The organism is Streptomyces aurantiogriseus (assembly GCF_014649375.1).
GTDB classification, from domain to species: domain Bacteria; phylum Actinomycetota; class Actinomycetes; order Streptomycetales; family Streptomycetaceae; genus Streptomyces; species Streptomyces aurantiogriseus.
In genome coordinates this window covers 170,604-396,466 of sequence record NZ_BMSX01000007.1, presented here as the reverse complement: position 1 = coordinate 396,466, position 225,863 = coordinate 170,604, and the positions used below count along the sequence as shown (strand labels likewise).

The 225,863-nt window shown below is 71.0% G+C and carries 199 protein-coding genes, 5 tRNA genes, 7 pseudogenes and 2 riboswitches (1 of these 213 only partly in view); of the genes and pseudogenes, 133 read left to right on the top strand and 78 right to left on the bottom strand.

The window, feature by feature from the left end; translation table 11 throughout:
* Together IE263_RS18210 and IE263_RS18205 are read right to left on the bottom strand one after the other, a co-directional pair.
* Positions 1–1,269: maltotransferase domain-containing protein (locus tag IE263_RS18210; protein ID WP_189937639.1), on the bottom strand; the 1,269-nt coding region annotated here is incomplete at its 3' end.
* Between the two features lie 414 nt (positions 1,270–1,683).
* Entirely contained in the window at positions 1,684–2,904 is a 1,221-nt protein-coding gene (locus IE263_RS18205) for a S8 family peptidase (RefSeq protein ID WP_189937637.1), read from the bottom strand.
* A gap of 354 nt (positions 2,905–3,258) precedes the next feature.
* Between IE263_RS18205 and IE263_RS18200 the strand changes: the two genes are divergently transcribed.
* From IE263_RS18200 to IE263_RS18190, 3 genes are all read left to right on the top strand, one after another.
* Positions 3,259–5,889: a glycosyltransferase family 1 protein gene (locus tag IE263_RS18200; protein WP_189937635.1), complete on the top strand. Its 2,631-nt coding sequence runs from the start codon at positions 3,259–3,261 to the stop codon at positions 5,887–5,889.
* Positions 5,890–6,027: 138 nt separating this feature from the next.
* Positions 6,028–6,642, top strand: a complete 615-nt coding sequence (locus IE263_RS48600; protein WP_229911032.1) for a DUF7660 family protein — start codon at positions 6,028–6,030, stop codon at positions 6,640–6,642.
* A gap of 52 nt (positions 6,643–6,694) precedes the next feature.
* Entirely contained in the window at positions 6,695–7,048 is a 354-nt protein-coding gene (locus tag IE263_RS18190) for a hypothetical protein (protein ID WP_189937632.1), read from the top strand.
* A gap of 29 nt (positions 7,049–7,077) precedes the next feature.
* Here the strand turns inward: IE263_RS18190 and IE263_RS18185 are convergent, their stop codons facing one another.
* Positions 7,078–7,578 carry a hypothetical protein gene (locus IE263_RS18185; protein ID WP_189937631.1) on the bottom strand — a complete coding sequence of 167 codons (501 nt, stop codon included), beginning with the start codon at positions 7,576–7,578 and terminating at the stop codon, positions 7,078–7,080.
* 104 nt (positions 7,579–7,682) lie between these two features.
* On the opposite strand from IE263_RS18185, the gene IE263_RS18180 reads away from it, so the two are divergent.
* Both IE263_RS18180 and IE263_RS18175 read left to right on the top strand, forming a co-directional pair.
* A complete protein-coding gene (locus IE263_RS18180) occupies positions 7,683–8,189 on the top strand; it encodes a hypothetical protein (RefSeq protein ID WP_189937629.1) in 507 nt (168 codons plus the stop codon).
* Positions 8,190–8,242: 53 nt separating this feature from the next.
* The gene (locus IE263_RS18175) at positions 8,243–8,545 is read left to right on the top strand and encodes a hypothetical protein (RefSeq protein ID WP_229911031.1); all 303 of its coding nucleotides are present in this window, start codon (positions 8,243–8,245) and stop codon (positions 8,543–8,545) included.
* Positions 8,546–8,562: 17 nt separating this feature from the next.
* Here the strand turns inward: IE263_RS18175 and IE263_RS18170 are convergent, their stop codons facing one another.
* The gene (locus tag IE263_RS18170) at positions 8,563–9,015 is read right to left on the bottom strand and encodes a DUF5959 family protein (RefSeq protein ID WP_189937627.1); all 453 of its coding nucleotides are present in this window, start codon (positions 9,013–9,015) and stop codon (positions 8,563–8,565) included.
* Between the two features lie 213 nt (positions 9,016–9,228).
* Between IE263_RS18170 and IE263_RS18165 the strand changes: the two genes are divergently transcribed.
* Positions 9,229–9,636: a PPOX class F420-dependent oxidoreductase gene (locus IE263_RS18165; protein WP_189937625.1), complete on the top strand. Its 408-nt coding sequence runs from the start codon at positions 9,229–9,231 to the stop codon at positions 9,634–9,636.
* Positions 9,637–9,673: 37 nt separating this feature from the next.
* Here the strand turns inward: IE263_RS18165 and IE263_RS18160 are convergent, their stop codons facing one another.
* Positions 9,674–9,871 carry a DUF397 domain-containing protein gene (locus tag IE263_RS18160; protein ID WP_189937623.1) on the bottom strand — a complete coding sequence of 66 codons (198 nt, stop codon included), beginning with the start codon at positions 9,869–9,871 and terminating at the stop codon, positions 9,674–9,676.
* A gap of 2 nt (positions 9,872–9,873) precedes the next feature.
* Positions 9,874–10,737 (bottom strand): helix-turn-helix domain-containing protein, encoded by an 864-nt coding sequence (locus tag IE263_RS18155; protein WP_189937621.1) that lies wholly within the window; start codon positions 10,735–10,737, stop codon positions 9,874–9,876.
* 224 nt (positions 10,738–10,961) lie between these two features.
* On the opposite strand from IE263_RS18155, the gene IE263_RS18150 reads away from it, so the two are divergent.
* Positions 10,962–11,417 carry an ATP-binding protein gene (locus IE263_RS18150; RefSeq protein ID WP_189937619.1) on the top strand — a complete coding sequence of 152 codons (456 nt, stop codon included), beginning with the start codon at positions 10,962–10,964 and terminating at the stop codon, positions 11,415–11,417.
* Between the two features lie 266 nt (positions 11,418–11,683).
* Positions 11,684–12,415, top strand: coding sequence for a class I SAM-dependent methyltransferase (locus IE263_RS18145; protein WP_189937617.1), 732 nt, complete (start codon positions 11,684–11,686; stop codon positions 12,413–12,415).
* Positions 12,416–12,442: 27 nt separating this feature from the next.
* On the opposite strand, the gene IE263_RS18140 is transcribed toward IE263_RS18145, so the two are convergent.
* A complete protein-coding gene (locus tag IE263_RS18140) occupies positions 12,443–13,234 on the bottom strand; it encodes an endonuclease/exonuclease/phosphatase family protein (protein ID WP_189937684.1) in 792 nt (263 codons plus the stop codon).
* 255 nt (positions 13,235–13,489) lie between these two features.
* Here IE263_RS18140 and IE263_RS18135 point away from each other — a divergent pair, with 255 nt between their 5' ends.
* Positions 13,490–13,960 carry a MarR family winged helix-turn-helix transcriptional regulator gene (locus tag IE263_RS18135; protein WP_189937616.1) on the top strand — a complete coding sequence of 157 codons (471 nt, stop codon included), beginning with the start codon at positions 13,490–13,492 and terminating at the stop codon, positions 13,958–13,960.
* A gap of 44 nt (positions 13,961–14,004) precedes the next feature.
* On the opposite strand, the gene IE263_RS18130 is transcribed toward IE263_RS18135, so the two are convergent.
* The 14 genes from IE263_RS18130 to IE263_RS18065 form a co-directional block, all read right to left on the bottom strand.
* Complete coding sequence (locus IE263_RS18130; protein ID WP_189937614.1) at positions 14,005–14,493, bottom strand: carboxymuconolactone decarboxylase family protein; 489 nt, start codon at positions 14,491–14,493, stop codon at positions 14,005–14,007.
* A gap of 204 nt (positions 14,494–14,697) precedes the next feature.
* Complete coding sequence (locus IE263_RS18125; protein ID WP_189937612.1) at positions 14,698–15,216, bottom strand: DUF1990 domain-containing protein; 519 nt, start codon at positions 15,214–15,216, stop codon at positions 14,698–14,700.
* A 73-nt stretch (positions 15,217–15,289) separates the two neighbouring features.
* Positions 15,290–16,948 (bottom strand): M4 family metallopeptidase, encoded by a 1,659-nt coding sequence (locus IE263_RS18120; protein ID WP_189937610.1) that lies wholly within the window; start codon positions 16,946–16,948, stop codon positions 15,290–15,292.
* A gap of 213 nt (positions 16,949–17,161) precedes the next feature.
* The gene (locus tag IE263_RS18115) at positions 17,162–19,213 is read right to left on the bottom strand and encodes a M4 family metallopeptidase (protein WP_189937608.1); all 2,052 of its coding nucleotides are present in this window, start codon (positions 19,211–19,213) and stop codon (positions 17,162–17,164) included.
* Positions 19,214–19,464: 251 nt separating this feature from the next.
* Entirely contained in the window at positions 19,465–21,228 is a 1,764-nt protein-coding gene (locus tag IE263_RS18110) for an ABC transporter ATP-binding protein (RefSeq protein WP_189937606.1), read from the bottom strand.
* Positions 21,229–21,257: 29 nt separating this feature from the next.
* The gene (locus tag IE263_RS18105; protein ID WP_229911030.1) at positions 21,258–23,177 is read right to left on the bottom strand and encodes an ABC transporter ATP-binding protein; all 1,920 of its coding nucleotides are present in this window, start codon (positions 23,175–23,177) and stop codon (positions 21,258–21,260) included.
* A 28-nt stretch (positions 23,178–23,205) separates the two neighbouring features.
* Positions 23,206–27,789 (bottom strand): nSTAND1 domain-containing NTPase, encoded by a 4,584-nt coding sequence (locus IE263_RS18100; protein ID WP_189937604.1) that lies wholly within the window; start codon positions 27,787–27,789, stop codon positions 23,206–23,208.
* A 2-nt stretch (positions 27,790–27,791) separates the two neighbouring features.
* Positions 27,792–28,118: a CU044_2847 family protein gene (locus tag IE263_RS18095; protein WP_189937602.1), complete on the bottom strand. Its 327-nt coding sequence runs from the start codon at positions 28,116–28,118 to the stop codon at positions 27,792–27,794.
* Between the two features lie 100 nt (positions 28,119–28,218).
* Positions 28,219–30,075 carry an ABC transporter ATP-binding protein gene (locus tag IE263_RS18090; RefSeq protein WP_189937600.1) on the bottom strand — a complete coding sequence of 619 codons (1,857 nt, stop codon included), beginning with the start codon at positions 30,073–30,075 and terminating at the stop codon, positions 28,219–28,221.
* Positions 30,072–31,934, bottom strand: coding sequence for an ABC transporter ATP-binding protein (locus tag IE263_RS18085; RefSeq protein ID WP_189937598.1), 1,863 nt, complete (start codon positions 31,932–31,934; stop codon positions 30,072–30,074). The genes IE263_RS18090 and IE263_RS18085 overlap by 4 nt, the downstream gene beginning before the upstream one ends.
* Before the next feature lie 213 nt (positions 31,935–32,147).
* Positions 32,148–32,651, bottom strand: a complete 504-nt coding sequence (locus IE263_RS18080) for an ATP-binding protein (RefSeq protein ID WP_189937596.1) — start codon at positions 32,649–32,651, stop codon at positions 32,148–32,150.
* Positions 32,652–32,939: 288 nt separating this feature from the next.
* Positions 32,940–33,707 carry an enoyl-CoA hydratase/isomerase family protein gene (locus IE263_RS18075; protein WP_189937594.1) on the bottom strand — a complete coding sequence of 256 codons (768 nt, stop codon included), beginning with the start codon at positions 33,705–33,707 and terminating at the stop codon, positions 32,940–32,942.
* 400 nt (positions 33,708–34,107) lie between these two features.
* Positions 34,108–35,358 carry a L,D-transpeptidase gene (locus IE263_RS18070; protein WP_229911029.1) on the bottom strand — a complete coding sequence of 417 codons (1,251 nt, stop codon included), beginning with the start codon at positions 35,356–35,358 and terminating at the stop codon, positions 34,108–34,110.
* A gap of 144 nt (positions 35,359–35,502) precedes the next feature.
* Positions 35,503–36,747, bottom strand: coding sequence for a L,D-transpeptidase (locus IE263_RS18065; RefSeq protein ID WP_189937590.1), 1,245 nt, complete (start codon positions 36,745–36,747; stop codon positions 35,503–35,505).
* Positions 36,748–36,900: 153 nt separating this feature from the next.
* On the opposite strand from IE263_RS18065, the gene glgX reads away from it, so the two are divergent.
* From glgX to IE263_RS18050, 3 genes and pseudogenes are all read left to right on the top strand, one after another.
* The gene (gene glgX / locus IE263_RS18060; RefSeq protein ID WP_189937588.1) at positions 36,901–39,135 is read left to right on the top strand and encodes a glycogen debranching protein GlgX; all 2,235 of its coding nucleotides are present in this window, start codon (positions 36,901–36,903) and stop codon (positions 39,133–39,135) included.
* A gap of 716 nt (positions 39,136–39,851) precedes the next feature.
* Positions 39,852–39,971, top strand: a pseudogene (locus IE263_RS18055) (polysaccharide deacetylase family protein); the annotation flags it as partial.
* Positions 39,971–41,173, top strand: coding sequence for a YncE family protein (locus tag IE263_RS18050; protein ID WP_189937586.1), 1,203 nt, complete (start codon positions 39,971–39,973; stop codon positions 41,171–41,173). The pseudogene IE263_RS18055 and the gene IE263_RS18050, both read left to right, overlap by 1 nt.
* A 36-nt stretch (positions 41,174–41,209) precedes the next feature.
* Here IE263_RS18050 and IE263_RS18045 read toward each other — a convergent pair whose 3' ends face one another.
* Complete coding sequence (locus tag IE263_RS18045; protein WP_189937584.1) at positions 41,210–41,863, bottom strand: GNAT family N-acetyltransferase; 654 nt, start codon at positions 41,861–41,863, stop codon at positions 41,210–41,212.
* A gap of 57 nt (positions 41,864–41,920) precedes the next feature.
* On the opposite strand from IE263_RS18045, the gene IE263_RS18040 reads away from it, so the two are divergent.
* Complete coding sequence (locus IE263_RS18040; RefSeq protein ID WP_189937582.1) at positions 41,921–42,835, top strand: MerR family transcriptional regulator; 915 nt, start codon at positions 41,921–41,923, stop codon at positions 42,833–42,835.
* A 48-nt stretch (positions 42,836–42,883) separates the two neighbouring features.
* A complete protein-coding gene (locus IE263_RS18035) occupies positions 42,884–43,096 on the top strand; it encodes an EF-hand domain-containing protein (RefSeq protein ID WP_189937581.1) in 213 nt (70 codons plus the stop codon).
* Between the two features lie 48 nt (positions 43,097–43,144).
* Here the strand turns inward: IE263_RS18035 and IE263_RS18030 are convergent, their stop codons facing one another.
* On the bottom strand, positions 43,145–44,065 hold the full coding sequence (locus tag IE263_RS18030) for an AraC family transcriptional regulator (protein ID WP_189937579.1): 921 nt from the start codon (positions 44,063–44,065) through the stop codon (positions 43,145–43,147).
* A gap of 102 nt (positions 44,066–44,167) precedes the next feature.
* Between IE263_RS18030 and IE263_RS18025 the strand changes: the two genes are divergently transcribed.
* Positions 44,168–45,160 carry a zinc-dependent alcohol dehydrogenase family protein gene (locus IE263_RS18025; RefSeq protein ID WP_189937577.1) on the top strand — a complete coding sequence of 331 codons (993 nt, stop codon included), beginning with the start codon at positions 44,168–44,170 and terminating at the stop codon, positions 45,158–45,160.
* Positions 45,161–45,270: 110 nt separating this feature from the next.
* Complete coding sequence (locus IE263_RS18020) at positions 45,271–45,933, top strand: NADPH-dependent F420 reductase (RefSeq protein ID WP_189937575.1); 663 nt, start codon at positions 45,271–45,273, stop codon at positions 45,931–45,933.
* Positions 45,934–45,939: 6 nt separating this feature from the next.
* Here IE263_RS18020 and IE263_RS18015 read toward each other — a convergent pair whose 3' ends face one another.
* Complete coding sequence (locus tag IE263_RS18015) at positions 45,940–46,482, bottom strand: MOSC domain-containing protein (RefSeq protein ID WP_189937573.1); 543 nt, start codon at positions 46,480–46,482, stop codon at positions 45,940–45,942.
* 108 nt (positions 46,483–46,590) lie between these two features.
* On the bottom strand, positions 46,591–47,001 hold the full coding sequence (locus IE263_RS18010; RefSeq protein ID WP_189937571.1) for a tetratricopeptide repeat protein: 411 nt from the start codon (positions 46,999–47,001) through the stop codon (positions 46,591–46,593).
* Positions 47,002–47,051: 50 nt separating this feature from the next.
* On the opposite strand from IE263_RS18010, the gene IE263_RS18005 reads away from it, so the two are divergent.
* Positions 47,052–47,495, top strand: a complete 444-nt coding sequence (locus tag IE263_RS18005; RefSeq protein WP_189937570.1) for a hypothetical protein — start codon at positions 47,052–47,054, stop codon at positions 47,493–47,495.
* A 139-nt stretch (positions 47,496–47,634) separates the two neighbouring features.
* Here IE263_RS18005 and IE263_RS18000 read toward each other — a convergent pair whose 3' ends face one another.
* From IE263_RS18000 to gcvT, 4 genes are all read right to left on the bottom strand, one after another.
* Entirely contained in the window at positions 47,635–49,002 is a 1,368-nt protein-coding gene (locus IE263_RS18000) for an L-serine ammonia-lyase (RefSeq protein ID WP_189937567.1), read from the bottom strand.
* Positions 49,003–49,099: 97 nt separating this feature from the next.
* A complete protein-coding gene (glyA, locus tag IE263_RS17995; protein ID WP_189937565.1) occupies positions 49,100–50,377 on the bottom strand; it encodes a serine hydroxymethyltransferase in 1,278 nt (425 codons plus the stop codon).
* A 15-nt stretch (positions 50,378–50,392) separates the two neighbouring features.
* Positions 50,393–50,770, bottom strand: a complete 378-nt coding sequence (gene gcvH / locus IE263_RS17990; protein ID WP_189937562.1) for a glycine cleavage system protein GcvH — start codon at positions 50,768–50,770, stop codon at positions 50,393–50,395.
* 200 nt (positions 50,771–50,970) lie between these two features.
* Entirely contained in the window at positions 50,971–52,098 is a 1,128-nt protein-coding gene (gene gcvT, locus IE263_RS17985; protein ID WP_189937560.1) for a glycine cleavage system aminomethyltransferase GcvT, read from the bottom strand.
* A 75-nt stretch (positions 52,099–52,173) separates the two neighbouring features.
* Positions 52,174–52,314, bottom strand: a riboswitch (glycine riboswitch).
* A riboswitch (glycine riboswitch) is annotated at positions 52,315–52,428 on the bottom strand.
* A gap of 176 nt (positions 52,429–52,604) precedes the next feature.
* Here gcvT and IE263_RS17980 point away from each other — a divergent pair.
* The 9 genes from IE263_RS17980 (at position 52,605) to IE263_RS17940 (ending at position 63,226) form a co-directional block, all read left to right on the top strand.
* Entirely contained in the window at positions 52,605–53,273 is a 669-nt protein-coding gene (locus IE263_RS17980; RefSeq protein WP_189937558.1) for an AAA family ATPase, read from the top strand.
* Between the two features lie 668 nt (positions 53,274–53,941).
* Positions 53,942–54,748: an enhanced serine sensitivity protein SseB gene (locus IE263_RS17975; RefSeq protein WP_189937556.1), complete on the top strand. Its 807-nt coding sequence runs from the start codon at positions 53,942–53,944 to the stop codon at positions 54,746–54,748.
* A gap of 216 nt (positions 54,749–54,964) precedes the next feature.
* The gene (locus IE263_RS17970; RefSeq protein ID WP_189937554.1) at positions 54,965–55,765 is read left to right on the top strand and encodes an enhanced serine sensitivity protein SseB C-terminal domain-containing protein; all 801 of its coding nucleotides are present in this window, start codon (positions 54,965–54,967) and stop codon (positions 55,763–55,765) included.
* A gap of 396 nt (positions 55,766–56,161) precedes the next feature.
* Positions 56,162–57,169 carry an ABC transporter permease gene (locus tag IE263_RS17965; protein WP_189937552.1) on the top strand — a complete coding sequence of 336 codons (1,008 nt, stop codon included), beginning with the start codon at positions 56,162–56,164 and terminating at the stop codon, positions 57,167–57,169.
* A 68-nt stretch (positions 57,170–57,237) separates the two neighbouring features.
* Complete coding sequence (locus tag IE263_RS17960; RefSeq protein ID WP_189937550.1) at positions 57,238–59,037, top strand: ABC transporter substrate-binding protein; 1,800 nt, start codon at positions 57,238–57,240, stop codon at positions 59,035–59,037.
* 108 nt (positions 59,038–59,145) lie between these two features.
* Positions 59,146–60,144 (top strand): ABC transporter permease, encoded by a 999-nt coding sequence (locus tag IE263_RS17955; protein WP_189937548.1) that lies wholly within the window; start codon positions 59,146–59,148, stop codon positions 60,142–60,144.
* A complete protein-coding gene (locus IE263_RS17950) occupies positions 60,141–61,238 on the top strand; it encodes an ABC transporter ATP-binding protein (RefSeq protein WP_189937546.1) in 1,098 nt (365 codons plus the stop codon). The genes IE263_RS17955 and IE263_RS17950 overlap by 4 nt, the downstream gene beginning before the upstream one ends.
* Positions 61,235–62,506, top strand: coding sequence for an ABC transporter ATP-binding protein (locus IE263_RS17945; protein ID WP_189937544.1), 1,272 nt, complete (start codon positions 61,235–61,237; stop codon positions 62,504–62,506). Before IE263_RS17950 ends, IE263_RS17945 begins: the two co-directional genes overlap by 4 nt.
* Positions 62,507–62,569: 63 nt before the next feature.
* Positions 62,570–63,226 carry a trimeric intracellular cation channel family protein gene (locus IE263_RS17940; RefSeq protein ID WP_189937542.1) on the top strand — a complete coding sequence of 219 codons (657 nt, stop codon included), beginning with the start codon at positions 62,570–62,572 and terminating at the stop codon, positions 63,224–63,226.
* Here IE263_RS17940 and IE263_RS17935 read toward each other — a convergent pair.
* Entirely contained in the window at positions 63,135–64,364 is a 1,230-nt protein-coding gene (locus IE263_RS17935) for an alpha/beta hydrolase (RefSeq protein ID WP_189937540.1), read from the bottom strand. The two genes, IE263_RS17940 and IE263_RS17935, sit on opposite strands and share 92 nt — an antisense overlap.
* A gap of 155 nt (positions 64,365–64,519) precedes the next feature.
* Between IE263_RS17935 and IE263_RS17930 the strand changes: the two genes are divergently transcribed.
* The 3 genes and pseudogenes from IE263_RS17930 to IE263_RS17920 all read left to right on the top strand — a co-directional run bounded on the left by IE263_RS17930 (position 64,520) and on the right by IE263_RS17920 (position 66,180).
* Complete coding sequence (locus IE263_RS17930) at positions 64,520–65,371, top strand: thioesterase family protein (protein WP_189937538.1); 852 nt, start codon at positions 64,520–64,522, stop codon at positions 65,369–65,371.
* A 43-nt stretch (positions 65,372–65,414) separates the two neighbouring features.
* Positions 65,415–65,657, top strand: a pseudogene (locus IE263_RS17925) (DNA-binding transcriptional regulator); the annotation flags it as partial.
* Positions 65,658–65,799: 142 nt separating this feature from the next.
* Positions 65,800–66,180, top strand: coding sequence for a hypothetical protein (locus tag IE263_RS17920; RefSeq protein ID WP_189937536.1), 381 nt, complete (start codon positions 65,800–65,802; stop codon positions 66,178–66,180).
* Positions 66,181–66,324: 144 nt separating this feature from the next.
* Here the strand turns inward: IE263_RS17920 and IE263_RS17915 are convergent, their stop codons facing one another.
* Entirely contained in the window at positions 66,325–66,972 is a 648-nt protein-coding gene (locus tag IE263_RS17915; RefSeq protein ID WP_189937534.1) for a TetR family transcriptional regulator, read from the bottom strand.
* Between the two features lie 119 nt (positions 66,973–67,091).
* On the opposite strand from IE263_RS17915, the gene IE263_RS17910 reads away from it, so the two are divergent.
* From IE263_RS17910 to IE263_RS17900, 3 genes are all read left to right on the top strand, one after another.
* Positions 67,092–67,259 carry a hypothetical protein gene (locus IE263_RS17910; protein ID WP_189937532.1) on the top strand — a complete coding sequence of 56 codons (168 nt, stop codon included), beginning with the start codon at positions 67,092–67,094 and terminating at the stop codon, positions 67,257–67,259.
* Between the two features lie 20 nt (positions 67,260–67,279).
* Positions 67,280–67,546, top strand: a complete 267-nt coding sequence (locus IE263_RS17905) for a DUF4190 domain-containing protein (protein WP_189937530.1) — start codon at positions 67,280–67,282, stop codon at positions 67,544–67,546.
* 499 nt (positions 67,547–68,045) lie between these two features.
* Positions 68,046–69,215: a cysteine desulfurase family protein gene (locus IE263_RS17900; RefSeq protein ID WP_189937528.1), complete on the top strand. Its 1,170-nt coding sequence runs from the start codon at positions 68,046–68,048 to the stop codon at positions 69,213–69,215.
* Positions 69,216–69,295: 80 nt separating this feature from the next.
* On the opposite strand, the gene IE263_RS17895 is transcribed toward IE263_RS17900, so the two are convergent.
* Positions 69,296–69,955, bottom strand: coding sequence for an N-acetylmuramoyl-L-alanine amidase (locus IE263_RS17895; RefSeq protein ID WP_189937682.1), 660 nt, complete (start codon positions 69,953–69,955; stop codon positions 69,296–69,298).
* A gap of 124 nt (positions 69,956–70,079) precedes the next feature.
* On the opposite strand from IE263_RS17895, the gene mnmA reads away from it, so the two are divergent.
* Positions 70,080–71,210, top strand: coding sequence for a tRNA 2-thiouridine(34) synthase MnmA (gene mnmA, locus IE263_RS17890; protein ID WP_189937526.1), 1,131 nt, complete (start codon positions 70,080–70,082; stop codon positions 71,208–71,210).
* Between the two features lie 18 nt (positions 71,211–71,228).
* Here mnmA and IE263_RS17885 read toward each other — a convergent pair whose 3' ends face one another.
* The 3 genes from IE263_RS17885 to IE263_RS17875 all read right to left on the bottom strand — a co-directional run bounded on the left by IE263_RS17885 (position 71,229) and on the right by IE263_RS17875 (position 73,853).
* Positions 71,229–72,011 carry an alpha/beta fold hydrolase gene (locus tag IE263_RS17885; RefSeq protein ID WP_189937523.1) on the bottom strand — a complete coding sequence of 261 codons (783 nt, stop codon included), beginning with the start codon at positions 72,009–72,011 and terminating at the stop codon, positions 71,229–71,231.
* Positions 72,012–72,093: 82 nt separating this feature from the next.
* Complete coding sequence (locus tag IE263_RS17880; RefSeq protein ID WP_229911028.1) at positions 72,094–73,086, bottom strand: helix-turn-helix domain-containing protein; 993 nt, start codon at positions 73,084–73,086, stop codon at positions 72,094–72,096.
* A 437-nt stretch (positions 73,087–73,523) separates the two neighbouring features.
* Positions 73,524–73,853, bottom strand: a complete 330-nt coding sequence (locus IE263_RS17875) for a DUF427 domain-containing protein (protein ID WP_189937522.1) — start codon at positions 73,851–73,853, stop codon at positions 73,524–73,526.
* 51 nt (positions 73,854–73,904) lie between these two features.
* On the opposite strand from IE263_RS17875, the gene IE263_RS17870 reads away from it, so the two are divergent.
* The 5 genes from IE263_RS17870 (at position 73,905) to IE263_RS17850 (ending at position 81,348) form a co-directional block, all read left to right on the top strand.
* Positions 73,905–74,444, top strand: coding sequence for an LOG family protein (locus IE263_RS17870; protein WP_189937520.1), 540 nt, complete (start codon positions 73,905–73,907; stop codon positions 74,442–74,444).
* A gap of 18 nt (positions 74,445–74,462) precedes the next feature.
* Entirely contained in the window at positions 74,463–75,161 is a 699-nt protein-coding gene (locus IE263_RS17865; protein ID WP_189937518.1) for an SDR family oxidoreductase, read from the top strand.
* Between the two features lie 455 nt (positions 75,162–75,616).
* On the top strand, positions 75,617–76,618 hold the full coding sequence (locus tag IE263_RS17860) for a methionine synthase (RefSeq protein ID WP_189937516.1): 1,002 nt from the start codon (positions 75,617–75,619) through the stop codon (positions 76,616–76,618).
* A 15-nt stretch (positions 76,619–76,633) separates the two neighbouring features.
* On the top strand, positions 76,634–78,826 hold the full coding sequence (ligA, locus tag IE263_RS17855) for an NAD-dependent DNA ligase LigA (RefSeq protein ID WP_189937514.1): 2,193 nt from the start codon (positions 76,634–76,636) through the stop codon (positions 78,824–78,826).
* A 269-nt stretch (positions 78,827–79,095) separates the two neighbouring features.
* On the top strand, positions 79,096–81,348 hold the full coding sequence (locus IE263_RS17850) for a putative bifunctional diguanylate cyclase/phosphodiesterase (RefSeq protein ID WP_189937512.1): 2,253 nt from the start codon (positions 79,096–79,098) through the stop codon (positions 81,346–81,348).
* 50 nt (positions 81,349–81,398) lie between these two features.
* Here the strand turns inward: IE263_RS17850 and IE263_RS17845 are convergent, their stop codons facing one another.
* The gene (locus IE263_RS17845; protein ID WP_189937510.1) at positions 81,399–81,806 is read right to left on the bottom strand and encodes a TetR-like C-terminal domain-containing protein; all 408 of its coding nucleotides are present in this window, start codon (positions 81,804–81,806) and stop codon (positions 81,399–81,401) included.
* Between IE263_RS17845 and IE263_RS17840 the strand changes: the two are divergent.
* The 13 genes and pseudogenes from IE263_RS17840 to IE263_RS17780 all read left to right on the top strand — a co-directional run bounded on the left by IE263_RS17840 (position 81,799) and on the right by IE263_RS17780 (position 94,481).
* Positions 81,799–82,135 (top strand): annotated as a pseudogene (locus IE263_RS17840) (DUF4267 domain-containing protein). The gene IE263_RS17845 and the pseudogene IE263_RS17840 sit on opposite strands and share 8 nt — an antisense overlap.
* Before the next feature lie 40 nt (positions 82,136–82,175).
* Positions 82,176–82,670: a cupin domain-containing protein gene (locus IE263_RS17835; protein WP_189937508.1), complete on the top strand. Its 495-nt coding sequence runs from the start codon at positions 82,176–82,178 to the stop codon at positions 82,668–82,670.
* 270 nt (positions 82,671–82,940) lie between these two features.
* Complete coding sequence (gatC, locus tag IE263_RS17830; protein WP_018531282.1) at positions 82,941–83,237, top strand: Asp-tRNA(Asn)/Glu-tRNA(Gln) amidotransferase subunit GatC; 297 nt, start codon at positions 82,941–82,943, stop codon at positions 83,235–83,237.
* Positions 83,238–83,245: 8 nt separating this feature from the next.
* On the top strand, positions 83,246–84,745 hold the full coding sequence (gatA, locus tag IE263_RS17825; protein WP_373312001.1) for an Asp-tRNA(Asn)/Glu-tRNA(Gln) amidotransferase subunit GatA: 1,500 nt from the start codon (positions 83,246–83,248) through the stop codon (positions 84,743–84,745).
* Positions 84,742–84,981: a hypothetical protein gene (locus IE263_RS17820; protein WP_189937504.1), complete on the top strand. Its 240-nt coding sequence runs from the start codon at positions 84,742–84,744 to the stop codon at positions 84,979–84,981. Before gatA ends, IE263_RS17820 begins: the two co-directional genes overlap by 4 nt.
* 15 nt (positions 84,982–84,996) lie before the next feature.
* On the top strand, positions 84,997–86,505 hold the full coding sequence (gene gatB, locus IE263_RS17815; protein ID WP_189937502.1) for an Asp-tRNA(Asn)/Glu-tRNA(Gln) amidotransferase subunit GatB: 1,509 nt from the start codon (positions 84,997–84,999) through the stop codon (positions 86,503–86,505).
* A 104-nt stretch (positions 86,506–86,609) separates the two neighbouring features.
* On the top strand, positions 86,610–87,032 hold the full coding sequence (locus tag IE263_RS17810; protein WP_229911027.1) for a hypothetical protein: 423 nt from the start codon (positions 86,610–86,612) through the stop codon (positions 87,030–87,032).
* Between the two features lie 202 nt (positions 87,033–87,234).
* On the top strand, positions 87,235–89,463 hold the full coding sequence (locus tag IE263_RS17805; protein WP_189937500.1) for an MMPL family transporter: 2,229 nt from the start codon (positions 87,235–87,237) through the stop codon (positions 89,461–89,463).
* Entirely contained in the window at positions 89,441–90,016 is a 576-nt protein-coding gene (locus IE263_RS17800) for a GNAT family N-acetyltransferase (RefSeq protein ID WP_189937498.1), read from the top strand. Before IE263_RS17805 ends, IE263_RS17800 begins: the two co-directional genes overlap by 23 nt.
* Positions 90,017–90,051: 35 nt before the next feature.
* Complete coding sequence (locus IE263_RS17795) at positions 90,052–90,651, top strand: hypothetical protein (protein WP_189937496.1); 600 nt, start codon at positions 90,052–90,054, stop codon at positions 90,649–90,651.
* Between the two features lie 114 nt (positions 90,652–90,765).
* Positions 90,766–91,044 carry a hypothetical protein gene (locus IE263_RS17790; protein WP_373311999.1) on the top strand — a complete coding sequence of 93 codons (279 nt, stop codon included), beginning with the start codon at positions 90,766–90,768 and terminating at the stop codon, positions 91,042–91,044.
* 164 nt (positions 91,045–91,208) lie between these two features.
* Entirely contained in the window at positions 91,209–94,253 is a 3,045-nt protein-coding gene (locus IE263_RS17785; RefSeq protein ID WP_189937495.1) for a helix-turn-helix transcriptional regulator, read from the top strand.
* Positions 94,254–94,289: 36 nt separating this feature from the next.
* Positions 94,290–94,481 carry a DUF6191 domain-containing protein gene (locus IE263_RS17780; protein WP_189937493.1) on the top strand — a complete coding sequence of 64 codons (192 nt, stop codon included), beginning with the start codon at positions 94,290–94,292 and terminating at the stop codon, positions 94,479–94,481.
* 9 nt (positions 94,482–94,490) lie between these two features.
* Here the strand turns inward: IE263_RS17780 and IE263_RS17775 are convergent, their stop codons facing one another.
* Together IE263_RS17775 and IE263_RS17770 are read right to left on the bottom strand one after the other, a co-directional pair.
* Complete coding sequence (locus IE263_RS17775) at positions 94,491–95,693, bottom strand: PQQ-dependent sugar dehydrogenase (protein ID WP_189937491.1); 1,203 nt, start codon at positions 95,691–95,693, stop codon at positions 94,491–94,493.
* Positions 95,694–95,870: 177 nt separating this feature from the next.
* Positions 95,871–96,869, bottom strand: a complete 999-nt coding sequence (locus IE263_RS17770) for an aldo/keto reductase (RefSeq protein ID WP_189937489.1) — start codon at positions 96,867–96,869, stop codon at positions 95,871–95,873.
* A 76-nt stretch (positions 96,870–96,945) separates the two neighbouring features.
* Between IE263_RS17770 and IE263_RS17765 the strand changes: the two genes are divergently transcribed.
* From IE263_RS17765 to serA, 6 genes are all read left to right on the top strand, one after another.
* Positions 96,946–97,899, top strand: coding sequence for a 2-hydroxyacid dehydrogenase (locus tag IE263_RS17765; protein WP_189937488.1), 954 nt, complete (start codon positions 96,946–96,948; stop codon positions 97,897–97,899).
* Positions 97,900–98,309: 410 nt separating this feature from the next.
* Entirely contained in the window at positions 98,310–101,327 is a 3,018-nt protein-coding gene (locus IE263_RS17760) for a putative bifunctional diguanylate cyclase/phosphodiesterase (RefSeq protein ID WP_189937486.1), read from the top strand.
* 267 nt (positions 101,328–101,594) lie between these two features.
* Positions 101,595–103,445 (top strand): acetolactate synthase large subunit, encoded by a 1,851-nt coding sequence (locus IE263_RS17755; RefSeq protein WP_189937484.1) that lies wholly within the window; start codon positions 101,595–101,597, stop codon positions 103,443–103,445.
* 20 nt (positions 103,446–103,465) lie between these two features.
* Positions 103,466–103,990 (top strand): acetolactate synthase small subunit, encoded by a 525-nt coding sequence (ilvN, locus tag IE263_RS17750; protein ID WP_166002432.1) that lies wholly within the window; start codon positions 103,466–103,468, stop codon positions 103,988–103,990.
* A gap of 130 nt (positions 103,991–104,120) precedes the next feature.
* Positions 104,121–105,122 carry a ketol-acid reductoisomerase gene (ilvC, locus tag IE263_RS17745; RefSeq protein ID WP_189937482.1) on the top strand — a complete coding sequence of 334 codons (1,002 nt, stop codon included), beginning with the start codon at positions 104,121–104,123 and terminating at the stop codon, positions 105,120–105,122.
* A gap of 291 nt (positions 105,123–105,413) precedes the next feature.
* Positions 105,414–107,003, top strand: coding sequence for a phosphoglycerate dehydrogenase (serA, locus tag IE263_RS17740; protein ID WP_189937480.1), 1,590 nt, complete (start codon positions 105,414–105,416; stop codon positions 107,001–107,003).
* A 195-nt stretch (positions 107,004–107,198) separates the two neighbouring features.
* Here serA and IE263_RS17735 read toward each other — a convergent pair whose 3' ends face one another.
* Positions 107,199–108,737 carry an MFS transporter gene (locus IE263_RS17735; RefSeq protein ID WP_189937478.1) on the bottom strand — a complete coding sequence of 513 codons (1,539 nt, stop codon included), beginning with the start codon at positions 108,735–108,737 and terminating at the stop codon, positions 107,199–107,201.
* 98 nt (positions 108,738–108,835) lie between these two features.
* On the opposite strand from IE263_RS17735, the gene IE263_RS17730 reads away from it, so the two are divergent.
* Positions 108,836–109,414 carry a TetR/AcrR family transcriptional regulator gene (locus IE263_RS17730; RefSeq protein ID WP_189937476.1) on the top strand — a complete coding sequence of 193 codons (579 nt, stop codon included), beginning with the start codon at positions 108,836–108,838 and terminating at the stop codon, positions 109,412–109,414.
* 101 nt (positions 109,415–109,515) lie between these two features.
* Here the strand turns inward: IE263_RS17730 and IE263_RS17725 are convergent, their stop codons facing one another.
* The 5 genes from IE263_RS17725 to IE263_RS17705 all read right to left on the bottom strand — a co-directional run bounded on the left by IE263_RS17725 (position 109,516) and on the right by IE263_RS17705 (position 115,683).
* Positions 109,516–110,190 (bottom strand): ATP-binding cassette domain-containing protein, encoded by a 675-nt coding sequence (locus IE263_RS17725; RefSeq protein WP_189937474.1) that lies wholly within the window; start codon positions 110,188–110,190, stop codon positions 109,516–109,518.
* Complete coding sequence (locus IE263_RS17720) at positions 110,187–111,167, bottom strand: ABC transporter ATP-binding protein (protein WP_189937472.1); 981 nt, start codon at positions 111,165–111,167, stop codon at positions 110,187–110,189. Before IE263_RS17720 ends, IE263_RS17725 begins: the two co-directional genes overlap by 4 nt.
* Positions 111,154–112,896 carry an ABC transporter permease subunit gene (locus tag IE263_RS17715; protein WP_189937470.1) on the bottom strand — a complete coding sequence of 581 codons (1,743 nt, stop codon included), beginning with the start codon at positions 112,894–112,896 and terminating at the stop codon, positions 111,154–111,156. The genes IE263_RS17720 and IE263_RS17715 overlap by 14 nt, the downstream gene beginning before the upstream one ends.
* A complete protein-coding gene (locus tag IE263_RS17710) occupies positions 112,893–114,386 on the bottom strand; it encodes an ABC transporter substrate-binding protein (RefSeq protein WP_189937468.1) in 1,494 nt (497 codons plus the stop codon). Before IE263_RS17710 ends, IE263_RS17715 begins: the two co-directional genes overlap by 4 nt.
* A 97-nt stretch (positions 114,387–114,483) precedes the next feature.
* Complete coding sequence (locus IE263_RS17705; protein ID WP_189937466.1) at positions 114,484–115,683, bottom strand: PucR family transcriptional regulator; 1,200 nt, start codon at positions 115,681–115,683, stop codon at positions 114,484–114,486.
* A 164-nt stretch (positions 115,684–115,847) separates the two neighbouring features.
* Between IE263_RS17705 and IE263_RS17700 the strand changes: the two genes are divergently transcribed.
* The 3 genes from IE263_RS17700 to IE263_RS17690 all read left to right on the top strand — a co-directional run bounded on the left by IE263_RS17700 (position 115,848) and on the right by IE263_RS17690 (position 119,449).
* Complete coding sequence (locus IE263_RS17700) at positions 115,848–116,828, top strand: proline dehydrogenase family protein (RefSeq protein WP_189937464.1); 981 nt, start codon at positions 115,848–115,850, stop codon at positions 116,826–116,828.
* A 47-nt stretch (positions 116,829–116,875) separates the two neighbouring features.
* Positions 116,876–118,507 (top strand): L-glutamate gamma-semialdehyde dehydrogenase, encoded by a 1,632-nt coding sequence (gene pruA, locus IE263_RS17695; RefSeq protein ID WP_189937463.1) that lies wholly within the window; start codon positions 116,876–116,878, stop codon positions 118,505–118,507.
* An 81-nt stretch (positions 118,508–118,588) separates the two neighbouring features.
* Entirely contained in the window at positions 118,589–119,449 is an 861-nt protein-coding gene (locus IE263_RS17690) for an alpha/beta fold hydrolase (RefSeq protein WP_189937462.1), read from the top strand.
* A gap of 3 nt (positions 119,450–119,452) precedes the next feature.
* Here the strand turns inward: IE263_RS17690 and IE263_RS17685 are convergent, their stop codons facing one another.
* Together IE263_RS17685 and IE263_RS17680 are read right to left on the bottom strand one after the other, a co-directional pair.
* On the bottom strand, positions 119,453–119,659 hold the full coding sequence (locus IE263_RS17685) for a DUF5988 family protein (RefSeq protein WP_189937461.1): 207 nt from the start codon (positions 119,657–119,659) through the stop codon (positions 119,453–119,455).
* A 51-nt stretch (positions 119,660–119,710) separates the two neighbouring features.
* Positions 119,711–120,721 carry an NADP-dependent oxidoreductase gene (locus IE263_RS17680; protein ID WP_189937460.1) on the bottom strand — a complete coding sequence of 337 codons (1,011 nt, stop codon included), beginning with the start codon at positions 120,719–120,721 and terminating at the stop codon, positions 119,711–119,713.
* A gap of 104 nt (positions 120,722–120,825) precedes the next feature.
* Between IE263_RS17680 and IE263_RS17675 the strand changes: the two genes are divergently transcribed.
* Both IE263_RS17675 and IE263_RS49515 read left to right on the top strand, forming a co-directional pair.
* Positions 120,826–121,728 (top strand): LysR family transcriptional regulator, encoded by a 903-nt coding sequence (locus tag IE263_RS17675; protein ID WP_229911026.1) that lies wholly within the window; start codon positions 120,826–120,828, stop codon positions 121,726–121,728.
* 219 nt (positions 121,729–121,947) lie between these two features.
* The gene (locus tag IE263_RS49515) at positions 121,948–122,079 is read left to right on the top strand and encodes a hypothetical protein (RefSeq protein ID WP_267971215.1); all 132 of its coding nucleotides are present in this window, start codon (positions 121,948–121,950) and stop codon (positions 122,077–122,079) included.
* Positions 122,080–122,159: 80 nt separating this feature from the next.
* Here the strand turns inward: IE263_RS49515 and IE263_RS17670 are convergent, their stop codons facing one another.
* The gene (locus IE263_RS17670) at positions 122,160–123,740 is read right to left on the bottom strand and encodes a purple acid phosphatase family protein (protein ID WP_189937458.1); all 1,581 of its coding nucleotides are present in this window, start codon (positions 123,738–123,740) and stop codon (positions 122,160–122,162) included.
* Between the two features lie 131 nt (positions 123,741–123,871).
* On the opposite strand from IE263_RS17670, the gene IE263_RS17665 reads away from it, so the two are divergent.
* From IE263_RS17665 to IE263_RS17640, 6 genes are all read left to right on the top strand, one after another.
* Positions 123,872–124,924 (top strand): 3-isopropylmalate dehydrogenase, encoded by a 1,053-nt coding sequence (locus IE263_RS17665; RefSeq protein ID WP_189937457.1) that lies wholly within the window; start codon positions 123,872–123,874, stop codon positions 124,922–124,924.
* A gap of 301 nt (positions 124,925–125,225) precedes the next feature.
* Positions 125,226–126,314, top strand: coding sequence for a branched-chain amino acid aminotransferase (locus IE263_RS17660; protein ID WP_189937456.1), 1,089 nt, complete (start codon positions 125,226–125,228; stop codon positions 126,312–126,314).
* Positions 126,315–126,595: 281 nt separating this feature from the next.
* The gene (locus IE263_RS17655; protein WP_229911025.1) at positions 126,596–127,792 is read left to right on the top strand and encodes a TolB family protein; all 1,197 of its coding nucleotides are present in this window, start codon (positions 126,596–126,598) and stop codon (positions 127,790–127,792) included.
* Between the two features lie 362 nt (positions 127,793–128,154).
* Positions 128,155–129,792, top strand: a complete 1,638-nt coding sequence (cimA, locus tag IE263_RS17650) for a citramalate synthase (RefSeq protein ID WP_189937455.1) — start codon at positions 128,155–128,157, stop codon at positions 129,790–129,792.
* Between the two features lie 281 nt (positions 129,793–130,073).
* Positions 130,074–133,109, top strand: a complete 3,036-nt coding sequence (locus tag IE263_RS17645) for a glycoside hydrolase family 3 protein (RefSeq protein WP_189937454.1) — start codon at positions 130,074–130,076, stop codon at positions 133,107–133,109.
* A 90-nt stretch (positions 133,110–133,199) separates the two neighbouring features.
* The gene (locus tag IE263_RS17640) at positions 133,200–134,549 is read left to right on the top strand and encodes a hypothetical protein (RefSeq protein WP_189937453.1); all 1,350 of its coding nucleotides are present in this window, start codon (positions 133,200–133,202) and stop codon (positions 134,547–134,549) included.
* A gap of 97 nt (positions 134,550–134,646) precedes the next feature.
* On the opposite strand, the gene IE263_RS17635 is transcribed toward IE263_RS17640, so the two are convergent.
* The 4 genes from IE263_RS17635 to IE263_RS17620 form a co-directional block, all read right to left on the bottom strand.
* Positions 134,647–135,429, bottom strand: a complete 783-nt coding sequence (locus IE263_RS17635) for a serine protease (protein ID WP_189937452.1) — start codon at positions 135,427–135,429, stop codon at positions 134,647–134,649.
* A gap of 141 nt (positions 135,430–135,570) precedes the next feature.
* Positions 135,571–136,071 carry a GNAT family N-acetyltransferase gene (locus IE263_RS17630; RefSeq protein WP_189937451.1) on the bottom strand — a complete coding sequence of 167 codons (501 nt, stop codon included), beginning with the start codon at positions 136,069–136,071 and terminating at the stop codon, positions 135,571–135,573.
* Positions 136,072–136,843: 772 nt separating this feature from the next.
* Positions 136,844–137,482: a hypothetical protein gene (locus tag IE263_RS17625; protein WP_189937450.1), complete on the bottom strand. Its 639-nt coding sequence runs from the start codon at positions 137,480–137,482 to the stop codon at positions 136,844–136,846.
* A 91-nt stretch (positions 137,483–137,573) separates the two neighbouring features.
* Positions 137,574–138,185, bottom strand: coding sequence for a YceI family protein (locus tag IE263_RS17620; RefSeq protein ID WP_189937449.1), 612 nt, complete (start codon positions 138,183–138,185; stop codon positions 137,574–137,576).
* A gap of 386 nt (positions 138,186–138,571) precedes the next feature.
* Here IE263_RS17620 and IE263_RS17615 point away from each other — a divergent pair, with 386 nt between their 5' ends.
* Entirely contained in the window at positions 138,572–140,167 is a 1,596-nt protein-coding gene (locus IE263_RS17615) for an acyl-CoA carboxylase subunit beta (RefSeq protein ID WP_189937447.1), read from the top strand.
* 57 nt (positions 140,168–140,224) lie between these two features.
* A complete protein-coding gene (locus IE263_RS17610; protein ID WP_189937445.1) occupies positions 140,225–140,419 on the top strand; it encodes an acyl-CoA carboxylase subunit epsilon in 195 nt (64 codons plus the stop codon).
* Between the two features lie 547 nt (positions 140,420–140,966).
* On the opposite strand, the gene IE263_RS17605 is transcribed toward IE263_RS17610, so the two are convergent.
* The 8 genes from IE263_RS17605 to IE263_RS17570 form a co-directional block, all read right to left on the bottom strand.
* Positions 140,967–141,548, bottom strand: coding sequence for a GTP-binding protein (locus IE263_RS17605; protein ID WP_026248371.1), 582 nt, complete (start codon positions 141,546–141,548; stop codon positions 140,967–140,969).
* Positions 141,529–142,116, bottom strand: a complete 588-nt coding sequence (locus tag IE263_RS17600; RefSeq protein ID WP_189937443.1) for a DUF742 domain-containing protein — start codon at positions 142,114–142,116, stop codon at positions 141,529–141,531. The genes IE263_RS17605 and IE263_RS17600 overlap by 20 nt, the downstream gene beginning before the upstream one ends.
* 96 nt (positions 142,117–142,212) lie before the next feature.
* Positions 142,213–142,626: a roadblock/LC7 domain-containing protein gene (locus IE263_RS17595; RefSeq protein WP_004983065.1), complete on the bottom strand. Its 414-nt coding sequence runs from the start codon at positions 142,624–142,626 to the stop codon at positions 142,213–142,215.
* Positions 142,627–142,636: 10 nt separating this feature from the next.
* Positions 142,637–145,933, bottom strand: a complete 3,297-nt coding sequence (locus tag IE263_RS17590) for a nitrate- and nitrite sensing domain-containing protein (protein ID WP_189937441.1) — start codon at positions 145,931–145,933, stop codon at positions 142,637–142,639.
* A 376-nt stretch (positions 145,934–146,309) separates the two neighbouring features.
* The gene (locus tag IE263_RS17585; protein WP_132855910.1) at positions 146,310–146,885 is read right to left on the bottom strand and encodes a GTP-binding protein; all 576 of its coding nucleotides are present in this window, start codon (positions 146,883–146,885) and stop codon (positions 146,310–146,312) included.
* Positions 146,866–147,264, bottom strand: coding sequence for a DUF742 domain-containing protein (locus IE263_RS17580; protein ID WP_019058642.1), 399 nt, complete (start codon positions 147,262–147,264; stop codon positions 146,866–146,868). The genes IE263_RS17585 and IE263_RS17580 overlap by 20 nt, the downstream gene beginning before the upstream one ends.
* A 112-nt stretch (positions 147,265–147,376) precedes the next feature.
* Entirely contained in the window at positions 147,377–147,790 is a 414-nt protein-coding gene (locus IE263_RS17575) for a roadblock/LC7 domain-containing protein (protein WP_189937672.1), read from the bottom strand.
* A gap of 9 nt (positions 147,791–147,799) precedes the next feature.
* Complete coding sequence (locus tag IE263_RS17570) at positions 147,800–151,540, bottom strand: sensor histidine kinase (RefSeq protein WP_189937439.1); 3,741 nt, start codon at positions 151,538–151,540, stop codon at positions 147,800–147,802.
* A 599-nt stretch (positions 151,541–152,139) separates the two neighbouring features.
* On the opposite strand from IE263_RS17570, the gene IE263_RS17565 reads away from it, so the two are divergent.
* The 3 genes from IE263_RS17565 to gltX all read left to right on the top strand — a co-directional run bounded on the left by IE263_RS17565 (position 152,140) and on the right by gltX (position 154,722).
* Positions 152,140–152,337 (top strand): hypothetical protein, encoded by a 198-nt coding sequence (locus IE263_RS17565; RefSeq protein ID WP_189937437.1) that lies wholly within the window; start codon positions 152,140–152,142, stop codon positions 152,335–152,337.
* Between the two features lie 131 nt (positions 152,338–152,468).
* Complete coding sequence (locus tag IE263_RS17560) at positions 152,469–153,245, top strand: fumarylacetoacetate hydrolase family protein (protein ID WP_189937435.1); 777 nt, start codon at positions 152,469–152,471, stop codon at positions 153,243–153,245.
* Positions 153,238–154,722 carry a glutamate--tRNA ligase gene (gene gltX / locus IE263_RS17555; protein WP_189937433.1) on the top strand — a complete coding sequence of 495 codons (1,485 nt, stop codon included), beginning with the start codon at positions 153,238–153,240 and terminating at the stop codon, positions 154,720–154,722. Before IE263_RS17560 ends, gltX begins: the two co-directional genes overlap by 8 nt.
* 58 nt (positions 154,723–154,780) lie before the next feature.
* Here the strand turns inward: gltX and IE263_RS17550 are convergent, their stop codons facing one another.
* Positions 154,781–155,065 carry a type II toxin-antitoxin system RelE family toxin gene (locus IE263_RS17550; RefSeq protein WP_189937431.1) on the bottom strand — a complete coding sequence of 95 codons (285 nt, stop codon included), beginning with the start codon at positions 155,063–155,065 and terminating at the stop codon, positions 154,781–154,783.
* Positions 155,066–155,153: 88 nt separating this feature from the next.
* On the opposite strand from IE263_RS17550, the gene IE263_RS17545 reads away from it, so the two are divergent.
* From IE263_RS17545 to IE263_RS17520, 6 genes are all read left to right on the top strand, one after another.
* Positions 155,154–155,885 (top strand): HAD family hydrolase, encoded by a 732-nt coding sequence (locus IE263_RS17545; protein ID WP_189937429.1) that lies wholly within the window; start codon positions 155,154–155,156, stop codon positions 155,883–155,885.
* A 91-nt stretch (positions 155,886–155,976) separates the two neighbouring features.
* Positions 155,977–156,048 (top strand) — tRNA-Gln (locus tag IE263_RS17540).
* A 21-nt stretch (positions 156,049–156,069) separates the two neighbouring features.
* A tRNA-Glu gene (locus IE263_RS17535) sits at positions 156,070–156,142 on the top strand.
* A gap of 29 nt (positions 156,143–156,171) precedes the next feature.
* Positions 156,172–156,244, top strand: a tRNA-Glu gene (locus IE263_RS17530).
* Between the two features lie 20 nt (positions 156,245–156,264).
* Positions 156,265–156,336: transfer RNA gene (locus IE263_RS17525), tRNA-Gln, on the top strand.
* Between the two features lie 28 nt (positions 156,337–156,364).
* Positions 156,365–156,437, top strand: a tRNA-Glu gene (locus IE263_RS17520).
* Positions 156,438–156,491: 54 nt separating this feature from the next.
* On the opposite strand, the gene IE263_RS17515 is transcribed toward IE263_RS17520, so the two are convergent.
* Positions 156,492–157,136 carry a MerR family transcriptional regulator gene (locus IE263_RS17515; RefSeq protein WP_189937427.1) on the bottom strand — a complete coding sequence of 215 codons (645 nt, stop codon included), beginning with the start codon at positions 157,134–157,136 and terminating at the stop codon, positions 156,492–156,494.
* An 81-nt stretch (positions 157,137–157,217) separates the two neighbouring features.
* Here IE263_RS17515 and IE263_RS17510 point away from each other — a divergent pair, with 81 nt between their 5' ends.
* The gene (locus tag IE263_RS17510; RefSeq protein WP_189937424.1) at positions 157,218–157,721 is read left to right on the top strand and encodes a DUF4188 domain-containing protein; all 504 of its coding nucleotides are present in this window, start codon (positions 157,218–157,220) and stop codon (positions 157,719–157,721) included.
* Positions 157,722–157,878: 157 nt separating this feature from the next.
* Here the strand turns inward: IE263_RS17510 and ndgR are convergent, their stop codons facing one another.
* Positions 157,879–158,595, bottom strand: coding sequence for an IclR family transcriptional regulator NdgR (gene ndgR / locus IE263_RS17505; RefSeq protein WP_015036427.1), 717 nt, complete (start codon positions 158,593–158,595; stop codon positions 157,879–157,881).
* 201 nt (positions 158,596–158,796) lie between these two features.
* Between ndgR and leuC the strand changes: the two genes are divergently transcribed.
* The 4 genes from leuC (at position 158,797) to IE263_RS17485 (ending at position 162,185) form a co-directional block, all read left to right on the top strand.
* Positions 158,797–160,227, top strand: a complete 1,431-nt coding sequence (leuC, locus tag IE263_RS17500) for a 3-isopropylmalate dehydratase large subunit (protein WP_189937422.1) — start codon at positions 158,797–158,799, stop codon at positions 160,225–160,227.
* Between the two features lie 6 nt (positions 160,228–160,233).
* Positions 160,234–160,827 (top strand): 3-isopropylmalate dehydratase small subunit, encoded by a 594-nt coding sequence (leuD, locus tag IE263_RS17495; RefSeq protein WP_189937420.1) that lies wholly within the window; start codon positions 160,234–160,236, stop codon positions 160,825–160,827.
* A 327-nt stretch (positions 160,828–161,154) separates the two neighbouring features.
* Positions 161,155–161,385 carry an SCO5555 family protein gene (locus IE263_RS17490; protein WP_189937418.1) on the top strand — a complete coding sequence of 77 codons (231 nt, stop codon included), beginning with the start codon at positions 161,155–161,157 and terminating at the stop codon, positions 161,383–161,385.
* 137 nt (positions 161,386–161,522) lie between these two features.
* The gene (locus IE263_RS17485; protein ID WP_189937416.1) at positions 161,523–162,185 is read left to right on the top strand and encodes an HU family DNA-binding protein; all 663 of its coding nucleotides are present in this window, start codon (positions 161,523–161,525) and stop codon (positions 162,183–162,185) included.
* Positions 162,186–162,376: 191 nt separating this feature from the next.
* On the opposite strand, the gene IE263_RS17480 is transcribed toward IE263_RS17485, so the two are convergent.
* A complete protein-coding gene (locus IE263_RS17480; RefSeq protein ID WP_189937414.1) occupies positions 162,377–162,580 on the bottom strand; it encodes a hypothetical protein in 204 nt (67 codons plus the stop codon).
* A 10-nt stretch (positions 162,581–162,590) separates the two neighbouring features.
* Positions 162,591–163,229, bottom strand: a complete 639-nt coding sequence (gene cofC / locus IE263_RS17475) for a 2-phospho-L-lactate guanylyltransferase (RefSeq protein WP_189937413.1) — start codon at positions 163,227–163,229, stop codon at positions 162,591–162,593.
* Between the two features lie 165 nt (positions 163,230–163,394).
* On the opposite strand from cofC, the gene IE263_RS17470 reads away from it, so the two are divergent.
* Genes IE263_RS17470 through IE263_RS17460 form a run of 3 tightly spaced genes read left to right on the top strand, consistent with a single transcriptional unit; the run spans position 163,395 to position 166,400 of the window.
* Entirely contained in the window at positions 163,395–164,177 is a 783-nt protein-coding gene (locus tag IE263_RS17470; RefSeq protein WP_189937411.1) for a lysophospholipid acyltransferase family protein, read from the top strand.
* Positions 164,174–165,184, top strand: coding sequence for an NAD(P)H-dependent glycerol-3-phosphate dehydrogenase (locus tag IE263_RS17465; RefSeq protein ID WP_189937409.1), 1,011 nt, complete (start codon positions 164,174–164,176; stop codon positions 165,182–165,184). The genes IE263_RS17470 and IE263_RS17465 overlap by 4 nt, the downstream gene beginning before the upstream one ends.
* A 58-nt stretch (positions 165,185–165,242) precedes the next feature.
* Complete coding sequence (locus IE263_RS17460) at positions 165,243–166,400, top strand: D-alanine--D-alanine ligase family protein (RefSeq protein ID WP_189937406.1); 1,158 nt, start codon at positions 165,243–165,245, stop codon at positions 166,398–166,400.
* Between the two features lie 110 nt (positions 166,401–166,510).
* Here the strand turns inward: IE263_RS17460 and IE263_RS17455 are convergent, their stop codons facing one another.
* Entirely contained in the window at positions 166,511–166,993 is a 483-nt protein-coding gene (locus IE263_RS17455) for a DUF3515 domain-containing protein (RefSeq protein WP_189937404.1), read from the bottom strand.
* A gap of 20 nt (positions 166,994–167,013) precedes the next feature.
* On the bottom strand, positions 167,014–167,247 hold the full coding sequence (locus tag IE263_RS17450) for an Lrp/AsnC family transcriptional regulator (RefSeq protein WP_037677600.1): 234 nt from the start codon (positions 167,245–167,247) through the stop codon (positions 167,014–167,016).
* Between the two features lie 206 nt (positions 167,248–167,453).
* Here IE263_RS17450 and IE263_RS17445 point away from each other — a divergent pair, with 206 nt between their 5' ends.
* Positions 167,454–168,419: a thiamine-phosphate kinase gene (locus IE263_RS17445; protein WP_189937402.1), complete on the top strand. Its 966-nt coding sequence runs from the start codon at positions 167,454–167,456 to the stop codon at positions 168,417–168,419.
* On the top strand, positions 168,416–169,237 hold the full coding sequence (gene thiD, locus IE263_RS17440) for a bifunctional hydroxymethylpyrimidine kinase/phosphomethylpyrimidine kinase (RefSeq protein ID WP_189937399.1): 822 nt from the start codon (positions 168,416–168,418) through the stop codon (positions 169,235–169,237). The genes IE263_RS17445 and thiD overlap by 4 nt, the downstream gene beginning before the upstream one ends.
* 129 nt (positions 169,238–169,366) lie before the next feature.
* Here the strand turns inward: thiD and IE263_RS17435 are convergent.
* The 3 genes and pseudogenes from IE263_RS17435 to rpmB all read right to left on the bottom strand — a co-directional run.
* Positions 169,367–169,565 (bottom strand): annotated as a pseudogene (locus IE263_RS17435) (FAD-dependent oxidoreductase); the annotation flags it as partial.
* A gap of 25 nt (positions 169,566–169,590) precedes the next feature.
* Complete coding sequence (locus IE263_RS17430; protein ID WP_229911037.1) at positions 169,591–169,728, bottom strand: hypothetical protein; 138 nt, start codon at positions 169,726–169,728, stop codon at positions 169,591–169,593.
* 139 nt (positions 169,729–169,867) lie between these two features.
* Positions 169,868–170,053, bottom strand: a complete 186-nt coding sequence (gene rpmB, locus IE263_RS17425; protein WP_003993230.1) for a 50S ribosomal protein L28 — start codon at positions 170,051–170,053, stop codon at positions 169,868–169,870.
* 254 nt (positions 170,054–170,307) lie between these two features.
* Between rpmB and fakA the strand changes: the two genes are divergently transcribed.
* Positions 170,308–172,005 carry a DAK2 domain-containing protein gene (fakA, locus tag IE263_RS17420; RefSeq protein ID WP_189937397.1) on the top strand — a complete coding sequence of 566 codons (1,698 nt, stop codon included), beginning with the start codon at positions 170,308–170,310 and terminating at the stop codon, positions 172,003–172,005.
* A 149-nt stretch (positions 172,006–172,154) separates the two neighbouring features.
* Here the strand turns inward: fakA and IE263_RS17415 are convergent, their stop codons facing one another.
* Entirely contained in the window at positions 172,155–175,100 is a 2,946-nt protein-coding gene (locus IE263_RS17415) for a tetratricopeptide repeat protein (protein ID WP_189937396.1), read from the bottom strand.
* Positions 175,100–176,956 (bottom strand): HSP90 family protein, encoded by a 1,857-nt coding sequence (locus tag IE263_RS17410; protein WP_189937394.1) that lies wholly within the window; start codon positions 176,954–176,956, stop codon positions 175,100–175,102. The genes IE263_RS17415 and IE263_RS17410 overlap by 1 nt, the downstream gene beginning before the upstream one ends.
* Positions 176,957–177,124: 168 nt before the next feature.
* On the opposite strand from IE263_RS17410, the gene recG reads away from it, so the two are divergent.
* From recG to mutM, 8 genes are all read left to right on the top strand, one after another.
* Entirely contained in the window at positions 177,125–179,341 is a 2,217-nt protein-coding gene (gene recG / locus IE263_RS17405; RefSeq protein WP_189937391.1) for an ATP-dependent DNA helicase RecG, read from the top strand.
* An 82-nt stretch (positions 179,342–179,423) separates the two neighbouring features.
* Positions 179,424–180,011: a 16S rRNA (guanine(966)-N(2))-methyltransferase RsmD gene (rsmD, locus tag IE263_RS17400; RefSeq protein ID WP_189937389.1), complete on the top strand. Its 588-nt coding sequence runs from the start codon at positions 179,424–179,426 to the stop codon at positions 180,009–180,011.
* A 26-nt stretch (positions 180,012–180,037) separates the two neighbouring features.
* The gene (gene coaD / locus IE263_RS17395; protein ID WP_189937670.1) at positions 180,038–180,517 is read left to right on the top strand and encodes a pantetheine-phosphate adenylyltransferase; all 480 of its coding nucleotides are present in this window, start codon (positions 180,038–180,040) and stop codon (positions 180,515–180,517) included.
* Positions 180,518–180,616: 99 nt separating this feature from the next.
* On the top strand, positions 180,617–181,702 hold the full coding sequence (locus IE263_RS17390; RefSeq protein WP_189937381.1) for a F0F1 ATP synthase subunit B: 1,086 nt from the start codon (positions 180,617–180,619) through the stop codon (positions 181,700–181,702).
* Between the two features lie 163 nt (positions 181,703–181,865).
* Positions 181,866–182,510 (top strand): YceD family protein, encoded by a 645-nt coding sequence (locus IE263_RS17385; RefSeq protein WP_189937379.1) that lies wholly within the window; start codon positions 181,866–181,868, stop codon positions 182,508–182,510.
* Positions 182,511–182,512: 2 nt separating this feature from the next.
* Positions 182,513–182,686: a 50S ribosomal protein L32 gene (gene rpmF, locus IE263_RS17380; RefSeq protein ID WP_003951102.1), complete on the top strand. Its 174-nt coding sequence runs from the start codon at positions 182,513–182,515 to the stop codon at positions 182,684–182,686.
* Positions 182,687–182,693: 7 nt separating this feature from the next.
* Complete coding sequence (gene rnc, locus IE263_RS17375; protein ID WP_373311998.1) at positions 182,694–183,521, top strand: ribonuclease III; 828 nt, start codon at positions 182,694–182,696, stop codon at positions 183,519–183,521.
* A gap of 78 nt (positions 183,522–183,599) precedes the next feature.
* Positions 183,600–184,460, top strand: coding sequence for a bifunctional DNA-formamidopyrimidine glycosylase/DNA-(apurinic or apyrimidinic site) lyase (gene mutM / locus IE263_RS17370; protein WP_189937374.1), 861 nt, complete (start codon positions 183,600–183,602; stop codon positions 184,458–184,460).
* Here the strand turns inward: mutM and IE263_RS17365 are convergent.
* Complete coding sequence (locus IE263_RS17365; protein ID WP_189937372.1) at positions 184,433–184,834, bottom strand: winged helix-turn-helix transcriptional regulator; 402 nt, start codon at positions 184,832–184,834, stop codon at positions 184,433–184,435. The genes mutM and IE263_RS17365 overlap by 28 nt on opposite strands.
* Positions 184,835–184,970: 136 nt before the next feature.
* Here IE263_RS17365 and IE263_RS17360 point away from each other — a divergent pair, with 136 nt between their 5' ends.
* From IE263_RS17360 to IE263_RS17345, 4 genes and pseudogenes are all read left to right on the top strand, one after another.
* Complete coding sequence (locus IE263_RS17360) at positions 184,971–185,561, top strand: flavodoxin family protein (RefSeq protein ID WP_189937370.1); 591 nt, start codon at positions 184,971–184,973, stop codon at positions 185,559–185,561.
* A 363-nt stretch (positions 185,562–185,924) separates the two neighbouring features.
* Positions 185,925–186,098, top strand: coding sequence for a hypothetical protein (locus IE263_RS17355; protein ID WP_167532579.1), 174 nt, complete (start codon positions 185,925–185,927; stop codon positions 186,096–186,098).
* A gap of 665 nt (positions 186,099–186,763) precedes the next feature.
* A pseudogene (locus IE263_RS50020) lies at positions 186,764–187,000 on the top strand (transposase); the annotation flags it as partial.
* A gap of 244 nt (positions 187,001–187,244) precedes the next feature.
* A complete protein-coding gene (locus tag IE263_RS17345) occupies positions 187,245–187,700 on the top strand; it encodes a hypothetical protein (protein WP_229911023.1) in 456 nt (151 codons plus the stop codon).
* Positions 187,701–187,763: 63 nt separating this feature from the next.
* Here the strand turns inward: IE263_RS17345 and IE263_RS17340 are convergent, their stop codons facing one another.
* Entirely contained in the window at positions 187,764–187,904 is a 141-nt protein-coding gene (locus tag IE263_RS17340; RefSeq protein WP_189937690.1) for a hypothetical protein, read from the bottom strand.
* A gap of 294 nt (positions 187,905–188,198) precedes the next feature.
* Between IE263_RS17340 and IE263_RS17335 the strand changes: the two are divergent.
* Positions 188,199–188,702 (top strand): annotated as a pseudogene (locus IE263_RS17335) (hypothetical protein).
* On the opposite strand, the gene IE263_RS17330 reads toward IE263_RS17335, so the two are convergent.
* Entirely contained in the window at positions 188,644–189,450 is an 807-nt protein-coding gene (locus IE263_RS17330; RefSeq protein WP_189937363.1) for an IS5 family transposase, read from the bottom strand. The pseudogene IE263_RS17335 and the gene IE263_RS17330 overlap by 59 nt on opposite strands.
* An 886-nt stretch (positions 189,451–190,336) precedes the next feature.
* Here IE263_RS17330 and IE263_RS17325 point away from each other — a divergent pair.
* From IE263_RS17325 to IE263_RS17315, 3 genes and pseudogenes are all read left to right on the top strand, one after another.
* Positions 190,337–191,266: pseudogene (locus tag IE263_RS17325) on the top strand (replication initiator); the annotation flags it as partial.
* Complete coding sequence (locus IE263_RS17320) at positions 191,263–191,460, top strand: helix-turn-helix transcriptional regulator (protein ID WP_189937361.1); 198 nt, start codon at positions 191,263–191,265, stop codon at positions 191,458–191,460. The pseudogene IE263_RS17325 and the gene IE263_RS17320, both read left to right, overlap by 4 nt.
* Positions 191,460–192,701, top strand: a complete 1,242-nt coding sequence (locus IE263_RS17315) for a tyrosine-type recombinase/integrase (RefSeq protein WP_189937359.1) — start codon at positions 191,460–191,462, stop codon at positions 192,699–192,701. Before IE263_RS17320 ends, IE263_RS17315 begins: the two co-directional genes overlap by 1 nt.
* Positions 192,702–192,721: 20 nt before the next feature.
* Here the strand turns inward: IE263_RS17315 and IE263_RS17310 are convergent, their stop codons facing one another.
* A complete protein-coding gene (locus tag IE263_RS17310) occupies positions 192,722–193,822 on the bottom strand; it encodes a CAP domain-containing protein (protein ID WP_189937357.1) in 1,101 nt (366 codons plus the stop codon).
* Positions 193,823–194,012: 190 nt separating this feature from the next.
* Here IE263_RS17310 and IE263_RS17305 point away from each other — a divergent pair, with 190 nt between their 5' ends.
* The 4 genes from IE263_RS17305 to IE263_RS17290 all read left to right on the top strand — a co-directional run bounded on the left by IE263_RS17305 (position 194,013) and on the right by IE263_RS17290 (position 200,461).
* Positions 194,013–194,294 carry an acylphosphatase gene (locus tag IE263_RS17305; protein ID WP_189937355.1) on the top strand — a complete coding sequence of 94 codons (282 nt, stop codon included), beginning with the start codon at positions 194,013–194,015 and terminating at the stop codon, positions 194,292–194,294.
* A gap of 380 nt (positions 194,295–194,674) precedes the next feature.
* The gene (locus IE263_RS17300) at positions 194,675–194,878 is read left to right on the top strand and encodes a hypothetical protein (protein WP_073491170.1); all 204 of its coding nucleotides are present in this window, start codon (positions 194,675–194,677) and stop codon (positions 194,876–194,878) included.
* 222 nt (positions 194,879–195,100) lie between these two features.
* Positions 195,101–198,823: an SMC hinge domain-related protein gene (locus tag IE263_RS17295; RefSeq protein WP_189937353.1), complete on the top strand. Its 3,723-nt coding sequence runs from the start codon at positions 195,101–195,103 to the stop codon at positions 198,821–198,823.
* Positions 198,824–199,042: 219 nt separating this feature from the next.
* Positions 199,043–200,461, top strand: a complete 1,419-nt coding sequence (locus IE263_RS17290) for a sugar porter family MFS transporter (protein ID WP_189937352.1) — start codon at positions 199,043–199,045, stop codon at positions 200,459–200,461.
* 101 nt (positions 200,462–200,562) lie between these two features.
* Here the strand turns inward: IE263_RS17290 and IE263_RS17285 are convergent, their stop codons facing one another.
* A complete protein-coding gene (locus IE263_RS17285) occupies positions 200,563–201,531 on the bottom strand; it encodes an LLM class flavin-dependent oxidoreductase (RefSeq protein ID WP_189937350.1) in 969 nt (322 codons plus the stop codon).
* A 133-nt stretch (positions 201,532–201,664) separates the two neighbouring features.
* Here IE263_RS17285 and ftsY point away from each other — a divergent pair, with 133 nt between their 5' ends.
* The gene (ftsY, locus tag IE263_RS17280; RefSeq protein WP_189937348.1) at positions 201,665–202,867 is read left to right on the top strand and encodes a signal recognition particle-docking protein FtsY; all 1,203 of its coding nucleotides are present in this window, start codon (positions 201,665–201,667) and stop codon (positions 202,865–202,867) included.
* Positions 202,868–202,989: 122 nt separating this feature from the next.
* Here ftsY and IE263_RS17275 read toward each other — a convergent pair whose 3' ends face one another.
* A complete protein-coding gene (locus IE263_RS17275) occupies positions 202,990–203,652 on the bottom strand; it encodes a bifunctional DNA primase/polymerase (protein WP_189937346.1) in 663 nt (220 codons plus the stop codon).
* 448 nt (positions 203,653–204,100) lie between these two features.
* On the opposite strand from IE263_RS17275, the gene nsdA reads away from it, so the two are divergent.
* The 6 genes from nsdA (at position 204,101) to ftsH (ending at position 214,048) form a co-directional block, all read left to right on the top strand.
* Positions 204,101–205,594, top strand: coding sequence for a transcriptional repressor NsdA (gene nsdA / locus IE263_RS17270; RefSeq protein ID WP_189937344.1), 1,494 nt, complete (start codon positions 204,101–204,103; stop codon positions 205,592–205,594).
* Between the two features lie 403 nt (positions 205,595–205,997).
* Positions 205,998–207,347, top strand: coding sequence for an ammonium transporter (locus IE263_RS17265; protein ID WP_189937342.1), 1,350 nt, complete (start codon positions 205,998–206,000; stop codon positions 207,345–207,347).
* Positions 207,344–207,682 (top strand): P-II family nitrogen regulator, encoded by a 339-nt coding sequence (locus IE263_RS17260; RefSeq protein ID WP_003997576.1) that lies wholly within the window; start codon positions 207,344–207,346, stop codon positions 207,680–207,682. The genes IE263_RS17265 and IE263_RS17260 overlap by 4 nt, the downstream gene beginning before the upstream one ends.
* Positions 207,683–207,708: 26 nt before the next feature.
* Positions 207,709–210,165, top strand: a complete 2,457-nt coding sequence (locus IE263_RS17255; protein WP_189937340.1) for a [protein-PII] uridylyltransferase — start codon at positions 207,709–207,711, stop codon at positions 210,163–210,165.
* A gap of 292 nt (positions 210,166–210,457) precedes the next feature.
* Positions 210,458–212,020: a signal recognition particle protein gene (gene ffh / locus IE263_RS17250; RefSeq protein ID WP_189937337.1), complete on the top strand. Its 1,563-nt coding sequence runs from the start codon at positions 210,458–210,460 to the stop codon at positions 212,018–212,020.
* A gap of 93 nt (positions 212,021–212,113) precedes the next feature.
* Positions 212,114–214,048: an ATP-dependent zinc metalloprotease FtsH gene (ftsH, locus tag IE263_RS17245; protein WP_189937335.1), complete on the top strand. Its 1,935-nt coding sequence runs from the start codon at positions 212,114–212,116 to the stop codon at positions 214,046–214,048.
* Positions 214,049–214,074: 26 nt separating this feature from the next.
* Here ftsH and IE263_RS17240 read toward each other — a convergent pair whose 3' ends face one another.
* Complete coding sequence (locus IE263_RS17240) at positions 214,075–214,932, bottom strand: SAM-dependent methyltransferase (protein WP_189937327.1); 858 nt, start codon at positions 214,930–214,932, stop codon at positions 214,075–214,077.
* Positions 214,933–215,127: 195 nt separating this feature from the next.
* On the opposite strand from IE263_RS17240, the gene proS reads away from it, so the two are divergent.
* From proS to IE263_RS17165, 15 genes are all read left to right on the top strand, one after another.
* Entirely contained in the window at positions 215,128–216,543 is a 1,416-nt protein-coding gene (proS, locus tag IE263_RS17235) for a proline--tRNA ligase (protein ID WP_189937325.1), read from the top strand.
* Between the two features lie 261 nt (positions 216,544–216,804).
* A complete protein-coding gene (locus IE263_RS17230) occupies positions 216,805–217,401 on the top strand; it encodes a hypothetical protein (protein ID WP_189937323.1) in 597 nt (198 codons plus the stop codon).
* A gap of 342 nt (positions 217,402–217,743) precedes the next feature.
* The gene (gene rpsP, locus IE263_RS17225) at positions 217,744–218,163 is read left to right on the top strand and encodes a 30S ribosomal protein S16 (RefSeq protein WP_189937321.1); all 420 of its coding nucleotides are present in this window, start codon (positions 217,744–217,746) and stop codon (positions 218,161–218,163) included.
* 5 nt (positions 218,164–218,168) lie between these two features.
* On the top strand, positions 218,169–218,408 hold the full coding sequence (locus IE263_RS17220) for an RNA-binding protein (RefSeq protein ID WP_003973401.1): 240 nt from the start codon (positions 218,169–218,171) through the stop codon (positions 218,406–218,408).
* Between the two features lie 106 nt (positions 218,409–218,514).
* Positions 218,515–219,072, top strand: a complete 558-nt coding sequence (gene rimM, locus IE263_RS17215; RefSeq protein ID WP_189937319.1) for a ribosome maturation factor RimM — start codon at positions 218,515–218,517, stop codon at positions 219,070–219,072.
* The gene (gene trmD / locus IE263_RS17210; protein WP_189937316.1) at positions 219,072–219,905 is read left to right on the top strand and encodes a tRNA (guanosine(37)-N1)-methyltransferase TrmD; all 834 of its coding nucleotides are present in this window, start codon (positions 219,072–219,074) and stop codon (positions 219,903–219,905) included. The genes rimM and trmD overlap by 1 nt, the downstream gene beginning before the upstream one ends.
* A gap of 135 nt (positions 219,906–220,040) precedes the next feature.
* A complete protein-coding gene (gene rplS / locus IE263_RS17205; protein ID WP_020128707.1) occupies positions 220,041–220,391 on the top strand; it encodes a 50S ribosomal protein L19 in 351 nt (116 codons plus the stop codon).
* Positions 220,392–220,436: 45 nt separating this feature from the next.
* On the top strand, positions 220,437–221,171 hold the full coding sequence (gene lepB / locus IE263_RS17200) for a signal peptidase I (protein WP_189937314.1): 735 nt from the start codon (positions 220,437–220,439) through the stop codon (positions 221,169–221,171).
* Positions 221,164–222,255 carry a signal peptidase I gene (gene lepB, locus IE263_RS17195; protein ID WP_189937312.1) on the top strand — a complete coding sequence of 364 codons (1,092 nt, stop codon included), beginning with the start codon at positions 221,164–221,166 and terminating at the stop codon, positions 222,253–222,255. The genes lepB (IE263_RS17200) and lepB (IE263_RS17195) overlap by 8 nt, the downstream gene beginning before the upstream one ends.
* Positions 222,143–223,123: a signal peptidase I gene (gene lepB, locus IE263_RS17190; RefSeq protein ID WP_189937310.1), complete on the top strand. Its 981-nt coding sequence runs from the start codon at positions 222,143–222,145 to the stop codon at positions 223,121–223,123. The genes lepB (IE263_RS17195) and lepB (IE263_RS17190) overlap by 113 nt, the downstream gene beginning before the upstream one ends.
* 91 nt (positions 223,124–223,214) lie before the next feature.
* A complete protein-coding gene (gene lepB, locus IE263_RS17185) occupies positions 223,215–223,988 on the top strand; it encodes a signal peptidase I (protein ID WP_189937308.1) in 774 nt (257 codons plus the stop codon).
* Entirely contained in the window at positions 223,978–224,502 is a 525-nt protein-coding gene (locus IE263_RS17180; protein WP_189937306.1) for an NUDIX hydrolase, read from the top strand. Before lepB (IE263_RS17185) ends, IE263_RS17180 begins: the two co-directional genes overlap by 11 nt.
* 56 nt (positions 224,503–224,558) lie before the next feature.
* On the top strand, positions 224,559–224,867 hold the full coding sequence (locus tag IE263_RS17175) for a DUF2469 domain-containing protein (RefSeq protein WP_003993268.1): 309 nt from the start codon (positions 224,559–224,561) through the stop codon (positions 224,865–224,867).
* 58 nt (positions 224,868–224,925) lie between these two features.
* Complete coding sequence (locus IE263_RS17170) at positions 224,926–225,327, top strand: YraN family protein (protein ID WP_189937304.1); 402 nt, start codon at positions 224,926–224,928, stop codon at positions 225,325–225,327.
* 1 nt (position 225,328) lies between these two features.
* Positions 225,329–225,863, top strand: the 5' portion of a protein-coding gene (locus IE263_RS17165; RefSeq protein WP_189937302.1) for a YifB family Mg chelatase-like AAA ATPase. Its footprint extends 1,091 nt past the window's final position; 535 of the gene's 1,626 nt are visible here — the first part of the coding sequence; its start codon is at positions 225,329–225,331; its stop codon lies off the right edge, out of view.

Here is a 225,863-nt window from a genome sequence, read left to right as displayed (position 1 = left end):
GGTGTGCGGGTTGTCCACACGGAAGATCCGCACCCCGTACGACATCCAGTGCCGCAGGACGCGCAGGGTCTCGGCGACCAGGCCGTCCATGTCGGCGTCGAAGGCGATGGGGTAGATGTCCTGGTACTTCTTCGGCGGATTCTCGGCGTAGGCGATGGTCCCGTCCGGCCGGTGATGGAACCACTCGGGGTGCTTCTGCACCCAGGGGTGGTCCGGGGAGCACTGCAGGGCGAAGTCCAGCGCGATCTCCAGCCCCTGCTCCCTCGCCTGCTCCACGAACCAGGCGAAGTCGTCGATCGTCCCGAGGTCCGGGTGCACGGCGTCGTGGCCGCCCTCCGGGGACCCGATCGCCCACGGCACGCCCACGTCCTGCGGGCCGGGGGTGAGCGTGTTGTTGCGCCCCTTCCGGAAGGTCGTCCCGATCGGATGGATCGGCGGCAGATAGACGACGTCGAAGCCCATCGCGGCGATGGCGGGCAGCCGCCGGGCGGCCGTCCGGAAGGTGCCGTGCGGATGCTCGGCCGTGCCCTCGGAGCGGGGGAAGAACTCGTACCAGGAGCCGTACAGGGCCCGTTCCCGCTCGACCAGCAGGGGCAGGGTGTCGGACGCGGTGACCAGTTCCCGCAGGGGATGGCGGGCGAGGACCTCGTCCACCTCCGGGGTCAGCGCCGCCGCGAGTCGGGAGGCGGCCGGGCGGGACTCGTCACGCAGGGCGTCGACCGCGGCGAGCAGGACGTCGCTCGCGTCCTCGGGCGCTCCGGCGGCCGCGCGCTCGTAGAGGCGGGCGCCCTCCTCCAGGACCAACTCGGTGTCGATCCCCGCCGGGATCTTGATGTGGGCGTGATGCCGCCAGGTGGAGACCGGATCGCCCCAGGCCTCCACGGCGTACGTCCAGCGGCCCGGCGCGTCCGGGGTGACCTCGGCGCCCCAGCGGTCGGTGCCGGGCGCCAGTTCGCGCATCGGCGTCCAGGGGCCGGGGCGGCCGTCGGGGCCGCGCAGGACGACGTTGGCGGCGACGGCGTCATGGCCCTCGCGGAACACGGTGGCCGAGATCTGGAACGTCTCCCCGGTGACCGCCTTGGCGGGCCGGCGCCCGTGCTGGACGACCGGGCGGACGTCGAGGACGGGTATGCGCCCCACGGCGGGCACATCACCCGCGGAGGATCGCTCCGGGGCCGGCGGTCCGGCGTCGGCGGGGCGCGCGGACGGTGCTTTGGTGCGGGATGTACGGGGTGTCGGGGGTGATGACGAGTGGTGCGTGGCGGGCATGACCGCTCCTGTCCGCATCAACTTGGGTGGGCGGATGGATCCTGGGGAGGTGGGTCCTGCGGTGGGGGTGCCGGATGTGCTGGTGTGTACGGGGGCGTACTCGGGCCCGGACGGGCCGGTGTTGTTGCTCGGGCCGGGCGAACCGGGATTCCACTCGGATTCCCGGACGCGCCGGGTTTCCACTCGGATTCCTGAACGCGCCGGGTTTCCACTCGGGTTCCCGAACGCGCCGGGGTCGTACGTGTGTCCGGACGTGCGGGGGTGGTGCTCGGGTCGTACGGGGTCTTGTACCGGAGGAGCCTTCCCACCCTATTCGGGTGAGCAATCCGGCACTTTGTTAACTACTCACGCGTATGTCTACGGACAAGACCGGCCCCGTTCGCGGGGAACGGGGCCGGTGCCGGCATCCCGCCGCTAGGAGCGCGGGACGCGCAGCAGTTTGTCCGGCGAACCGAGCCCCCGGCCGGACACCTTGCCGCTCGACGCGCCCGCGACCAGCGCCCGTTCGACCTGGGCGGGCGTGGCCTTCGGACGATCGGCCAGATACAGCGCGGCCGCGCCCGCCACGTGCGGCGCCGCCATCGACGTACCGGAGTAGGTCGCGCGCCCCGTGTCGCTCGTGTGCGCCCCTGACGTGATCGACACACCGGGGGCGAACAGATCGAGGGCGGAACCGTAGTTGGAGAAGCCGGCCCGGGCGTCCTTGCCGTCGGTCGCGCCGACGGTCACGGCCTGGCGTACGCCGGCGGGGGAGGAGAGCGAGGCCGACCGGCCCCCGTTGCCCGCGGCGACGGTGTACGTGACGCCGGAGCGGACCGAGGCGCGGACGGCGGCGTCCAACTGCGCGTTGTACGGGCCGCTCAGGCTGAGGTTGGCGACCGCCGGCTTGTGCGCGTTCCGGGTCACCCAGTCGATGCCCGCGATGACCCGCGCGGTGGTGCTCGCACCGGCGTTGTCCAGGACCCGTACGGCGACGACCTTGGCCTTCTTCGCCACACCCAGGCTCGCGCCCGCGACCGTGCCGGCGACATGGGTGCCGTGGCCGTTGCCGTCCGAGGCGATGCGGTCGCCGCCGACGAAGTCCCAGCCGTAGGACGCCCGGCCGCCGAAGTCCTTGTGCGTGACGCGGATCCCGGTGTCGATGACATACACCGTGACCCCGGCCCCCGCGGACTTCGGCGCGCCGTAACTCCCGTCCAGGGGCAGGGACGGCTGGTCGATGCGGTCGAGACCCCAGGATGGCGGGCTCGTCCGGGCCGTCCGCGCCTGTCGCGCGGCGTCCAGCGTCACCCGGGTGTCCTGGACGACCGACGCGACCTGCGGGTCGGCCGCGAGACGCCGGGCCTGTCTCTCGGTCGCCTCGACGGCGAAGCCGTTGAGCACCGTGTCGTAGGTGTGGCTGATTCTGGCCCCGTACCGCGCGGCGACACCGCGTCCGGCCGCCGACGGGGCCCGCACCCCCTCCTTGAGTGTCACGACGTAACTGCCACCGACGGCGCCGGGTTCTCCGGCGCCGCGTATCGTCCCCTCCGGTGCGGCGTGCGCGGGCAGGGTGATGGCCGAAAGCACCATGGTCGTGGCGACCGCGGTCAGACCCCCCGCCCGGCGCAGACGCCGTGTTCGCGTCCGTGCCATGGCTTCGAGTTCCCCTCCTCCACTCGGCGTACGGCGGCTGTGCCGGGTACGCACTGGGCAGCCTCTCGTGTGGGGCGAAGTGCCACAAGGTGGCCTGCGGGGGTGGAATCGGCCATAAGGGTGCGGAGGCTTGGGCGCTGTGTCGGCGTGGGCCGGTGAAAACAGCCCGTCGTGGGGGGCCCGTCCGCTCGAGCGAAGCCGAGAGTGGGGGAGGGTGAGGACGAGACCCGTTCAGGGCCGAAGCGGGCGTCTGCGGCGCCACCCCCAGCGAGGCGGACACGAAGGCCGGTACCGTCTTCAGAGACGTTGACGCACACTGCCGTGCGCCACTCCTCACGCACGCCGAGGTGGAATGTGAAGGCGATTCGTCGATTCACCGTCCGACCCCTTCTGCCCGAACCCCTCCGGCCACTCAGCGACCTGGCCCGCAACCTTCGCTGGTCCTGGCACGCGGAAACACGTGACCTCTTCCAGTCCGTCGACCCCGAACGCTGGGCCAAGTCGGCCGGTGACCCGATAAGGCTCCTCGGCAGTGTGCGTCCGGCACGCCTCGCCGAGCTGGCCGAGGACCGCCGCTTCCTGCGCCGGCTGTCCGCCGCCACCGACGACCTGCACGACTACGTGACCGGCGACCGCTGGTACCAGACCCAGGCGCAGGCCCAGTCCGCGGAACTCCCCTCCGCCATCGCCTACTTCTCCCCCGAGTTCGGCATCACGGCCGCCCTGCCCCAGTACTCCGGCGGCCTCGGCATCCTGGCCGGCGACCACCTGAAGGCGGCCAGCGACCTGGGCGTCCCGCTGATCGGCGTCGGGCTGCTCTACCGGCACGGCTACTTCCGCCAGACCCTCTCCCGGGACGGCTGGCAGCAGGAGCACTACCCCGTTCTCGACCCCAACGAGCTGCCCCTGACCCTGCTGAAGGAGGACGACGGCACCCTCGCCCAGGTCTCCCTCGCCCTCCCCGGCGGCCGCCGACTGCGCGCCCGTGTCTGGCTGGCCCAGGTGGGCCGTGTGCCGTTGCTGATGCTCGACTCGGACGTCGAGGAGAACGACCTCGGCGAACGCGGGGTGACCGACCGGCTCTACGGCGGCGGCAGCGAACACCGCCTGCTCCAGGAGATGCTGCTCGGCATAGGAGGTGTCCGGGCGGTACGGACGTACTGCCGCCTCACCGGCCACGCCCCGCCCGAGGTCTTCCACACCAACGAGGGGCACGCCGGCTTCCTCGGCCTGGAGCGGATCGCCGAACTCTGTGACGACGGCCTCGACTTCGACTCGGGCCTGGAGGCGGTCCGCGCCGGCACGGTCTTCACCACGCACACCCCCGTGCCGGCCGGCATCGACCGCTTCGACCGTGAGCTGGTCGCCCGGCACTTCGGCCCCGACGCCGAACTCCCGCGCATGGACGTGGGCCGCATCCTGAACCTGGGCATGGAGACCTACCCGGGCGGCGAACCGAACCTCTTCAACATGGCGGTGATGGGCCTGCGCCTGGCGCAACGCGCCAACGGCGTCTCGCTGCTCCACGGCCAGGTCAGCCGCGAGATGTTCTCCGGCCTGTGGCCCGGCTTCGACGCCGAGGAGGTGCCGATCACCTCCGTCACCAACGGCGTCCACGCCCCGACCTGGGTCGCCCCCGAGGTCCTGCGGCTCGGCGCCCGCCAGATCGGCGCCCAGCGCACCGAGGACGCGCTCAGCGTCGGCGGCTCCGACCGCTGGGACTCCGTCGCCGACATCCCCGACCAGGACATCTGGGACCTCCGCCGGGACCTGCGCGAACAGCTGGTCCTGGAGGTACGGGACCGCCTGCGCGCCTCCTGGCGGCAACGCGGTGCGGGCACGGCCGAGCTGGGCTGGATCGACGGCGTCCTCGACCCCGACGTCCTCACGATCGGCTTCGCGCGCCGCGTCCCGTCGTACAAGCGCCTGACGCTGATGCTGCGGGACCGCGACCGCCTGATGGACCTGCTCCTGCACCCGGAGCGCCCCCTCCAGATCGTCGTGGCCGGCAAGGCGCACCCGGCGGACGACGGCGGAAAGAGGCTCGTCCAGGAGCTGGTCCGCTTCGCGGACGACCCGAGGGTCCGCCACCGCATCGTGTTCCTCCCCGACTACGGCATGGCGATGGCCCAGAAGCTCTACCCGGGCTGCGACATCTGGCTGAACAATCCGTTGAGGCCGTTGGAGGCCTGCGGCACGAGCGGCATGAAGGCGGCGCTGAACGGCTGCCTCAACCTCTCCGTCCTGGACGGCTGGTGGGACGAGTGGTTCCAGCCGGACTTCGGCTGGGCGATCCCGACGGCGGACGGCGCCGGCACGGACCCGGACCGCCGGGACGACATCGAGGCGGCGGCGCTCTACGACCTGCTGGAACAACGGGTGACCCCCCGCTTCTACGAGCGGGGCCAGCACGGCCTCCCGGACCGCTGGATCGAGATGGTCCGCCAGACGCTGACCCTCCTCGGCCCGAAGGTCCTGGCCGGCCGCATGGTCCGCGAGTACGTCGAACGCCTCTACACCCCCGCCGCCCAGGCCCACCGCACCCTGGACCCGGACGCGGCGCGCGACCTCGCGACGTGGAAGGCGAAGGTGCGTGCGGCCTGGCACACGGTCACGGTCGACCACGTGGAAACCTCGGCGGCCACCCCGACCGCGGAACTCGGCACGACGCTCGCCCTGCGGGTCCGGCTGAGCCTGGGCGACCTGTCCCCCGACGACGTCGAGGTCCAGGCCGTCTCCGGCCGCGTCGACACGGAGGACCGCATCACGGACGCGACGACGGTCCCCCTGAAACCGGTGGGCGGCCCCGACCTGGAGGGCCGCTGGGTGTACGAAGGCCCGCTGTCCCTGGACCGCACGGGCCCGTACGGCTACACGGTCCGCATCCTCCCGAGCCACCGACTGCTGGCGTCGGGGGCGGAGTTGGGGCTGGTGGCGGGGCCGTCGGAGGAGCTGGTGGAGGGGGCGGGGGTGTTGATGCGGTGACGCGCTGAGGGAGGTTCTGGTCGCCGGGGCCTGGAGCGCGCCCCGGCGACGGCCTCCCCGGAGGGTCCTTAATCGGGTGCCCTTGCGCCTCACCGAACGGCAGGATTGCCCCCTCAAGTTTTAGTGAAACGGGGGCACATGGATTCCGAACTTCCCGGAGATTTCGGACCGCACAACGCGATCTCCGAGCTGATCCGCTGGAACGCGCCGCTGTCCAAGCTCATCGGCGCCGCCACCCGGAACGACGGGAGCGAGGGACCTTCTGTTCGTCTCGAACGCTCCGCGGTGGTGGATGTCCTGCAGCGCTGCGTGTCGGGCGATCTGAGGCTGGAGGACTTGCCCGAGTGGGCGCGGGTGGCCCTCCAACTGGATCACGTGGAGATCGCCGAAGCGGACGTCGATCTCCTGACGGAGTTCCTTCACCGGGTGTCAAGTCCGGAACTCTTCGGAGCCGTCACGACGGACGTCTGCACGGCATGGATCCGTCGCTTGGAGCCCCCCGTGTCTCTCCCTGACGAGACGCGTGTGGAGACCCGCGAGGATTTCGTCCGTTTCCTGGAGGAGATGCTGATCGACCTCCAGCACAACCCCGAGGAATGGGAGAACCCCACGCTCAAGAGCTTCCTCGACGCCTGGGCGGCATGGGTGGGGGCCCTTCCCAGGTGGTATGCGAAACGGGGTGAGGAGATGCCCGACCAGCCGGACTGGAAGCTGCTGGCAGCCATGGTGAGTGCGGCACGCATCTACGAATGAGGTGTTGCGGCCGCCCTGGACGCCACCCGAGCGGTCGGCTACACCCTCCAGCGTGCTGGTGAAGTGGTGGAAAGCGCAGAGTGCGTGGCGGCAGGCGGTTCTGCTGGCGTTGCTCTTCATGCTCGTGTGCGGGCTGATGGCCGGGGCCGCGGTGGCGGTCGTGGCCGTGCGGTACGTTCCCCTGCCCGACTGGCTCGCCGCCTCCGCCGGGCTGCTCCTCGGCATGGCCGCGGTGTACGTCGTCATGGCCTGGGGCCCGGACGTCACGGACTGGGCGAACCGACGCAGACACGCGGGCCGCTGGGCGCCGCGTCTCGCCACGTGGGATCTGATCCAGCTTCCGTTCGCCACCGGCGTGGTGTGGCTGGTGGTGGCGTTGGCGGCCGTGTGGGCGGAGCGCGCGTAGCCCGGGGCTCGGCTGTGCGCGCGGCGCGCTCACACCTCTGGGAACGGCGGCACCTCGTCCATCGCCCGCAGCAGTTTCCGTGCCGCCTCGGCTTCCTCCGGCCGCACGGACGAGGCAATGCCCTCGACGACAGGACGGCCTGCGTGCACTGCCGCCCGGGCGGCCACCTCCCAGGTGGGCTGCTCCTGGAAGCCCGTGCGCTTCGGCCCGCCCGCCGCAGCGGCCGAGGAGTGCCAGTTGTCGGCCCGGCAGATGCTTTCCAGCAACTCCAACAATTCGGCCTTGCAGGGCACTTGCGGCGCCCCGGCCAGTTCGAAAAGGAACGGGACTGCCGGGGCCGTCGCCTCGCCGAGGACGAACCCCAGCGCGCAGACCAGGTCGCCGAGCTCGTCGATCGCGAGGCGGGCGGTGTCCTCGCCTCCGTACGCGATCCGGGACAGCAGCGGCGGGATGCCGCCGGCCGGGGTCCCCTGAGCATCACGCAGTTCGCTCCAGCGGACCCTGGCGACGCCCTTCAGCAGACTGCCCATGCGCTGTCACCTTTCATCGGTCGACCGGTCCCATCAGAACATCGGAGTCTGGCGGTGGCGATGAGCGCTGTACGGTCTCGGGAGACGATCGCTGGGAGGGCGGGATGGCGCATCATCTCCAGTTCGGTTGGGAACTGAGCGGCAGCGGTTGGGCGAGGTGCCGCATCGCGGACGGTTCTTCGGAGTGGAAGGACTCCGTCAGCTACTGCACGGACGCCCTCGCCGACATGCTGCACGGGGTCGCGGGACTCTACGGCCCGCACTCCGTCCAACGCTTCTCCTTCGACCTCGAACCGGCCGAAGTCAGGTGGGTCCTCCGCGGCAGAGGCTCGGACGTCGACGTGGCGATCCACGCATTCCCCGACATGGACACGAGCTTCAGTGCGCCCGACCATGAAGGCACCCTCGCCTGGAGCTCCACCCCACCGCGAAGCCTTCTCGGCCACGTCGTCATGGAGGCCGCTCAGTCAGTACTGCGGCAGCATGGCGAGGACGGCTATCTGGCGAAGTGGGGTCGGTACCCGTTTCCCGTCGCCGCGCTGCAGGACCTCCGTCGGCTGCACCTCCGACATGACGGGTGTGAGCGCCCGCATGACGTGGCGTTTCCGTAGACGCGTGGATGCGCTCCTGTGCCGCCGGCACCCCCGCCAGTCGGGAGAAGGACATGACCACAAGTGACATGACAGGACTCGTCCGTTCCGCATCCCTGGTCGTCGCCTTCGCGGTGCTCGACGACGGCAGCGGAGACTGCGACCCGAACGACGAGGTCCTCGTCGCCGCCCCGAACTGGGCGAGCGCGGCACGGCTGATGCGTGAGCACGGCTACCGGCATGTGCCCAGGCAGCCGGGACGGATGAAGCCGAGTCCGGACGCCGTCGCTCTGGCGCTGCGGACACCGGGGGTGGTGTACCGGCGGAAGTGGGCGAACGGCGACGAGTGGCAGCCGACGGCGAACGATGTCGGCTGAACGAGGCAACGGGAAGGTCAGGCCTGGCGGTCGGGGCTCCACGCGTAGGTCAGGGGAGCCGTCTCCACGACCTCGCTGGGCCAGGTCTGCCGGACCTGCTCAAGGCGCTGGTGATGCTCCTCGACCCAGTTCTCCTCCGGTCGGATCCCCAGCAACGTGGTGAGGCGGTCGGGATCGTGGACCGTCACGGCCAAGGAGCGGTCCTCGAGCATGTGGAGAATGAGTTTCAGCCCGCGGTCCCCGCCGATCCTCGTGTCCTTCCCAGGCACGAGACCGGTCAGGCCGCGCTGCCAGGCATCGAGGTGCCTCTGGGGGACATAGGTCTCCAGGCGGGCGTCGACGAAGCTCGCCGATACGAGCACGTCGGCCCGGAGGGTGTCGTGACCCGGCAGCACACCGGGCTTGTAACGACCGGTGACGCGCACGATGCAGCGGTTGCCGTCCGCATCCTCCAGGTGGACCAGATCCACCGTGCCTGGTTCCGTCACTGCCGGCCTCGCTCTCTCGTGATGGGCTGGCGTGCATCCTGCCGTATCACCGTTCGCGCGACTCCGGCAGCCCCGGTCAGGTGGTCTGCACCCCGTCCTGCGGGAATTTCCGTGGCTGCGCCGGCGTTACAAGCACGCGCTCCTCGGAAGCACCGCACCTCCTCGACCATTGACGTCACACAAAGGACTTCGACCGTGGCAGCCGAGCTCTCCGACGAACTGAAGAAGTACCTCGACGAGTCCCGGGTCTTCGCGACCGTGGCGACGATATCCCCCGACGGGCGGCCGCACCTGACCGTCGTCTGGATCAAGCGCGACGGCGACGACCTGCTGTTCTCCACCACCGTGGACAGGCTGCAGGGGAAGAACCTCGCCCGCGACCCGCGCGTCACCGTGATGATCAACCCGCCCGAAAACCCCTACACCTACGCCGAGATCCGCGGCACCGCGACGGTCACCCCGGACCCCGCCCGGGAACTGCCGGACGAGTTGTCCCTCAAGTACACAGGCCAGGACTACGCCACGTTCAACCCGGCCTCGAAGAACGACGGGGAACGCATCGTCGTCCGCGTCACTCCGATCAAGATCACTGGCCGACTCTGAGCTGCGCCCCCGCTCCGTATCCCAGGCTCACTTGTCTTCACCGGCGTGGGAACAGGTCCGAGTGGTCCTTGAGGCCGCGTATCAGGGCCCGCAGACCGGGCGTCGTCGTGGTGAGGATGACGTCCGGCTCGTCGCTTTCGCGGAGGTGGATGGTGTCGGTGGGGGTGGCGGCGACGTAGAGGCAGTTCGAGCTGTCGCCGCTGTACGAGGACTTCTGCCAGTGGAGGGTTTGCACGATCACTGCCTCTCAGATGTCCGGATGAGGTCGTGGATGAAGTCACGTGACTGGGCGGTGTCCAGCGCGATGGACTCCATGTGGTCCAGCACGGCACGGTACTTGGTCAACTGTGCCTCCGCGTCGAGGAATCCGCAGCCGCCGTGGTGCGTGTCCAACTGGACTGTGTCGAGTTGCGGGACGGGACCCTCGATGTAGTCGAAGGACTGACCCGTGCTTGGGAAGTGCTCCGTCCCGAACGGGACCACCCTGAGCGTGACGTGAGGTAGTTCGCTCATGTCGACCAGGTGCTTGAGCTGCCCGAGGGCGACGGTTGTGCCTCCGTAGCCCATGCGCAGGGCCGCCTCGTGGATGAACGCCGAGTATGGGGGAGGGGTCTCCCGGTGGAGGATCCCCTGCCGCTTGATGCGGTGTGTCAGGCGGTGCTCGATCTCGTACTGCCGCATGGGTGGCACCACGCCACGAAAGAGGGCGCGGGCGTGATCGGTGGTCTGCAGGAGTGCGGGGATGTGGATGACAAGGGCTACGCGCAGCCCTGCTGCGTGATGTTCCAGTTCGGCGAGGTCGACGAGCGCGGCGGGCAGGAGCTCTCGGTACGGCTCCCACCAGCCGGGAGGCCGTCGTCCTGTGAAGTCGGCCAGGGCGTCGACGAGGGCTTCGTCGGAGCAGGCGTAAGCGGACGCCATCGCGCGGACCCGATCGGCGCTGACAGGGCTGCGCCCGGTCTCGATCATGCTGACGCGTCCCTGGTTGACGCCGAGCAACGCTGCGGCGCCGGTGACGCTGAAGCCGGCTTGCTCGCGCAGTCTGCGCAGTTCAGCGCCCAGCCGCCGCTGGCGCAGGGTGGGGTTGTTGGTGGGCGGCAAAACGCCTCCTTTCAGACTGCGGTGCGGTGTTCAGATCCCCCACACGAGGTAATCGCGGGTGCATCTCCCAGGATTGGAAGATGCACCTCCCGGCAGCTCGCTAGCGTAGTGACGTACCGCCAACAGCCCCGCCCCTAAGCCGGAAGTGCACCACCCCAGGCAATGCCACCGCCCGGCGCGGCCGTGAGCGAGTAGTCCAAGTCCCCTTCCTCCGGAGGTGTTCCATGGTCACCGTAGCCCCGCCCGACACCTGGGTGTACGCCCTCCGCCTGCCACATGACCCCCGCGCCGCACGTGTCGCACGTATGACCGTGCGGGCGGCGCTCGACGGACATGGCATGCGTGAAGTGCTGGACGTCGTCGAGTTGTTGACGTCCGAGCTCGTCACCAACGCCTACCTGCACACCAGAGGGCCCGCCTCCCTGCGGCTGACGGCCCTCGGTGGCGGGCGGCTCAGGGTAGGCGTCTGGGACAGTCACCCGCACATCCCCGCTCCCTTCGCCAAGCCTCCCGGAGACCGCCTGACCGTCGCCCCGCTCCACAGCGAGAGCGGGCGTGGGCTGTATCTCGTGCAGGAGTACGCCGATTCGTGGGGCGGCTGGCCCATCGGAGACGACAACGACCGGCTCGGGCGCGGTGCGGGCAAGCTGTTGTGGTTCGAGGTCGGCGGGCGGCCGTAGTCGCGTGAAGGTCGAAGTCTCAGGGGGCTGCCGCCTGACCTCAACACAACTGATTCTCTGGAAAAGTCGCCTCAGGGTCGCCGAGACTGCCTCCCTGACGGCTTTCGACAGGGGGTCAGGGGCTGAACACCCGCTGCCCGCACAGGCGAGTTCATTCCTCACCCTCGAGCTCTTCAGGCGCACACTGACGCCTTCCCCTCCTCCCGCCTGAGCTGGTCTTTCGAGCCACCGGTTCGTATGTTTCGGGCATGGTGAAGGGAGATCGGATGGACCGGAACATCCGCACGGTGGACGACGTACTGAACCTCCTCGACGGTCTGTTCGCGCCGGAAGCCGACCGGTGGACGGCGGATGCGGGCTCGTGGTGGGACGACTTCTACGCGGACCGCTCCAAGCCGGTGCCGTTCTTCGTGGCGAAGCCGGACGAGAACCTGGTCTCGTACCTCGACCGTGGTCTGATCGCTCCTGGACGAGCCCTCGATCTGGGCTGTGGCCCTGGTCGCAACGCCGTCCATCTCGCCTCCCGTGGCTTCGAGGTGGACGCCGTCGATCTGTCTCCGGCGGCCATCGCCTGGGCCGAGGACCGTGCCCGCGAGACCGGGGCCGAGGTCCGATTTCACTGCGGCGACGCCTTCGCCCTCACCACGGACGAGCTCGGCGGCCCGTATGACCTGGTCTACGACTCCGGCTGCTTCCACCATCTGCCACCGCACCGCCGCATCAGTTACCTCGCCCTCCTCGACCGGGTGCTGGTCCCCGGCGGTCATCTCGCCCTCACCTGCTTCGCGTCCGGCGAGATGGGGTCCGAACTTCCCGACGCGGACTTCTACCGCCACTCCCGCCTCCACGGTGGCCTCGCCTACACGCCGGAGTCCCTGCGCTGGATCTTCTCCGACCTGACGGAGATCGAGCTGCGCCGCATGCACGACGAACCAGCCGACTCCCCTCTTTTCGGCGAACCCTTCCTCTGGACGGCTCTGTTCCGCCGCGGCACCTGACCAGTGACCCGTTCCGCCCAGTGCGGTCTAAGTGGGGTCCAGGTCGGTGTGGAGCAGGTGGTGGTCCGAGGCCGCGGTCGGATGCACATGGTGCTCGAGTGGGACGATGCCTCGGAGGAAGATGTAGTCGAACTTGCTCTGCCAGTCGGTGGTCGGCCGGCAGGTGCCGGTGGTCGGGGGATGGCACCGGGGGTCTGTGTCCGTGGCCAGTGCCCACATTTCGGTGAGTTCGGAGGCGTCCGGCACGGCGTTGAAGTCGCCGAGAACGATCGCGCGGTCGTGCCGGGCGACGGCTGCGGCGAGTACGCCGGTCTGGTCTGCCCGGACTGCCTCTTGACGTCGTTCGGCGAGGTGCGTGTTGAAGACCCGGACGGGCCGGTCGCCCACCGTGGTGGTGACGGCCATGTACCCACGGTCTTCGGATCCTCCGTCGGGATACTCCACGTTGACGACGTCTGTCATCGGTGCCGCTGAGAGGACCGCCTGGCCGTAGGCCCCCGGACTCCACGGCGCACCCCCGCAGCGGCCCCAGTTCCGCAGAACCGTCCCGTACTCGACGTGGTAAACCAGCCCGTAAAGGTACTCCAGATGGTCCCGGATCCTCTCGACATCGCCCACGCATGCTTCTTGCAGGCCGATGACCTGGGGCGCATACGTGGCGATCTCCGCTGCCCGGTCGGCGTTGCTCTGCTCGCAGGGGTTGCAGATGTTCCACGTCATGACCCGGTTCGGTACGACATCCCTGAAGGCTTCGACGGGCAGCGACCCGGCGCCGCTCGGTGCACTGGGGCCGACGAGCACCACGCAGGCCACGGTCATGGCACCCGCGAGCAACCGAATGCCCCTTCCCAGCACCGTCGCCTCCTCAAGGTGGACACACAGGGCATCTGACGCCTGACGTCTGACGTCTCCCTGCACGAGGTTATGGGACGAAGCTGTCAGCAACACATGTGGTGTGCCGTCTCGTTGTGCTCGGAAGAGGCCGCCGCCTCGACCGATCCCGCCGCGTTGACCTCAAGATAACTTCAGGTTCTACGGTGCTCGTACCGATCATTACTGACGGGGAGTACCGACATGACCACCCAGCACCTCTCCGACGTCGACCTCGCCGCACAGCCGGCCGCGTACTGGACCGGCGTGGCCAATGAGGCCCTCGTCTCCTTCACCCGAGCCCGGCTGGCTGAACTCGGTTTCACCCAGCCCCAGTACTGGCTGCTGCGCAACCTGTCGAAGAACGACCTCTCACCCGACGGCCACGGCATGACCGTCTCCGAACTCGAGCAGGCCATGAGCACCTACCTCAGGCGCGAGGACGACCTGAGTGCCGCGGCAGAGGTCCTGCTGGAGCGCGGCTGGCTCGTTCGCGACAGTGAGGGACGGCTGTGGATCACCGAGTCGGGGGACGAGGCTCGCGCCGGCCTCAAGCAGCACGCCCCGGCGATCCGTGACCGCGTTCACCAGGGCATCGACGACGCCGACTACGTCACCACGCTGAAGGTGCTCCAGCAGATGATCCGGAACACCGGCAGTGCCCTGGTCCAGTGACCCGATGTCGCCGGCGCGGGCCCCCTGATGGACAGCCGGACAGGTCAGTCCCACTGCTGGTCCGCGAGGGAGCTGACCGGCTGCGGCTTGCCGATGACGGCCAGGGCGATGAAGAAGTTGATCTGGCCGATCGCGATGGTCAGGGTGGCCAGCGCCTTCTCGTCGTAGTGGTTCGCCACCTCGGCGTACAGCTCGTCGGAGACGCGCTCCTTGCCGTGCGGGGCGGGCTGGAGGGTGGCCTCCACCAGGGCGAGGGCGGCCCGCTCGGCGTCGGTGAAGTACGGGGCGTCCTGCCAGGAGGAGACGGCGGTGATGCGCTCCTCGGACTCTCCGGCCTTGCGCAGGAAGCCGGTGTTCAGGATCGTCAGGTAGGTGTTGCCGACGATCTGACCGGCGCGCAGGTGGACGAGGTTCATCGTGGTGCGCGGCACCGAGTGGTTGCCCGTGGCCCGGAAGAGGGCGGCGCTGATGTCCTTCAGCTCGGGCACGAACTCGCCCGGGTTGGGCATCCGGGAGATGGAGGTGTTCGTCATGGCTGCTCTCCTTCGCTTCGGCCTGGTCGGCGTCTTCACAGCACTGACGGATCGGCGCACGCAGATGTGACAGGAATCCGGAAAAGTTCTCCGGCGTGCTCCGGACCTGGTGACGACCCCGTCCTTCCCTGGCCGCGCCTGGATGGGTGAGCCCGATGTCTCGGTGGTCGTAGGCGGCCAGGGATCGTCCTGAGCCTCGTCCGGCTACGTCCCCTCCCCGCCCGCCAACGCCCGCAACACCACCCCACACCTGCGCGCGTACGCCTGCTGCAGCCCTCGCGTCGCCGGACCGCCCGCCCGGGCGTACCACTTCGCGCCCCGGCTGAACGCCGACACCGTCAGCCACACCGTGCCGTCCCCCGTGCGGTCCACGACGAAGGCCTCCTCGCCGCACTCGGGGTGGCCGGGGAGGGTGCCGTACGCCCAGCCGGCGCGGCGGCGTTCCTCGACCGTCCAGACGATGCGGCAGGGGGCCTTGATCACACCGGCCAGGGTGACCGTGACCCCGACGCCGGGGGCGGCGCGGTCGGCCGTCGCGTCGATGCCCACGCCCAGCGCGCGGTGCATCTCCCAGGTGAGGACGGCCTCGGCCGCGCGGCGGAAGACCTCCTCGCCCTCGCCCAGGCGCGTGCGCACATGCAGGGGGTGGAAGCCGGGCGGGCAGAAGCCGGGCTTGTCGCGGGTCGCGCCGACGTCGTCGTACGTGAAGTCCTCCGAAGACATGGGGCCCAAGCGTAGGACGGCACCCGGGGATGCCTTCGTCCCGGGTGCCGTCACTCACTCAATCAGCGCTGACTCAGCTGACGTTGACCGCCGTCCAGGCCGCCGCCACCGCCTTGTACTCGGTGCTGGTGGAGCCGTACAGGGCCGACGCCGCGCTCAGGGTCGCCGTGCGGGCGCCCTTGTAGTTCGTCGTCGACGTCATGTACTCGCTCAGGGCCTTGTACCAGATCTTGACGGCCTTGTCGCGGCCGATGCCGGTGACCGTCGAGCCGTCGTAGGTGGCGGAGTTGTAGGTCACTCCGTTGATCGTCTTCGAGCCGCTGCCCTCGCTCAGCAGGTAGAAGAAGTGGTTCGCCGGGCCCGACGAGTAGTGGACGTCCATGCCGGCCAGGCTCGACGACCAGTAGTCGGCCGAGGAGCCGTCCTTGCTGGGCTTGTCCATGTAGCGGAGCGGGGTGCCGTTGCCCCGGATGTCGACCTTCTCGCCGATGAGGTAGTCGCCCGGGTCCTTGGAGTTCGCCGCGTAGAACTCCACCGCCGTGCCGAGGATGTCCGACGTGGCCTCGTTGAGGCCGCCCGACTCGCCGGAGTAGTTGAGCCCGGCCGTGTTCGAGGTGAGGCCGTGGGTCATCTCGTGGCCCGCCACGTCCAGGGACGTCAGTGGCTTGACGTTGCCCGCGCCGTCGCCGTACGTCATGCAGAAGCAGCTGTCGGACCAGAAGGCGTTGACGTACGCGTTGCCGTAGTGGACGCGGGAGTAGGCGGCGACGCCGTTGTTCCTGATGCCGTTGCGGCCGAGGACGTTCTTGTAGAAGTCCCAGGTGACCTGGGCGCCGTAGTGGGCGTCCACCGCCGCGTTCTGGTCGGTCGAGGAGCTGGTCGCGGTGCCGGTGCCCCAGACGTCGTCCGCGTCCGTGAAGAGGGTGCCCGCCGAGGAGGACGTTGCGCGGGCCTTGTTGTACGTCTTGTGGGCGCCCCGCGAGGCGTCGTTGAGCTGGTACGTCGAGCCCGACAGGCCGGTGCCGATCGTCACGGTGCCGTTGTACTGGCTGTGGCCCGTGCCGGTCTGGATGGCCTCCCACTCGTACAGCTTCTCGCCGGTCTGCGCGTCGGTGACGACGTGCAGTTCCTGCGGGGTGCCGTCGTGCTGGAAGCCGCCGACGACGGTCTCGTACGCGAGGGTCGGCTTGCCGCTCGCCGCCCAGACGACCTTGCGCGGGGCCTTGTCCGCCGCGGACTTGGTGGAGCCCTCGGCCTGGGCGGCCTTCAGGGCCTGCTTCTCGGCCGCGGCCTGGGTGACGTCCGCGGTGAGGTCGGCGACCGCGATGGTGGCCTTCGTGGCTCTGGTGACGCCCTCCGTCGTGCCGGACTCCGACTCGTGGACCACCAGATCGCCGCCGAGGACCGGGAGTCCGGCGTACGTGCGCTCGTAGCGCGTGTGGGTCGTGCCGTCGGCGTTCTTGACGACGTCGCGGACGACGAGCTTCTCCTGGGCGCCCAGGCCTATCTCGTCCGCCGTCTCGGCCGCGGTGGCGTCCGCCTGCTTGATCAGGGCGGTGCGGGCGGCCGGGGTCAGGGCGACCGGGACGGCGCTGACCTCGGCCTTGCCGGCGGCCGGGTCGCTCTGTGCGGAGGCGCCGGTGGTCATGCCGGCCGTGATGAGGGCTCCGGCCGCGACGGCGGTCGCGATGGCCAGAGTGGTGCGCTTGTGACGCGCGTAGAAGGGGGTCACACAAGCTCCTTGGTGTGGGGGAAGCGCTGTGGTGCTGGTGCGGCGGGTGGAGGAAGAGTGACACCTGGGGCGCGTACATGTCAGGAGTGGATGGTGATGTTGGCCGAAAGTCGACTGTCCGGTCAACGTTTCGGAAATGTGAACGGGCGCCGCTCCGGCGGGAGTTGACCCGCCGGGGCGACGCCCGTGCGCAAGGTTCTGCCGAGCTGTGGCCTACGGGAAGGTCAGCTTCCAGCTGTTGATGTAACCGGTGTCCCGGGCCGCGTTGTCCTGGACCCTCAACTGCCAGATTCCGTTGGCGACTTCGGAGGAGGCGTTCACCGTGTACGTGGTGTTGATGTTGTCCGTGCTCCCACCGGTGCTGTACGCCTTCAGCGTGTACGCCGTGCCGTCGGGGGCGACCAGCTGCACCTGGAGGTCACCGATGTAGGTGTGGACGATGTCGACCGCCACCGCGAGGTTCGACGGCGCGTTGCCCGTCCGCCCGGAGACGGTGATCGACGAGGTGACCGCCGCGCCGTTGTCCGGAATCGACACGTCGGTGGCGTTCTCGAAGGAGGTACCGCCACCGCCGCCACCGCCGCCGGGACGCGTACCGACCGCGACGCCCGCCCAGGCGTTCGCCACCGCCGTGTACTCGGGCGAGGTGGTGCCGTACAGCTCACCGGCCGCCGCGAGGGTGCCGGTGCGGGCGCCCGCGTAGTTGGTGGTCGAGGTGAACTTCGTGGTCAGCGCGCGGAACCAGATCTTCTCCGCCTTGTCCCGGCCGATGCCGGTGACCGGGAGGTTGTCCGCGGTGGGCGAGTTGTAGGTGACACCGTTGATGGTCTTGGTGCCGCTGCCCTCGCTCAGCAGGTAGAAGAAGTGGTTCGCCGGGCCCGAGGAGTAGTGCACGTCGATCGAGCCGATGCCGGAGTACCAGCTGTCCTTGGACGAGCCGTCCTTGCTCGGCCGGTCCATGTAGCGCAGCGGGGTGCCGTCGCCGTTGATGTTGATCTCCTCGCCGATGAGGTAGTCACCGACGTCGGAGGAGTTGTTGGCGTAGAACTCGACGGTCGAGCCGAAGATGTCGGAGGTGGCCTCGTTGAGGCCGCCCGACTCGCCGGAGTAGTTCAGCCCGGCAGTGTTCGACGTCAGGCCGTGCGTCATCTCGTGGGCGGCCACGTCGATGGACGTCAGCGGGTTGGCGTTGCCGGAGCCGTCGCCGTACGTCATGCAGAAGCAGCTGTCCGACCAGAACGCGTTGACGTAGTTGTTGCCGTAGTGGACACGGGAGTACGCGCCCACGCCGTCGCCGCGGATGCCGGAGCGTCCGTGCACGTTCTTGTAGTAGTCCCAGGTCAGCGCGGCGCCGTAGTGGGCGTCGGCGGCGGCCGACTCCAGGTTGGACGGGCTGCCGTTGCCCCAGATGTCGTCGGCGCCGGAGAAGAGCGTGCCGGTGCCGGAGGTGCCGCGGTTGAGGTTGTACGTCCTGTGGTTGCCGCGTGCGCCGTCGGTGAGGTTGTACGTCGACCCGGACTGGGTCGTGGTGAGCGGGACCTGACCGCTGTACACGGTGTTGCCGGTGCCGGTCTCGATCGCCTCCCACTCGTACAGCTTCGCGCCCGTGGTGGCGTCGGTGATGACGTGCAGTTCCTGCGGGGTGCCGTCGTGCTGGAACCCGCCGACGACCGTCTCGTACGCCACCGTCGGCGTGCCGTTCGCCGCCCAGATCACCTTGCGGGGCTCGCGGTTGACGTCGGGGCTCTTGGCCTCCTCCGCCTTCGCGGCGGCCAGCGCCTGCGCCTCGGCCTTGGCGGCGGGCAGCTTGGCGGTGGTGGTGGCCGGCGCGATGGCGGCCCGGGTGGCCTTGACGACGGACTCGGTCACGCCGGCCGGGGTGCTCTCGACGACCAGGTCGCCGCCGAGGACGGGCAGGCCGGCGTAGGTGCGCTCGAAGCGGGTGTGGACCGTGCCGTCCGCGTCCTTGACGACGTCCCGGACGACGAGCGCCTCCTTGGCGCCCAGGCCCAGCTCCTTGGCGGTCTGCGCCTTGTCGGCGTCCGCCTCGCGTATCAGCGCGGCGCGCTGGGCGGGGGTGAGCCGGATCGACTCCGAGCCCGGAATCGCCTGGCCGGCCGCCTGCGGTGCCTTCTCCGGGGCGGCCGTCGCGGCGCCGGACTGCACGGCGGCGGCGATGAGCGCGGAGACGCCGACGAGGGCGGCGGCCGCGGCTCTGCGGTACGGGGTGTGGGAGGTGCGTCTGCGAGAACTGCTGTTCAACACTGACTCCTTCTGCGCGGCCGCGGGTCGCGCGGCCAGGGGAGACCGGACGACGGGTCGGCCGTCCGGGCACAACAAAGGCGGTACGCAGAACGGGGTGGAGCTGTGGGGTTGCTGTGAACCAGCAGGGGGAAGAGTGGCAGGGGATTGCGCTCTCTGTCAGGAGCGCGTCAGAAAGTTGGCCGGAAACGGTCCGTTGTCCGGGAGTTCATGTTCGATATACGGACCATTGGCAGGGGTGCGCCGAGGGCGGCCTATGTGCCGCGCGGCTCCCCGTGCCACGTCGACCACAGCGCCGCGTACGCGCCGCCCGCCCGCACCAGCTCCTCGTGCGTGCCGAGTTCGGTGAGGCGGCCGTCCTCCATCACGGCCACCCGGTCCGCGTCGTGCGCGGTGTGCAGGCGGTGGGCGATGGCGATGACCGTGCGGCCTTCGAGTACGGCGGCCAGGGCGCGCTCGGTGTGACGGGCGGTCGTCGGGTCCAGCAGGGCCGTCGCCTCGTCCAGGATCAGCGTGTGCGGGTCGGCCAGCACGACCCGGGCCAGGGCGAGTTGCTGGGCCTGTGAGCCGTCCGTACGGCGCCGGTCCGCGCCGAGCCGCGCGTCGAGGCCGCCGGGCAGCTCCCGCACCCAGTCCGCGGCGCCCACCGCGGCCAGCGCCGCCCACAACTCCTCGTCGGAGGCGGCGGGTTCGGCGATCAGCAGATTGTCGCGGACTGTGCCGAGGAAGACGTGGTGCTCCTGGGTGACCAGGACGACCTGCCGGCGCAGCGCCTCCGGCTCCAGGTCGGCCACCGGCACGCCGCCCACCGTCACCGCGCCCGCGGTCGGCGCGTCCACGCCCGCGAGCAGTCTGCTCAGCGTGGTCTTGCCCGCGCCGGACGGACCGACGACCGCGAGCCGCTCCCCGGGCCGTACGGTCAGGTCCACCCCGCGCAGCACCTCGCCGCCGCGCTCGTACGCGTACCGCACACCCGTCACGTCGATCCGGTCGTCCGCCGGGGCCGGCGCACCGCCCTCCGGCACGGACCGCGGCGCCCGGGCCAGCCCCTCCACCCGGGCGAACGAGGCGCCGCTGCTCTGCAGTTGCTCCACCCGCACCAGGATCTGGTCCAGCGGCCCGACGAACTGCCGCAGATACAGCGCGGCCGCCACCACCGCACCCAGGCTCATCGCACCCCGCGCGTGCAGCGCCCCGCCGAGCAGCAGGACGCCCGCCACCGGAATCGAGTACGACACCTCGACCACCGGGAAGAACACGCTCCGCAGGTGGAGCGTGTGGAAGCGGGTACGGCGGGAGACCTCCAGGGCGTCCCGGCTCGCCTCGGTCCGCCGCTCCTGGAGGCGGAACGCCTCGACCGTCCGCGCGCCCGTCGCCGTCGCCGCGAGGATCTCCGCGACCTCGGAGGTGGCCGCGCCCTCCGCGAGGTACCCGGCGCGCGCCCGCCGCAGGTACCAGCGCAGCGCGAACCAGATCGGCGTCAGCCCGAGCACCCCGACCGCGCCCAGCAGCGGGTCGATCACGAACACCGCGCCCATCACGAACAGCGCCTCCACCGCGCAGACCAGCAGCTCCGGCCCGGCGTCCCGCAGGGTCGTGCCCACGGCCGCCACGTCGGCGGTGCCGCGCGTGGTCAGGTCACCGGTGCCGGCCCGCTCCACGACCGACGCGGGCAGCGCCAGCGCCCGCCCGACGAACTGCTCCCGCACCCGCGCCAGCGTCCGCTCCCCGAAGCGGTGCCCCGCGTACCGGGCCCAGCGCGCCAGCAGCAACTGCGTCAGCGCGCACACCAGGATGCCCAGCGCCAGCCGGTCCACGGCCCCGACCCCGCCGCCCGCCCGCACCTCGTCGATGATCCGGCCCAGCAGCCAGGGCCCGGCCAGCCCGGCCGCGGCGGCCAGCATGTTCAGCAGGAGGACGGCGGCGAAGGCCCGCCCGTCGGCCCGCACCAGCCGGCCTGCGGCCCGCCGCACGTCGGCGGGGCCGGCGACGGGCAGCCGGCCCCTGGATTCCGTCATCTCCGTCCCCGTCCCTCCCGTTGCCGACGTCACCGGACGGCCTCCTCGGCGTCCGTGGGGCCGGCCCCTGCGGCACCGGTGCCGAGGGCCTCGGCGGGGCCGGCCTTCCCGGCCGCTCCGGCGTCGGCGATATCGGCGCTCGGGGATCCGGCGGCGGCCTCCCCGCCGGCGGTGTCCTCGGCGACCCTGTCCCGGGCTGCCGCGTCGCCGCCCACCCCGTCGTCCGTGTCCTCGGCGTCCCCGGCGTCCTCCGTGTCCTCGGCGTCCCGCGCCACCAGCGCCCGGTACCCCGCCTCCGTCTCCAGCAGCACCCGGTGCCGACCGCTCGCCGCGACCTTGCCGTCCACCAGGTAGTGCACGGAGTCGGCGTGGTCGAGGAGCAGGGGTGAGGTGCTGGTGACGACGGTCGTGCGGTCGGCCCGTGCCGCGCGCAGCCGTTCGGCGATCGCCGCCTCCGTGTGTGCGTCGAGCGCCGACGTCGGCTCGACGGCGAGCAGCACCTCGGGATCGGCGAGCAGCGCCCGTACGAGCCGTACCCGCTGCCGCTGCCCCCCGGAGAGGCTGCGGCCCTGCGCGGCCACCGGCGAGTCGAGGCCCTCCGGCAGGCCCTGGACGATGTCCTCGGCGGCAGCCGCCCGCATCGCCCGGCCGACGGCCTCCTCGATGTGTTCCCGACGGCCGCTCACCACCTCACGCAGGGAGCCCGCGAACAGGTCCGCCTCGTTGTCGGCGACCAGGATCCTCGCTCTGACCTGCGCCAGGGGAATCTCGCCGAGCCGTACGGCACCCCAGGTGACGTCGGACGGCGCATAGCGGCCCAGTCGGTCGACGACCGCGGCCGTGTCGGCGGGGCGGGCGCCGACCAGCGCGGTCAGCCGGCCCGGCACCACCCGCACGCCCGACGCGGGGTCGTACAGCATCGACGGCCCGGCGGGCGCCTCGGCGGTGCCGGTGTCCGGCTCGGGCTCCAGCCGCAGCAGCCGTACGACCCGGCGGGCGGCCACCACGCCCCGGCTGAGCTGGTAGCCCATGTCGACGAGGAACGCCACCGGGCCGACCAGGACAGCGACATAGCCGTACACCGACACCAACTCGCCCACCGTCAGCTCGCCCTGGGCGGCCAGCCGGGCCGCCAGCCAGGTGACCACGGCGAGGAACACCGTCGGCAGGCCCACCCCGAGCGCCTGCATCCAGCTGGTGACCGAGCCGACCCGGTAGCCCTGGGCGCGCACCCGCCCCGAGTCGCGCTCGAAGGCGTCCGCGAACAGCCCCTTGCCGCCGAGGCCGTTGAGCACCCGCAGCCCGCCCGCGAGGTCGCCGATCCGCGCCGTGAGCACGCCCGACCGCTCCCGGTACTCGCCCTCCGCGCCCTGCAACCGCGCCATCAACGGGCCCACGAGGACGGCCACCACCGGCATCCCGAGCAGGACGACCGCCGCGAGCAGCGGCGAGGTCGACAGCAGCAACCCGGCGACGACGACGTACACGGTGACCGAGCCGACGCCCGGCCCGATCACCGTCAGCGACTGACTGATGGTGTGCACGTCGCCCACCCCGATCGTGACGACCTCCCCGGCCCCCACCCGGCGCGGCAGCGCGGCCCCCAGCCGCACCGCGTGCCCGACGACGACCTTCACCGTGCGGAACAGGGCGTCCATGCGCAGCCGCGTCATCGTGCGGTGCCGCATGATGCTCACCCAGGCGTTCACCGCGCCGACCGTGAACAGGGCGGTCGTCCAGCCGGCCAGCGCGGCCGTGTCCCCGGGCTCCAGCCCCTCGTCGACCGCCTTCGACAGCAGATACGGCGCCACCGCCATCAGCACCATCCAGATGCTGGCCAGCACGGCCCCGGCCAGGGCCCGCCCGGGCTGGCAGCGCACCAGCCACCACAGGTACGACCAGCCGCCACGACAGTCGGGCGTGCCCGGATCCTCGTATGCGTCGACCACCGGCCCCCCTCAGAGCAGACAGGGAAGGTTACCCAGGGTGAGGGACGCTGCCCATCGAATAATGGCCGGTCTGCAGGTGCCGTCGCCGTTCGGAATCGGTGAGTTCGCGGGTCAGACGGGCCCTCGCCTCCGTCAGGAGCGCCGCGGTGTCGGTGGCCGAGACGCGGATGCTGCGCGCGTCCTGGGTGATCAGGCGGCTGCCCGAGGGGCCGGCGAAGCCGACACCGGTGACGAAGGCGCGTTCGTGCTCCACGACGCAGACGGAGCGCAGGTCGTCGAGGTCGACGACGTGGACACCGTCGTCGAGGCACAGGGCGAGGCGTCGGCCGTCGGCGGAGAACGCGGAGGCGGTGCTGCTCGCCTCGTAGCGGGCGAGGATCCGGCCGTCGCCGGCGTCGAGCAGGAGGAACGGGTACGGGGGCACGTACGAGTCGCCGATGACGGCGAGATGCCTGCCGACGGGGCTGACGATCAGCCCGCCGCACTCGGTGCCGGTGTCGGTGGTCCACCGGACGGTGCCGTCGGCGGCGGCGCGCAGTGTCACGGTGGTCTCGCAGAGCGCCGCGATCCAGTCACCGTCGGGACCGAAGCCGACGGCGGGCGTGTACGGAGCGCCCGGGCTGCGGCGGGCACGGAACTCGGTCTGCGGGGTGCCGTCGGCGGTGCGCACCACGGCGAGCCGGCCGTGGCCCGTGAGTTCGGGGTCGTTGAACGCCCGGTGTGCGTCCTCGTCGTGGACCAGGACCGCCGCCAGCCGTCCGTCGCCATCGACGGCCTCGACGGAACCGGCCACCTCGACCGAAGCGACAGTGGTGTTCCGGCGCAGATCGGTGATGCGGAGCAGGCCGGCGGCGCCGGGACTGATGGCGTGGCGGGCGGCGGTGACGAGCCGCTGCCCGTCGGAGGTGATCCGGGCCAGATCGACGCCGGTACACCCCTCGTGACGGACCGTCAGCGGCCGGGTGCCGCCGCGCAGGTCGTGCACCTCCACCACGGCGTCGGCCGAGAACAGCAGCCGGTCGCCGTTCGGGCTGATCCCCCGCGGCTGGAGGTGTCCGAGGTGGCGGCCGGTGTGGATCTCGTCGTGCGTCAGAAGGTCGAAGACCTGGTCGAGGTACTGCCGCTCATCGCGGTGGACCGACCAAGGCCCGTGTTCCAGGGAGATGTACGCGGTACTCCCGTCCTCACTGACCAGGGCCGCCTCGTAAAGGCGCGGGTGGTCGATACGGTTCAGCTCGGCGCCACGGGACTCGAAGAGCCACGCCGGACCGGGCCTGAGACGGTCCCCGGCCAGCGTGAGTACACGCCGGCCGTCCCGGTGGAAGACGACATCCAGCAGCTCCTGCTCATGGTCGACGGCGTACAGCTCGTCACCCTGGGTCACCCCGAAGACCCGAACGGTGTGGGTGCCGGCGAAGGCGACCCGGCTGCCGTCGCCGTTGAAGGTGACGGACGTGACCGCGAAGTCGTGGTGCAGCCGGTGCCGCTCCCTGCCGGAGCGGGCCTCGAGCAGCTGCCCCGCCCCCGGGGTCTGAGGACGCCGGGAGTCGCCGACGGCGACGGCCAGTTGCTCGCCGTCCGGGGAGAACACCAGGTTCTGGACGGGGAGGTAGTGGTAATGGCGGTGCAGCAGCTCGCCGCCCCGGTCGAGGTCGAACACCTCGATGTTGCCGGTGCGTGAGTCGCCGCAGCTGTCGACGTAGTTGGCGCCGGCGACCAGCAGGGTGCGGTCGGGGCTGAACACGATCCGTTGGGTGGCGGAGCCGTCGTGCGTGAGGGTGACGGGAGGGCGGCGGCCGCTCAGTCGCCCTCGCAGGTCGTGGACGGTCGTCCGGGACAGCCACTTGTACCGGTCGTCGTCGTACCACTGTTCGGTGGCGGCCAGCAGCGTGCAGTCGGCGCTGAACGTGACCGAGCCGGGAAGGGTGGCGATCCGCCGTTCGAACCGTACCGAGCCGGTCGCCAGGTCGGTGACGCGGACGACGGCGTCGTGGACGGTGACGTCCGAGTGCGTGCCCTGCTCGCTGTGCCCGCGGATGACGGCGAGGCGGGAGCCGTCGCCGCTGAGGAGCGCGGTGAGCAGGGGCGGGCCGGCCGTGTCCGCCGCGAGGACGGCACCGGTCGCCAGGTCGGTGACGGTGGCCTGGTGGGCGTCGGCGCGCAGGAAGGCACGTCCGTCAGGGGTGTAGGGGAGGGGACGGTGCAGCACCAGGCCCAGGACCGGGTTGGGCGGCCCTTCGACGGCGTGGATCCCGGCACCCCGCGCGCTCTCCGGATCCAGGCGCAACAGCTGGTAGGTGACGCTACGGGTTTCGGTCGCCGCGTCGTAGGCGGGCAGCGCCCACATCACCAGGCCGGGGTCCGTGGCGGACAGACGGCGTGTGGGCGTACCCGACCGGTCCGATCGGCCCGACCAGTCGTCGCAGTCGAGCCGGGCCAGCGGCAGGGGCGCGGTGCGCAGGGCGTGCCGCAGGGCGGTGTCGCCGGCCAGGGTCCAGCAGGCGCGGACGGACTCGACGGCCAGGGTCAGGGCGAGGGTGCCGCCACGGGAGCCGGTGGCGGTGGCCAGCTCGGAGGCGGCGGCCAGCTGGCGGGCCCGGGCCTCGGCGGCGGCCGCGCGGGCACGGTCGGCGGCGGTCTCGGCGGCGGCACGGGCGCTCTCCAGCTCCGCGACGCGCTGCTGCCAGGCGGACCGGCTGCGCTCGACCAGGCGGACGACGTCGTCGGGGACCTCACCGCCGCGCTCGGCGAGCCAGTGTTCGGCGATGCCCAGACGGGTGTCGGCGAGCAGGTCGTCGGTGCCCGCGCGTTCCTCCATGGCGGCCAGCCAGCGCTGGAAGTCGGCGTCCTCGTCGACCCAGCGGGCGAAGCGCGGCCAGGAACGGATCAGGGATTCATGGGCGAGACGCACCAGCGGCTCGTCGCCGTCGCTCTCCGACACCAGGAGCCGGTGCCGGATCAGCCCGTCGACGGTCGGCCCGCTGTCGGTGAAGCGGGACCGCGGCACGGCCTTCGCCACGGCCTCGGCGGCGCCGCCGCGGCTGCGGACCAACGCCAGCAGCACCGCCTTGACGTGCCCCTCGTGGCCTTCGACGCACAGCTGGTCGTGCACCGTTTCGGCGTACCGGTTGATGGCGCCGACCACGCCGCCGGAGGCGCGGTAGTCGGCGAAGGTGAGGCGGCGTTCACGCTGGGCGGTCCACAGCCGGTCGAGGGTGAACGCCATCAGCGGCAGGCTGCCGGGACCGCCGCCGGCGTCGGCCGCGATCTGCGCGGCCAGGCCCGGCTCGTACGTCACCCCACGGGTGCGGGCCGGTTCGGTGATGGCGCGTTCCAGCGCCGCGGCGCTCATCGGCGACAGGGCGAGGACACGGTCGCGCAGCCGGCGCCCCACGCCGGGGAGTTCCAGCAGCAGCGGCAGGAAGTCGGCGCGCAGGGTGGCCACCAGGCACAGCGGCGCGGACGGGGCGCGGACCGCCGGGAACAGGCCGTCCACCAGCGTGGCGCGGTCCCCGGCGGGGGTGCCGGTGAGCAGCTCCTCGAACTGGTCGAGATGGAGCAGGACCCGCTGCCCGAGCCGCTCGGCCCAGCGGGACACCACGGCGGCCGTCCCGTCGGCCGCCACCTCGGACCGCAGTGTGTCCGCGTCGGGTCCCGCGGCCGGTCCGAAGGCGACGCGGAGGTCGGTGAGGAGCCGCTCCAGCGGCGCGCCGCCGCCGGGCCGGACGGTGACACCGAGGCCGCCCACCGCTTTCCAGCGGGGCATCAGACCGGCCTCGACCAGTGACGACTTCCCGATCCCGGACGGGCCGACGACCAGCACCGCGGTCTCGTCCGCCACCATCCGCTCCAGCTGGTCGGTGTCCTCCTCCCGACCGACGAACACCGTCTCGTCGTCCGCGGTGAAGGGCCGCAGTCCGCGGTACGGCGACGGCGGGATGGTGGCCAGCACCTGCGGCCAGGCACGGACGAGACGGTCCAGCGGCACCGCGTAGGCGTCGCGGCGGTCCTCCCGGGTGCTGGCCACGGACAGCATGCCGACCACCGTGTCCCCACCGGGACCGGAGGCCACCAGCGGCGAACCGCTGTAGCCCGGCTGCAGCCGCACCGCCGAGTCCGGCGCCGCGTCCACCTGCAGCATCCCGCCGCCGACCCTGCCCCGGACCCGCGCCGCCGCCCAGGAGCCGTCCCGCCGGGTGGACGTCGAGGGATGGCCGAAGACGTGGACCTCGCAGCCGTTCTCCGCCTCGTGCTTCTCCGGTAACCGGGCCGGCCCGGCGGCCGTGGGCGCGGGCTCGCCGACGATCCGCAGCCCGGCGATGTCGTCCCCGGTCGTCCCGGAACGCGGGGGCGGCAGCCACCGCTCCACCCGGCAGAAGCGCACCGGCGCCCCGTCGGCGTCGCCGAGGATCGGGAAGTCGACCGGCAGGCGCAGCGCCCCGTCCGGCGCCTCCTGCTCGCGCGCGTCCCGGCCCAGCGCCATGTTGATCACATGGGCGCACGTCACCAGCCGACTGTCGTCGATCAGGAACCCGGTTCCCACCGGCCGGTGCGTCGCCGCGGTGAGGATCCGTACGACGAACCCGGAACGGTCCGCGTACCGCCGCGGCATGGTCAGTTCGTCTTCCAGGTCAGCGCCAGCCGGAAGTTCGCCTCGGCGGTTCCCTTCGCCACGATGACGCCGGTCTCGCCGCCCATCTTCAGCCCGAACTCCAGCGTCGCCTCGTCCGGGGCCAGCGTCCGCACCAGCTCGGCGACCCGCTGCAGCGAGGGACGCAGCTGCCCGAGTGCCTGCTCCAGCGTGTCCCGGGCGCGTCCTACGACGGGCGAGCCGTCGCCGCTCGCCAGCACCAGGTCATCGGGCAGTTCCGCCGGATCCACCTCGAAGGTGACCACGTCGTCCCCGTCGCCGACCGTGAACTCCAGCAACTGCGCGCGCATTCACCTCGTCCTCTCGGGGCGTTACGTCCGTCAGGACGAAGATACGCGAGAAGTCCCCTGGGACAGGGGGACGAATCGTGGAGTTCGTGCCTCCCGGCGTTCACGCCAGACTGTCCCGCCATGCCCGGTGCAGATCCGCGAACCGGCCCGTGCCCGCGATGAGTCGGTCCGGGCTGCCGTCCTCGACGATCCGTCCGTGCTCCATGACGAGCACGCGGTCGGCGATCTCCACGGTCGACAGCCGGTGTGCGATCACCACCGCCGTACGGCCCTTCAGGACCGTCGCCATCGCCGCCTGCACGGCCCGTTCGCCCGGGATGTCGAGCGAGCTGGTCGCCTCGTCGAGGATCAGCACCGCCGGGTCGGCGAGCAACGCCCTCGCGAACGCGACCAGTTGGCGTTGCCCGGCGGAGATCCGGCCACCCCGTTTCCGGACGTCCGTGTCGTAGCCGTCGGGCAGGGCGCTGATGAACTCGTGGGCGCCGATCGCCTTCGCCGCCCGCTCGATCTCCTCCCGGCTCGCGTCGGGACGCCCGATGGCGATGTTCTCGGCGACCGTGCCGGAGAACAGGAACGCCTCCTGCGTCACCATGACCACCCCGCGCCGCAGTTCGGCCATGGCGAGGTCGCGCAGGTCGACGCCGTCGAGGAGGACCCGGCCGGCGGTGGGGTCGTAGAAGCGGGCGAGGAGCTTGGCCAGCGTGGACTTGCCCGCGCCGGTGGAGCCGACGACCGCGACCGTCTGCCCGGCCGGCAGGGTGAGGTCGAAGGGGGGCAGCACCTCGCCGCCGGTGCGGTAGCCGAAGCCGACCCCGTCGAACACGACCTCGCGGCCCGGGAGTTCGCTCCGGCGGGCCGGAAGCTCCCGGGGCACCGACGGCTCGGGCACGGACGGCGTCTGCGCGAGCAGGCCCGCGATCTTCTCCAGCGAGGCCGCCGCCGACTGGTAGGAGTTGAGGAACATGCCGAGCCGGTCGATCGGGTCGTACAGCCGCCGCAGGTACAGCACCGCCGCCGCCAGCACCCCCAGCTCCAGCGAGCCGCCCGCGACCCGGTACGCGCCCCACAGCACGATCCCCGCGACGGCCGTGTTGGCGACCAGCCGGGAACCGACGACGTATCGCGCCATCTCCAGCAGCGCGTCACCGTTGGTCCGCTCGTGCCGCCGGTTCAGCACCCGGAACTCGGCCTCGTTGACGGCCTCGCGGCGGAACGCGCGCACCGGACGGATGCCGTTCATCGTCTCCACGAACTTCACGATCACGGCCGCGATCGCGGTGGACCGCACCCGGTACACCCGCCCGGCGCGCTGCCGGTAGACCCGGACGAGGAGATACAGCGGCACGAACGACGCCACCGCGACGGCCCCCAGCCCCAGGTCCAGCCAGAGCAGCATCGCCGAGATGTAGAGGAAGGACAGGATGACGGTGACCAGCTCCTGCAGACCCTCGCTGAGGAGCTCGCGCAGGGACTCCACGTCCGTCGTGGAGCGGGAGATGAGCCGGCCCGAGGTGTAGCGCTCGTGGAAGTCGATGCTCAGCGCCTGCGCGTGCCGGAAGATCCGGCCCCGCAGGTCCAGCAGCACGTCCTGGTTGACCCGGGCGGAGGCGATCAGGAAGGCGTACTGCAGCCCGCCGGAGGCCAGCGCGCACACCAGGTATCCGACGGCCACCGCGACCAGCGGCCCGTGGTCGTCGGCCCGGAACGCCGGTACGGCGCGGTCGATGGCGTACGCCACGAGCAGCGGTCCCGCCTGCACGGCCGCCTGCTGGAGCAGCAGCAGGAGCGTGGTGAGGGCGACGCGCGCCTTCATCGGGGCGAGCAGGGAGCGCAGCAGCGCGGCGGTGGCGCCCGGCGGGGTGGGCAGGACGTCCCGGTCGAAGGGGTCGCCGGTGTCCTTCGTGTGGGGGAGGTCCTCCTCGTCGGTGGTGGGGGAGGAGGTGGTGGGGGTGGTCATCGGCGGTCGGCCTCCTGTTCCCCGAAGCGCTCTCTGGACTGGTCTCCCGACTGTTCTCCGGAGTGTTCTCCGGACATGAGGTGGGCGTACTCGGCGTTGCTCCGCAGGAGTTCGTGATGAGTGCCGACGGCGGTGATCCGGCCGCCCGACAGCAGGGCGACGCGGTCGGCGAGCAGCACCGTGGAGGGGCGGTGGGCCACGATCAGCGCGGTGGTGTCGGCGAGGACCTGCCGCAGCGCGGCCTCCACGGCGGCCTCCGTGTGGACGTCCAGCGCGGACAGCGGATCGTCGAGCACGAGGAACCGGGGCTGCCCCACGACGGCCCGCGCGAGCGCGATCCGCTGCCGCTGGCCCCCGGACAGACTGAGCCCCTGCTCACCGACCTGCGTCCGAGCACCCTGCGGCAACGCATGCACGAACTCGGCCTGCGCCACGCCCAACGCCCGCTCCAACGCGGCGTCCCCGGCACCGTCACCGGCGCCCATGAGCACGTTCTCCCCGACACTCGCGGAGAACAGCGTCGGTTCCTCGAAGGCGACGGCCACCCTCGCGCGCAGCTCCTCGCGCGGCATCCCGGCGATGTCCTCCCCGTCGAGCGTGATCCGCCCCGAGGTCACCTCGTACAACCGGGGAACAAGCGCGGTCAGGGTCGTCTTCCCACTCCCGGTGGCCCCGACGAGGGCCATGGACTCACCGGGCCGGATATGAAGATCGACCCGGTCGAGGACGGGCGGGGACCCGGGATCGGCGTCGGGATACCGGAAGACGACGTCGTCGAACCGCAGCCCGGCCCGCGTGGCCGCCGGTACCGGGCCGCGCTCCCCCTCCCCCGACACCGGCGCCGGTCCACCGGAACCCTCCGGCTCCTCCGGCTTCGCGTCCATCACCTCGAAGTACCGCTCCGTCGCCGTCGCCGCCTCCTGGCTCATGGCCAGCAGAAAGCCGATCGAGTCCACCGGCCACCGCAACGCGAGCGCCGTGGACAGAAAGGCGACCAACGTCCCCGCGGACAACTCCCCGTCCGCCACCTGCACCGCCCCCAGCACCAACGCCGCCCCGATCGCGACCTCGGGCAGGGTCACGATGACCGCCCAGATCGTCGCCAGCAGCCGAGCCTTGCGCAGCTCCGTCCCCCGCAGCGTCCCCGACAGCTCCCGGAACGCCCGCGCCTGACTGCGATGCCGCCCGAACCCCTTGATGATCCGGATCCCGAGCACACTCTCCTCGACGACCGTCGTCAGATCCCCCACCTGGTCCTGCGCACGCCGCGCCACGACCGCGTACCGGTGCTCGAAGACCACGCACATGACGACGACGGGCACGGCCGGCCCGAGGATCACCAGCCCCAGCGTCCAGTCCTGCAGCAGCATGATGACCACGCCGACAAGGATCGTCACCCCGTTGACCAGCAGGAACGTCAGCGGAAAGGCGAGGAACATACGCAGCAGCATCAGATCGGTGGTGCCCCGGGACAGCAACTGCCCCGAGGCCCACCGGTCGTGGAAGGCGACCGGCAGCCGCTGCAGATGCCGGTACAGATCCGCCCGCATCTCCGCCTCGACATGCGACAGCGGCCGCGCCACCAGCCACCGCCGCGCCCCGAACAACAGCGCCTCCGCGAAGCCCAGCAACAGCAGGTACAGCGCGCCCAGCCAGACACCCGCCGGGTCCCGGTCGGCGACCGGCCCGTCCACCATCCACTTCAGGACGAGCGGGATCACCAGCCCCGTACAGGAGGCCACGATCGCGACGAGAGCGGCGGTGAACAGCCGTACCCGCACCGGCCGCACATACGGCCACAGGCGCAGCAACGTCCGCACCGCGGAGCGGTCCTTGGTGGTTGCACGTGTCGTCGACATCACGGGCGAGCCTACGGACCGCCACTGACATCGCCCACCGAGTTTTGGCCCGACCGGACTCGGGCGTTGGACCTACGACCTGCGTGTTCGACATCCCGAAATCCAGCGGCGGGAGTCAACGTCGCACCCCGGGATCACTCGATCGGATGGCCATGCTGGAACCGGCCGCCGCCCTGGCCCTGATCACCCGGCTGGAGTTCCCGAGGCGTGCCCTCAGCGGTCCGCGACCCGCATCTCGAACCACGTCGTCTTCCCCCGGGGCAGCAGATCGACCCCCCACCGGTCGGCGAGCTTGTCCACGAGGAACAGGCCCCGGCCGCTGATGTCCATCTCCTGGACCGGCATCAGACAGGGCAGTCCCCGTGAGGGATCGCGGACCTCGACACGGATCCAGCCGCGACGACGGCGCAACCGCAGGCCGAAGACACGGGCTCCGGTGTGGCGGACGGCGTTGCCGACGAGCTCGGACACGAGCAGGACGGCTTCCTCGGTCATCTTGGGGGTGAGCTGCCACTGGCGGAGGACGACGACCTGGGTGAGCCGGCGGGCGGTGGCGGCGGACTCGGGGCGGGACGGCAGTGGAACCTCCGCCTCCGTCGGGTTGCCGAACAACTCCAGCGCCTTGAGCGCTCGTTCGTCCTCGACCGCAGGCGACCAGCGTGCCGCGGCCACACGCCCGTGCCCTCGCGGCTGTTCGAAACCCTCCAGCCCCGCCATGCCCCCATCATGGCCGTCCGGGGACTCCTCCGTGGCGGTTCCAGGGGAATAGACCCCCCGGAATGCATCATTCCGCACGATTCGGTTGGCATGTGCCAGAGGCAGTACGGGGCCCGGTAAACCGTCGCCGACCTGCGGGGACGGCTCGTCCGAAGGCACTCGGCAGGCTCCCTCGACAAGGCGGGCTTAAGGGCGCCTTAAGGTTCCCATAAACCGCCCCATCGAGGGACCCGAATCAGACACCCCGTCAATTGCAAGCGGTTCCACGGAGATTGAAGGAGAGGAGTCTCACAGGAACTTCGCCTTCCCCGGCCCCTCCTCCACGAAGCTCCGCATGCCGATCTCGCGGTCGGCGGTCGCGAACAGACCCGCGAACCAGTTCCGTTCGACGGCGAGCCCCGTCTCGATGTCCGTCTCCAGACCCGTGTCGATCGACTCCTTCGCCGCCCGCAGCGCGATCGCCGGACCCTGCGCCAGCTTCGCCGCCCACGCGTGCGCCTGCGCGTACACCTCCTCCGCCGGGACCACCCGGTCCACCAGGCCCAGCGTCAGCGCCTCGTCCGCTTTCACCATCCGGCCCGTGAAGATGAGGTCCTTCGCCTTGGACGGGCCGATCAGGCGCGAGAGGCGCTGGGTGCCGCCGGCGCCCGGGATCAGGCCGAGCAGGATCTCCGGCTGGCCCAGCTTCGCGTTCTCCGCGGCGATCCGGAAGTCCGCGCACAGCGCCAGCTCGCAGCCGCCGCCCAGCGCGTAACCGGTCACGGCCGCGACCACCGGCTTGGGGATGCGGGCCACCGCCGTGAAGGACTCCTGCAGGGCACGGGCGCGCAGGACCATCGCCGTGTGGTCCATGTCCTGCATCTCCTTGATGTCCGCGCCCGCGGCGAACACCTTCTCCCCGCCGTACACCACCACGGCGCGGACGTCGTCACGCCGCCCCGCCTCCTCGGCGAGCTCCTTCAGCCGGTCCTGGGTGGCCACGTCCAGCGCGTTCATGGGCGGGCGGTCGAGGCGCAGCGTGCCGACGCCCTCGGCGACTTCGAGATTCACGGTCATGGCAGCAGGTTAACGGGCACTAACGGTTACCGGGTCGGTGCGGTCGATCACACTCGGCCGGGGGTCTGGGGGTTGCCCCCAGGCGGACGCAGCACGGGCGCTGACGGTTACCGGGTCGGTGCGGTCGATCACACTCGGCCGGGGGTCTGGGGGTTGCCCCCAGGCGGACACAGCACGGGCGCTGACGGTTACCGGGTCGGTGCGGTCGATCACACTCGGCCGGGGGTCTGGGGGTTGCCCCCAGGCGGACGCAGCACGGGCGCTGACGGTTACCGGGTCGGTGCGGTCGATCACACTCGGCCGGGGGTCTGGGGGTTGCCCCCAGGCGGACACAGCACGGGCACTGACGACAAGGGCCCGGTGCCGTCTGTCACAGCACCGGGCCCTTGTCGGGCGGGACCTACTTCGTCCACTCCGCCCACGAGAGGTTCCAGCCGTTGTAGCCGTTGGCCGGGTCGACCGTCGGGTCGGTGGAGTTCTTCACGACCACCACGTCGCCGATCATCGAGTGGTTGAAGAACCACGCGGCCGGGACGGAGCTGTCGTAGCCGCCGCGCACGTCCCGCAGGCCGATGCAGCCGTGGCTGGCGTTGTAGTTGCCGAAGGCGTCGCCGCCCCAGTAGTTGCCGTGCACGAACGTGCCGGAGTTGGTGAGGCGCATGGCGTGCGGGACGTCCTTGATGTCGTACTCGCCGTCGTAGCCGACCGTGTCGCCGTTCATGCGGGTCACCGTGAACTTCTCACTGATGACCATCTGGCCGTTCCAGGTGGCGTAGCCGGGCTTGCCGGTGGTGACCGGGATGGTCTTGACGACCTTGCCCTCCTGCATGACCTTCATCGTGTGCTTCTTGGCGTCCACGACGGTCACCTGGTTGCGGCCGATGGTGAAGGAGACGGTCTTGGACTGCTTGCCGTAGACGCCCTTGCGGCCCTCGACGCCGTCGAGGTTCAGCTTCACCGTGACCTTGGTGCCGGCCTTCCAGTACTTCTCGGGACGGAAGTCGAGGCGGTCGTTGCCGAACCAGTGGCCCTGGACGTCGACGGCCGGCTCGGTCTTGATGCTGATGGCCTTCTCCACGTCCTCCGGCTTGGTGATGCCCCGGGTGAAGCGGACCGAGAACGGCATGCCCACACCGACCGTGGAGCCGTCCTCCGGCGTGAAGTTGCCGATGAAGGTGTTCTCCGGGGTCAGCGTGGTGAAGCTCGCGTCCTCGGCGGCCGTACGGCCCTCGGCGTCCTTCGCCACCGCGTGCACCTGGTACTTCGTGGCGGCGGCCAGATGCGTGCTCGGGGTCCAGCCGGCGCCGTCCGCGGAGATGGTGCCGGGGACCGCCGTGCCCTTGGCGTCCTTGACGACGACCTCGGTCAACTTGCCCTTGGCGGCGGTGACCTTGAGGACGCCGCTGGTGTCGACGTCGGTGGCGCCGGTCTTCGGCGCGATGCTGACGACGGCCTCCGACTGCTTGCTCTCCGCGGCACCGGCGCCGGAGCCGCCGTTGCCCTTGCCCTTCGCCGAACCGGAGTCCGGGTCCCCACCCCCACCGCAGGCCGTGACGGCCAGCAGCAGCCCTCCGACGATCAGCGCCAACCGCTTGTTGCGGCCGCGCGAGCGCCCGCCAACCGACGCCCCCGATATCGGTCGCACGTTCAAATTCGTTCTCCCCTCCCCCAGGCCGGTCAGGCCCGCGCGCAGGCACGTCCCCTGCGCTGCGCGCATATTAACCTCAAGGTCATCGGCCCTGGCGACCCCCAATTGTCACCGTTCAGTCCCAACTTCGACCTTGGGAGGAAAGGGTCACTTAACGGCACTGCCCGCCTTCCATTCCTCCCAGTCCATGTTCCAGCCTCCGAGCCCGTTGTCGGGAGCCACTTCCTTGTCCTTGCTGCGGACGACCTCGACCACGTCCCCGATGAGACTGCGGTCGAAGAACCAGCCGGCGGGCGTGTCCGAACTGCCGCCCCGCACATCCCTGAGGCCCACGCATCCGTGGCTGAGATTGCGCCGCCCGAAGGCGTCCGGCGACGCCCAGTAGTTGCCGTGCAGGAAGGTGCCGGATTCGGTCAGCCGCATGGCGTGCGGCACGTCCGGGACGTCGTACTCGGCCTTGCCGTTCTTCTTCGTGAAGCCGACCGTGGCGCCGTTCATCCGGGTCAGCTCGTGCATCTCGGTCACCACCATCTTGCCGTTGTACGTCGTCGTCTTGGGCGCCCCGGCGGTGATGGGCACGGTGGCGAGCAGGTCGCCGTCGCGCCACACCTTCATCGTGTGCCGGGCGGCGTCGACGACGGAGACCTGGTGGCGGCCGACGGTGAAGGAGAACGTCTTGTCCTGCAGCCCGTACACACCGGGCGCGCCCTCGACGTCCCGGAACCGCAGGGCGACGGTGACCACGGTGCCGGGCCGCCAGTAGTCCGCGGGGCGGAAGTCGAGGCGGCCGTTGCCGAACCAGTGCGGCCGGATCTCGACGGCCGGCCGGGACGTCACCTGGACCGCCCGTTCCACGGCCGCGCGGTTCTCGATCTCCCGGTTGAACTCCAGGGAGACGATCATCCCGGTGCCGACGGTGGCCCGGTTCTCGGGTGAGACGTACCCGATGAAGCGCTCCTCGGGGACGTCCGTGGTGAAGGTGGCGTGGCGGGCCGAGCGGCGGCCGTCGCCGTCGAGGGCCACCACGTCGATCGTGTAGCGGGCGGCGAGCGCGAGCCGCTTCTCGTCCGGACGCCAGTTCCGCCCGTCCGCGGAGATCCTGCCCGGCACCACGCTCTCCTGTGCGTCCTGCGACTTGACGACCTTCACCGACTCCAGCCGCCCGTCGGGCACCCGCACCCTGAGCCCGTTCTCGGGCCGCGCCTCCTTCGTACCGTCCTCCGGCGTGATGCGGATGACGTCCTCGGGCGCCGGCGGTTTCCCGAGCATCCGGTCCAGCCCACTGCTCCGGTCCCCGGTGCAGCCGGCGGCTCCTGCCAGCAGTCCTGCCCATGTCAGTACGGCGGCCAACACGGCCCCCGCGCGCCGTGCGCGCCGTTGTACGTGCCTCACACGGTGCCCAACGACGGGCCCCGCTCCGGGGAAACGTGAGTGCGAGGCACGCTCTGGGCAGAACAGGGGGGAGGACGACGCTACGGGGAGCCGCGGCCGGGACGCCGTTTGCCCTCGGCCCGCGTCGTGCCATGAGCCGCAGGAGGCGGAACGGTGTCCAGCGCAGCCGAGCAGGAGACGGTGGCGGAGCAGCGCACGGCTGCCTCCACCGTCGTGAACGGGGCACAGCGCAGGACGCCGGGCGTGCCCGTGTGGCCGGGCGCGCCCATGCCGCTCGGCGCCCGCTTCCGGGTCGGCCCGGACGGCGTCGCGGGCACCAACTTCGCACTGTGGGCGGGCGGCGCGGAGGCGGTCGAGCTGTGCCTCTTCGACGAGCACGGCCGGGAGACCCGCGCCCGGCTCACCGAACTCACCCACGAGATCTGGCACGGCTTCGTCCCCGGCGTGATGCCCGGCCAGCGCTACGGCTACCGGGTGCACGGCCGCTGGGACCCCTGGACCGGCAGCCGCTGGAACCCGGCGAAGCTGCTCCTCGACCCGTACGCCCGGGCCGTCGACGGCGAGTTCGGTCTGCCGCCCGAGGTGTACGGGCACGTCCGTGACTGGCCCCAGCAGCAGGTCGCGGACACCGTGCGCGACGAACGGGACTCGGCGCCGTACGTCCCGAAGGGCGTCGTCGTCCACGATGACGACGACTGGGCCGACGACCGCCGCCCCAAGACACCGTGGGCGGACTCGGTCCTCTACGAGGTGCACGTGCGCGGCTTCACGATGCGGCACCCCGGGATCCCGGAGGAGCTGCGGGGCACGTACGCCGGGCTGGCGCACCCGGCGGCCGTCGACCACCTGGTGAAGCTGGGCGTCACGGCGGTCGAACTGCTGCCGGTGCACCAGTTCGCCCACGAGGACCACCTGTTGCGCAAGGGGCTGCGCAACTACTGGGGCTACAACTCCATCGGCTACTTCGCCCCGCACGCCGCCTACGCCTCCTCCGGGACGACCGGCCAGCAGGTCGGCGAGTTCAAACGGATGGTGCGCGCGCTGCACGCCGCCGGGATCGAGGTCATCCTGGACGTGGTCTACAACCACACGGCGGAGGCGGGCGAGCTGGGCCCCATGCTGTCGCTGAAGGGCATCGACAACCGTGGCTACTACCGCCTCCAGCCGGACGCCCGTCGGTACGCCGACTACACGGGCTGCGGCAACACCCTGCACGTGGTCCAGCCGCACGTCCTGCGCCTGATCACCGACTCGTTGCGCTACTGGGTGACGGAGATGGGGGTGGACGGCTTCCGCTTCGACCTGGCGGCGGCGCTGGCGCGCTCGATGCACGACGTGGACATGCTGTCCCCGTTTCTCGCGGTCATCGCGCAGGACCCGGTCCTGCGACGGGTGAAGCTGATCGCCGAGCCGTGGGACGTGGGCTCGGGCGGCTACCAGGTGGGCGCCTTCCCACCCCTGTGGACGGAGTGGAACGACCGCTACCGCAACGCCGTACGGGACTTCTGGCGGCACGCGCTGCCGGACGTACGGGAGATGGGATACCGGCTGTCGGGTTCGAGCGACCTGTACGCGTGGGGTGGGAGGCGGCCGTACGCGTCGGTCAACTTCGTCACGGCGCACGACGGTTTCACCCTGCGCGACCTGGTGTCCTACGAGCGCAAGCACAACGAGGCCAACGGCGAGGGCAACCGGGACGGCACGGACGACAACCGGTCCTGGAACTGCGGGGCGGAGGGGGAGACGGACGACGAGCGGGTGAGGGCGCTGCGCCGACGTCAGCTGCGCAACCTGATGACGACGTTGTTGCTGTCCACGGGCGTGCCGATGCTGGTCGCGGGGGACGAGATGGGGCGGACGCAGCGGGGGAACAACAACGCGTACTGCCAGGACAACGAGATCGGTTGGGTGGACTGGGGGCTGCTGGAGGAGCCCGGCTGGACGGCGCTGTTCGATCTGACCTCCCGTCTGATCGCCCTGCGGCACCGCCATCCCGTGCTCCGTCGCCGGGCGTTCTTCTCCGGGCGGGCGCACTCGGTGGACGGACTGCGGGATCTGGCCTGGTTCACGGCGCGGGGGACCGAGATGACGGAAGGGGACTGGTACGCGCCCGCGGCGACGCTGGGGATGTACCTGTCCGGGCGGGACATTCCGGGGCGGGACGAGCGGGGGGCGCCGATCACGGACGACAGCTTCCTGGCCGTCCTGCACGCGGGGGACCACCCGGTGAACTTCGTGCTGCCGGGGCCGCCGTGGGCGGAGCGGTACGAGGTGGTCGTCGACACGTCGAGGGAGGAGCAGGGGGAGGTGCCCGGGGTGACGCACCGGGCGGGGACGGAGGTGACGGTGCCGGCTCGGGCGGTGGTGTTGCTGCGGGTGGCGGACTAGAAACGCCGACAAGTTCCCGCCCCCGCCGCCCCTACCCTTCCCATCCCCCAGGGGCTCCGCCCCTTCGACCCCGTCAGGGGCTCCGCCCCTTCGACCCCGTCAGGGGCTCCGCCCCTTCGACCCGTCAGGGGCTCCGCCCCCTGAACCCCCGGGGCTTCGCCCCTTCAACCCCGTCAGGGGCTCCGCCCCCTGAACCCCCGGGGCTTCGCCCCCTGAGCCCCAGGCAGGGCTCCGCCTCTTCGACCTCGGCGGGGCTGCGCCCCTGCACCCCTCGCGGGGCTGCCGCCCCGCACCCCGCTTCGGCCCTGAACGGGCCTCGCCCTCAAACGCCGGACGGGCTGAAATGCCCTGACCGGGCGCTCGGCAGGCGCCCCCGGACGGGCTGAGTTGCCCTGACGGGCGTTCGGTGGCTGATGCCGGACGGGCTGAGTTGCCCCGTCCGGCGTTCGGTGGCTGACGCCGGGCGGGTTGGGCTGGCTCGGCTCTCGACCGGTCGAGTCGGGGTGGGGGTCCCCTGCGCGAGGGCAGCCGAGCGTGAGGGGAGGGTGAGCCAAGGTCGGGGGGCTGGGGGCGGAGCCCCCAGGGATGGGACGGGTAGGGGCGGCGGGGGCGAAAACATCGCTCTGTCCTCGACGCCCCTCCCGACGTCAACCGGGTGAATGACCAGTTTTGTCACATGTTGCCCCTTAAATGGTGCGGTGACTTCCACCGACAACGGGTCCGTCGTGAGCCTGCACTCCGGGTACGCGGACACGGTCGCCGCGCTCCCCTCCGTCCTGGCCGAACTCCACCGCCGCGGACTGCGCGCGGTCACCACCACGGAGTTGCTCAGCTGATGCACCGCTACCTGCACCGCAACCTTGTGACAAGCACCCTCCTCGCCGGCGCCGTCCTCGCCGTCCTCGCCGCCTGCGGCACCGATCCCAGGGGCGGCGTGGCCAAGGACACCGAGGCCACGAAGGCCACCAAGGCCGCGGTCCCGGCCCCGGCGAAGAAGCAGACCGTTCCCGGTCTGCCCGGCATGCCCCCCGTCCTCGACCCCAAGGACGTCTACGCCGCCGACCGCCCGGGCCGGCTCTCCCCGGTGGTCAAGGACTTCCCGTCCCGGGTCTACGTCCCCAACACCGAGTCCGACACGGTCTCCGTCATCGACCCGAAGACGTACAAGGTGATCGAGACCATCCCGGTCGGCCACCAGCCCCAGCACGTCGTCCCGTCCTGGGACCTGAAGACCCTCTGGGTCAACAACAACCGCGGCCACACCCTCACCCCGATCGACCCGAGGACCGGCAAGGCGGGCGAGCACGTGGAGGTGCACGACCCGTACAACCTCTACTTCACGCCCAACGGCAGGTACGCCGTCGTCATGGCCTCCCTCGACCGCGAACTCGTCTTCCGCGACCCGCACACCATGAAGCGGCTCAAAACCGAACCGGTCACCTGCTACGGCGTCAACCACGCCGACTTCTCCCTGGACGGCCGGTACTTCATCGTCTCCTGCGAGTTCAGCGGCGAACTGCTCAAGGTCGATACCGAGAAGATGCAGGTCGTCGGCCAGCAGAAGCTCCCCTTCGAGGGCGCCATGCCACAGGACGTGAAGATCTCACCGGACGGGAAGCGGTTCTACATCGCGGACATGATGGCCGACGGCATGTGGGTCCTGGACGGCGACAAGTTCACCGAGCCCACCCTCCTGCCCACCGGCAAGGGCTGCCACGGCCTGTACGTGAGCCGCGACTCCCGCGAGATGTACGTCTCCAACCGCGGCGAGGGCTCCGTCTCCGTCTTCGACTTCACGCAGAACAAGCTCACCAAGAAGTGGCGCCTTCCCGGCGGCGGAAGCCCCGACATGGGCGGCGTCTCGGCGGACGGCAAGGTCCTGTGGCTGTCCGGGCGGTACGACGCCGAGGTGTACGCCATCGACACCCGCACCGGCGAGCAGCTCGCCCGCATCCCGGTCGGCAGCGGCCCGCACGGCCTCGCCGTCTACCCGCAGCCGGGCCGCTACTCGCTCGGCCACACGGGCATCTTCCGCTGAGCCGCCCCGCGCCACGGGGCCCGGCACCGAGCCGGCTCACGGGCAGGCGGTGAGCAACGCCTCCGCCCCCACCGGGACGTACCCCGCCGCCTGGAACGCCCGCATGCTGCGGGCGTTCCCCGGCGCCACCTGCGCCCACAGCGGCTCGGTGACGAGATGCCGGGCCGCGGTCACCAGCGACCGCCCCAGCCCCCGGTGCCGTACGACAGCCCCCCGCGCGCAGCGCTCGTCCACCTCGACCGACACCTCCAGCCGGCCGGCGATGCCGCGCCCCAACACCAGCACCCCGCCCTCCGCCGTCCAGACACGCACGTCGTCACGGCGTCGGCGGGCGTACACCGCGCGCGGGTGCCCCGCGTCCTCGACCTCCGTCAGCGCGAGTGGCGGCGCGCCCGACAGGGGCGAGCCGACCAGCATCGCGTCGACGGTCTCGGTCGTCCGCCCCGTCCGCTCCATGAAGGCCGCCAGGAACCGCGGGTTCATGGTCGCGGCCAGCGCGTCGCACTCCATCGCCGCCAGCGTCTCGTACACCCACCGGGGGTCCTCGTCGGTGAAGACGACGGAGTGCGCGGTGAAGGAGAGCACGCCCGCGTCACGGAAGGAGGCCTGGGGCACCACCGTCGTACCGCCGTCCGTCGGCGGGAAGACGCCCCGCGCCGCCGCGTCGAGAATGTCCCGCAACGTCTCCACAGCGCCCCCGAGATGCTCCTTGAGTCTCCACCCACTGGAAGGCCCAGACTCACAGACATGATCGACGACGGCACCGGACTCTTCACCATCGGCGAGCTGGCGCGGGCCACCGGACTGACCGTGCGCACCATCCGCTACTGGTCCGACGAGGGCGTCCTGCACCCGGTCACCCGCTCCGCCGGCGGCTACCGGCTCTACGACGCCGAGTCCGTCGCCCGCCTGGAGCTGATCCGCACCCTGCGCGAGCTGGGCCTCGGCCTGGCCCACGTCCGTGAGGTGCTGGCCGGGGAGACCACGGTCGCGCAGGTCGCGGCCGCGCACGTGGCCGCGCTGGACGCGCAGATCCGCTCGCTGAAGGTGACCCGTGCGGTGCTGTCGACCGTGGCGCGGCGCGGTTCGACCGCAGAGGAGATGACCCTGATGAACAAACTGGCCCGGCTGTCGGCGAGCGAGCGCAGGCGGATCGTCGAGGAGTTCCTGGAGGAGATCTTCGACGGCCTCGACACGGCCGACCCCGACATCCGCACCCGGCTGCGGTTCCACGCCGCCGAACTGCCGGACGACCCCACCCCCGAGCAGGTCGACGCCTGGGTGGAGCTGGCCGAGCTGATCCAGGACCCGGAGTTCCGGGCGCTGATGCGCAGGATGGTCGAGTTCAACGCGGCCGACCCCGGGCCGGAGGTCCCGGCGGGCACCTCCCTGTGGTTCATGAGCCGTCTGGTGCAGCTCGCGGGCGAGGCGCTGCGAGGCGGCGTGGCCCCCGACGCCCCGGAGGCCGACGAGGTCCTGCGCGACCTCCTCGGCGACGGCGACCGGGCCGCCGTACTGGAACGGCTGACCGCCGCCTCGAACGAACGGGTCGCCCGGTACCGCCAGTTGTCGGCCGTCGTGAACGGACTGGGGGCCCAGCCCTCCTACGAGGAGGAGTTCGCATGGGTGGTCGCCGCACTGCGCGCTCACCCGGACCGTTAATCTGACCTGCGTCAGTACGACGGCAAGCGAGAAAAAAGGGGCGGATCGGTGGCGGACATCGAAGAGGCGCGCAAGCAGTTCCAGCGGATCGACACGGACGGTGACGGCTTCATCACCGCGGCCGAGTTCAAGACGGCCCTCGCTCAGGCGGGCGACTGGAACGTCACCGAGTCGGTCGCCGAGGCCGTCATCAAGTCCCGCGACCTGAACGGGGACAAGGTCCTGTCGTTCGACGAGTTCTGGTCGTACCTGAGCAAGTGACGCACGCGGGAGGGGCGGCCGGCAGGTGCCGCCGGGCGTCCCTCCCGGTCAGGCGGTCCGCCTGCGGTACTGCCCCGGCGCCACCCCGTACTCCCGCTTGAACGCCTTGGCGAAGGCGAACTCCGAGGTGTAGCCGGCGCGTTCGGCGACCTGACGCAGCGGCAGGTCGTCGGCGCGCAGCAGCCGGCCCGCCGTCGTCATGCGCCACCAGGTCAGGTACGTCAGCGGCGGCTCGCCGACCAGCGCGGTGAACCGGCGTGCGAAGGCCGCCCGCGACAGCCCGCCCTCGGCGCCGAGTTCCGCCACGGTCCACGAGCGCGCCGGGTCCGCGTGGAGGGCGCGCAGGGCCGCGGAGACCGCCGGGTCGGTGAGGGCGGCGGCCCAGCCCGCGGCGCGTCCGGCGCCGCGCTCCTGCTCCCACCAGGCGCGCAGGATGTACAGCAGCAGGGTGTCCAGCAGCGCGGTGACGATGGCGTCCGAGCCCGGCCGGCCCTCCTCCAGCTCCATGCCCAGCAGCTCCACCGCCGCGCGCAGCGAGCGGTGCGTGCCGACGCGGGCGGGCAGGTGCACCACCTCCGGGAGCTCCGCGAGGAGACGGTGGGCGCGGGAGCGGTCCAGCTGATGGACACCGCACAGCAGCACGGTGTCCGCGCATCCCGGCCCGCTGCCCGTCGACGGCTGTCCGGGCCACCGGCCGTCCGGCCCGGGCCGTACCTCCTCCAGCGGTACGTCGAGCCCGCTGGCCAGCGCGTGCCCGTGCCCGTGGGCCAGGAACACCACGTCCCCGGCCGCGAGCGCGACCGGCTCACCCCGGGCCGGCAGCAGCCAGGCCGACCCCCGCAGCACCACATGGAACCCGGCGCCGTCCGAGGGCGCGAACCGGACCCCCCAGGGCCCGACCCTGTCCTGGCGGGAGGAGTGCGGGCGTCCGGTGCGCATCGCGGCGACGGCGTCGCTCAGTACGTCCATGTCCGTACCGTAGACCGCACGTCGGCCTGGTGAGACGTACGGACAGAAAACCGATACCGGCGAACATGGAGCGTCTCGTGTTCCCGGCCTAGCGTCGACGACATGTCAACTTCCGCACGCACCGTGCTCTTTCACGAAATCGGCGGCCCCGAGGTCCTCACCGTCGAGGAGGTCGGCCTGCCCGACCCCGCCCCGGGGGAGGTCCTCGTCCGCGTCGAGGCTCTGGCCCTCAATCGTGCCGAAGTCCTCTTCCGCGCCGGGCAGTACTACTACCAGCCCACCCTGCCCGGCTCCCGCAACGGCTACGAGGCGGCCGGCGAGGTCGAGGCGGTCGGCGAGGGCGTGACGTCCTTCGCCCCCGGCGACCTCGTGATGTCCGCGGGCAACTTCGAACTCAGCGCCCACGGCGTCCACGCCGACCGCGTCCTGCTCCCGGACACCGCCCTCGTCCCACGCCCGTCCGGGACGGACGCGATCACCGCGGCCGCCGTCTGGCTCACCTACACGACCGCCTACGGCGCCCTGGTCGAGCGGGCGGGCATGACCCCCGGCGACCGCATCCTGATCACCGGCGCGTCCAGCGGCGTGGGCACCGCCGCGATCCAGGTCGCCCGCCGGGCCGGCGCCGTCCCGATCGTCACCACCCGCACCGAGGCCAAGCGGCAGCGGCTGTACGAGCTGGGCGCGGAACATGTGATCGTCAGCGAGGACGAGGACGTGGTCAAGGAGACGAAACGGCTGACCGGCGGCCGCGGTGCCGACATCGTCCTCGACGCGATCGGCGGCGCCGGCTTCGCCGCCCTGGGCGAGGCGGTCGTCGAGGACGGCACGCTGGTCAGCTACGGCTGGCTGGACGAGCAGCCCATCCTCCTGCCCCGCCAGTGGCCCCTGACCGTGCACGGCTACGCCAACTTCGCGGTCACCGACACCGAGGCCGGCCGCCACCGCGCCTCCCACTACGTCAACTCCGGCCTCACCGACGGCACGCTCCGCCCGGTCGTCGCCGAGGTCTTCGAGGGCCTGGACCACATCCGGGACGCCCATCGCCTGATGGAGTCGAACGCGCAGGTGGGCAAGATCGTCGTACGGGTCTGAACGACGCCCGTGAGGGGGGACGGGGCAGGAATACCCCAGGAGGGCGCGGGGTTGATGACGCGCAGAAGCATGCACGTGCATGAACGCGATCCGGAAGGGCAAGGCCTGTCATGAAGATCGGCATCATCGGCGCGGGCAACATCGGCGGAAACCTCACCCGGCGGCTCACCGCCCTCGGCCACGAGGTCTCCGTCGCCAACTCCCGTGGCCCGCACACCCTCAAGGCCCTGGCCGAGGAGACGGGCGCGACCCCGGTCAGGGCGGAGGAGGCGGCAGCCGGGGCGGAGATCGTCGTCGTCACGGTCCCCCTGAAGGCGGTCCCGGACCTCCCTTCGGGTCTCCTGGACGGCGCGGCCGAGGGCGTGGCCGTCATCGACACGAACAACTACTACCCCCGCCAGCGCGACGGCAGGATCGCCGCGATCGAGGACGAGGGCCTCACCGAGAGCCGCTGGACGGAACGCCACATCGGCCACCCGGTGATCAAGGCCTTCAACGGCACCTACGCCCAGGACATCCTGGACCGCCCCCGCCCGGCCGGCGCCCCCGACCGCATCGCCCTGCCCGTGGCCGGCGACGACGAGGCCGCGAAGGCGAAGGTCCGAGCCCTCATCGACGAGCTCGGCTTCGACACCGTCGACGCGGGCGGCCTCGACGACTCCTGGCGCCAGCAGCCCGACACCCCCGTCTACGGCCTGCGCGCCGGCGTCGCCGAGGTCACCAAGGCCCTGGCGGAGGCGAGCCCGGAGCGCACGCCGGACTTCCGTGGGTAGGGCCTGCTAGACGATCCGCAGCGGCTGGTGCGGCCCGTCCGGCAACTCGACGGTGATCGGGTCCCCGGGCCGCACCAGGCCCCCGCTCAGTACGACGCTCATGATCCCGGACTTGAACGCCGGGCGGCCGTCCCTGTCACGGCCGACGACCTGCTTCATCAGCCCCTTCTGGAAGGCGTCGATCTGCGCGCAGGGATTCCGCAGCCCGGTCACCTCGACCACCGCCTGCGCCCCCAGCCTCAACCGAGCGCCCACCGGCAGCCCCAGCAGATCGACGCCCCGGGTCGTCACGTTCTCCCCGAGCTCACCGGGCCCCACCTCGAACCCGGCCTCCCGCACCTCCTCGAACAGCTCCGCGTGGATGAGGTGCACCTGCCGAAGATTCGGCTGCGAGGGATCCTTCTCCATCCGGAACCGATGCTTCACGGTCGCCCCGGCGTGCACGTCCCCCTCCACACCGAGCCCGGCGATCAGGGTGATGCTGTCGCGGTTGGGCTTGGTGAAGCTGTAGGTGCCGTTACTGCTTACAGCAGTGACCGACCCGCTCATTCCAAGAAGCTCCCCTCTTCCGACGGCTCCTGGTGAACCGCAGGTCAGAGCCTACGGCCGATCTGCTCGACGAGTCGGAACGGGGTCTTGGCCGGCGGGCACTGCGGACTAACTGCCACCCACACCGAGCAGCCGGGTCTGGCCGTCGAGTGCTGCCCGGTACTCGGCTTCCGCTGCTGCCAGGTCGCCCCGCTGGCCGAGCACCCACGCCAGTGCGTGCCGGGTGTACAGGGTGTGCGGATGGTCGCTCCCCAGCATCCGTGAACGGTCCTCCAGCACGGCCCGGTACTCCGCCTCAGCCGCCGCCAGGTCGCCCCGCTGGCCGGCGATCCAGGCCAGGTTGTGCCGGGTCCACAGGGTGTCGATGTGATCGGTACCGAGGATCCGTGAGCGGCCTTCGAGGACCGCCCGGTATTCCGACTCGGCCGCTGCGATGTCACCGGCCAGGCCGGTGAGCCGCGCACGTTCGAAACGCAGCCTCAGGGCAGCTCGACCGTCGGAGGGCAGCGAGGCGCACACCGCCGTGGCGCGATCGACCGTGGAACAGTGTGGGGGGTTTCGCAGCGCTGATGACCGCCGCCGCGGATGCGCAGGTATGTGCCGTGGCCTCTGTCGCGGGGTTCGACCTCGGTGCGGTCGGGGCCAGATGCCGGGTGGACCCCGTAACCCGGGCCGCGTTCGTGACTGCGTTCGAAGGGGAGTTGCTTCCGCTGCGGGGCACGAGCGGGGAGGCGCTGGTGTCGGAGAGGGAAAGCACCGGGATCGACTGGAGCCTCGCCGGGCTGGACCCGCGACTCGCTGACCGGCCCGTACTCCTGGTCGGCGCGGGTCGGGACGAGGCGGCCCCGGTCCAGATCCACCATGAACCCCTGGTCGCCGCGTACCGTACGCACACGGTTCCCCGTCTCGATCATCAGGTCTTCATGACGGATCACTCTCTGTCCGACCACCGCGTGGCGCTGGCCAGGGTTGTGATCGACTTTCTCGACCGGAGCATGGGTGCAGCGAGGTAGCCGCGGCGAGGAGTTTGCCGGCGTGTGGTCGACTTCGGCGTCCTCGACGAGGTCGCGCGGTCGGTCGCGTTCGAGGTGGCGCTGGATGAGGCTCCGACGTAGGAGGACAGGCCTCCGCTGGTCAGAGCCTGTTTTCGGGCTAGCACTCGATGATGTTCACGGCCAGTCCGCCCCGGGCCGTCTCCTTGTACTTCACGCTCATGTCGGCGCCCGTGTCCTTCATCGTCTTGATGACCTTGTCCAGGGACACCTTGTGGGAACCGTCGCCGCGCATAGCCATGCGGGCCGCCGTGACCGCCTTCACCGCGGCCATGCCGTTGCGTTCGATGCACGGGATCTGGACGAGGCCGCCGACCGGGTCGCAGGTCAGGCCGAGGTTGTGTTCCATGCCGATCTCGGCCGCGTTCTCGACCTGCTCGGGGGAGCCGCCCAGGACCTCGGCGAGGGCGCCCGCCGCCATCGAGCAGGCCGAGCCGACCTCGCCCTGGCAGCCGACCTCGGCGCCGGAGATGGAGGCGTTCTCCTTGAAGAGCATGCCGATCGCGCCGGCGGCGAGGAGGAAGCGGACGACGCCGTCCTCGTCGGCGCCGGGGACGAAATTGACGTAGTAGTGGAGGACCGCCGGGATGATGCCGGCCGCGCCGTTCGTCGGGGCGGTGACCACCCTTCCACCGGCCGCGTTCTCCTCGTTCACCGCCATCGCGTACAGCGTGATCCACTCCATGGAGTGGGCCAACGCGTCGCCCTCCGCGCGGAGTTGACGTGCCGTCATGGCGGCGCGGCGGCGTACGCGCAGGCCGCCGGGCAGGATGCCCTCGCGGGACATGCCGCGCGCGACGCACGCCCGCATCACCCGCCAGATCTCCAGCAGACCCTCGCGGATCTCCTCCTCCGTGCGCCAGGCCCGCTCGTTCTCCAGCATCAGCGAGGAGATGGACAGGCCGGTCTCCTTCGTCAGGCGCAGCAGCTCGTCGCCCGTGCGGAAGGGGTGCTTCAGGACCGTGTCGTCCAGCTTGATCCGGTCCGCGCCGACCGCGTCCTCGTCGACGACGAACCCGCCGCCCACCGAGTAGTACGTCTTGGTCAAGAGCTCCGTGCCCTGCTCGTCATGGGCCCACAGCGTCATGCCGTTCGCGTGGTACGGGAGGGCCTTACGGCGGTGCAGGATCATGTCCGCGTCGAAGTCGAACGGGATCTCGTGCTCGCCGAGCAGCCGGATGCGGCCGGCCGACCTGATCGCCTCCACCCGCTCGTCCGCCGTCTCCACGTCCACCGTGCGCGGCGAGTCGCCCTCCAGACCGAGGAGGACGGCCTTCGGGGTGCCGTGGCCGTGGCCGGTCGCGCCCAGGGAGCCGTACAGCTCCGTGCGGACGGAGGCGACGGAGCCCAGCAGGCCTTCGTTGCCCAGGCGCCGCGCGAACATGCGCGCCGCGCGCATCGGGCCGACCGTGTGGGAGCTGGACGGGCCGATGCCGATCGAGAACAGGTCGAAGACCGAGATGGCCACGGGGACTCCTCAATACGGGGTGGTGCAGAAGATTTCCGGCGGGGTGCCCCGTTCGCTCACTGTTCCAGTGTGCGGGGCACCCCACGGGAAACGGGAACTACTTGTTCAGACCGGGGTACAGCGGGTGCTTGTCGGCAAGGGCGACCACCCGGGCCCTCAGCGCCTCGACCTCGGCCTCCCCGAAGGGAGAAGGCGCCTTCAGCGCCTCGGCGATCACGTCCGCGACCTCGACGAAGTCCTCGGCCGTGAAGCCGCGGGTCGCCAGGGCGGGCGTGCCGATGCGCAGGCCCGAGGTGACCATCGGCGGGCGCGGGTCGTTCGGGACGGCGTTGCGGTTGACCGTGATACCGACCTCGTGGAGGCGGTCCTCGGCCTGCTGACCGTCCAGCTCGGACTCGCGCAGGTCGACCAGGATCAGGTGGACGTCGGTGCCACCGGACAGGACGTTCACGCCGGCCTCGCGGGCGTCGGCGGCCGTCAGCCGCTCGGCGAGGATCTTCGCGCCCTCGACCGTACGGCGCTGGCGCTCCTTGAACTCCTCGCTCGCCGCGACCTTGAAGGAGACCGCCTTCGCCGCGATCACATGCTCCAGGGGACCGCCCTGGAAGCCGGGGAAGACGGACGAGTTCAGCTTCTTCGCGAAGTCCTTCTTCGCGAGGATGATGCCGCCGCGCGGGCCGCCCAGCGTCTTGTGGGTGGTGGAGGTGACGACGTCCGCGTACTCCACCGGGTTCGGGTGGAGACCGGCCGCGACCAGGCCCGCGAAGTGCGCCATGTCGACCCACAGGTACGCCTCGACCTCGTCGGCGATCCGCCGGAACTCCGCGAAGTCCAGCTGCCGCGGGTACGCCGACCAGCCCGCGATGATCACCTTCGGGCGGTGCTCCTTGGCGAGCCGCTCGACCTCGGCCATGTCGACCAGCCCGGCGTCGTCCACGTGGTACGCGACCACGTCGAACTGCTTGCCGGAGAAGTTCAGCCGCATCCCGTGGGTCAGATGACCGCCGTGCGCCAGGTCCAGGCCCAGGATCGTGTCGCCGGGCTGGGCCAGCGCGAACAGGGCGGCCTGGTTGGCGGAGGCGCCCGAGTGCGGCTGGACGTTGGCGTACTCGGCGCCGAACAGCTCCTTGATCCGGTCGATCGCGATCTGCTCGGCGACGTCGACGTGCTCACAGCCGCCGTAGTAGCGGCGGCCCGGGTAGCCCTCGGCGTACTTGTTGGTCAGGACCGAGCCCTGCGCCTCCATGACCGCGAGCGGAGCGAAGTTCTCCGAGGCGATCATCTCGAGCGTGGACTGCTGGCGGCGCAGCTCGGCGTCGACCGCCGCGGCGACCTCCGGGTCGAGCTCGTGCAGGGGCGTGTTCAGGACAGACATGCGTCGTACGACTCCTCAGCCGGCGGTGTAGGCGGTGTACTCGTCGGCGGACAGCAGCTCCTCCTGCTCGCCCGTGACGCGTACCTTGAACAGCCACCCGCCCTCGAAGGGGGCGGAGTTCACCAGCGACGGGTCGTCGGCGACGTCCTGGTTGACCTCGACGACCTCACCGTCGACCGGCGAGTACAGCTCGCTGACCGACTTGGTCGACTCCAGCTCGCCGCAGGACTCGCCCGCGGTCACCGAGTCACCGACCTCGGGGAGCTGGACGAAGACCACGTCGCCGAGCGCGTTGGCCGCGTGCTCCGTGATGCCGACCGTCGACACGCCGTCCTCGGCGGCCGACAGCCACTCGTGCTCCTTGCTGTAGCGCAGCTGCTGGGGGTTGCTCATGGCCTGAATTCTCCTGTACGCGGGGGAGTGCTGATGAATGGGTGACTGCTGAAAACGTGCGTGAGCAGCGGACATGTGCGCAGGGTCACGCGCCCGGACCGCTCTCGGTCGCCGGCCGGTCTCGCCGGCCTCTCGCTGGTCTCTCGTCGGCCTCTCGCTGGTCTCCGGCCGAGTCCTTACGGCCGAGTCCCTACGAGTCTCTACTTCTGACGCTTGTAGAACGGCAGCGCCACGACCTCGTACGGCTCGTGGCTGCCCCGGATGTCCACGCCGACACCCGGCGTGCCCGGCGCGGCGTGCGCGGCGTCGACGTACGCCATGGCGATCGGCTTGCCCAGCGTGGGGGAGGGGGCGCCGGAGGTGACCTCGCCGATCACCTCGCCGCCGGCGACGACCGCGTACCCGGCGCGCGGGACACGGCGGCCCTCGGCGACCAGGCCGACGAGGACGCGCGGCGGGTTGCTCTCGGCCCGCTCGGCGGCCTCGGCGAGGGCCGCGCGCCCCACGAAGTCGCCCTCCTTCTCGAACTTCACCACCCGGCCGAGCCCGGCGTCGAAGGGGGTCAGCCCGGTCGACAGCTCGTGCCCGTACAGCGGCATGCCCGCCTCCAGGCGCAGCGTGTCCCGGCAGGACAGGCCGCAGGGGACCAGGCCGACGCCCTCGCCGGCCTTGGTCAGGGCCTGCCACAGCTCCACCGCGTGCTCCGGCTTCACGAACAGCTCGAAGCCGTCCTCACCGGTGTAGCCGGTGCGCGCGATCAGCGCCGGGACCCCGGCGACGGTGCCGGGCAGCCCGGCGTAGTACTTCAGACCGTCGAGGTCGGCGTCGGTGAGGGACGCGAGGATGCCCGGGGACTCGGGACCCTGGACGGCGATCAGCGCGTAGTGGTCCCGGTCGTCACGCACCTCGGCGTCGAAGCCGGCCGCACGCTCGGTCAGCGCGTCCAGCACGACCTGCGCGTTGGAGGCGTTGGCGACGACCAGGTACTCGGGGGCCTCGGTCTCGGCGAGCCGGTAGACGATCAGGTCGTCCAGGATGCCGCCGTCGGCGCGGCAGATCATGGTGTAGCGGGCGCGGCCGACGCCGACGGAGGCGATGTTGCCGACGAGCGCGAAGTTCAGGAAGGACGCCGCCTCCGGCCCGGTCACGGTGATCTCGCCCATGTGGGAGAGGTCGAACAGCCCGGCCTTCGTCCGCACGGCGTTGTGCTCGTCGCGCTCGGAGCCGTAGCGCAGGGGCATGTCCCAGCCGGCGAAGTCGGTCATCGTCGCGCCGAGCGAACGATGCAGGGCGTCGAGGGCGGTATGACGGAGTGGGGTACTGCTCATCGGGCGTTCGTCTCCCAGGGCGATGGGGATCCCTCCCGCGCGGGCGAAGCCGAGCGTGGGGGAAGGCGAGGTCGTTCCTCCCCATCTGTCATCGGAACCTGAGAGGTTCGCCATGATCGTGACGGAGCGCGAATGATCGCGCCGGATCACCTGATCGTGGCTTGCACCTTGGGTGGAGCCGTCCCGGACGGGGAGCGGCCCGCTTTTCAGATGTGCCTCGCCCGCGCGGTAACGGGGCCTGAGAGATTCAAGGGAGGGACTTGCTCCTTCGGCGCCCCGGCGAAGCTGCGGCTGTCACAGCTGTGCCGGGAACTCTCCCGCGCGGATTCAAACGGCCGGTATGCAGTTGGCGCGCACATCATCGCACGACACGCTCGATCATGGCAGGCCGCATCTGTAACCGGCTTGTGGCGGTACGCGCACGAAAACGGAAGACACCGCGCATTACCTTCTCTTTACGCTCGATGGGGAGAAGACTTGTCTGACCCCAGGGGAGGACGATCACGGTGAACAGGACCACGGCATACGCGACGACCTCGGCTCTCGCGCTGCCAGCGCAGCCGACGGTTCCCACCCGGGAGGCGTGCGGCGCACGGCCCGCCCCTGTCGTCCGCGACCTGCGCGAGCGCGGCGGCCACAGCCCACACGGCCTGCTGTTCGGCCCTCGCGACCTGGTGGTGATCACGGGCCTGCCCGGCAGCGGCAAGTCCACGCTGATGAAGCGCACGGTCAAGGGCGTCCGCATCGACTCCCAGGACACGCGTGACCGCTGGGACGCCCGTATGCCCGGCTTCCTGCCGTACGCGCTCTACCGCCCCGTCGTCCGCCTCGCCCACTACGCCGGCCTGCGCCGCGCCCTGCGCGCCGGCGAGGGCGTCGTGGTGCACGACTGCGGCACACAGGCCTGGGTCCGCGGCTGGCTGACCCGCGCGGCCCGCCGCCGCGGCGGCACCCTGCACCTGCTCCTGCTGGACGTCACCCCGGACACGGCCCTGGAGGGCCAACGCGAACGCGGGCGAGGCGTCTCCCGCTACGCCTTCCTCCGCCACCGCCGCGCCGCCTCCCGCCTGCTCCGGGCAGTCGAAAAGGGCCGCCTCCCCGCGGGCTGCGACTCCGCGATCCTCCTCGACCGCCCCGCAGCGAACGCCCTGCGCCGCATCGCCTTCACCGGCTGAGCCCCCACAACCGACCCGCCCACCCGCGCCACCCGCACCCAGGCCGCACCGATCCGCCCACCCGATCCGCCCACCCGATCGCCCATCCGATCGCCCATCCGATCCGAGGCCGGCCGCCCCGCACCTGCGAGCGCGACTGGGCGGCCCCCTGTGTCGGTGCGGCTTGGACGGGTGCGGAAAGGCTGCGGCGGTCTGCCCTTCCCAACCGAGGGCCCGTCGCACACGCCAGTGAACGCGGCCGGCCACAGCACCCGGCGCCGCCGCGGTCCGGCGGGTTGAGGGCCCTTCGCGCATCGGCCGGTCGGGTGCAGTGCCACCGCCCCGGATCGGTTTCGCGGTGTCTCGCGGAGTGAAGGCCGCCCCCAGGCACCCCCGAGTCGGCCGGGCGCAGCCCACCGCGCGGTGTGGATCCGCCGGCCAGGGCCCGCCTCGGCCCCCGCACCCGGCGCAGCCCACCGCGCGGTGTGGATCCGCGGCCGGGGCCCGCCTCAGCCCCGCACCCTGCACGTCATGGCTCGTCGCGGACCGCGTCGGCCGGGTGCAGGCGGCGCAACCCGAGTCGGCCGGCACAGCCCCCCGCGGCGGCGGAGTCTCACGAGCTGAAGGTCCGGCCCCGGCACCCGCTAGCCTTTCAGCCACAGCAGTGGTTCCCAGCAGGCGGTAGACAGATGGATTTCCCCCCGGCGGACTTCCCGGCGAACTTCTCCGCGGACTTTCCGGCACAGGCGCACCCCCATTCGCACGGCGGATGGCCCGGCAACGAGCTGGAGGAGGTGCTCTCGGCCTCCCTCGGTGTGCCGGGGGCCGCCGGGCGGATCGTGGAGGTGCTCGGCCGCAGCTTCCTGTGGGTCCCGCTGCCCAGCGGCGGCGGCCCGCACAGCGGCCCCCTCGACCTGCCCACGCTGGAGCTCGACGGTCAGGCGTACGTGCCCGTCTTCAGCTCCGAGGAGCAGTTCCGCCAGGTCGTCGGCTCGCACATGTCGTACACGATCGCCCCGGCCGTGGAGTTCGCCCGCGGGCTGCCGCCGCAGGTGGGCATCGCGGTGAACCCGGACGGCATGGTCGGCATCCCGCTGCCCCCGCCGGCCGTGGCCGAGCTGTGCCGCGTGGGCCGCACCCCGCTGGACGGCCCCGCGAGCGGCGGCCGCGTCCGCCTCTTCGAGCCCGACTGGCAGGACGACCCTGTCGACTTCCTCTCCGCCGCCTCCACCGAGTTCGAGGCCACCGGCGTCGTCCTCACCGCCCGCCGCTGCCTCGCCGCCATCGAGACCGCCGACCCGGTCATGTTCGTGGGCGTCGAACTCTCCCAGTGGGAGGGAGACGTGAGGGCTCTTCCCCTGGAAGCCCTGGGCAAGGCTCTCGGCAGGGTCGCGGTCCCGTGGCCGGTGAACCTCGTCCTCCTCGACGTGACGGAGGACCCGGTGGCCAGGTGGCTGAAGGAACGGGTGCGGCCCTTCTACACGCGGGCTCAGTGAACCCGCCTGAAGGGGCGCGGGGAACGGCGCGACCAGCCCAAGACCACCCGCACCCGCCAACGGCGAACAACGGACCCCTCAGTGGGCGCCTGCTGCCGGCGGAGCCCCCCGCACCCGCCCACGGCGAAACCCACCCCTCGGTGGGCGCCCGTTGTCGGCGGAGCCACCTAAGCTGTTCTCCATAAAGCGGGGCAACTAATCGAAGGGGCGGTACAGGTGAGCGCCAGCGGCATCGCGGCCGGGACGGTCGAGCACATGCTGCGCCAGGTCACGCCCGGGCGGTACGACGCCTACGAGGCGCTCCTGCGCGCGCTCGCGACCCCGACCACCGGCCAGGTCTGGATGCTGCTGTGGCAGGGCCAGGCCGGCTCCCCGGACGCCCAGTACGGCACGATGGAGGTCGAGGGCCACGGCTACGCCCCCTGTGTCACCTCCGCCCAGGAGCTCTCGGCCAGCGGCTGGAACAGGTCGTACGAGGTGGTCGACGGCCTGGACGTGGCGCGCACGTTGTACCCGGACCACTACGGCCTCTGGCTGAACCCGCACGCCCCGGGCGGCGGCGTCGGCATCCCCTGGCTCGACCTGCGCCGGATCGCGACCGGCCTGGACCGGCAGCCGGCCGGACCGCTGCGCCTGTCCGAACCCGCCATCGAGATCCCGCAGTTCTACGCCCTGCTCGCGCAGAACGCCCATCGCACCCCGGCCCTGCGCTCGCTGCGCCGCGCCTGGGTGCAGCCGGCCCTGGGCGCGCCCTACCTCGCTCTCGGGCTCGACGTGTACGACACCTCCCCGTCGGCCGTGGACGCGGTGCGGGCGATGATGCAGCAGTCGATCGGCGCGGTCCCGGAGGGGCTGCCGGTGTCGACGGTCGCCATGAGTGACGACTACGACCCGGTCGTGATGTGGATGCGGGCGCACGCCCGCCCGTTCTACGACCGTGAGGCCCACGCCCCCGCCGCACCGGCCCAGCAGGCCCCCGCCGCGGGCTACGGCTACCCTCCCGCCGGACGCTACTGACGCTCCGCCAAGCCCCCGCCAAGCCTTCGGCAACCCTCGCTCAACGCTTCCCCAACGCTCTCCCAACCTTCAGCCGGTCCGCCGTCCGTCGCCCCCTCCCGCGGGGCGGCCACGGCTCGTCTTCGCGCGTAGATAGGGGCGGTTGGTCCGCTTCTAGACCGTTCTGCCCCAACAGGTCACCGTCCGAGGGTCGTTACCCACCGTCCGGATAACGGAACCCTGCAGCCCGTATCACGTTTACGCATCCTTTCACTGCCAAGTCTGGCAACAGATCGCCAAAGCGTTGAAGACTCCCGCTCCAGGGGTGGTTCACCCCTGCGTACGACGGACTGATGACGCCGCTACCGCGGCAAGTGCGGGCCGGCTACCGCCGGTTGTGAGAGGGGTCCCTGCCAGATGACGGCACCATTGCACGAGCCGACCGCGGAAGCGGCCCCGAGCGCGGCCGAGGAAGCGGCGGTCGCCACCGCGGGCGCTAAGGCCGTACAGGGCCGTTCCCTGGGCCGGATCGCCTGGGAGCGCCTGAAGCGGGACAAGCTCGCCCTGACGGGCGGCGTCGTCGTGCTCGTGCTCATCGTGATCGCCCTGCTCGCCCCGGTCATCACCAACCTGGTCGGCCAGGACCCGAACGAGTACCACGAGGACCTGATCGACCCGCTGTTCGGCACGCCCACGGGCTCGCTGGGCGGCGTGAGCGGCGACCACCTGCTGGGCGTCGAGCCGGTCAACGGCCGCGACATCTTCGCCCGCATCCTCTACGGCGCCCGGATCTCCCTGCTGGTCGGCTTCATGTCGGCCGTGGTGGCCGTCATCCTCGGCACCGTCCTGGGTATCCTCGCCGGCTTCTTCGGCGGCTGGGTGGACTCCCTCATCAGCCGCGTCATGGACGGCCTGCTGGCCTTCCCGCAGCTGCTGTTCATCATCGCGCTGGTCTCCGTCATGCCGAACGAGATGCTGGGGCTGACCGGCACGGGCGTGCGCGTCTTCGTGATGATCCTGGTCATCGGCTTCTTCGGCTGGCCCTACATCGGACGCGTGGTGCGCGGCCAGACGCTCTCGCTGCGTGAGCGCGAGTACGTCGAGGCGGCCCGATCGCTGGGCGCGGGACGGCTGTACATCCTGTTCAAGGAACTGCTGCCGAACCTCGTCGCCCCGATCGTCGTGTACACGACGATGATGATCCCCACCAACATCCTCACCGAGGCGGCGCTCAGCTTCCTGGGCGTGGGCGTCAAGCCGCCCACGGCCTCCTGGGGGCAGATGCTCTCGAGCGCGATCGACTACTTCGAGTCGGACCCCATGTACATGGTGGTCCCGGGCGTGGCGATCTTCATCACCGTTCTTGCCTTCAACCTCTTCGGCGACGGCGTGCGTGACGCGCTGGACCCGAAGGGCTCCCGCTGAACTGCCGTACCCAAGCGTCCCGTGGCACCAGCACGGGGTCTCTCATCTAATCCGGAGGATCCGAGATCGTGACTACCCAACGCACCTCAGGGCGGCGCAAGCAGGCGTTGGCCGCTGCTGCCGCGGTCGCCGCGCTGCTGACCACGGCGGCGTGCGGCGGCGGTTCGGACGACGGCGACGGCGGCTCGAAGAACGGCGCCGCCGGCTTCGACGCCGCGAACAACAAGGTCGCCCAGGCTTCCCTGGCCAAGAAGGGCGGCACGCTGAAGTTCGGTGCCGCCCAGGACGCCGACTCCTGGGACACCACGCGCGGTTACTACGGCATGATGTGGAACTTCGCGCGCTACTACAGCCGTCAGCTCGTCACGAACAAGGCGGAGCCCGGCAAGGCCGGCGCCGAGCTCACCCCGGACCTCGCCACGGGGCTCGCCAAGGTCACCGACGACGGCAAGACCTACACGTACACCCTGCGTGACGGCGTCACCTGGGAGGACGGCAAGCCGATCACGTCCAAGGACGTGAAGTACGGCATCGAGCGTGTGTGGGCGCAGGACGTGCTGTCCGGCGGTCCGACGTACCTGAAGGACGTGCTCGACCCCAACGGCACGTACAAGGGCCCGTACAAGGACACCTCCGCGGACAAGCTCGGCCTGAAGGCCATCGAGACGCCGGACGACAAGACCATCGTCTTCAAGCTCCCGAAGGCCAACTCGGACTTCGAGGAGATGCTGGGCCTGATCTCGGCCTCGCCGGTCCGCCAGGACAAGGACACGAAGGCCAAGTACCAGCTGCACCCGTTCTCCTCGGGGCCGTACAAGTTCGAGTCCTACAACCCGGGCAAGGACCTCACCCTGGTCCGCAACACCTCCTGGAAGCAGGAGTCCGACCCGGTCCGCAAGGCGTACCCGGACAAGATCACCATCCAGTTCTTCTCGGACGCCAACCAGCTGGACCAGCGTCTGATCAGCGGTGACCTGGACCTCGACCTCAACCAGACCGGCATGTCGCCGCAGGGCCGCACCACCGCCCTGAAGCAGCACAAGGCCAACCTGGACAACCCGGTCTCCGGCTACATCCGTTACGCGGTCTTCCCGCAGAGCGTGAAGCCGTTCGACAACATCGAGTGCCGCAAGGCCGTCATCTACGGCGCCGACCACGTGTCGCTGCAGACCGCGCGCGGCGGCCCCGTCGCCGGTGGTGACATCGGCACCAACATGCTGCCGCCGTCCGTCCCCGGCTCCGAGGGCCAGAAGTACGACCCGTACGAGCTCAACGGTGCCAACAAGAACGGCAACGTCGCCAAGGCCAAGGAAGCGCTGAAGGCCTGCGGTCAGCCGAACGGCTTCAAGACCACCATCGCGGTCCGCAACAACAAGCCGGTCGAGGTGGCCACCGCCCAGTCCCTGCAGGCGTCGCTGAAGAAGATCGGCATCACCGCCGAGATCGACCAGTACGACGGCTCGCAGACCTCCGGCATCATCGGTAGCCCCGAGAACGTGAAGAAGAAGGGCTACGGCATCATCATCATGGGCTGGGGCCCCGACTTCCCGTCCGTCCAGGGCTACGGTCTGCCGCTGTGGAGCAGCAAGTACATCCAGCAGAGCGGTAACAACAACTACGCGCTGATCAACGACAAGACGATCGACGGTCTGTTCGACTCGTACGTCAACACGCTGGACGACGCCGGCAAGGCCAAGATCGCCACGGAGATCAACCACAAGGTCATGGAGGGCGCGTACTACCTGCCCTTCGTGTTCGAGAAGTTCATCAACTGGCGCTCGGACAACCTGGCGAACGTCTACACGACCGACGGCTACAGCGGTCAGTACGACTTCGTCAACCTCGGTCTGAAGAACCCGCAGAAGTAAACCGGCACACCCGCCGTACGGCACGAAAGGCAGGTGAAGGCCGGCGCGGCGTGAGTGCGGGCCACCGGAAGACCTCCGGTGGCCCGCCTCCGCGGCGGGCCGAGAGCTGTGCTCGCTTACCTCATCAGGCGGTTGTTCGCCGCCGCAGTGATGCTCGTGGTCATCATCATGGTGGTCTTCGGCATCTTCTTCCTCGTCCCGAAGTGGGCGGGCGTCGACATCGCCTTGAGCTTCGTGGGCAAGCAGGCCGACCCTGCCGCCATCGAGGGCGTGCGGCAGAAGCTGGGGCTGGGCGACCCGATCTACGCCCAGGTCTGGGAGTTCTTCAAGGGCATCTTCGCCGGCCGCACCTACACGGGCGGCGGGGACACCATCCACTGCTCCGCACCGTGCTTCGGCTACTCCTTCCGCAGCGAGCAGGCCGTCTGGCCGGTGCTGACCGACCGCTTCCCGGTGACCCTGGGTCTCGCGCTCGGTGCCGCCGTGCTGTGGCTGGTCCTCGGTGTCGCCGCGGGTGTGCTCTCCGCGCTCAAGCGGGGCAGCCTGTGGGACCGCGGTGCGATGGTGGTCGCCCTGGCGGGTGTCTCCCTGCCCATCTACTTCACCGGCATGCTGAGCCTCGCGATCTTCGCCTACGGGCTGAACTGGATCGACGCCCAGTACGTGCCGCTGGAGGACAGCTTCGGCGGCTGGTTCGGCGGCATGATCCTGCCGTGGATCACGCTCGCGTTCCTCTACGCGGCGATGTACGCCCGGATCACCCGCGCCACCATGATGGAGATCCTCGGCGAGGACTACATCCGCACCGCCCGCGCCAAGGGACTCAAGGAACAGACCGTCATCGGCAAGCACGCCATGCGCTCCACGATGACGCCGATCCTGACCATGCTCGGCATGGACCTCGGCGCCCTCATCGGCGGCGCGATCCTCACCGAGTCCACGTTCAACCTGCCCGGCCTGGGCCGGGCCGTGCTCGATGCCATCCGCAACCAGGACCTGCCCATCATCGTGGGCGTCACCCTGATCACCTCCCTCGCGGTCCTCTTCGCCAACCTCGTGGTGGACATCCTGTACGCCGTGATCGACCCCCGAGTGAGGCTCTCATGACGGAACTCAGCAAGACGGGAGCCGCCGTGGGCGAGCCCACGGGCGCCTCGCCCGCGCCGACCTCCTTCCTCGAAGTGCGCGACCTGAAGGTGCACTTCCCGACCGACGACGGCCTGGTCAAGTCCGTCGACGGGCTCAGCTTCCAGCTGGAGAAGGGCAAGACCCTCGGCATCGTGGGCGAGTCCGGCTCCGGCAAGTCGGTGACCTCGCTGGGGATCATGGGTCTGCACACCGCGGGCCAGTACGGCAAGCGCAAGGCGCAGATCTCCGGCGAGATCTGGCTGGACGGCACCGAGCTGCTGTCCGCCGACCCCGACCACGTGCGTAAGCTGCGCGGCCGCGAGATGGCGATGATCTTCCAGGATCCGCTGTCGGCGCTGCACCCGTACTACACGATCGGCCAGCAGATCGTGGAGGCGTACCGCATCCACCACGACGTCGACAAGAAGACCGCCCGGCGGCGCGCGGTCGAGATGCTCGACCGGGTGGGCATCCCGCAGCCGGACAAGCGGGTGGACAACTACCCGCACGAGTTCTCCGGCGGTATGCGCCAGCGCGCGATGATCGCGATGTCGCTGGTGAACAACCCCGAGCTGCTCATCGCGGACGAGCCGACGACCGCCCTCGACGTGACCGTCCAGGCGCAGATCCTCGACCTCATCCGCGATCTGCAGAAGGAGTTCGGCTCCGCGGTCATCGTCATCACCCACGACCTGGGCGTCGTCGCCGAGCTGGCCGACGACATCCTGGTGATGTACGGCGGCCGCTGCGTCGAGCGCGGACCCGCCGAGAAGGTGTTCTACGAGCCCCGTCACCCCTACACCTGGGGCCTGCTCGGCTCTATGCCGCGTCTGGACCGCGAGCAGCAGGAGCGCCTGATCCCGGTCAAGGGCTCCCCGCCCTCCCTGATCAACGTCCCGTCCGGCTGCGCCTTCAACCCGCGCTGCCCGTACGCGGACCTCCCGAAGGACGACGTCACCCGCACGGTCCGCCCCGAGCTGGCCGAGGTCGGCAGCCGGCACTGGGCCGCCTGCCACCTGAGCAAGGAGCAGCGGGAGCGTATCTGGACCGAAGAGATTGCGCCGAAGCTGTGAGTGACGAGAAAGCGGTGACGATTCCCGCGCAGAGCGAGGGCGAAGACCGTACCGGTGGCGAGGTGCTGCTCAAGGTCACCGGCCTGCAGAAGCACTTCCCGATCAAGAAGGGCCTGCTCCAGCGGCAGGTCGGCGCGGTGCACGCGGTCGACGGCCTCGACTTCGAGGTCCGCTCCGGCGAGACGCTCGGCGTCGTGGGCGAGTCCGGTTGCGGCAAGTCCACGATGGGCCGGCTGATCACCCGCCTGCTCGAACCGACCGGTGGCAAGGTCGAGTTCCAGGGCAAGGACATCACGCACCTCGGCGTCGCGGGCATGCGTCCGCTCCGCCGCGATGTGCAGATGATCTTCCAGGACCCGTACTCGTCGCTGAACCCGCGCCACACCATCGGCACGATCATCGGCGCTCCCTTCAAGCTGCAGGGCGTCGAGCCCGAGGGCGGCATCAAGAAGGAAGTGCAGCGGCTGCTGTCGGTCGTGGGTCTCAACCCCGAGCACTACAACCGCTACCCGCACGAGTTCTCCGGCGGTCAGCGTCAGCGCATCGGCATCGCCCGCGCGCTCGCGCTCAACCCGAAGCTGGTCGTCGCGGACGAGCCGGTGTCCGCGCTGGACGTGTCGATCCAGGCGCAGGTGGTGAACCTCCTCGACGACCTCCAGGAGGAGCTCGGCCTGACGTACGTGATCATCGCGCACGACCTCTCGGTCGTCCGGCACGTCTCGGACCGGATCGCGGTGATGTACCTCGGCAAGATCGTGGAGCTCGCCGACCGCGACCTGCTGTACAAGTCGCCGATGCACCCGTACACCAAGGCGCTGATGTCGGCGGTGCCGATCCCGGATCCCCGGCGCAAGAACGCCAAGAGCGAGCGGATCCTGCTCAAGGGTGACGTGCCCTCGCCGATCTCCCCGCCGAGCGGCTGCCGCTTCCACACCCGGTGCTGGAAGGCGACGGAGATCTGCAAGACCACCGAGCCCAAGCTGATCGAGCTGCGGCCCGGCCAGCAGGTCGCCTGCCACCACCCGGAGAACTTCGCGGACCAGGCCCCGCAGGACACCGTCCTGCTGACCGCCGCGAAGGAGGCGGCGGAGCTGGTGGCCGACGAGGTGCTCGCGGAGTCGGCGGAGACGTCGGCGGCGGTGGCGGCGGAGGTCGAGGCCGCCGCGGAGGCCGCTGAGGAGGTCGAGGCCGCCGCGGAGACCGAGGCCGCCAAGGGCACGAAGGCCCCCAAGGAGACCCAGGTCACCAAGGAAGCCGACGAGAAGTAAGCCAGACCGAGCCCCCGCCTTGCAATGTAAGGCGGGGGCTCTGTGTTGAGTAAGAATGGAAGGGTGCTCCAGCAACTCTTCAGCCCTTCCGTTCAGCACACCCTCGACCTGATCGGCATCTTCGTCTTCGCCATCTCCGGTGCGCTGCTGGCCGTCCGCAAGAACTTCGACGTCTTCGGCATCGCCGTGCTCGCCGAGGTCACCGCGCTGGGCGGCGGGCTGTTCCGGGACGTGGTCATCGGCGCCGTACCGCCCGCGGCCTTCACGGATCTGGGGTACTTCCTCACCCCGCTGCTCGCCGCCCTGCTGGTCTTCTTCCTCCACCCGCACGTGGAGCGCATCCAGACGGGCGTGAACGTCTTCGACGCGGCCGGCCTCGGCCTGTTCTGCGTCACGGGCACGACGAAGGCGTACGACCACGGCCTGGGCCTCACCGCCTCGGCGGTCATGGGCCTGGCCACCGCCGTCGGCGGCGGTGTGCTGCGGGACGTCCTCGCCAACGAGGTGCCCTCGCTGCTGCGCTGGGACCGCGACCTCTACGCGGTCCCGGCGATCGTCGGCGCCACGATGGTGGTGCTCTGCATCCGCTACGACGTTCTCACCCCGCTGGCGAGTGGGGCGGCCGCGGTCACGGCCTTCGTCCTGCGGCTGCTCGCGATGCGGTTCCACTGGCGAGCTCCGCGTGCGTGGAACCGTCGCTCGACGGTCCGCGAGGAGTAGCGCCCGTCAGGCTGTGGGCCTGGCCCATCTGTACGGTCAGCCAGCGGAACGCCGGCACCACCTGCGGCCGCCACAGCGCCATCGTGTGACCGCCCGCGCCCTTCGGGACGTAGACGACATGCACGGTGGTCGGCGCCTTGGCCTCCTGTTCCAGCGCCACGCCGGCCTCGTAGCCGTCGCCCGGCTGGCCGGAGACGTACAGGGCGACGGCCGGCGGTGCGGCGGCCTTCCGCAGCAGCACGCAGGGGTTGTTCTGCTCGCGCAGGGTGCGGCTCTGCGCGGCCAGGGAGGTGCGTTCGGCGATCGGGTCGTTGTAGCCGGACAGGCTCACCGCGGCCCGGTAGCGGTCGGGGTGGGCGACGGCCAGCTTGGCTGCGCAGTGCGCCCCGGCCGAGTACCCGGCGACCGCCCAGCCCTTGGGCGCGGGCTCGGCCCGGAAGTTGTCCGTGACCATCTTCGGTACGTCGATGCTCAGCCAGGAGTCGGCGTTGACGGTGCCGGGGATGTTCGCGCAGCCGGTGTCCACCCCGGGCAGCAGCGTGGTGCGCGGCGCGACCAGGATGAACGGCGCGACCTTGCCCTCCTTCATCAGCGGCAGCAGCTGCTCGTGCGCGCGCAGCGTCCCGAACCAGGACTTCGCCGATCCCGGGTAACCCGGCAGCAGTTCGACGACGGGGAAGGTGCGGTGCCGGTAGGCGGGATCGTCGTACTGCGGGGGCAGCCAGACGTAGACCTCGGCGTTCACGCCGGAGACGCGGCCCTTGAGCTGGGTGACGCGCACCCCGCCGGCCGCGTGCATGCCGGGTCCCTCGGCCTGGGCGAACTCCTGGCGGACCTTGGGCAGGCGCTCCAGCGCGATGCCGCCGGTGCCGTCGGCGCCCAGGTCGGCGGCCTGCTGCACATGGCTGCCGGTGCCGAGGAGGTCGTTCCAGTTGTCGTACAGGTTGTTGGAGTTGTTGACCAGGACGAAGACCAGGGCGACGGCGGTGCCCTGGGCGAACAGCAGCATCAGCATCCGGGCCGCGGCCCGCAGGACCCGGGGTCCGCGCAGACGCGACCACAGCAGCAGCGGCAGGGCGACGGCCACGACGGACAGCACGATCAGGGTGGAGAGGAACGGAGTCCCGGTGAGGCTCATGTCCCTGGAGAGGGAAAAAGCGGGCCTGAGGTTTACGGACGAGTACGGACACTTACCGGGAAATTGCCCACCCCTCACCTCGGTCGCCGACGGGGACCGGATCGGTGACCGCTGGAAAGCTACCGCTTAGTAATTACCTGTTGTACGGTTCAGGCATGCCAGAAGCAGCCACCGCCCCCGCCGCCCTCGGCGACAGCGAGTTCGACCGCGACACCGCCGTCATCCCGCGCGAGCCCGGCGTCTACGACACCGACCTCTCGGCCGGCTGGACGATCTTCGGCGCCGTCAACGGAGGCTACCTGCTCGCTGTTTTGGGCCGCGCGCTGGCGGACACCCTGCCGCACAGCGACCCCTTCACCCTCACCGCGCACTACCTCAGCGCCTCCCGCCCCGGCCCGGCGGTCGTCCGCACGGAGACGGTCCGCACCGGCCGCACCCTCTCCACCGGCCAGGCCTCCCTCTTCCAGTACGACACGGAGGGCCGCGAGGTCGAACGGATCCGCGTCCTCGCCTCCTACGGCGACCTCGACGCGCTCCCCGACGACATCTGCACCTCGGCGAAGCCCCCGGCCATTCCGCCGATCAGCCAGTGCTTCGGCCCCGAGGACGGACCCGCCCCCGACGCCGACCAGCAGCCCATCGCCGAGCGGCTGATGCTCAAGCTCGACCCGTCGACCATCGGCTGGGCGCTCGGACAGCCCTCCGGCAAGGGCGAGATGCGGGCCTGGTTCGGCCTGGCCGACGGCCGCGACGCCGATCCGCTCTCGCTGCTGCTCGCCGTGGACGCCCTGCCGCCCACCGCCTTCGACCTCGGCATCGCCGGCTGGGTCCCGACGGTCGAACTCACCGTCCACGTCCGCTCCCGCCCGGCCCCCGGCCCGGTGCGCGTCTCCATCACCACCCGTAACCTCGCGGGCGGCTTCCTGGAGGAGGACGCCGAGGTGTGGGACAGCGAGGACCGGCTGGTGGCGCAGTCGCGACAGCTGGCGCGGGTCCGGCGGGGGTGACGGTCCGGCAGGGGTGACGCCTCGACTGCCGACCTCGGGGGAGTTGCGCCGTCGCGTCGACGAACGCCCCGGCGGGATCGAGGTCACGGTACGCGTCCGGCGCGACCGCCTCGACATGTTCCAGCTCGCCCGGCTGTCGTACGGCGTGCTCGGCGAGGCCCGCCAACTCCTCGCGTTCTCCGACCGGGTGGAGGTCCTCTCACCGTCGGAGGTGGGCCAGGAACTGAGGGCCGCGGCCGCTTCCGTCACGGAGCTGTACCAGCACGCCGAGCGCGGTCCGGAGTGAACTCCCAGGTCAGAGCGGTGCCTTGAGGTGCGCTTTACCTGACTGACAGGAGGGGAACAGGGAGGTCTCAAGCAAGCCCCAGACGCCGTTGGTTGAGTGCCCGCACCTCAGGACTCCCTCATCCTCCTTGGAGCTGTTTCTCATGAAGCGTGTGCTCAAGCCGGTGCGTCTCGTCCCCGCGGTGGCCCTGCTGGCGCTCTCGCCCCTGGCGCTGGTGGCCTGCGGCTCGGGTGACTCGTCGGCCACGAACAGCGGTACGTCCGGGCAGCAGGAGTGCCAGGCCCCGTCCGGGATGCCGAGCGGGGCGCCGTCCGGTGCCCCCTCAGGGGCCCCGTCGGGTGCGCCGACGGGGACGCCCACCGGTACGCCGACGGGTGTTCCCTCGGGTGTGCCGAGCGGTGGGCCCGGCGGGGGCGGGCAGGGCGGGCAGGGCGGCCCGGGTGGGGGCCAGGGCGGCTGCGGCGGGCCGGGCGGCGGCGGTCAGGGGCAGCCGCAGGGTCAGCAGGCGCAGCAGCAGGGGTAGCAGGCGCAGGAGCAGGGGTAGCAGGTGCAATAGCAGGGCTGACCGGCGGATCCCCGCGCGTCCCTGCGTCTCCCTGGGCCTCCGCGCGAGAGGGCGGCCCACTCGTCTTCGAGTGGGCCGCCCTCTTTCATGGCGTGTGCCGGCTCAGTGGTCGAGCCAGTGATGGCGGCCGATGCTGATGAGCCGCATCTGGCGGGTCGCGAGCCGGGTGACACGCTCCCGTTCCTCGGCGGAGACCTCGCCGCCCGCCGCGGCCTCCTGTGCCTCCAGGAAGAGCGAGGCCGTGACGAGCATCTGGTCCACGTAGAGGTGCGAGAGCATCAGCAGGTCGTCGTCGCTCCAGCCCTCCGCCTCGGCGTCCTTGGCCAGCTCGGCCTTCACCTCCTCGGCGAACCGGGCCAGTTGGCCCCGTATCGCCTCACGGACCGGCTGGACCCCGCCATGTCGCTCACGGGCGATAAAACGGACATGGGCGGGGTACGCGTGCACATGGCGGGCGATCAACTCGACAGCGCGCGTGATGCGTTCGTCGCTGGAGTCGGCGGCGGTCACGGTGGTCCGGATCATCGGGTGGAGGCTGCCCAGCGCCTCCTCGACCAGGGCCACGCCGAGGTCCGCGGTGGAGCGGAAGTGCCGGTAGAAGGCGGTCGGGGCGACCCCGACGGCGCGGGTGACCTCGCGCAGGCCCAGGCTGCTCAGGCTCTGTTCCTCCAGCAGCCCCAGGGCGGCGTCCAGGAGCGCCCGCCGCGTCTTCTGTTTCTGTGCCTGCCGGATGCCGAGGGTGTGACTCATGTCATCCAGTTAACAACTGTTCTCCATGATTGCAAGCCGCAGGAGCGCTAGACTCAGAAGTCAGTGAACAACTGTAACTACAACTGTTCACCGAAACTTACGGAGGGGGATTCCATCCCATGCTGTTCCTCGTCGCCGCACTTCTGCTGCTCGGAGTCGTCATGGGCACCGTCGCCCATGCGCCGCTCAGCTTCAGCCTCACCGCTGCCGTCGTGATCGCCGTCTGGCTCGGCATCTTCGCGCTCCGCGAGCGCCACGGCCGCCGTCGCCACACCTCGACCCACTGACCGGAAGGAGCGGAACGACCATGCAGCTCACCGCACCGGCCTCGCGCCGCACCGGCATCCGCGACACCGACGGCATGGCCGTCGCGTCCTTCATCCTCGGCCTCGTGGGCCTTCTCGTCCTCAATGTCTTCCTCGGCCCGATCGCCATCGTCCTGGCAACCGTGGCCCTCGCCCGCGGCACCAAGCGCCGAGGCCGCGCCTGGCTCGGCCTGACCCTGGGCATCGCCGACCTGGTGGTCCTGGCGGCCTTCATGCAGGCGGACTCGACGATCTCGTGGAGTTTCTGAGGCCTTCCCGGGGGCGGACCTGTACACCGACGCCGGCCACGGCCCTGCCGAGGCGCTGCCACCGACCCTGGCTGCGGGCGCCGGCCTCCGACCTCGGCACCGGCTGGGGCCGCTGACGCGACCGCCGGCCTTGGTCGCGGGCGCCTACCGGCGCCGCCGGTACCGGCCGTGGGCGGCCGGCCTGCGACTGCTGGTACCGGCTGGGGCAGTCGGCCGGCCTGTGATCGCCGCTCCGCTGTGGGCGGTCGGCCTGCCCGCCGCCGTCGCCGCCGCTGGGGGCAGTCGTTCCGCTGGGGGATGGTGCCCCCACCGCTCGAGGGCAGCCGAGAGTGGGCAAGGTGGGCACATGCCGAGATTGGGGAGGGTGGGCACCGCCGACAGTGCCGGGTGCGTCGCCGCCCACGCCAGGTGCAGCTCATGTGAGGCGCACGACCTCGCCGCAACCCCGGCCCACCTTGCCGCGAGGCCCCTTGTCGTCGCGCCGTAGAATCGCCTCACCATGGCTTACCTGGACCACGCCGCGACCACCCCGATGCTCCCGGAGGCGGCAGAGGCACTGACCGCCCACCTGGGCATCACCGGCAATGCCTCCTCTCTCCACGCATCCGGCCGCCAGGCCCGCCGCACGGTCGAGGAAGCACGTGAGACCCTCGCGGAGGCGCTCGGGGCGCGCCCCAGCGAGGTCGTCTTCACCTCCGGCGGCACCGAGGCCGACAACCTCGCCGTCAAGGGCCTGTACTGGTCCCGCCGTGACGCCGACCCGGCCCGCACCCGGGTCCTGGCCAGCCCCGTCGAGCACCACGCCGTCCTCGACGCCGTGCACTGGCTGGGCGAGCACGAGAGCGCGACCGTCGAGTACCTCCCCGTGGACGCGTACGGCCGGGTCCACCCGGACGCGCTCCGTGAGGCCATCGCCCGCAACCCCGACGACGTCGCCCTGGCCACCGTCATGTGGGCGAACAACGAGATCGGCACGATCATGCCGGTCCGCGAACTCGCTGAAGCCGCCGCCGAGTTCGGCGTCCCCCTGCACGCCGACGCCGTCCAGGCCTTCGGCCAGGTCCCCGTCGACTTCGCTGCCTCCGGCCTCGCCGCGATGACGGTCTCCGGGCACAAGATCGGCGGCCCGTACGGCATCGGCGCGCTCATCCTCGGCCGCGAGTACACCCCCGTACCCGTTCTGCACGGCGGCGGACAGGAACGTCACGTCCGCTCCGGCACCCTCGACGTCCCCGCGATCGCCTCCTTCGCGGTCGCCGGACGCCTCGCCGCCGAACATCGCGAGTGGTTCGCCCGGGAGGTCGGCGCCCTGCGCGACGCCCTGGTCACCGCGGTCCGTACGGCGGTCCCGGACGCGATCCTCGGCGGCGACCCGGCATCGGAGGGCCGCCTGCCGGCCAACGCCCACTTCACCTTCCCCGGCTGCGAGGGCGACTCCCTGCTGCTGCTCCTGGACGCCCAGGGCATCGAGTGCTCCACGGGCTCCGCCTGCACCGCCGGCGTCGCCCAGCCCAGCCACGTCCTGCTCGCCACCGGCACCGACCCGGACCTGGCCCGCGGCACCCTCCGCTTCTCCCTGGGCCACACCTCCACCGAGGCCGACGTCGAGGCGGTCGCCAAGGCCATCGGCCCGGCGGTGGAGCGGGCCCGCGCGGCAGGACTGACGTGAGCCAGGACGGATGTGCGCCAGGACTGACGTTGAGCCAGGACTGACGTTGAGCCAGGACTGATGTGACGACGTCGCCTCGCTCAGGCGGCAGCCGTGTGCGCCTCCCGCACGAGCTTCATGTACCGGTCCCAGTCCCAGTGCTCGCCCGGGTCGGTGTGGTCCGTCCCCGGCACCTCCACGTGCCCGATGATGTGCTCGCGGTCGACGGGTATGCCGTACCGCCGGCAGATCCCGGCCGTCAAGCGCGCGGACGCCGCGTACATCGCGTCCGTGAAGTCCTGCGGCCGGTCCACGAAGCCCTCGTGCTCGATGCCGATGCTCCGCTCGTTGTACGAGCGGTTGCCCGCGTGGTACGCCACGTCCAGTTCGCGGATCATCTGGGCGATGCGGCCGTCCTGGCCGACGATGTAGTGAGCGGCGGCCCGGTGGCCCGGGTCCTGGAAGACCTTCACCGCGCTCGCGAAGTCGCCCTGGGTGACATGGATGACCACCACGTCTATGCCGTAGTCGTCGGGCCGGTCCGCCCAGCGGAAGTTGGCCTCCGACGCCGCCAGCCACTGCGCGCCCCGGAAGTCGACCGCGCCCTCCACCCGCGACTTCTTCACCCCGGGCAGCCGCCACCACAGGTTCGCCAGCTCGTCACGCGCCAGCACCGCCGACCCGACGGCCGCCGCCGCCCCGCCGGCCAGCAGCGCACGCCGCCCCAGCCGCCGGTCCGCGTCCTTCTTCCGTGCCCCCATGTGCCCGCCCTGCCCCTCTTCGTCCCTCATCCTCACCCCTGTAGCCCGTCACACCCCGCCCCTCGAGATCCACAACGGATACTCGCGGGCCGCGGTTCCCGGCGCCCCGTACCCTGGAAACGTTATGACTGAGACCTCGCAGCGCCCCCGCCCCCTTCGCGTACTCGCCGCCATGTCCGGCGGGGTCGACTCCGCCGTCGCCGCCGCCCGCGCCGCGGAAGCCGGCCATGACGTCACCGGCGTCCACCTCGCGCTCTCCGCGAACCCGCAGTCGTTCCGCACGGGCGCCCGGGGCTGTTGCACCATCGAGGACTCCCGCGACGCCCGCCGCGCCGCCGACGTCATCGGCATCCCGTTCTACGTCTGGGACCTCGCCGACCGCTTCCGTGAGGACGTCGTCGAGGACTTCGTCGCCGAGTACGAGGCCGGCCGCACCCCCAACCCCTGCCTGCGCTGCAACGAGAAGATCAAGTTCGCCGCCCTCCTCGACAAGGCGCTCGCGCTCGGCTTCGACGCGGTCTGCACCGGCCACTACGCGAAGATCGTCACGCTTCCCGACGGCTCCCGCGAGCTGCACCGCGCCTCCGACATGGCCAAGGACCAGTCGTACGTGCTCGGCGTCCTGGACGAGAAGCAGCTCGCCCACGCGCTCTTCCCCCTCGGCGACACGGTGACGACGAAGGACGAGATCCGCGCGGAGGCCGAGCGCAGGGGGCTCGCGGTCGCCAAGAAGCCCGACTCCCACGACATCTGCTTCATCGCCGACGGCGACACCCAGGGCTTCCTGGCGAAGCGGCTGGGCAGGGCGGAGGGCGACATCGTCGACGAGGCCGGCAACAAGCTCGGCACACACGACGGCGCGTACGGCTTCACCATCGGCCAGCGCAAGGGGCTCAGGATCGGCACCCCGGCGGCCGACGGCAAGCCGCGCTACGTCCTCGACATCTCTCCGGTGAACAACACGGTCACCGTCGGCCCCGCGGCCGCCCTCGACGTGACGGGCCTGACGGCCGTCAAGCCCCGCTGGTGCGGCACCGCCCCCACCGGCCCCGGCACCTACACCGCCCAGCTGCGCGCCCACGGCGGCGAGACCGAGGTGGCCGCCGAACTGGTCGACGGCCGCCTGGAGGTCACCTTCACCGAGCCCGTGCGCGGCGTGGCCCCCGGCCAGGCGATCGTGCTGTACGACGGCACGCGCGTGGTGGGCTCGGCGACGATCGCCACGACCACGCGCGCGACGACCGCCGCGGTGTGACCGTCCGGCCCCGAGCGGCTACGGCGTGAGGAACTCGGTGAGCACGGGCGCCAGGACGTTCGGGTCCACCATGTGCGTCTGGCCGTCGAGCGTCCGGTACGTCCCCTGCGGCACCGCGTCCGCGACCGCGCGCACGGCCTCACGCAGCCAGGCCGGGCTCTCCGCGCCCGCGACGGCCAGCACCGGTACGTCGATCGAGGCCAGCCGCTCCCGGGGCACCAGTCCGTCGCCCATCACGGCGTCGTCGTAGGCGAGCGTCGGGGCGATGGCCTCCATGGCGGCCCACATCGGCGACTGACGGGCGCCCTGGATCATCTCCTCGGCCAGGCCCGTCAGCCGCAGGAACAGCTCGACCGCGTCCCCGCGCCGGTCCTGGGACAGCGCCTCGGTCAGCCGCGCGGTGTAGGCGGCACGCTCCTCGGCGCCGCTCTCCGAGAAGTCCGCGAACGGCGTTTCGTACACCGCCACCCGGCTCACCGGCAGCCCGCTCGCCGCCGCCCGCAGCGCCAGCGCACCGCCCGACGAGACGCCGTACAACGCCGCCTCGCCGCCCGCGAGGTCGATCAGCGCCGCCAGGTCCTCGACCTCGCGTTCCACCGCGTACGGCGCCGTGTCGCCGCTGTCGCCGCGGCCCCGCCGGTCGTACCAGAAGACGGTGAAGCGGTGCGCGAGGAGACCGGCCAGGGGCGCCACGGTGCCGCCCGTCGACATCGCGCCACTGATCAGGACGACCGCCGGGCCCTGTCCGCTGCGTTCGTACGCGAGGGAGGTGCCGTCGCGCGAAAGGGTCTTCTTGTCCATGCCTGTGGAGACTGTCAGACGCGACGGAACTTATCGATGTGGCGGGGCCGTGCCGTCCGAGGCGAGGAGCGCCGAGCGACCATCAGTCCGCCCGGATGAGGAAGCGCTGGTCGGCCGCGCCGGTACAGCGTTCCTCGACCGCTTCGGCTCCTTCGGTGCTGTCGTCGCCGGCCATGCCGATGCACCTGCCGCTGTGGGCCGGACGAAGCCGGAAACCCGCGGCGTCGTCGGCGGATGCGGCCTCCACATGGAACAGGGTGGCCTGGGCACAGTCGTTGCGGGGCTCGAGCATCCCCTTCACCGGGCCGCTGCTCATGATCGTCAGGCAGCCCTTCCCCTCCTGGGGATGGTGCCACTGGATGCGGTAGAAGCCCTCGCCTGCCGGTTCGAGGTAGGTGCGCGGCACGGTGGCCTGGGCGCAGGGGAGTTGGACGGCGACGGCGTTCGGATAGGCGCCGGCCCGGTCCCGTCCGTCCGTCAGGCACAGGTCCGGCGTACGGAGGGGCCGCACGGTGACCCAGCCGTCGGCGGGAGCCCGGGAGGCGGTGGGCGACGCAGCCGGTGTGTCCGGCTTGTCGGAGTCGTCGGGGAGCATCGCCCAGGCGGCCAGAGCGAGCAGCGGCACCAGGGGACCGGCCGTGAGCACGACCCTGCGGACCGTGGTCCGCCATGGCCGTGGCCGCGGGAGCGGGGGTTCGGCGGTCGGCGGTGGAGCCTCGGCCGAGGCTGTGGCTGTGGCTGTGGCTTCGGGCTCGGGGATGGGCTCGGGTACCGCCGAGGGCGTGGCAGCGGCGGCGTCCGCGGCGAGCCGGTTCCTGGCGTCCAGCCAGGCGTCCACCCGCGGCCCGTCCCCGCAGGCGCGGACGAACGCGGCCAGTACCTCGGGGCGCGGAAGGCTCGTCCGCCGCAGGATGTCGGCCAACGTGCTGCGGGCCAGCACGTCACCGTTCAGGGCGGCCCGCTCCTCCAGTTCGCGATACGTCAGCCCCGCGTGCTCCTTGAGCCGCTGCATCGACGCGACGAATCCCGCGGCGTCCCGGGCCTCGTACGGCGACAGCTCTCCCAGGTTCCCCATGAACGCATGGTGTTGCAGTCCTCACGCAAGGGCAACGGTGGATTCGGTCATGCCCCGTTGTCCGGGTCGGAATTCCGGACAAGGCCCTGACCAGCCCGGACAGCCCCCGCCCGTCCGGGACAGCAGCGTGCGGTTGCTCCGGCCCCTCGGAGCTCAGCAGTCTCGGTGAGGCCCGGGCCGGCTCTCGGCACAACGGGCTCCGCCTGAAGCGGAACCACGGATGAGGAACGGACGAGGAACGGGTGAGGAATGGCTGAGGAGTGGGTGAGGAACGGCATGAAGGACCGGCATGTGAACGGTGACATCTTCGGGATCGGGGACACGACGTGGACGACGGCGAGGCGGTCCGCGTGAAGCGGGCCTGCCACTCCGCGTGAGCGTGCGGGGCGCGACGGATGGAGGAGGGGGCCATCCGTCGCCCCCTGCGCGTCCCGTGATCAGGCCGGAGAGGAGTCCACCTCGTAGAAGCAGAGGTGGTCCTTGATCGCGACCACGTCCGGCTTGGGGTCGGGGTAGCCCCAGACGAGGTCGGGCGCGTCCGGCAGCGACCAGTAGGACGCCGTGCCCTTGAACGGGCAGTACGTGTGGGTGTCGGAGGGGGTGAGGAGGTCCAGGCGTACGTCCTCTGCGGGGAGGTAGTACCGCACGGGACAGCCGGTCTCCTTGAGGACGAGGGGCCGGTCGCTCTCGGCCAGCACCTGGTCTCCGTGGACGACCCTGATGCGCTGGGTGCCCTGCTCGATCGTGATGGTGTGTCCTTCGGTCATGTCGGAAAAGCGCTCGCGGGGCGCCGGTTCTTCCCGCGTACGGTGGGCGCCATGCGCATATGTGTCTTCCTCTCCGCCGCCGACCTCGACGACCGGTACACCCGACCCGCCCGTGAGTTCGCCGAACTGCTCGGCAAAGGCGGGCACACGCTCGTGTGGGGCGGTTCCGACGTGGGGCTGATGAAGGTGGTCGCGGACGGGGTGCAGGAGGCGGGCGGCCGGCTGTGCGGGGTGTCGGTGGACTTCCTGGTGGCCAAGGCGCGGCAGGGCGCCGACGAGATGGTCGTCGCACGTGACCTGGCCGAGCGAAAGAAGCTGCTCCTGGAGAAGGCCGACGCGGTCGTCATCATGGTCGGCGGGACGGGCACGCTCGACGAGGCCACCGAGATCCTGGAACTGAAGAAGCACGGCCACACCGACAAGCCGGTGGTCCTGCTGAACACCGCCGGCTTCTACGACGGCCTGAAGGCGCAGTTCCGGCGGATGGAGGACGAGGGGTTCCTGCCCAGGCCGCTGAGCGACCTGGTGTTCTTCGCCGAGGAGCCGGTCGGGGCGCTGGCCTACCTGGAGGAGAGCCAGGGCGTCGGTTGAGCGCTCGGTGATGCGAGCATGGCGGGCATGGCTACTCATGTGATCACCGGAGCGGGCTCCGGCATCGGTGCGGCCGTCGCCCGCCGCCTCCACGCGCGCGGGGACGAACTCGTGCTGCACGCGCGCGACGCGGGACGTGCGAAGGAGCTGGCGGCGGAGTTTCCCGGGGCGAGGACGCTCGTCGGCGACCTGGCCGATCCCGACAGGCTGTCCTGGGCCTTCTCGCACCAGACGCTGCCGGAGCGGGTGGACACGTTGCTGCACATCGCCGGTGTGGTCGACCTGGGGCCGGTCGGTGACCTGACCCCCAAGTCCTGGCGCCACCAGCTCAACGTCAACCTCATCTCCCCCGCAGAGCTGACCCGCCACTTCCTGCCCCAGCTCCGCGCCACCCGTGGCCACGTGGTCTTCGTGAACTCCGGGGCCGGCCTGCGGGCCAGCGCCGACTGGTCGGCCTACGCCGCGTCCAAACACGGCCTCAAGGCGCTGGCGGACTCCCTGCGCAACGAGGAGCACGGCAACGGCGTCCGCGTCACCTCCGTCTACCCCGGGCGGACGGCCAGCCCGATGCAGGCCAAGGTCCACCAGCAGGAGGGCAAGGAGTACGACCCCGCGCAGTGGATCGACCCCGAGTCGGTCGCGACGACGATCCTGATGGCGATCGATCTGCCGAGGGACGCGGAGGTCAACGACGTGACGGTGCGGCCGGGACGCTGACCGACTCGGTCGGCGGAGAGGTGAGCCACCTCCAGCCGGCGTTTCGAGGCCGAGGCCCCTCCAGTCCCGTCCAGGGGGCTCCGCCCCCTGGACCCCCGGGCCTATGCCCACCCACCGCCCGACTCGGTCGGATGAGAGGCGAGCCTCACGTTCGACCTGCCCGGCAGTACCTGGCGAGCGCCGGTCCGGGCATTTCAGTCCGTCTGGGGGCACCCCCTCCGGGGGAGTTCGAGGGCGAGGTCCGTTCAGGGCCGAAGCGGGGTGCGGGGCGGCAGCCCCGACGGGGGGATGCGAGGGCTGGCCCCGCCTGGGGTGCGGGGGCGTAGCCCCCTGGGGTGCGGGGCTCAGCCCCGCCGGGCCCGGGGGCGGAGTCCCCTGGTGGGGTTGAAGGGGCGGAGCCCCTGGGGACGGGACGGGTAGGGGCGGCGGGGGCGGGACTCCGTAGGCTTCCCCACGTGAACGCACACTTCAGCTTCGGCCCCGCCACAGGCATCGGCTCCATGCCCGGCGGCGACGCCAGGGAGGCCGCCAAGACGGTCACCGGCTCCTTCGAGGACTTCCCGTACCTCGCCGAGCTCCCCGCCAGAGGCCCCGGCGCCGACATGATCGGCCGCACCGTAGGTTTGCTCGTCGAGCTGTACGCGCGCGTGGAGCCCAGCGGCTGGCGGATCGGGGACCGGCCGGGCCGGGACACCAGGCGGGCCAGATCATGGCTGGTGGAGGACCTCGACGCACTGGAGGAGTTCACCCAGGGATACGAAGGCCCGCTGAAGATCCAGGCGGTGGGCCCCTGGACCCTCGCCGCCAACCTGGAGCTGAAGAACGGAGAGGCCGCCCTCTCCGACCCCGGCGCCTGCCGCGACCTGGCCGCCTCCCTCACGGAGGGCCTGCGCCAGCACCTCGCGGAGACCCAGCGCCGCGTCCCCGGCGCACACCTCGTCCTCCAGCTAGACGAGCCCTCCCTCACCGCCGTCCTGCGCGGCCAGGTGAAGTCCGCCAGCGGCTACCGCACCCACCGCGCCGTCGACCGCCAGATCGTCGAGGCCACGCTCCGGGACGTCGTCGGGGTTCACGACGGCGGCCCCGTCGTGGTCCACTCGTGCGCACCGGACGTCCCCTTCGCCCTCCTGCGCCGGGCCGGAGCGGCAGCCGTCTCCTTCGACTTCGCGCTCCTCACCGAGCGTGACGACGACGCGATCGGTGAGGCCGTGGAAGGGGGTACCCGGCTCTTCGCCGGTGTGGTCCCGGGCACGGATACGGCATTGTCAGACCCTGCCGGTAGCGTCATGGGTGTCAGGACGCTGTGGCGCAGGCTGGGACTGCAACCGGGGCTGCTCGCGGAAGCCGTCACGGTCACGCCGGCGTGCGGCCTCGCGGGCGCTTCCCCCGCGTACGCGCGACAGGCACTCGCGCACTGCGTCCGGGCGGCGAGATCCCTCGCGGACAACCCAGAGTAACGGGAGGACAACACGGTGGCCGGCGACAAGCAAGCGGAGACGACGGTGCCCACGGAGGCCCGGGAGCAGCACGCGCAGCTCGCCGAGCAGATCGAGGAGCACCGCTTCCGGTACTACGTGAAGGACGCTCCCGTCATCAGCGACGCGGAGTTCGACCGGCTCCTGCGCTCCCTGGAGGCGCTGGAGGAGCAGTACCCGGAGCTGCGCACCCCCGACTCGCCGACCCAGAAGGTCGCGGGCGCGTACGCGACGGACTTCACGGCCGTCCAGCACCGCGAGCGCATGCTGTCGCTGGACAACGCCTTCGACGACCTGGAGCTGGCCGCCTGGGCCGAGCGCGTCCACAAGGACGTGGGCGCCTCCGCGTACCACTTCCTGTGCGAGCTGAAGGTCGACGGCCTCGCCGTCAACCTCACCTACGAGAACGGCCGCCTCACCCGCGCGGCGACCCGCGGCGACGGCCGCACCGGCGAGGACATCACGCCCAACGTGCGCACCATCGCGGAGATCCCGGACCGGCTCGCGGGCGACGGCGTCCCCACGCTCGTGGAGATCCGAGGCGAGGTCTACTTCCCGATGGAGAAGTTCGAGGAGCTCAACGCCCGCCTGGTCGCGGCCGGCGACAAACCCTTCGCCAACCCGCGCAACGCGGCGGCCGGTTCGCTGCGCCAGAAGGACCCGCGCGTGACGGCCACCCGCCCCCTGCACATGGTCGTCCACGGCATCGGCGCCCTGGAGGGCTACGAGGGCATGACGCGCCTCTCCGAGGCCTACGACCTGCTCAAGCACTGGGGCCTGCCCACCTCCACACACAACAAGGTCGTCGACGACCTCGACGGTGTACGGGAGTTCATCGAGTACTACGGCAAGAACCGCCACTCGGTGGAGCACGAGATCGACGGGGTGGTGGTCAAGCTCGACGAGATCCGGCTCCAGGGCCGGCTCGGCTCCACGGCCCGCGCCCCCCGCTGGGCGATCGCCTACAAGTACGCGCCGGAAGAGGTCAACACCAAGCTCGTCGACATCAAGGTGGGCGTCGGCCGCACCGGCCGTGTCACGCCGTACGCCCAGGTCGAGCCGGTCACGGTGGCCGGCTCCGAGGTCGAGTTCGCCACCCTGCACAACCAGGACGTGGTCAAGGCCAAGGGCGTCCTCATCGGTGACACGGTGGTGCTGCGCAAGGCCGGTGACGTCATCCCGGAGATCCTCGGTCCGGTGGCCGACCTGCGGGACGGCAGCGAGCGCGAGTTCGTGATGCCGTCCGAGTGCCCGGCGTGCGGTACGGCGCTGAGGCCGATGAAGGAGGGCGACGTCGACCTGCGCTGCCCCAATGCCCGCTCCTGCCCCGCCCAGTTGCGCGAGCGACTCTTCTACCTGGCCGGCCGCAAGGCGCTGGACATCGAGCACTTCGGCTACGTCGCCGCGGCCGCCCTCACCAGTCCGCTGGAGCCCGCCGACTCACCGCTGCTCAACGAGGGCGATCTGTTCGACCTCACCATGGAGCAGTTGCTGCCCATCAAGGCGTACGTCCTCGACCAGGACAGCGGTCTGCCCAAGCGCGACCCGAAGACGGGCGAGGAGAAGATCGTCACGGTCTTCGCCAACCAGCAGGGCGAGCCGAAGAAGAACGCGGTTGCCATGCTGGAGAACATCGCGGCGGCCAAGGAGCGCCCGCTCGCACGCATCCTCACCGGTCTGTCGATCCGTCATGTGGGCCCGGTCGCGGCCGAGGCGCTCGCGCGCAACTTCCGCTCGATCGACCGCATCGAGCAGGCCTCGGAAGAGGAACTCGCGGGCACCGACGGAGTCGGCTCGATCATCGCCAGGTCCCTCAAGGAGTGGTTCGCCGAGGAGTGGCACCAGGAGATCATCCGCAAGTGGAAGGCCGCCGGTGTCCGTATGGAGGAGGAAGGCGCCGGGGAGGACGAGGGCCCGCGCCCCCTCGAAGGGCTGACGGTCGTCGTGACCGGCACGCTCGAACACTTCACTCGCGACGGCGCCAAGGACGCCCTGCAGAGCCGCGGAGCGAAGGTGACCGGTTCGGTCTCGAAGAAGACGTCATTCGTCGTTGTGGGTGACAGTCCTGGATCGAAATACGACAAGGCGATGCAGCTCAAGGTGCCTGTTCTGAACGAGGACGGCTTCACGGTCCTCCTCGAACAGGGGCCGGAGGCGGCGGCCGAAGTCGCGCTTCCGGTCACGGAGTAGCGAGAATCAGCGGTTGAAGGCCACCCGTTCGGCGCATATCAGATGCATACGGGTGGCCGGGGCGCATTCGGGCAACCGTCCACGACCGCTGCCCGTGGAAGCCTTCTGCGGCCTACTGTTGAGATGTGCGCCTGCCGTGCCCAGCTGCGGTCGGGGCATCCCCGTGCTCTTGATGAGCAGGGGAAGGGTTTTCCAACGCGGCGCCGCCCGAGGGTCGTCGGGCAGCGGGCCGCGTGGCGTGGGCACCGCCGGCTGTGAGAGGGACGGGAATGGAACCGACCGAGAGCGCCGCCCCGGACTCACGGCTGCGCCGGCGCCGGGTCACCGGCGTCTGGTGGGGGAGCCGGTGGGTGGCGTGGTCAGAGCGGCCCCCGGGCGCGCAGGCGCGCGCCGGGACACCGCACACCTCCATGGACCCCCGTGCCCCCGACCGGCTCCCCGCCGCGACCGGAGCCTCCGGACTGCCCGGCAGCGAAGCCGAACGGCACCTGTCCTGGCCCGCGTTGCCCGCGGCGGTCGTCGCGGCGGCCGGGTTCGCCCTCGGCGCCGGTTTCTACCGCGCCTTCACCGGCAACCACGCGCTCTTCCCGTCCGGCACCGTCGGCTGGTCGCTGGCCGTGCTGACCGGCGTCATCGTCGGCCACCTGGTGATGCTCGGCCGGGCCCGCTGGTGGGGCGGCACCGGCTCCGGCGCCGCCCTCACCCTCGCCGTCCTGCTGCTCTACGGCTGGGTGCCCGCCGGTCTGGTCAGCCTCACCGTCGTCGTCCTGGTCGGCGTAGCCCGGCGCCACCGCTGGCGACAGGGCGTCCTGCACGGCGCGGTGGACATCCTCGGCATCGGCGCCGGAGCGTTGCTGCTGGCGGCCTGCGGGCGGGTGCCGTCCGTCGAGAAACCCTGGACCCCCGACACCTGGACGGTCTACACCGCTCCGCAGGTGGTGCTGGTCGCGGTCGCCTATCTCGCGGTCACCCGCGTCCTGCTCTGGTACCTGCACGCGCCTCGTGCCGACGGCCTGCCCACCGTCGCCCGTACCGCCCTGGTCAGACAGGGGCTGGTCGCGGTCGCCCTGCTCGGCATAGCCCCGCTGGTGTGCGTGGTGGCCGAGGCCAAGCCGATCCTGCTGCCGCTGTTCGCCATCCCGCTCATCGCCCTCGACTCCACCCTGTGGATGGCCCGCGCCCGCGCCGAGGAGCAGCTGCGCGACCCGCTGACCGGGCTGCCCAACCGTCAGTGGCTCGGGGAGCGCATCTGGACCGCCCTGGACGACGCCGAGCGCATCGGCGCGCGGGCCGCGCTCATGCTGATCGACCTCGACCGTTTCCGTTCGGTCAATGACACGCTCGGTCATCTCGCCGGTGACCGGCTGCTGCTGCAGATAGCCGACCGGCTGCGGCTCGCCCTCCCGCGCGGGGCCGAGGTCGCACGGCTCGGCGGCGACGAGTTCGCCGTGTTACTGCCCGTCGCCGACTCCACGACCTCCGCGACCCGCGTCGCCCGCGGGCTCGTCTCCGCCCTCAGCTCGCCCCTCGACCTCGACGGGCTCACCCTCGTCCTGGAGGCCAGCGCCGGCGTCGCCGTCTTCCCCGACCACGCCCTCGACGCGGAGGGGCTGCTGCGCCGGGCGGACGTAGCGATGTACCAGGCCAAACGGGGCCGTACGGGCGTCGAGGTCTACGAGTCCAAGCGCGACTCCAACACCCCGGACCGGCTGGCTCTGCTGGGCGATCTGCGCCGCGCCCTCGACGCCCATGAGGTCCAACTGCACTACCAGCCGAAGGTCCGCTTCGACGGACAGGTCGCGGGCCTGGAGGCGCTGGTCCGCTGGGTGCACCCCGAGCGGGGGAAGGTGCCGCCGGACGAGTTCATAGCGATCGCCGAGTCCTCGGGGCTGATGCCGCACCTCACGGAGTACGTGCTGGAGACGGCGCTCGGGCAGGTCGCGGCGTGGCGGGCGCAGGGGCTGTACGTCCCGGTCGCGGTGAACGTCTCCCCACGTGACGTCCACACGCCGGGTTTCGCCGGCTCGGTCGCGGCACGGCTGGCCCGCCATGGCGTCCCGGCGGGGGCGCTCCAGCTGGAGATAACGGAACACGTCCTGCTCGAGGACCCGCAGCGTGCCGCCGACACCCTCAACGGGCTGACCGCGCACGGCGTGAAGATGTCCCTGGACGACTTCGGCACCGGTTACTCCTCACTGGTCCACCTGCGGCGGCTGCCGGTGAGCGAGCTGAAGATCGACCGCTCCTTCGTGGCCCGGCTGGCCGTGGACACCGAGGACGCGGAAATCGTCCGCTGCACCGTCGACCTCGCCCACTCCCTCGGGCTCCTCGTCGTCGCCGAGGGCGTCGAGGACGACGAGACGTGGGAGCGGCTGCGCGACCTCGGCTGCGACGCCGTCCAGGGCTGGCTGGTCGCAGCGGCGATGCCACCGGAGGAGACGACGGCGTGGCTCCGGGCGAGGGGCTCCCGAGGCTGGCAGCGGCCGGCGGCGGCCCTGCCCGCGGCGGCGACCGACGAATAGCGGTTCCGGGGGACAGTGCCCCGGTCGGAGGCGGCGACCCGCGGCCCGGCTCACTTCTCCCCGGCCGTGAAGTGGGCGATCAGCAGCTCCAGCCGGTGCTCGTGCGCCCTCTCCGGCAGGCGGCCGCTGCGCATCAGGGTGACCAGGCCGTGGAGGCTCGCCCAGTACGTCTCCGTCAGCAGGCCGGGTTCCTCGCCCTCCGCCGCGAGCGGCTCCACGGCCGACAGCAGCTCACCGAAGGCCTCCCGCAGGGCCGCCGGCGCCTCGGGCGTGGCGAACGGCAACGGCACTATGTGCGTGAACATCGCGTCGTAGAGCGCGGGACGGCGGCGCGCGAAGGCGGTGTACACGCGGCCGACCGCCGCCAGGGACGCCCGTGTGTCCGTCACGCCCGCCCGCGCCTGCCGCAACTCCGCCGCCAGCTCCGCGCAGCCCTCCACCGCGACCGCCCTGTTCATCGGAGCCCGCTTCCTGCTTCAGCCCCGCCCCGCCGCCGGCTACGGCGTCCCCGCCGAGCCGAACGGGGACGCCGGTGCCTATCTCACGATCAAGGGTCTGAGGGACGGCACCTTCGGGCTCCTCGGCCTCGCCCTGCTCTTCTTCGTCGGCGCCCGCGCCGAGGCCTGGTACAGGCTCGTCGTCGCGATCGTGCCGCTCGTCGACACGCTGATCGTCCTGCGGCACGGCGGTACGGCGGCACGGCGGCACCAAGGCCGTGGCCTTCGGAATTCACTTCGCCACCGCGGTCGTTGTGCTCATCAGTGCCGGACTGCTCTTCGCGGTCTGACCGCACCTCCGAACGAGCGAGAACGAGCCCAGGGGAAACCATGTCGCTGTTCGTGCCGAAGTTCGACGACTCCGTGATCGTCCGCGACGCCGACGCGGAAGTGGTCGGCGGCGACCCCGTCGCCGTCAAGCTGCTCGCCGACAGCAGCGCGTCCGGCGGAGCGCTGTCCACCGTGCGCGTCACGCTCGCGGAGGGCGCCGACGGCGCCCGCCCGCATCTGCACCGCCACTCCGCCGAGATGTTCTTCCTGCTCGACGGCGAGGCCCAGGTCCTCTCCGGCGACGACATCGTCACCGCCGAGCGCGGCGACCTGGTCGTCGTCCCGCCGGACAAGCCGCATGCCTTCGCCGCCGCCCCCGGCAGCACCGCCGACCTCCTCATCGTCATCACACCGGGCGTCGAACGCTTCGAGTACTTCCGTCACCTCCAGCGCATTCGCCTCGGTGAGGTCTCCCCGGAGAGCCTCCTGGAGGTGCAGGAGCTCTACGACAACCACTTCCTGCGCAGCGACGCCTGGGACGGGCGCCGAGGCTGAGCCGGGGCGGCCGGGCAAACCGTTTCACGGCCACACCGCCCCGCCCCCTAGGATTAGGACCTGTCGTTACATTCCCGCCTGCCCCGCGACGCCTGGCTCGCACGCTCGCCGCGTTGCCGAATCGTCCACGTGGCCCCGCCACGAGGACGCTCCGGCGCCCTGCGATCGCACGCACCGGACGCCGCAGGGCCCGCCCTTCGGGCGGACGACGGGAAGGTGACGACAGGCCCTAGGCCCCAACCACACACACTCACCCCAGAGGAACGCTGCATGCCTGGCATCACGCGCGAGGAGGTCGCCCACCTCGCCCGGCTGGCGCGTCTGGAGCTGAAGCCCGAAGAGCTCGACCACTTCGCGGGACAGCTGGACGACATCATCGGCGCGGTCGCCCGCGTCAGCGAGGTCGCCGACCAAGACGTACCGCCGACCTCGCACCCGCTCCCGCTGACGAACGTCATGCGCGCGGACGAGGTCCGTCCGTCGCTCACCCCCGAGCAGGCGCTCTCCGGCGCCCCGGCCCAGGAGCAGCAGCGTTTCAAGGTGCCGCAGATCCTGGGGGAGGACTAACCGCCATGATGGAGAACGTCAACATCATCAAGCTCACCGCCGCCGAGATCGCCGCGAAGATCGCCTCCGGCGAGCTCACCGCCGTCGAGGTCACCGAGGCCCACCTCGCCCGGATCGAGGCCGTCGACGAGAAGGTGCACGCCTTCCTGTACGTCGACCGTGAGGGCGCCCTGGCCCAGGCCCGTGCCGTCGACGAGAAGCGGGAGCGCGGTGAGAAGCTCGGTCCGCTGGCCGGCGTCCCCCTCGCGCTCAAGGACATCTTCACCACCGAAGGCGTGCCCACGACCGTCGGCTCGAAGATCCTCGAGGGCTGGATCCCGCCGTACGACGCGACCCTCACCCAGCGGCTGAAGGCCGCCGACGTCGTCATCCTCGGCAAGACCAACATGGACGAGTTCGCCATGGGGTCGTCGACGGAGAACAGCGCCTTCGGGCCCACCGGCAACCCCTGGGACCTCACCCGTATCCCCGGCGGCTCCGGCGGCGGTTCCTCCGCCGCCCTCGCCTCCTACGAGGCCCCGCTCGCCATCGGCACCGACACCGGCGGCTCCATCCGCCAGCCGGCCGCCGTCACCGGCACGGTCGGCGTGAAGCCGACGTACGGCGCGGTGTCCCGCTTCGGCATGGTCGCCTTCTCGTCCTCCCTCGACCAGGGCGGGCCCTGCGCCCGTACGGTCCTGGACGCGGCGCTGCTGCACGAGGTGATCGCCGGGCACGACCCGCTCGACTCCACCTCCATCGACGCCCCGGTCCCGCCGGTCGTCGAGGCCGCCCGCAACGGCAGCGTCGCCGGCATGCGCGTCGGCGTCGTCAAGCAGTTCCGCGGCGAGGGCTACCAGGCCGGTGTCATCCAGCGCTTCGACGAGTCGGTCGAGCTGCTGAGGGAGCTGGGTGCCGAGATCGTCGAGCTGGACTGCCCGTCCTTCGACCTCGCGCTGTCGGCGTACTACCTGATCGCCCCCTCCGAGTGTTCGTCCAACCTCGCCCGCTTCGACGGCCTGCGCTACGGCCTCCGTACCGGCGACGACGGCACGCACTCCGCCGAGGAGGTCACCTCCCTCACCCGTGAGGCGGGCTTCGGCCCCGAGGTCAAGCGCCGCATCATGCTCGGCACGTACGCCCTGTCCAGCGGGTACTACGACGCCTACTACGGCTCCGCCCAGAAGGTCCGTACGCTCATCACCCGCGACTTCGAGAAGGCCTTCGAGCAGGTCGACGTGATCGTGTCGCCGACCACGCCGACCACCGCCTTCCCGATCGGCGAGCGCGCCGACGACCCGATGGCGATGTACCTCGCCGACCTGTGCACGATCCCGACCAACCTGGCGGGCAACGCGGCCATGTCGCTGCCCTGCGGTCTCGCCCCGGAGGACAACCTCCCGGTGGGCCTGCAGATCATCGCCCCGGCGCTGAAGGACGACAGGCTCTACAAGGTCGGCGCCGCCGTCGAGGCCGCCTTCGTGGAAAAGTGGGGGCACCCGCTGCTCGAGGAGGCTCCGTCGCTGTGAGTGCACTGACCAAGGCCAAGGGCTTCAAGAAGTCCAAGTCCGGCACGTACCTGTCCATCGCCGCCACCGCCTTCGGCGCCATCGGTGTCGCCAAGCGTCTCAAGAAGGCCCGCGCCGAGAAGGACACGCTGGTCCTGATCGACGCCACCGTGTCCGCCGCCGCCATCGTCACCGGCCTCGCCATCCTCTACCGCGAGCTGAAGCGGCTGGGCGACGACGACGTCCTGCTGGGCTGAGAGGGAAGTTTCACCGTGACCACCACGACCGACCTGGTGTCGTACGAGGACGCGCTGGCGTCGTACGACCCCGTCATGGGCCTCGAGGTCCATGTCGAACTCGGCACCAAGACCAAGATGTTCTGCGGCTGTTCGACCGCCCTCGGTCAGGACGCCAACACGCAGACCTGCCCCGTCTGCCTCGGCCTGCCCGGCGCGCTCCCGGTCGTCAACGCGACCGGCGTCGAGTCCGCGATCAAGATCGGTCTCGCGCTGAACTGCGAGATCGCCGAGTGGTGCCGCTTCGCCCGGAAGAACTACTTCTATCCGGACATGCCGAAGAACTTTCAGACCTCCCAGTACGACGAGCCGATCGCCTTCAACGGCTACCTCGACGTGCAGCTGGAGGACGGCGAGGTCTTCCGCGTGGAGATCGAGCGCGCCCACATGGAGGAGGACACCGGCAAGTCGACGCACGTCGGCGGCGCGACGGGCCGTATCCACGGCGCCTCGCACTCGCTCCTCGACTACAACCGCGCCGGCATCCCGCTCATCGAGATCGTCACCAAGCCGATCGTCGGCGCGGGCGACCGCGCTCCTGAGGTGGCGAAGGCGTACGTCCGTGAGCTGCGCGAGGTCATCAAGGCGCTCGGTGTCTCCGAGGCCCGTATGGAGATGGGCCAGATGCGCTGCGACGTGAACCTGTCGCTGATGCCGAAGGGCGGCGACAAGTTCGGCACGCGCTCCGAGACGAAGAACGTGAACTCGCTGCGGTCCGTGGAGCGCGCGGCCCGTTTCGAGATCCAGCGGCACGCGGCCGTGCTGTCGTCCGGCGGCACGATCGTCCAGGAGACCCGGCACTTCCACGAGGACACGGGGTCGACGACCTCGGGCCGGGTGAAGGAGGAGGCCGAGGACTACCGGTACTTCCCCGAGCCCGACCTGGTGCCGGTCGCGCCCACGCGCGAGTGGGTCGAGGAGATCCGCGCCGCGCTGCCGGAGCTGCCGCTGGTGCGCCGCAACCGCCTGCGCGAGGAGTGGGGCATCTCCGCCACCGACATGCAGGCGATCCTCAACGCCGGTGCCCTGGAGCCGATCGTCGCCACGATCGACGCCGGTGCCGACGCGGCCTCCGCCCGCAAGTGGTGGATGGGCGAGCTGGCGCGCAGCGCCAACGAGTCGGGCAAGGCGCTCGACGAACTGGCCATCACCCCGGAGCAGGTCGCCCGGGTCGCCCAGCTGGTCGCCGCCGGTGACCTGAACGACAAGCTGGCGCGCCAGGTCATCGAGGGCGTCCTCGCGGGCGAGGGCACCCCGGACGAGGTCGTCGAGAAGCGCGGGCTGAAGGTCGTCTCCGACGAGGGCGCGCTCACGGCCGCCGTCGAGGAGGCCATCGCCGGCAACCCGGGCATCGCGGACAAGATCCGCGGTGGCAAGGTGGCCGCGGCCGGCGCCCTGGTCGGCGCGGTGATGAAGGCCACGCGCGGCCAGGCCGACGCGGCCCGCGTCAAGGAGCTGATCCTGGAGAAGCTGGGCGTCGGCTGATCTTCGCGAGCTCCCGAGGGGGACGTATCGACACCGATACGTCCCCCTCGTCGTGTCCTCCCCGCGGCTCGCCCGCTCAGCCCGACGCGCTACGCTCGCCCGCCATGAGTGGAACCACCGACTCCGACACTCAGGACGACATACGGGCCGAGGCGATGGACGAACAGAAGACCCAGGGACAGCGGGTGCCCGAGAACCCGGAGACGGACCCTCAGGACCCCCAGAACCTCCAGGACCCTCAGGACCCCCAGGACCTCGAGGCGGACGAGGAGTACGGCGACGAGGACGCCCGGCGGGCCCGCTGGACGGCGACCGGCACCGGCGCCCTGCTCACCCTGGCCGGCCTCGCCGCGGCGCTCCTGCGCCTCACCGGCTCCGCCCCGGCCCTCGTCCCGGCGGCCTACGCTCTCGGCGCCGCCGTCTGCGCCCTGGCCGCGGTCCTGGGCTCCCAAGGCCGCACCCGGCGCGCGCTGTGGCTGCTGATCGCCGGCGTGATGATCATGGCGGTCGGTGACCAGTCCGACTGAGTGCGGTGACGGGCGCTGACAGCACCGCTGTTATTGTCCTGTGATCTGTCTCCCACTCTTGTGAACAAGCCCATGATCGCGACAAACGATCATGTTTCGCCTGCAAGAGTGGCCTCACATTGCTCACACGTTCTTTGCGGGCTGTTCAGTTCATGCACTGTTCCCGGTCAAAGATCCACACTTCACCTCCGGGAGCACGTCCGTGGCAGTCCTTGCACAGTGGTGTGTCCGACACCGTCTCGTCGCGGTCCTGCTCTGGCTCCTGACCCTCGGCGGCACGGCCACGGCCGCCGTGGTCACCGGCTCCTCGTACTCCAACGACTACGAGGTCCCCGGCACCGAGTCCGGCCACGCCACCCGGCTGCTCGCGGAGGGCTTCCCCGGCCTCGGCGGCGACACCGACACCGTTGTCTGGCACACCGGTTCGGGCACCGTCCGCGCCGCCGCCGTCGAGCAGACGATGACCCGCACCCTGGACAAGATCGAGGACCTGCCCGGCGTGGCCTCCGTGGTCAGCCCCTACGGCGACCGGGGCGCCGCGCAGATCAGCGAGGACGGGCGGACGGCGTACGCCACCGTCGTCTTCGAGGACCGGGCCGAGGACATCGACCAGGGCGAGGCAAAAGCCGTCGTCGGCGCCGCCAAGTCGGCCGAGAGCGACGGGCTCCAGGTGGAGCTGGGCGGCAGCGCCATCGCGCTCACCGAGTCGACCGGCGGACACCTCGCCGAGGTCGTCGGCGTGGTCGTCGCCGCGGTCGTGCTGTTCCTCGCCTTCGGTTCACTCGCCGCCTCGCTGCTGCCCATCGCCACCGCCCTGGTGGGCGTCGGCACCGCGTACGCCGGGATCGTGCTGCTCGGGCACGCCATGACCGTCGCCGACTTCGCGCCCATGCTCGGCATGCTGATCGGGCTCGGCGTCGGCATCGACTACGCCCTGTTCATCGTCACCCGCCACCGGCGCGGCCTGAAGCGGGGGTTGTCGGTCACCGAGGCCGCCGTGAGCGCCGTCGCCACCACCGGCCGTGCGGTCGTCTTCGCGGGCGCCACCGTGTGCATCGCCCTGCTGGGCATGCTGATCCTGCGTCTGAACTTCCTCAACGGCGTCGCGATAGCCGCCTCCCTGACCGTCGTGCTGACCGTCGCGGCCTCCGTGACCCTGCTGCCCGCCCTGCTGTCCTGCATAGGCCCGCACGCCCTCAGCCGCCGCGAACGGCGCCGCCTCGCCGAGCACGGACCCGAGCCGGAACTGCCCACCGGCCTCGCCGCCCGCTGGTCCGCGTTCGTCGAGCGCCACCCCCGACTGCTCGGCGCGCTCGCCCTCGTCGTCATCGCCGTCCTCGCCCTGCCCACGTTCTCCCTCCGCCTGGGCACCTCCGACCAGGGCAACGGCCCCCGGTCCAGCACCACACGCCAGGCCTACGACCTCCTCGCCGACGGCTTCGGCGCCGGCGTCAACGGCCCGCTGACGCTGGTGACCCACGTCGACGGCGCCGAGGACCGGCTCGCCCTCGACAACCTCGACGCCACCCTGCGCACCACCGAAGGCGTGGCCTCGGTGACGCCGGCGACGTACAGCGCGGGCGGCGACACCGCGTACCTCACCGTCGTACCCGAGTCCTCACCGCAGTCGCAGCGGACCAGCGACCTCGTCGACCGGCTGCGCACCGAGGTGCTCCCACGGGCCGAGAGCGGCACCTCGCTCGATGTGCGGGTCGGCGGGGTGACGGCCGGCTACGACGACTTCGCGGAGGTCATCGTCGGCAAACTGCCCCTGTTCGTCGGCGTGGTCATCGGCCTCGGCTGTCTGCTGCTCCTGCTCGCCTTCCGGTCCGTCGGCATCCCCCTGAAGGCCGCCGCGATGAACGTCGCCGCCGTGGCCGCCGCCTTCGGCGTCGTCGTCGCGATCTTCCAGTGGGGGTGGGGCAGCGAGCTGCTGGGGCTGGGCCGCGCCGGCCCGATCGAGCCCTTCCTCCCCGTGATCATGGTGTCGGTCCTCTTCGGGCTCTCCATGGACTACCAGGTCTTCCTCGTCAGCCGGATGTACGAGGAGTGGCTGGAGACCGGCGACAACCGGCGTGCCGTCCGGATCGGCCTCGCCGAGACCAGCCGGGTGATCAACTCCGCCGCGGTCATCATGATCTCGGTCTTCCTCGCCTTCGTCCTCAGTGGCGACCGGGTGATCGCCATGTTCGGCATCGCCCTCGCCGCCGCCGTCGCCCTCGACGCCTTCGTCCTGCGCACCCTCCTCGTCCCCGCCCTCATGCATCTGCTCGGCGGCGCCAACTGGTGGCTGCCCCGCTGGCTCGACCGGCGCCTGCCGCGCATCAGCATCGAACCGCCCGAGCACCGCGCCACCCATGAGAAGCTCGCCGAGGCCGTGGCAGAACTCGAGAAGGAGCGGCAGCCGGATGTACGCGATATCACTGGGTGACGACGGAGCCGAACTGCGTCCCCTGGAGCCCTGGCACGCCGAGGAGGTCCTGGCGCATCTGGACCGGGGGCGGGAGTTCATCGGGCAGTTCATCTCCCTGGGCACCAAGGAGACGGACGTGGACTCCACCCGGGCCATGCTCCAGCGGTACGCCGACATGCGCGCCGCCGACACCGGCTCGATGCACGGCCTGTGGCTGGAGGGCAAGCTCGTGGGCGGGGTGCTCTTCCTCAACTTCCATGCTGAGCAGGGCAACTGCGAGGTCGGCTGCTGGCTGGAACCCGCCGCCACCGGCCGCGGACTGGTCACCCGCGCGATGCGGGTGCTCATCGACTTCGCCGTCGAACAGCGCGGAATGCACCGGATCGAGTGGGTCGCCGCCTCCGGGAACCAGGCCAGCCTGAACGTCGCCCGGCGGCTGGGCATGACCCGGGATGGTGTGCGCCGGGAGGCCCACCCCTATGGTGGGGTACGGCACGATCTCGAAGTGTGGTCCGTGCTGGCCCCCGAGTGGCGTGCCGTACGCGCGCGTGCCGCTCACAACGATCATTAAGAGACCTCTCAGAGAGCGTCCGTACGGTGCGAGGCATGGGAACCAAGACTGTTGACGAGGCCGGCGCCGCGACAGGCGCCGAGGCCACCGAGGCGAAGCGCGACGAGGAGACGGTGGACGTCACCAAGAACGACGCGGCGGACGCCACGGACGACGTGACGACGACCGACGACGAGGACACGGACACCGCCGGCGCGGAGGCCGCCGCCGAGAACGAAGGCACGAAGGACGGCCCCTCCGGCGTCGGCCAGGGCGCCGCCGCCGTGGTCTCCGCCGCACTGGGCCTCGTCTCGCTGTCCGGCGGCTGGATCGGCACGATCGCCTCCGCCCGGCAGAGCCTCGTCGGCCAGCTGGAGACCTCGTCGAGCGGGTCGGCGAGCGTCGCCCAGCAGATGCAGGCGATCTACGGCGACGCCTGGCAGGCCACCGCCCTGTGGGCCGGCCTGTTCGCGCTGGCCGCGCTGATCACCGGCGTCGTGGTGCTGGCCCGGCCCGCCTTCGGGGCGCCCGGCAGGCCGCAGGCGCCGTGGATCAAGTCGGTCTCCTGGGCGGGAATCGCGCTCGGTGTGATCGGCCTGCTCCTGGCGGTCCTGAAGTACAGCGACGCGCTGCTCGGACTGCCGTCCGCGGGCTGAGTCGCCGCAGGTCCTGAGGGGCCTCAGAGTGGCCGTAAGCACCTTATGGCCGCCCTGAGGTCCCTCACGCGCGTCTAAGGCCCCGCCCCCCGCCGAAGATGCGGAACTCTCCCGATGTGGCGGACCCGGCTGGGAGAAGAAGGTGGAGGCATCGCAGCAAGCGAGGCCACCACCAGCGACTTCTCCGAGAGGCACACCGTGTTCGAGTACGAGCTCCAGCAGTTCCGTTCCGCCGAGCTGATCCGCCGCGCCGAGCAGGAGCGGCTGGCCCGCGAGGTCTCCCGCGGCCGGCGCTCCGCCCGCCGCGCGGCCGCCGAGCGCGCCCGGGGCACCGCCGAGAGCGAGCCCCATACCCACCGCCCCCGCAGACCGCGGTCCGCCCGGACCGCATGAGCGCCGGGCCGGGGCCGGCCGGCCGCACGCGGGCCGACCGCCCTGCCGGGACGGGCCTCGGGCGCGCGCCGGCGACGGCCTGGACGAGGGGCTCGACGCTCTCGACCGGAGGCCCGTCGGGGGCCTCGCGGATAACCGCTGGGGCTCCGTCGGAGCCCTGTGCGATGCTCGCCCCCGTGGAGACCAGGTCCGTCAGTCCCGTCTTCGTCGGCCGCGCCGACGAGTTGGACACCCTGAACGACGCGCTCTCCCGCGCCGCCGCGGGAGAGCCGCAGGCGTTGCTGATCGGCGGCGAGGCCGGCGTCGGCAAGACCCGGCTCGTCGAGGAGTTCGCCACCGCCGCCTGCCGCCGGGGTGCCGTCGTCGCGCTCGGCGGCTGTGTCGAGATCGGCGCGGACGGCCTGCCGTTCGCCCCGTTCTCCACCGCCCTGCGCGCCCTGCGCCGCGCCCTGCCCGACGAACTGGCCGCCGCGGCCGCCGGCCAGGAGGAGGAACTCGCCCGGCTGCTGCCCGAGATGGGCGAGGCGGGCACGGGCCGGCACGACGAGGAGGGCATGGCCCGCCTCTTCGAACTCACCGCCCGCCTCCTGGAACGCGTCGCCGCCGACCGCACGGTCGTCGTCGCCCTGGAGGACCTGCACTGGGCCGACGCCTCCACCCGCCACCTCCTCTCCTACCTGCTGCGCACCCTGCGCACCGGCCGCCTCGTCGTCCTCGCCACCTACCGCTCCGACGACATCCACCGCCGCCACCCGCTGCGCCCCCTGCTCGCCGAACTCGACCGGCTGCGCACGGTACGCCGCCTCGAACTCGCCCGCCTCACCCGCGAGGAGGTCGGCCGCCAGATCGCCGGAATCCTGGCGTACGAACCCGACCCCGCCCAGGTCGACGACATCTTCGAACGCTCCGACGGCAACGCCTTCTTCGTCGAGGAACTCGCCGTCGCCGCCCACGAGGGCTGCTGCGCCGGCCTGACGGACTCCCTGCGCGACCTGCTGCTCGTCCGCGTCGAAACGCTGCCCGAGAGCGCCCAGAAGGTCACCCGGATCGTCGCCGAGGGCGGCTCCACCGTCGAGTACCGGCTGCTGGCCGCCGTCGCCCGGCTCACCGAGGACGACCTGATCGAGGCGCTGCGGGCCGCCGTCGGCGCCAACATCCTGCTCGCCACACCCACCGACGACGGCTACCGCTTCCGCCACTCCCTGGTCCGCGAGGCCGTCGGCGACGACCTGCTGCCCGGGGAACGCTCCCGCCTCAACCGCCGCTATGCCGAGGCCCTGGAGGCCGACCCGACGCTCGTCCCCGCCGACGAGCGCGTGATGCGCCTCGCCAGCTACTGGTACCACGCGCACGACGCCGCCAAGGCCCTCCCGGCCGTCCTGGACGCCTCCGTCGCCGCCCGCTCCCGCCACGCCTACAGCGAGCAACTGCGGCTCCTGGAAAGGGCGATGGAGCTGTGGGAGACCGTCCCCGAGGACGTACGGGCCCGGCTGCGCCCCGTCGACTACACCGAGGTCTACCCGCCCCGCGGCTGCGGCCCGGCCACCACGCCCCTGCGCTACCTCGACCTCATGGCGGAAGCCGCCGTCGCGGGCCGGCTCTGCGGGGAACGCGAACGCGCCCTGAAGATCACCAAGCGGGCCCTGCACCTCCTGGAGGACGAGAACGACCCCCTGCGCGCCGCCTGGTTCTGGGTGCAGCGCTCCCGCCTCGTGCAGGCCCTGGCCCGCGGCGACGGCTGGAAGGAGCTCGCCACCGCGCAGGACCTGGTGCGCGGGCTGCCGCCGTCCGAGGTGCACGCCGAGGTCCTCGCCATGGTCGCGGGCTGGTCCATGCTCCACGAGCCGGGCCCCGAGGCCATGACCGCCGCCGAACGGGCCGTCGAGTACGCGCGCATGGTGGGCGCCCGCACCATCGAGCTCAACGCCCGGCTCACCCTCGGCGGCCTCAGGGTGGACGCGGGTGCGATCGAGGCGGGGCTGGCCGAGATGTACGAGGTCAAGGGCCGTGCGGCCGAGCTGGGGATGAACACCGAGATGGGGCACCGCGCCCATGTGAACCTGCCGTCCGCGCTGGAGGGCGTCGGCCGCTCGAAGGAGGCGGTCGGCATCCTCGAGGAGGGTGTCCTGCTCACCCGCAGGGCCGGCCTGCCGGACTCCGAGGCGTGGGTGTGGGGCAACCTCGCCGAATCACTGCACTCGCTCGGCCGCTGGGACGAGGCGGTCACAGCCGCGGCCAACGCCCAGCGCATCGAGCAGAGCGCCAAGCCGCGGACCGGCGGCTCGATGCGACTCGCCCTGCTGGCCCTCGACCGGGGCGACCTGCCCGAGGCCGCCCGCCGGCTCAGCGCCGCCCGGGCCTCCTTCGGCACCCACGACCCCATGCCGCAGTACATGCTGCCGATGAGCCAGATCGCCCTCGGTATCGCCGCCGCCGAGGGCCGCCCGGCGGACGCCCGCACCGAACTGCTGAAGGCCCTGGACACCGGTTTCCCGCCCGGCACCCAGCGCTACGGCTGGCCGCTGCTGCTCGCCGCCGCCACCGCCGAGGCCGAGGCCCTGGGACTCCCGGCCGCCGAGCCCGACCGCCCGGAGATCATCGGACGCATCCGCAAGGCGGCGAAGACCCTGGCCACCCGAGTGCCCCTGTGGCAGGCGTACGACCAGTGGCTGCGCGCCGAACTGCTCCGTGCCGAGGGCAGGTTCGCGCCCGAGGAATGGGCAGCGGCCGTCGAGGCGGTGGAGCCGCTGGAGCGGCCGTACGACCTCGCGCGCGTCCGGTTCCGGAGCGCCGAAGCGCTGCTGGCCTCCGGCTCCGGCGAGGACGAACGCGACCGTGCCACGGAACTTCTCCGTCTCGCCCACGCCGTCGCCGACCACCTCGGCGCCCGCCCGCTCGCCGACGCCGTCGCCCTGCTCGCCCAGCGCGCCCGCCTCACCCTCACCGCCACCCCGGGCCCCGCCCCCGACGACCCGGCTCGCGCCCTCGGCCTCACCAGCCGCGAACGCGACGTCCTCCGCCTGGTCTCGGCCGGCCGCACCAACCGCCAGATAGCCGAGGAACTCTTCATCTCCCCGAAGACGGCAAGCGTCCACGTCTCGAACATCCTGTCCAAGCTCGGTGTCTCGGGCCGGGGAGAGGCGGCTGCGGTGGCCCACCGGCTGGGCTTGTTCCCGGCTGAGGTTCTCCAGGCACCCTCCGCGGGGTGAGGCGTACGCTGTCAGGAACCGGCAGGGGGAGGGGCCGTGTTCAACCTGTTCGAGGAACTGTTCGCACCCGGGCGCAAGCACACCCGCGACGAGCGGAACCGGCTGGAACTGACCCGGGTGGACGTCGGCGACTCCGATCCCGGGCGCGGGCCGATAGACCTCGCGTCCGGGAAGGTCGTCGTCCGTCCGCCCGAGCCGGTGGACCAGGAGGACGTCACGGAGGAGTGAGGCGGGGCCTCAGCTCACCTCCAGCTCCAGGATCCGGTCGTCGCCCTCCTTCGGTGTGCCCCGGCCGTCCGTGTTGCTGGTCGTCAGCCACAGCTTGTTGCCGCCCGCCGACACCACCGTGCGCAGTCGGCCGTACTCGCCGTCCAGGAAGGCCTGCGGGTCGGCCGACGCCTCCGTGCCCTTCAGCGGGATGCGCCACAGGCGCTTGCCCTTCAGGCCCGCCATCCAGATCGAGCCCTCGGCGTGGGCGATGCCGCTGGGGGAGGCCTCGTCCGTGCCCCACTGGGCCAGCGGGTTGTGGTACTTGGCGTCGTCCGAGGTCCCCTCGGCCTCCGGCCAGCCGTAGTTGTCGCCCGGCTTGATCGCGTTCAACTCGTCCCAGGTGTCCTGGCCGAACTCCGCGGCGAAGAGGCGCTGCTCGGTGTCCCAGGCCAGCCCCTGCACATTGCGATGGCCGTACGAGTACACCGGGGAGTCCGGGAACGGGTTGCCCGGGGCCGGTTCGCCCTCCGGGGTCAGGCGCAGGATCTTGCCGCCCAGGGACTCCTTGTCCTGGGACAGGCCCTTGTCACCGCTCTCGCCCGTGCCCACGTAGAGCATCCTGTCCGGGCCGAAGGCGATCCGGCCGCCGTTGTGGATGAAGCCCTTGGGGATGCCCTTGAAGACCGTGTCGGGTGCGCCCAGCTGCTCGCCGGCCGGCTTGTCCGCGTCGTACAGCATGCGCACGATGCGGTTGTCCGAGGCCGAGGTGAAGTACGCGTAGATCATGCGGTCCGAGGCGTAGTCGGGGGAGAGGGCGATGCCGAGGAGGCCGCCCTCGCCGGCCGCCGAGACGCCCGGCACCTCGCCCAGCTCGGTCTTCGCACCCGACTTCTCGTCGACCCGGGTGATCGTCCCCTCGTCGCGGGAGGAGACCAGCAGACCGCCGCCGCCGGGGACGGGAGCGAGGCCCCACGGGCTGTTCAGGCCCTCGGCGACCGTACGCACCACCTTGACCGTGCCCTTCGCGGGCGGGGTCTCCTCGGCCGCCTCCCGCGAGGGTGCGCTCTGCGCGGCCGAGGGGTTCGACGACCGGCCCGCGGCGGGACCCGGCGTTCCTCCGCTGTCGGAGGAGCATCCGGCCGCCAACAGGAGCGCACTCGCGGCCAGCACGGCCGTCACTGCTCGACGTCGCACGATCTTGGTCCCTTCGACACGGCGGTCCAACGGCATGTCCTACTTGTCTTACACCGCGAGCGCCTCACGAGTTCCCGATCACCGAAACCCGATGCCCCCAGCGTCCCCGGTTCCCCGCGCCGGTCCGGATCCGAGGTCCTGTCCGGCGGCTCGTGCCGCTGAAGCGGGGTCGGCACGCCCTTCTCTCCTGCGGCCCGGCCCGCCGGACAGGCCCTAGTCCCACGAGCCCAGTGCCGCCGGCAGCTCCGCGACCTCGGCCAGGTCCTGGGCCGTCAGCCGCAGCGCGGCCGCCGCCGCGTTCTCCGCCACCCACCGCTCCTGCTTGGCCCCGGGCACCGGGACCACGTGCCGGCCCTGCGCCAGCACCCACGCCAGCGCCACCTGCGCGGCCGTCACGGTCTCGCCGTGCCGTGCGGCCACCCGGCGCAGGCCGGCGACGATCGGCTGGTTCTCGGCCATCATCTCGGCGGTGAAGCGGGGATGCCGGGCGCGCATGTCGTCCGGTTCGAAGCCCTCACCCGGGGTCAGCGTCCCGGTGAGGAAGCCGTTGCCCAGCGGCATCGCCGCCAGGAAACCGACGCCGCGCTGCTCGCACCACGGCAGCAGCGCGTCCAGCGCCTCCGGCGACCACACCGACAGCTCCGCCTCCACCGCGCTCACCGGAAAGACCTGCTGCACCCGCCGCAACTGCCGGATCGTCGCGTCGTACAGCCGCCCGCCCGAACGCCGGCCACCCCGCGCGCCCACCGCGCACAGCCCCAACGCCCGCACCTTTCCCGCCTGCACGAGCTCCGCCATCGCCCCCCACGTCTCCTCGACGGGCACCTCGGGGTCGGCGCGGTGCAGCTGGTAGAGGTCGATGACGTCGGTCTGCAGCCGCCGGAGCGAGGCGTCACAGGCCCGCTTCACATACCCGGGGCGGCCGTTGGCCACGATGTGCTGCTCACCCACCAGCAGCCCGACCTTCGTCGACACGAACGCGTCCTCGCGCCGCTCCTTCAACACCCGCCCCACCAACAGCTCGTTGGTGAACGGGCCGTACATGTCGGCCGTGTCCAGCAGGGTCGCGCCCAGATCCAGCGCCCGGTGCAATGCCCTCAGCGACTCGTCGCCCCGCTGCCGCGACCCGCTGTACGCCCAGCTCATCGGCATGCACCCGAGTCCGACGGCCCCCACCGAGAGCGCCGCCGCGCCGATCGTCCTGCGCTCCACCTGCTCGTGACCCTCCCTCTCCTGGCCCCCCAACCTAACCTCTGCACACGCGCGTGCCTCACATAGCCTCCTGACCATGACTGCAGACGTGTGGCTCCCCATCCCGCCGGACGAGATCGAAGGGCTCCCCGAGAGCCTGAACTACCTCTTCTGGGACGGCGGCGAGGACTTCCCCGCGGACCCGGCCCGGTGCGTGTACTACGTGGTCCCCTACATGAAGCCCGTCGAGGTCTGCCTGCGCCCTCTGCCCCACCTGAGCTCCGTCGAGGTCGTACAGACCCTCTCGGCCGGCGTCGACAACGTGATGCCGGGCCTCGGCCTGCTGCGTCCGGGCGTGCGGCTGTGCAACGCGCGCGGGGTGCACGAGGCGAGCACCGCCGAACTCACCCTCACCCTGGTCCTCGCCTCGCTGCGCGGCGTCCCCGACTTCGTGCGCGCCCAGGACCGTGGGGAGTGGCTCGGCGGGTTCCGGCCCGCGCTGGCCGACAAGAACGTCCTCATCGTGGGGTACGGAGCGATCGGATCGGCGATCGAGGACCGGCTCGTGCCCTTCGAGGTCGCGCGAGTGGCGCGCGTTGCGCGCTCCCAGCGCACAACGGCGCGCGGTCCGGTGCATCCCTTCACCGAACTGCCCTCCCTGCTCCCCGAGGCGGACGTCGTCATCCTCTCCACGCCCCTGACCGAGAGCACCCGGCACCTGGCGAACGCCGACTTCCTCGCCCGCATGAAGGACGGCGCGCTCCTGGTCAACGTCGCCCGCGGCCCCGTCGTCGACACCAAGGCCCTGCTCGCCGAACTGGAAAGCGGCCGCCTCACCGCCGCCCTGGACGTCACCGACCCCGAACCCCTGCCCCCGGGCCACCCGCTGTGGCAGGCGCCGGGTGTGCTGATCAGCCCCCACGTCGGCGGCCCCACGTCCGCCTTCCTGCCTCGCGCCGAGCGACTGCTGACGGATCAGTTGAACCGTTTCGTGAACCGGCAGCCCCTGCGCAACGTGATCCTTACGACGGGCGCCACCGACAAGGCATGACGAGCACGGCACACGTCTGATCCCGTTCGGGTACCCTCCGCAGTCCCCCGGACGCTGTCAGTACTTGGGGTGCCGCAGCTCGTCACGGAGCGTAGAGAACCTATGTCCCTGAGTGACGAGACTGGTGTATCGTCCCGACAGGGGCTGCGCCGCGCACCGTTCGGCGCCGGGGATGGACATTTCAGACTGTGAGGGGGGCGACGGGCGATGCACGGCCTATGGACGAACGATCCGACGCGGCGGAGCCGCCGTCGGCGGCCCTGTTGCACGGCCACGAGCACACTCGGTGGCCCCGGTCACGCCAGTCGGCACAGCCATCACCACCGCGGGCCCAGCAGCGGCAGGAGGCAGACGCAGCAAACGCCCCGCGACCGGCGGGACCGGGCAGCGGCGGGGACCGGGAGGACCCGGTGAGTTCGCCGCCGACCTCCACGACCCTCCTCGACGGAGCGCTGCGGGCACAGCCTCCGGCGGGGACGCCGTCGATCGAGCCGCCGTCCTGCGGCGGCCCCGGATCGACCATGGTCCACCAGCTGCTCCTGGCCCTGCTGTGCGCGGGATACGCCATCGGTTCCGCGTTCGGCTGGGGATCGGACCAACTCGCACTGATCATGGGCGACTTCGGGCTCACGGCAGCGGCGGGCGCCGCCGCCGTGTCCTGCTTCCTCTACGCGCGCACCCGCCGCGTCCGCTTTCGACCCGCCTGGCTGCTGTTCGGGCTCTCCTCGACGATGGCGGCCCTGGGCAACCTGGTGTGGGGGTGGTACGAGGTCGTCCTGCACCGTCCCGTACCCAGCCCCAGCTACGCCGACCTGTTCTTCCTGTGCTTCGCGCCGCCCGCGATCGTGGGCCTGCTGGTACTCGCCGCCCGCCCCATGACCAAGGCGGGCTGGGTCTGTCTGGCGCTGGACGCCTGGCTGATCGCCGGTTCGCTGCTCACGCTGGCCTGGAGCCTCGCCCTCGCCCAGGCGGCGCAGCTCGACGGACCGAGCGTGGCGCACGCGGCGCTCTCGCTGGCGTACCCGCTGCTCGACATCGCCCTGATCAGCATGGTGCTGGTGCTGCACTTCCGGCGTTCGCCGGTCAACCGCACAGCGGTCAACACCGCTGTCGGCGCCCTCGCGCTGACCGTGATGTGCGACGCCCTGTTCACCTCACCGCTGCTGCACCACACCTACCGCTCGGGCCAGCTCCTCGACGCGGGCTGGTTCGCCGGCTCGCTGCTCCTCGCCTACGCCCCCTGGGCCGCCGGCCGCCAGCAGGACGCGGGGGAGGAGGGACACACGCGCGTGGTGCACGAGCACGTGCCCGGACACCGCACGACCAGCCATCCGCACCTGCAGCCGAGCGCACCGGGAGGCGAGCACATCCGGTACCAGGCCACCCGGCCCCTCACCGGCTCCCTCGCCGCCCTCACGCCCTATCTCGCCGCCGCCGTCTGCACCCTGGGGATCCTCTACAACGTCCTCAACGGCCGCAGCGTCGACCGCGTGGTGCTGCTCACCGGCGGGGCGGTCGTGCTCGCCCTCGTGGTGCGCCAGGGGATCATGCTGCTCGACAACATGACCCTCACCCAGGAACTGGCGCAGAAGGAGAACCACTTCCGCTCCCTGGTGCAGGGCTCCAGCGACGTCATCATGATCGCCGCCCCCAGCGGTGTCCTGCGGTACGTCTCCCCGGCCGCCGCCGGCGTCTACGGACGGCCGGCGGAGGAGCTGGTGGGCACGGAACTGGCCCATCTCATCCACCCGGAGGACCTGGGCTGCGTGGTGCACGAGGTGCGCCGTTTCCTCGCCGCCAGCCCCCAGGAGGAACCCACCACCCGGATCGAGTGCCGCTTCAGCTCCGGCGACGGCGGCTGGCTCAACGTCGAGTCGACCGTCAACCGCCACCACGGCGGCCTGATCTTCAACAGCCGGGACGTGACCGAACGGGTGCGCCTGCAGGCGCAGCTCCAGCACAACGCCGAGCACGACCCGCTGACCGACCTGCCCAACCGGGCCCTGTTCACCCGGCGCGTCCAGCAGGCGCTCTCCGGCCGCCGCAGCTCCGACCGGGGCACCGCCCTGCGCAACACGGCCGTCCTCTTCATCGACCTCGACGGCTTCAAGGCCGTCAACGACACGATCGGCCACCAGGCCGGGGACGAACTGCTCGTCCAGGCCGCCCGCAGACTCCAGGACGCGGTCCGGCAGGGGGACACGGCCTCCCGGCTGGGCGGCGACGAGTTCGCGGCCCTGATCGTGGGCGACACCACCCGCGACCGCAGCGCACGGGAGCGGCACATCCTGGAGCTCGCCGACCGCCTCAGGGTCACGCTCTCGCAGCCGTACCAGATCGACGGCAACGAGGTGCGGGTCGCCGCGTCCATCGGCGTCGCCTTCGCCGAGCCGGGGCTCGGGGCCGGGGAGCTGCTGCGCAACGCCGACCTCGCCATGTACCGCGCCAAGGCGGGCGGCAAGGGCCGGGTCGAGCTGTACAAGCCGCAGATGCAGCAGGACGTCGTACGGAAGGCGGAACTGGCCACACGGTTGCGGGCCGCGCTGCACGACGGGGAGTTCGCGCTGCTGCACCAGCCCGTGGTGCGGCTGGAGGACGGCCGCATTTCGTCGGTCGTCGCGCACGCGCGGTGGCGCTCCTCCCAGGGTGTGCTCTTCACGCCGGCGGAGTTCCTGCGGGTGGCGGAGAACAGCGACAAGGCCGCCGAGCTGGGCCGCTGGACGCTCGAGGAGGCCGTCGCCCAGGCCGCCGACCGGGCCGCGAGCGGGCTGAACCTGCCGGTGGTGGTCCGGGTGGGCGCCCGCCGCCTGCTGGACCGGTCGATGCCGCTGGGCTCCGTGGAGGCCCTGCTGACCCGGCACGGGCTGCCGTCCGGATCCCTGGTGGTCGAGCTGTCCGACATAGAGCCGAACGTGTCGCTGGACGAACTGGAGCGGCGGCTGGGCGCCCTGCGCCGGCTCGGTGTCCGGATCGCCCTTGACGGCTTCGGCGGCGGCTGCGTGGCCATAACGGCACTGCGCCGGCTCCCGGTCGACGTACTGAAACTGGACCGCGGTCTGGTGGAGGGCGTCGTGGAGTCCGCACGGCTGCACAAGATCACCAGTGGGCTGCTGCGGATCGCGAGCGACCTCGGGCTGCAGTCCGTGGCCGAGGGCGTGGATCTGCCCGAGCAGGTCGTCGCCCTGCGCGCGATGGGCTGCACGCACGGCCAGGGCACGGCCTTCTCCGGGCCGCTCGACGAGTACCGGCTGCGCAGGGCACTCGGCCGCGGCCAGTATCCGGTGCCGCGCGAGCCCGTCGAGCCCGTGTTCGCGGGTGGCGGCGCCGGGGTGTACACCAGTGGTGTCCCCGCGGTCCTGGGAGGGGGAACCCTTGGTGGCGGAACAGCCCTTCGCTCACATAATGAGACCCCCGTCCCACCCACTTGACAGTGGGTGCGTGCCGGGGGGAGGGTCAGTGCCATGCGCACCCGAATTCTCGTACTTGGACAGCGCGTCGGCTGAGCTGGGACCCACCGGAGGACGATCCGGCAACCCCAGCGACCTCACCGGCGCGCTCCCCTCGCTTGCCTTTTGGCACGAGGGGTTTTTTGTTGCACAGGCGCCCGGCGTACAGCAGTCGCACACCGCACGAACTTCGCAAAACACCCAGGCAAACCCCCCAGCAAAACCCTCAGCATCGAGAAGAGAATGCCGATGACCGAGCAGGCCACCGGGGCCCATCACCCGCAGCCGCGGCCCCGATCCGGAGGGCAGCACTCCGTGCCCGTCGAGCACGTCACGGGTGCGCAGTCCCTCATCCGCTCCCTCGAGGAGGTCGGCGCCGACACGGTATTCGGCATTCCCGGCGGTGCGATCCTTCCCGCGTACGACCCGATGATGGACTCCCGGCGCGTCCGTCACGTCCTGGTGCGCCACGAGCAGGGCGCGGGCCACGCGGCCGAGGGCTACGCCCTGGCCACCGGCAAGGTCGGTGTCTGCATGGCGACGTCCGGCCCCGGTGCGACCAACCTCGTCACGCCGATCGCCAACGCCCACATGGACTCCGTTCCGCTGGTCGCGATCACCGGCCAGGTCGCCTCCGCGTCGATCGGCACGGACGCCTTCCAGGAGGCGGACATCGTCGGCATCACCATGCCGATCACCAAGCACAACTTCCTGGTCACCAAGGCCGAGGACATCCCCCGGGTGATCGCGCAGGCGTTCCACATCGCCTCCACCGGCCGCCCCGGCCCGGTCCTGGTCGACATCGCCAAGGACGCGCTCCAGGCGAGGACCACCTTCTCCTGGCCGCCCACCATGGACCTGCCCGGCTACCGCCCGGTGACCAAGCCGCACGCCAAGCAGATCCGCGAGGCCGCCAAGCTGATCACCTCCGCCAAGCGGCCGATCCTCTACGTCGGCGGCGGTGTGATCAAGTCCGGCGCCACCGCCGAGCTGAAGGTCCTCGCCGAGCTGACCGGCGCTCCCGTCACCACCACCCTGATGGCGCTGGGAGCGTTCCCCGACACCCACCCGCAGCACCTGGGGATGCCCGGTATGCACGGCTCGGTGGCCGCCGTCACCGGTCTGCAGAAGGCCGACCTGATCGTCGCCCTCGGCGCCCGCTTCGACGACCGCGTCACCGGCAAGCTCGACAGCTTCGCCCCGTACGCCAAGATCGTCCACGCGGACATCGACCCGGCGGAGATCGGCAAGAACCGCGCCGCCGACGTCCCGATCGTCGGGGACGCGCGCGAGGTCATCGCCGACCTGATCCAGGCCGTGCAGAAGGAGCACAGCGAGGGCAACCAGGGCGACTACAGCGCCTGGTGGAAGGACCTCGACCGCTGGCGCGAGACCTACCCGCTCGGCTACGACCAGCCCGAGGACGGCTCGCTCTCCCCGCAGCAGGTCATCGAGCGCATCGGCCGGCTCGCCCCCGAGGGCACGATCTTCGCGGCAGGCGTCGGCCAGCACCAGATGTGGGCCGCCCACTTCATCCAGTACGACAAGCCCGCCACCTGGCTGAACTCCGGCGGCGCCGGGACGATGGGCTACGCGGTCCCGGCCGCCATGGGCGCCAAGGCCGGAGCCCCGTCGCAGACGGTCTGGGCGATCGACGGCGACGGCTGCTTCCAGATGACCAACCAGGAGCTCACCACCTGCGCCCTGAACAACATCCCGATCAAGGTCGCCATCATCAACAACGGCGCCCTCGGGATGGTCCGCCAGTGGCAGACCCTCTTCTACAACCAGCGCTACTCCAACACCGTGCTGCACTCGGGCCCCAACGACGTCAACCCGGACGCCAGGGGCACCCGCGTCCCCGACTTCGTGAAGCTGTCGGAGGCCATGGGCTGCTACGCCATCCGCTGCGAGGACCCGGCCGACCTCGACAAGGTCATCGAAGAGGCGAACTCCATCAACGACCGCCCCGTCGTCATCGACTTCATCGTCCACGAGGACGCCATGGTGTGGCCGATGGTCGCCGCCGGCACCTCCAACGACGAGATCATGGCCGCCCGGGACGTCCGCCCCGACTTCGGCGACAACGAAGACGACTGAGCGAGAGAGACCCAAGAGACATGTCCAAGCACACGCTCTCCGTTCTGGTGGAGAACACTCCGGGCATCCTGGCCCGGATCGCCGCCCTCTTCTCCCGCCGCGGCTTCAACATCGACTCGCTCGCCGTCGGTGTCACCGAGCACCCCGACATCTCCCGCATCACCATCGTGGTGAACGTCGAGGACCTGCCGCTGGAGCAGGTGACCAAGCAGCTCAACAAGCTCGTCAACGTGCTGAAGATCGTCGAGCTGGAGCCGTCCCAGGCGGTTCAGCGTGAACTCGTTCTGGTGAAGGTGCGCGCCGACAACGAGACGCGCTCCCAGATCGTCGAGATCGTCCAGCTGTTCCGCGCCAAGACCGTGGACGTCTCCCCGGAGGCCGTGACCATCGAGGCCACCGGCAGCAGCGACAAGCTGTCCGCCATGCTCAAGATGCTGGAACCGTACGGCATCAAGGAGCTGGTCCAGTCCGGCACGATCGCCATCGGCCGCGGCGCCCGTTCGATCACGGACCGGTCGCTGCGCGCACTCGACCGATCGGCGTAAGGACGCGTTCGGGCGGCCGGGTGACATCGGCCGCCCGGATCCCGCCCGTATAGCGAGACCCCGAAACTTCCCTTCCCCCCGCCGTCATACGGTGGGACGCAACACCTGCACTCCAAGGAGAGAACCCAAAGTGGCCGAGCTGTTCTACGACGCTGACGCCGACCTGTCCATCATCCAGGGCCGCAAGGTCGCGGTCATCGGCTACGGCAGCCAGGGCCACGCGCACGCCCTGTCGCTGCGTGACTCGGGTGTCGACGTGCGGGTCGGTCTGCACGAGGGCTCCAAGTCCAAGGCGAAGGCCGAGGAGCAGGGCCTGCGCGTGGTGACGCCGTCGGAGGCCGCCGCCGAGGCCGACGTCATCATGATCCTGGTGCCGGACCCGATCCAGTCCCAGGTCTACGAGGAGTCCATCGCCCCGAACCTGAAGGACGGCGACGCGCTGTTCTTCGGCCACGGCTTCAACATCCGCTTCGGCTTCATCAAGCCCCCGGCCGGTGTCGACGTCGCCATGGTCGCCCCGAAGGGCCCGGGCCACCTGGTGCGCCGTCAGTACGAGGAGGGCCGCGGCGTTCCCTGCATCGCCGCCGTCGAGCAGGACGCCTCCGGCAACGCCTTCGCGCTCGCCCTGTCGTACGCCAAGGGCATCGGCGGCACCCGGGCCGGTGTCATCAAGACGACCTTCACCGAGGAGACCGAGACCGACCTGTTCGGTGAGCAGGCCGTCCTCTGCGGTGGTACGGCCGCGCTGGTCAAGGCGGGCTTCGAGACCCTGACCGAGGCCGGTTACCAGCCGGAGATCGCGTACTTCGAGTGCCTGCACGAGCTGAAGCTGATCGTGGACCTCATGTACGAGGGCGGCCTGGAGAAGATGCGCTGGTCGGTCTCCGAGACCGCCGAGTGGGGCGACTACGTCACCGGTCCGCGGATCATCACCGACGCCACCAAGGCCGAGATGAAGAAGGTCCTCGCCGAGATCCAGGACGGCACCTTCGCCCAGCAGTGGATGGACGAGTACCACGGCGGTCTGAAGAAGTACAACGAGTACAAGACCGCGGACTCCGAGCACCTGCTGGAGACCACCGGCAAGCAGCTGCGCAAGCTGATGTCGTGGGTGAACGACGAGGAGGCGTAAGCCTCACGCCGGGGGCGTGTGAACGACATGCCCCAGGGGCCGGAGCGTGCTGCTCCGGCCCCTTTGGCCAACCCCGGGTAACGTCGTGTGAAACGGTGTTGTCCATCCCGTCCCGCCACGGACGGGTGATCCTTCCGCAGAGGCGCATGACGACCTTTGCCGCAGCACTACACTGCTGCACTACATACGCGTCAGGCCCACAGCGTCGTGCGTCTTCCACGCGGCTAGCCCCTCCTCCGCCTGCGGCCGTCGGGACGGCCGTCCGCATGCTTTGGACTTGTGAGGACTCACGTGAGCTCGAAACCTGTCGTACTCATCGCTGAAGAGCTGTCGCCCGCGACCGTGGACGCGCTTGGCCCGGACTTCGAGATCCGGCACTGCAACGGAGCGGACCGAGCCGAACTGCTCCCGGCCATCGCCGACGTCGACGCGATCCTGATCCGCTCGGCCACCAAGGTGGACGCCGAGGCGATCGCCGCCGCGAGCAAGCTGAAGGTCGTCGCGCGAGCCGGCGTCGGCCTGGACAACGTCGACGTCTCCGCCGCCACCAAGGCCGGCGTGATGGTCGTCAACGCCCCCACCTCCAACATCGTGACCGCCGCCGAGCTGGCCTGCGGTCTCATCCTCGCCAGCGCCCGCAACATCCCGCAGGCCAACGCCGCGCTGAAGAACGGCGAGTGGAAGCGGAGCAAGTACACGGGCGTGGAGCTCGCCGAGAAGACCCTCGGTGTCGTCGGCCTCGGCCGCATCGGCGCGCTCGTCGCCCAGCGCATGTCCGCCTTCGGCATGAAGGTCGTCGCCTACGACCCCTATGTCCAGCCCGCGCGCGCCGCGCAGATGGGCGTGAAGGTGCTCTCGCTGGACGAGCTGCTCGAGGTCTCCGACTTCATCACCGTCCACCTGCCCAAGACGCCGGAGACCGTCGGTCTCATCGGCGACGAGGCGCTGCGCAAGGTCAAGCCGAGCGTGCGCATCGTCAACGCGGCCCGTGGCGGCATCGTCGACGAGGAGGCGCTGTACTCCGCCCTCAAGGAGGGCCGGGTCGCCGGCGCCGGTCTCGACGTGTACGCCAAGGAGCCGTGCACCGACTCGCCGCTGTTCGAGTTCGACCAGGTGGTCGCCACCCCGCACCTCGGTGCGTCGACGGACGAGGCGCAGGAGAAGGCCGGTATCGCCGTCGCCAAGTCGGTACGCCTCGCCCTCGCCGGTGAGCTGGTGCCGGACGCGGTGAACGTCCAGGGCGGTGTCATCGCCGAGGACGTCAAGCCCGGCCTGCCGCTCGCCGAGCGCCTCGGCCGTATCTTCACCGCGCTCGCCGGTGAGGTCGCGGTCCGCCTGGACGTCGAGGTCTACGGCGAGATCACCCAGCACGACGTGAAGGTGCTGGAGCTGTCCGCCCTCAAGGGTGTCTTCGAGGACGTCGTCGACGAGACCGTCTCCTACGTCAACGCCCCGCTGTTCGCGCAGGAGCGCGGCGTCGAGGTGCGGCTGACGACCAGCTCGGAGTCGGCCGACCACCGCAACGTCGTCACCGTGCGCGGCACGCTCGGCAGCGGCGAGGAGGTGTCGGTCTCCGGCACCCTGGCCGGTCCGAAGCACCTGCAGAAGATCGTCGCGGTCGGCGACTACGACGTCGACCTCGCGCTCGCCGAGCACATGGTCGTCCTGAAGTACGAGGACCGTCCGGGCGTCGTCGGCACGGTGGGCCGCATCCTCGGCGAGGCGGGCATCAACATCGCCGGCATGCAGGTCGCCCGCGCGGCGGCGGGCGGGGAGGCGCTGGCGGTGCTGACCGTCGACGACACCGTGTCCGCCGGGGTGCTGGGCGAGGTCGCGGCGGAGATCGGGGCGACGTCCGCTCGCGCGGTGAACCTGGTCTGAGGTGACCGTTCGTTTCCGGTGACCGTCCACCGCGGTCGCCGGGGTCTGGGGGCTGCCGCCCCCAGACCCCCGCTTCGGCCCTGAAGGGGCCTCGTCCTCGAACGCCGGACGGGCTGAATTCACCGACCGTGGCTCGCATGTGAACGCCGGACGGGCTGGAATGCCCGTCCGGCGTTCACATGTGCTGCGTCTTGTTCAGCAGCAGGCCCTTTCCGGCTCCGTCATCTCCGTCACCTTCCGCACGTCGACCCGCCGCAGGGTGACCGACGCCAGCACGGCCGCCGCGAGCAGGAGCACCGCCCCGGCCAGGGCAGCGCCCTGCATTCCGCTCGTGAACGCCTCCCTCGCGGCCGTTGCCAGGGCGTCTCCCGTGCGCCCCGGGAGCTGCTCGGCGACGGCCAGCGCGCCGCCCAGGGTCTCGCGGGCCGCGTCCGGGGCCGCCGCCGGCATCTCGTGGCGGTAGACCGCCGTACCGATGGAGCCGAGGAACGCCATGCTCAGCGCGCCGCCGAACTCCGTGCCGGTCTCCAGGAGGGAGGAGGCCGCGCCCGCCTTCTCCACCGGGGCGCTGCCCATGGCCAGGTCGGTCACCTGGGACATGACCGCGACGATCCCGCAGGCCAGGACACCGCACGCCGCCAGCAGCAGCCACAGGGAGTCCGTGTCGGCCAGGGCCAGCACCACATAGCCGCACGCGCTGACCGCGAAGCCGCCGGCGACGACGTGAGCGCGCGGGACGCCCCGCTGGACGAGCTGTGCGGTGACCGGGGCCGCACCGCCGATGAACACCGAGGGCAGCAGGCTCCACAGCGCGGCCTCGAGGGGGCTCTTGCCCAGGACCGACTGGAGGTACTGGGTCGTGAAGTAGGCCGAGCCCATCATGCCGAAGGCGGCGACGAGGTTGAGGACGACGGCCGGGCTGAAGCCGCGCCCCCGGAACAGCTCCGGTGAGACCAGCGGAGACGCCGTCGTGCGCTGCCGGTGGACGAAGAGGGCGGCGAAGAGCAGGCCGACCGTCACCGAGACGACGTACCGCACGTTCCAGCCCTCGGACGGGATCTCCTTGAGGCCGTAGATCACGGGCAGGACCGCCGCCATCGACAGCGGGACGCTCAGCCAGTCGAAGCGGCCGGGTGCGGGGTTCTTCGCCTCCGGCAGCAGGACCGGGCCGAGGACCAGCAGCAGCACCATCGCGGGCAGATTGACCAGGAAGACCGAGCCCCACCAGAAGTGCTCGACGAGCACGCCGCTCATCACCGAGCCGAGCGCGATACCGGCGGTCATCACGCCCGACCACAGTCCGATCGCCTTCGCCCGCTGGGCGGGGTCGGTGAACATCGTGCGGACCAGCGCCATCGTCGACGGCATCAGGGTCGCCCCGCCGATACCGAGGACGGCCCGGGCCGCGATCAGGGTCTCGGCGCTGTTCGCGTACGCCGCCAGCACCGAGGCGGTGCCGAAGGCCGCCGCGCCGATCAGCAGGAGCCTGCGGCGGCCGATGCGGTCGCCCAGCGAGCCCATCGTCATCAGCAGGCCCGCGAGGACGAAGCCGTAGATGTCGAAGATCCACAGCTGCTGGGTGCCGCTGGGCTCCAGGTCCGCGCTGATCTCCGGGATCGCGAAGTAGAGGACCGAGACGTCCATCGAGACCAGCAGCAGCGGAAGCATCAGCACGCCGAGCGCGGTCCATTCGCGACGGCCGGCGCGGGCCGGAGCATGCGTGTGTGTCGTCATGGCAGGGACTGTACGGGCGTCTTAAACGTCTGTCTAGTACGCTTGTATAAATCGCTCGTCTAGGACGGCTGTATGAAGCCGGGGTAGGGTGACATGGCATGGGACACCGTGAGGATCTGCTCGAAGGCGCCAAGCGCTGCCTGCTCGCCAAGGGCTTCGCGCGGACGACCGCGCGCGACATCGTCAAGGAGTCGGGGACCAACCTGGCGTCGATCGGTTACCACTACGGCTCGAAGGACGCGCTGCTGGCGCAGGCGTACATCGAGATGGTGGAAGGGATCTCCGACGCCTTCGTGGCCGGCGGCGAGCTACAGGGGGAGCCCGGCTCCCTGGAGCGGTTCACCGAGGTGTGGTCGAACATCATCGCCACCATGCGGGACCCCGGTTCGCTGTGGCGGCTCAGCATGGAGATCGTGGTCATGGGCGACCAGCTGCCCGAGGTGCGGGATCATCTGGCACGGGCCCAGCGGGACGGCGCGCGCGGCATCGTCACGCTCTTCCAGGGCGGGCGTGAGGAGGACGTCCCGGAGGAGACCGTGGACACGCTCGGCTACTTCTACCTGACCCTGATGATGGGACTCATGGCGCAGTGGACCTTCGATCCGAAGAGCGCGCCGGAGGCCGAGCAGTTGACGGAGGGGCTGCGGCGGGTGCTGGACGACCTCAAGCGGACCTGACGTACCTGCTGGTGGCGCGGTCCCACCCCGTTCAGTGCGAGCCGGTATCGGCCGCGACGCAGGGTGACGCACCGGAAACGCAGAGGAAGACGCCGGCGAGGTCAGGTGACCAGCCTGCCGTCCCGCATCTCGACCACCCGGTCCGCGAAGTGCCGTACCACCGCCCGGTCGTGGCAGATGAACAGGTAGCCGAGGCCGAGGTCGTCCTGGAGGTCGGCCAGGAGGTTCAGGACGCCGGCGCGGACGGACGGGTCCAGGGCCGAGACGGGCTCGTCGAGGACCAGGAGGCGCGGGTCGGAGGCGAGTGCGCGGGCGATGCCGGCGCGCTGGCACTGGCCGCCGGAGAGTTCGTGCGGGCGGCGGGCGCCGTAGGAGGGGGCCAGGCCGACTCGGTCGAGGAGTTCGGCCACGCGGGTGGGGCCGTCGGCTTCGGTCCAGCGGCCCTGGACCTTCAGGGGTTCCGCCACCGCGTCGCGGATGCGGTGGCGGGGGTTGAGGGAGCCGTACGGGTCCTGGAAGACCGGTTGCATGCGGGGGCGGAGCGGACGCAGTTCGCGTTCGGTGAGGGACGTCAACTCCACTCCCTCGAAGCGGACTTCACCCGCGTCCGGGCGGCGCAGTTGGAGGACCGCCAGTGCCGTGGTCGACTTGCCGCAGCCGGACGGGCCGTCCAGCGCGAGGGTCTCGCCCGGCTCCAGGGTGAGGGAGACGCCGTCCACGGCGGTGACGGTGCCGTAGTGGACGACCAGGTCGCGTACGTCGAGCAGGTGCGTCATGCCGGTTGTTCCTCCTCGAACAACGTGGCCGTGTCGTCCGGGATCCGGTCGGGGTGGTGGCAGGCGACCAGGCGTCCGTCGAGCTCCCGGGTCTCCGGTTCCTCGCTGCGGCAGTGGTCCGTCGCCAAGGGGCAGCGGGGGGCGAAGGCGCAGCCCGGCGGGAGCTCGCCGGGGGCCGGGGGAGTGCCGGGGAGGGTGGGCAGGCGGCGGCGCCGGGGGCCGTCCTGGGGGAGGGAGGCCAGGAGACCGGCGGTGTAGGGGGCGCGGGGCTGGCCCAACACCGTGTGCGTCGGCCCCAGTTCGCTCGTTCGGCCGGCGTACATCACCAGTACTCGGTCCGCGTGGTCGCGGACGACGTCCAGGTCGTGCGTGACCAGGAGAAGGGCCGCGCCGACCGCCTCCCGCTGCTCGGACAGCACCCGCAGCACCTGCTCGCGGCGCTCCGCGTCCAGCGCGGTGGTGGGCTCGTCGGCGACGACGAGGTCGGGTTCGTTGAGGGTGGCCATCGCGATGACCGCCCGCTGCCGCATGCCGCCGGAGTACTCGTGCGGGTGGGCCCGGGCGCGGCGGGCGGCGTCCGGGATGCCCACCCGGTCCAGTGCGGCGACGGCACGGGCGCGGGCCTCCCGGCGGGAGACGCGGTGCACCGACCGTACGGCGGCGGCGAGTTGGTCGCCGACGGGGTGCACGGGCGACAGGGCGGAGAGGGCGTCCTGGGGGACGAGCGAGATACGCCGGCCGCGGGCGGCGGCGAGGTCCGGGGAACCGTCCAGCCGGATCTCCCCGTTCACCGTGGCACCCCGCGGGGCCATGCCCAGCAGGGCCCGCGCGGTGAGCGACTTGCCGGCGCCCGACTCGCCGACCAGGGCGAGGACTTCACGCGGGCGGACGTCGAAGGACACGCCGCGGACGGCCTCGACACCGTGGAAGGCGATCCGTAGGTCACGAACGGACAGCAGGATGTCAGACGACGCCAACGGGGGTCTCCTTTCGGGCCGTTGCGGATACGGTCCCCCGTCTTCCCTGTGCGTACGCGGCTCCCGACACCGCCAGGCCCGCCAGCAGCGCCAGGGCGATCGCCGGGGCCAGGGCTGCCCAGGGGGCGCGTTCCACGTAGGCGCGGGACTCGTCGAGGAGGAGGCCCCACTCGGGGGCCGGGGGCTGGGCGCCCAGGCCGAGGAAGCCCAGGGAGGCCAGGGCGAGGGCGATGCCGGGGAGGCGGAGGAGGGCGTGACGGGCGACCGGGGCGGCCACCGAGGGCAGGACGTGCCGGGTGAGGATCCAGGACGGGGGTGCGCCGATGGCCCGTTGGGCGGTGAGGAACGCCGAGGCCCGCACCTCCTGCACCAGGGCCGCCGCGTGCGCGGACAGGGGCGGCCAGGAGATCGCGCCGACGGCCAGGGCCGCGCCGCCGGTGCCGGGACCCGCCGCCGCGGCGACCAGGATGCCGACGATCACCGGGGGCAGCGCGTTGGCGATGTCCGCCGCACCGGCCGCCACGCCGGGGAGGAAGCCCAGGGCCAGCGACAGGATCAGGCTGAACAGGCAGACGGCCGCCGCCGTGCCGACCGTCGCCGCCGCGCCGTGTCCGAGGCGGGCCAGGACGTCACGGCCGAGGCCGTCCGTGCCGAGCGGGTGCGCCCAGGACGGCGAGGCCAGCCGCGCCGCCGTGTTCACCGCGTACGGATCGCGCAGCAGGCCCCAGCCGATCGTGGTGAGGAGGACGGCCGCCAGGGTCAGCGGGATCGCGGGGTGGGTGCGGACCGGGCGGGGCGGCGGCAGGGCCAGTGAGGCGTCCCGCAGGGCCGGGCCCAGCAGGCGGCGCCGGACCAGGGCCGCCAGCGCGCCGGCGACCAGGCCGAGCAGCAGCAACGCCAGCACCGAGCCCTGGAGCAGCGGCAGGTCCTGCGACTTGGCCGCCCCCAGCGCCGTACGCCCGATGCCGGGCACCGCGAACACCGTCTCCACCGCGACCGCGCCACCGGTCAGGCCCACGGCGGCCATGCCGAACTGCGGAACCAGCGGGGGCAGTACGCGGCGCAGGGCCGCCGCCGAGATCCGCGCCCGGCTCACCCCCGCGCCCCGCCACAGCTCCACCCACCGCTCCTCCAGCACGGCCGGCAGCGCGTCCGCGACCAGCCGGCCGAGCAGCCCGCCCGCCGGGACGCCCAGGGCGACCGCGGGCAGCACCATCGACGCGGGCCCCTGCCAGCCGGACGTCGGCAGCCACCCCAGCCACACCCCGCACACCAGCAGACCCACCGTCGCCAGCAGGAACTCCGGGACGGCGGCGAGCATCGCGGCGCCCGCCCCGGCCGACGCCCGCCCCCGCACCAGCACGGGCGCGACCAGCACGACGGCGAGCAGTACCGCCACGCCGAGCGCCGCGCCCATCAGGGCCAGCGACACCTGGAGCCCGGCCGTCACCGACGGCAGGACGTCCGTGCCCGACACCCAGGAGGTGCCGAGGTCGCCGCGGACCAGGCCGGCGGCCCAACTCCCCAGCAGGGACAGGGGACCGGCGTCCAGACCGAGGTCGCGGCGTACGGCGTCCAGGGCCTCCTGCGTGGGCTCCTGTTCGGCGGAGCGGGCGCGCAGGACGGTCAGAGCGGGGTCGCGGCCGGAGAGCCAGGGCAGCAGGCCCACGGTGGCGACGACCGCGAGGAGGGAGACGGCCCGGGTGAACCCGGCGGCGGTGAACCTCACTTGACGTACGTGGCGGCCGTGACCAGCTCCCGCTCGCGCGGGTCGTGCGCGGCGCCGACGACCCCGGCGGCGTCGCCCTGGATCACCCGCTCGTGCAGCATCGGCACGGCCGCGTCGGTCGCGAGGACGGCGGCCTCGGCGGCGATGACGGCCTGACGGCGGGCGTCACCGGTGGGCGTCTCGCCGGCCTTCTTCAGCGCCGCGTCCACGGAAGGGTCGCTGAGCTGGGCGATGTTGAAGGACCCGTCGGAGGCGAAGTCGCTGTAGAAGTAGGCGGCCGGGTCGCCGGAGTCCAGGACGGTGGCCCGGGAGAGGATGAAGGCGTCGAACGCGCCCGCCAGCGCGTCGGACTCGATGTTGGCGTACTCACGCACGTCCAGCTTCACCTTGAACCCGGCCTTCTGCAGCTGCTGTTGCAGCGCGGCGGCGACCTCCGGCAGTTCGGCGCGGTCGGTGAAGGTGCCGATGGTGACGGTCCGTCCGGCCGGGTCGCCCGCCTTGGCGCGGGTCACCGGCTCGCGCAGCTCGTCCGCCCAGGGCAGCGCCGGCCCGAGCAGTCCCTCGGCGACGTCGGCGCGGCCCTCGTACACGCCCCGCACGATCGACTCGGCGTCGATCGCCTCACGGGCGGCGGCGCGCAGTGAGGCGTCCTTGAAGACGCCCTTCTCGGTGTTGAGGTACAGGGTGTTGGTGCGCGGCATGGGCACCTCGGTGACGAGGTCCTTCTCCAGCAGCGCGGCCTGCGACACCGGTACCGCCTCGACGATGTCGGCCTCGCCGCTGCGCAGGGCGGCCGCACGGGCGGTGCCGTCCGGTACGAACCGCACGTCGATGCCGGGGGCCTTGGCCTTGCCGCCCCAGTAGGCGTCGTAGCGGTCGAGGGTGGCGGAGGAGGTGCCGTTGACCTTGGTCAGCTCGAAGGGGCCGGTGCCCGCGCCGAGGGGGTTCACCGTCTTCCCGGTGTACGCCTTGGCCGCGAGGATCGACAGCTGGGGCGAGCTGAGGCGCTGCGGGACCAGGGGGTCCTCGGTGGCCGTCGTGACGGTGACCGTGTCGGCGTCGGCGGCCTTCGCGGTCAGCTCGACGCCGTCCAGGATGCGCGGCTTGGGGGCGGCGGTGGCGGCCTTGGTGAGGGAGCGGACGACGGCCTCGGCGTCGAGCTTCGTGCCGTCGTGGAAGGTGACGCCGTCGCGTATCTCGAAGCTCCAGGTCCGGCCGCTCTGCTGCCAGGAGGTGGCGAGCGCGGGCTGGGCGTCACCGGTCGCGTCCAGCTTCACCAGCGTCTCGGCGGTCGACCAGCGCGAGAGCTTGAACGCGTCGTCGGACAGCGGCGACAGGCCCGAGCGCGGCGGCTGCATCATCGCGACGCGCACGCGCTTGCCGTCCGCGCCGGAGGACGCGGATCCGTCGCCGGTGAAGCAGCCGGTGAGCAGCGCGGAGGCGGCCGAGAGGGCGGTGAGGGGGAGCAGGCGACGGGCGGGCAGGCGCACGGGGCCCTCCGGGTCAAGAGGTGATCAAGGGTGAGTGCGCTGACAGTAGCATGATGATAATCGTTTTCAAGAATTCGGCGGGAGGAGCAGAGGGCCGCTACAGCCGGTGCGCCTTCAGCGCCATGTGCAGCAGCAGCCGGTCCTCCCCGTCGTCCAGGTCCAGGCCCGTCAACTGCTCGACGCGCGACAGCCGGTAGTACAGCGTCTGCCGGTGGATGCCCAGCTCCGCCGCCGTACGGCCCGCCTGGCCCGCGCAGTCGAGGTAGACCTCGGCGGTGCGGGCGAGTTCCCGGTGGGCGGGGGAGAGGAGATCCCGTACGGCCGGGTCCTGCGCGCTCTCCGGCGGCAGTGCGGTGAGCAGCCGGAACGGGCCGATCGAGGCCCAGTGGGCGACCGGCCCCAGCCGGGGCTCCGCCAGCGCCGCCCGTGCCGAGGCGGCCGCCTCCTGCCAGGCCGTGCCCAGCTCCGCCAGGCCGAGCCGCCCGCCGGCGACTCCCGCGGCGGCTCCGCCCGCCCGCTCCAGCAACCGCCCCGCCGCCGAGGTCGCCGGCGTCGGCAGGTCCGTCGCCCGCAGCCGCACCAGCAGGGCCAGCGACTGGGACGTCGTGCCCCACGGCACCGTGCACAGGGCCTCCGCCCCCGGCAGCGTACGCAGCGAGGGTGCGTCGTCCGGGTCGGCGGACGGCCAGGGGGTCACGCACACCACGGTGTGGGGGCCGTCGGCACGGGCGCCGAGCGCGGTGCGCAGCTCGGCCACCGCCATGTCCCGCTGCCAGCCGCGCTCGGCGGTCAGGACCGCCCGCAGCTCCCGGGTGAGATCGGCGCCGTGCTGGGCCTCGTCCGCGAGCAGGGCACCGATCCGGACGGTCACCTGCATCGCGGACGCCAGTTGGGCGTCCGAGGGACCCGGATCGTCGTCCAGCAGCCAGACGTAGCCGAGGACGACGCCCCGGTGGCGTACGGGGAGACAGACGCGGCCCCGGTGGACGCCGGCCTCCGGGGTCGGCGGGATGCGGACCGGCCCGGTCGCGCGGGTGATGCCGAAGCCCTCGAACCAGGTGCGGACGGCCGCCGTCGAACGCCGGGTCAGGATCGAGCGGGTGCGCACGGGGTCCAGGGCGGAGGCGTCGAGCTCGCCCTCGCTGTCGTACGCGCCGAAGGCGATCAGCTCGAAGTCCCGGTTCTCCAGGGTCGCGGGCGCGCCGAGCAGCTCCGAGATCTCGTCGACGAGCTCCTGGTAGTCACCCGCGTAGTTGAAAGGCGCAGTATCCGACGTCACCGGGGCATTCTCCCCCATCCCGGCAACCCCTTCATACATCTGTCTGAGATCTGCGGCACGGATGCGTGACAGCTGTCGATGGCCGACGATCGGAGGGATCCTTAGGTTTCACGGTGGTTCTCCGTGCCGTTCCCGGATCGTCGGGTATCGGCCTCGTATGGGTTGGTATGTGGAGGTGCCCCGTGCTGGGTCCCGTGATTCTCGCCGCGTCGCGCAGCGACCGGATGCGACGCCTGATCTCGGCGGCCCCGGTGACCAAGCAGGTCGTCGACCGCTTCATCCCGGGCGAGACGGTCGACGACATCGTGCCGATCATCAGGGACCTCACGGACAAGGGCCTGGAGCTGACGATGGACGTCGTCGGCGAGGACATCACCACCCGCGAGCAGGCCACCGCCGCCCGGGACGCCTATCTGCAGCTCATCGACCGGCTCAAGGAGCTGGAGCTCGGTCCCAAGGTCGAGATGTCCGTCAAGCTGTCGATGTTCGGACAGGCCCTCCCGTCGCCCACCACCGCCCTCGACCGAGGGCCCTCCGGGCCCGCCCCCGCATTCCAGGGCGGCCACGACCTGGCCCTCGCCAACGTCCGCCCGGTCGTCGAGGCCGCCGCCGCCATCGGCACCACCGTCACCCTGGACGCCGAGGACCACACCACCCTCGACTCGATGTTCGCCATCCACGAGGAGCTGCGGAAGGACTTCCCGCAGACCGGCTGCGTCATCCAGGCCTACCTCTTCCGCACCGAGGCCGACGCCCGCCGCCTCGCCGCGAGCGGCAGTCGCGTACGGCTGGTGAAGGGCGCGTACAAGGAGCCCGCCGAGGTCGCCTACCAGCAGAAGCACGAGATCGACAAGGCGTACGTCCGCATCCTGCGGACACTCATGGAGGGCGAGGGGTACCCGATGATCGGGTCGCACGACCCGCGCCTCATCTCCATCGCCCAGGAGCTGGCCCGCAAGGCCGGCCGCAAGCTCGACGAGTACGAGTTCCAGATGCTGTACGGCATCCGCGGCGACGAGCACCTGCGGCTCGCCGCCGAGGGCCACCGCATGCGCGTGTACACCGCCTACGGCACCGACTGGTACGGCTACTTCATGCGGAGGCTCGCTGAGAAGCCGGCGAACCTGCGCTTCTTCCTCCGCAGCATGATCACCAAGGGCTGAGCCCGCACCCCCGCTCGCAACCCGCTCAGTAAGGAGTTACGGAACCCATGGACGCTGTGACCCAGGTCCCCACCCCCGTCAACGAGCCGGTGCACGGCTACGCCCCCGGCTCGCCCGAACGCGCCCGGCTGGAGGCCAAGCTCAAGGAGCTGGCCGACAACCCGATCGACCTGCCCTGCACCATCGGCGGTGAGAAGCGGATGGGTGGCGGCGAGCGGTTCGACGTCGTGCAGCCGCACAACCACAAGGCCCGCCTCGGCACCTACGGCAACGCCACCCAGCAGGACGCGCAGGACGCCATCGACGCGGCCCTCGCCGCCGCGCCCGCCTGGCGCGCGATGTCCTTCGACGACCGCGCGGCGATCATCCTGCGTGCCGCGGAGCTGCTGGCCGGCCCGTGGCGCGAGACGCTGGCCGCCTCCACCATGCTCGGCCAGTCGAAGACCGCCCAGCAGGCCGAGATCGACACCCCCTGCGAGCTGGTCGACTTCTGGCGCTTCAACGTCCACTACGCCCGCCAGATCCTGGCCGAGCAGCCCCCGGCCAACTCCCCGGGCGTGTGGAACCGTCTCGACCACCGCCCGCTGGAGGGCTTCGTCTACGCGATCACGCCGTTCAACTTCACGGCGATCGCGGGCAACCTGCCGACGGCCCCGGCCCTGATGGGCAACGTCGTCGTGTGGAAGCCGTCCCCGACGCAGACCCACGCCGCCGTGCTGCTCATGCAGCTGCTGGAGGAGGCCGGTCTGCCCAAGGGCGTCATCAACCTCGTCACCGGTGACGGCATCGAGGTCTCCAAGGTCGCCCTGGAGCACCGCGACCTCGCCGGCATCCACTTCACCGGCTCGACCCGGACCTTCCAGTACCTGTGGAAGACGGTCGGCGCCAACATCGAGAAGTACCGCTCCTACCCGCGCCTGGTCGGTGAGACCGGCGGCAAGGACTTCGTCGTCGCCCACCCGAGCGCCGACCGCGCCGTACTGAAGACCGCGCTGACCCGCGGTGCCTTCGAGTACCAGGGCCAGAAGTGCTCGGCGACCTCCCGCGCGTACGTTCCGGCGTCCATCTGGAACTCCGGCTTCAAGGAGGAGTTCGCGGCCGAGGTCGACTACATCACCATGGGTGACGTCACCGACCTGTCCAACTTCATCGGCGCCGTCATCGACGAGCGCGCCTTCGCCAAGAACAAGGCCGCGATCGACCGCGCGAAGTCGGACCCGGCCTGCACGATCGTCGCCGGCGGCTCCTACGACGACTCGGTCGGCTGGTTCGTCCGCCCGACCGTCATCGAGTGCACCGACCCGGAGAACGAGGTCTTCACCACCGAGTACTTCGGCCCGGTCCTCGCCGTGCACGTCTACGAGGACGAGAAGTACGACGAGATGCTGACGCAGATGGAGTCGGTGTCCGACTACGCGCTGACCGGCTCGGTCATCGCGGGCGACCGCGCCGCCGCGGCCTACACGATGGACAAGCTGCGCTACGCGGCCGGCAACTTCTACATCAACGACAAGTCGACCGGTGCCGTCGTCGGCCAGCAGCCCTTCGGCGGCGGCCGCGCCTCCGGCACCAACGACAAGGCCGGCGCCCCGCAGAACCTGACGCGCTGGACCCTGACCCGCTCCATCAAGGAGACCCTGGTCCCGCCGACCGACTACACCTACCCGCACATGGGCTGACATCCCCCGCGACGGACGGGCCGGGCCGGAGTTCTTCTCCGGCCCGGCCCGTCCGCGTGTCCGCGCGGGCAGACTGGCCCCATGACGTGGACCGAGGAGAAGGTGACGGCCGACGACGGCGTGTGCCTGTGGGCGGCGCGGTCGGGCGTGGGGGAGCCACTGGTGCTGTGCCACGGCGGGCCCGGACTGTGGGACATGTTCGAGGACGTGGCCGGGCCGCTGGCCGACCGGTCCACGGTGGTCCGCTGGGACCAGCGCGGCTGCGGGCGTTCGCAGCGGTGCGACGGGCCGTGGACGCGCGAGCGGTTCGTGGCCGACCTGGACGCCGTACGCGGCCACTTCGGATTCGACCGGACGGCCCTGCTCGGGCACTCCTGGGGCGCCCAACTGGCGTTGGCCTACGCGCTCGCGCACCCGGAGCGGGTGAGCACGCTGATCTACGTCAGCGGTACGGGCATCGGACCGGACGCCGACTGGCACCCGGCGTACCGGGAGAACTTCCTCGCCCGGCTCGGCGAGCGGCCCGAACGACTCCAGCGCTGGCGGTACTTGATGGACCGTCAGCTGATGACGGACGAGGAGGCACGGGAGGGGGCCGTGCTCCAGTGGTCGGTCGAGTTCGAGGACCGTGACCGGGCCCTGGAGCAAGCCGGGCACATGGCCGACCCCTGGTTCGGGATCAACACCGCGTGCAACAAGACCCTCAACGAGGAGCGGAAGCGGACCTGGGGCACACCCGAGCTGTACGCCGCCTGCCGGGGCCTCGACCTGCCCGTCCTCATCGTGGACGGCGAACACGACATCCGCCCGCGCTCGGCCGTGGACTCGCTGGAGCGGGCCCTGCCGAACGTGCGCCGGGTGATCCTGCCGGGTGCCGGACACATGCCGTGGGCGGAGGACCGGCAGGGCTTCCTGGAGGCGGTGGCGTCGGCGGTGCGGTGAACGCTACCCGGCGAACTCGGTCCGCTCCCACCACTCGTACACGGGCAGTGTGCCCTCCGGTGTGTCCGCCTGCCGCGGAGTCGCCCTGAAGTGTTCGTATCCGCCGAGGAACTCGATCTTCACATCGGTTCCCGGGGGCGGGACCGGGACGATCCGCTCGGGCAGATCCTTCGGACCACCCTCGAGAAGTGCTTTGGCCGTGTCGCTCATGACCTCACCGTTCCCGTTGCCGCAACCCGATGTCGCGTCCCGCGCCCAGGATCAGCCGTGTGGGCGATCCGCCGCCCGCACCAGGATCTTCCCGGTGTTCCCGCCCCGCAGCATCAGCAGGAACGCCTCCACGATCCGCTCGAAGCCGACCACCACCGTCTCGTCCAGCGCGAGCGCCCCGCTGAGCAGACGCGGTACGGCGAACTCGTACAACTCCTCCTGTACGTCCCGGTGGTTGCTCACCAGGAAGCCCTCGATGCGCAGGCTCTTCTCCACCACGTCGGCGTGGTTGAAGAGCACCGGTGGCGCCTCGGGGGTGTTGTACTGGCCGACCGTGCCGATCCGGACGACGCGCCCGCGTTCGCGCAGCGCGCCGACCGCCGCGCCGAGGTGCTCGCCGCCGACGTTGTCGACGAAGACGTCGATGCCGGTCGGGGCGGCCTCGGCCAGGAGGTCGGCGACGGGACCTGAGTGGTAGTCGAAGGCCTCGTCGTAGCCGACCCGTTCGGTCAGGTACCGGACCTTCTCCGGTGTGCCCGCGCTGCCGATCAGCCGGCCCGCGCCGAGAAGGCGGGCGAAGCGGCCGGTGGCGGTGCCGACCCCGCCGGCCGCCGCGGAGACGAACAGGTCGTCTCCCTCGCGGAGTCGGGCGATGCGGGTCAGGCCGACATAGGCCGTCAGGCCTGTGCCGCCGAGGACGCTCAGGTACGCGGAGAGCGGTACGCCGTCGTGGTGCGGCAGGCGTCTGACCTCCTCGGGTCGGACCACCGCGTGGGTGCGCCAGCCCTGGCGGTGGAAGACGATCTCCCCCTCGGGGAGCGCGACCGGGTCGCGGGTGGCGACGATCCGGCCGAGGGTGCGGCCCTCCAGTGGGGCGTTCAACTCGAAGTGCTCGTCCATCATTTCGCGGTGGTACGGGTCGACCGACCAGTAGAGGTTCTCGACCAGGGCCGTGCCCGGCGCGGGCTCCGGGACGGGGGATTCGGCGAAGCGGAAGTGGTCGGGGGTGGGAAAGCCGGTCGGGCGGGCGGTCTGCTGCACGGTGAGCGCGGTGTCGGTCATGGGAGGGGACCGTAGGGAGGAATGCGCCGGGGCGGGGAGAGGGTTGGTCTCATGGAACGGGGCGATCCATGAGACGCCCTCATGGTCGCAGGTGGGAGACACGTGTGAACTCGGTTGATCTTGCGCCGCAGGAGTTGCGGACCCTGGTGGCGGTGGCCGACGAGGGAGGCTTCTCGGCGGCCGCCGTCCGGCTCGGTGCCACCCAGTCCGCCGTCTCCCACGCGGTGCGGGGCATCGAAGGCAAGCTGGGCGTGGTGCTGTTCGAGCGCGGGCGGTTCGGGGCCCGGCCCACGCCGGCCGGCGCACGGGCCGTGGCGCACGCGCGCCGGGTCCTGCGGATGCTGGAGGTGCTGGTCGCCGAGACGCGGGGCACCGGGACACGCCGGCTCGCCGGGCCCCTGCGCGTCGCCGCCTTCCGCAGCGCCGCCCTGTACCTGCTGCCGCCCGTCCTGGAGCGCCTGGCCGCGCGCCACCCGGGGATCGAGGTGACCGTCACGGTCGTGCGGGAGATCGGTCCCGGCACCGCCGGCGAGGTGGCCGAGGGGCGCGCCGACCTCGGCATCGCGACCTTCGGCACCAGCGCGCCGATCCCGCCCGAACTGATCGGGGACCTCCTGCTCGAGGAGCCGTACGCGCTGGTGCACCCGGCCGGGCATCCCGACCCGCGCTCGCTGCCGCTCGTCGACTGGCAGGAGAACTGCTCCTCCTACACACGTCAGTGGTGGGCCGCCCAGGACTGGATCCCGGCCGCGACCGTGCGCGCCGAGGACGACGGAGCCGTGCTGTCGATGGTCGGCAGCGGGCTCGGCATGGCGATCATGCCCGCGCTGTCGCTCACGGAGGTGCCGCCGGGGCTGCGGATCACCGACCTCGGCCCCGCGCGCCCCACCCGTCGCATCGGTTACGTCACCACACCGGAACTCGCCGCCACGGCCGCCGTCCGCGCCCTCGTCCGGGAGCTGCGCGCCCACACGAAACCGCAGAAGCCGCAGCTCAGCGCCGTGTGAGCCATTGCACTGTCTCAGATAGTAGGAAGCCCAAGTATTTGTGGAGACAGTCGCGCGCTGCTCCCTTACTTTTGTAGGAGCCGAACGTCTCGCTCGATCCAGCGAATGGCGGTCGTGAGCCGGGCCCCGTGCAGGCAACCCCTGCGGCACCGCTCCCCGCCCCACCCGGCGTCTCGTAACCCTTTCCGCTCCCTGGTTTGTCGAAGGAGTCGATTCCCCATGGCCGAGACGACCGCCCGCCGCCGAGTCCGTCACGTCTCCCGTACGAGCGAGTCCGACCGCAAGAACGCCGCAGCCGCCCTCCAGCGCGCCCTCGACCGCCGTGACAACGGCGGCGAGACGGGCCACTGAGCCGGCCGCGGGATCTCTGAACCACCCCTGTATCCGGGAGCCGCGCCCGCAGGGGGTGCGGCGCGGACCTGAGCGGGACCTCAGGCTCCGCGCCGCACCTCGAAACGGTCGATCCGCCTGCCGTCCGAGGCGCGCGCCGACACCGTCAGCCGGGGTGCCTGGCCACCGACCGCCTCCACCGTGAGGAACGAGTAGCCCCGGTAGCGCACCCGCGACCACTCCACGGTCTCCGCCGCCGTGTCCCGGGACTTCGTCCACCGGAAGGTGCCGACGGACTCGTGCGCGGTGACGTGCCCCTCGTAGCTCTCCGCCACGCCCGCCGGAAAGCCGTGCAGGTTACGGCGGCCGCCGCCGCCCGCCGTGACGTACACGGTCCCGTCCCTGGTCGGATCGGCCGACCCGCCGACCGGCACCGCGCGCCCGACCTCGCCGTCCTTCACCGCGTCCGTCCGCTCGTACACATGGTTGTGCCCGTTGATCACCAGGTCCACCTGGTACTGGGCGAACAGCGGCAGCCACTCCGCGCGCACCCCGCCGTCGGAGGCGTGCGCGGAGGTCGAGTAGGCGCAGTGGTGGAAGAACACGACGACGAAGTCGACGCCGTCCGCCGCCCGCAGCGCGCCCAGCGTCCGCTTCAGCCACGCCGTCTGCCGGCCTTGTGTGTGCCCGAGGTTGGCGGGGATCTCGTACGACACGTCGTTCGCGTCCAGCGCCACGACACCGACGTTGCCGTACGTGAAGGTGTACGCGCCCAGGGTCGTCCGCGGGGCGAAGCCGGTCTCCGGGAGGGAGAAACGGGCGAGTTGGCCGCCGTAGCCGTCGGGGGAGTACCAGGCCTCCATGTCGTGGTTGCCGGTCGTCACCATCCACGGCACCGACCGGGCCACCGGTTCGCTCTGCCGGAGGAACCCGTCCCAGGCCTTCGGGTCGTAGACGTCGGACGTCTTCCCCCGCCCGGCGGCGTTCGCGTAGCAGATGTCGCCCGCGTGCAGGTGGAAGGCGGGCTTCTCGCGCAGCAGCAGCCGGTCGACGGCGGCCGCGTCCCGCCCGACGCCCTGGTCGCCGAAGGCGGTGAACACGAACCGCTCGGGGCGCGCCGGCGCCGTACGGAACGATGTGATCGTGGCGCGGTGCTCCGGCGCGGCCGGGTCGAAGCCGTCGTGGCCGACGCCGTAGTAGTACGTCGTGCCGGGCAGGAGGCCGTCCAGGGCCGCGTGCACGTAGTACTGCTCGACGGCCTTGCGCACGCCCTCGACGCCGGGCGTGTGCAGGGCGCGCACCTCCGCCTCGGCCTTGCCGCCGAGTTCGTCGGGGCGGGTGCCGAACCTGATGTAAGGGCGGCGCACGGCGGCCGGGACCTGCCAGGAGACGCGCATCTGGGTCCGCGGGTCGGCGCCGAAGGAGAGGTGGCGGCCGAAAGGGGTGACGGCGCGGCCGGGGGCCCCCGCGACAGGAGAGGTCGAGCGGGTGGGGGTGGCCGTGCGGGCCGGGGTGGCCGTGCCAGTCGGTCCCGAGCAGCCGGTGAGCAGCCCGCCCGCCACCGCGCCCGCCGTCACCAGCGTCCGACGCCGGGTCAGCCTCGTGCGCAGGTACTCGTACTGCTCGGCCATGCTCATCCGCTCGGCGAGCCGGGGCGGAATGCCGACGTCCGGTGTCTCCATGGCCCCTACCTTCCCGTACGCCCCAACGCCCGTCCGGCGAACGGGTGAACGCGACCCTGCGGAGCGACGCCACATGTCCGTATGGCGGACATGCCGTGTCATCCCATGGGACGAGGAGTAGGGTGCCGTGCATGTCGGCAAGCTCTCGCACCCTCAATCTCGCAGTGATCCCCGGTGACGGCATCGGCCAGGAGGTCGTGGCCGAAGGTCTCAAGGTCCTCTCCGCCGTCCTTCCGCAGGATGTGAAGCTGGAGACGAAGGAGTACGACTTCGGCGCCCGGCGTTACCACGCCACCGGTGAGACCCTCACCGACGCCGACCTCGACGCGCTGAAGAAGCACGACGCCATCCTGCTGGGCGCGATCGGCGACCCGGGTGTCCCCTCCGGCGTCCTGGAGCGCGGCTTCCTGCTCAAGCTCCGCTTCGCCTTCGACCACCACGTCAACCTGCGCCCGTCGAAGCTCCTCCCGGGCGTCGCCACCCCGCTCGCCGGCGAGCCGCAGATCGACTTCGTCGTCGTCCGCGAGGGCACCGAGGGCCCGTACACCGGCAACGGCGGCACCATCAGGAAGGGCACCCCGCACGAGGTCGCCACCGAGGTCTCCGTCAACACGGCCTTCGGTGTCGAGCGCGTGGTCCGTGACGCCTTCGCCCGCGCCCAGGCCCGCCCGCGCAAGAAGCTGGCGCTGATCCACAAGAACAACGTGCTGACCTTCGCCGGTCACCTGTGGACGAACATCTTCAACAAGGTGGCCGAGGAGTTCCCCGAGGTCACCACCGAGTACATGCACGTCGACGCGGCCACCATCTACCTGGTGACCCAGCCCGAGCGCTTCGACGTCATCGTCACCGACAACCTCTTCGGCGACATCATCACCGACCTCGCCGCGGCCGTCTCCGGCGGCATCGGCGTCGCGGCGAGCGGCAACATCAACCCGTCCGGCGAGTTCCCGTCGATGTTCGAGCCCGTCCACGGCTCGGCCCCCGACATCGCCGGCCAGGGCAAGGCCGACCCCACCGCCACGGTCCTGTCCGTCGCCCTCCTCCTGCGCCACCTCGGCTACGACGCCGAGGCCGGCCGGGTCGAGGAGGCCGTCTCCGCCGACCTCGCGGAGCGCACCGGCAAGCCCGCCCGCAGCACGTCCGAGATCGGCGACGCGCTGGCCGTACGAGTAGCCGGCTGACCCTCCCCCAGAGCCTCAAGGGCCTGGGGGGACCCCCAGGCACTCGAAACCTCCAGATCTCCCGAAGATCATTCGAAGCCGCCGGGTCGCATCCGCACCCGGCGGCTTTTCGTATGCGGTTGCCGGGTGTCACCATCAAGCCTGGGCCGCATTCACCCCGTTTTCTTCCGCCGTACGCCCCGCGAGATAATCGAACGCGGAGCCGCGGTATGAGGGAATGCTCGGACGTCCTAGCACTGGCCACCGGCCGTGCGGGCGTGATAGCGGCCCGTCACTACACAACGGTGAAGGACAACCACTCATGACGACGCCCACGATCGAGCTCAAGCCCTCCGCCAGCCCGCTCTCCGACGCCGAGCGCGAGGCCATCCTGGCCAACCCCGGGTTCGGCCGCCACTTCACCGACCACATGGTGACGATCAAGTGGACCGAGGGCCGGGGCTGGCACGACGGCCAGCTCGTTCCGTACGCGCCGATCCCCCTCGACCCGGCGACGAACGTCCTGCACTACGCCCAGGAGATCTTCGAGGGCCTCAAGGCCTACCGCCGCCCCGACGGCTCCGTCGCCACCTTCCGCCCGGACCAGAACGCCAAGCGCTTCCAGCGCTCCGCCCGCCGCCTCGCCATGCCCGAGCTACCGGTCGAGACGTTCATCGAGGCGTGCGACGCCCTCGTCCAGCAGGACAAGGCGTGGGTGCCGGCCCACGGCGGCGAGGAGTCCCTCTACCTGCGCCCCTTCATGATCGCGACCGAGGTCGGCCTGGGCGTGAAGCCGGCCAACGAGTACCTCTTCCTGGTCATCGCCTCCCCGGCCGGCGCCTACTTCGCGGGTGGTGTGAAGCCGGTGTCGATCTGGGTCTCCGAGGACCGCGTCCGTGCCGTCCCCGGCGGCATGGGTGACGCCAAGACCGGCGGCAACTACGCCGCTTCCCTCCTCGCCCAGGCCGAGGCCGCCGCCAAGGGCTGCGACCAGGTCTGCTACCTCGACGCGGTCGAGCACCAGTGGGTCGAGGAACTCGGCGGCATGAACCTGTACTTCGTGTACGGCAACAAGATCGTCACGCCGACCCTGACCGGCTCCATCCTCGAGGGCGTCACCCGTGACAGCCTCCTCACCGTCGCCCGCGACCTCGGCTACGAGGCCGAGGAGGGCCGCGTCTCCATCGACCAGTGGCAGCGCGACTCCGAGAACGGCACCCTCACCGAGGTCTTCGCCTGCGGCACCGCCGCCGTCATCACCCCGGTCGGCACCGTCAAGCGCGCGGGCGCCGAGTGGAAGCAGTCGGACGGCGAGCCCGGCGAGGTCACCCTGAAGCTCCGCCAGGCGCTGCTGGACATCCAGCGCGGCACGGCCGAGGACAAGCACGGCTGGATGCACCAGCTCGGCTGACCTGCCCCCCAGGTCGGGCTGGCCCCCAGGGGCCGTTCGTTCGACGCGTGCCGTCTCCCCGCGCGGACATCCATTGAGTCCGCGGGGGAGCGCACGCTCCTGCAGGTGTCGCTTGCACGCCCACGCGTTGCTCGACGGACCGGCTCCCGCGCGAGACGCCTGACGCCCCGTCCAGGTTGTACGCGTTTCGACGGATTGACCCGGGTTTCCATGATGCGGTTGCATCCCCGTGGGCCCTCGGCGCTGGGCCGGGGGAAACGCGTCCAATGGGGGGACGAGTCATGGGGGATGACGGCCGCACGGGAGCCGCGCGCACCAACCGTCCGTACGAAGGCAGAGGCTTACGCGCCGTACTGCGCGGTGCCGCCGCGGCCGGCGCGCTGGCCACGCTGCTGAGCGCTGCCGCCCTGCCGCCTGCTTCGGCGGCACCGCACAGCGACAGGGTTCAGAGGGTCAGTACCGCGGCGGACGGCGCCCAGCTGACCACCGCGTCGCGCCTGGGCGCCGTCAGCGTCGGCGGGCGGTACGTGGCCTTCGTGACGGGCTGCTCGGGCGCGTCCGTTCACTGCGTCCACGTCAAGGACCTGCGCAATGGCGCGGTGCGGGAGGTTCCCGTCTCGGGCCCGGAGACACACGAGGTCATGATCAGCGCCGACGGCCGCCGCGTGGCCTACACCTCGGGCGTCTACCACTTCTTCAAGGGGAGGATCCACGATCGCCGGACCGGCGAGGTCCAGCTGCTGTGGCCGGCGACTCCGCCGACCGACGCCAGGTACGAGGGCGGTGGCATCACCGGGTTCAGCGCCGACGGCGACCACGTGGGGTACACCATCGGCAACCGGCACGACGGCTCACGCCACCTCTACGTCCGCGACCTGGCCACCGGCGCCGACGAGATGATCGACCCGCTGGACCATCCGGGCTGGATCACCGGCGGACGGCTCAGCGCGAACGGCCGGTTCGTGGCGTACGGGACGGCGACGAACCACCAGGCGGCCCTGTACGTCAAGGACCGCGCCACGGGTGAGACGCGGCGCTTCGACATCGCGCCCGACGGCACCCCCTCCGACGGCACTTCCGAGGTCGTCGACATCTCCGCCGACGGCCGCCGGGTGGTGTTCAACTCGCGGGCGACCAATCTGCTTCCGGGCGAGCCCTTGCCCGCGCAGTACCGGGCCTACGTGGCCGATCTGGCCACCGGCCGCATCCACCAGGTCGGCGCCACCCCGGCGAGGGCCGAATCGGCCGACGCCGGCGGCCGGTTCGTCCTGCTGAGGGAGGACGGCGGCGCCCTGGTGCTGCACGACCTGCGCACCGGCGGGCAGCGCACGGTGGCCGCGGCCGAGGCGTCGGCCATCGCCGGCCCCGACGCGGTCGCACGGCACGGCCGTCAGGTCGTCTTCACCTCGTCCGCCGCCGACCTGGTCCCGGACGACACCAACGGGGTCTCGGACGTGTTCGTCCGCCACACCCGCTGACCGCACGGCACTTACCGCGCACCGGGGGAGACGCAGGGGAAGAGGGAAGCCGACCAGGGAAGTGCTCGCATCCTGAGACGGCCGGTGAGCACGGGGGCGGATTGTGCCAGACTGCCCCCGTGCTCTCGTTCGCCACGATTATTGGCAGCAGGCGCGCCGGTCCGCAGTGACCGCCACGTACGACCACGTACGGGCGGCCACCGTCGTCCTCGACCCGCGCGCAGACCTCTCGCACCCGCGAGAGGTTTTTCGCATTTCTGGCCCACCCACAGCCGGAAGCGAGAGTGCGAGGGACCATTGGGGGGACGGTGGAGCCGGTCATTCCGGTAAGACCGAAGATCCACAACAGGAGCCTTGAGACCATGACCGAGACCGCAACCAGCGAGCTCGACGACTCGTTCCACGTCTTCGACACGACCCTGCGCGACGGCGCCCAGCGCGAGGGCATCAACCTCACCGTCGCCGACAAGCTCGCGATCGCACGGCACCTGGACGACTTCGGCGTCGGCTTCATCGAGGGCGGCTGGCCCGGCGCCAACCCGCGCGACACCGAGTTCTTCGCCCGCGCGCGGGAGGAGATCGACTTCCGGCACGCCCGGCTGGTGGCCTTCGGCGCCACGCGCCGGGCGGGTGCGAACGCGGCGGAGGACCCGCAGGTCAAGGCACTCCTGGACTCCGGTGCGTCGGTGATCACCCTCGTGGCGAAGTCCCACGACCGCCATGTGGAACTCGCCCTGCGCACCACGCTGGACGAGAACCTGGAGATGGTGCGGGACACGGTCTCGTACCTGAAGTCCCAGGACCGGCGCGTCTTCGTCGACTGCGAGCACTTCTTCGACGGCTACCGGGCGAACCCCGAGTACGCGAAGGCGGTCGTCCGGACGGCCTCGGAGGCCGGCGCCGACGTCGTCATCCTCTGCGACACCAACGGTGGCATGCTCCCGGCCCAGGTCCAGGCGGTCGTCTCGACCGTCCTGGCCGACACGGGCGCCCGTCTCGGCATCCACGCCCAGGACGACACGGGCTGCGCGGTGGCGAACACGCTGGCCGCGGTGGACGCGGGCGCGACCCACGTGCAGTGCACGGCCAACGGCTACGGCGAGCGGGTCGGCAACGCCAACCTGTTCCCGGTCGTGGCGGCCCTGGAACTGAAGTACGGCAAGAAGGTCCTCCCCGAGGGCCGGCTCCGCGAGATGACGCGCATCTCGCACGCCATCGCGGAGGTCGTGAACCTGACCCCCTCCACCCACCAGCCGTACGTGGGCGTCTCCGCCTTCGCGCACAAGGCCGGCCTGCACGCCTCCGCGATCAAGGTCGACCCGGACCTGTACCAGCACATCGATCCGGAGCAGGTCGGCAACACCATGCGCATGCTGGTGTCCGACATGGCAGGCCGCGCCTCGGTCGAGCTCAAGGGCAAGGAACTCGGCATCGACCTCGGCGGCGACCGCGAGCTGGTCGGCCGGGTGGTGGAGCGCGTCAAGGAACGCGAGCTCAAGGGCTACACCTACGAGGCGGCCGACGCGAGCTTCGAACTGCTGCTGCGCACGGAGGTCCAGGGCGGCACGCCCCTGCGCTACTTCGAGGTCGAGTCCTGGCGTGCGATCGTCGAGGACCGCCCCGACGGCACCCACGCCAACGAGGCCACCGTCAAACTCTGGGCCAAGGGCGAACGCATCGTCGCCACGGCCGAGGGCAACGGCCCGGTCAACGCCCTCGACCGAGCCCTGCGCGTCGCCCTGGAGAAGATCTACCCCCAGCTCGCCAAGCTCGACCTCGTCGACTACAAGGTCCGCATCCTGGAGGGCGTCCACGGCACCCAGTCCACCACCCGCGTCCTCATCTCCACGACGGACGGCGCGGGCGAGTGGTCCACCGTGGGCGTCGCGGACAACGTCATCGCCGCCTCCTGGCAGGCCCTGGAGGACGCTTACACGTACGGGCTGCTGCGGGCGGGTGTGGAGCCGGCGGAGGGCTCCGGCGGCCGGCTCGTGGAGTAGCCCTCCGGCATCGAGGCGGAGGTCCGGGGGATCGGCCCCGGCCCTCCGGCCTGGGCCCACCCTCCCCCACACTCGGCTGCGCTCGCGCGGGGGACCCCCTCCCGACTCTCCGTGGGCAGGCAGCAGCCAGGCCCAACGGGGGGAACTTCACAGGGTGCCTCGCCCTTCCCTGACGGGTCGTCTTGACCGATAGACAGACCGTCATTTGACTCACGGCGTGATCCAAGTCCTGAGTGAACCGTGAGGGCTCAGCAGTGATTCAGGGAGCCGAGGGAAGGTCCATGCCGAGAACCGCCCTGCTCGTCTCAGCCGGCCTGCTCGTGACCCTGTTGCCGCTGTCCTCGGCCCGTGCCGCCGACGACCCGGCGCCTGCCCCCGCAACCGCCCCCACCTTCGTCGACCGCTTCGAGGGCGAAGTCCCCTTCGCCCCCCGGCCCGCCGAAGGCATCTTCACCTGGGGCAGCGACGCCGACGACCGGCCCGCGCTCCAGCTGACCGCCCGCTCCGACGCCCCCGAGGGTGAGAAGGTCCTCACCGGCACCTACGACGTCAGCGGCTGGGGCGGCTTCACTCACGAGCACGCCGCGAACGAGCCCGCCCACGACTGGTCGGCGCACGAGGGCCTCCGCTTCTGGTGGGAGGGGCGCGGCAACGGCCGGAAGATCGCCGTCGAGATCAAGGACGGTGGCGTCCACGGCGAGGCCTCCGAGCTCTGGACCACCTCCTTCACGGACGACTTCACCGGCTGGAGGCGCATCGAGATCCCCTTCGCCGACTTCCGCTACCGCACCGACCACCAGCCCGTCGGCGGCATCGACCAGGTCCTCGGCCTCACCCGGATGTGGGGCTACGCCGTCACGCTCCCGGCCGGGACCGGCGGCGACTTCGCCATGGACGGCGTCGAGCTGTACGGCAGGGCCGACCGGTCCCGCCGGGCCACCGTCACGACCGACTCGGCCGTGCACCCGGTGGCCGAGGGCGACGCTGCCACCGTGCGGCTCACCCTCGCCACCACCGGCTCCGCCCCGACCGACGCCCCCGTGACCGTCACGTACCGGACGACGGGCGGCACCGCCGAGCCCGGCCAGGACTACACCCCGGTCACCGGCACCGTCACCTTCCCGGCGGGCACCGCCTCCGGCACCTCCCGCACCGTCGAGATCCCCACCCTCGAGGACGGGGCGGCCGAAGCCGCCGAGACCATCCCCCTCAAGCTGACCGTCACCGGCGCCGAGCCCCCGGCCGAGAACCCGCAGATCGTCGTCGACGCCCATCACCTCCCGTACCTCGACAGCGGGTTGCCCGTGCAGCAGCGCGTCGCCGACCTCCTCTCCCGCATGTCCCTGGAGGAGAAGGCCGGTCAGATGACCCAGGCCGAGCGCGACGCGCTCACCGCACCCGGCGACATCGCCGCGTACGGCCTCGGCTCGCTCCTCTCCGGCGGCGGCTCGACCCCGACGCCCAACACCCCCGAGGGGTGGGCGAAGATGATCGACGCCTTCCAACTCCGGGCACGGGCCACCCGGTTCCAGATCCCGCTGATCTACGGCGTCGACGCGGTGCACGGCCACAACAACCTGGCCGGCGCCACGGTCATGCCGCACAACATCGGCATCGGCGCGAGCCGTGACCCCCAACTCGCCCACGACACGGGCGCGGTGACCGCCGCCGAGGTCCGCGCCACCGGCGTTCCCTGGGACTTCGCCCCCTGCCTGTGCGTCACCCGCGACGAACGCTGGGGCCGCGCCTACGAGTCCTTCGGCGAGGACCCCGCCCTCGTCGAGTCGATGGAGACGGTCGTCCAGGGCCTCCAGGGCGCCCGCGACGGCAGGGACCTCAAGGACGGCGACAAGGTCCTCGCCACCGCCAAGCACTTCGTCGGCGACGGCGGCACCGCGTACGGCTCCTCCACCACCGACAGCTACACCATCGACCAGGGCGTCACCGAGGTCAGCCGGCAGCAGCTGGAGGCCGTCCACCTGGCTCCGTACCAGGAAGCCGTCGACCGCGGCGTCGGGACCGTCATGCCCTCGTTCTCCTCCCTCGACCTCGCCGGCGACGGCCGGGGCCCGGTCAAGATGCACGCCCGCGCCGACATGATCAACGGTGTGCTCAAGGGCCGTATGGGCTTCGACGGGTTCGTGATCAGCGACTGGGCCGCCATCGACCAGCTCCCCGGCGACCACGCCTCGGACGTCCGTACGTCGGTCAACGCCGGACTCGACATGATCATGGTGCCGCACGCGTACAAGAGATTCCGCGCGACCCTCGTCGACGAGGTGCGGGCGGGCCGCGTCAGCGAACGGCGCGTCGACGACGCCGTCTCCCGCATCCTCACCCAGAAGTTCCGGCTCGGCCTCTTCGAGCAGCCGTACGCCGACACCTCCGGCGCCTCCCGGATCGGCTCCGCCGAACACCGTGCCGTCGCCCGCCGGGCGGCAGCCGAGTCCCAGGTGCTGCTGAAGAACGCGGGCGGAATCCTGCCCCTGAAGACGTCGCAGAAGCTCTACGTCGCCGGCTCCAACGCCGACGACCTCGGCAACCAGACCGGCGGCTGGACGATCACCTGGCAGGGCTCGTCCGGCGACATCACCCCCGGCACGACGATCCTGGAGGGCCTGCGTGCGTCCGGCGGCGAGGTCACGTACTCCAAGGACGCCTCCGCGCCCACGGCCGGCCACGACGTCGGCGTGGTCGTCGTCGGGGAGACCCCGTACACCGAGGGCGTCGGAGACGTCGGCAACGGCCACGACCTGGAGCTCTCCGCCGCCGACCAGGCAGCCGTCGACAAGGTCTGCGCGGCCATGGAGTGCGCGGTGCTGATCGTCTCCGGGCGCCCCCAGCTCGTCGGCGACCGGCTCGACGCCATCGACGCCCTGGTCGCGTCCTGGCTCCCGGGCACCGAGGGCGACGGCGTGGCCGACGTCCTGTACGGCCGGCTGCCCTTCACCGGGCAGCTCCCCGTCACCTGGCCGAGGTCCGAGGCACAGCTGCCGATCAACGTCGGCGACACGTCGTACGACCCGCAGTTCCCGTACGGCTGGGGCCTGACCACGCTGACGACGGTCCCGTCGGGCGGCGCGGGCACGCTGCACACCCTCGGCGTCGCGGCCGCGGCGGCCGAACGCGCGGGCGCGGACCATGAAGGCCGGGCCGCGGTCACCAAGGCGCGGCTGCTCGTCCAGCAGGAGATCGGCGGGCACATCACGGCGGCCGTCGCCGGCCCCTTCGCAGCCGCCGACCACCTCCTGCTGACCGGACGGTACGGAGAGGCGGTGCGCAGGCTGACGGAGGCGTATCGGCAGGCCCACGGATAGAAGAGCCCCAGATATAGGGGCCAGATATAGGGGACAGAGGAGAGGTGCACCGTATGCCCTAATTTGGTCAAGTTCGGGTAACGTCGAAGTATGAAGGTCGCACTATCGGCCCGAGTCCTCGCCGGACTGCTCGTCGCGCTGGCGCTCGCCGCCCTGACCCTGCTGTCCTCGGGTGCCTCACGCGCTTCCGCGGAGAGCAGTGTGTCGACGATCGCCGAGGCCCTTCGTGAGAGCCCCGTCTATGTCGACCCGGAGGCGTCCGGGATCCTCTCGCGGGCGGACGCGAACGCGCTGGAGAAGAAGATCGAGGGCGCCGACAAGCCCGTCTTCGTCGCGGTCCTCCCGGCCGGTCATCCGACCGAGAACCTCTTCACCGACCTGCGTACGGCCACCGGCGTGACCGGCCTGTACGCCATCCGCCTGGGCGACCGCTTCGACGCCCGCGCCGACGCCGCGGTCCTGCCGAACACGGCCGTGCGCAACCTCGTCACCAGCGTCCAGGGCGAGACCGACGTCGGCACCCAGCTGGACGACTTCACCGACCGCGCCCTGGCCAACATGGGCGGCTCGGCTCCCGCGAGCTGGACCTCCTCGGACGGCGGTGGCGGGACCTCCTACACTGGGCTGATCGCGGCGAGCGCGGTCCTGGTGGCCGGCGGCGCGGGCGCGTACACCCTCGTACGACGCAACCGCCGGCGGCACGCTGAAGAGCAGCGGGCCGCTCTCGAACGGCTCCGGGTCGTCGTGGACGAGGACATCACGGCCTTCGGTGAGGAGCTGGACCGCCTCGACTTCCATCCGTCCGAGCGGGGCGCCGACGACGCCATGCGCGCCGACTACGAGCACGCCCTGGACGCCTACGAGCAGGCCAAGTCGTTCATGGCGGCCGCGACGAAACCGGAGGAGGTGCGCGCCGTCACCCAGGCCCTGGAGGACGGCCGGTTCTCCCTGGCCCGGCTCGTCGCCCGCCGCACGGGCGAACCGCTGCCCGAGCGTCGCCCGCCCTGCTTCTTCGACCCGCGCCACGGCCCCTCGGTCGCCGACGCCACCTGGGAGCCGCCCGGTGGAGCCTCGCGCGAGGTCCCGGTCTGCGCGGCGGACCGGACACGGCTGGCCGACGGCCGCGACCCGGTCATCCGCGAGGTCGACACCGACTACGGCCGCCGCCCGTACTGGGAGGCGGGCCCGGCCTACGGCCCCTGGGCGGGCGGCTACTTCGGTGGCGGCATCCTGCCCGGCCTCCTCGTCGGCACCCTCCTCGGCAGCATGATGGCCACCCCCTCCTACGCCGCCGACTACGGCAGCGGCTACGGCGACTTCGGCGGCTACGAGGGCGGGGACGTGTCCGGCGCGGACTTCGACACCGGGAGCTTCGGCGACTTCGGAGGCGGCGGGGGAGGGGACTTCGGGGGCGGCGGAGACTTCGGCGGAGGTTTCTGAGCCCGGCCTCGGAGCTACGGACACGGGCACGGGCCCGGCGCAGAACGCGCCGGGCCCGCGGACGTCGTACGAAGTGCTGTGAGACGCGAGAGGTGCGTCAGAGGGAGGCCGCTGCCGAGGCGATGGCCGAGGCGAACGTGGAGACCTCGGTGTAGACGCCGGGCGCGTTGGGCCGGGCGCAGCCGATGCCCCAGCTGACGATGCCGACCTGGATCCAGGCGTTGTTCGCGTCACGGCGGAACATCGGACCGCCGGAGTCGCCCTGGCAGGTGTCGACGCCGCCGGCCGCGTAGCCGGCGCAGATCTCCTCGCTGGCGATGAGACCGCTGTAGCCGCTGTACGAGCGGCAGGTCGCGTCACTCACGAACGGCACGGTGGCCTTGAGCAGGTAGCGCTGCTGGGCACCGCCCTCACGGGCCGCGCCCCAACCGGCGACGGTGAAGGTGCCGGTGTTGTACTGCGTGGTCGTGGCGATCTTCAGCGTCGGCAGGTTGATGGGCTGCGCGAGCTTGATCAGCGCCCAGTCCTTGCCGTCGCCGTTGTAGCCGGGGGCCCGGTACACGTACGTGGAGCGGACCTGGACGCGGCCGGAGGTGGACTGCAGGTCCACGACGCCGGCGGTGGCGGTGATGCTGGTGTTGGCGCCGGTCGAGCCCACACAGTGGGCGGCCGTGAGCACGATCTGCTGGGTGTAGAGCGCGCCGCCACAGCCCATGGAGAGCCGGACCATGAACGGGAACTCGCCCTGCGCGGCGCGGGTTCCGCCGACGACGGGCGAGGGGGCGGCCTGCGCGGCCGAGACGGGCTGAAGGCTGGCTATCGCGAGGGCGGCGGCACCGACGACCGCGAATCTCTTGAGCGCCGTGAGGAGTCTCTTCAACGTGATGCCTTCCGTGGGGGGTGGGGATGACGCGCCCATGACAACAAGGCCCACAAAGAAAAGCCCATTTGCTGGCATGGGCAGGTCAAATCTGTTGCTGGATTATGAGAACGCCGCAAGCCTTCACACAAGGGGTGCGATTCAGCCAGACTCCGTCGCCACCGGCGCCTGGGCGGCGAGTTCCTCGAGAGGCCCGCCGCTCAGCCGGCACACCTTCCACTCCTCCAGCAGCTCCACCCCGAGGGACTTGTAGAAGTCGATCGTCGGCCGGTTCCACCCCAGCACCCACCACTCGAACCGCTCGTACCCACTCCGCGTACAGATCGCGGCGAGCGTGGCGAGCAACGCCTTGCCGTGCCCCGCACCGCGGGCCTGCGGCCGCACGTACAGATCCTCCAGATGCATGCCCCGAGTGCCGGTCCAGGTCGAGAACCGCGGAAACCACAGCGCGAACCCCACGACCTCGCCGCTCCCGTCGTCCTCCGCGATCACCACATGGGCCGCGGGCCGCTCCCCGAACAACGCCTCCCGCAGCTGCTCCTCCGTGGCCCGCGCCTGCTCGACGGCCCGTTCGTAGGCGGCGAGTTCGCGGATCATCGCGCGGATCTCGGGGATGTCGTCCTGGGTGGCGTCTCGGATCATGCCAAGGATCCTGGGTCAGGACCCCGATCCGTGTCCACGGCTTTCCGGCCGGCGCCCGGCCGCGTACCGCTCCCCGGCCGCATGCCACCACCCGGGCGGCGAGGGCCCGTCCACGACGGAGGACGCCTGATCAGGATGCAACCCGAGCCGCCACAGCGCCCGGGCATCGACACGGACACTGAACGCCCCCCACCAGTGCCCGTCCTCCCCTCGCCCGCACATGAGATCCCACCGCACCTCGTCGACCACGAACGGCATCCAGTCGATCCCCCGCTCCCGCAGTCAACCCCACAGCGCCGCCAGGGGAGTGGGCCGCCCCGGCAGATTCGGATACGAGGCGATCAGGACCTAGTCGACCTGCTCGGCGGGCGAGGCGCTCAAGGGAGTTGCTCCGACTGTCGGGTGAGGTGGTGAGGGCAGGGCCGTCGGGCGGGGCTCGTCGGTCTCCCGGCAGTCCTGCTCCAGGACGGCTCCTGGCCTATGGCGCTCCTATTGTGCCCACATGACCGCGGCACCCGCCCCCTGACGCCCCTCTCGTTCCCCTCCGCCCCCGCCCTCGACGCCTGGCTCAGTGGGCACGGTCCCCGAAGACCTGGTGGCCGCCCTGGCCCGCGGTCCGCGGGCCAGGGCGGTCTTCGAGGGTCTCGGTCGCACCGACCGGTATCTCGCCATGCCGGGCGTGCTCCGGGCTCGGCCCCGCGTCGGCGAGCGGATCAAGTCGCCGCCGTCGTCGCCGAGTTGGAGGCCATCGCCGACCGGCCTTGAGGAGCCGTCAGCCCTTCGCGGCCTCCTTCGCCAACTCCACGAGCCTCTCGAAGTCGATCGCCCCCGGATCCCCGTGCGCGTTCTCCGGGACGTGCATGTGTCCACACACCCCTCTGAAGTCGTTCCACCGTGTCCCGCTCATCCGCTGTCCGCTGCCGTTCCCGGCGGACTTCGGGTACGCGGGCCACAGAGCCGGGCCGCGCAGGGGGACGCCGTGCCGGGTGTGCATCCAGGCCAGGAAGCGCGCGACGCCGAGCAGGGCCCAGTCCGGGGCCTTCGGCCAGTAGATGTGGGCCTTGCCGCTCTGCTGCCACTTGGTGTGGAGCTCGGGGTCGCAGGTGCCGACCAGCTCGGCCTGGCAGACGTTCAGGGTGTTCGTCTCGACGCCGCCGGGCCGGTTGACGAGGGCGCGCGAGGAGATGTCGATGTCGAAGTGCTGGTACCACTTCAGCTTCTTGGCGGCGAGGTCCGGGACCGCCGTCAGGTTGGGGGCGGAGGCGCCGCCCCCGTAGCCGGGGAGGGAGCGGCCCTCCGTGGTGTGCAGGACGACGACGTTGACCTCCATGCGGGCGCCGCCGAAGTCGTCCTGGTACCAGTGGTCGCGGTTCGCGCCCGGGTAGTGCTGCGGTCCTGTCCTGGTGCTCATGGCGCCTCCTGTGTGGGGGGATCCCCGGCCGTGCCCGGCAGGGGCGCCCTGGTCAACGAGCGAGGCGCAGGACCGTGTCGTCGGCGAAGCGTCAGGCGTTCCTGATCGCCGAGATGTCGAAGTTCAGCTTGATCTTGTCGGAGACCAGGACACCGCCTGTCTCCAGCGCCGCGTTCCAGGTCAGACCCCACTCGGAGCGCAGGATCTCCGCCTTGCCCTCGAAGCCGACGCGTTCGTTGCCGAAGGGGTCCTTGGCGGAACCGTTGAACTCCAGATCGATGGTGAGCGGCTTGGTGACGCCGAGGATGGTCAGGTCGCCGGTGATGCGGTAGTCGTCGCCGCCGAGGGCCTCCGCGCTGGTGGAGCGGAAGGTCATCTCCGGGAACTCCTCGGTCTTGAAGAAGTCGGAGCTCTTCAGGTGGCCGTCACGGTCGGCGGACCCGGTGTCGATGCTGTCCATCGTGACGTCGAGGGACGCCGTGGACCGGGACGGGTCCGTGCCGTCCAGGTGCAGCGTGCCGGTGAAGTCGTTGAACTTGCCCTTGACGTTGGTGACCATCGCGTGCCGGGCGACGAAGCCGATCGTCGAGTGCGCCGGGTCGATCGAGTAGTCGCCGGTCAGGGCGGCGAGCTCCGGGTTCACGGCCGCGACGGCGGGGGCCTCGGTGGACTCGGGGGTGTTCTTGCGGCCGAAGATGCCCATGACGTGCTCCTTGGGGGACGGGTCGATGGCGGGACCGATGATGTTGAATCTTTAACTACATCAACGAGAGGGACCCTAGACCTATTCCGTTCAATGTTCAACATCATCCGCGCGGTGTCGCCGGGGGCACGTTCCAGTGTCCCCGCGCGTCCGGGCGGATCGGGCTAGGCTCGTCCCGTCACCCGTCCGGACGGCGCGCCACGCCGAGCGATGTGAAGTCTGTCTCGCTCCGGGTCTTTGTGCGACCCCTACAACGGCCACGCCCTCTGAGCAGTCGGAAAGCCTGCATGCCCCCCGGGTTCTGTTCAGGGGTACCAGGAAAACGCGTCGGAGACTGTACGGAGTCGACGTCTCGGTTTCCTTGGCGGGCTTCGTAAGGTCGCTACATGACCGTTTTGGAAGAGACGACGGGTGAGCCGACCGCGGAGCCCACGGACGCGCGGGGGCGCGTGGCCGAGCTGCACGAGATCCGTGCGCAGGCGCTGGCCGGGCCGAGCGAGAAGGCGACCCAGGCGCAGCACGCCAAGGGCAAGCTGACCGCCCGGGAGCGCATCGAGCTGCTCCTGGACCCGGGGTCCTTCCAGGAGGTCGAGCAGCTGCGCCGGCACCGGGCGACCGGCTTCGGCCTGGAGGCCAAGAAGCCGTACACCGACGGTGTCATCACCGGCTGGGGCACGGTGGAGGGCCGTACGGTCTTCGTCTACGCCCACGACTTCCGCATCTTCGGCGGCGCGCTGGGCGAGGCCCACGCCACGAAGATCCACAAGATCATGGACATGGCCATCGCGGCCGGCGCGCCCCTGGTCTCCCTCAACGACGGCGCCGGCGCCCGTATCCAGGAGGGCGTCTCCGCCCTCGCCGGTTACGGCGGCATCTTCCAGCGCAACACCAAGGCCTCCGGCGTCATCCCGCAGATCAGCGTGATGCTCGGCCCGTGCGCGGGCGGCGCGGCCTACAGCCCGGCCCTGACCGACTTCGTGTTCATGGTCCGCGAGACCTCACAGATGTTCATCACCGGCCCGGACGTGGTCAAGGCGGTGACCGGCGAGGAGATCACCCAGAACGGCCTGGGTGGCGCCGACGTGCACGCCGAGACGAGCGGTGTCTGCCACTTCGCGTACGACGACGAGGAGACCTGCATCGCGGAGGTGCGCTACCTCCTCTCCCTCCTCCCGCAGAACAACCGTGAGAACCCGCCGCGCGTCGAGTGCGCCGACCCGGCCGACCGGCGCGGCGACGCCCTGCTCGACCTGGTCCCGGCGGACGGCAACCGCCCGTACGACATGACCAAGGTGATCGAGGAGATCGTCGACGACGGCGAGTACCTCGAGGTCCACGAGCGCTGGGCGCGCAACATCATCTGCGCGCTGGCCCGCCTCGACGGCCAGGTCGTCGGCATCATCGCCAACCAGCCGCAGACGCTGGCCGGGGTGCTGGACATCGAGGCCAGCGAGAAGGCCGCCCGCTTCGTGCAGATGTGCGACGCCTTCAACATCCCGATCATCACTCTTCTGGACGTTCCCGGCTTCCTGCCCGGCGTCGACCAGGAGCACGGTGGAATCATCCGCCACGGCGCGAAGCTCCTCTACGCCTACTGCAACGCGACCGTGCCCCGGATCTCCCTGATCCTGCGCAAGGCGTACGGAGGTGCCTACATCGTCATGGACAGCCAGTCCATCGGTGCGGACCTCACCTACGCCTGGCCGACGAACGAGATCGCCGTGATGGGCGCCGAAGGTGCCGCCAACGTCATCTTCCGCCGCCAGATCGCCGAGGCCGAGGACCCCGAGGCCATGCGGGCCCGCATGGTCAAGGAGTACAAGTCCGAGCTGATGCACCCGTACTACGCGGCGGAGCGAGGCCTGGTCGACGACGTCATCGACCCGGCGGAGACCCGTGAGGTGCTGATCAAGTCCCTGGCGATGCTGCACACCAAGCACGCCGATCTGCCCTCCCGCAAGCACGGCAACCCCCCGCAGTAACCCAGCGGACTTTCCGCGATCCCCCCGCGGAAACCTCTCTCACGGAGACTGACACCCATGAGCACCCCTGACATCCGCGTCGAGAAGGGCCACGCCGAGCCCGAGGAAGTCGCCGCCATCACGGCGATCCTCCTGGCCCGCGCCGCCGCCCGCACCACCGACCCCACCCCGGTCCGCCGCGGCCGCCTCCGGGCAGGCTGGCGCCGCCTGGAACGCGAGCCCGGCTTCCGCGCCCCGCACAGCTGGCGCTGAGCGCACACGCCGTACGACGAAGGCCCCGACGCCCCCTGGGCGCCGGGGCCTTCGCGTGCCGACCGGCAGCGGCCCGGCCCCGCCGCCGAGGGCGTCGGCAAGGGGAACGACGAGCGCGTCCTGCCGGCCGCGCGGGGCCAGGCGCGGGGCGCGGGGCCGCTCACCGTGGCCCCGGCCGAGCCGGCGCGGCCCTTACTTGCCGGGACGCGGGGGCCGCAGGTACGGCCCTGCGCACCGCTCTCGCCGCTCTCACTCGTAGGCCTCGTCGGTCTTCAGCCGGTGCACGAGCCCCGCAAGGGCACCCGCGAAGGGCCGCACCGGCTCTGGGCGGGCGCAGGCCCGTGCGGGGAGGCTCCGCGGGCTCGACGGCCAGGGCCTGTCCCGGGCCCGCGTCGTCGAGCGGCCACGGCGCCGCCGCAGCCGGCCGGCACCCACCCGAGGGCCAGGACGGCGTCCCGTACCGGCGGGACGACGCGGTGGCATGGCAAGAGGGCGCCCTCTCCGACTCGGAGAGGGCGCCCTCTTGCCATGCCACCGCGCGGCAGCGCTACCGCAGGCGCGCCATCAGCGCGTGCTCCACCAGCGTGATCAGCGCCGACTTGGCGTCCGCACGGTGGCGGGCGTCCGTCGTGATGATCGGGGTGTCGGGGCCGATCTGCAGGGCCTCGCGCACCTCGTCCGGGTTGTACGGCTGGTTGCCGTCGAAGCCGTTGAGGGCGATCACGAAGGGGAGGCCCGAGTTCTCGAAGTAGTCGACCGCCGGGAAGCAGTCGGCGAGACGGCGGGTGTCCACCAGGACGATCGCGCCGATCGCGCCGCGCACCAGGTCGTCCCACATGAACCAGAAGCGGTCCTGGCCGGGCGTACCGAAGAGGTACAGGATCAGGTCCTGGTCCAGGGTGATACGACCGAAGTCCATGGCCACCGTGGTGGTGGTCTTGTCTCCGGTGTGGGTGAGGTCGTCGATGCCTGCAGAAGCAGACGTCATGACGGCCTCCGTGCGCAGCGGGTTGATCTCCGAGACGGCGCCGACGAACGTGGTCTTGCCCACGCCGAAGCCGCCCGCCACCACGATCTTCGCGGAGGTGGTGGAGCGGGAAGGACCGCCGCTAGAGCTTGCGAAGTCCACTGAGCACCCTTTCGAGCAGTGTCACGTCTGGCTGGCCGCCGGCGTTTTCGTCGCCGCCGGGCTGATGGATGGCGACCAGTCCCGCCTCCGCCAAGTCGGCGACGAGGATCCTGGCCACGCCGAGAGGGATTGTCAGGAGGGCCGAGATCTCGGCTACCGACTTGATCTCACGGCACAGGTTGCAGATCCGCTGATGCTCGGGCAGCTGGCCCTGCATCTGGTGCGGCTGCGCAGTGGTGTGCACCAGCGCCTCGATGGCGAGCTGGTAGCGCGGGCGGGTCCGGCCACCGGTCATGGCGTACGGACGCACCAGCGGGTTGTTCGACGCCCCGGCGGGCGCCGGCTCGGGGCCGCGGCGCTGGGGCTGCACGGGCTGGATGCGCGGCGCCTGCGGCTGGTCGTACGGCGACGGGCCCGGACCCTGCGGGCTCGGCGGCGCGTACGGCTGACCGTGGCTCGGAGCGGAGGGGAAGTTGTAACGGTTCGCGTTCTGGGAACCGTCGCCCTGACCCTGGGCAGGGCCGTACGACCAGTTACCCGGATTAGAACCGCCTGGGGGTGTTGCCACTTTCTCTCCTCCTCCGACTGTGCCTGGCACCCATCACGTGGAAGCCGCGTCCCGAAACCCTACGGCCTCGGGACGCCAATACGCACCGTCCCGTTGCTAGTTGAGAAGGCTCCCTTGGAGCTCCGCACGAAGGTCGGGCGTCAGGACCGTACCGGCACGGTCCACCAGAAGGGCCATCTCGTACCCAATGAGGCCGATGTCCGCCTCGGGGTGGGCGAGGACCGCGAGCGACGAACCGTCGGAGATGGACATGATGAAGAGGAATCCCCGCTCCATCTCCACAACCGTCTGGTTCACGCTGCCTCCCTCGAAGATCCGGGAGGCGCCTGCCGTCAGTGACGTCAGACCGGAGGCGACGGCCGCGAGCTGGTCGGCGCGGTCGCGGGGGAAGCCTTCGGACATCGCCAGAAGGAGTCCGTCGGCGGAGACCACCACCGTGTGGGACACCCCCGGGGTGTTGTCCACGAAGTTGGTGATCAACCAGTTCAGGTTCTGTGCCGCCTGGCTCATCGGGCTCACACTAACGCTCCTGGTTGTAGGTGCTGTCAGGACCGAAGCCCTGGCCGTTCGTTTCACTGCCTGCGTTGCGTCCGCGCTGGACGCCTCGACGCAGGTTGCTCAGCCTGCCTCGGACGTCCTCCGGGGCGCGGGAGACCTGAGGGCCTCCCTGGGGGGTGCTCTCGGCGGCGCCCTCGACCAGATTGGCCTTGGGCACCCGCCGCGGCAGGCCGGAGGAGGTGACCCCGCCCGCCTTCGGCTTCCGGAGCTGCGAGGCCTGCTGCCAGCGCGCGTCGTTCGCCGAACGCCAGCCGCTGTCGCCGTTGCTCTCCGAAGTGGGGGCCGGCGCCTCGCGGTTCACGGGCCGCGCGGCGCCGTTCGAACCGCTCGCCGCGAACGATCCGCGGCGGGGCAGTCCGGCGTCGGTCAGCTCGTGGGCGGCGGAGGGGGCCGGTCCCGGACGGTCGAAGCCTACGCTGTCCTGCTGACTCGCGTCAGCGGCCTGCGTGGATTCCGCTTCCGGAGCGTACTGGTCCGGGTAGCCGTTCTGGTAGCCGTTCTGCTGCGGCCAGTCGTCCTGGTAGGACTGCTCCTCGTACGACCCGAAGCCGTCCGCCGCGGACGCGCGGTCCGGCGCGCGCTCCTCCTGGGCCGGCTCCGCATACGCGGGGTCGGGGTAGCCGCCGTTCGACCCGAAGGCGCCGTTCTGCGGCACACCGCCGTTCGCGGAGAAGTCCTCGCCCTGCGTCCCCCCGCCGTTCGACGCGAGGTACGGGTCCTCGTACGCCGGGCGCTGCCGCTCCTCGTACGCCGTCTGCTGGTCGTACGCCGCGGGCTGCTCGGCGTAGCCGGTGGCCCCGGTCGTGCCGGTGTCGTAGCCGTTCTGCGCGGCCGCGTAGCCGTTCTGGGAGGCGTCGTACGCCGACTGCTGCTGCGTCCGGTCGAAGCCCTCGGTGTACGCGGGCGTCTCGGGGGACTGCTGCTGGCCGGGCTGGCCGTGGGTCTGGGACTCCAGGGCCGCCCGGCGCCCCTCGCGCATCAGGGAGCGGCCCACGGGGTCCAGCTCGCGGATGTCGTCGGGGACCTCGTTGTAGCGGCTGTCGTCGAAGCCGAGTTCGGCCGCCGTGCGCATCGGCTGCTGGTTGAAGTCCTCACCCTGGAACTGCTGCTCCGGGATGATCTGCGAGACGGTGAACTCGTCGCGGTCGGCGGGCTGTTCGCCACCGCCGCCGTGCGTGATCGCGTCCGGCAGCATGACCAGCGAGGTGGTGCCGGCCTGCTCGCCCGAGGGGCGCAGCTGGACGCGGATGCCGTGCCGGTCGGACAGCCGGCCGACCACGAACAGGCCCATGCGCTGCGAGATCGCGGCGTCCACCGTCGGCGGGTTGGCCAGCTTGTGGTTGATGTCGGCGAAGTCCTCGGCGGTGAGGCCGATGCCCTTGTCGTGGATCTCGATCATGACCCGACCGTCGGGGAGACGGGTGGCCGTCACCCGAACCTTGGTCTGCGGCGAGGAGAACGTCGTCGCGTTCTCCAGCAGCTCGGCCAGCAGGTGCACGAGGTCGGTCACGGCACGGCCGTGGATCTCGGCCTCCGGCACGCCCGACAGCTCGATGCGCTCGTACTGCTCCACCTCGGAGGAGGCGGCGCGCAGGACGTCGACCAGCGGGACCGGCTGGTCCCAGCGGCGGCCGGGCTCCTCGCCGGCGAGAACGAGGAGGTTCTCGCCGTTGCGGCGCATACGGGTCGCGAGGTGGTCCAGGCGGAAGAGGTTCTCCAACTGGTCCGGGTCGGCCTCGTTGTTCTCCAGGTCGGTGATCAGGGTCAGCTGGCCCTCGATCAGCGACTGGTTGCGGCGCGACAGGTTGGTGAAGATCGCGTTGATGTTGCCCCGCAGCAGGGCCTGCTCGGCGGCGAGCCGGACGGCCTCGCGGTGGACCTGGTCGAAGGCGCGGGCGACCTCGCCGATCTCGTCGGTGGTGTTGATCGGGATCGGGGCGACCCGGGTGTCGACCCGGCCGGGGTCGGTGCGCGAGAGCTGGTCGACCAGCATCGGCAGACGCTGCTCGGCGATGCCGAAGGCGGCGTTGCGCAGCTGGCGCATGGACTGGCTCATCTGGCGGGCCATGAGCCCGGCGATGATGAAGGCGGCGAGCAGGGCGATGACGACGATGCCACCGTTGATGATGGCGTCCTGCTGGGCGTCGGAGGCGATCTGCCCGGCCTCGTTGACCGCTCGGTCGATGAGTTCCTTCTCGACCTGGCTGTAGCCCTCGAACTTCAGGGTCGCGGCCGTCATCCAGGCCTGGGCGGTGATGCCCTGCTCGGCGAGATCGGCGGGCTCCTGGCCCTGGCCGATCGCCTGGATCATCTTGGTCATCGCGGGCGGGGCGACGTACTCCTGACCCTCGGCCTCCGCCTTCGCCTTGGCGTCGGCGGCCAGCTTCGTGCCCTCCGCGGTCTTCTGCTGCATGACCTCGGTGAGCCGCGCGGCGTCCTGCGTGGTGCCACCGGAGACGTACTCCTGGATGGCCACGTTCTCGAGGTAGGCGTAGGAGGTGAAGGCGGTGACCTGCTGCGCGAAGACCTTCTCGTCGGGGCTGGGCCGGACCAGAAGGTGCATGCCGATCGAGCGCTGCAGGGACTCGGCGCCCTTGGCGAGCGCGATGGCGTACACGGTGCGGCCGTACGCGGTGATGTTGCCGGTGCCCAGGCCGAGCTCGTTGGTGAACTCCATCAGCAGGTGCTCGACCGCGACGTAGCCCTCTTCGGTCTTCACCGGGTCCATGGCCTGGGTGTAGGCGGCCGCGCGGATCTTCGCGAGGGTCGGCTCGGCCTTCTCCACCAGGTCCAGGCGGCGCTCCAGGCCCTGCTTGGCCGGCATGCCGACGACTTCCCTGTGGAAGGCGGCGGCCTTCTCGTCGGTGAAGGCGCGGGCGTCCTTGACGGTCTTGTCGTCCTTCTTGTTCTGCAGGAGCGGCTGAGCGGAGACGTCACGCTCGTTGAGGAGGGCCTCGGCGTACTCACCGGCGGCGGCCACGATCTTCGCGACCTTCTCGGCGTCGCGGGCCTCCTGCCAGGTGTCGATCGAGCCCTTCACCTGGAAGCCGCCCATGACCAGGCCGACGAGCACGGGTATGAGCAGGATCGCGTTCAGCCGGGTCGGCACGCGCCAGTTGCGCGGGGAGAGACGACCACCGCTCTTCGCGGGTGCGGCCGTCGGCTCCGAGCCGGGCACAGGGGCGGGCGCCGCTCCGCGCGGCGGCGGGGTGAAGTTGCCCCGCGCCGCCGGCTCGGGACTTTTCTTGCTTCGCCTCACTCGACCAACAACCTCTCGGCGGTCGGCACCTACGTCGTGCCGCAGTGTCTCAGAGCCCGGTCAGCCATCGACCATGAGTACGTCATTGACTATTGGGCAGTTCAGGCATTCCAGCACGACGACCTGCGCTCTTCCAAACAGTGAGAAGTGCCGGTTCGAAGTGATGTAAGCCCCAGATAAAACGGTCAAAAAGAACGAGCCCCGCCAAAAGACGGGGCCTTCGTGCGCGCAGCGAGACCAAGTGACCGCGACGCGTGGCCGTACCACCGGATTCCTCTGCCGAAACGTTATGAACACCGGAGCCGACCGTGTCAAAGGCCACAGCCGGCTCCTGAGTGTCTACGACAACTGCCGTACGGCACGGGTTGTTTGAGTGCTACCGCAGCCGCGCCATCAGCGCGTGCTCCACCAGCGTGATCAGCGCACTCTTGGCGTCGGCCCGGTGACGGGCGTCGGTGGTGATGATCGGGGTGTCCGGCCCGATCTGCAGCGCCTCGCGCACCTCTTCCGGCTGGTACGGCTGCTGCCCGTCGAAGCCGTTGAGGGCGACGACGAACGGCAGACCGCTGTTCTCGAAGTAGTCCACGGCCGGGAAACAGTCCGCCAGACGCCGCGTGTCCACGAGCACCACCGCGCCGATGGCGCCGCGCACCAGGTCGTCCCACATGAACCAGAAACGGTCCTGGCCGGGCGTACCGAACAGGTAGAGGATCAGGTCCTGGTCGAGCGTGATGCGGCCGAAGTCCATGGCCACCGTGGTGGTGGTCTTGTCCCCGGTGTGGGTGAGGTCGTCGATGCCCGCGCTCGCGGACGTCATCACGGCCTCCGTGCGCAGCGGGTTGATCTCCGAGACGGCGCCCACGAACGTGGTCTTGCCCACGCCGAAGCCGCCCGCCACCACGATCTTCGCGGAGGTGGTGGCCCGACCCCCGTCAGAGCTTGCGAAGTCCACTGAGCACCCTTTCGAGCAGCGTCACGTCCGGAGCGCCGCCGTTGTTCTCGTCGCCGCCCGGCTGGTGGATGGCCACCAGGCCGGCCTCGGCGAGGTCCGCGACGAGGATCCGCGCCACACCCAGCGGCATGGCCAGGAGCGCCGACACCTCCGCGACCGACTTCACCTCGCGGCACAGGTGGCAGATGCGCTGGTGCTCCGGAAGGAGCCCCATGAGCGCTGCCGGGTCGGCCGTGGTGCTGATCAGTGCCTCGATGGCGAGCTGGTAGCGCGGCCGGGTCCGGCCACCGGTCATCGCGTACGGACGCACCAGCGGCTGGTCGCCCTCGTCCCCGTACGGCTCCGCGTACGGATCATGAGAGGCGGTGGGCGGGGTCATGGATCCTCCGGGCGGGACAGCATGTCTCGGTCAGTCGTGCCGTCCGTCGAGGCCGGTGGGGGGATTGTGTCGGCCGGACGGTGATTTGGTGCGGTGGGTGGTGCCGGGACGGTCAGTGGAGCAGACTGCCTTGGAGCTCGGCGCGCAGGTCCGGGGTGAGGACCGCGCCCGCGCGGTCGACCAGCAGTGCCATCTCGTAGCCGACGAGGCCGATGTCGCACTCGGGGTGGGCGAGAACGGCGAGGGACGAGCCGTCCGAGACGGACATGAGGAAGAGGAATCCTCGCTCCATCTCGACGACCGTCTGTGCCACATGCCCGCCCTCGAAGATCCGGGAGGCCCCGGCCGTCAGCGAGGTGAGCCCCGACGCGACGGCCGCCAGCTGGTCGGCACGGTCGCGCGGGAAGCCCTCGGACATGGCGAGCAGGAGCCCGTCGGCGGACACGACGACGGTGTGGGACACCCCGGGGGTGTTGTCCACGAAGTTGGTGATCAACCAGTTCAGATTCTGTGCCGCCTGGCTCATCTGGCTCAACTAACGCTCCTGCTGGTGAGTGGGGCTCGGGAAACTGCCGGTCTGACCGTTGCCGGCCTGACGACCCTGCGCGATGCCCCGACGGAGATTGGTCAGCCGTCCGCGCACGTCGTCAGGCGCACGCGAGACCTGCGGACCGGTTTGGTGCTGTTGCTGCTGAGCCGTGCCCGGGACGAGGTTCGCCCGGGGCACCCGGCGCGGCAGGCCGGAAGTGGTGACGCCGCCCGCGGCCGGCTGCCGGACACGCTCGGCCTGACGGACGAGCTCGTCGTTCGGCGACGTACGCCACGAGGAAGCTGTGGCGCCGGTGGCCGCGGGACGCTGGGGAGCAGCCGGAGCCTGCGGCTGCTGTTGCTGCGGCGCCGGAGCGGAGCCGTTGCCGTTTCCGTCGCCCTGCTGCCCGCGGAACCAGTTGGTCTCCAGCGTGTCGTACAGCGGGGTACGGCCGTCACCCGGACCCGGGGCCGGCGGCAGTGCCTCCGGCTCGGGACGGGCGGCGGGGCGCGGCGGGACGGGCTGCTGCTGTGGGGAGCCGTAGCCGTTGCCGCCGTTGGTCTGGGGTCGTTCGAACTGGCCCGTGGACGCCGGGTCCTGGCGGCCGGGCAGCGAGTGCCGGCCGGTGGTGGGGCCGTCGTAGCCGGGCGCGGGGAACTGACCGGTGGAGCCGTTGTCATAGCCCTGCGCCGGGGCGAACCGGCCCGGACCCGCCGGGGCGTTCTGGCCGCCCGGGGCGCCGAAGACGTCGGAGCGGACGAAGCCGTCCTGCTGGCCGCCCGTGCCGGGGGCCGGGAACTGGCCGGTGTCCTGGCTGCCGTTGACGGCCGGGAACCGGCCCGTGTTCTGGGTGCCGTTCACACCGGGACGGGAGAAGTCCGCGGAGTCGGCCGGGCCCTGACGGTCGTCGATCCGGGGTATCTCAGCGGTCGAGCCGGGACCCTGGCGGTCGTCGATGCGGGGCATGCGGGAGGTCTGCGCGACGTCCGGCTCCTCGTGGCCGCGCGGGGCGTCCAGCGGGGTGCGCGGCACCGGCGGCTGGAGGTTCTCGTCGCCCCAGCTCGTGGCGCGCTGCTGCTGGTTGCCGCCGGGCAGCTCGGCGCGCGGGCCACCGCGCGGCGGCAGCTGCGGCTGACGGCCACGGCCGCCCTGCTCGGCGCGGTTGTCGTTCTGGCGCTGCGGCTGCGCCGGCGGACGCCCGCCGCCGAACAGGTCCTGACCCTGGCCGGGCGCACCGGGACCGGCCGCCTGGAGACCCTGCGGCGCACCCGGCGCCTGCCCGCCGTAGCCGGCGCCCGCACCGGCCGGAGCCGGGCGGCCCTGCTGCGGGGAGGCCGGACCCTGCGGCCCGCGCGGCGCACCGGGACGGCCACCGCCGTCACGGCCGGGCAGCGCGGCCCGGGGACCCTGACCGGCGGCAAGACGGCCGCCCATGCCGGCACCGGCACCGAGGGCACCGCCGCCGGCCGGCGCACCGGCGCCGAGGGCACCGCCCTGCTGGCCCTGGCGACGGGCCGCGGCGGCACCGGCGGCGGCCTGCGCGGCGGCGGGACCGCCGGACACGCCGGCCTGACCGGGCTTGGGCTGGGGCTTCTTGCCGCCCTGGGCGACATCGACGGGCAGCATGACCAGCGCGGTCGTACCACCGGAGTCGGACGGGCGCAGCTGGATGCGGATGCCGTGCCGCTGCGACAGACGACCGACCACGAAGAGGCCCATGCGGCGGGAGACGGAGACGTCCACGGTGGGCGGCGAGGCGAGCCGCTCGTTGATCGCGGCGAGGTCCTCGGGGGAGAGGCCGATGCCGGTGTCGTGGATCTCGATCAGCACGCGGCCGTCGGGCAGCGCGTGACCGGTGACCTTGACCTTGGTCTGCGGGGAGGAGAAGGAGGTCGCGTTCTCCAGCAGCTCGGCGAGCAGGTGCACGAGGTCGTTGACGACGCGGCCGGCCACTTCGGTGGTCGGCACGGAGGCCAGCTCGATGCGCTCGTACTGCTCCACCTCGGACGCGGCGGCGCGGAGCACGTCGACCAGCGGGACCGGGCGGGTCCAGCGACGGCCGGGCTCCTCACCGGCGAGGACGAGGAGGTTCTCACCGTTACGGCGCATACGCGTCGCGAGGTGGTCGAGCTTGAACAGCGAGGACAGCTGGTCCGGGTCGGCCTCGCGGGACTCCAGTTCGGAGATGAGCGACAGCTGACGCTGGATGAGGCCCTGGGAGCGGCGCGAGAGGTTGGTGAACATCGCGTTGACGTTGCCCCGGAGGAGGGCCTGCTCGGCGGCGAGGCGGACCGCCTCGCGGTGCACGTCGTCGAAGGCCGCGGCCACCTGGCCGATCTCGTCCCGGGAGTGCACACCGACCGACTCGACGGAGGTGTCGACGTCCTGCGGGTCCGACTCCGACAGCTGCTTGACCAGCTCGGGCAGCCGGTCCTGGGCGACCTTGGTGGCGGTCTCCTGCAGCCGGCGCAGCGAGCGGATCATGGACCGGGCGACGACGAACGCGCCGACCAGCGACACACCGAGCACGAGCAGGATCAGCGCACCGGAGATGATCGCCTCGCGCTCCGACTCGGAGCGCAGCTCACGGGCCGTCTGCTCCATGTCCTCGAGCAGCGTGGTCTCGATGTTGGTCATCTGCCGGATCTTGGTCGAACTGGCGTCGAACCAGTCCTGGTACGACCGCTGGTCCAGCGAGGTGAGACCGCTGGCCGAGCTCAGCGCACGGTTGGCGTAGGTGTCGGCGTCCTCGATGGTCGGGCTGCCCTGCTCGATGGGCTGCAGCAGCTCCTCGGCGCCCTCGTTGCCGTAGATGCTGCGGAAGCTGGCGAGCTCGGATTCCTGGTTCTCCAGCGCGGCCTCGGCGTACTGCCGGTCGTTCTCGGAGAGGTCGCCGTAGGTGTCGTCGTTCACCGGCAGCGCGGCCGAGAGGGTGGCGCGCTGGACGGAGGCGTACTCCTTGGCGGCGGAGAAGGCTGCCAGCGCGCGGGTGCGCTGGATCATCTCCGGGTTGCTGGTGGCCTGCGCCATGTCCTGCGACAGGTCGAGCAGGGAGGTGATGAGGCGGTGGTAGGCCTCCACCGTCTGGGTGGAGTTCTTCTTCTCCGCGAAGGCCGTCTTACGGATCTTGGCGATGTTGCCGAGGTCGCCGAGGAGACCCACGAGGCTGTCACGGACGCCCTGGAGGTTGCCGTCCTTGCTGGAGGCGTCGATCTCCTCCGAGGCGTCCTGGAACGCGCCCAGTGTCCGGTCGGTCTTCTCGCGGACGCCCTTGACGGTGAAGTCGGTCGCCTTCGCGCCGTGCGCCAGCGGACCGGCGGACCTGTCGCGCTCGTCCTGCAGCGCGGCGGCCAGGTCGGTGGCCTGCTTGGTCATGTCGGTCAGCAGCCGCATGTTGTCGAGCTGCTGGATGTCGTCCATCGACTGGTTGATGCGCAGCGTGCCCAGCGTGGTGGCCGCGACCACCGGGAGGGTCAGCAGCGCGACCAGACGCGTGGAGATGCGCCAGTTGCGCAGCGCCACGCGCGAGCCGGTGCTGGGGGAGCCGGCCGGCGGCTGCACCGTCGGAGTCGGGGGAAGGGCGTTCGCCGACGTGGACGCGGCGGGGCGCCCGGAGCGCTCACCGCTGTCGCCGGACGGGCCCGGACCCGGGTTCTGGGCGTGCTGGGGCGAGGAACCGCGGTCGGTCCCGCCATGCGGCTCCGGCTCGGCCGAAGCGCTGCCATCCCTCTTGAAACGTCCCTGCACTAGCGTCGCAACCTCTGGACCAGGCGCCCCTCCGCTTGAACGGAAGGACGGTGTCGGCGTCTTGAAGGGCGTCCTGAATACGCCCCCCGAGTCGTGAGTGACCGGCGCTGGCTCCCCCTTCCGCCGCCACTCGGCGCTGCTGCGCCCTTTGCGCGCCGGCTCGATCCCGCGGCGGTCCGTGAGATTCCAGCACAGTGACGGATCTCCAACAAGGTGTGTTGGCCGGGCTGTGACATCCGTGACAGCCCGTAAGGGGTGGATCACCACACGTAGAAAGTGATCCAGGGTAACCCGGGCATACCAGGGCGAAGCCCGGATGGGCGACAGGTGTCCCAGTCGCCATGATCAGGAGCGGAATGAGGGCTTCAGGGGGCCAATGTCCGTTTCGTAGCAGTCATGTGTGGGCCTGAATTGACCGGTTTGCACATGGATTCGTGAGCAAACTCACACGCTGATCATGTGACCTTCACGCGATCACCGGGAATGGCGTGTCTAGCCTGAGGCTTTACAACAATGGCAAATCCGACAAGCCGCACCCGCGCGCGGGCCGTACACCGGCCCGCCGGGCGCCCCGGAACAGGACAGGGCTCAGTACAACAGTGAAGACGACGACGATGTTCCACAAGATCGCCAACCCGCAGCGCACGACGCTGGCGCACCTCAAGGACGCCGACGACCTGACGCTCCCGGAGCAGCCGGAGCACTCCGTCGATCTGCCGGCCCAGACTGCCAACCCCAAGCGCACCATCCTCACCGAGGTCCCCGTAGGGGCCTTCGCCGCGTCCTCCGCGGAGTAGTACGGGCGCCGGCCGCCGCATGCTCAAGGCGGCCGCCCACGGATGTCAAGGGCGTCCCCGGCCGGGGGCGCCCTTCCGCGTTAGCCTGGAGCGTCACACTCCAGCCAGCTCAGCAAGGGGCCAACCAACCCGTGCGCATCGCCAGGTTCTCCATCGACGGGAACGTCGCCTTCGGCGCGGTCGAGGGCGACAAGCCGGACGAGCTCGTCCTCGACATCATCAAGGGCATCCCGTTCGCGGAACACGAGCTCTCCGGTACGAAGGTGCCGCTGAGCAAGGTCCGGCTGCTCCCGCCCGTGCTCCCCAACAAGGTCGTGGCCTTCGGCCGCAACTACGCCGAGCACGCGCGCGAACTCGGCAACGAGGTGCCCGACGCCCCGTTCGCCTTCTTCAAGCCCTCCACCTCCGTGATCGGCCCCGGGGACGACATCCAGTACCCGCCCTTCTCCGAGGACCTCCACCACGAGGCAGAGCTCGCCGTGGTCATCGGCCGCATGTGCCGCGAGGTCCCGCGGGAGCGCGTCAAGGACGTGATCTTCGGCTACACCTGCGCGAACGACATCACCGCGCGGGACGTCCAGAAGCGCGAGAAGCAGTGGGTGCGGGCCAAGGGCTTCGACTCCTCCTGCCCGCTCGGCCCCTGGGTGGAGACCGACCTCGACCCGAGCGACCTCACCATCCAGCTCACGGTCAACGGCCGGCAGCGCCAGCTCGGCCGCACCAGCGAGATGATCCACTCCATCGAGGACCTGATCGTCAACATCACCGAGGCCATGACGCTGCTCCCCGGCGACGTGATCCTCACGGGCACCCCGGCAGGGGTCGGCCCCCTGGCTGTCGGCGACGAGGTCGCCGTCACCATCGAAGGCATCGGCACTCTCACCAACAAGGTTGTCAAGCGTGGCTAGCGCATCCGGCTCCCCCGTACGCGTCCGTTTCTGCCCCTCGCCCACCGGTAACCCCCATGTGGGCCTGGTCCGCACCGCCCTGTTCAACTGGGCGTTCGCCCGGCACCACCAGGGCACCCTGGTCTTCCGCATCGAGGACACCGACGCGGCCCGCGACTCCGAGGAGTCCTACGAGCAGCTCCTCGACTCGATGCGCTGGCTGGGCTTCGACTGGGACGAGGGCCCCGAGATCGGCGGTCCCCACGCGCCGTACCGCCAGTCGCAGCGCATGGACCTCTACAAGGACGTCGCGGCCAAGCTCCTGGACGCCGGCCACGCCTACCACTGCTACTGCTCCCAGGAGGAGCTGGACACCCGCCGTGAGGCCGCCCGCGCCGCCGGCAAGCCCTCCGGCTACGACGGCCACTGCCGCGACCTGAGCGCCGAGCAGGTGGAGCAGTACCAGGCCGAGGGCCGCGAGCCCATCGTCCGCTTCCGCATGCCCGACGAGACGATCACCTTCACGGACCTGGTCCGCGGCGAACTGACCTTCACCCCGGAGAACGTCCCGGACTACGGCATCGTCCGCGCCAACGGCGCCCCGCTCTACACGCTCGTCAACCCGGTCGACGACGCCTTGATGGAGATCACCCACGTCCTGCGCGGCGAGGACCTGCTCTCCTCGACGCCGCGCCAGATCGCCCTCTACAAGGCGCTGACCGAGCTCGGCATCGCGCAGCGGGTCCCGCAGTTCGGTCACCTGCCGTACGTGATGGGCGAGGGCAACAAGAAGCTCTCGAAGCGCGACCCGCAGTCGAGCCTGAACCTCTACCGGGAGCGCGGCTTCCTCCCGGAGGGCCTGCTCAACTACCTGTCCCTGCTGGGCTGGTCGCTCTCCGCCGACCAGGACATCTTCACGATGGACCAGATGGTCGCGGCCTTCGACATCGCGGACGTCAACCCCAACCCGGCCCGCTTCGACCTCAAGAAGTGCGAGGCCATCAACGGCGACCACATCCGCCTGCTGGACGCGAAGGACTTCACGGAGCGCTGCCGCCCCTGGCTGAAGGCCCCGTTCGCCCCCTGGGCGCCGGAGGACTTCGACGAGACCAAGTGGCAGGCGATCGCCCCCCACGCCCAGACCCGCCTCAAGGTCCTCTCCGAGATCACCGACAACGTCGACTTCCTCTTCCTCCCCGAGCCGGTCTTCGACGAGGCGAGCTGGACGAAGGCGATGAAGGAGGGCTCCGACGCCCTTCTGCGCACGGCCCGCGAGCAGCTGGACGCGGCCGACTGGGCGAATCCGGAGTCCCTCAAGGGGGCCGTCCTCGCCGCCGGCGAGGCCCACGGCCTCAAGCTCGGCAAGGCCCAGGCCCCCGTCCGCGTGGCCGTCACCGGCCGCACGGTCGGCCTCCCCCTCTTCGAGTCCCTGGAGATCCTGGGCAAGGAGAAGACGCTGGCCCGCATCGACGCGGCACTGGCGAAGCTGGCGGCGTAACGCACACACGCGTGAGGGGCGGCGACCGGGTCACCGGCTGCCGCCCCTCGGCGTTCGTTCAGACGGCGTCGTTCTCGTCGATCAGGTAGGCGCTCTCTTCGAAGATCTCCACCAGGACGACGACCAAGATCGCCCCTGCCACCATGTATTCGAGCATCACGCCAGGGGCCACGTAGGCCTTGCGCAGATGCTCGTCGGGGCCGAGCTGCGCGGTCGAGGTCTTGCGGAACGGATCGCGGGCCAGTAGGCGAACGGCCCTGTCCAACTGGGTACGTCGCTCTCCGGGCAGGGCGTCGTACGTCGCGCGGGCCTCAACGGTGAACTGGACGCGGTACTCGGTCATGGACAGCAGCGTGCCAGCCCACACCGCGCCCCCTCCCGGCCGTCGCGAACGCCGGACGCGGTCCGCACCCCCGCGTTACCGTCTGACCATGAGCATTCGCGCCGTGGTCTGGGACGTGGACGACACCCTCTTCGACTACACGACCGCGGACCGCGAGGGCATGCGGAGTCACCTGGCGGCCGAAGGCCTGCTCGACGGGTACGGCCGGCCGGAGGAAGCGCTCACCCGTTGGCGGGAAGTCACCGACCAGCAGTGGGCGCGTTTCTCGGCGGGCGAGACCACGTTCGAGGGCCAGCGCCGCGACCGCGTACGGGTCTTCCTGGACCGGGAGATGACCGACGCCGAGGCGGATGCCTGGTTCCAGCGTTACATCGGTCACTACGAGGCCGCCTGGGCCCTCTTCCCGGACGTCCTGCCCGTCCTGGACGCCCTCGCGGCCAGCCACCGCCACGCGGTGCTCTCCAACTCCAGCATCCACGTCCAGGACCGCAAGCTGCGCTTCCTCGGCGTCCACGACCGCTTCGAGACGATCCTGTGCGCGGCCGAGCTCGGCGTCTCCAAACCGCAGGCCGCCGCCTTCCTCGCGGCCTGCGAGTTTCTCGCCCTGCCCCCGCACGAGGTGGCGTACGTCGGCGACCACCCGGAGATCGACGGGCAGGGCGCCGCGGACGCCGGCCTGCTCTCCGTGTGGATCGACCGCTACGGCGGCGCGGCCGCCGTCGACCTCCCGTCCGGACGCCACCGGATCGCCACCCTCGCCGAACTGCCCGCGATCCTGATGGCGGATACCCGTTTTGGAGCGCAGTCCACCTTCAGGTAATGTTCTTCCTGCGCCGCCGGGGAGCGGGCCGAGAGGCCGGAACCCGGAGGAGCAAGCTAGAACAAGATCCCCTAAGGGGCTTGCGTTCCAGTGGCCTATGGTGTAATTGGCAGCACGACTGATTCTGGTTCAGTTAGTCTTGGTTCGAGTCCAGGTAGGCCAGCTCGCAGAGCTCATCTGCAAAGCCCCCGTTGTGTAGCGGCCTAGCACGCTGCCCTCTCAAGGCAGTAGCGCCGGTTCGAATCCGGTCGGGGGTACTGATCTCGATCAACTCGGGATCGCTAGGGCCCCCGTTGTGTAGCGGCCTAGCACGCCGCCCTCTCAAGGCGGTAGCGCCGGTTCGAATCCGGTCGGGGGTACTGACTGGTCTAAACCACATTGGTCTATGGTGTAATTGGCAGCACGACTGATTCTGGTTCAGTTAGTCTTGGTTCGAGTCCAGGTAGACCAGCTCGGGCCTGCGGAAACGCAGAGTCCACGCCCCCGTTGTGTAGCGGCCTAGCACGCCGCCCTCTCAAGGCGGTAGCGCCGGTTCGAATCCGGTCGGGGGTACAAGTACGAAGGGGCTTCCACTCAGGTGGGAGCCCCTTCGGCGTCTCCGGCCGCTCACACGATGCCGTACCGCCGTGCCGACTCCTCCTCCTGCGCCAGTCGGTGCAGCGCCTTCAGGACCGGCTCGAACAGCACCGCCGCCGCGACCGCCGTCTCGACCTTCTCCTCCTCCGAGGCGTACGTCTCCATGAAGTCGAGGTCGCGGACGGCCACCTGGTGCATCAACTCCGCGTACGGCGACAGTAGTTCGGCGTCCCACGGGTAGCCGAGCCGGATCAGCGTGGCCACCGCCACCACCAGCGAACGGTGCACGGGGGAGAGCGGCGCGAGCTCCCGGGCCGTCTCCCAGCCCAGCCGCTCCAACAGTGCGTCCACCTCGCGGCGGGCGGCCACCACCGCCGGATCCTCCTCGTCCGGTTCCGGCTCCTGCGGCAGCGCCCACAGTGCCGCGCCGAGCCGGATCGTGCGGCCGAGCGACTCGTCGTCGACGTGCCCCAGCACCTCCCGCGCGGTCGCCACCGGCACCCGGCCCACCTGGATCAGTGCCCGCACCAGCCGCAGCCGGCGCAGATGGCCCTCGTCGTACTCAGCGGTCGTGGCATTGACCTGGCGGCCCGGGGGCAACAGGCCCTCGCGCAGGTAGTACTTGATCGTTGCGGTGGACACACCGCTGCGCTCGCTCAGGTCCGCCAGCCGCATCCCTTGCGCCTTTCCTTGGATGGCGCCACTATCCCAGCACGAACAGGTCGGATAGTGGTGCTAGCCAAGTAAGGGGGAGCCATGTTCGGGAAGCCGGTGGCTGCGGGGCGCACGACGGCGGGAGTCGAGGGGGACGTGGTCGTCCTGCTGATCGGCATGCGGATCAACCACTTCTGGGCGGTCCACCACTGGGTGCCGGTGTTCCTGGCGATGCCGCGGATGCTGCGGGAACTGGGCAGGGCGCCCGAGCGCGGCCTGCTCGGCCACGTCCTGCTGACCGCCTCCCCCCGGACCTACTACGTCGTCCAGTACTGGGAGTCCAAGGAGAAGCTCTACGCGTACGCCACGTCGCCCGACATGTTCCACCGGAAGGCCTGGGCGATCCTCAACCGCAAGGAGAAGACGGGGAAGCTGAGGCAGCACGTGGGGTTGTGGCACGAGACGTATGTCGTGCCCGAGGGGTCTTATGAGGCGATCTACGCGGACATGCCGGCGTTCGGCCTGGCGGCCGCGCACGGGCAGGTGCCCCTGGAGCGGCGGGGGCGGTACGCGAAGGACCGCTTTGCCTACCGGTCCGCGCCGTGAAGGATCTGACGTCTGCCGGGTGCGGGTCCGTGGTGGTCACTCGCGTCCACGCGGCGGAGCCGCAGGTTGACAGAGGTCCGCGCCTCTTCGGGCCGGTGACCTTCCGGTCGGGAAAGAGCTTGCCGCGGCGTTGAGGCCCGCCCTTTCCCCGCCGGTGTCAGCCCGTACGGCGCAGCGCCTCCGACAGGCGGGCCGCCGCGTCGATGACCGCCTGGGCGTGCATACGGCCCGGGTGACGGGTCAGGCGCTCGATGGGGCCGGAGACCGAGACGGCGGCCACCACGCGGTTGGAGGGGCCGCGGACGGGAGCGGAGACGGATGCGACACCCGGCTCGCGTTCGCCGATGGACTGGGCCCAGCCCCGGCGTCGTACGCCCGACAGGGCCGTCGCGGTGAAGCGGGCGCCCTGGAGGCCGCGGTGGAGGCGCTCGGGCTCTTCCCAGGCCATGAGGATCTGCGCCGAGGAGCCCGCCTTCATCGTGAGCGTAGAACCGACCGGGACCGTGTCCCGAAGGCCGGACAGGCGTTCCGCCGCGGCGACGCAGATGCGCATGTCGCCCTGGCGGCGGTAGAGCTGAGCGCTCTCGCCCGTGACGTCACGGAGGTGGGTGAGCACCGGGCCGGCGGTCGCGAGGAGACGGTCCTCGCCGGCGGCCGCGGCCAGTTCTGCCAGGCGCGGGCCGAGGATGAAACGGCCCTGCATGTCGCGCGCCACCATACGGTGGTGTTCCAGAGCCACGGCCAGCCGGTGGGCCGTGGGTCGTGCCAGTCCGGTCGCCGCGACCAAGCCCGCGAGGGTGGCCGGACCGGACTCCAGGGCGCTCAGGACAAGGGCTGCCTTGTCCAGGACGCCGACGCCGCTACTGTTGTCCATGCAACGATACTCGCGTCTCACTCTGTGAAACGCAAGTTCAATTTTCCGTGGAACGCGCCACCCTGGATGTCACGAAGGCACAGCGGCCCGCGGAACGAAACGGGCCCGGCGGCGGGCGCCCGGACAAGGGGCGTGGGCGGCAGCCGCCTCCTCAAGATCTCTAGTTGGGCCGGTGGACGCTTGCCGGCCGAAGGGAAAGCGATGGGTAGGACACTCGCGGAGAAGGTCTGGGACGACCACGTCGTCCGGCGCGCCGAGGGCGAGCCCGACCTCCTCTTCATCGATCTGCACCTGCTGCACGAGGTGACCAGCCCGCAGGCCTTCGACGGCCTCCGCAAGAGCGGCCGCCAGGTGCGCCGCCTCGACCTCACCATCGCCACCGAGGACCACAACACCCCGACCCTCGACATCGACAAGCCCATCGCCGACCCCGTCTCCCGCGCCCAGCTGGAGACCCTGCGCAAGAACTGCGCAGAGTTCGGCGTCCGGCTGCACCCGCTGGGCGACGTCGAACAGGGCGTCGTGCACGTCGTAGGCCCGCAGCTGGGTCTGACCCAGCCCGGTATGACCGTCGTCTGCGGCGACTCGCACACCTCCACGCACGGCGCTTTCGGCGGTCTGGCCTTCGGCATCGGCACCTCCCAGGTCGAGCACGTGCTGGCCACCCAGACGCTGCCGCTGGTCCGCCCGAAGACCATGGCCATCACCGTCAACGGCGAACTGCCCGACGGCGTCACCGCCAAGGACCTGATCCTGGCGATCATCGCCAAGATCGGTACGGGTGGCGGTCAGGGCTACGTCCTGGAGTACCGCGGCTCCGCCATCGAGAAGCTCTCGATGGAGGCCCGGATGACCATCTGCAACATGTCGATCGAGGCCGGCGCCCGCGCGGGCATGATCGCCCCCGACGAGACCACCTTCGAGTACCTCAAGGGCCGCCCGCACGCCCCCCAGGGCGAGGACTGGGACGCGGCCGTCGCGTACTGGAAGACGCTGAAGACCGACGAGGACGCCGAGTTCGACGCCGAGGTCGTCATCGAGGCCGCCGAACTGTCGCCGTTCGTCACCTGGGGCACCAACCCCGGCCAGGGCGCGCCGCTTTCGGCGCACGTCCCCGACCCTGCTTCGTACGAAGACGCTTCGGAGCGTCTCGCCGCCGAAAAGGCCCTGGAATACATGGGGTTGGAGGCCGGGCAGCCGCTGCGCTCCATCAAGGTGGACACCGTCTTCGTAGGCTCCTGCACCAACGGCCGTATCGAGGACCTGCGGGCCGCCGCCGAGATCGTGAAGGACCGCAAAGTCGCCGACGGCGTACGGATGCTGGTCGTCCCCGGCTCCGCGCGCGTGGGTCTGCAGGCCGTCTCCGAGGGGCTGGACGTCGTCTTCAAGGAGGCCGGTGCCGAGTGGCGGCATGCGGGCTGCTCGATGTGTCTGGGCATGAACCCCGACCAGCTGGCCCCGGGTGAGCGCTCCGCGTCCACCTCCAACCGCAACTTCGAGGGCCGGCAGGGCAAGGGCGGTCGTACGCACCTGGTGTCGCCGCAGGTCGCGGCGGCCACCGCGGTCCTGGGCCACCTGGCCTCCCCGGCCGACCTGTCCGACGCCGAGACCCGTACGCCCGCTGGAGTCTGATCAGTCATGGAAGCATTCACCACGCACACCGGCCGGGCCGTCCCGCTGCGCCGCTCCAACGTCGACACCGACCAGATCATCCCTGCTCACTGGCTCAAGAAGGTCACGCGGGACGGTTTCGAGGACGGGCTGTTCGAGGCCTGGCGCAAGGACGAGAACTTCATCCTCAACCGGCCCGAGCGGCAGGGCGCGACCGTCCTGGTCGCCGGTCCCGACTTCGGCACCGGCTCCTCCCGTGAGCACGCCGTCTGGGCGCTGCAGAACTACGGCTTCAAGGCCGTGATCTCCTCCCGCTTCGCCGACATCTTCCGCGGCAACTCGCTGAAGAACGGCCTGCTCACGGTGGTTCTGGAGCAGAAGATCGTGGACGCGCTGTGGGAGCTCACCGAGAAGGACGCGCAGGCTGAGGTCACTGTGGACCTTGAGGCGCGTGAGGTGCGGGCCGAGGGCATCACCGCCGCCTTCGAGCTGGACGAGAACTCCCGCTGGCGGCTGCTGAACGGGCTGGACGACATCTCCATCACCCTCCAGAACGAGGCCGACATCGCCGCGTACGAGGCCAAGCGCCCGTCGTACAAGCCGCGGACGCTCCAGGTCTGATCCACGTCCGATCCACGTCCGGTCGGCGTCTGATCGATGTCCGTCCGCGACTGATCCGCACCGGATCCGCGTGGCAACCAGTCGAGTTTCGGCCACCGCGAGACACCCTCCGTACCCCCGATCGACCTGATCGGGGGTACGGCCATGTCTGCACCCGTTCGGCCCCGCCAGTCCTCACGCTTCCTCCCAACTTCCCACGTTAAGCAGGTGGTTGCCGGGGTACGCGCCCTGTGTGGACGCGGCTTCCGGCGATGCCCGGACGGCCGTCTGAGGCGGCAGTTGCCCCCTGAGCGGGCGACAACTCGCCCCAGATGGCACAATCTGTGCATGGAACACGACGGCCAACTCGAGCTCTATACGGCGGTCGCGAACCAACTCAAGGAAGCGCACGCAAGGGTGCGCGCACTGCAAGTCCCGGAGGGCGTACGGATGGCGCTGACCCGGAAGCTGCTGGTCATTACGGCCGCGGCCAAGCACGATCTCGCCGATGCGGCAAGGCGACTGGAGCGGTTCATGGCGGACCTCGACGAGGGGCGAATGCCCGAAGAGGAGCGCTGATCGCCTCCGGGGCAGCCGAGTTCGTTGCGGCACAAGGGTGATTAGCCCGTTTCGTGTTTGATTTGCGGTATATATCTGCCTAACGTGCGAAAAAGCTTGAACACTTTCGTTCTGGCGATGTCTCCGAAGGGGAAGACGTGAACAAGGCGCAGCTCGTAGAAGCGATTGCCGACAAGCTGGGCGGCCGCCAGCAGGCCGCCGACGCGGTCGACGCGGTCCTGGACGCCATCGTCCGCGCGACCGTCGCGGGGGAGAGGGTCTCGGTCACCGGCTTCGGCTCGTTCGAGAAGGTCGACCGTCCGGCGCGTTACGCCCGTAACCCCCAGACGGGCGAGCGGGTTCGGGTCAAGAAGACGTCCGTTCCGCGCTTCCGTGCAGGCCAGGGCTTCAAGGACCTGGTGAGCGGCTCGAAGAAGCTGCCGCGCGGTGGCGAGGTCGCCGTCAAGAAGGCCCCCAAGGGCAGCCTGACCGGCGGTGCCGCCGCGACGGTCAAGAAGGCCGCCGCGAAGAAGGCCGCCCCGTCGAAGAGGGCGACGGCCGCCGCGAAGAAGGCCGCCCCGACGAAGAAGACGACGGCCGCCGCGAAGAAGACCACGGCCGCCGCCAAGAAGACGACCGCGAAGAAGGCCACCACCAAGAAGACGACGGCGGCCGCCAAGAAGACCACGACGGCCAAGACCGCCGCGGCCAAGAAGACCACCGCCAAGAAGGCGCCGGCGAAGAAGGCGACGGCCACCAAGGCCCCCGCCAAGAAGTCGACCGCGCGCAAGACCACCGCCAAGAAGACCACTGCCCGCTAGGCGCAAGGGTTCAGGGGCACTCACGCGCCGGGCCGGACTCCCTCTCGGAGTCCGGCCCGCGGTGTGTTCGGAAGATCTTCGGGGTCCGGAAGGCCTTCAGAGTTCAAAAAGCCCTCAGAGTGCAGAAGGTCTTCCGGTTCAGAAGGCCATCAGAGTGCAGAAGGCCCTCAGAGTGCAGAAGGTCTTCGGGTTCAGAAGGTCTGCAGGGTCACCAGGGTGATGCGCCGGGCGTCCCCCTCGCCCTCGGTCTCGATCCGCACCCGCTGCCCGGGCCGCAGCAGTCGCAGCCCGCCCGCGTCGAACGCCGGCGCGTCGAAGGGCACCGGGGTGCCGTCGTCCAGCAGCACCTGTCCGCTGCGGGTATCGGGGTCGTACGTGTACGCGGTGGCCTGCATGGTCCGCAGCCTACTGCCCCGGAATCAGCAGGCGCGTGGCCGCCGCGGCCGTCCGGGGGCCCACGCCCAGGGCCAGGGCCGCCCGCAGGTCCTCGCCGGTGTCCACGTCCTGGCGTACGGAATCCACCGTGTCGAGGCGGAGTTCCGCGGCTCCGGAGGCGCGGTGGCGGGCGCGGGAATCGGTGCCGAACGCGGGGAGCAATTCATGGCCGGGGGCCACCGCGAGAAGGGTCGTACCGATTGCGGCCGCATCGGGGAGAAAAGCGCGAGGGAATTCCTCGGCCGCGTCCAGGACCCGGGCCAATTCCAGCGGGCGGAGGGCGGGAAGATCGGCGTTCAGGGCGGCGAGCGCGCTGTCGGGGCGCGTGGCGCGTACGACGGCCGCCGCGTGCGTGAGAGCGGCGTTCAGGCCGGAGCTTGGCTGGTCGGGGACGATGCGGGCGCCCAGTGCCGCCAGCTCGCGACCGGCCAGCGCGTCGTCCGTGACGACTGCCACATCCCGCACCGCCGGGCAGGCCAGGGCGGCGGCCACCGTGTCCTGGGCGAAGGCGAGGGCGAGTCCGGGGCGCAGCCCGTCGGCCGCGGTGTCCGCGAGCCTGCTCTTGGCCAGTGCCAAGGGCTTCAGGGGTATGACCAAGCTCCACTGCACCGGTGTACCGTCCCTCTCTCGTCGCGGCCATTGTCACCCGGCCCTTCCGGCGGCAGCTCAGTCGGGGCGTACGGTGTTCTCGACAGACCGGCGGCCCGGGGCGACACTTGTGCGGCCCCCTGGCCCCGGAGGGAAGTCAGGGAAGTCCTAGAGGAAGGTGTCCGCGTGTCCCGCCGCAGAATCGGCTTCTGGTACCGCTTCGCAGCGGTTCTCTGCAAACCACCGCTGGTGGTTCTGATCAAGCGGGACTGGCGCGGAATGGAACACATTCCGGCCGAGGGCGGATTTATCACCGCGGTGAACCATAATTCGCACGCCGATCCCTTCGCATACGCGCACTACCAGTACAACACCGGAAGAGTGCCGCGATTTCTGGCGAAGAGCGGGCTTTTCAAGAAGGGATTCGTGGGCGCCGCGATGCGCGGCACCGGGCAGATCCCCGTCTATCGCGAGAGCACGGACGCGCTCAGCGCCTTCCGGGCGGCGATCGACGCCGTGGAGCGCGGCGAGTGCGTCGCCTTCTACCCCGAGGGCACCCTCACCCGCGACCCGGACGGCTGGCCCATGACCGCCAAGACCGGCGCCGCGCGTGTCGCCCTGCAGACCAAGTGCCCGGTGATCCCGATCGCGCAGTGGGGCGCCAACGAACTGCTGCCGCCCTACGCCAAGAAACCCAATCTCCTTCCGCGCAAGACCCACCACGTCCTCGCCGGCCCGCCCGTGGACCTCACGCGGTTCTACGGCAAGGAGATGACTCCCGAGCTGCTGAAGGAGGCGACGGAGGTCATCATGGCCGCCATCACCCGCCAGCTGGAGGAGATCCGCGGCGAGAAGGCGCCCGACACGCCCTACGACCCGCGCCGGGAGCGGATCGAGCAGCGGCGCCAGACGCAGGCACAGACGCAGCCCGGTCGGTCGACCGTCCGAGAAGGGGAGAGCAGCACGTGAGCAAGCCCGTCAAGGCGGCCGTCTTCGGCACCGGATCGTGGGGCACCGCCTTCGGCATGGTCCTGGCCGACGCGGGCTGCGAGGTGACGCTCTGGGCGCGCCGCGCCGAGCTCGCCGACGCGGTCAACTCCACGCGGACCAACCCCGACTACCTCCCGGGTGTCGAACTCCCCGAGAACCTGCGCGCCACCGCCGACCCCGCCGAGGCCGCCCGCGACGCCGACTTCACCGTGCTCGCGATCCCCTCGCAGACCCTGCGCGCCAACCTCGCCGAATGGCACCCGCTGCTCGCCCCGGACACCGTCCTCGTCTCGCTGATGAAGGGCGTCGAACTCGGTACGACCATGCGGATGAGCGAGGTCATCGAGGACGTCGCCAAGGTGGGCCGGGACCGTGTCGCCGTCGTCACCGGGCCCAACCTCGCGCGGGAGATCGCCTCGCGCATGCCGGCCGCGGCCGTGGTCGCCTGCACCGACGAGACTGTCGCCCAGCGCCTCCAGGCCGCCTGCCACACGCCGTACTTCCGCCCGTACACCAACACCGACGTGGTGGGCTGCGAGCTGGGCGGCGCGGTGAAGAACGTCATCGGGCTCGCCGTCGGCATCGCGGACGGCATGGGGCTCGGCGACAACGCCAAGGGCTCGCTGATCACCCGCGGCCTCGCCGAGACCACGCGGCTCGGCCTGGCGATGGGCGCCGACCCGCTCACCTTCTCCGGACTCGCCGGACTCGGCGACCTGGTGGCGACCTGCTCCTCGCCGCTGTCCCGCAACCACACCTTCGGCACCAACCTCGGCAAGGGCATGACCCTGCAGGAGACCATCGCGGTCACCAAGCAGACCGCCGAGGGCGTCAAGTCCTGTGAGTCGGTGCTGGATCTGGCGCGCCGGCACGGCGTCGACATGCCCATCACGGAGACGGTCGTGGGCATCGTGCACGAAAGCAAGCCACCGGTGGTGGCGTTGAAGGAGCTGATGTCGCGCAGCGCGAAGCCCGAACGACGCTGAGCAACCCCCTGAGTCGACGCTGTCTCCGGGCCCTACCACCGGGTACTCTCAAGCCGATATGAGCACCGAGAACCTCCCCCAGAGCCCTGAGCAGCCGTCTCGCAAGCCGCGCGTGGCCGTCGTGTTCGGCGGCCGCAGCTCCGAACACGGGATCTCCGTGGTCACCGCCGGCGCCGTCCTCAAGGCCATCGACCGGACCAAGTACGAGGTCCTGCCGATCGGCATCACCCGGGACGGCCGGTGGGCGCTCACCGCCGACGCTCCGGAGCGCATGGCGATCACCGACCGCCGCACGCCCAGCGTCGAGGAGCTCGCCGAGTCGCAGGAGGGCGGCGTGGTGCTCCCCGTCGACCCCGCGAACCGCGAAGTCGTCTACACCGAGCCCGGATCGGTGCCCAAGGCGCTCGGCGAGGTCGACGTCGTCTTCCCGGTGTTGCACGGCCCCTACGGCGAGGACGGCACCCTCCAGGGTCTGCTGGAGCTCTCCGGCGTCCCGTACGTGGGCTCGGGCGTGCTCGCCTCGGCCGTCGGCCAGGACAAGGAGTACATGAAGCGGGTGTTCACCTCCTTCGGGCTGAAGGTGGGCCCGTACGTGGTGATCCGGCCGCGCGAGTGGCAGCAGGACGAGCCGGCCGCCCGTAAGAAGATCATCGACTTCGCCGGCGAGCACGGCTGGCCGCTCTTCGTGAAGCCCGCGCGCGCGGGTTCGTCGATCGGGATCACCAAGGTCGACGACCTGTCGGGGCTCGACGAGGCGATCGCCGAGGCCCAGCGGCACGACCCGAAGATCCTCGTCGAGGCGGCGCTGCGCGGCCGCGAGATCGAGTGCGGCGTGCTGGAGTTCGAGGACGGGCCGAGGGCCTCCGTACCGGCCGAGATCCCGCCTCCGGAGGCGCACGCGTACTACGACTTCGAGGCCAAGTACATCGACTCCACCCCGGGGATCGTCCCGGCCCCGCTGACGCCCGAGGAGACCGCCGAGGTCCGCAGGCTGGCGGTGGACGCCTTCGAGGCGGCGTCCTGCGAGGGGCTGGTTCGCGCGGACTTCTTCCTCACGGAGGACGGGGAGTTCGTGATCAACGAGATCAACACGATGCCGGGCTTCACGCCGATCTCGATGTACCCGCAGATGTGGCAGGCGAGCGGGATCAGCTACCCGGAGCTGGTGGACCGCCTGGTGCAGGCGGCGCTGCGCCGCTCGACCGGCCTGCGTTGATCCGGTCGGCGTTGACCGGGTGCCGGCGTTGACCGGGTGCGGCGTTGATCCGGTCGGCGTTGACCGGGTGCCGGCGTTGATCCGGTCAGGGTCGGTCCGGTCAGGGTGATCTAGTCGGCGATCCCTTTGGGGATCGCCTTCTTGATGGCGGCGGCCAGATCGACGAGCGGTGCCATGCCGTCGGCCGTACGGTCCTCGGGGATCGTGACCTCGACATACGCCCTGCGCAGTGCCGTAGTGAACCGGAAGGACCCGTTCTCCTGCTTCTCCAGGAGCCACCCCACATCGTTCACCTCCACCCCGTCGGCCTCGGGATCGCTCATCTTCGCGGGCCGTTCGACCCCGCAGCGCAGTATGATCGCCGGGTTCCCCCAGCCCGCGGTCAGCGCGGACGCGGGTGAGGGATCCCGGCGGTCGAGGTCGTCCACGTCGGACGGCAGCGCCTCGTCCAGGTTCCGGCACAGCTTGGTGACCGTTGCCGAGGGGCTGGGAACCGCCGCCGACGCGTCACCGTCTGCTGAGGAGCAGCCCACCGCAGCGAGCAGGAGGGCGAGCGGGGGCAGAACAATTGGCCGGTGACGGAAAAGGTTCACCGGCCAAGGGTAGACGGGGGCTACAGATGCACGACCGGGCAGGTCAGGGTACGAGTGATCCCGTCCACCTGTTGGACCTTGGCGACCACCATGCGGCCGAGGTCGTCCACCGTGTCGGCCTGGGCCCGCACGATGACGTCGTACGGGCCCGTGACGTCCTCGGCCTGGACGACCCCAGGGATCTTGCTGATCGTCTCGGCGACGGTCGACGCCTTGCCGACCTCCGTCTGGATCAGGATGTACGCCTGTACCACGGAACCTCCAGGGCGGCCACGAGGATCATGTGGGGAAAAGGAACGCCACGGTATCGCGTCGCCGCTCGCCGCGGGGAGACCTGCGGGGACCACGGCTCGCGCGCCGGGGTGCAGGCACGACAGAAGTTGACGGTCATCTCGACCGTATCGAGGACACTGGTGACGCGCGACCGGGCACGGACAGGGACAGAAGGGGAGCAAGGGCGATGAAGGGCACTGTTGGTGAGCTCGGGGAGTTCGGGCTCATCAGGGAGCTCACCTCCCGTCTCACCACCACCCCGGCGGTCCGGGTCGGACCCGGTGACGACGCCGCGGTGGTCGCCGCGCCCGACCGCCGGGTCGTGGCCAGCACCGACATCCTGCTGGAGGGCCGGCACTTCCGTCGCGACTGGTCGACGGCGTACGACGTGGGACGCAAGGCCGCCGCGCAGAACCTCGCCGACATCGCCGCGATGGGCGCCGTGCCGACCGCCCTGCTGCTCGGCCTCGTCGTCCCCGCCGAACTGCCGGTGACCTGGCCGACCGAGCTGATGGACGGCCTGCGCGACGAGTGCCAGGTCGCCGGTGCCTCGGTGGTCGGCGGTGACGTCGTACGCGGCGACACGATCATGGTGTCGATCACCGCACTCGGCGATCTGCGCAACCAGGAACCGATCACCCGGGCAGGCGCCCAGCCCGGCGACCTCGTCGCGGTGACCGGCTGGCTGGGCTGGTCCGCCGCCGGGTACGCGGTCCTCTCCCGCGGCTTCCGCTCGCCCCGCGCCTTCGTCGAGGCCCACCGCCGCCCCGAGCCGCCGTACCACGCCGGCCCGGCGGCCGCCGCGCTGGGCGCGACCGCGATGTGCGACGTGAGCGACGGGCTGATCGCCGACCTGGGGCACATCGCGGAGGCCAGCAAGGTCCGTATCGACATCCGTTCCGGCGCGATCGACATCCCGTCGCAGATGAACGACATCGGGCAGGCCGTCGGCGTCGACCCCATGCAGTGGGTGCTGACCGGGGGAGAGGACCACGCGATCGTGGCGACCTTCCCGCCGGACGTGAAGCTGCCGGCCCGCTGGAAGGTGATCGGCGAGGTCCTCAACCCCTCCGCCCTGCCCCAGGTGACGGTCGACGGGGCGCCCTGGACCAGCAAGGGCGGCTGGGACCACTTCGGGGACATCGAGTCATGAGTCTGCCGAGAGTGCTGACCGTGGCCGGCTCCGACTCCGGTGGGGGCGCGGGCATTCAGGCCGATCTGAAGACGATGCTCGCGCTCGGCGTGCACGGCATGAGTGTCGTCACGGCCGTCACGGCCCAGAACTCCCTCGGCGTGCAGGGGGCTTGGGAGCTGCCGGTGGAGGCGGTGCGGGCGCAGTACCGCAGCGTCGTCGACGACATCGGCGTCCACGCGGTGAAGACCGGGATGCTGGCCTCCGCCGAACTCGTCGAAGCGGTGGCCGAGTTGGTCGCGGGCACGGACGCGCCGGTCGTCGTCGACCCGGTGGGCGTCTCCAAGCACGGGGACCCGCTGCTGGCGGCCTCGGCACTGGACTCCGTACGCACCAAGCTGCTACCGGTCGCCACCGTCGCCACCCCGAACCTCGACGAGGTCGCCCAACTCACGGGCGTCCACGTCGAGTCGGAGGACCAGCTCCGGGAGGCCGCGGCGGCCGTGCTGGCCCACGGGCCGCGCTGGGTGCTCGTCAAGGGCGGTCATCTCCCCGGTGACGCCGTCGACTTGCTCACCGACGGGACCGAGGAGCACTGGCTGCGCGCACCCCGGCACGACAACCGGCACACGCACGGCACGGGCTGCACCCTCGCGTCGGCGATCGCGTCGCAGCTCGCGAAGGGACGGACCGTGCCGGAGGCGGTGGCGGCGGCCAAGGAGTACGTCACCGGGGCGATCGCGGCCGGGTTCGCGCTGGGCGGGGGCATCGGGCCGGTGGACCATGGGTGGGGGCTGGGGCTGGGGCTGGGGCTCGGGGTGGGGCGCGGCGACGCGTAAAGGCTTGCGCGAGCGTTTGCGCAAGCGCTTACGCGAGCGTTTGCGCAGACGCTTGCGCCATCGCTTGAGCAAGCGGTTACGCGGCCATGTGTCCCGCCGGGTACTCCCTCAGCCTGATGTCGGTCGTCGCGCGATGAACGCGATGCTGTGGTCGCCGCCCGCGAGGGCCGGCTCACCGGCCAGGACGTACGCGCCGACGATCGCCGCGCCCGTACCCATGCCGCCCGTGGTCGCGCCGTACCCGGCGTCCCCGAGGAGGGGCCCCACGGCCGTGGGTGAGGCGGTCGACGTGGAGCTGGGCGCCCGCGTCGAAGCCCAGGTCGTCGGCGGCTGGCCGCCGTACAGGCCCTCGGTCAGGCTTCCACGGAGACGCTGCGGCCCGCGTCGAGCAGCAGGAGGGTGAGCAGGGCGCGGGGGCGGGGGCCGCCGGGGTCGGCGGGGGTGCCGTCGTCGCTGCGGAGGTCGAGGGGGCCCAGGATGCCGAAGCGCATTCACCGGAGTGTGGCAGGTGGGTGGATCTTGTGGGGACAGGGCGCTGGGACGGCCTTGGGTACAGCAAAAAGCCGGTCCACCTGGGGGTGGACCGGCTCGATGCAGCGAACCAGCAGTGGCCGCGCGCTTAGCTGTGCGTCAGCGCGAGACCTTGCCGGCCTTGATGCACGAGGTGCAAGCGTTCACGCGCTTCGGCGTCCCGCCGACCACGGTACGCACACGCTGGATGTTCGGGTTCCAGCGGCGGGACGTACGGCGGTGCGAGTGCGAGATGTTGTTGCCGAAGCCCGGCCCCTTGCCGCAGACGTCGCAGTTGGCAGCCACGGGTCACTCCAAAGACTTCAGATGCACTTACGGTTGATCCCGGCATGCCGGGATCGCGATCGTAGGATCAAAGATCTGAGTGGCGTTGCCAGGGGAGAGCCCGATCTGGATCGGGCAACCGGAGCAGCATACAACGACTGCGCCAGTACAACGAAACTACCACGGCTGCTCAGGGGCCCGGTCCCGGCCCTCTTCGGTGGACAGCGGCCCAAGGTCTACGCTGCGTCCCAGTCCAGCAGCTCAAGGAGGCACAGGTGCCGCAGGTGCCGCAGACATTCTTCGATGCTCTCGCGGTGCGCACCTGGTGCGGTCTCGCGCTGCGCGCGCTGGGGCGGGCGCGCGAGGAGATCGACGCGATCAATGTCTATCCGGTCGCGGACGGGGACACCGGCACCAACCTCTACCTGACCGTCGAGTCGGCGGCGACCGCCGTCGAAGCCGTGTTCTCCGGGTACGAGGCCGGCTCGGCGTCCGCCGGGAGCCCCTCTGTCGCCGACGCCGCGCGCGCGATGGCGCACGGCGCGCTCATCGGCGCGCGCGGGAACTCCGGGACGATCCTCGCGCAACTGCTGCGCGGCATGGCCCAGGTGCTGGCTGCCGAGGGTGAGGCCTCTCACACCGACGCGGACGGGCTGCGCCTGGCCCTGCGGCAGGCGGCCGACTCCGCCCGCAGGGCCGTGGCCCATCCGGTCGAGGGCACGGTCCTGTCGGTCGCCTCGGCCGCCGCCGACGCGGCGGGGGGCGCCGGGGGCGACTGCGGGACCGTCGCACGGGCTGCCTACCAGGGAGCGTGCGCGGCCCTCGCCGCGACCCCGGGCCAGCTGGCCGTCCTGGAGCGCGCCGGGGTGGTCGACGCGGGTGGGCGGGGGCTGGTGGCGGTGCTCGCGGCGCTGGTGGAGACGTTCACGGGGGAGAGGCCGGGGGCCCCGGTGAGCTCCGGTGCCGAGACGCACGCGTGCGTGGAGACCGCGGGGCTCCTGGAGTCCGGCGAGGCGGAGGACTGCGCGGACCAGGCGGCGGACGCGGGCGGTCCCGCCTTCGAGGTCGTCTACCTCCTGGAGGCCGAGGACGCGGCCGTGGACCGGCTGCGGGAGCGACTCGACGCCCTCGGCGACTCGCTCGTCGTGGTCGGCGGCGACGGCCTGTGGAACGTCCATGTGCACGTCGACGACGCCGGCGCCGCCGTGGAAGCGGGCGTCGAGGCCGGCCGCCCGTACCGGATCCGTATCACGCACTTCGGTGTCGACGACGTGCACGCGCGCGGGGGCGAACGTCCGCCCCGCGAGCGTGCCCAGCGGGCGGTCGTCGCCGTCGTCCCCGGCGAGGGCCTGGCCGGGCTGTACGCCGAGGCCGGCGCGACGACGGTCCTCGCGCGCCCCGGGGAGCCGCCCGCGAGCGGCGAACTCGTCGAGGCCGTACGGCGGGCCCACGCGCGCGAGGTCGTGCTGCTGCCCAACGACGCCGACCTGCGCCACACGGCGGCCGCGGCGGCCGAGCAGGCCCGTTCGGAGGGCGTCCGGGTGGCCCTGATCCCCACCCGGTCCGCGGTCCAGGGGATCGCTGCCCTCGCCGTGCACCAGCCGGACCGCCGCTTCGACGAGGACGTCGTCTCGATGACCTCGGCGGCCGGCGCCACCCGCTACGCCGAGGTCGCCGTCGCCGAGCGCCAGTCGTGGACCATGGCCGGCATCTGCCAGGCCGGTGACGTCCTCGGGCTCATCGACGGTGACGTCGCCGTCATCGGCGCCGACGTCACCGCCACCGCCGAGGCCGTCCTGGACCGCATGCTGGCGGCGGGCGGGGAGCTCGTCACCCTGGTGCTGGGCGACGAGGCTCCGGACGGCGTCGCCGAGCGGCTGGAGGGGCGGGTGCGGGAGGCTTACCTTGCGGTCGACACGGTGGTGTATCGGGGTGGGCGGCAGGGGGCGTTGTTGCTGATCGGGGTGGAGTAGGCGGAGGTTGGTGCGAGGGGATCGTTCAACAATTCTCTTACCTCTTGGAGGATTGTTGAACGATCCCCCCATCCCTGATGGGATTGTTGAACGATTCCCCTACTCTGGGGTGGGATCGTTCAACAATCCTCCTGTCCTCGGGGAATCGTTCAACGATCCTTCTGCTCCTCCGCGACCTGAAGCAACTGCCCCGCCTCCGCCCGCCGCGCCCGCACCGTCTCGTCACCCCCACCCTCGACATCGACCTCGGCCTCCCCGTCCGCGTAAGCCCGAAGCACCGCACGCGCGCGTGCCGCCGCGTCCGCCGGCCGCCCCAGGTCGGTCTCCAGCCAGCCCGCGGCCAGTTCGGCGCCGGTGCGGGCGTGCAGGGCGTCGTCCCCGAGGGCGACGAACACGGCGACGGCCTCCGCCATCTGGCACAGGGCCTCCTCCAGCGCCGCCCGGATCGAGTCGTCGTCGGCGTCCTCGGATGCCGAGCGGGCGAGCAGGTCCCCGAACTGGCGGTGGGTGTGGCCGAGTTCGACGACGAGCCGCCCGCGCGCCTCCTCGTCGTCCGTCAAGCCCAGGGCGTCCGCGCACTCCTCGACGGCGCCCGTCATCAGCTCCCGCGCCGCCTCCGTGCCGTCCTCCGTGCGCAGCGCCAGCCACGCGCGGGCGCGCAGGGAACGGACGAGACCGTGGACGTTGCCCAGGGAGCGCCACAGCTCACCCGCGCGCACATAGGCCTGGTCGGCCTCGGCCGGCAGCCCCGCCTGGCCGAGGGACTCGGCGGCCAGGTGCGCCAGGGTCGCGTGGTCGTGCTGTTCGGGCCAGTGGCGGGCGATCTCGGCAGCCTGGAGTCGGCGTTCGGCGGCGGCCCGATGCTCCCCGAGCTCGCTCAGACAGTCGCCGAGCCACCACTGCGTCTGGACGACCGCCCCGTCGCCGTGTGTCTCGGCACTCAGGTCCGCCAGCGCCGACTCCAGCACCTCCGCGGCCTCGGCCCAGCGGCCCTGCCGTACCAGGAACCCGCCCAGCTGGTGCCGCGCCCAGGCACCGAGCGTCGGGCTTTCGCCCGCCTCGTCGGCCCAGTGCGCCGCCTCCAGGGCGTGCTCGGCGGCCTCCTCCGCCTGTTCCCGGCCGCCGACGACCTCGGCGAGCTGGAGATGCAGCTGGGCCCGCCCGACCGGCTCCAGATGGGCGCCACCATGCTCCAGGGCCGCCCGCAGCGCCCGCTCCGCCTCCACCAGGTCGCCCAGGTGGTGCGCGAGCCCGGCCAGCCGGGCCTCGTACTCCACGGCGAACCACGGCAGGCCCGCCGCGACGAACTCCGCCGCCGCGCGCGCGAACAGTTCCGCGCCGGCCTCCGCGTTCCCCGAGTGCGCTGCCAGCTCCGCGAGCATCGCGTGCCCCTCGGCGATCCGCGCGGCGAGCCGTACGTCGTCCCCGGTCCGTCCGTCGACGAGCGCGAGCAGCTCCCGTACGGCCGTCTCGGTCTCCGTCAGGACGGACTCGGCCACGGGCCCGTCGGCCTCGTGGACGCGCCGCATCAGGATCCGCGCCCGGCCCATCAGGACGCCCGCCGCCTGCCGCACCTCCGTGCCGCCCTCGGCGTACAGCGCGAGGACCCGGTCGTAGGGGTCGGCGACCGCCGCGAGCGCCTCGTCGACGTCCCCGGCGAGGGCGCGGACGTACGCGGCACGCGCGCGTGCCGCCAGAGCCTCCCCCGGGTCGCCCGCCTCCGCGTACAGCTCCGCGGCCCGCTCGAACGTTTCGGCGCCCTCCGGGCCGCGTCCCATCGCCTCGTGATCGACGATCTCCGCGCGGTCGCGCGCGTCCAACTCGACCCCCTCGGCGGCCCGCGCCACCGCCGCCCACGCCTCCATGGCGTGCGGCTGCAGAGTGTCCGACAGCCGTCGCGCCTCGACCAGCAGATCGGACAGCTCCGGCTCGGCCGCCTCCTGGACCGGAACAGGAGGCGCGACCACCGAGGGCGCCGGCCGCACCGCCCGCACCCCCAACGGCAGCCGCTCCACCAGCGGCCGCTGCGCCATACGCGCGCGTGCCCGCTCACTGACGTGCGACGTGCCGTTGCGCTCGTCGAAACGGGCGGCCAGCGCGAGGGCCTCCCCGCGCGCGTGGGCGGCGAGCTCGGCCGCGGTCCACACCCGCCCGGCCGGACCGGGCACCTGCTGACCGCCGAGGCCCAGTTCTGACAGCCGCCCCATGAGCAGCACCACCACGCTCAGGAACTCCAGCTTGCTGCGCGGATGCCCCTCGTCCGTGAAGTACGCCGGCCGCTCCGCGAGCAGCTCCAGGCCCCGCGCCTCGTTGCCGGTCAGCGCGCAGAACTCCACATGGTCCGCGTACGCGCCCCGCATGCTCTCCATGGCCCGCACCAGCCGGAAGCCGCGCAGGTGATGGGCGCGCGCCTCTTCCAGGCGGCCCAGCCGCAGCAGCGGCACCAGGGACGACGCGAGCACCGTGTGCGGCTCGTGCGCGCACGTGTACGCGCCCTCCAGGACGGGCGCCCACAGCTCGAGGGCCTCGGCGTCCCGGCCCCGCTCCGCCTGCCACCAGCCCTGCCCGTGCAGCTCGCAGGCCTGGCAGTCGGCCATGCTGTCCCGGTCCGCGGCCAGCCAGGCGCCGAACGCCCGCTCGGCCCGCGCCACGTCCCCGACGTGCGCGGCCACGCTGAACTCGGCGCTGCGCACGGCCCGCTCGGAGTGGCCGGCGAGCCGGTAGCGGTGCTCCATCTCGCCCAGCCACTTCTCCACCGACGCCAGCGGGATGTGCGGCTGGTCGAGCATGCCGGCCGACATCCACTTGAAGACCCAGTGCAGCGAGTGCGTCTCGTACTCGTCGAAGTCCTCGGGCCGCTCGTCCCACATGCGCAGCAGCCGCGCGAACGGGACGAACATCTTGGCCTTCTCGGAGCTGTAGTTGTAGACCTTCAGCTGGTGTCCGAGCGCCTCGATCACGGCGAGCGGGATGTTCAGCTTCTCGGCCTCGACGAGCAGCTGCTCCGCGCGCGCGTTGCGGGCCGGGCCCTCCGGCTGCTCGGAGTTCTCCGCCATCGCCCGGCGGAGCGAGTCGAAGTCCGTGATCCCGGTCATCAGTGGCCGTCCTCCCCCTGTGCGGACTCCCCGTGAGCGGACTCCCCGTGCGTGGCCCACTCCAGGAGGCCGATGAACGCGCGGTTCAGCAGCGCGGAGTCCGCGGGCCGCAGCGGCCGCTGCGCCATCAGCAGCGCCTGCCCGTACAGCGACTCCGAGGCGGTGCCGATCAGCTCCGGATCGTTCAACGAACTGATCCTGCGGATCAGCGGGTTGAAATGGTTGAGCACCAGACGCGCGCGCGGAGCGCTGCCCCGCAGCGAACCCAGGATGCCCGCCCACAGATCGTCGGCCTGCGCCTCCTCCTCCGCCCGCGCCTGCTCGTGCCGGGCGGCCCGGTCGTCCAGGTGCAGCGCGGGCACCGACAGCGGGTGGAAGGCGCGCAGGACGACGTCACAGCCCAGCGGGTCGAGCTTCGCGCGCGCGGCCGCCAGGAAACCCGACAGCGCCAGCTCCTCGGCCGGATCCACCGCGTCCAGGTGCGCGGTCACGGTGTCCGCGTCCAGCTCCGCGACCACCGTCCCGGGCCGCACCGACGGCAGCGCCTCGACCAGCTCGCTGTCGTACGTGTAACCGCCGTTGATCACCCCGACGCCCTGCGCGGACGCGATCGGTGCGACCTGCCGGTACTCCTCCACGGTCCGCGTGAAGTGCACCACCGGGTGCCGCTGCGCGAACTCCTCCAGGGACAGCCGTCCGTCGGTCGTCTCGAAGGGCAGCCACGGCAGCATCGTGCGCAGCATCTCCTTGTCGTGCCGCGCGAGGGACTTCACGCCCAGGTGGTGCACGGCCAGGAAGGCCGCGAGGCGCTCCGGGTCACCGGCGGCGAGCCCCGTCAGCCACGCCCGGATGCGCTCGCCCAGGGCCTCCCGCACGGCCGCCAGCGTCTCGTCCTCGTACAAGGACTCGCGTGAGGCCGTGGGCCGCAGGCTGTCCGTGTCGAGCACACAGCGCACGAAGAACGCCCAGTCGGGCAGCAGCTGTTCGGCCCGCTCGGTCAGCAACATGCCCTTCAGATGCACGCGATGACTCGCCCGCTGAGCCGGACTGACCGCCGCCGGCAGCACGTACGCCACCCCGCGGATCCCCGCCAGCGGCACGTCCAGCTCGATCGAGTCGAGCGGCGTGAAACCGAACAGCTCATGGCAGTGCCGGGCCAGGGCCACCCGCCGGTTGGCGGGGGAGGGGTACGCCCGGTCCCAGGGCGCCGGCAGATCGGTGACCGCCTCGTCGCCCACCCGGACGTCGTACGGCAGCAACGAGCCGAAGTCCCGCGCCAGCTGGAGGACCCGCTGCTCGGTGAGCCACTCTCCGGCCCCGGCGCGCGCCACCAGGTGCACCGTCGTGCCCGGCTCGGGGCGCTCCTCGTGAGGCAGCGTCCGCACGGTGTACGAGCCGTCGTCGCGGGCCGTCCACTCCACGGGCGGCGAGCCGGGGGTACGGGCGCTGCGGCTGACCACCCGGATCCGCTCGGCCACGACGAAACAGGCCAGGAGCCCGATGCCGAACTGCCCGAGGAAGTCGGACCGGGCCTCCTGCAGCCCGTCCGCCCGCTTGGAACTGCGCCCGATGGTCGCGAGGAGGTTGTGCACGTCGGCCTCGGTGAGACCGACCCCGGAGTCCTCCACCCGCAACTGACCGCCCGACGCGAACAGCCGCACGCGCGCCGGGGCGTCGGGCTCCTCGGCCCGCCGGGCGGTGATGGCGTCCACGGCGTTCTGCAGCAGTTCGCGCAGGTAGACCTTGGGACTGGAATAGAGATGATGGGACAGCAGGTCCACCAAACCACGCAGGTCGACCTGGAACGTATGAGGTGACTGTGATGCCTGGGATGACTGTGAGGTCTGGGAGTCCATCGCTGCAGCGCCGCGGATTGGGGGAGGGTCGACGGCGCGGGGTCGGGCGGTCCCGGTGGGGCGGTGACCGCGGGGGATGGCCGGAGCGCGCCATCCTAGGGCCCGAACGAGCCGTCTGACCAGGGGTTTCAAGACACATATACGGCATTGTCAGTGGTGTGGTGTGCAATGGATCTCGTGCCCGCACTCGAAGAACCACTGAAAAAGGTGCTCGGCCCACCGACCGCGAAGGTGATGGCCGAGCACCTCGGCCTGCACACCGTCGGCGACCTCCTGCACCACTACCCGCGCAGATACGAGGAGCGCGGCCAGCTCACCCACCTCGCCGACCTCCCCATGGACGAGCACGTCACGGTGGTCGCCCAGGTCGCCGACGCCCGGCTGCACACCTTCGCCTCCGCCAAGGCCCCCCGCGGCAAGGGCCAGCGGCTGGAAGTCACCATCACGGACGGCAGCGGCCGCCTCCAGCTGGTCTTCTTCGGCAACGGCGTCCACAAGCCCCACAAGGAGCTCCTGCCCGGCACCCGCGCGATGTTCGCGGGCAAGGTGTCCCTGTTCAACCGGCGCCTTCAACTGGCCCACCCCGCCTACGAACTGCTGCGGGGCGACGGCGAAGGCGCGGCCGAGACCGTCGAAACCTGGGCCGGCGCCCTCATCCCGATCTACCCCGCCACCGCCAAACTGGAGTCCTGGAAGATCGGCAAGGCGATCCAGACCGTCCTGCCCAGCGCCCAGGAGGCCCTCGACCCCCTCCCCGACAACCTCCGCGAGGGCCGTGGCCTGATCTCCCTCCCCGAGGCCCTCCTCAAGATCCACCGCCCGCACACCAAGGCCGACATCGCCGACGCCCGCGCCCGCCTGAAGTGGGACGAGGCCTTCGTCCTCCAGGTCGCCCTCGCCCGCCGCCGCCACGCCGACGCCCAACTCCCCGCCGTCCCCCGCGAACCCCGCCCCGACGGCCTCCTCGCCGCCTTCGACGACCGCCTCCCCTTCACCCTCACCGAGGGCCAGCAGAAGGTGTCGAAGGAGATCTTCGACGACCTGGCGACGGACCATCCGATGCACCGGCTGCTGCAGGGAGAGGTCGGAAGCGGGAAGACCATGGTGGCGTTGCGCGCCATGCTCGCCGTCGTCGACGCCGGCGGTCAGGCGGCCATGCTCGCCCCCACCGAGGTCCTCGCCCAGCAGCACCACCGCTCCGTCGTGGAGATGATGGGCGAGCTCGCCGAGGGCGGGATGCTGGGCGGGGCCGAGGACGCCACCAAGGTCGTGCTGCTCACCGGGTCGATGGGAGCGGCCGCGCGGCGGCAGGCGCTGCTCGATCTCGTCACCGGAGAGGCCGGGATCGTCATCGGCACGCATGCGCTGATCGAGGACAAGGTCCAGTTCCACGACCTGGGCCTCGTCGTGGTCGACGAACAGCACCGCTTCGGTGTCGAACAGCGCGACGCCCTGCGCGGCAAGGGCAAGCAGCCTCCGCACCTGCTTGTCATGACAGCCACGCCCATCCCGCGCACGGTCGCGATGACCGTCTTCGGCGACCTGGAGACCTCCGTCCTCGACCAGCTCCCGGCCGGCCGCTCACCCATCGCCAGCCATGTGGTCCCGGCCGCCGACAAGCCCCACTTCCTCACCCGCGCCTGGGAGCGGGTCCGCGAGGAGGTGGCGAACGGCCATCAGGCGTACGTCGTCTGCCCGCGGATCGGCGACGAGGAGGACGATCCGAAGAAGTCAGGCAAGAAGAAGTCCCCGGAGGACGAGGCCGAGAAGCGTCCGCCGCTCGCCGTCCTCGACGTGGCGGACCAGCTCGCCAAGGGCCCCCTCCAGGGCCTCGGGGTCGAGGTCCTGCACGGTCGTATGCCTCCCGACGACAAGGACGCGGTCATGCGCCGCTTCGCCGCCGGCGACACCGACGTCCTGGTCGCCACGACCGTCATCGAGGTCGGCGTCAACGTCCCGAACGCCACCGCGATGGTGATCATGGACGCGGACCGCTTCGGCGTCTCCCAGCTCCACCAGCTGCGGGGGCGCGTCGGCCGTGGCTCGGCGCCCGGCCTGTGTCTGCTGGTCAGCGAGATGCCGGAGGCCAGCGCGGCCCGCCAGCGCCTCAACGCCGTCGCCTCCACCCTCGACGGCTTCGAGCTCTCCCGTATCGACCTCGAACAGCGCCGCGAGGGCGACGTCCTCGGCCAGGCCCAGTCCGGCGCCCGCTCCAGCCTGCGCGTACTCGCCGTCATAGAGGACGAGGAGGTCATCGCCGAGGCCCGCGAGGAGGCCACCACGGTCGTGGCAGCCGACCCGGAGCTCACCCACCTGCCAGGCCTGCGCACGGCTCTGGACGCACTCCTGGACGAGGAAAGAGAGCAGTACTTGGAGAAGGGGTGAACCGTCCCACGTCACCCAGCCCTGCCAGACTGGACCTGTAGCCACCCCACGACCAAAGCCACCCCACGACCAAGGACCCGAAATGACCCGCGTGATCGCCGGCGCAGCCGGCGGACGCCGCCTGGCCGTCCCGCCGGGAACCGGTACCCGCCCCACCTCCGACCGCGCACGCGAAGGTCTCTTCTCCACCTGGCAGTCCCTGCTCGGTGGCCCCTTGGACGGCGAACGCGTCATGGACCTCTACGCCGGCTCCGGCGCCGTAGGACTGGAGGCGCTCTCCCGCGGCGCGAGCCACGTCCTGCTCGTGGAGGCCGACGCACGAGCGGCCCGCGTCGTCCGGGAGAACGTGAAGAACCTCGGCCTCCCCGGCGCCGAGGTCAGAGCGGGCAAGGCGGAGCAGGTGATCCGGACGGCACCTCCGGCCGAGCCGTACGACCTCGTCTTCCTCGACCCTCCGTACGCCGTCGGGGACAACGATCTTCGGGAGATTCTGCTCACACTCCGCACGGAGGGGTGGATCGCGCCGGAAGCCCTCGTCACCGTGGAGCGCAGCACCAGAGGCGGAACGTTCGACTGGCCGGAGGGCTTCGAAGCGATCAGGTCCCGTCGCTACGGCGAGGGAACGTTTTGGTACGGTCGCGCCGCCTCTACGTGCGAAGACGCACGATGACCGGACCGGAGAGCGAGGGATCACAAGTGCGCCGCGCCGTCTGTCCCGGGTCGTTCGACCCGATCACCAACGGACATCTCGACATCATCTCCCGCGCCTCCCGTCTCTACGACGAGGTCTACGTCGCGGTGATGATCAACAAGTCCAAGAGGGGCCTGTTCGAGATCGACGAGCGGATCGACCTGATCCGCAGGGTCACCGCCGAGTACGCCAACGTCAAGGTCGAGGCCTTCCACGGCCTCCTGGTCGACTTCTGCAAGCAGCGCGACATCCCAGCCATCGTCAAGGGCCTGAGAGCGGTCAGCGACTTCGACTACGAGCTGCAGATGGCCCAGATGAACAACGGCCTCTCCGGCGTCGAGACGCTCTTCGTCCCCACCAACCCCACCTACAGCTTCCTGTCGTCCTCCCTGGTCAAGGAGGTCGCCACCTGGGGCGGAGACGTCTCCCACCTGGTCCCGCCGATCGTCCTCGAAGCACTCACCGAGCGGCTCAGGAAGGACTGACCGCCTGACGGCCCGTCACCCGGTGTCCGGCGGACACCTCATGGCCGTACAGTCGTCCCGTCCGTCTCCAACACAGCTGTAGAGAGTGGCGAGCAACCGGTGGACGTGCAGAAGAAGCTCGACGAGATCGTCACAGCGGTCTCCAGTGCCCGGTCGATGCCGATGTCGGCCTCGTGCGTGGTCAACCGCGCGGACCTGCTCGCCCTGCTGGAAGAGGTGCGCGCGGCCCTGCCCGACTCTCTCGCTCAGGCCCAGGAGCTGATCGGCGGCCGCGAACAGATGGTCGAGCAGGCCCGCCAGGAGGCCGAACGGATCATCGAGACCGCGCACGCCGAGCGCGGTTCCCTGATCTCCGACACCGAGATCGCCCGCCGCTCCCAGGCCGAGGCCGACCGCATCGTCGCCGAGGCCCGCCAGGAGGCCGAGGAGATCCGCGCCGAGGCCGACGACTACGTCGACTCCAAGCTCGCCAACTTCGAGGTCGTCCTCACCAAGACCCTCGGCTCCGTCGGCCGCGGCCGCGAGAAGCTCCTCGGCACCGGTCCCGGCCTCGACGAGCAGGGCTACGAGGACGAGGACGCCCCGGAGCGCAGCCAGGACCCCGAGACCCTGCGCCGCGACGCCGACGCCTATGTGGACGCCAAGCTGGGCGCCTTCGAGGCGGTCCTGGCCAAGACGCTGGAGGCGGTCGGCCGCGGCCGCCAGAAGCTGCACGGCCGGGTCGCCACCGACGACCTCGGCGCCCTCGCCGACGACACCACGACCTTCCAGCACTCCTCCGACGCGGACTACCTCGCCGACCTCGCCGCCCTCGCGGAGCAGGACACCCCGGCCGAGCAGCCCGCGCAGCACCAGCAGCAGTACGACCAGCAGGCCGTCCAGCCCGCGTACGGCTACCAGCAGGACCCGTACGCGAGCGGCTACCCGCAGCAGACCTACGGCGGCCAGCCGGACCCGTACGGCTATCAGCAGGCCGACCCCTACGCGTACCAGGGCTACGACACCCAGCAGGCCCCCTACGACCCGAACCAGGCCGTCCCCCAGCCGCATCAGTCGCAGCAGTCCCACCAGTCGCCTCAGGAGCAGGACCCGCAGGCGTACGCCCTCGACGAGACCAGCCTCTTCGACACCAGCATGATCAGCGCCGAGCAACTGCGCGCCTACGAGCAGGGGCGCGGCCTGTAGCAGCCGGGGCGGCGGGCACCGGATTGGGCTGTGAGCGGAAGCTCCAGTATCCTGGCTCTTCGGTCGCGTGTGCGCTTCGCTGACTTCGTATACGCCCGCGATCATCGCTGCCCGGAACACCGCAGGGCAGCGTCCCTCCGAGCTGAGAAGATCGAAAGCAGGAATGGCCCTGAACGCCCGCCTCGACCACCGCAACCCTCTCGTGTTCGACACGCACGAGCTGGGTCGGCGTCCTGGCGCGCTCCAGCGCCTGACCCGCACGATCGACGCCCCCAAGGACCTCGGTATCCAGGGGGTCATCGGAGTGCCGGAAGGCGCCCCGGTGGAGCTGGAGCTCCGCCTCGAGTCGGTCATGGAAGGTGTGCTCGTCACAGGCACCGCCCGTGCACAGGCCGAGGGGGAGTGCGTAAGGTGTCTGGAGCCGGTCGAGCTGGAGCTCGAAGCGGACTTCCAGGAGATGTTCTCGTACCCTGACGCCGATGACCGGGGTCGCCCCAAGGCGGAACCGGCCGACGACGCCGAGGAAGACGAGGACAGGCTCTTTCTCGAGGACGGCCTGTTCGACCTCGAACCCGTGCTGCGCGATGCGGTGGTGCTCGCACTGCCCATGCAGCCGGTGTGCCAGGACGACTGCCCCGGCCTGTGCTCCGAGTGCGGAGAGCGGCTGGCGGACGACCCGGACCACCACCACGACGCCGTCGACATCCGTTGGGCGGCACTGCAGGGACTCGCCGGTTCACTCGAAGACGGCGAGAAGGACGAGATGAGCGGCGCCGAAGCGGGCGTCGACGAGAAGCAGGAGAAGTAGCCGTGGCTGTTCCGAAGCGGAAGATGTCGCGCAGCAACACGCGCCACCGCCGGTCGCAGTGGAAGGCTGCGGTCCCCACCCTGGTTGCGTGCGAGCGCTGCCACGAGCCCAAGCAGCAGCACATTGCGTGCCCGTCTTGCGGCACCTACAACAAGCGCCAGGTCCTCGAGGTCTGAGCGGCTGGTGAGAGGCTTCATGTCTGACGCCAAGGCGGACTCAGTCGCCAGGAAAAAGGCGGACAACACGGCCTCGTCCCACACGCTTCTGGAAGGGCGGCTCGGCTACCACGTCGAGTCCGCCCTTCTGGTGCGAGCGCTGACCCACCGTTCCTACGCATACGAGAACGGCGGTCTGCCGACGAACGAGCGGCTGGAGTTCCTCGGGGACTCCGTGCTCGGCCTCGTCGTCACGGACACGCTGTACCGCACCCACCCCGACCTGCCCGAAGGCCAGCTGGCCAAGCTGCGGGCCGCGGTGGTCAACTCGCGTGCGCTGGCGGAGGTCGGTCGCGGCCTCGACCTGGGCTCCTTCATCCGGCTGGGCCGGGGTGAAGAGGGCACGGGCGGCCGGGACAAGGCGTCCATCCTCGCCGACACCCTGGAAGCGGTGATCGGTGCGGTCTATCTCGACCAGGGCCTCGACGCGGCCTCCGAACTGGTGCACCGCCTGTTCGACCCGCTGATCGAGAAGTCCTCGAACCTCGGTGCCGGCCTGGATTGGAAGACCAGCCTCCAGGAGCTCACCGCGACCGAAGGGCTCGGCGTCCCCGAGTACCTGGTCACGGAGACCGGCCCCGACCACGAGAAGACCTTCACTGCTGCCGCCCGCGTCGGAGGCGTCTCGTACGGCACCGGCACCGGCCGCAGCAAGAAGGAGGCGGAGCAGCAGGCCGCCGAGTCCGCGTGGCGGTCCATCAGGGCCGCGGCGGACGAGCGGGCCAAGGCGGCCAAGGCCGTCCAGGCCGTCCAGGCCGTCGACGGCAGCGCGGACCCCGAGTCCGCCTCCGCCTGATCCACCTCACGAAACGAGCGCCCGCCCCCGCCGAGGGTCGGGCGCTCGGCTCGTACACCCTTTCTACGGGGGAGCCCCATGCCCGAGTTGCCCGAGGTCGAGGTCGTCCGGCGCGGCCTGGAGCAGTGGGTCGCCCACCGCACGGTCGCCGAGACCGAGGTGCTGCACCCGCGTGCCGTACGCCGTCATGTGGCCGGCGCCGACGACTTCGTGCACCGCCTCAAGGGACACCGCGTCGGCGTTCCGAGCCGTCGCGGCAAGTACCTCTGGCTGCCGCTGGAGGACACGCCCCAGGCGATCCTGGCGCACCTCGGGATGAGCGGGCAGCTCCTGGTGCAGCCGCAGGGGTCACCCGACGAGAAGCACCTGCGCATCCGCGTCCGCTTCGCCGACGCCCTCGCCACGGAACTCCGCTTCGTCGACCAGCGCACCTTCGGCGGTCTGTCGCTGCACGACACCACCCCCGACGGCCTGCCCGACGTCATCGCGCACATCGCCCGTGACCCCCTCGACCCGCTGTTCGACGAGGAAGCCTTCCATCAAGCCCTGCGGCGCAAGCGGACCACGATCAAGCGGGCCCTGCTCGACCAGTCGCTGATCAGCGGCGTCGGCAACATCTACGCGGACGAGGCCCTGTGGCGCACCCGCATCCACTACGACCGCCCCACCGCGACCTTCACCCGCCCCCGCACCGCCGAACTCCTCGGCCACATCCGGGACGTGATGAAGGAGGCCCTCGCCGTCGGCGGCACCAGCTTCGACAGCCTGTACGTCAACGTCAACGGCGAGTCGGGCTACTTCGACCGGTCCCTGGACGCGTACGGGCGTGAGGGCCTGCCCTGCAAGCGCTGTGGCACGCCGATGCGCCGGCGCCCCTGGATGAACCGGTCCAGCTACTACTGCCCGAAGTGTCAGAGGCCGCCGCGCGTCTCGTCGTAGCGCGCGCGGGCCGCGAGGACGTCGTCCATCCGACCCTCCACCAGGTGGATCAGGCTCAGAAGCCGTTCGGCCACGTCGCGGCCCAGTGGGGTCAGTTCGTAGTCCACGCGGGGCGGGTTGGTCGGCTGGGCCTCGCGGTGCACCAGGCCGTCGCGCTCCAGCGCGTGCAGGGTCTGCGACAGCATCTTCTCGCTCACGCCGTCGACGCGGCGGCGCAACTCGTTGAAGCGCAGCGAGCCCTCGTACAGCGCGCAGAGCGTGATGCCGCCCCAGCGTCCCGTGACGTGCTCCAGCGTGCCGCGCGAGGGGCAGGCCTTGGCGAACACGTTGTACGGGAGGTCCTGCTCCGCAGTGCGCTCGTGAGTGCCGTTCATGTCTCAAGCGTACGCGAACGCAGCGCTAACCGACAGATTGCACTAACCAGAAGTTAGTGCTTTCCTGTGGTTACCGCTGATGAGCTGCTGCTGCGCTCTCGCCTCCCCTTTTTCTCCGCTTTCGAGGAGTACGCACGTGTCCACCCCCGTTGTCTCCATTGCCTACCACTCCGGCTACGGCCACACCGCCGTCCTCGCGGAGGCCGTCCGTTCCGGTGCCGTCGAGGCCGGTGCCGAGGTGCACCTGATCAAGGTCGACGAGATCACCGAGGAGCAGTGGGCACTGCTGGACGCCTCCGACGCGATCGTGTTCGGTTCGCCGACCTACATGGGCACGGCGTCCGGCGCCTTCCACGTCTTCGCCGAGGCCACCTCGAAGCGCTGGGCCGCGTCGGCCTGGCGGGACAAGCTCGCCGCCGGCTTCACCAACTCCGCCTCCAAGAGCGGCGACAAGCTGCACACCCTGCAGTTCTTCCAGATCCTTGCAGCCCAGCTCGGCATGCACTGGGTCAACCTCGGCCTGCTCCCCGGCTGGAACAGCAGCACGGCTTCGGAGAACGACCTCAACCGCCTCGGCGTCTTCGCCGGCGCGGCCGCCCAGACCAACGCCGACGAGGGCCCCGAGGCCGTCCACAAGGCGGACGTGGCGACGGCGGAGCACCTGGGCCGCAGGGTCGCGGAGACGGCGAAGGTGTTCGGCGAGGGGCGCGCGAGCCTGGCGGCCTAGGTCGGGCTGCTCCCCGGCGGGCCTTTCGGGCGGTCCCGGCGGAGGGGTGACGGTACGGGGCGGCTCCGCCAACGGCTTTCCCGGCTGGGTCCGCCGGGGCGGATCCAGCCGGGAGGCGGCCTAGTACCCGAAGAAGTGACGGGCCGGGTCTCTGACCTGCGGCCGTGCATTCGGTCAACGCTGCGACCTGCGACTTAGCCATCGGTGGTTGTCAGCGTTGGTCGTCATTGAGCACCCCCGCACGGCCCAGAGACGGCCCGAGCGGGGGTGCACTCGGCCGTCCACGATCGGCACATCCCCCAGACTAGTTTTGCTGCCTGCTTCAAGGGCACACGGCCAGTGACACTCCGCGGAGGTACTGAGATGAGTGCCGGAGAACGGGCCAAGGCGAAGGCCGAACAGGTGGTCGGAAAGACTGTGCGGAAGGCGGCCCACGCTGTGCACAAAGGAACCCTCGAAGCAAAAGGCGCCGCTCTCGAAGCGCGGGGCATGATGCGCGGCGCGAAAGAACGGTCCAAAGGCTCCCTCAAGCACTGACAGGTCGCTGCTGTACCGCACGGAGGGCCTGACCACGGTGGTCAGGCCCTCGGCGTGTGTCCGGTCCGATTGCCTACAAGCGTGGTGGGAGTTCCTCGTCCTGGTCGGCTGGGCGGATGGCCATGGCGACAGCGCGGCCGGCGTGCTGGCATACGGCGGATCGCTACCTAGATGTCGCCGCGCACCGCTTTAGGAGCGAGGTTGGGCAGATGCTCGGGTGATCAGCGGCTTTGCCGACTCGGGCACGTCTGGCGCTGAGTGCCGTGCCGCACCGCGGTTCCCCGTGAGACCCCGTCCGATCTGGCACGAGAGTGGCACGGCCCGTTGACCGTGCCGCAGCCCCTCGATGCGAACTACAGGCGCGACGGTCGCTGAGGCCTGCCGGGCTGGTCAGCCGGTCGTCGAGGGCTCATGACGGTCGACTGCGGTTGTGCCGGTTGCTGTACTCCACTGCTGTACAGCACCAGCTTGGAAGATCGCGTATGCGGATCGGCGCTTAGCTGGCGAGACGCTGACCTCGGTGTTCCCGAGGCTCCCCGTGGGTCCCCGATCGTTGCTGCTCGATCGGGCACGTAGGGGGCACGCATAGTCTCCTCCGCCCTGCCAAGACGCGGGCGCCGAGTGTGACGCCGGCGGGCCTAGGTCGTGTCTTCAATTGGTCTTGCATGGTCGATCATGGTCTGGTGATACGGCGCCATGAACTGGCCGATGCAGAGTGGGAATTCGTCCGGCCGCTGCTGCCCGAGTCATTGCGGGGCCGCAAGCGGTTGGATGACCGAAGGGTGCTCAACGGGATCGTGTGGAAGTTCCGCACGGGCACGGCCTGGCGCGATGTGCCCGAGCGGTACGGCCCGTGGCAGACGCTGCACACCCGCTTTCGCCGTTGGGCCCTGGACGGCACGTTCGAGCAGATGCGCCAGGCAGCCCAGTCCCAGGCGGATACGCCGGCGACATCGACTGGCTGGTGTCGGTCGACTCCACTGTCGTACGCCCCCACCAGCATGCCGCCGGGGCTCGAAAAGGGGGCTCCGCAGCCCTTGCCTCGGACGCGCCCCGAGCCGACCCACCCTGATAGCTGTCAGGGTCACGACGTCCCTGGTGCGGTCTACGGTTCGAGTCGTCGGTTTCGACTCCAGAGGAGACCCCATGGGACTGAGAAAACGAGCGGCTGCGACGGTCGTGACGCTGATCGCCGCGTTCCTTCTTCCGCTGGCTGCGCAGGCACCGGCCCAGGCAGCCGCGACCGCGTGGACGCCGGGGATCTCCCCCCTGCACGACGGCGAGTGGGTGATGCGGGATATACCGGGTGGTGACCAAGCTGACTCGTGGCTCAAGAACTGCGCCCGGGCATCAGGGATCGCCTGTGTATCGGTCGGTCAGGGCGACGGCAAGCAGAGCATCTTCCACCTGTACAAGTGCGGTACGCGGTCACTCTCGAACTTCATCGACGCGCTCTCTGTGCTCAACAACCAGACGGGCGGAGCCGAAGTCCGTTTCACAGGGCCCAACGTGGGTACGTACCGCGCCCCTGCCAACCCCAACGTCATCTGGAAGTTCCCGAACGCGGCGACGTACGACTTCAACACCATGTCCGTCTGCTGAGGTCACACCGCCCCGGGCACGCCGATGAGGGTGTCCGGGGCATCGCCGCGCACGACTCGCGAGCTACTCGACGACCCTGACCCTGGTCTCCGTCGCCCCGAACGCCCACAGCGCCGCGCCGTCCTCCTTGTGGAGGCGGATGCCGCCGGTCTGGGTGCCGGCGGGGGCCGGGGGCGGGGAGGAGCCGTCGACCGCGTTCGACAACCGGTGGTGTCATGGGCTCGACAAGGTCGGCGGAACGACTTTGGCCGGGAGCTGCTTTGGCGCGAGTGATCATGGCCCCGTAAGCTTCCGGCGCGTCGGGCAGTCTGTTGACCTGCCCGTTAAAGCACGACGTTGGGGCCATGATCTTCGAGGCTCGCGCCAAAGTGGCTGGCTAAGAGGTCGTTCTCTTTCCGAACCTCGTGTACGGATTCCGCTGGTCAGACATGGGATTGTGGCTGTCGTGGAAGTCTCGGCTCGTTGCTGGCCGAGATGTTGTGGGGGCGGATGCCGTCGATGCGGGCGGTTCTGGAAGCGCGGCGGCAGGCCGCGGTGGTGCGGGTGGAAGAGCTCGAAGCCGAGCTGGAGCGGGTGCGGACGGACTTGGCGGACGCGAAAGAGGTGCTCAGGCGAAGGGTGATCGGCCTCGAGCAGTATCTGGAGGCGCTGGCCGAGGAGAATGCGCCCGCCGTGGTGGTCGGCGGGTCGCTGAAGAAGCCGGTCGGACCGTGACGCGCGGTGCCGCATCGGAAGAACGCGGCAGGGGTCGAGGACCTGTCGGTGGACTACCAGGCGGTGATGGCTGCCGCGACGGAGGCCGCAGCCGATGGGCTGGATGCCCGGCGGACGGCCGTGGTGCTCGGCTGGGACAGCGCGTCCGCCTCCCGCGTCGAGGGTGCGAGAGCGCGTCTGAAGAGGCTGGTGGAACGGGGCTGGCTGGTGGAAGCGAAGCCTGGAAGGTTCACGCTGCCGGCATCTCAGCAGGCCGATGATGTTGTGCGGCCAGGCGGCGGTTCATGAGTGCGATCATCGACCACCGGATGACGGACTCACTCGTGTCGGTGCGTCGTTCGTAGTCCCGGACCAGGCGCCGGCTGCGCAGGAGCCAAGCGAAGGATCTTTCGACGACCCAGCGGCGGGGCAGTGCCTGGAAGCCGCGGACGTCCTCGCGGCGGCGGACGACGTCGAGGACGAGCCCGAGATGCTGAGTGGTCCAGTCGGCGAGGTGACCGGTGTAGCCGCCGTCGGCCCAGACCCGCGCCAGCCGCCTCAAGCGGCTGGTGCCTGTCGGCAGAAGTGTCCTGGCGGCGTCCCGGTCGGTCGTCGACGCCGGTGTGACCAGCACGGCCAGGAGAAGTCCGAGCGTGTCGGTGAGCAGGTGCCGCTTGCGCCCGTTGATCCTCTTGCCTGCGTCGAACCCGCGTGAGTCGTGGGCGACGGTGGCGTCCGCCTTCACCGACTGGGAGTCCACCACAGCCGCACTCGGCTCCGGTTCACGGCCCTCCGCCCGGCGGACCGCCTGGCGCAGGCGGTCATGCAGTTCGCCCACCAGCCCCGTGTCCCGCCAGCGGGCGAAGAAGGCGTAGACGCGCGGCCAGGGCGGGAAGTCTGCGGGCATCGCCCGCCATTTGATGCCGTTGTCGACGAGGTAGCGCACTGCGTCGATCATCTGCCGGTGACAGTAGCCCTCGGGTCGGCCGCCGCGGCCTGCCAGCCATCCCGGAACCGGCAGCAGATCCCGCACCAGATCCCACTCGGCGTCGCTCATGTCCGAGCCGTACCGGGGCCGGCGATCCGGCCGGTCGGCCGCGTTACCGAACCTGTGGGCGAGGCAGTCACACCCACGAGTGGACCAACTGGACCCGGCAACCACGACCACGCGACACTTCGACAACGGGGCCTCTTGATTCTCGCTGGACTCGACAACCGCGAGCTACCAAGAGGCCCTACTTCCATGCCCACGCACCGGCCAACTCACCCGAACCAGGACGCTGTTCGAAGCCCACCGACCACGTGAGCGGATAGAGAACAGCCAGTAAAGTCGTGGAGCCGACCGCCCCAGCCACCCACGATCCCGCCCACCACGGCCCGCATGATCCAACGAAGCCCCAGCCGTCGCGCACCTGCTTTTGGAGCACAAAGCGTCTGTTGGTCTGTGGCCGCACCGTGTGATCGGACCTGTGGGGCCGTGTCGTCTTCCACCAGGTCGGGCCTGGTGGTGTTGGGCCATGGTTGGGGATCAGGCTCGGTCCGGTGCGTCGGCCCGTGGCGGGGCCAGAGCGAAAAGCGTGATCACCCCGGGGCATCGAAGGTGGCGCGGGGCCGGGGCGGCGCGCAGCCGTAGGCGGGAGCGCAGCCCCGAGCCCCGAGCCGCGCGCCGGCCCGCAGTGCGGGCCGGTGGTGTGTGATCAACCCAGTGGCGGCCGGAAGCCGGAAGGGACACAGCGACCGGATGGCCGAAGGCCAAGAGCCCCCACCCTGGACCTGTGCCGCCGGAGGACCGGTGACCGAAGGGGATGGAGGCTCAAGCCCTGAGGGGCTGTGAAGCATGGGGGAGCTGATGAACCTTAGAGGTGCTGTCGACTCGTGTTATCCCAAGTGCGCGACGGCTTGGGCTTCGTTGGATCATGCGGGCCGTGGTCCAGGGATCCGCCCTGGGCACGGCCCTGGACCCCGGCTCGTACGACTACGCGGGCGCGGTGCTGTTCAACAACTTCGCCGGGGACCTGTGGCGCCGCTTCACCATCTACCTCCGCCGCGAGCTCGCCGCCCGCGCGGGCCTGACCCAATCGGAGCTGAAAGAGGTGTGCCGGGTCTCCTTCGGCAAGGTCGCCGAGTTCCAGAAACGCCGGGCCGTGCACTTCCACGCCGTGGTGCGCCTCGACGGACCCGACGGGCCCGACACCTCCCTGCCGGCCTGGGCCACAACCGCGCTCCTGGACGAGGCGATCCGCGCGGCTGCCGGACGCGTCTCCGTACCCGTGCCCGCGTCCGGCGACTTCCCCGCCCGCACCCTGCGGTGGGGCTCGCAGGTCGACGTACAGCCGATCGGCGCCCTGGGCCACGAGGAGCTGACCGAACAGGCCGTGGCCTCCTACGTGGCCAAGTACGCCACCAAGGCGGCCGAGACCACCGGCACCGTTGACCACCGCATCGGGGAGCTCTCCGAGCTGGACAAGCTCCCCCTGCCCGCCCACACGCGGCGGCTCATCGAAGCCTGCTGGGACCTGGACGACGCCTACCCGGAACGGCTCCTGGCCCGGTGGGCTCACATGCTCGGGTTCCGCGGGCACTTCTCGACCAAGTCCCGCCGCTACTCCACCACCCTCGGCGCCCTGCGCCAGGTGCGCGCCGACTACCGCGCCCGGCAGGAACGCCGCGAACGGGGGCTCTCCGAAGACCTCGATGACTCGGAGGGCTCCACGCTCGTGCTCGCCCACTGGACCTACGCCGGACAAGGCCACACTCCCGGCGAATCCTGGCTCGCCGCAACCATCGCAAAGGAGATCCAACTGAACCGAGAAACCGCCCGTGAGGCCCTGGCCGACCAACCCGCCCCGAAGGACTGGGAGGTGTGCGCATGAAGCGACCGCTTCCCACTCAGTACCTGACCCCGGAAGACCTCGTCATCCTGCTGCGCCTGCCCAGCGTCGAAACCGTCTACCAGTGGCGGCGCAAGGGCATCGGCCCCCGCGGCTTCCGCGTCGGCCGACACCTCCGCTTCGACCCCGAGGACGTGCGGGCCTGGGTCGAGTCCCTCATGGAAGGGGCCGCCTGATGGCCGGACACATCCAAGACCGCTGGTACAAGACCGAGACCGGATCTGACGGCAAGCCCCACAAGCTCAAGACTGATCGCTACGGCGTTGGCCTGCGGTACCGCGCCCGATACATCGGGCCGGACGGCTCCGAGAAGTCAAAGAGCTTCCCGGACAAGCAGAAGCGCAAGGCGGAGCAGTGGCTGGCCAACATCGAGGCGGACATGTCGCGTGGCGACTACGTCGACCCGGACGCAGGCAAGGTCACGTTCGAGCAGTACGCCACCGAGTGGATGACCACGCAGATCACGGACCCCCTGACGCGTGAGTCGGTCGAGAGTCGGCTACGGCTCCACGCGATTCCGTACCTGGGCACTCGGCCCATGGGATCGTTCACCCCTTCTCATCTCCGCCTCTGGCTACGAACCCTGGAAGATCGAGGGCTGTCGGCGGGGTACCGACGCGGGATCTTCGCGCGCGTCTCGACCGTCTTCACCGCCGCTGTTGAGGACCGGATCATTCGAGCGAATCCGTGCAGCGCTCGATCCGTGCGGGCGCCCCGGCTCGAGCCTCGCAAGGTCAAGCCCTGGCCTGTCGGACGGGTCATGGCCGTTCGAGCGGCGCTGCCAGACCGCTACCAAGCTCTGGTCAGCGTCGCGGCCGGCCTCGGCCTACGGCAGGGTGAGGCCTTCGGCCTGGCCGTGGAAGACGTGGACTTCCTCGGCGGCGTGGTGCACGTCGTGCGACAGGTCAAGTTGCTTCAACGTCATCGACCGGTGTTCGCTCCGCCGAAGGGTGGCAAGGAACGTGACGTACCTCTGCCTGAGTCCGTCGCGTTCGCGCTCGCTGGCCACCTGAAGCACCACCCGGCTACAGAGGTCACCTTGCCGTGGAAGACCCTCGACGGCCCGCCGGTCACGGCATCGCTGATCTTCACCGGCTCCATGGGTCTGGCGCTGGACCGCAACCGCTTCAATGATCGCGTATGGCGTCCAGCCCTTCGGGCCGTGGACGTCGAGACGGGGCGGGACAACGGCATGCACGCGCTGAGGCACTTCTACGCCTCGGTGCTCCTGGACGCGGGGGAGAGCATCAAGGCCCTGAGTGAGTACCTGGGGCACCACGACCCCGGCTTCACGCTGCGCACGTACACGCACCTGATGCCGTCGAGCGAGACCCGAACCCGGGCCGCCGTTGATCGCGTCTTCGGGGACGACGAACCCGCGGATGACGGCCCAGAGACGGCCCAGGAAGGTTCCTAGGCCTCTGACCTGCGGTTATCTCAGTACCCGAAGTTCTGGGTCCACCAGGGCCCGCCGGACCCGAAGTGCACGCCGACGCCCAGGGTCTTGAAGTCGCAGTTCAGTATGTTGGCGCGGTGGCCGGGGCTGTTCATCCAGGCCTCCATCACCGCTGCCGCGTCGGTCTGCCCCCGCGCTATGTTCTCGCCGCCGAGGTCGGATATGCCGGCCTTCGCGGCCCGATCCCAGGGGGTCGCCCCGTCCGGGTCGGTGTGGTCGAAGAAGCCCCGCGCGGCCATGTCCTCACTGAACTTCTCGGCGAGATCCGCCAGCGCGCTGTTCGCGGCGAGGGGACTGCAGCCGACCTTGGAGCGCTCCTCGTTGACGAGCTTGAGGACCTCCGCAGCAGCCTGGGCCTCGGCCGAGACCGTCACCGGGGTGGTCTTCTCCGGCGCCTTCGTGGCCGCCCTGGACGGGGTCTTCTCCGGTTCCTTCGTCGGCGTGGCCTTCGGCTTCTCGGTGGTCGGCGACGCGCTGGGCGACGCCTTGGAGGCCGAGGGGGCGGGGGACGAGGACGACGCCGAAGCCGAGGGCGACGTGGACCGGCCGGCGTCGCGGCTGGTCGTCGTACCGTCACGGTCGGCCTCGAGGGAGCCCGACGTGCCGCCCTGCTCGGAGGCCGAGTTGGTCGGCGAGTCGGCGGCCTGCACCTTGTCGGCGCCACCGCCCCCGCCGATCTGGTAGTTGTCGAGGCCGGGCACCACGCCCGAGGCCACCGCGACCGTGCCGAGGGCGACGGCCGCGGACACTCCGAGCAGACCCGTCTTGACCGGTGTCACGGCCTTCCTCTTGCGCCGGCGGCTCGAACCGCCCCGCCCCGAGCCCGGCCGGCGCCCGCCGTCGTCCGGCGCGAAGCCCTCGGCCGAGAGGACCGCGGTGTCGGCCGACGCCCGGGTGTACTCGTCGTCCGTCGCGTACAGGTACTCCTGGCTCCTGGCGACGGAGTCGGCGTACGCCTCCGCGTTCAGGTACGGAGCGATGCCCACGGTGGGGTTGTCGCCGTACGAGTCCTGTGCGTACGAGCCGTCGGTGCGGTCGCCCCCCGTGGCGCGGCCGGCGGCGGAGCGTCGGTGGCGTCCCATGTCCTGGCCTTCCTCGTCCAAACGGTGTCCCTGTGGTCGACCCGCGCGCCCAGTGGCGCATGACTCCGGATGGTCAACCTGACTCACTCGATCGAGTGAGTTTCATATGAGATGCATTGGGTCGGGACGGTACCGCATGCCGCTGGAGGAGGAAGTGTCCCCAGTGACATTGCCTGGTTAGGTTGCATCCATGAGCGAGGATGTACGGCTGGTCGCCTGGGTGCGCGGACACGTCCAGGGCGTGGGTTTCCGCTGGTTCACGCGGGCCAAGGCGCTGGAGATCGGCGGCCTGAGTGGTTTTGCTCTCAATCTGGCCGACGGCCGGGTCCAGGTGGTCGCCGAGGGGGCCCGGGACGGCTGCGAGGGCCTGCTGGACTGGCTCCAGAGTGACGACACGCCCGGGCGCGTGGACGGCGTCACCGAGATATGGGACACACCACGCGGCGGCTACGACGGCTTCGCGGTCCGCTGACGACCGGGCGCCCGGTCGCCGCGCTGAAGCGGAGGGGCATGCCACCGGCAACTGCCCCAAGCAGAAAGGAGCAGGTGGTTGCCAAGAACCGCTTGCGGTGGCAGGCTCCGCACGCAAGGATGATCGCCACGCCCTGAGGGCCCCGCAGGAGTCGCAGCGCCGCCGTTTCCGGCTGCGCGCCCCAGGGTTGCCCGCCGATACGGGGCGTGATCGTGTTGACCGTCAAACTTTTTGGTGAGACGCTGAAAGTACCCCGCGCACCTAGCTGTTTGGCATGGATGAACGGCAGCACGAACAAGATCATGCCAAGCATCGCGGGTGCGAATCCCTCACGACCCACACCGCTTCGGTCGGTCACTCAGTGTGGAGGACCATCCATCATGGCAAAGGCGCTTCTCGGTTACGTCGGCGGCTCCGACCCGCGACTCCTCGCCGAGATGCGACGGCTCCAGCAGCGCGTCCAGGACCTGGAAAACGAGCTCGGACGAATCCAGGCCGAGAACGACGCTCTGACGGCTGCCGCTTCTCACGACAGGTTCATGGAGAGCATCGACGCACACCAGGCGGAGCCTGCGCTCACCTGATCGCTGCACCGCTCCACAACAGCACACGCAGCGGTTGGGCGACTTTTTCAACTGCGTCGGACCGCTTAGTTGTCAGAAGTTGCAAGGGACGCTTCGGCGTCCCTTCTTTCTTTCCCCCGCGCATCCTTTCAGTCTCTTTAACGTCTGGTGTGCCCTGCGCGTTCATGGGTGAAACCGCGGGTTCATGGAGTGAGACATCCCCGGAAGGTAGAGTCCAGCGGCGTGCACCTCAAGGCCCTGACCCTCCGAGGGTTCAAGTCGTTCGCCTCGGCGACCACACTCCGGTTCGAGCCGGGGATCACGTGTGTCGTCGGACCGAACGGCTCGGGCAAGTCCAATGTGGTGGACGCGCTCAGCTGGGTCATGGGCGAACAAGGCGCCAAGTCGCTGCGCGGCGGCAAGATGGAGGACGTCATCTTCGCCGGCACCACCGGCCGCCCCCCGCTGGGCCGCGCCGAGGTGTCCCTGACCATCGACAACTCCGACGGGGCCCTGCCCATCGAGTACGCCGAGGTCACCATCACGCGGATCATGTTCCGCAACGGCGGCAGCGAGTACCAGATCAACGGCGACACCTGCCGTCTCCTCGACATCCAGGAACTCCTGTCCGACTCCGGCATCGGCCGCGAGATGCACGTCATCGTCGGCCAGGGCCAGCTCGACTCGGTGCTGCACGCCGACCCGATGGGCCGCCGCGCCTTCATCGAGGAGGCCGCGGGCGTCCTCAAGCACCGCAAGCGCAAGGAGAAGGCGCTGCGCAAGCTGGACGCGATGCAGGCCAACCTCGCGCGCGTGCAGGACCTGACGGACGAGCTGCGCCGCCAGCTGAAGCCGCTGGGCCGGCAGGCGGCGGTCGCGAGACGAGCGGCCGTCATCCAGGCCGACCTCCGCGACGCCCGCCTGAGGCTCCTCGCCGACGATCTCGTACGGCTGCGGGAGGCCCTCCAGGCCGAGGTCGCCGACGAGGCCGCGCTGAAGGAACGCAAGGAAGCGGCCGAGCAGGAGCTGAAGAGGGCCCTCCAGCGGGAGGCGCTCCTGGAGGACGAGGTCCGGCAGCTCACGCCCCGGCTCCAGCGCGCCCAGCAGTCCTGGTACGAGCTGTCCCAGCTCGCCGAACGTGTCCGCGGCACGATCTCGCTCGCCGACGCGCGCGTGAAGAGCGCCACCTCCGCGCCCCCCGAGGAGCGGCGCGGCCGCGACCCCGAGGACATGGAGCGCGAGGCCGCCCGCATCCGTGAGCAGGAGGCCGAGCTGGAGGCCGCCCTGGAAGCGGCCCAGCGGGCCCTCGACGACACCGTCGCCCACCGCGCCGACCTGGAGCGCGAACTCGCCGTCGAGGAACGGCGCCTGAAGGACGTCGCCCGCGCCATCGCCGACCGCCGCGAGGGCCTCGCCCGACTGCACGGCCAGGTCAACGCGGCCCGCTCCCGCGCCGCCTCCGCCCAGGCCGAGATCGACCGCCTGGCCGCCGCCCGCGACGAGGCCCAGGAACGGGCCGTCGCCGCGCAGGAGGAGTACGAGGCCCTGAAGGCGGAGGTCGACGGCCTCGACGCGGGCGACGCGGAACTCGCCGAGCAGCACGAGGCGGCCAAGCGGCAGCTCGCCGAGGCGGAGGCCGCGCTCAGCGCTGCCCGCGAGGCCGCCACCGCCGCCGAACGCAAGCGCGCCGCGACCCAGGCCCGCCACGAGGCCCTCGCGATGGGCCTGCGCCGCAAGGACGGCACCGGTGCGCTGCTGGCCGCGCAGGAACGTCTCGGCGGGCTGCTGGGACCGGCCGCGGAACTCCTCACGATCACCCCCGGCTACGAGGTCCCCCTCGCCGCCGCTTTCGGCGCCGCCGCCGACGCCCTCGCCGTGACCACCCCGTCCGCCGCCGCCGACGCCATCCGCCTGCTGCGCAAGCAGGACGGAGGGCGGGCGGCGCTGTTGCTGGCAGGGGCACCGGAGGAACCGCCGGCTGCGGAAGTCCGGGCCGGCGGTGACCAGGTGACGGCGTTGCCCGCGCAGGGCGAGGCCGCCTCCGGTGCCGTGTCCGACAGAGCGGGCGCGGACGGGCGAGCCGGCGGTTCCGCCGTACCCGGCGAGGCGGCCGGGACCGGCGACGGCCTGTGGCCCGCCCTCTCCGACTCCGCCGACTCGGCCGGTCCCCCCTTCGCCGCCGACCTCGTCCGCGCCCCCTCCGACCTCAGGCCCGCCGTACGACGGCTGCTGCGGGGGATCGTTGTGGTGGGGACGCTCGAGGACGCCGAGGATCTCGTCTCCGCGCGGCCCGATCTCACCGCCGTCACCGCCGAAGGCGATCTGCTGGGGGCGCACTTCGCGCACGGTGGATCCGCCGGGGCACCCAGTCTGCTCGAGGTGCAGGCCTCTGTGGACGAGGCCGCCGCCGAGCTGGAGGAGCTGGCGGTGCGGTGCGAGGAGCTGACCGGGGCACAGCAGGCGGCGGGGGAGCGGCGCAGGGAGTGTGCCGGGCTCGTCGAGGAGTTGGGGGAGCGGCGGCGGGCCGCCGAGCGGGAGAAGTCGGCTGTCGCCCAGCAGCTCGGGCGGCTCGCCGGACAGGCTCGCGGTGCCGCGGGAGAGGCCGAGCGGTCGGTTGCCGCGGCTGCCCGGGCGCAGGAGGCGCTCGACAAGGCCGTCCAGGAGGCCGAGGAGTTGGCCGAGCGGTTGGCCGTGGCCGAGGAGATGCCGGTGGAGGAGGAGCCGGACACCTCCGTGCGGGACCGGCTGGCCGCCGACGGGGCCAACGCGCGGCAGACCGAGATGGAGGCGCGGCTTCAGGTCCGTACGCACGAGGAGCGGGTCAAGGGGCTGGCCGGACGGGCCGACTCGCTGGACCGGGCCGCCCGCGCGGAACGCGAGGCACGCGCGCGTGCCGAGCAACGGCGGGCGCGGCTGCGGCACGAGGCCGCCGTCGCGGAGGCCGTCGCCTCCGGCGCGCGGCAGTTGCTCGCGCACGTGGAGGTGTCCCTCCAGCGCGCGGACGCCGAACGCGTCGCCGCCGAGGCCGCCAAGGCCCGCCGTGAGCAGGAGCTGGCCGCCGCCCGCGGTGCCGGGCGCGATCTCAAGGCCGAGCTCGACAAGTTGACGGATTCAGTCCACCGGGGCGAGGTACTCGGCGCCGAGAAGCGGCTGCGGATCGAGCAGCTGGAGACGAAGGCGCTGGAGGAGCTGGGTGTCGAACCGGCGGGGCTCATCAGTGAGTACGGACCGCACCAACTGGTGCCGCCCTCGCCCCCCGCCGAGGGCGAACAGCTGCCGGAGGATCCCGAGCACCCGCGCAACCAGCCCAGGCCCTTCGTGCGGGCCGAGCAGGAGAAGCGGCTGAAAGCGGCGGAACGCGCCTACCAGCAGCTCGGCAAGGTGAACCCGCTCGCCCTGGAGGAGTTCGCCGCGCTGGAGGAGCGTCACAAGTTCCTCAGTGAGCAGCTCGAGGACCTGAAGAAGACGCGCGCCGACCTGTTGCAGGTGGTGAAGGAGGTCGACGAGCGCGTCGAGCAGGTCTTCACCGAGGCGTTCCGGGACACCGCCCGCGAGTTCGAGGGCGTGTTCAGCCGGCTGTTCCCCGGCGGTGAGGGGCGGCTGATCCTCACCGACCCCGACAACATGCTCACCACGGGCGTGGACGTCGAGGCCCGGCCGCCGGGCAAGAAGGTGAAGCGGCTGTCGCTGCTGTCCGGTGGCGAGCGGTCGCTGACCGCCGTCGCGATGCTGGTGTCGATCTTCAAGGCGCGGCCCAGCCCGTTCTACGTCATGGACGAGGTCGAGGCCGCCCTCGACGACACCAACCTGCAGCGGCTGATCCGCATCATGCAGGAACTGCAGGAGTCCTCGCAGCTGATCGTGATCACGCACCAGAAGCGCACGATGGAGGTCGCCGACGCGCTGTACGGCGTGTCCATGCAGGGCGACGGTGTGTCAAAGGTGATCTCCCAGCGCCTTCGGTGATCCCTTCACCTCTTCAAAGGCTTCGCTAGCCCGACTCCACTCCTTCAAGTATTGAACACACGGCTCTTACGTGTGCCTGTTTTCTCACACCGTTCCATCCATTGACTTCGAAACTTGAAGGCATAGTCTCTGCATCGTTGCTTTTACCTTCAGGTACCACCGACCTGGAAGGGCTGACCCCCACACCGGCAGCGTTGCCGGTGGCCCGAGGAGTTGAACGTGACCAGCACAGCGCAGGCACCCAAGTCAGGAGCCAGGACGGCTCACCCCGAACATCTCGGGCACGTCATCTTCATCGCGGCGGCCGCCGCGATGGGCGGCTTCCTCTTCGGCTACGACAGCTCCGTGATCAACGGTGCCGTCGAGGCCATCCGCGACCGCTACGACATCGGCTCCGCAGCGCTGGCCCAGGTCATCGCCATCGCCCTGATCGGCTGCGCGATAGGCGCCGCGACCGCCGGCCGCATGGCCGACCGCATCGGCCGTATCCGGGTCATGCAGATCGCCGCCCTGCTGTTCACGGTCAGCGCCGTCGGCTCGGCACTGCCCTTCTCCCTGTGGGACTTCGCTCTCTGGCGTGTCGTCGGCGGGTTCGCCATCGGCATGGCCTCGGTCATCGGCCCCGCCTACATCGCCGAGGTCGCCCCGCCCGCCTACCGCGGTCGCCTCGGCTCCTTCCAGCAGGCCGCGATCGTCATCGGCATCGCGGTGTCGCAGCTGGTCAACTGGGGTCTGCTGAACGCCGCCGACGGCGACCAGCGCGGTGAGCTGATGGGCCTGGAGGCCTGGCAGGTCATGCTCGGCGTCATGGTCGTCCCGGCCGTCCTCTACGGCCTGCTCTCCTTCGCGATCCCCGAGTCCCCGCGCTTCCTGATCTCCGTCGGCAAGCACGAGCGGGCCCGTGAGATCCTCGGCGAGGTCGAGGGCGACCAGATCGATCTCGACGCACGCGTGGCCGAGATCGAGCTCGCCATGAAGAGCGAGCACAAGTCGACCTTCAAGGACCTGCTCGGCGGCTCCTTCTTCTTCAAGCCGATCGTCTGGATCGGTATCGGACTGTCGGTCTTCCAGCAGTTCGTCGGCATCAACGTCGCGTTCTACTACTCCTCGACGCTGTGGCAGTCGGTCGGCGTCGACCCGACGGACTCGTTCTTCTACTCGTTCACGACGTCGATCATCAACATCGTCGGCACCGTGATCGCGATGATCTTCGTGGACCGCGTCGGCCGCAAGCCGCTGGCCCTCATCGGCTCCGTCGGCATGGTGATCGGCCTCGCGCTGGAGGCCTGGGCGTTCTCCTACGACCTGGTCGACGGCAAGCTGCCCGCCACCCAGGGCTGGATCGCCCTGATCGCGGCCCACGTCTTCGTCCTCTTCTTCGCCCTGTCCTGGGGTGTGGTCGTCTGGGTCATGCTCGGCGAGATGTTCCCGAACAGGATCCGCGCCGCCGCCCTGGGCGTGGCCGCCGCCGCACAGTGGATCGCCAACTGGGCCATCACCGCGAGCTTCCCGTCGCTGGCCGACTGGAACCTCTCCGTGACCTACGTGATCTACACGGTCTTCGCCGCGCTCTCCATCCCGTTCGTCCTCAAGTACGTCAAGGAGACGAAGGGCAAGGCGCTGGAGGAGATGGGCTGAGCCTCGTCCCGAGGCCCCTGGACTCGAGGAGACGGGCCAAGTCCCCGCTGCCCTCTCCTCGACACCCGTAAGGCGTACCGCCCCGGCTCGGACCGAACAGGTCAGGCGAGCCGGGGCAGTACGTCTTCGCAGAACAGCCGCAGGCTGCGCCACCCCTCCTCCACGGGCATCCCGCCCGCCAGCGGATGCAGGACGAGGCTGTCGAGCCCCTGCGCCACGCACTCGTCCGGCGTGAGGATCCGGTAGACGCCCTCCGCCCGCAGCTCCTCGACCGTCGACGCCCCCGACCTCACCGCCGAGCGGACACCGCCGTTCTGCCAGGAGGCGTACGTCCGGGCCTCGTGCAGGAAGTGGCCGCCGTACTCGGCCCACGCCCGGTCCGGATCCTCGGCGACGTACAGCAAGGGGGTCTCGGCGGCGGGCATCATCGTCCACCCCTCCGTCCCGTACTCCACGAGCCGCTCCTTGTAGTACGCCTCCAGTTCCGGCAGATGCGCGCTGGGGAAGAACGGCAGCCCGAGCCGGGCGGCCCGACGAGCGGCGGCCCTGGAGGAGCCGCCGACCAGGAGGAGGGGGTGCGGGTCGGACTGAGGGCGCGGGGTGACCCGTACCGTACGGCCCCGGTACTCGAACTCCTCGCCGGTCCATGCCTTCAGCACGGTCTCCAGGAGCTCGTCCTGGAGCCGGCCGCGCTGCTTCCAGTCGACGCCGGCGCGGGCGTACTCCTCGGGCCGGTATCCGATCCCGGCGACGGTGACCAGCCGGCCGCCGCTCAGCAGATCCAGTACGGCGATGTCCTCGGCGAGCCGCAGGGGGTCGTGCAGCGGGCCGATGGCGGCCGACACCGTGACCGCCAGACGCCGGGTCGCCCCCAGCACCGCGCCCGCGAAGGCGAACGGCGCCGGCAGCCAGTTGTTCTCGGCACCGTGGTGCTCCTCCGTCTGGACGGTGGAGATCCCGTGCTCGTCGGCGTACGCGGCCATCTCCAGCGCGGCCCGGTAACGGATACCGAGCGCGACGGGGGAGGCACCGGGGGCGACGAGATTGAAGCGGACGACGGTGACGGGCATGGGAGGCCCCCCTTCGGGTCTGGAGGGCGGACGTTAGCTGACAGGTCGTCAGGTAACCAGGGGTACGCAGTGCCCCGTTCGCAGGCGCGGGCGACCGCCCCGGTGGGGAGGGGTCACGCATACTGGACCCGTTATGGAAACCGTCATCCTTGCTGTAGTCATCGCCGTGGTCGTGCTCGCGGTGCTCGGCGGGCTCGTTGTCGGCAGTCGGCGGAAGAAGCCGTTGCCTCCGCCGCCCCCCGCCGCGCCCGACATCACCGCGCCTCCGGCCGAGCCGCACGTCGGCGACGAGGCCGAGACGCCGCGCGACGAACCGCGCCGCACGATCGAGGAGGTGGACCTCCCGGGCGGCGGTGCTCCCACCGCCGTCGAGGAGCCTCCCGTTGTCGAGGCTCCCGGGATCGAGATCCCGGAGCCCACCGCCGGGCGGCTCGTCCGCCTGCGCGCCCGCCTCTCCCGCTCCCAGAACGCCCTCGGCAAGGGCCTGCTCACACTCCTGTCGCGCGAGCACCTCGACGAGGACACCTGGGAGGAGATCGAGGACACCCTCCTCACCGCCGACGTCGGCGTCCAGCCCACCCAGGAGCTGGTCGAACGGCTGCGTGAGCGGGTGCGGGTGCTCGGTACCCGCACCCCCGACGAACTGCGTGGCCTGCTGCGCGAGGAGCTGCTCAAGCTGGTCGGCACCGAGGTCGACCGCACGGTGAAGACCGAGCCCGAGGACCGCAAGCCGGGCATCGTGATGGTCGTCGGCGTCAACGGCACCGGCAAGACCACCACCACCGGCAAGCTCGCCCGTGTGCTCGTCGCCGACGGCCGCACCGTCGTCCTCGGTGCCGCCGACACCTTCCGGGCCGCCGCCGCCGACCAGCTCCAGACCTGGGGCGAGCGCGTCGGTGCCCACACCGTGCGCGGGCCGGAGGCCGGCGACCCCGCCTCCGTCGCCTTCGACGCGGTGAAGGAGGGCAAGGACATGGGGGTCGACGTGGTCCTCATCGACACCGCCGGCCGCCTGCACACCAAGACCGGCCTCATGGACGAACTCGGCAAGGTCAAGCGTGTCGTCGAGAAGCACGCCCCGCTCGACGAGGTGCTCCTCGTCCTCGACGCGACCACCGGGCAGAACGGGCTCGTCCAGGCCCGGGTCTTCGCCGAGGTCGTCGACATCACCGGCATCGTGCTGACCAAGCTCGACGGCACGGCCAAGGGCGGCATCGTCGTCGCGGTCCAGCGCGAGCTGGGCGTGCCCGTCAAACTGGTCGGGCTCGGCGAGGGCGCGGACGACCTGGCGCCGTTCGAGCCGGAGGCGTTCGTTGACGCCCTTATCGGGGAGTGATCACCACTTACCGATTGCGGTAGGTGATGAAAAGCGCCCGCCCCCCAGGTGCAGTGGGGGACGGGCGCTTTGTCATGGGGGGCATGCGGGTCGGGGGGACCGCGCGAGTGGTGCCGCGCCGGTCAGTACGTCGCGCGCGACCGGTGTGCCACGTACGCCAGCGTCCCCAGCAGCAACCGGGCCGCCGGCGGGCGCGTCGCCGAGTCCAGCGCCGGCGGGCGCAGCCAGCGGACCGGGCCGAGGCCGGCCCGGTCGGAGGGCGGGGCGGTGATGTACGTCCCCGGGCCGAGGCCGCGCAGGTCGAGGGAGGTCGGGTCGTCCCAGCCCATGCGGTAGAGCAGGCCGCCCAGGTCGGCGGCAGCGCCGGGCGCGACGAGGAACTGGGCACGCCCCTCGGGGGTGGCGGTCACCGGGCCGAGCGGGAGGCCCATGCGCTCCAGGCGAGCCAGGGCGCGGCGCCCGGCCGGCTCGGCCACCTCGATCACGTCGAAGGTGCGCCCGACCGGCAGCATCACCGCGGCACCCGGGAAGTCCGCCCAGGTTCTGGTCACGTCGTCGAGCGTGGCACCGGCCGGGATCCGCGGCGCGAACTCCAGGGGATGCGCGCCCGGCGCGGGACAGTCGGCGCGCCCGCAGGAGCACGCGCCCTCCGCGGCGCGCGCGCCGGGCACCGCGTCCCAGCCCCACAGTCCCGTGAACTCGGCGACGGCGGTGCACTCGGACGAGCGACCGCGCCTGCGCGCGCCGGAGCGGATCTCGCGAATGCCGCCGATCGTGAAGCCCATGCCCCCTCCAACGGGTCCGACGCGCCGGTGGTTACGTAGCGGACGCACATCGTGACTGTGCGTACTGTCGACTTACCCGCGCCACTGGATTCATGCGGCGCCCGGAAGCGCACCGGGGCGTGTGTTCGGCCGCGCGCGCCCTTGAGTGCACCGCTCCGCCCACTCCCGGCCGTCCTGTGTCAAGTGAATCGCGTACAGGCCACCGTGAGTTCATCCGAAGGGGTGGCGAATGGTGGCGATTCCGGGATCGCCATGGCTGCAGCCGTGATCGCAGGATTACTTTGAGTGTGCGAGGCCCGGGGGCACATGCCTCTGTGGGTATGCCGGAGGCAAGTCGGCTTTCCGTTCGGGGGGTGAGAACCACCGGACGGCGGGCCCTGTTTACCGGCATTCTGATAAGGCTTGGCGCACTCAAGCGACAAGTGGTCTCAGGGATGGGGGCGTTCCAGTGAGCGGCAACGGCGGTAGCGGGACGAGTGCTGGGAGCGCTGCACACGCTGACAAGCGCCCCAACGAGCTGCTCACCTCCTGGTTCGTGCGCAGCGGCTGGTCCAAGGGCGAGCTCGCCCGCCAAGTCAACCGCCGGGCCCGCCAGTTGGGCGCCAACCACATCTCCACGGACACCTCCCGCGTGCGCCGCTGGCTGGACGGCGAGAACCCTCGCGAACCCATCCCCCGGATCCTGTCCGAGCTGTTCTCCGAACGGTTCGGCTGTGTCGTCTCCGTCGAGGACCTCGGTCTGCGCGCCGCGCGGCAGGCACCCTCCGCGACCGGCGTCGACCTTCCCTGGACGGGCCCGCAGACGGTGGCCCTGCTCAGCGAGTTCTCGCGCAGCGACCTGATGCTGGCGCGGCGCGGCTTCCTCGGAACCTCGCTGGCCCTGTCCGCGGGCCCGTCCCTCATCGAGCCCATGCAGCGCTGGCTCGTCCCCTCGCCGTCCGCCCCGCAGGACGACGCGGCCTCCGTCCCGACCAGCCGCGCCCGCGGCCGGCTCTCCAAGCCCGAGCTGGACCTGCTGGAGTCCACCACCCGGATGTTCCGGCAGTGGGACGCCCAGTGCGGCGGCGGCCTGCGCCGCAAGGCGGTCGTCGGCCAGCTGCACGAGGTGACGGACCTCCTCCAGGAGCCCCAGCCCGAGGCCACCGCCCGCAGGCTCTTCAAGGTCGCCGCCGAGCTGGCCCAGCTGGCCGGCTGGATGTCGTACGACGTCGGGCTCCAGCCGACCGCGCAGAAGTACTTCGTGCTGGCTCTGCACGCCGCCAAGGAGGCCGGGGACCGGCCGCTCGGCTCGTACATCCTGTCCAGCATGAGCCGCCAGATGATCCACCTCGGGCGGCCCGACGACGCCCTGGAACTGATCCACCTCGCGCAGTACGGCAGCCGGGACTGCGCGAGCCCGCGCACCCAGTCGATGCTGTATGCGATGGAGGCCCGCGCCTACGCCAACATGGGACAGCCCGGCCGGTGCAAGCGCGCGGTCCGGATGGCCGAGGACACCTTCGCCGACGCGGCGGAGTGGGACGAGCCGGACCCCGACTGGATCCGCTTCTTCTCCGAGGCCGAGCTGTACGGCGAGAACTCCCACTCCTACCGCGATCTGGCCTATGTCGCCGGCCGCAGCCCCACGTACGCCTCCCTGGCCGAGCCCCTGATGCAGCAGGCCGTGGACCTGTTCGCGAAGGACTCCGACCACCAGCGGTCGTATGTGCTGAACCTGATCGGGATGGCCACCGTCCACCTGCTGCGGCGCGAGCCCGAGCAGAGCGCGGCGCTGGCCGCGCAGGCCATGAAGGAAGCCAAGAAGGTCCGCTCCGAGCGCGTCAACACTCGTATCCGAAAGACCGTCGACACCGCTGTACGCGACTTCGGGGACCTCACCGAGGTCATCGACCTCACCGACCGGCTGGCCATGGAACTGCCGGAGACCGCGGAAGCGGTCTGACGCCCGCAAGAACCCCCAGAGCCCCGGCCGCGGCCGGCCCTCCCGAACTGCCCGACTCGGCTCCCCCATGCCAGGTCATCGGAAGGCCGCCCGCGGCCGGTTTTCCCTTCTTCGCGCCTGAACCGGCGCCGCTCTCGCGGACGTGGCCGGTCGCCGTAGGGGTTCCTCAAGTGATGGTTACGGTGGTCACCAACGAAGGTTGCGCCACGATAACGATCCGGCGGCCGGACATCCGGCAGTTCATCGATGCGTAACACACAAGGCGCCTTCGTCACGGCGGCGAAACAACGAGGGGCTTCCACCGAAACCGCGCTGCGTCAATCTCGTGGCGCATAACCGGCCCACCCCTCAATCCGCTCAGGCTTCGCCCGCACGGGGCCGTACCAATGACGAGGAGACGCCGATGGCATCAGCCGCCATCACGCTTGCGGCGGACGCACCCACGCTGTCGTCCGCCAACACAGGCTTCATGCTCATCTGTTCCGCCTTGGTGATGCTCATGACACCGGGCCTGGCCTTCTTCTACGGAGGCATGGTCCGCGTCAAGAGCACCCTCAACATGCTGATGATGAGCTTCATCAGTTTGGGGATCGTCACCATCCTGTGGGTGCTGTACGGCTTCTCCCTTGCCTTCGGTACGGACTCCGGCAGCCTCATCGGATGGAACTCCGACTGGGTCGGCCTCAGCAACATCGGCCTGACGGAGCTGTGGGACGGCTACACCATCCCGATCTTCGTCTTCCTGGTCTTCCAGCTGATGTTCGCGATCATCACGCCCGCCCTGATCAGCGGTGCGCTCGCGGACCGCGTGAAGTTCAGCGCCTGGGCGCTGTTCGTCGCCCTGTGGGCCACGGTCGTCTACTTCCCGGTCGCGCACTGGGTCTGGGGCGCCGGTGGCTGGGCCTTCGAGCTGGGTGTCATCGACTTCGCCGGTGGTACGGCGGTCCACATCAACGCCGGTGCCGCGGCCCTCGGCGTGATCCTGGTCATCGGCAAGCGCGTCGGCTTCAAGAAGGACCCGATGCGCCCGCACAGCCTGCCGCTGGTCATGCTCGGCGCCGGTCTGCTGTGGTTCGGCTGGTTCGGCTTCAACGCCGGCTCGTGGCTCGGCAACGACGACGGCGTCGGCGCGCTGATGTTCGTCAACACGCAGGTCGCCACCGCCGCCGCCATGCTGGCCTGGCTGGTCTACGAGAAGATCCGCCACGGAGCCTTCACCACGCTGGGCGCCGCCTCCGGCGCGGTCGCCGGTCTGGTCGCCATCACCCCCGCGGGTGGTGCCGTCTCCCCGCTCGGCGCGATCGCCGTCGGCGCCATCGCAGGTCTGCTGTGCGCCATGGCCGTCGGTCTGAAGTACAAGTTCGGCTACGACGACTCGCTCGACGTCGTCGGCGTCCACCTGGTCGGCGGTGTCGTCGGCTCCCTGCTCATCGGCTTCTTCGCCACCGGCAAGGGCCAGTCGGACGTGGCGGGCGTCTTCTACGGCGACCACAAGTTCGACCAGCTCTGGAAGCAGTGCGCCGGTGTCTTCGCGGTCCTCGCCTACTCGCTGATCGTCTCCGCGATCCTCGCCTTCATCCTCGACAAGACGATCGGCATGCGCGTCTCCGAGGACGAGGAGGTGGCCGGCATCGACCAGGCCGAGCACGCCGAGACCGCATACGACTTCAGCGGTGCCGGTGGCGGTGCCGCCCGTAACACCGCCGTCCCGACCCCCGTCGCCGGCGCCGCGAGCAAGAAGGTGGACGCATGAAGCTCATCACCGCCGTCGTGAAGCCCCACCGGCTCGACGAGATCAAGGAGGCCCTGCAGGCCTTCGGCGTCCATGGCCTGACGGTCACGGAGGCCAGCGGTTACGGTCGTCAGCGGGGACACACCGAGGTCTACCGCGGCGCCGAGTACACGGTCGACCTGGTCCCCAAGATCCGCATCGAGGTGCTGGCCGAGGACGACGACGCCGAGCAGCTGATCGACGTCATCGTCAAGGCGGCCCGCACCGGCAAGATCGGTGACGGCAAGGTCTGGTCCCTCCCGGTCGAGACGGCCGTACGGGTTCGCACCGGCGAGCGCGGCCCGGACGCGCTCTGACGGCAGAACAGAACAGGAGTCGCTGGGTGACGAGTACGGACGTGCGCAAGGATGCAGAGGACTCGGGACCCAGCGGCTACGCGGCGGCCCGGCTGCGCCTCCTCACCGAGGGGGCGCGGTCCGGGCCGCCGCGCCGTGCGGCCCTCGCCGAACTGACCGACGAGTGGCTGGCGGGCCTGTTCACCGCGGGCGCCGAGGAGCTGCGGGGCGTGTCACTGGTCGCCGTCGGCGGCTACGGCCGGGGCGAGCTGTCCCCGCGCAGCGACCTCGACCTGCTCCTGCTGCACGACGGCAACGACCCCAAGGCGGTCGCCGCCCTCGCCGACCGGCTCTGGTACCCGGTGTGGGACCTCGGCCTCGCCCTCGACCACTCCGTGCGCACGCCGGCGGAGGCCCGAAAGACCGCCGGGGAGGATCTGAAAGTCCAACTCGGTCTCCTGGACGCCCGCCACCTCGCGGGTGATCTGGGCCTGACGGCGGGGCTGCGGACGGCGGTGCTGGCCGACTGGCGCAACCAGGCGCCCAAGCGCCTGCCCGAACTCCAGGAACTGGGCGCCGAACGCGCCGAACGCCAGGGTGAGCTGCAGTACCTGCTGGAGCCCGACCTCAAGGAGGCCCGCGGTGGACTGCGGGACGCGACCATGCTGCGTGCCGTCGCCGCCTCCTGGCTCGCCGACGCCCCGCGCGAGGGCCTCGCCGACGCCCGTCGCCGGCTCCTCGACGTCCGGGACGCCCTGCACCTGACGACCGGCCGTGCCACCGACCGCCTGTCCCTCCAGGAACAGGACCAGGTCGCGGCCGAGCTGGGCCTCCTGGACGCGGACACGCTCCTGCGCCAGGTCTACGAGGCGGCGCGCGTCATCTCGTACGCCAGTGATGTCACCTGGCGTGAAGTGGGGCGCGTGCTCAGGTCGCGCGCCGTGCGGCCGCGGTTGCGCGCCATGCTCGGGGGCGGGAAACCCGTCGCCGAGCGCTCCCCGCTGGCCGAAGGGGTGGTGGAGCAGGACGGCGAGGTGGTGCTCGCCCGCGCCGCGCGCCCCGAACGCGACCCCGTGCTCCCTCTGCGCGCCGCGGCCGCCGCCGCGCAGGCCGGACTTCCGCTCTCCCTGCACGCCGTACGGCGCCTGGCGGCCACCGTGCGCCCCCTGCCCACGCCCTGGCCCGCCGAGGCGCGCGAACAGCTCGTCACCCTGCTCGGCTCGGGGCAGCCCACCATCGAGGTCTGGGAGGCGCTGGAGGCCGAGGGGCTGATCACCCGGCTGCTGCCCGACTGGGAGCGGGTGCGCTGCCGGCCGCAGCGCAACGCCGTGCACATCTGGACCGTCGACCGGCACCTCATCGAGACCGCCGTGCGCGCCTCCGAGTTCACCCGCCGGGTCAGCCGCCCCGACCTCCTCCTGGTCGCCGCGCTGCTGCACGACATCGGCAAGGGCTGGCCCGGCGACCACTCCGTCGCCGGCGAGATCATCGCCAAGGACGTCGCCGCCCGCATCGGCTTCGACCGCGCTGACGTCGCCGTACTCTCCGGCCTCGTACGCCACCACCTGCTGCTCATCGAGACGGCCACCCGGCGTGACCTGGAGGATCCGGCCACCGTGCGGTCGGTCGCCGAGGCGGTCGGCTCGCAGGGCACCCTGGAGCTGCTGCACGCCCTGACCGAGGCGGACGCCCTCGCCACCGGCCCGGCCGCCTGGTCGTCCTGGCGGGGCTCGCTCGTTGCCGACCTGGTCAAGCGGGTCTCGGCGGTGCTCGCCGGGGACGCCCCCGAGGAGCCCGAGGCCGCCGCGGCCACCGCCGAACAGGAACGACTCGCCATCGAGGCGGTCGCCACGGGCAGCCCCGTGCTGGCGCTGCGCGCGCAGACCGAGCCGCCGGCCGATCCCGCCGGGGAACAGCCCTCCGGCGATCCCGAGCCGCTCGGCGTGGAGCTCCTGATCGCCGTACCCGACCAGCCGGGCGTGCTGCCCGCGGTCGCCGGCGTCCTCGCCATGCACCGGCTGACCGTCCGCACGGCGGAACTGCGGGCCCTGGACCTGCCGTCCGGCGTCGAGGGCTCCGTCCTGCTGCTGAACTGGCGGGTCGCGGCGGAGTACGGCTCACTGCCCCAGGCGGCCCGGCTCCGCGCCGATCTCGTCCGCGCCCTGGACGGCACCCTGGACATCGCCGGCCGGCTCGCGGAACGCGACGCGGCCTATCCGAGGCGACGGGGCGTGGTCGCGCCTCCGCCGCGGGTCACGGTCGCCTCGGCGGCCTCCCGCCTGGCCACGGTCATCGAGGTCCGCGCTCAGGACGCGCCGGGGCTGCTGTTCCGGATCGGGCGGGCGCTGGAGGACGCGGGAGTGCGGGTGCGCAGTGCGCATGTCAGCACGCTCGGCGCCAACGCGGTCGATGCCTTCTACGTCACAGGGCCCGAGGGCGCGCCGCTGCCGGGCGACGAGGCGGCCTCCGTGGCGCGGAAGCTGGAGGAAATGCTGCGGGCGTGAGGGCGCGGTGGAGTTGCGCGTTGAGCGAATGTGCTCCCCTGCTGTCGCGGGGGTGATGCCGAGCGTGCTCTTGGTGCTGAGGCATCCAGCGCGTGGTCCCCGCTGCCGCAGGGGTGAACCCGAGCGTGCCCGCGGCGCCGAGGCGTCCCACGCATGCTCCCCGCTGCCGCGGGGATCCCGCCGCGCCCGCCGAATACAGCCCGAATACAGCAGGCGGGGACGAATGTCTTGCGCGGCCGGATACCCTGGAAGACGCTCAGACTGCTCCCGACCCCCGAGGACCGACGCCGCCGTGTTCGATACTCTCTCCGATCGCCTCTCAGCGACCTTCAAGAACCTGCGCGGCAAGGGACGGCTCTCCGAGGCGGACATCGACGCCACCGCGCGCGAGATCCGCATCGCCCTTCTCGAGGCGGACGTCGCCCTGCCGGTCGTGCGGACGTTCATCAAGAACGTCAAGGAGCGTGCCCTCGGCGCCGAGGTCTCCAAGGCGCTGAACCCGGCCCAGCAGGTCCTGAAGATCGTGAACGACGAACTCGTCACGATCCTGGGTGGCGAGACCCGGCGTCTGCGCTTCGCCAAGCAGCCCCCGACCGTGATCATGCTGGCCGGTCTGCAGGGCGCCGGTAAGACCACCCTCGCGGGCAAGCTCGGCCGCTGGCTGAAGGAGCAGGGCCACTCGCCCCTCCTGGTCGCCGCCGACCTCCAGCGCCCGAACGCCGTGAACCAGCTCAGTGTCGTCGCCGAGCGCGCCGGCGTGGCCGTCTACGCGCCGCAGCCGGGCAACGGCGTCGGTGACCCGGTCCAGGTCGCCAAGGACTCCATCGACCACGCGAAGTCCAAGGTTCACGACATCGTGATCGTGGACACCGCCGGCCGCCTCGGTATCGACGCCGAGATGATGCAGCAGGCCGCGGACATCCGGGACGCGGTGTCGCCGGACGAGATCCTCTTCGTCGTCGACGCGATGATCGGTCAGGACGCCGTCAACACCGCCGAGGCCTTCCGCGACGGTGTGGGCTTCGACGGCGTGGTGCTCTCCAAGCTCGACGGTGACGCCCGCGGTGGTGCGGCCCTGTCGATCCGCCAGATCACCGGCAAGCCGATCATGTTCGCGTCGAACGGCGAGAAGCTCGACGACTTCGACCAGTTCCACCCGGACCGGATGGCCTCCCGCATCCTCGACATGGGTGACCTGCTCACCCTGATCGAGCAGGCGGAGAAGACCTTCAGCCAGGAAGAGGCCCAGAAGATGGCCTCCAAGCTGGCGTCCAAGAAGGGGCAGGAGTTCACGCTCGACGACTTCCTGTCCCAGATGGAGCAGGTCAGGAAGATGGGCAGCATCAGCAAGCTGCTCGGGATGCTGCCGGGCATGGGGCAGATCAAGGACCAGATCAACAACCTCGACGAGCGGGACGTCGACCGCACGGCCGCGATCATCAAGTCGATGACCCCGGCCGAGCGCCAGGACCCGACGATCATCAACGGCTCGCGCCGTGCCCGTATCGCCAAGGGTTCCGGTGTCGAGGTCAGCGCGGTGAAGGGCTTGGTCGAGCGGTTCTTCGAGGCCCGCAAGATGATGTCCCGCATGGCCCAGGGCGGCGGCATGCCCGGTATGCCGGGGATGCCTGGCATGGGTGGCGGTCCCGGCCGCACCAAGAAGCAGCCGAAGAAGGCCAAGGGCAAGCAGCGTTCCGGCAACCCGATGAAGCGCAGGCAGCAGGAGCAGGAGGAGGCCGCCCGCCGCGCGGCCGCCGCTCAGGGGGGCGCTCCCGGCGGCGCCTTCGGTCTGCCGGGCCAGCAGGGCGGCCAGGACTTCGAGCTCCCGGACGAGTTCAAGAAGTTCATGGGCTGACGCGGGCCGCGACCCCAGGACGCTGAGGGCGCCTTCTTCCGGAAGGCGCCCTCAGCGCGTGCCGATGTCCGTCGTGTGCCGTAACGTCCAGATATGAGCAATGCCGCGCCACCGCGCAAAGCCCCTGATCAGCCGTGGCGCACCGAAGGAACCCCGGACGAGGCACCACGGCGGCCGGGGGGCGGAAGGATGCGCGGGAGATGGGTCGGCCTGATCGTCACCGCGGTACTCGTCTTCCTGCTGGCCTACCTGGGTCTCACCTATCTGGGCAGGGGAGAAGAGCCGACGATCTCCTACACCGAGTTCAGCAGGCAGGTCGACGACGGCAACGTGGCCAAGATCTACTCCAAGGGCGACGCGATCCAGGGGCAGCTCAAGGAGGCCCGGGACAGTCCCGGCGGTGACGGCACGTACACCAAGTTCAAGACACAGCGTCCGGCCTTCGCGGAGGACGACCTCTGGCAGGACCTCAGCAGCCGGCGCGTGACGGTGACCGCCGAGCCGGTCGTCCAGGAGCGCGGTCTCCTGTCCAACGTACTGATCTCCCTGATCCCCATCGTGCTCCTGGTCGCCGTGTGGATCTTCGTCGCCCGTCGGGTCGGGGCGGGTCTGGGCGGCGCGGGCGGCATGCTCGGCCGCAAGGCGCCCCCCAAGCCGGTCGAGCTCCGGCCGGGCAGACAGCGGACCACGTTCGCCGACGTGGCCGGCATCGACGAGGTCAAGGGCGAGCTCGACGACATCGTGGACTTCCTGGAGCACCCCGAGGTCTATCGCAGGATGGGCGCCAAGATGCCGCGCGGGGTCCTGCTCGCGGGTTCGCCCGGCACGGGCAAGACCCTGCTGGCGCGCGCGGTGGCCGGCGAGGCGGGCGTGCCCTTCTTCTCCGCCTCCGCGTCCGAGTTCATCGAGATGATCGTGGGCGTCGGCGCGTCCCGCGTCCGGGAGTTGTTCGCCGAGGCGCGCAAGGTGGCGCCCTCGATCATCTTCATCGACGAGATCGACACCATCGGACGCGTCCGCGGCGGCGGCGCCTCGGTGAGCGGTCACGACGAGCGCGAGCAGACGCTGAACCAGATCCTCACGGAGATGGACGGCTTCTCGGGGACGGAGGGCGTGATCGTCATAGCGGCGACGAACCGTGCCGACATCCTGGACCCGGCGCTGACCCGGCCCGGCCGCTTCGACCGGGTGGTGAACGTCTCCCCGCCGGACCGGAACGGACGTGAGGCGATCCTGCGGATCCACACCCGGGAGATCCCGCTCGCCCCGGATGTGGACCTGGCTCAGATGGCCCGGGTGACGCCGGGCATGACAGGTGCGGATCTGGCCAATCTCGCCAACGAGGCCGCCCTGTTCGCCGTCAAGCGCAAGCAGGACCAGGTGACCCGGTCCGACCTGTCGGAAGCGTTGGAGAAGGTGCAACTGGGCGCCGAACGCACCCTGGTGATGCCCGAGGAGGACCGCCGTCGCACCGCCTACCACGAGAGCGGGCACGCCCTCCTCGGCATGCTGCAGCCCGGCGCCGACCCCGTCCGCAAAATCACCATCGTGCCGCGCGGCCGGGCCCTCGGAGTGACCATGTCCACCCCCGAGGTCGAGCGGTACGCCCACTCGGAGGAGTACCTGCGCGGCCGCATCATCGGCGCCCTCGGCGGCATGGCGGCGGAGCAGGTGGTCTACGGGGTCGTCACCACGGGTGCGGAGAACGACCTCGAACAGGTCACCAACATCGCGCGCTCGATGGTCGCCCGCTGGGGCATGAGCGAGCGCGTGGGCCGCCTCTCCGCCCTCCCGAGCGACGCCCAGCAGGCCTACGGGCTCGCGGCCGCCCCGCAGACCCTCGACGTGATCGACGGCGAGATGCGGCGCATCGTCGACGAGTGCTACGAGGAGGCGTGCCGCAAACTCCGCGATCACCGCCACCAGTTGGAAGCCCTCGCCGAGGCGTTGCTGGAGAACGAGACGCTGGAGGAGGTGGACGCGTACCGCATCGCGGGGATCACGCGGCTGACGAAGGACGAGGAATGACGCTCGCCGCCGCCACGAGGTGTTTCTCAGGGTGTCCGCGCGATGAGGTACCGGAAGACGTTCGGCATCCACACCGTGCCGTCCTTCCGGCGGTACGGGTGCAGGGCCTCGGTCACCTCCTTGTCCACCTGGGCCTGGTCCGTCGCGGAGATCGCCGCGTCGAACAGGCCGGTGGACAACAGGCCCTTGAGGGCGCTGTCGACGCCGGCGTACCCGAACGGGCAGGCCACGCGCCCGGATCCGTCCGGCTTGAGCCCGGCCCGCTGGGCGACCTCCTCCAGGTCGTCCCGCAGGGCGGGGCGCCAACTGCCCGTGGAGCGCAGCGGTTCGGCCAGCTTGGTGGCGACCCGCAGCACGGACGACGTGGCGCAGCGCTCCGGCGGCCCCCAGCCGACGAGCACCACGGGCGTGCCCCGCTCGGCCAACGGCGTGGTCTCCGCGAGCAGTTCGCCGAGCCCTTCGGAGTCACCCGCGAGACAGCCGATGGGCTCGAACGCGGTCACCAGGTTGTACGCGGGCGTCTGTGCGTCGGCCGCGTCCTCGGGTGAGCCCTCGACGAGCCGTGTCTCCCCACGCGCGCGCGTGCCCCACGCCTCCGGAAGCAGCCGCTGGCGTGCGAGGGCCAGCCGCTCGGGGGAGGAGGACTCGACACCGGTGAGGGCGGCGCCTCTGGAGGCCGCCATCAGCAGAGCCAGTCCGGAGCCGCAGCCGAGGCCCAGCAGCCGTGTGCCCGGGCCCACTTCCAGTCGCTCGTAGACGGCCTCGTAGAGCGGAACCAGCATCCGCTCCTGGATCTCGGACCAGTCACGCGCGCGTGCACCCAGATCCGCGCGGGGCACCGGCCCCGCGTGAGGCAGGTGCTGCCGCACGAGCGTAGGTGTCATGTAAAAGCGCCCCAATCCGCCGAGAGTTTGCCGCTGTACCGTTCAGGTGGCCCCCGTCAGTGCGCCCGCACTCCCGTATGCCAGGTAACTCCCGACTCGACCCTGCGTCCAGGGGTTGCGGAGCCCTGCTTGGGGTCTGTCCGCGCGTGTGGCGAGATTTCACATTCCGGCAACCTGGGGCCGTACCATCGCGCCATGGCAAAGGCACCCGTTCTCACCCCGCGGGCGGACGACTTCCCGCGCTGGTACCAGGATCTGATCACCAAGGCCGAGCTGGCCGACAACGGGCCGGTGCGCGGCACCATGGTGATCCGACCGTACGGGTACGGACTGTGGGAGCGGATGCAGGCGGAGATGGACGCCCGCATCAAGGAGACCGGCACCCAGAACGCGTACTTCCCCCTTCTGATCCCGCAGTCGTACCTCACGCGCGAGGCGGACCACGTCGAGGGCTTCGCGCCCGAGCTGGCGGTGGTCACACACGGCGGCGGCAAGGAGCTGGAGGAGCCGGCGGTCGTCCGGCCGACCTCCGAGACGATCATCAACGAGTACTTCTCCAAGTGGGTGCAGAGCTACCGCGACCTGCCCCTGCTGATCAACCAGTGGGCCAACGTGGTCCGTTGGGAGCTGCGGCCCCGTCTCTTCCTGCGCACGTCCGAATTCCTGTGGCAGGAGGGCCACACCGCGCACGCCACCTACGAGGAGGCCCGCGACTTCGCCGCGCACATCCAGCACGAGGTCTACGGGGACTTCCTGGAGAACGTCCTCGCGATCGACTTCGTCGCCGGCCGCAAGACGGTCAGGGAGCGCTTCGCGGGCGCCATCAACACCCTCACCTGCGAAAGCATGATGGGCGACGGCAAGGCCCTCCAGATGGTCACCAGCCACGAGTTGGGCCAGAACTTCGCGAAGGCCTTCAGCACCCGGTACCTGTCGAAGGACGGCACGCAGGAGTACGTCTGGCAGACCTCCTGGGGCTCGACGACCCGCATGATCGGCGCCCTGGTGATGACGCACGGCGACGACGACGGGCTGCGCGTCCCGCCGCGGCTCGCGCAGATCCAGGCCGTCGTCCTCGCGATCAAGGGCGACGAGGCGGTTCTGGCCAAGGTCCGCGAGCTCGGCGACCGGCTGAAGGCGGCCGGGATCCGCGTCCAGGTCGACGACCGCACCGACACCCCCTTCGGGCGGCGCGCGGTCGACTGGGAGCTCAAGGGAGTGCCCGTCCGCATCGAGATCGGCCCGCGTGACCTGGAGAACGGCACGGCGATGCTGGCGCGCCGCATTCCGGGAGGAAAGGAGCCGGTCTCGCTGGACGCGCTGGCCGACCTGCTGCCCGCGATCCTCGACGAGGATCAGGCACTGCTGCTGAAGCAGTCCCGCGAGCGCCGTGAGTCCCGTACGACGGACGTGTCCACGATCGAGGAGGCCGTCGAGGCGGCCACCGCCGGCGGCTGGGCGCGCATCCCCTGGTCGATGCTCGGCGAGGAGGGCGAGGCCAAGCTGGCCGACCACGCCGTGACCGTACGGTGTCTGGTCGCCGAGGACGGGTCGGTGCCGGACGACGGGGACGCGCCCGGTAACGTCGCGATCGTGGCGCGCGCTTACTGAGGCAGCGCCCTTCCGGCGGAAGAGCGACCGAAACACCCCTTGCGCCCCTGCCGACCATCTGTACCCCGGCGCGCGACCTTCGTCTACGCGCCGGGGCGTACGTGGGACTACGCACCACCTTGTTACGAGCTGTGAGGCTTCTCCGCAGATCAGCGCACCCGCCCTCGTCAGGACGCATCAGCGGCAACTGACGGGTACGTGCAAATTATTTGAGATGCCCCGGAATAGGAACACAGGGGCACCCCTGCTCGTTGTCATTACGTGAGCACGACACAGACACCACCTGTTCTCGCCGCAGAGCTGGCACAGGCGTGGGCCGACATTCAGCGGTACCACCCCGAGCTGCCGGACCTTGCCGCGCCAGAGTCCCTGATCGGGGAGTCGTCGTCCGCCTGCGGTCACGAGCTCTCCTTCGAGCGACTGCTTCACGAGGCAGTCCACGGGATCGCCGCCGCCCGCGGCGTCCGCGACACCTCCCGCGCCGGCCGCTACCACAACCGCAGATTCCTCGCGATCGCCGAGGAACTGGGCCTGGACCACCCCGAGGAACCGCACCCCAGCAGCGGCTTCTCGCTGGTCACGCTCAACCCCGAGGCGAAGCGCCGCTACCGCCCGACGATCGACCGCCTCCAGCGCGCCCTCAAGGCCCACATGGCGGCCACCTCCGCCGACACCACCCGCGCCTTCCGCGGCCCGGCCGCCCGCCACGGCTCCTCCGGTGGCGGCGTCCGGGTCAAGGCCGTCTGCGACTGCGGCCGCAACGTGCGGGTGGTCCCGTCGGTCCTGGCCCAGGCCCCGATCGTGTGCGGGGGCTGCGGCAAGCCGTTCCGGATCCCGGAGATCGTGGGCGCCGCGTAACGCGACGGCCCAGCACCGGCATCTCGTGGCTGTCGGTTCGGGTCGGGGCGTCGACGACGGGGTGCCACGTGATCGCACTCGAGGCGCCCCGTCGCCGCCGGGCTGCGCACCCGACATGCGTCCACCGCGACGCCGGGTGCGGTTCAGGCATGCCCGGCCGCAGGCCAACCCCCTCGGCCCAAGGCGACCCGCAGGGTGTGGCACAATGGCTAGCTGTACTCGACAGTCGCACAGGACCCCTCTCTCCTCCGGCTGACGCGTCCATCGGGCACTCGGGTACCGCAACCCCACGCGGCAATCTCGCCGTGCCCCACCACGTCAAATCCAGGAGAACCCACTCCCGTGGCAGTCAAGATCAAGCTGAAGCGTCTGGGCAAGATCCGTTCGCCTCACTACCGCATCGTCGTCGCCGACTCCCGTACCCGTCGTGACGGCCGTGCGATCGAGGAGATCGGCAAGTACCACCCGACGTACAACCCGTCGGTCATCGAGGTCGACGCGGAGCGCGTGGCGTACTGGCTCGGTGTCGGCGCCCAGCCGACCGAGCCCGTGCTCGCCATCCTGAAGAAGACCGGCGACTGGCAGAAGTTCAAGGGCGAGCCCGCCCCGGCTCCGCTGCTGGTTGCCGAGCCGAAGAAGGCGCGCCCGTCGTTCGAGGCCCTCGGTGGCGACGACGAGGGCAAGGGTGAGGCGATCACCCAGAAGAAGAAGGCTGAGAAGAAGGACGAGGCCGCGGCTGAGTCCGAGTCGACCGAGGCCTGAGCAGCATGCTCGAAGAGGCGCTTGAGCACCTCGTGAAGGGCATCGTCGACAACCCTGACGATGTGCAGGTCGCCTCGCGCAACCTGCGCCGCGGGCGAGTGCTCGAGGTCCGGGTCCACCCGGACGACCTCGGCAAGGTGATCGGCCGCAACGGCCGCACCGCACGCGCCCTGCGCACCGTCGTGGGCGCCATCGGCGGCCGCGGTGTCCGCGTCGACCTCGTCGACGTCGACCACGTCCGCTGACGCTTATCGCAACCGGCTCGGGCCGGGGAGGGCCACTGGGCCGTCCCCGGCCCGCAGTCGTATGCGCCAGCCGTTACGACCAGGTACGACAGGAGATCTTCGAAAAGTGCAGCTCGTAGTCGCTCGGATCGGCCGCGCCCACGGCATCAAGGGCGAGGTCACCGTCGAGGTCCGTACCGACGAGCCGGAACTCAGGCTCGCCCCCGGTGCCGTCCTGGCCACCGACCCGGCCTCCGCCGGACCGCTCACCATCGAGACCGGCCGGGTGCACAGCGGCCGGCTGCTTCTGCGCTTCGAGGGAGTTGCCGACCGCAACGCCGCCGAGGCCCTCCGCAACACCCTCCTGATCGCCGAGGTCGACCCGGACGAACTGCCGGAGGAAGAGGACGAGTACTACGACCACCAGCTGATCGACCTGGACGTGGTCACCAAGGACGGCGTGGAGATCGGCCGGATCACCGAGATCTCGCACCTCCCCTCCCAGGACCTCTTCATCGTCGAGCGGCCGGACGGGAGCGAGGTGATGATCCCGTTCGTCGAGCAGATCGTCACCGAGATCGATCTGGAGGAGCAGCGGGCGGTCATCGACCCGCCGCCCGGCCTCATCGACGACCGCGCGGAGATCGCCTCGGCGCGGGAAGACTCCTCGCGAGAGAAGTCGTGATGCGCCTCGACGTCGTCACGATCTTCCCCGAGTACCTCGACCCGCTGAACGTCTCGTTGGTCGGCAAGGCACGCGCGCGTGGACAGCTGAACGTCCATGTGCACGACCTGCGGCAGTGGACGTACGACCGTCATCACACCGTCGACGACACCCCGTACGGCGGCGGCCCCGGCATGGTCATGAAGACCGAGCCGTGGGGAGACGCCCTGGACTCCGTCCTCGCCGACGGCTACGAGACCGGCGCGCACGCCCCCGCGCTCGTCGTCCCGACCCCCAGCGGACGCCCCTTCACCCAGGAACTCGCCGTCGAGCTCTCCGAGCGCCCGTGGCTGATCTTCACGCCGGCGCGCTACGAGGGCATCGACCGGCGCGTGATCGACGAGTACGCCACCCGCATCCCCGTCTACGAGGTCTCCATCGGGGACTACGTCCTCGCCGGCGGTGAGGCGGCCGTCCTGGTCGTCACGGAGGCCGTGGCACGGCTGCTGCCCGGCGTGCTCGGCAACGCCGAGTCCCACCGCGACGACTCCTTCGCGCCCGGTGCCATGGCCAACCTCCTGGAAGGCCCCGTCTATACCAAGCCGCCCGCCTGGCGCGGCCGGGAGATCCCGGAAGTGCTGCTCAGCGGCCACCACGGGAAGATCGCGCGCTGGCGCCGCGACGAGGCCCTCCGGCGGACGACGGCCAACCGGCCCGACCTGATCGAGCGCTGCGCACCCAAGGCCTTCGACAAGAAGGACCGCGAGATGCTCTCCATCCTGGGCTGGGAACCGGACCCCGAAGGTGAGCCGTACGGCCGATTTTGGCGCAGGACCGAGGGCGTGGAAGAATAGGCCGCTGTTGTGCGCCGTCCGGCGTGCGCCCCTGCCACAGGGGGACACGACGCCCGCCCCGACGCGCACGGCTCTCATCCAAGAACCTCTAGTTCCCGTTGATGACCTGTGGCATCAGCGAAGAAAGCAGACGAAATGTCTCACCTGCTCGACTCCGTCGACGCCGCGTCGCTGCGCAGCGACGTCCCGGCCTTCCGCCCGGGTGACACCGTCAACGTCCACGTGCGCGTCATCGAGGGCAACCGCTCCCGTGTGCAGCAGTTCAAGGGCGTTGTGATCCGCCGCCAGGGCGCCGGTGTCCGCGAGACCTTCACGGTCCGCAAGGTCTCCTTCTCCGTCGGCGTCGAGCGCACCTTCCCGGTGCACACCCCGATCGTCGAGAAGATCGAGCTCGTCACCCGCGGTGACGTGCGTCGCGCCAAGCTGTACTACCTGCGCGAGCTGCGCGGCAAGGCTGCGAAGATCAAGGAGAAGCGCGACAACTGAGCGCGCTCGGGGGTTCCCAGCGGGGCCGGATAGCATCTGGCCCCGATGGACACCGAAGCACAGCCGACGGAGCGCGACCGCTCCTCCCACCCTTCCGTTTCCGAGGAGACCCCGGACGCGGAGGGAGCGGAGGACCGGTCGCGTTTCGCGTTGGTGGCGCGGATCACGCACTGGCTTCCGGGTGGCCGGATCAGCCTGACTCTGCTGATCTGCCTGCTGTTTTTGCTGCTCCTCAACGCTTTCGTGGTCAAACCGTTCCAGATTCCCAGCGGATCCATGGAGAACGGATTGAGGATCGGCGACCGCGTTCTCGTAAATAGGTTGGCGTACCGTTTCGGTGCCGAGCCGCAGCGCGGCGACGTCGTCGTGTTCGACGGCACCGGGTACTTCGGGAACTCCGACTACATCAAGCGCGTCGTGGGTGTAGGGGGAGACCACGTGGTCTGCTGCGACAAGGAGGGGAGGCTCCAGGTGAACGGCCGGCCGGTCGACGAGTCGACGTTCCTGTATCCGGGCGACAGCCCGTCCACGGTGCCCTTCGACGTGGAGGTGCCCGAGGGCACCCTGTTCGTCCTCGGCGACCACCGCAGCGCCTCCAGCGACTCTCGCGACCACCTGGGATCACCGGGCGGAGGCATGATCCCCGTCGACGACGTCATCGGCCGCGCCGACTGGATCGTCTGGCCCTACGCCCATCTCACCCGCCTGCACCGCCCGAGCGCCTACGCGCGCGTGCCCGACGCGGGCACTCCGACGAACGTGGCGGGCGCCCATGGGTAACCGTGGCAAGCCCCGCGGCGTCCCCAGCAGCGCCGCGGACAACCTCCTGCCCACCGGCGCCCGGCGCACCGCCAGCCCCGGCAGCGGCCGCACGCGCGCGGAGCGGCGCAAGCTCCAGCGCAAGGTCAAGCGCAAGCGCAGGCGCGGCGCCGTCCGGGAGATCCCGCTCCTCGTCGGCGTCGCCGTCCTCATAGCCCTGGTCCTGAAGACCTTCCTCGTGCAGGCCTTCGTGATCCCGTCCGGTTCCATGGAGCAGACGATCCAGATCGGCGACCGTGTCCTGGTCGACAAGTTCACCCCGTGGTTCGGGTCCAAGCCCGAGCGCGGGGACGTCGTCGTCTTCAAGGATCCCGGCGGGTGGCTCCAGGACGAGCAGACCACCACGAAGAAGGACGACCCCGTCGTCATCAAGCAGGTCAAGGAAGCTCTCACCTTCATCGGTCTGCTGCCGTCCGACAACGAGAAGGACCTCATCAAACGGGTCGTCGGCGTGGGCGGCGACCGCGTCCAGTGCTGTGACGCGCAAGGGCGGGTCACCGTCAACGGCGTTCCCCTGGAGGAGGGCGCCTACCTCTATCCCGGCAACGCCCCCTCCAACACGCCGTTCGACATCACCGTGCCCCAGGGGCGGCTGTGGGTGATGGGCGACCACCGGTCGAACTCCGCGGACTCCCGTGCTCACCAGGACACCAACGGTGGCACCGTCTCCGAGGCGGAGGTGGTGGGACGGGCCATGGTCATCGCCTGGCCCCTGGGCCACTGGAACACCCTCAAGGAACCGCAAACCTTTTCTTCCGTGACCGACTCGGTCGTCGGGACGACTGCGTCTCCCGAGACGTCGCATAGGGTTGCTCCCGACGATCCGAACGGAACGATCCGACTCCCGAGCCCTGCGGAACTCCCGCTCGTTATGGGAGTGGTGGGCCTGCGTCGTACGTGGGGCAGGCAGCGGCACAGAGTGAGGAGTTGGCGTGGGGGATGTGGCGGTTGGCGCACGGTCCGGGCACGACGGCGAGGAGCACCGCGGACGTCCCGTGGACGCGGCCGACCCGGCTTCGGACGGCGCCGTGACCTCCGGGAGTGACTCCCCGGCGGCCGGAGGCGACGGGCCCGCGGACGGGCAGCCCCCCACGACGGGGCCGGGGCCGGACGACGGCGCCCCCCAGGCGAAGAAGCCGCGCTCCTTCTGGAAGGAGCTGCCGATCCTGATCGGTATCGCGCTCGTTCTCGCGCTGCTGATCAAGACCTTCCTGGTGCAGGCGTTCTCGATCCCGTCCGACTCGATGCAGAACACCCTCCAGCAGGGTGACCGCGTCCTCGTCGACAAGCTCACCCCGTGGTTCGGCTCCGAGCCGGAGCGCGGCGAGGTCGTCGTCTTCCACGACCCCGACAACTGGCTGGCGGGCGAGCCCACCGTCGAGCCGAACGCCCTGCAGACCTTCCTCAGCTGGATCGGCCTGATGCCGTCTGCGGAGGAGAAGGACCTCATCAAGCGGGTCGTCGGCGTGGGCGGCGACACCGTCTCCTGCAAGAAGACCGGCCCCCTGACGGTCAACGGCAAGGCGCTGAACGAGCCGTACGTGTACCCCGGCAACACCCCCTGCAGCATGGACGACTCGGGCGGCCAGTTCACGGTGAAGGTCCCCAAGGGCTTCATCTGGGTGATGGGCGACCACCGCCAGAACTCGCGCGACTCGCGCTACAACCAGTCCGACAAGAACCACGGCATGGTCCCCGTCGACGAGGTCGTCGGCCGCGCCATCGTCAAGGCCTGGCCGATCAACCGCTGGGGCACGCTGCCGGTGCCGGACACCTTCGACCAGGACGGCCTGAACACCCAGGCGTCGGCCTCCGCCGCCCTGACGGTCGCCCCGGAGGGCCTCGCCCTCGCCGGCGTCGTCCCGGTGGCCCTGTGGCGCCGTCGGCGCGCGCGGGCGTCCGAGACCCGCTGACCCCGCTCGGCAAACCCTTTCCCAAGGTTGTGACCTCGGCCCCCGAGGAAGGGCTGACCCCGCTCGGTACCGCCGGGTAGGGTGCGGATCCATGGGTGGCGAGAGCACAACACGTACGGCCCCGCACAGCGGTGGTGGCACCAGCAGTGGCCCGGTGGGCAGCCGGACCGGACAGCGTCTGTCCGGTGTGGCCGTCGCACTGGGCCTCGTGCTGTTCCTCGGCGGATTCGGCTGGGCGGCGCTGATCTACCGGCCGTACACCGTGCCCACCAGTTCCATGGCTCCGACGATCAAGGCCGGTGAGCGGGTGCTGGCCCAGGTGGTGGACGGCGACGAGGTGCGCCGAGGGGACGTCGTCGTGTTCACCGACAAGACCTGGGCGGCCAACGCGCCCGTGGTCAAGCGGGTCGTCGCGGTCGGCGGCGACACGGTCTCCTGCTGCACGAACGGCAAGCTGACCGTCAACGGCAAGCAGATCGAGGAACCGTATCTGCCCGAGGGCAGCCTCGCCGAGATCAAGAACTTCCCCACCGTGGAGGTCCCCCAGGGCCGCCTGTTCCTGCTCGGCGACGAACGCCAGGGCTCCCTGGACTCCACCGCCCACCTCACGGACGCCGCCAGCGGCACGGTCGCGCGCGGCGCGGTCAAGGCCCGCGTGGACGCCGTCGTCTGGCCCATGGACGGCATGCTCAAGCGCCCCACCGGCTTCGAGACGCTCGGCAGCCTCTCCCAGCCGGGTCCGCTGGGCACCATCGGCTGGCTGATCGTGGCCGGAGCGGTGCTCGTCCTCGGCGGTGGCGCGTACGGCCCGATCGCCAAGCGTGCCGCCCGTCGGCCCCGACCGGAGCCCACCGGTGCCCGCTGAGACGACGGACGCGAGCGTCGACTCGTACGAGGGCGGGTTGCGCAAGGTCGCCCGGGTGGTGCTGCTCGACCCCGAGGACCGCATCCTGCTGCTGCACGGCCACGAGCCGGACGATCCGGCCGACGACTGGTGGTTCACGCCAGGCGGCGGTGTGGAGGGCGACGAGAGCCGTGAACAGGCCGCGCTGCGGGAACTCGCCGAGGAGACGGGCATCACCGAGGTCGAGCTCGGCCCGGTGGTGTGGCAGCGGATGTGCTCCTTCCCGTTCGCGGGCCGCCGCTGGGACCAGGACGAGTGGTACTACCTGGCCCGTACGACCGTGACGGCGACCGGGGCCACGGCCCTGACCGAGCTGGAGCGGCGCAGCGTCGCGGGAGCGCGCTGGTGGACGTGTCAGGAACTCACCCGGGCACATGAGACGGTGTATCCGACCAGACTTGCCGAGCTGCTGCGCAGGCTGCTCGACGAGGGTCCCCCGGCCAGGCCCGTAACCCTTGACACGGAAATCGTCTAGCGGCTCACGGGACTGGCGCACAATGGGGGGATCGCACGGCTGAAGGGGAACATGCCATGAGCGCCGAGGACCTCGAGAAGTACGAGACCGAGATGGAGCTGAAGCTCTACCGGGAGTACCGCGATGTCGTCGGTCTGTTCAAATACGTGATCGAAACCGAGCGGCGCTTCTATCTGACCAACGACTACGAGATGCAGGTGCACTCGGTCCAGGGTGAGGTGTTCTTCGAGGTGTCGATGGCGGACGCCTGGGTGTGGGACATGTACCGGCCGGCCCGGTTCGTGAAGCAGGTGCGCGTCCTCACGTTCAAGGACGTGAACATCGAGGAGCTGAACAAGAGCGATCTGGAGCTTCCGAGTGGGTGACGGAGTTATCCACAATCGCTGAGTTGCGCACCAAGATCCTTTTTGGTGCGGCGGATGCGTGAACGTTGGCGCCGGAGGTGGTGCCGACATGAACACGGATCTGGCACGAGGAGCACTCGGCAGGTACGGCGAGGAGCTGGCCGCCCGACGGCTGGCCGACGCCGGGATGACGGTCCTGGAGCGCAACTGGCGCTGCGGCAGGACCGGTGAGATCGACATCGTCGCGCGGGACGGCGACGTCCTCGTCGTCTGTGAGGTCAAGACCCGCAGGGACGGCGGTTTCCAGCACCCCATGGCGGCGGTGACCCCGGAGAAGGCCCAGCGGCTGCGCGGCCTCGCCGAGCGGTGGATCCAGGCGCACGGGGGAGCCCCGCCGGGCGGCGTCCGCATCGACCTGGTCGCCGTCGTCCTGCCCCGCCGTGGGGCCGCCGTCGTCGAACACGTGCGGGGGGTGGCCTGAGATGGGGTTCGCGCGGACGTGCTCGGTGGCGCTGGTGGGCGTCGAGGGAGTCGTGGTCGAGGTCCAGGCGGACCTGGAGCCCGGGGTCGCGGCCTTCACGCTGGTGGGGCTGCCGGACAAGAGCCTGAGCGAGAGCCGGGACCGGGTGCGGGCGGCGGTGGTGAACTCGGGTGGCGAGTGGCCGCAGAAGAAGCTCACCGTCGGCCTGAGTCCCGCCTCGGTGCCCAAGGCCGGCAGCGGTTTCGATCTCGCTGTGGCGTGCGCCGTGCTGGGCGCGGCCGAGCGGATCGACCCCCGGGTGCTCGCCGACATCGTGATGATCGGGGAACTGGGTCTCGACGGGCGGGTGCGGCCGGTCCGGGGGATCCTGCCGGCGGTGCTGGCCGCGGCGGACGCCGGGTACGAGCAGGTGGTCGTCCCGGAGTGCGCCGCCGCCGAGGCCTCGCTCGTGCCGGGTGTCTCCGTGCTCGGGGTGCGCAGCCTGCGGCAGCTGATCGCCGTCCTCGCGGACGAGCCCGTCCCCGACGAGGAACCGG

Coding starts and splice junctions, on each gene's coding strand:
- IE263_RS17975 (WP_189937556.1), top strand. CDS start 53,942: ATGGATTTCCCCCCGGCGGACTTCCCGGCGAACTTCTCCGCGGACTTT.
- IE263_RS17795 (WP_189937496.1), top strand. CDS start 90,052: ATGGGAACCAAGACTGTTGACGAGGCCGGCGCCGCGACAGGCGCCGAG.
- IE263_RS17260 (WP_003997576.1), top strand. CDS start 207,344: ATGAAGCTCATCACCGCCGTCGTGAAGCCCCACCGGCTCGACGAGATC.
- lepB (WP_189937308.1), top strand. CDS start 223,215: ATGGGTGGCGAGAGCACAACACGTACGGCCCCGCACAGCGGTGGTGGC.
- IE263_RS18080 (WP_189937596.1), bottom strand. CDS start 32,651: ATGGCGGGGCTGGAGGGTTTCGAACAGCCGCGAGGGCACGGGCGTGTG.
- IE263_RS17870 (WP_189937520.1), top strand. CDS start 73,905: ATGCGCATATGTGTCTTCCTCTCCGCCGCCGACCTCGACGACCGGTAC.
- IE263_RS17445 (WP_189937402.1), top strand. CDS start 167,454: ATGAAGGGCACTGTTGGTGAGCTCGGGGAGTTCGGGCTCATCAGGGAG.
- cimA (WP_189937455.1), top strand. CDS start 128,155: ATGACCGAGACCGCAACCAGCGAGCTCGACGACTCGTTCCACGTCTTC.
- IE263_RS17410 (WP_189937394.1), bottom strand. CDS start 176,956: ATGGACTCCCAGACCTCACAGTCATCCCAGGCATCACAGTCACCTCAT.
- IE263_RS17510 (WP_189937424.1), top strand. CDS start 157,218: ATGTTCGGGAAGCCGGTGGCTGCGGGGCGCACGACGGCGGGAGTCGAG.
- IE263_RS18145 (WP_189937617.1), top strand. CDS start 11,684: ATGGACCGGAACATCCGCACGGTGGACGACGTACTGAACCTCCTCGAC.
- IE263_RS17515 (WP_189937427.1), bottom strand. CDS start 157,136: ATGCGGCTGGCGGACCTGAGCGAGCGCAGCGGTGTGTCCACCGCAACG.
- IE263_RS17655 (WP_229911025.1), top strand. CDS start 126,596: ATGGGGGATGACGGCCGCACGGGAGCCGCGCGCACCAACCGTCCGTAC.
- IE263_RS17615 (WP_189937447.1), top strand. CDS start 138,572: ATGACCGTTTTGGAAGAGACGACGGGTGAGCCGACCGCGGAGCCCACG.
- IE263_RS17790 (WP_373311999.1), top strand. CDS start 90,766: ATGTGGCGGACCCGGCTGGGAGAAGAAGGTGGAGGCATCGCAGCAAGC.
- IE263_RS17785 (WP_189937495.1), top strand. CDS start 91,209: ATGCTCGCCCCCGTGGAGACCAGGTCCGTCAGTCCCGTCTTCGTCGGC.
- IE263_RS17905 (WP_189937530.1), top strand. CDS start 67,280: ATGCAGCTCACCGCACCGGCCTCGCGCCGCACCGGCATCCGCGACACC.
- IE263_RS18075 (WP_189937594.1), bottom strand. CDS start 33,707: ATGACCGTGAATCTCGAAGTCGCCGAGGGCGTCGGCACGCTGCGCCTC.
- rsmD (WP_189937389.1), top strand. CDS start 179,424: ATGACCCGCGTGATCGCCGGCGCAGCCGGCGGACGCCGCCTGGCCGTC.
- IE263_RS17730 (WP_189937476.1), top strand. CDS start 108,836: ATGGGACACCGTGAGGATCTGCTCGAAGGCGCCAAGCGCTGCCTGCTC.
- lepB (WP_189937312.1), top strand. CDS start 221,164: ATGGGTAACCGTGGCAAGCCCCGCGGCGTCCCCAGCAGCGCCGCGGAC.
- IE263_RS17175 (WP_003993268.1), top strand. CDS start 224,559: ATGAGCGCCGAGGACCTCGAGAAGTACGAGACCGAGATGGAGCTGAAG.
- IE263_RS17545 (WP_189937429.1), top strand. CDS start 155,154: ATGAGCATTCGCGCCGTGGTCTGGGACGTGGACGACACCCTCTTCGAC.
- leuD (WP_189937420.1), top strand. CDS start 160,234: ATGGAAGCATTCACCACGCACACCGGCCGGGCCGTCCCGCTGCGCCGC.
- IE263_RS17430 (WP_229911037.1), bottom strand. CDS start 169,728: ATGCGCTTCGGCATCCTGGGCCCCCTCGACCTCCGCAGCGACGACGGC.
- IE263_RS17735 (WP_189937478.1), bottom strand. CDS start 108,737: ATGACGACACACACGCATGCTCCGGCCCGCGCCGGCCGTCGCGAATGG.
- IE263_RS17310 (WP_189937357.1), bottom strand. CDS start 193,822: ATGGGACGCCACCGACGCTCCGCCGCCGGCCGCGCCACGGGGGGCGAC.
- gatC (WP_018531282.1), top strand. CDS start 82,941: ATGCCTGGCATCACGCGCGAGGAGGTCGCCCACCTCGCCCGGCTGGCG.
- IE263_RS18040 (WP_189937582.1), top strand. CDS start 41,921: ATGATCGACGACGGCACCGGACTCTTCACCATCGGCGAGCTGGCGCGG.
- IE263_RS17835 (WP_189937508.1), top strand. CDS start 82,176: ATGTCGCTGTTCGTGCCGAAGTTCGACGACTCCGTGATCGTCCGCGAC.
- IE263_RS17775 (WP_189937491.1), bottom strand. CDS start 95,693: ATGCCGTTGGACCGCCGTGTCGAAGGGACCAAGATCGTGCGACGTCGA.
- IE263_RS18030 (WP_189937579.1), bottom strand. CDS start 44,065: ATGGACGTACTGAGCGACGCCGTCGCCGCGATGCGCACCGGACGCCCG.
- IE263_RS17625 (WP_189937450.1), bottom strand. CDS start 137,482: ATGAGCACCAGGACAGGACCGCAGCACTACCCGGGCGCGAACCGCGAC.
- glyA (WP_189937565.1), bottom strand. CDS start 50,377: ATGTCTGTCCTGAACACGCCCCTGCACGAGCTCGACCCGGAGGTCGCC.
- IE263_RS17680 (WP_189937460.1), bottom strand. CDS start 120,721: ATGACCGACACCGCGCTCACCGTGCAGCAGACCGCCCGCCCGACCGGC.
- IE263_RS17610 (WP_189937445.1), top strand. CDS start 140,225: ATGAGCACCCCTGACATCCGCGTCGAGAAGGGCCACGCCGAGCCCGAG.
- IE263_RS17220 (WP_003973401.1), top strand. CDS start 218,169: ATGCTCGAAGAGGCGCTTGAGCACCTCGTGAAGGGCATCGTCGACAAC.
- IE263_RS17665 (WP_189937457.1), top strand. CDS start 123,872: ATGTCGGCAAGCTCTCGCACCCTCAATCTCGCAGTGATCCCCGGTGAC.
- IE263_RS17875 (WP_189937522.1), bottom strand. CDS start 73,853: ATGACCGAAGGACACACCATCACGATCGAGCAGGGCACCCAGCGCATC.
- lepB (WP_189937314.1), top strand. CDS start 220,437: ATGGACACCGAAGCACAGCCGACGGAGCGCGACCGCTCCTCCCACCCT.
- IE263_RS17300 (WP_073491170.1), top strand. CDS start 194,675: ATGGCAAAGGCGCTTCTCGGTTACGTCGGCGGCTCCGACCCGCGACTC.
- IE263_RS17415 (WP_189937396.1), bottom strand. CDS start 175,100: ATGACCGGGATCACGGACTTCGACTCGCTCCGCCGGGCGATGGCGGAG.
- IE263_RS18125 (WP_189937612.1), bottom strand. CDS start 15,216: ATGTCTTCGGAGGACTTCACGTACGACGACGTCGGCGCGACCCGCGAC.
- IE263_RS17355 (WP_167532579.1), top strand. CDS start 185,925: ATGAGTGCCGGAGAACGGGCCAAGGCGAAGGCCGAACAGGTGGTCGGA.
- IE263_RS48600 (WP_229911032.1), top strand. CDS start 6,028: ATGGATTCCGAACTTCCCGGAGATTTCGGACCGCACAACGCGATCTCC.
- mnmA (WP_189937526.1), top strand. CDS start 70,080: ATGACTGAGACCTCGCAGCGCCCCCGCCCCCTTCGCGTACTCGCCGCC.
- IE263_RS18015 (WP_189937573.1), bottom strand. CDS start 46,482: ATGAGCGGGTCGGTCACTGCTGTAAGCAGTAACGGCACCTACAGCTTC.
- IE263_RS17850 (WP_189937512.1), top strand. CDS start 79,096: ATGGAACCGACCGAGAGCGCCGCCCCGGACTCACGGCTGCGCCGGCGC.
- IE263_RS17910 (WP_189937532.1), top strand. CDS start 67,092: ATGCTGTTCCTCGTCGCCGCACTTCTGCTGCTCGGAGTCGTCATGGGC.
- IE263_RS17240 (WP_189937327.1), bottom strand. CDS start 214,932: ATGACACCTACGCTCGTGCGGCAGCACCTGCCTCACGCGGGGCCGGTG.
- IE263_RS17490 (WP_189937418.1), top strand. CDS start 161,155: ATGGAACACGACGGCCAACTCGAGCTCTATACGGCGGTCGCGAACCAA.
- IE263_RS17920 (WP_189937536.1), top strand. CDS start 65,800: ATGAAGCGTGTGCTCAAGCCGGTGCGTCTCGTCCCCGCGGTGGCCCTG.
- IE263_RS18110 (WP_189937606.1), bottom strand. CDS start 21,228: ATGACGGAATCCAGGGGCCGGCTGCCCGTCGCCGGCCCCGCCGACGTG.
- IE263_RS17315 (WP_189937359.1), top strand. CDS start 191,460: ATGGCCGGACACATCCAAGACCGCTGGTACAAGACCGAGACCGGATCT.
- IE263_RS18090 (WP_189937600.1), bottom strand. CDS start 30,075: ATGACCACCCCCACCACCTCCTCCCCCACCACCGACGAGGAGGACCTC.
- IE263_RS18205 (WP_189937637.1), bottom strand. CDS start 2,904: ATGGCACGGACGCGAACACGGCGTCTGCGCCGGGCGGGGGGTCTGACC.
- IE263_RS17365 (WP_189937372.1), bottom strand. CDS start 184,834: ATGAACGGCACTCACGAGCGCACTGCGGAGCAGGACCTCCCGTACAAC.
- thiD (WP_189937399.1), top strand. CDS start 168,416: ATGAGTCTGCCGAGAGTGCTGACCGTGGCCGGCTCCGACTCCGGTGGG.
- rplS (WP_020128707.1), top strand. CDS start 220,041: ATGTCTCACCTGCTCGACTCCGTCGACGCCGCGTCGCTGCGCAGCGAC.
- IE263_RS17725 (WP_189937474.1), bottom strand. CDS start 110,190: ATGACGCACCTGCTCGACGTACGCGACCTGGTCGTCCACTACGGCACC.
- IE263_RS18100 (WP_189937604.1), bottom strand. CDS start 27,789: ATGCCGCGGCGGTACGCGGACCGTTCCGGGTTCGTCGTACGGATCCTC.
- IE263_RS17320 (WP_189937361.1), top strand. CDS start 191,263: ATGAAGCGACCGCTTCCCACTCAGTACCTGACCCCGGAAGACCTCGTC.
- gcvT (WP_189937560.1), bottom strand. CDS start 52,098: ATGAGCAGTACCCCACTCCGTCATACCGCCCTCGACGCCCTGCATCGT.
- IE263_RS17845 (WP_189937510.1), bottom strand. CDS start 81,806: ATGAACAGGGCGGTCGCGGTGGAGGGCTGCGCGGAGCTGGCGGCGGAG.
- IE263_RS18180 (WP_189937629.1), top strand. CDS start 7,683: ATGGCGCATCATCTCCAGTTCGGTTGGGAACTGAGCGGCAGCGGTTGG.
- proS (WP_189937325.1), top strand. CDS start 215,128: ATGGCAAAGGCACCCGTTCTCACCCCGCGGGCGGACGACTTCCCGCGC.
- trmD (WP_189937316.1), top strand. CDS start 219,072: ATGCGCCTCGACGTCGTCACGATCTTCCCCGAGTACCTCGACCCGCTG.
- IE263_RS17580 (WP_019058642.1), bottom strand. CDS start 147,264: ATGACCCCGCCCACCGCCTCTCATGATCCGTACGCGGAGCCGTACGGG.
- IE263_RS17935 (WP_189937540.1), bottom strand. CDS start 64,364: ATGAGCCTCACCGGGACTCCGTTCCTCTCCACCCTGATCGTGCTGTCC.
- mutM (WP_189937374.1), top strand. CDS start 183,600: ATGCCCGAGTTGCCCGAGGTCGAGGTCGTCCGGCGCGGCCTGGAGCAG.
- IE263_RS17640 (WP_189937453.1), top strand. CDS start 133,200: ATGAAGGTCGCACTATCGGCCCGAGTCCTCGCCGGACTGCTCGTCGCG.
- IE263_RS17645 (WP_189937454.1), top strand. CDS start 130,074: ATGCCGAGAACCGCCCTGCTCGTCTCAGCCGGCCTGCTCGTGACCCTG.
- IE263_RS17800 (WP_189937498.1), top strand. CDS start 89,441: ATGTACGCGATATCACTGGGTGACGACGGAGCCGAACTGCGTCCCCTG.
- IE263_RS17670 (WP_189937458.1), bottom strand. CDS start 123,740: ATGGAGACACCGGACGTCGGCATTCCGCCCCGGCTCGCCGAGCGGATG.
- IE263_RS17810 (WP_229911027.1), top strand. CDS start 86,610: ATGAGTGGAACCACCGACTCCGACACTCAGGACGACATACGGGCCGAG.
- ndgR (WP_015036427.1), bottom strand. CDS start 158,595: ATGGACAACAGTAGCGGCGTCGGCGTCCTGGACAAGGCAGCCCTTGTC.
- IE263_RS17620 (WP_189937449.1), bottom strand. CDS start 138,185: ATGGGCATCTTCGGCCGCAAGAACACCCCCGAGTCCACCGAGGCCCCC.
- IE263_RS18130 (WP_189937614.1), bottom strand. CDS start 14,493: ATGACGAACACCTCCATCTCCCGGATGCCCAACCCGGGCGAGTTCGTG.
- IE263_RS49515 (WP_267971215.1), top strand. CDS start 121,948: ATGGCCGAGACGACCGCCCGCCGCCGAGTCCGTCACGTCTCCCGTACG.
- IE263_RS18095 (WP_189937602.1), bottom strand. CDS start 28,118: ATGCGCGCGCAGTTGCTGGAGTTCACGGTCGGCGACGGGGACGACGTG.
- IE263_RS17630 (WP_189937451.1), bottom strand. CDS start 136,071: ATGATCCGAGACGCCACCCAGGACGACATCCCCGAGATCCGCGCGATG.
- IE263_RS17765 (WP_189937488.1), top strand. CDS start 96,946: ATGACTGCAGACGTGTGGCTCCCCATCCCGCCGGACGAGATCGAAGGG.
- IE263_RS18135 (WP_189937616.1), top strand. CDS start 13,490: ATGACCACCCAGCACCTCTCCGACGTCGACCTCGCCGCACAGCCGGCC.
- pruA (WP_189937463.1), top strand. CDS start 116,876: ATGGACGCTGTGACCCAGGTCCCCACCCCCGTCAACGAGCCGGTGCAC.
- IE263_RS17690 (WP_189937462.1), top strand. CDS start 118,589: ATGACGTGGACCGAGGAGAAGGTGACGGCCGACGACGGCGTGTGCCTG.
- IE263_RS18085 (WP_189937598.1), bottom strand. CDS start 31,934: ATGTCGACGACACGTGCAACCACCAAGGACCGCTCCGCGGTGCGGACG.
- ftsH (WP_189937335.1), top strand. CDS start 212,114: ATGAGCAATGCCGCGCCACCGCGCAAAGCCCCTGATCAGCCGTGGCGC.
- IE263_RS17865 (WP_189937518.1), top strand. CDS start 74,463: ATGGCGGGCATGGCTACTCATGTGATCACCGGAGCGGGCTCCGGCATC.
- ilvN (WP_166002432.1), top strand. CDS start 103,466: ATGTCCAAGCACACGCTCTCCGTTCTGGTGGAGAACACTCCGGGCATC.
- IE263_RS17345 (WP_229911023.1), top strand. CDS start 187,245: ATGGGACTGAGAAAACGAGCGGCTGCGACGGTCGTGACGCTGATCGCC.
- IE263_RS17330 (WP_189937363.1), bottom strand. CDS start 189,450: ATGAGCGACGCCGAGTGGGATCTGGTGCGGGATCTGCTGCCGGTTCCG.
- IE263_RS18175 (WP_229911031.1), top strand. CDS start 8,243: ATGACCACAAGTGACATGACAGGACTCGTCCGTTCCGCATCCCTGGTC.
- IE263_RS17595 (WP_004983065.1), bottom strand. CDS start 142,626: ATGAGCCAGGCGGCACAGAACCTGAACTGGTTGATCACCAACTTCGTG.
- IE263_RS18020 (WP_189937575.1), top strand. CDS start 45,271: ATGAAGATCGGCATCATCGGCGCGGGCAACATCGGCGGAAACCTCACC.
- IE263_RS18050 (WP_189937586.1), top strand. CDS start 39,971: ATGCACCGCTACCTGCACCGCAACCTTGTGACAAGCACCCTCCTCGCC.
- gatA (WP_373312001.1), top strand. CDS start 83,246: ATGGAGAACGTCAACATCATCAAGCTCACCGCCGCCGAGATCGCCGCG.
- IE263_RS17285 (WP_189937350.1), bottom strand. CDS start 201,531: ATGCCCGTCACCGTCGTCCGCTTCAATCTCGTCGCCCCCGGTGCCTCC.
- IE263_RS17480 (WP_189937414.1), bottom strand. CDS start 162,580: ATGCAGGCCACCGCGTACACGTACGACCCCGATACCCGCAGCGGACAG.
- IE263_RS17895 (WP_189937682.1), bottom strand. CDS start 69,955: ATGGGGGCACGGAAGAAGGACGCGGACCGGCGGCTGGGGCGGCGTGCG.
- IE263_RS18185 (WP_189937631.1), bottom strand. CDS start 7,578: ATGGGCAGTCTGCTGAAGGGCGTCGCCAGGGTCCGCTGGAGCGAACTG.
- IE263_RS17915 (WP_189937534.1), bottom strand. CDS start 66,972: ATGAGTCACACCCTCGGCATCCGGCAGGCACAGAAACAGAAGACGCGG.
- IE263_RS17305 (WP_189937355.1), top strand. CDS start 194,013: ATGAGCGAGGATGTACGGCTGGTCGCCTGGGTGCGCGGACACGTCCAG.
- ftsY (WP_189937348.1), top strand. CDS start 201,665: ATGGAAACCGTCATCCTTGCTGTAGTCATCGCCGTGGTCGTGCTCGCG.
- IE263_RS17965 (WP_189937552.1), top strand. CDS start 56,162: ATGACGGCACCATTGCACGAGCCGACCGCGGAAGCGGCCCCGAGCGCG.
- IE263_RS17705 (WP_189937466.1), bottom strand. CDS start 115,683: ATGGGGGAGAATGCCCCGGTGACGTCGGATACTGCGCCTTTCAACTAC.
- IE263_RS17575 (WP_189937672.1), bottom strand. CDS start 147,790: ATGAGCCAGGCGGCACAGAATCTGAACTGGTTGATCACCAACTTCGTG.
- IE263_RS18005 (WP_189937570.1), top strand. CDS start 47,052: ATGACCGCCGCCGCGGATGCGCAGGTATGTGCCGTGGCCTCTGTCGCG.
- IE263_RS17275 (WP_189937346.1), bottom strand. CDS start 203,652: ATGGGCTTCACGATCGGCGGCATTCGCGAGATCCGCTCCGGCGCGCGC.
- IE263_RS17950 (WP_189937546.1), top strand. CDS start 60,141: ATGACGGAACTCAGCAAGACGGGAGCCGCCGTGGGCGAGCCCACGGGC.
- gcvH (WP_189937562.1), bottom strand. CDS start 50,770: ATGAGCAACCCCCAGCAGCTGCGCTACAGCAAGGAGCACGAGTGGCTG.
- IE263_RS17900 (WP_189937528.1), top strand. CDS start 68,046: ATGGCTTACCTGGACCACGCCGCGACCACCCCGATGCTCCCGGAGGCG.
- recG (WP_189937391.1), top strand. CDS start 177,125: ATGGATCTCGTGCCCGCACTCGAAGAACCACTGAAAAAGGTGCTCGGC.
- IE263_RS18140 (WP_189937684.1), bottom strand. CDS start 13,234: ATGACCGTGGCCTGCGTGGTGCTCGTCGGCCCCAGTGCACCGAGCGGC.
- IE263_RS17930 (WP_189937538.1), top strand. CDS start 64,520: ATGCCAGAAGCAGCCACCGCCCCCGCCGCCCTCGGCGACAGCGAGTTC.
- IE263_RS17660 (WP_189937456.1), top strand. CDS start 125,226: ATGACGACGCCCACGATCGAGCTCAAGCCCTCCGCCAGCCCGCTCTCC.
- IE263_RS17685 (WP_189937461.1), bottom strand. CDS start 119,659: ATGAGCGACACGGCCAAAGCACTTCTCGAGGGTGGTCCGAAGGATCTG.
- IE263_RS18150 (WP_189937619.1), top strand. CDS start 10,962: ATGGTCACCGTAGCCCCGCCCGACACCTGGGTGTACGCCCTCCGCCTG.
- IE263_RS17550 (WP_189937431.1), bottom strand. CDS start 155,065: ATGACCGAGTACCGCGTCCAGTTCACCGTTGAGGCCCGCGCGACGTAC.
- IE263_RS17385 (WP_189937379.1), top strand. CDS start 181,866: ATGGCCCTGAACGCCCGCCTCGACCACCGCAACCCTCTCGTGTTCGAC.
- IE263_RS17880 (WP_229911028.1), bottom strand. CDS start 73,086: ATGGGGAACCTGGGAGAGCTGTCGCCGTACGAGGCCCGGGACGCCGCG.
- leuC (WP_189937422.1), top strand. CDS start 158,797: ATGGGTAGGACACTCGCGGAGAAGGTCTGGGACGACCACGTCGTCCGG.
- IE263_RS17265 (WP_189937342.1), top strand. CDS start 205,998: ATGGCATCAGCCGCCATCACGCTTGCGGCGGACGCACCCACGCTGTCG.
- IE263_RS17460 (WP_189937406.1), top strand. CDS start 165,243: ATGAGCACCGAGAACCTCCCCCAGAGCCCTGAGCAGCCGTCTCGCAAG.
- IE263_RS17885 (WP_189937523.1), bottom strand. CDS start 72,011: ATGGACAAGAAGACCCTTTCGCGCGACGGCACCTCCCTCGCGTACGAA.
- IE263_RS17755 (WP_189937484.1), top strand. CDS start 101,595: ATGACCGAGCAGGCCACCGGGGCCCATCACCCGCAGCCGCGGCCCCGA.
- IE263_RS18025 (WP_189937577.1), top strand. CDS start 44,168: ATGTCAACTTCCGCACGCACCGTGCTCTTTCACGAAATCGGCGGCCCC.